This is a genomic window from Amycolatopsis sp. NPDC051373 (genome assembly GCF_040689465.1).
In the GTDB taxonomy this organism is placed as follows: Bacteria; Actinomycetota; Actinomycetes; order Mycobacteriales; family Pseudonocardiaceae; genus Amycolatopsis.
Genome location: NZ_JBFBAE010000002.1, coordinates 1 through 176,388, shown reverse-complemented (window position 1 = coordinate 176,388; position 176,388 = coordinate 1). Strand labels below are relative to the sequence as shown.

171 protein-coding genes, 1 tRNA gene and 10 pseudogenes are annotated in these 176,388 nt (G+C 70.0%); 103 read left to right on the top strand and 79 right to left on the bottom strand.

The window, feature by feature from the left end:
- From AB0383_RS04355 to AB0383_RS04345, 3 genes and pseudogenes are all read right to left on the bottom strand, one after another.
- Nucleotides 1-322: pseudogene (locus AB0383_RS04355) on the bottom strand (hypothetical protein); the annotation flags it as partial.
- On the bottom strand, nt 316-1,437 hold the full coding sequence (locus AB0383_RS04350; protein WP_366185143.1) for an MFS transporter: 1,122 nt from the start codon (nt 1,435-1,437) through the stop codon (nt 316-318). The pseudogene AB0383_RS04355 and the gene AB0383_RS04350, both read right to left, overlap by 7 nt.
- A gap of 31 nt (nt 1,438-1,468) precedes the next feature.
- Nucleotides 1,469-1,930 carry a carboxymuconolactone decarboxylase family protein gene (locus tag AB0383_RS04345; RefSeq protein ID WP_366185141.1) on the bottom strand — a complete coding sequence of 154 codons (462 nt, stop codon included), beginning with the start codon at nt 1,928-1,930 and terminating at the stop codon, nt 1,469-1,471.
- Between the two features lie 381 nt (nt 1,931-2,311).
- On the opposite strand from AB0383_RS04345, the gene AB0383_RS04340 reads away from it, so the two are divergent.
- The 11 genes from AB0383_RS04340 to AB0383_RS04290 all read left to right on the top strand — a co-directional run bounded on the left by AB0383_RS04340 (nt 2,312) and on the right by AB0383_RS04290 (nt 15,053).
- On the top strand, nt 2,312-2,791 hold the full coding sequence (locus AB0383_RS04340) for a pyridoxamine 5'-phosphate oxidase family protein (protein WP_366185139.1): 480 nt from the start codon (nt 2,312-2,314) through the stop codon (nt 2,789-2,791).
- Between the two features lie 26 nt (nt 2,792-2,817).
- On the top strand, nt 2,818-3,819 hold the full coding sequence (locus tag AB0383_RS04335; protein WP_366185522.1) for an alpha/beta hydrolase family protein: 1,002 nt from the start codon (nt 2,818-2,820) through the stop codon (nt 3,817-3,819).
- A complete protein-coding gene (locus AB0383_RS04330; RefSeq protein WP_366185137.1) occupies nt 3,819-3,980 on the top strand; it encodes a hypothetical protein in 162 nt (53 codons plus the stop codon). The genes AB0383_RS04335 and AB0383_RS04330 overlap by 1 nt, the downstream gene beginning before the upstream one ends.
- A 37-nt stretch (nt 3,981-4,017) precedes the next feature.
- The gene (locus AB0383_RS04325; RefSeq protein ID WP_366185535.1) at nt 4,018-4,566 is read left to right on the top strand and encodes a hypothetical protein; all 549 of its coding nucleotides are present in this window, start codon (nt 4,018-4,020) and stop codon (nt 4,564-4,566) included.
- Nucleotides 4,490-4,978 (top strand): zinc-binding dehydrogenase, encoded by a 489-nt coding sequence (locus AB0383_RS04320; protein ID WP_366185520.1) that lies wholly within the window; start codon nt 4,490-4,492, stop codon nt 4,976-4,978. Before AB0383_RS04325 ends, AB0383_RS04320 begins: the two co-directional genes overlap by 77 nt.
- Nucleotides 4,979-5,566: 588 nt before the next feature.
- Complete coding sequence (locus tag AB0383_RS04315; protein ID WP_366185517.1) at nt 5,567-8,287, top strand: Pls/PosA family non-ribosomal peptide synthetase; 2,721 nt, start codon at nt 5,567-5,569, stop codon at nt 8,285-8,287.
- Nucleotides 8,288-8,301: 14 nt separating this feature from the next.
- Nucleotides 8,302-11,547, top strand: coding sequence for an amino acid adenylation domain-containing protein (locus AB0383_RS04310; RefSeq protein WP_366185135.1), 3,246 nt, complete (start codon nt 8,302-8,304; stop codon nt 11,545-11,547).
- 22 nt (nt 11,548-11,569) lie between these two features.
- Entirely contained in the window at nt 11,570-12,574 is a 1,005-nt protein-coding gene (locus AB0383_RS04305; protein WP_364176391.1) for a TauD/TfdA family dioxygenase, read from the top strand.
- Entirely contained in the window at nt 12,571-13,641 is a 1,071-nt protein-coding gene (sbnB, locus tag AB0383_RS04300) for a 2,3-diaminopropionate biosynthesis protein SbnB (RefSeq protein ID WP_366185133.1), read from the top strand. Before AB0383_RS04305 ends, sbnB begins: the two co-directional genes overlap by 4 nt.
- Nucleotides 13,642-13,666: 25 nt before the next feature.
- The gene (gene sbnA, locus AB0383_RS04295; RefSeq protein ID WP_364176386.1) at nt 13,667-14,653 is read left to right on the top strand and encodes a 2,3-diaminopropionate biosynthesis protein SbnA; all 987 of its coding nucleotides are present in this window, start codon (nt 13,667-13,669) and stop codon (nt 14,651-14,653) included.
- 49 nt (nt 14,654-14,702) lie between these two features.
- Nucleotides 14,703-15,053 carry an extradiol dioxygenase gene (locus tag AB0383_RS04290; protein ID WP_366185130.1) on the top strand — a complete coding sequence of 117 codons (351 nt, stop codon included), beginning with the start codon at nt 14,703-14,705 and terminating at the stop codon, nt 15,051-15,053.
- Between the two features lie 649 nt (nt 15,054-15,702).
- Here the strand turns inward: AB0383_RS04290 and AB0383_RS04285 are convergent.
- From AB0383_RS04285 to AB0383_RS04270, 4 genes and pseudogenes are all read right to left on the bottom strand, one after another.
- The gene (locus tag AB0383_RS04285; protein ID WP_366185515.1) at nt 15,703-15,861 is read right to left on the bottom strand and encodes a cupin domain-containing protein; all 159 of its coding nucleotides are present in this window, start codon (nt 15,859-15,861) and stop codon (nt 15,703-15,705) included.
- Nucleotides 15,862-16,123: 262 nt separating this feature from the next.
- Nucleotides 16,124-16,228, bottom strand: a pseudogene (locus AB0383_RS04280) (helix-turn-helix transcriptional regulator); the annotation flags it as partial.
- Nucleotides 16,229-16,257: 29 nt separating this feature from the next.
- On the bottom strand, nt 16,258-16,461 hold the full coding sequence (locus AB0383_RS04275) for a hypothetical protein (RefSeq protein WP_366185128.1): 204 nt from the start codon (nt 16,459-16,461) through the stop codon (nt 16,258-16,260).
- Between the two features lie 8 nt (nt 16,462-16,469).
- Nucleotides 16,470-16,910 (bottom strand): hypothetical protein, encoded by a 441-nt coding sequence (locus AB0383_RS04270; RefSeq protein ID WP_364176372.1) that lies wholly within the window; start codon nt 16,908-16,910, stop codon nt 16,470-16,472.
- Between AB0383_RS04270 and AB0383_RS04265 the strand changes: the two genes are divergently transcribed.
- On the top strand, nt 16,818-17,126 hold the full coding sequence (locus AB0383_RS04265; protein ID WP_366185126.1) for an aldolase/citrate lyase family protein: 309 nt from the start codon (nt 16,818-16,820) through the stop codon (nt 17,124-17,126). The two genes, AB0383_RS04270 and AB0383_RS04265, sit on opposite strands and share 93 nt — an antisense overlap.
- A gap of 161 nt (nt 17,127-17,287) precedes the next feature.
- Here AB0383_RS04265 and AB0383_RS04260 read toward each other — a convergent pair whose 3' ends face one another.
- From AB0383_RS04260 to mftR, 4 genes and pseudogenes are all read right to left on the bottom strand, one after another.
- Complete coding sequence (locus AB0383_RS04260) at nt 17,288-18,121, bottom strand: spermidine synthase (RefSeq protein WP_366185124.1); 834 nt, start codon at nt 18,119-18,121, stop codon at nt 17,288-17,290.
- Nucleotides 18,118-18,510 carry an adenosylmethionine decarboxylase gene (gene speD / locus AB0383_RS04255; RefSeq protein WP_366185513.1) on the bottom strand — a complete coding sequence of 131 codons (393 nt, stop codon included), beginning with the start codon at nt 18,508-18,510 and terminating at the stop codon, nt 18,118-18,120. The genes AB0383_RS04260 and speD overlap by 4 nt, the downstream gene beginning before the upstream one ends.
- Nucleotides 18,511-18,570: 60 nt before the next feature.
- A pseudogene (locus tag AB0383_RS04250) lies at nt 18,571-19,542 on the bottom strand (type III PLP-dependent enzyme); the annotation flags it as partial.
- A 149-nt stretch (nt 19,543-19,691) separates the two neighbouring features.
- Complete coding sequence (mftR, locus tag AB0383_RS04245) at nt 19,692-20,339, bottom strand: mycofactocin system transcriptional regulator (RefSeq protein ID WP_366185122.1); 648 nt, start codon at nt 20,337-20,339, stop codon at nt 19,692-19,694.
- Between the two features lie 97 nt (nt 20,340-20,436).
- On the opposite strand from mftR, the gene mftA reads away from it, so the two are divergent.
- From mftA to AB0383_RS04190, 11 genes are all read left to right on the top strand, one after another.
- A complete protein-coding gene (gene mftA / locus AB0383_RS04240; RefSeq protein WP_220239654.1) occupies nt 20,437-20,532 on the top strand; it encodes a mycofactocin precursor MftA in 96 nt (31 codons plus the stop codon).
- Complete coding sequence (mftB, locus tag AB0383_RS04235; protein WP_366185119.1) at nt 20,522-20,809, top strand: mycofactocin biosynthesis chaperone MftB; 288 nt, start codon at nt 20,522-20,524, stop codon at nt 20,807-20,809. Before mftA ends, mftB begins: the two co-directional genes overlap by 11 nt.
- On the top strand, nt 20,809-22,002 hold the full coding sequence (mftC, locus tag AB0383_RS04230) for a mycofactocin radical SAM maturase (protein WP_366185117.1): 1,194 nt from the start codon (nt 20,809-20,811) through the stop codon (nt 22,000-22,002). Before mftB ends, mftC begins: the two co-directional genes overlap by 1 nt.
- Before the next feature lies 1 nt (nt 22,003).
- Nucleotides 22,004-22,693 carry a mycofactocin biosynthesis peptidyl-dipeptidase MftE gene (gene mftE, locus AB0383_RS04225; RefSeq protein ID WP_364176351.1) on the top strand — a complete coding sequence of 230 codons (690 nt, stop codon included), beginning with the start codon at nt 22,004-22,006 and terminating at the stop codon, nt 22,691-22,693.
- Nucleotides 22,690-23,469, top strand: a complete 780-nt coding sequence (locus AB0383_RS04220) for a mycofactocin-coupled SDR family oxidoreductase (protein WP_366185114.1) — start codon at nt 22,690-22,692, stop codon at nt 23,467-23,469. Before mftE ends, AB0383_RS04220 begins: the two co-directional genes overlap by 4 nt.
- Nucleotides 23,470-23,691: 222 nt before the next feature.
- On the top strand, nt 23,692-25,113 hold the full coding sequence (mftF, locus tag AB0383_RS04215) for a mycofactocin biosynthesis glycosyltransferase MftF (RefSeq protein ID WP_366185112.1): 1,422 nt from the start codon (nt 23,692-23,694) through the stop codon (nt 25,111-25,113).
- A complete protein-coding gene (mftD, locus tag AB0383_RS04210; protein ID WP_366185110.1) occupies nt 25,110-26,303 on the top strand; it encodes a pre-mycofactocin synthase MftD in 1,194 nt (397 codons plus the stop codon). Before mftF ends, mftD begins: the two co-directional genes overlap by 4 nt.
- A gap of 58 nt (nt 26,304-26,361) precedes the next feature.
- Nucleotides 26,362-27,174 (top strand): dihydropteroate synthase, encoded by an 813-nt coding sequence (folP, locus tag AB0383_RS04205; RefSeq protein ID WP_366185511.1) that lies wholly within the window; start codon nt 26,362-26,364, stop codon nt 27,172-27,174.
- A 76-nt stretch (nt 27,175-27,250) separates the two neighbouring features.
- A complete protein-coding gene (locus AB0383_RS04200) occupies nt 27,251-27,985 on the top strand; it encodes a hypothetical protein (RefSeq protein WP_366185108.1) in 735 nt (244 codons plus the stop codon).
- A complete protein-coding gene (locus tag AB0383_RS04195) occupies nt 27,966-28,472 on the top strand; it encodes a DUF6630 family protein (protein ID WP_366185106.1) in 507 nt (168 codons plus the stop codon). The genes AB0383_RS04200 and AB0383_RS04195 overlap by 20 nt, the downstream gene beginning before the upstream one ends.
- Before the next feature lie 435 nt (nt 28,473-28,907).
- A complete protein-coding gene (locus AB0383_RS04190; RefSeq protein ID WP_366185104.1) occupies nt 28,908-29,831 on the top strand; it encodes a cysteine synthase family protein in 924 nt (307 codons plus the stop codon).
- Between the two features lie 45 nt (nt 29,832-29,876).
- Here the strand turns inward: AB0383_RS04190 and AB0383_RS04185 are convergent, their stop codons facing one another.
- Nucleotides 29,877-31,376, bottom strand: coding sequence for an amidase family protein (locus AB0383_RS04185; protein ID WP_366185102.1), 1,500 nt, complete (start codon nt 31,374-31,376; stop codon nt 29,877-29,879).
- 3 nt (nt 31,377-31,379) lie between these two features.
- Nucleotides 31,380-31,901: a DUF302 domain-containing protein gene (locus AB0383_RS04180; RefSeq protein ID WP_366185100.1), complete on the bottom strand. Its 522-nt coding sequence runs from the start codon at nt 31,899-31,901 to the stop codon at nt 31,380-31,382.
- A gap of 99 nt (nt 31,902-32,000) precedes the next feature.
- On the opposite strand from AB0383_RS04180, the gene AB0383_RS04175 reads away from it, so the two are divergent.
- Both AB0383_RS04175 and AB0383_RS04170 read left to right on the top strand, forming a co-directional pair.
- A complete protein-coding gene (locus AB0383_RS04175) occupies nt 32,001-32,609 on the top strand; it encodes a TetR/AcrR family transcriptional regulator (protein WP_366185098.1) in 609 nt (202 codons plus the stop codon).
- Between the two features lie 766 nt (nt 32,610-33,375).
- Complete coding sequence (locus AB0383_RS04170) at nt 33,376-33,669, top strand: hypothetical protein (RefSeq protein ID WP_364176319.1); 294 nt, start codon at nt 33,376-33,378, stop codon at nt 33,667-33,669.
- Nucleotides 33,670-33,678: 9 nt separating this feature from the next.
- On the opposite strand, the gene AB0383_RS04165 is transcribed toward AB0383_RS04170, so the two are convergent.
- A complete protein-coding gene (locus AB0383_RS04165) occupies nt 33,679-34,998 on the bottom strand; it encodes a DUF4474 domain-containing protein (RefSeq protein ID WP_366185096.1) in 1,320 nt (439 codons plus the stop codon).
- The gene (locus AB0383_RS04160) at nt 34,995-35,303 is read right to left on the bottom strand and encodes a hypothetical protein (RefSeq protein ID WP_366185094.1); all 309 of its coding nucleotides are present in this window, start codon (nt 35,301-35,303) and stop codon (nt 34,995-34,997) included. Before AB0383_RS04160 ends, AB0383_RS04165 begins: the two co-directional genes overlap by 4 nt.
- Before the next feature lie 328 nt (nt 35,304-35,631).
- Between AB0383_RS04160 and AB0383_RS04155 the strand changes: the two genes are divergently transcribed.
- Nucleotides 35,632-36,891, top strand: coding sequence for a protein kinase (locus AB0383_RS04155; protein ID WP_366185092.1), 1,260 nt, complete (start codon nt 35,632-35,634; stop codon nt 36,889-36,891).
- Nucleotides 36,892-37,053: 162 nt separating this feature from the next.
- The gene (gene phoU / locus AB0383_RS04150; protein ID WP_366185089.1) at nt 37,054-37,704 is read left to right on the top strand and encodes a phosphate signaling complex protein PhoU; all 651 of its coding nucleotides are present in this window, start codon (nt 37,054-37,056) and stop codon (nt 37,702-37,704) included.
- Here phoU (AB0383_RS04150) and AB0383_RS04145 read toward each other — a convergent pair.
- The 12 genes from AB0383_RS04145 to AB0383_RS04090 all read right to left on the bottom strand — a co-directional run bounded on the left by AB0383_RS04145 (nt 37,626) and on the right by AB0383_RS04090 (nt 44,676).
- Nucleotides 37,626-38,210, bottom strand: coding sequence for a DUF2231 domain-containing protein (locus tag AB0383_RS04145; protein WP_366185509.1), 585 nt, complete (start codon nt 38,208-38,210; stop codon nt 37,626-37,628). The genes phoU (AB0383_RS04150) and AB0383_RS04145 overlap by 79 nt on opposite strands.
- Before the next feature lie 309 nt (nt 38,211-38,519).
- Entirely contained in the window at nt 38,520-39,326 is an 807-nt protein-coding gene (locus AB0383_RS04140; RefSeq protein WP_364176303.1) for a hypothetical protein, read from the bottom strand.
- Between the two features lie 211 nt (nt 39,327-39,537).
- Nucleotides 39,538-39,828, bottom strand: coding sequence for a gas vesicle protein K (locus AB0383_RS04135; RefSeq protein ID WP_364176301.1), 291 nt, complete (start codon nt 39,826-39,828; stop codon nt 39,538-39,540).
- Nucleotides 39,821-40,006, bottom strand: coding sequence for a gas vesicle protein (locus AB0383_RS04130; RefSeq protein ID WP_364176298.1), 186 nt, complete (start codon nt 40,004-40,006; stop codon nt 39,821-39,823). Before AB0383_RS04130 ends, AB0383_RS04135 begins: the two co-directional genes overlap by 8 nt.
- Nucleotides 40,003-40,773, bottom strand: coding sequence for a GvpL/GvpF family gas vesicle protein (locus AB0383_RS04125; RefSeq protein ID WP_366185086.1), 771 nt, complete (start codon nt 40,771-40,773; stop codon nt 40,003-40,005). Before AB0383_RS04125 ends, AB0383_RS04130 begins: the two co-directional genes overlap by 4 nt.
- Nucleotides 40,760-41,116 carry a gas vesicle protein gene (locus tag AB0383_RS04120; RefSeq protein ID WP_364176292.1) on the bottom strand — a complete coding sequence of 119 codons (357 nt, stop codon included), beginning with the start codon at nt 41,114-41,116 and terminating at the stop codon, nt 40,760-40,762. The genes AB0383_RS04125 and AB0383_RS04120 overlap by 14 nt, the downstream gene beginning before the upstream one ends.
- Before the next feature lies 1 nt (nt 41,117).
- Nucleotides 41,118-41,447 carry a gas vesicle protein GvpO gene (gene gvpO / locus AB0383_RS04115; protein WP_364176289.1) on the bottom strand — a complete coding sequence of 110 codons (330 nt, stop codon included), beginning with the start codon at nt 41,445-41,447 and terminating at the stop codon, nt 41,118-41,120.
- A gap of 6 nt (nt 41,448-41,453) precedes the next feature.
- Nucleotides 41,454-41,720: a gas vesicle protein GvpG gene (locus AB0383_RS04110; protein WP_364176286.1), complete on the bottom strand. Its 267-nt coding sequence runs from the start codon at nt 41,718-41,720 to the stop codon at nt 41,454-41,456.
- A gap of 4 nt (nt 41,721-41,724) precedes the next feature.
- Complete coding sequence (locus AB0383_RS04105) at nt 41,725-42,510, bottom strand: GvpL/GvpF family gas vesicle protein (protein ID WP_364176283.1); 786 nt, start codon at nt 42,508-42,510, stop codon at nt 41,725-41,727.
- A gap of 5 nt (nt 42,511-42,515) precedes the next feature.
- Nucleotides 42,516-42,926, bottom strand: a complete 411-nt coding sequence (gene gvpJ, locus AB0383_RS04100) for a gas vesicle protein GvpJ (RefSeq protein WP_364176281.1) — start codon at nt 42,924-42,926, stop codon at nt 42,516-42,518.
- Nucleotides 42,923-44,083, bottom strand: coding sequence for an SRPBCC family protein (locus AB0383_RS04095; RefSeq protein ID WP_366185082.1), 1,161 nt, complete (start codon nt 44,081-44,083; stop codon nt 42,923-42,925). The genes gvpJ and AB0383_RS04095 overlap by 4 nt, the downstream gene beginning before the upstream one ends.
- On the bottom strand, nt 44,080-44,676 hold the full coding sequence (locus AB0383_RS04090) for a hypothetical protein (protein ID WP_366185080.1): 597 nt from the start codon (nt 44,674-44,676) through the stop codon (nt 44,080-44,082). Before AB0383_RS04090 ends, AB0383_RS04095 begins: the two co-directional genes overlap by 4 nt.
- Before the next feature lie 306 nt (nt 44,677-44,982).
- Between AB0383_RS04090 and AB0383_RS04085 the strand changes: the two genes are divergently transcribed.
- Nucleotides 44,983-45,201 carry a CDGSH iron-sulfur domain-containing protein gene (locus AB0383_RS04085; RefSeq protein WP_364176273.1) on the top strand — a complete coding sequence of 73 codons (219 nt, stop codon included), beginning with the start codon at nt 44,983-44,985 and terminating at the stop codon, nt 45,199-45,201.
- On the opposite strand, the pseudogene AB0383_RS04080 reads toward AB0383_RS04085, so the two are convergent.
- The 5 genes and pseudogenes from AB0383_RS04080 to AB0383_RS04060 form a co-directional block, all read right to left on the bottom strand.
- Nucleotides 45,186-45,891, bottom strand: a pseudogene (locus AB0383_RS04080) (iron-containing redox enzyme family protein). The gene AB0383_RS04085 and the pseudogene AB0383_RS04080 overlap by 16 nt on opposite strands.
- 204 nt (nt 45,892-46,095) lie before the next feature.
- Entirely contained in the window at nt 46,096-46,377 is a 282-nt protein-coding gene (locus AB0383_RS04075) for a hypothetical protein (RefSeq protein ID WP_366185077.1), read from the bottom strand.
- Between the two features lie 9 nt (nt 46,378-46,386).
- Nucleotides 46,387-46,659: a hypothetical protein gene (locus AB0383_RS04070; RefSeq protein ID WP_366185075.1), complete on the bottom strand. Its 273-nt coding sequence runs from the start codon at nt 46,657-46,659 to the stop codon at nt 46,387-46,389.
- A 138-nt stretch (nt 46,660-46,797) separates the two neighbouring features.
- Nucleotides 46,798-47,079 (bottom strand): hypothetical protein, encoded by a 282-nt coding sequence (locus tag AB0383_RS04065; RefSeq protein WP_364176265.1) that lies wholly within the window; start codon nt 47,077-47,079, stop codon nt 46,798-46,800.
- Between the two features lie 156 nt (nt 47,080-47,235).
- On the bottom strand, nt 47,236-48,735 hold the full coding sequence (locus tag AB0383_RS04060; protein ID WP_366185072.1) for an FAD-dependent oxidoreductase: 1,500 nt from the start codon (nt 48,733-48,735) through the stop codon (nt 47,236-47,238).
- A gap of 165 nt (nt 48,736-48,900) precedes the next feature.
- Here AB0383_RS04060 and AB0383_RS04055 point away from each other — a divergent pair, with 165 nt between their 5' ends.
- Nucleotides 48,901-49,179: a GlsB/YeaQ/YmgE family stress response membrane protein gene (locus AB0383_RS04055; protein ID WP_366185070.1), complete on the top strand. Its 279-nt coding sequence runs from the start codon at nt 48,901-48,903 to the stop codon at nt 49,177-49,179.
- A gap of 74 nt (nt 49,180-49,253) precedes the next feature.
- Here the strand turns inward: AB0383_RS04055 and AB0383_RS04050 are convergent, their stop codons facing one another.
- From AB0383_RS04050 to selD, 5 genes and pseudogenes are all read right to left on the bottom strand, one after another.
- Nucleotides 49,254-49,931 carry an HAD family hydrolase gene (locus AB0383_RS04050; RefSeq protein ID WP_366185068.1) on the bottom strand — a complete coding sequence of 226 codons (678 nt, stop codon included), beginning with the start codon at nt 49,929-49,931 and terminating at the stop codon, nt 49,254-49,256.
- Nucleotides 49,932-50,099: 168 nt separating this feature from the next.
- A complete protein-coding gene (locus AB0383_RS04045; protein ID WP_364176253.1) occupies nt 50,100-50,534 on the bottom strand; it encodes an ATP-binding protein in 435 nt (144 codons plus the stop codon).
- Between the two features lie 208 nt (nt 50,535-50,742).
- A pseudogene (locus tag AB0383_RS04040) lies at nt 50,743-50,811 on the bottom strand (hypothetical protein); the annotation flags it as partial.
- 245 nt (nt 50,812-51,056) lie between these two features.
- Nucleotides 51,057-52,346: a cation:proton antiporter gene (locus AB0383_RS04035; RefSeq protein ID WP_366185507.1), complete on the bottom strand. Its 1,290-nt coding sequence runs from the start codon at nt 52,344-52,346 to the stop codon at nt 51,057-51,059.
- 78 nt (nt 52,347-52,424) lie between these two features.
- On the bottom strand, nt 52,425-53,417 hold the full coding sequence (gene selD / locus AB0383_RS04030; RefSeq protein WP_364176247.1) for a selenide, water dikinase SelD: 993 nt from the start codon (nt 53,415-53,417) through the stop codon (nt 52,425-52,427).
- Nucleotides 53,418-53,471: 54 nt separating this feature from the next.
- On the opposite strand from selD, the gene AB0383_RS04025 reads away from it, so the two are divergent.
- From AB0383_RS04025 to nrfD, 6 genes are all read left to right on the top strand, one after another.
- Nucleotides 53,472-53,566 (top strand) — tRNA-Sec (locus tag AB0383_RS04025).
- The gene (selA, locus tag AB0383_RS04020) at nt 53,566-54,852 is read left to right on the top strand and encodes an L-seryl-tRNA(Sec) selenium transferase (RefSeq protein ID WP_366185065.1); all 1,287 of its coding nucleotides are present in this window, start codon (nt 53,566-53,568) and stop codon (nt 54,850-54,852) included. The genes AB0383_RS04025 and selA overlap by 1 nt, the downstream gene beginning before the upstream one ends.
- Entirely contained in the window at nt 54,843-56,597 is a 1,755-nt protein-coding gene (gene selB, locus AB0383_RS04015) for a selenocysteine-specific translation elongation factor (RefSeq protein WP_366185063.1), read from the top strand. The genes selA and selB overlap by 10 nt, the downstream gene beginning before the upstream one ends.
- Nucleotides 56,598-56,607: 10 nt before the next feature.
- On the top strand, nt 56,608-59,835 hold the full coding sequence (fdh, locus tag AB0383_RS04010; protein ID WP_366185061.1) for a formate dehydrogenase: 3,228 nt from the start codon (nt 56,608-56,610) through the stop codon (nt 59,833-59,835).
- Nucleotides 59,828-60,655: a 4Fe-4S dicluster domain-containing protein gene (locus AB0383_RS04005; protein ID WP_366185059.1), complete on the top strand. Its 828-nt coding sequence runs from the start codon at nt 59,828-59,830 to the stop codon at nt 60,653-60,655. The genes fdh and AB0383_RS04005 overlap by 8 nt, the downstream gene beginning before the upstream one ends.
- A complete protein-coding gene (nrfD, locus tag AB0383_RS04000) occupies nt 60,652-61,575 on the top strand; it encodes an NrfD/PsrC family molybdoenzyme membrane anchor subunit (protein WP_366185057.1) in 924 nt (307 codons plus the stop codon). Before AB0383_RS04005 ends, nrfD begins: the two co-directional genes overlap by 4 nt.
- 29 nt (nt 61,576-61,604) lie before the next feature.
- Here nrfD and AB0383_RS03995 read toward each other — a convergent pair whose 3' ends face one another.
- From AB0383_RS03995 to AB0383_RS03980, 4 genes are read right to left on the bottom strand one after another with little or no spacing between them, the layout of a single operon-like run.
- Nucleotides 61,605-62,660: an acetate kinase gene (locus AB0383_RS03995; protein WP_364176421.1), complete on the bottom strand. Its 1,056-nt coding sequence runs from the start codon at nt 62,658-62,660 to the stop codon at nt 61,605-61,607.
- A complete protein-coding gene (locus AB0383_RS03990) occupies nt 62,648-64,945 on the bottom strand; it encodes a phosphoketolase family protein (protein WP_366185055.1) in 2,298 nt (765 codons plus the stop codon). The genes AB0383_RS03995 and AB0383_RS03990 overlap by 13 nt, the downstream gene beginning before the upstream one ends.
- A gap of 16 nt (nt 64,946-64,961) precedes the next feature.
- The gene (locus AB0383_RS03985; protein ID WP_366185053.1) at nt 64,962-65,561 is read right to left on the bottom strand and encodes an NAD(P)H-dependent oxidoreductase; all 600 of its coding nucleotides are present in this window, start codon (nt 65,559-65,561) and stop codon (nt 64,962-64,964) included.
- 19 nt (nt 65,562-65,580) lie between these two features.
- Nucleotides 65,581-66,717 (bottom strand): glutathione-independent formaldehyde dehydrogenase, encoded by a 1,137-nt coding sequence (locus AB0383_RS03980; protein ID WP_364176224.1) that lies wholly within the window; start codon nt 66,715-66,717, stop codon nt 65,581-65,583.
- Between the two features lie 107 nt (nt 66,718-66,824).
- Between AB0383_RS03980 and AB0383_RS03975 the strand changes: the two genes are divergently transcribed.
- Nucleotides 66,825-67,955 carry an FUSC family protein gene (locus tag AB0383_RS03975; protein WP_366185050.1) on the top strand — a complete coding sequence of 377 codons (1,131 nt, stop codon included), beginning with the start codon at nt 66,825-66,827 and terminating at the stop codon, nt 67,953-67,955.
- 98 nt (nt 67,956-68,053) lie between these two features.
- Here the strand turns inward: AB0383_RS03975 and AB0383_RS03970 are convergent, their stop codons facing one another.
- The 3 genes and pseudogenes from AB0383_RS03970 to AB0383_RS03960 form a co-directional block, all read right to left on the bottom strand.
- Nucleotides 68,054-68,236, bottom strand: a complete 183-nt coding sequence (locus tag AB0383_RS03970) for a DUF2795 domain-containing protein (protein WP_366185048.1) — start codon at nt 68,234-68,236, stop codon at nt 68,054-68,056.
- Nucleotides 68,237-68,328: 92 nt separating this feature from the next.
- On the bottom strand, nt 68,329-68,499 hold the full coding sequence (locus AB0383_RS03965) for a hypothetical protein (protein ID WP_366185046.1): 171 nt from the start codon (nt 68,497-68,499) through the stop codon (nt 68,329-68,331).
- Between the two features lie 73 nt (nt 68,500-68,572).
- Nucleotides 68,573-69,494 (bottom strand): annotated as a pseudogene (locus AB0383_RS03960) (hypothetical protein).
- Nucleotides 69,495-69,667: 173 nt separating this feature from the next.
- Here AB0383_RS03960 and AB0383_RS03955 point away from each other — a divergent pair.
- From AB0383_RS03955 to AB0383_RS03945, 3 genes are read left to right on the top strand one after another with little or no spacing between them, the layout of a single operon-like run.
- Complete coding sequence (locus AB0383_RS03955; RefSeq protein ID WP_366185044.1) at nt 69,668-70,303, top strand: UdgX family uracil-DNA binding protein; 636 nt, start codon at nt 69,668-69,670, stop codon at nt 70,301-70,303.
- A 9-nt stretch (nt 70,304-70,312) separates the two neighbouring features.
- Nucleotides 70,313-71,461: an FAD/NAD(P)-binding oxidoreductase gene (locus AB0383_RS03950; protein ID WP_366185042.1), complete on the top strand. Its 1,149-nt coding sequence runs from the start codon at nt 70,313-70,315 to the stop codon at nt 71,459-71,461.
- A gap of 59 nt (nt 71,462-71,520) precedes the next feature.
- Nucleotides 71,521-72,375, top strand: coding sequence for an SDR family oxidoreductase (locus tag AB0383_RS03945; protein ID WP_366185040.1), 855 nt, complete (start codon nt 71,521-71,523; stop codon nt 72,373-72,375).
- Between the two features lie 135 nt (nt 72,376-72,510).
- On the opposite strand, the gene AB0383_RS03940 is transcribed toward AB0383_RS03945, so the two are convergent.
- A complete protein-coding gene (locus tag AB0383_RS03940; RefSeq protein ID WP_364176204.1) occupies nt 72,511-73,032 on the bottom strand; it encodes a carbonic anhydrase in 522 nt (173 codons plus the stop codon).
- Between the two features lie 98 nt (nt 73,033-73,130).
- Nucleotides 73,131-73,463: a plasmid stabilization protein gene (locus AB0383_RS03935; RefSeq protein ID WP_364176202.1), complete on the bottom strand. Its 333-nt coding sequence runs from the start codon at nt 73,461-73,463 to the stop codon at nt 73,131-73,133.
- A 225-nt stretch (nt 73,464-73,688) separates the two neighbouring features.
- On the opposite strand from AB0383_RS03935, the gene AB0383_RS03930 reads away from it, so the two are divergent.
- The 3 genes from AB0383_RS03930 to AB0383_RS03920 all read left to right on the top strand — a co-directional run bounded on the left by AB0383_RS03930 (nt 73,689) and on the right by AB0383_RS03920 (nt 76,991).
- Nucleotides 73,689-74,999, top strand: coding sequence for an ammonium transporter (locus AB0383_RS03930; protein WP_364176200.1), 1,311 nt, complete (start codon nt 73,689-73,691; stop codon nt 74,997-74,999).
- The gene (locus AB0383_RS03925; RefSeq protein WP_366185037.1) at nt 74,996-75,334 is read left to right on the top strand and encodes a P-II family nitrogen regulator; all 339 of its coding nucleotides are present in this window, start codon (nt 74,996-74,998) and stop codon (nt 75,332-75,334) included. Before AB0383_RS03930 ends, AB0383_RS03925 begins: the two co-directional genes overlap by 4 nt.
- Before the next feature lie 118 nt (nt 75,335-75,452).
- Complete coding sequence (locus AB0383_RS03920) at nt 75,453-76,991, top strand: amidase (RefSeq protein WP_364176194.1); 1,539 nt, start codon at nt 75,453-75,455, stop codon at nt 76,989-76,991.
- A gap of 198 nt (nt 76,992-77,189) precedes the next feature.
- Here the strand turns inward: AB0383_RS03920 and AB0383_RS03915 are convergent, their stop codons facing one another.
- Nucleotides 77,190-77,600 carry an amidohydrolase family protein gene (locus AB0383_RS03915; RefSeq protein ID WP_364176191.1) on the bottom strand — a complete coding sequence of 137 codons (411 nt, stop codon included), beginning with the start codon at nt 77,598-77,600 and terminating at the stop codon, nt 77,190-77,192.
- Nucleotides 77,601-77,695: 95 nt separating this feature from the next.
- On the opposite strand from AB0383_RS03915, the gene AB0383_RS03910 reads away from it, so the two are divergent.
- The 4 genes from AB0383_RS03910 (at nt 77,696) to AB0383_RS03895 (ending at nt 83,172) form a co-directional block, all read left to right on the top strand.
- A complete protein-coding gene (locus tag AB0383_RS03910; protein WP_366185505.1) occupies nt 77,696-78,415 on the top strand; it encodes a LuxR C-terminal-related transcriptional regulator in 720 nt (239 codons plus the stop codon).
- An 850-nt stretch (nt 78,416-79,265) separates the two neighbouring features.
- Nucleotides 79,266-79,718, top strand: a complete 453-nt coding sequence (locus AB0383_RS03905; RefSeq protein WP_366185034.1) for a hypothetical protein — start codon at nt 79,266-79,268, stop codon at nt 79,716-79,718.
- 970 nt (nt 79,719-80,688) lie between these two features.
- Nucleotides 80,689-81,987 carry a GNAT family N-acetyltransferase gene (locus AB0383_RS03900; RefSeq protein ID WP_364176183.1) on the top strand — a complete coding sequence of 433 codons (1,299 nt, stop codon included), beginning with the start codon at nt 80,689-80,691 and terminating at the stop codon, nt 81,985-81,987.
- Between the two features lie 672 nt (nt 81,988-82,659).
- Nucleotides 82,660-83,172, top strand: coding sequence for a DUF2199 domain-containing protein (locus AB0383_RS03895; RefSeq protein WP_364176180.1), 513 nt, complete (start codon nt 82,660-82,662; stop codon nt 83,170-83,172).
- Between the two features lie 449 nt (nt 83,173-83,621).
- Here the strand turns inward: AB0383_RS03895 and AB0383_RS03890 are convergent, their stop codons facing one another.
- Nucleotides 83,622-84,671: a LuxR C-terminal-related transcriptional regulator gene (locus AB0383_RS03890; protein ID WP_366185031.1), complete on the bottom strand. Its 1,050-nt coding sequence runs from the start codon at nt 84,669-84,671 to the stop codon at nt 83,622-83,624.
- Between the two features lie 88 nt (nt 84,672-84,759).
- On the opposite strand from AB0383_RS03890, the gene AB0383_RS03885 reads away from it, so the two are divergent.
- The 9 genes from AB0383_RS03885 (at nt 84,760) to AB0383_RS03845 (ending at nt 90,417) form a co-directional block, all read left to right on the top strand.
- The gene (locus tag AB0383_RS03885) at nt 84,760-85,179 is read left to right on the top strand and encodes an ester cyclase (protein ID WP_364176174.1); all 420 of its coding nucleotides are present in this window, start codon (nt 84,760-84,762) and stop codon (nt 85,177-85,179) included.
- 58 nt (nt 85,180-85,237) lie between these two features.
- Nucleotides 85,238-85,657: a DUF3152 domain-containing protein gene (locus AB0383_RS03880; RefSeq protein ID WP_364176171.1), complete on the top strand. Its 420-nt coding sequence runs from the start codon at nt 85,238-85,240 to the stop codon at nt 85,655-85,657.
- Nucleotides 85,658-85,974: 317 nt separating this feature from the next.
- Nucleotides 85,975-86,235 carry a hypothetical protein gene (locus AB0383_RS03875; protein ID WP_364176168.1) on the top strand — a complete coding sequence of 87 codons (261 nt, stop codon included), beginning with the start codon at nt 85,975-85,977 and terminating at the stop codon, nt 86,233-86,235.
- Nucleotides 86,236-86,356: 121 nt separating this feature from the next.
- Complete coding sequence (locus AB0383_RS03870; protein WP_364176165.1) at nt 86,357-86,878, top strand: hypothetical protein; 522 nt, start codon at nt 86,357-86,359, stop codon at nt 86,876-86,878.
- A gap of 160 nt (nt 86,879-87,038) precedes the next feature.
- Complete coding sequence (locus AB0383_RS03865) at nt 87,039-87,350, top strand: hypothetical protein (RefSeq protein ID WP_364176163.1); 312 nt, start codon at nt 87,039-87,041, stop codon at nt 87,348-87,350.
- A 27-nt stretch (nt 87,351-87,377) separates the two neighbouring features.
- Nucleotides 87,378-87,521: a hypothetical protein gene (locus tag AB0383_RS03860; RefSeq protein WP_366185027.1), complete on the top strand. Its 144-nt coding sequence runs from the start codon at nt 87,378-87,380 to the stop codon at nt 87,519-87,521.
- Nucleotides 87,518-87,685, top strand: a complete 168-nt coding sequence (locus AB0383_RS03855) for a hypothetical protein (RefSeq protein ID WP_364176160.1) — start codon at nt 87,518-87,520, stop codon at nt 87,683-87,685. Before AB0383_RS03860 ends, AB0383_RS03855 begins: the two co-directional genes overlap by 4 nt.
- 68 nt (nt 87,686-87,753) lie before the next feature.
- Complete coding sequence (locus AB0383_RS03850) at nt 87,754-88,824, top strand: NAD-dependent epimerase/dehydratase family protein (protein ID WP_364176157.1); 1,071 nt, start codon at nt 87,754-87,756, stop codon at nt 88,822-88,824.
- A gap of 9 nt (nt 88,825-88,833) precedes the next feature.
- Complete coding sequence (locus tag AB0383_RS03845) at nt 88,834-90,417, top strand: NAD(P)/FAD-dependent oxidoreductase (protein ID WP_366185024.1); 1,584 nt, start codon at nt 88,834-88,836, stop codon at nt 90,415-90,417.
- A gap of 21 nt (nt 90,418-90,438) precedes the next feature.
- Here AB0383_RS03845 and AB0383_RS03840 read toward each other — a convergent pair whose 3' ends face one another.
- A complete protein-coding gene (locus AB0383_RS03840) occupies nt 90,439-90,891 on the bottom strand; it encodes an SRPBCC family protein (RefSeq protein WP_366185022.1) in 453 nt (150 codons plus the stop codon).
- Nucleotides 90,892-91,015: 124 nt separating this feature from the next.
- Here AB0383_RS03840 and AB0383_RS03835 point away from each other — a divergent pair, with 124 nt between their 5' ends.
- Complete coding sequence (locus AB0383_RS03835; protein ID WP_364176148.1) at nt 91,016-91,195, top strand: hypothetical protein; 180 nt, start codon at nt 91,016-91,018, stop codon at nt 91,193-91,195.
- Nucleotides 91,196-91,411: 216 nt separating this feature from the next.
- Nucleotides 91,412-91,795 (top strand): ATP-binding protein, encoded by a 384-nt coding sequence (locus AB0383_RS03830; RefSeq protein ID WP_366185019.1) that lies wholly within the window; start codon nt 91,412-91,414, stop codon nt 91,793-91,795.
- Between the two features lies 1 nt (nt 91,796).
- Here the strand turns inward: AB0383_RS03830 and AB0383_RS03825 are convergent, their stop codons facing one another.
- Entirely contained in the window at nt 91,797-92,156 is a 360-nt protein-coding gene (locus AB0383_RS03825; RefSeq protein ID WP_366185017.1) for an STAS domain-containing protein, read from the bottom strand.
- A gap of 172 nt (nt 92,157-92,328) precedes the next feature.
- Between AB0383_RS03825 and AB0383_RS03820 the strand changes: the two genes are divergently transcribed.
- From AB0383_RS03820 to AB0383_RS03770, 11 genes and pseudogenes are all read left to right on the top strand, one after another.
- Entirely contained in the window at nt 92,329-93,189 is an 861-nt protein-coding gene (locus AB0383_RS03820; protein ID WP_364176140.1) for an STAS domain-containing protein, read from the top strand.
- Nucleotides 93,189-93,599, top strand: a complete 411-nt coding sequence (locus AB0383_RS03815) for an STAS domain-containing protein (RefSeq protein ID WP_364176138.1) — start codon at nt 93,189-93,191, stop codon at nt 93,597-93,599. The genes AB0383_RS03820 and AB0383_RS03815 overlap by 1 nt, the downstream gene beginning before the upstream one ends.
- Nucleotides 93,596-94,003 carry an anti-sigma regulatory factor gene (locus AB0383_RS03810; protein ID WP_364176135.1) on the top strand — a complete coding sequence of 136 codons (408 nt, stop codon included), beginning with the start codon at nt 93,596-93,598 and terminating at the stop codon, nt 94,001-94,003. Before AB0383_RS03815 ends, AB0383_RS03810 begins: the two co-directional genes overlap by 4 nt.
- Nucleotides 93,991-95,031 carry an ATP-binding SpoIIE family protein phosphatase gene (locus AB0383_RS03805; protein WP_364176132.1) on the top strand — a complete coding sequence of 347 codons (1,041 nt, stop codon included), beginning with the start codon at nt 93,991-93,993 and terminating at the stop codon, nt 95,029-95,031. The genes AB0383_RS03810 and AB0383_RS03805 overlap by 13 nt, the downstream gene beginning before the upstream one ends.
- Complete coding sequence (locus AB0383_RS03800) at nt 95,028-96,770, top strand: ATP-binding protein (protein WP_364176130.1); 1,743 nt, start codon at nt 95,028-95,030, stop codon at nt 96,768-96,770. The genes AB0383_RS03805 and AB0383_RS03800 overlap by 4 nt, the downstream gene beginning before the upstream one ends.
- Nucleotides 96,767-98,335: a fused response regulator/phosphatase gene (locus tag AB0383_RS03795; RefSeq protein ID WP_364176127.1), complete on the top strand. Its 1,569-nt coding sequence runs from the start codon at nt 96,767-96,769 to the stop codon at nt 98,333-98,335. The genes AB0383_RS03800 and AB0383_RS03795 overlap by 4 nt, the downstream gene beginning before the upstream one ends.
- Nucleotides 98,336-98,417: 82 nt before the next feature.
- Complete coding sequence (locus AB0383_RS03790; RefSeq protein WP_364176126.1) at nt 98,418-98,798, top strand: STAS domain-containing protein; 381 nt, start codon at nt 98,418-98,420, stop codon at nt 98,796-98,798.
- Between the two features lie 92 nt (nt 98,799-98,890).
- Nucleotides 98,891-99,370: a hemerythrin domain-containing protein gene (locus AB0383_RS03785; protein WP_366185012.1), complete on the top strand. Its 480-nt coding sequence runs from the start codon at nt 98,891-98,893 to the stop codon at nt 99,368-99,370.
- A 79-nt stretch (nt 99,371-99,449) separates the two neighbouring features.
- Nucleotides 99,450-99,590 carry a hypothetical protein gene (locus AB0383_RS03780; RefSeq protein ID WP_366185010.1) on the top strand — a complete coding sequence of 47 codons (141 nt, stop codon included), beginning with the start codon at nt 99,450-99,452 and terminating at the stop codon, nt 99,588-99,590.
- A gap of 341 nt (nt 99,591-99,931) precedes the next feature.
- A pseudogene (locus AB0383_RS03775) lies at nt 99,932-99,994 on the top strand (hypothetical protein); the annotation flags it as partial.
- A gap of 62 nt (nt 99,995-100,056) precedes the next feature.
- Entirely contained in the window at nt 100,057-100,218 is a 162-nt protein-coding gene (locus AB0383_RS03770) for a DUF6766 family protein (RefSeq protein WP_366185503.1), read from the top strand.
- 33 nt (nt 100,219-100,251) lie between these two features.
- Here the strand turns inward: AB0383_RS03770 and AB0383_RS03765 are convergent, their stop codons facing one another.
- Nucleotides 100,252-101,301 carry an NAD-dependent epimerase/dehydratase family protein gene (locus tag AB0383_RS03765; RefSeq protein WP_366185008.1) on the bottom strand — a complete coding sequence of 350 codons (1,050 nt, stop codon included), beginning with the start codon at nt 101,299-101,301 and terminating at the stop codon, nt 100,252-100,254.
- Nucleotides 101,302-102,161: 860 nt separating this feature from the next.
- Here AB0383_RS03765 and AB0383_RS03760 point away from each other — a divergent pair.
- A complete protein-coding gene (locus tag AB0383_RS03760) occupies nt 102,162-103,352 on the top strand; it encodes a zinc-dependent alcohol dehydrogenase (RefSeq protein WP_366185006.1) in 1,191 nt (396 codons plus the stop codon).
- A 372-nt stretch (nt 103,353-103,724) separates the two neighbouring features.
- Here the strand turns inward: AB0383_RS03760 and AB0383_RS03755 are convergent, their stop codons facing one another.
- The 3 genes from AB0383_RS03755 to AB0383_RS03745 form a co-directional block, all read right to left on the bottom strand.
- Complete coding sequence (locus AB0383_RS03755; protein ID WP_366185004.1) at nt 103,725-105,185, bottom strand: PP2C family protein-serine/threonine phosphatase; 1,461 nt, start codon at nt 105,183-105,185, stop codon at nt 103,725-103,727.
- Nucleotides 105,182-105,904, bottom strand: a complete 723-nt coding sequence (locus AB0383_RS03750) for a GAF and ANTAR domain-containing protein (protein WP_364176108.1) — start codon at nt 105,902-105,904, stop codon at nt 105,182-105,184. Before AB0383_RS03750 ends, AB0383_RS03755 begins: the two co-directional genes overlap by 4 nt.
- A 446-nt stretch (nt 105,905-106,350) precedes the next feature.
- Nucleotides 106,351-106,641, bottom strand: coding sequence for a hypothetical protein (locus AB0383_RS03745; protein ID WP_364176105.1), 291 nt, complete (start codon nt 106,639-106,641; stop codon nt 106,351-106,353).
- Between the two features lie 329 nt (nt 106,642-106,970).
- Between AB0383_RS03745 and AB0383_RS03740 the strand changes: the two genes are divergently transcribed.
- The 9 genes from AB0383_RS03740 (at nt 106,971) to AB0383_RS03700 (ending at nt 120,131) form a co-directional block, all read left to right on the top strand.
- The gene (locus AB0383_RS03740; protein ID WP_366185001.1) at nt 106,971-109,157 is read left to right on the top strand and encodes a GAF domain-containing protein; all 2,187 of its coding nucleotides are present in this window, start codon (nt 106,971-106,973) and stop codon (nt 109,155-109,157) included.
- A gap of 270 nt (nt 109,158-109,427) precedes the next feature.
- Nucleotides 109,428-111,587 carry a N,N-dimethylformamidase beta subunit family domain-containing protein gene (locus AB0383_RS03735; RefSeq protein ID WP_366184999.1) on the top strand — a complete coding sequence of 720 codons (2,160 nt, stop codon included), beginning with the start codon at nt 109,428-109,430 and terminating at the stop codon, nt 111,585-111,587.
- Between the two features lie 40 nt (nt 111,588-111,627).
- On the top strand, nt 111,628-112,629 hold the full coding sequence (locus AB0383_RS03730) for a sugar ABC transporter substrate-binding protein (RefSeq protein WP_366184997.1): 1,002 nt from the start codon (nt 111,628-111,630) through the stop codon (nt 112,627-112,629).
- A gap of 8 nt (nt 112,630-112,637) precedes the next feature.
- The gene (locus AB0383_RS03725; protein WP_366184995.1) at nt 112,638-114,179 is read left to right on the top strand and encodes a sugar ABC transporter ATP-binding protein; all 1,542 of its coding nucleotides are present in this window, start codon (nt 112,638-112,640) and stop codon (nt 114,177-114,179) included.
- Complete coding sequence (locus AB0383_RS03720) at nt 114,176-115,183, top strand: ABC transporter permease (RefSeq protein ID WP_366184993.1); 1,008 nt, start codon at nt 114,176-114,178, stop codon at nt 115,181-115,183. The genes AB0383_RS03725 and AB0383_RS03720 overlap by 4 nt, the downstream gene beginning before the upstream one ends.
- 43 nt (nt 115,184-115,226) lie before the next feature.
- A complete protein-coding gene (locus tag AB0383_RS03715) occupies nt 115,227-116,024 on the top strand; it encodes a DeoR/GlpR family DNA-binding transcription regulator (RefSeq protein ID WP_364176090.1) in 798 nt (265 codons plus the stop codon).
- Complete coding sequence (locus AB0383_RS03710) at nt 116,021-117,469, top strand: FGGY family carbohydrate kinase (protein ID WP_366184991.1); 1,449 nt, start codon at nt 116,021-116,023, stop codon at nt 117,467-117,469. The genes AB0383_RS03715 and AB0383_RS03710 overlap by 4 nt, the downstream gene beginning before the upstream one ends.
- Complete coding sequence (locus tag AB0383_RS03705) at nt 117,469-118,878, top strand: NAD(P)/FAD-dependent oxidoreductase (RefSeq protein WP_366184989.1); 1,410 nt, start codon at nt 117,469-117,471, stop codon at nt 118,876-118,878. The genes AB0383_RS03710 and AB0383_RS03705 overlap by 1 nt, the downstream gene beginning before the upstream one ends.
- Entirely contained in the window at nt 118,875-120,131 is a 1,257-nt protein-coding gene (locus AB0383_RS03700) for an FAD-dependent oxidoreductase (protein ID WP_366184987.1), read from the top strand. Before AB0383_RS03705 ends, AB0383_RS03700 begins: the two co-directional genes overlap by 4 nt.
- 330 nt (nt 120,132-120,461) lie before the next feature.
- Here AB0383_RS03700 and AB0383_RS03695 read toward each other — a convergent pair whose 3' ends face one another.
- A complete protein-coding gene (locus AB0383_RS03695) occupies nt 120,462-121,373 on the bottom strand; it encodes a LysR family transcriptional regulator (RefSeq protein ID WP_366184985.1) in 912 nt (303 codons plus the stop codon).
- A 118-nt stretch (nt 121,374-121,491) separates the two neighbouring features.
- On the opposite strand from AB0383_RS03695, the gene AB0383_RS03690 reads away from it, so the two are divergent.
- Complete coding sequence (locus AB0383_RS03690; protein WP_366184983.1) at nt 121,492-122,826, top strand: alkene reductase; 1,335 nt, start codon at nt 121,492-121,494, stop codon at nt 122,824-122,826.
- A gap of 24 nt (nt 122,827-122,850) precedes the next feature.
- On the opposite strand, the gene AB0383_RS03685 is transcribed toward AB0383_RS03690, so the two are convergent.
- Nucleotides 122,851-124,188 (bottom strand): acyl-CoA dehydrogenase family protein, encoded by a 1,338-nt coding sequence (locus AB0383_RS03685; protein WP_364176074.1) that lies wholly within the window; start codon nt 124,186-124,188, stop codon nt 122,851-122,853.
- Between AB0383_RS03685 and AB0383_RS03680 the strand changes: the two genes are divergently transcribed.
- The 12 genes from AB0383_RS03680 (at nt 124,156) to AB0383_RS03625 (ending at nt 144,207) form a co-directional block, all read left to right on the top strand.
- Nucleotides 124,156-125,532 carry a LytTR family transcriptional regulator DNA-binding domain-containing protein gene (locus tag AB0383_RS03680; RefSeq protein ID WP_366184980.1) on the top strand — a complete coding sequence of 459 codons (1,377 nt, stop codon included), beginning with the start codon at nt 124,156-124,158 and terminating at the stop codon, nt 125,530-125,532. The two genes, AB0383_RS03685 and AB0383_RS03680, sit on opposite strands and share 33 nt — an antisense overlap.
- 456 nt (nt 125,533-125,988) lie before the next feature.
- Complete coding sequence (gene lnt / locus AB0383_RS03675) at nt 125,989-127,422, top strand: apolipoprotein N-acyltransferase (protein WP_366184978.1); 1,434 nt, start codon at nt 125,989-125,991, stop codon at nt 127,420-127,422.
- A gap of 303 nt (nt 127,423-127,725) precedes the next feature.
- Nucleotides 127,726-128,808: a substrate-binding domain-containing protein gene (locus AB0383_RS03670; protein WP_364176066.1), complete on the top strand. Its 1,083-nt coding sequence runs from the start codon at nt 127,726-127,728 to the stop codon at nt 128,806-128,808.
- 11 nt (nt 128,809-128,819) lie between these two features.
- Nucleotides 128,820-129,653: an ATP-binding cassette domain-containing protein gene (locus tag AB0383_RS03665; protein WP_364176063.1), complete on the top strand. Its 834-nt coding sequence runs from the start codon at nt 128,820-128,822 to the stop codon at nt 129,651-129,653.
- Entirely contained in the window at nt 129,650-130,906 is a 1,257-nt protein-coding gene (locus AB0383_RS03660) for a hypothetical protein (RefSeq protein ID WP_364176060.1), read from the top strand. The genes AB0383_RS03665 and AB0383_RS03660 overlap by 4 nt, the downstream gene beginning before the upstream one ends.
- Nucleotides 130,907-130,950: 44 nt before the next feature.
- On the top strand, nt 130,951-132,087 hold the full coding sequence (locus tag AB0383_RS03655) for an enolase C-terminal domain-like protein (protein WP_364176057.1): 1,137 nt from the start codon (nt 130,951-130,953) through the stop codon (nt 132,085-132,087).
- On the top strand, nt 132,074-133,045 hold the full coding sequence (locus tag AB0383_RS03650; protein ID WP_366184974.1) for a substrate-binding domain-containing protein: 972 nt from the start codon (nt 132,074-132,076) through the stop codon (nt 133,043-133,045). The genes AB0383_RS03655 and AB0383_RS03650 overlap by 14 nt, the downstream gene beginning before the upstream one ends.
- A gap of 149 nt (nt 133,046-133,194) precedes the next feature.
- Nucleotides 133,195-134,319, top strand: a complete 1,125-nt coding sequence (locus tag AB0383_RS03645) for an ROK family protein (protein ID WP_366184972.1) — start codon at nt 133,195-133,197, stop codon at nt 134,317-134,319.
- 286 nt (nt 134,320-134,605) lie between these two features.
- Nucleotides 134,606-134,803, top strand: coding sequence for a LuxR C-terminal-related transcriptional regulator (locus AB0383_RS03640; protein ID WP_285966270.1), 198 nt, complete (start codon nt 134,606-134,608; stop codon nt 134,801-134,803).
- A gap of 448 nt (nt 134,804-135,251) precedes the next feature.
- A complete protein-coding gene (locus AB0383_RS03635) occupies nt 135,252-138,734 on the top strand; it encodes a glycosyl hydrolase (RefSeq protein WP_366184969.1) in 3,483 nt (1,160 codons plus the stop codon).
- A gap of 52 nt (nt 138,735-138,786) precedes the next feature.
- A complete protein-coding gene (locus AB0383_RS03630; protein WP_366184967.1) occupies nt 138,787-141,564 on the top strand; it encodes a family 78 glycoside hydrolase catalytic domain in 2,778 nt (925 codons plus the stop codon).
- A 78-nt stretch (nt 141,565-141,642) separates the two neighbouring features.
- Nucleotides 141,643-144,207: a glycoside hydrolase family 3 C-terminal domain-containing protein gene (locus AB0383_RS03625; protein ID WP_366184965.1), complete on the top strand. Its 2,565-nt coding sequence runs from the start codon at nt 141,643-141,645 to the stop codon at nt 144,205-144,207.
- Nucleotides 144,208-144,268: 61 nt separating this feature from the next.
- On the opposite strand, the gene AB0383_RS03620 is transcribed toward AB0383_RS03625, so the two are convergent.
- Both AB0383_RS03620 and AB0383_RS03615 read right to left on the bottom strand, forming a co-directional pair.
- Nucleotides 144,269-147,289, bottom strand: a complete 3,021-nt coding sequence (locus AB0383_RS03620; RefSeq protein ID WP_366184963.1) for a glycosyl hydrolase — start codon at nt 147,287-147,289, stop codon at nt 144,269-144,271.
- Nucleotides 147,290-147,415: 126 nt separating this feature from the next.
- Complete coding sequence (locus AB0383_RS03615) at nt 147,416-149,608, bottom strand: alpha-L-rhamnosidase C-terminal domain-containing protein (protein ID WP_364176039.1); 2,193 nt, start codon at nt 149,606-149,608, stop codon at nt 147,416-147,418.
- A gap of 312 nt (nt 149,609-149,920) precedes the next feature.
- Between AB0383_RS03615 and AB0383_RS03610 the strand changes: the two genes are divergently transcribed.
- The 3 genes from AB0383_RS03610 to AB0383_RS03600 all read left to right on the top strand — a co-directional run bounded on the left by AB0383_RS03610 (nt 149,921) and on the right by AB0383_RS03600 (nt 155,234).
- Entirely contained in the window at nt 149,921-150,955 is a 1,035-nt protein-coding gene (locus AB0383_RS03610) for a LacI family DNA-binding transcriptional regulator (RefSeq protein WP_364176415.1), read from the top strand.
- A gap of 161 nt (nt 150,956-151,116) precedes the next feature.
- Nucleotides 151,117-152,427 carry an MFS transporter gene (locus AB0383_RS03605; RefSeq protein ID WP_364176035.1) on the top strand — a complete coding sequence of 437 codons (1,311 nt, stop codon included), beginning with the start codon at nt 151,117-151,119 and terminating at the stop codon, nt 152,425-152,427.
- Nucleotides 152,427-155,234: a family 78 glycoside hydrolase catalytic domain gene (locus tag AB0383_RS03600; protein WP_366184960.1), complete on the top strand. Its 2,808-nt coding sequence runs from the start codon at nt 152,427-152,429 to the stop codon at nt 155,232-155,234. The genes AB0383_RS03605 and AB0383_RS03600 overlap by 1 nt, the downstream gene beginning before the upstream one ends.
- A gap of 461 nt (nt 155,235-155,695) precedes the next feature.
- On the opposite strand, the pseudogene AB0383_RS03595 reads toward AB0383_RS03600, so the two are convergent.
- The 6 genes and pseudogenes from AB0383_RS03595 to AB0383_RS03570 form a co-directional block, all read right to left on the bottom strand.
- Nucleotides 155,696-155,848: pseudogene (locus AB0383_RS03595) on the bottom strand (SDR family oxidoreductase); the annotation flags it as partial.
- Nucleotides 155,849-155,896: 48 nt separating this feature from the next.
- Entirely contained in the window at nt 155,897-156,235 is a 339-nt protein-coding gene (locus AB0383_RS03590) for a hypothetical protein (RefSeq protein ID WP_366184958.1), read from the bottom strand.
- A gap of 9 nt (nt 156,236-156,244) precedes the next feature.
- Nucleotides 156,245-156,688, bottom strand: a complete 444-nt coding sequence (locus AB0383_RS03585) for a VOC family protein (RefSeq protein WP_364176024.1) — start codon at nt 156,686-156,688, stop codon at nt 156,245-156,247.
- 531 nt (nt 156,689-157,219) lie between these two features.
- Complete coding sequence (locus tag AB0383_RS03580) at nt 157,220-157,747, bottom strand: hypothetical protein (protein ID WP_366184955.1); 528 nt, start codon at nt 157,745-157,747, stop codon at nt 157,220-157,222.
- 304 nt (nt 157,748-158,051) lie between these two features.
- Entirely contained in the window at nt 158,052-158,393 is a 342-nt protein-coding gene (locus AB0383_RS03575) for a hypothetical protein (protein WP_366184953.1), read from the bottom strand.
- A 285-nt stretch (nt 158,394-158,678) separates the two neighbouring features.
- On the bottom strand, nt 158,679-158,993 hold the full coding sequence (locus AB0383_RS03570) for a hypothetical protein (protein ID WP_364176016.1): 315 nt from the start codon (nt 158,991-158,993) through the stop codon (nt 158,679-158,681).
- A gap of 1,633 nt (nt 158,994-160,626) precedes the next feature.
- Here AB0383_RS03570 and AB0383_RS03565 point away from each other — a divergent pair.
- Together AB0383_RS03565 and AB0383_RS03560 are read left to right on the top strand one after the other, a co-directional pair.
- Nucleotides 160,627-161,012 (top strand): annotated as a pseudogene (locus AB0383_RS03565) (SDR family oxidoreductase); the annotation flags it as partial.
- Between the two features lie 444 nt (nt 161,013-161,456).
- Complete coding sequence (locus tag AB0383_RS03560) at nt 161,457-161,621, top strand: hypothetical protein (protein WP_366184951.1); 165 nt, start codon at nt 161,457-161,459, stop codon at nt 161,619-161,621.
- Nucleotides 161,622-161,676: 55 nt separating this feature from the next.
- Here AB0383_RS03560 and AB0383_RS03555 read toward each other — a convergent pair whose 3' ends face one another.
- Nucleotides 161,677-162,009 (bottom strand): plasmid stabilization protein, encoded by a 333-nt coding sequence (locus AB0383_RS03555; protein ID WP_220240184.1) that lies wholly within the window; start codon nt 162,007-162,009, stop codon nt 161,677-161,679.
- A gap of 223 nt (nt 162,010-162,232) precedes the next feature.
- Between AB0383_RS03555 and AB0383_RS03550 the strand changes: the two genes are divergently transcribed.
- Nucleotides 162,233-162,631, top strand: coding sequence for an STAS domain-containing protein (locus AB0383_RS03550; RefSeq protein ID WP_364176009.1), 399 nt, complete (start codon nt 162,233-162,235; stop codon nt 162,629-162,631).
- Between the two features lie 318 nt (nt 162,632-162,949).
- On the opposite strand, the gene AB0383_RS03545 is transcribed toward AB0383_RS03550, so the two are convergent.
- The 6 genes from AB0383_RS03545 to AB0383_RS03520 form a co-directional block, all read right to left on the bottom strand.
- The gene (locus tag AB0383_RS03545; RefSeq protein WP_366184948.1) at nt 162,950-163,249 is read right to left on the bottom strand and encodes an ANTAR domain-containing protein; all 300 of its coding nucleotides are present in this window, start codon (nt 163,247-163,249) and stop codon (nt 162,950-162,952) included.
- A 172-nt stretch (nt 163,250-163,421) separates the two neighbouring features.
- The gene (locus AB0383_RS03540) at nt 163,422-164,252 is read right to left on the bottom strand and encodes an EamA family transporter (RefSeq protein WP_366184946.1); all 831 of its coding nucleotides are present in this window, start codon (nt 164,250-164,252) and stop codon (nt 163,422-163,424) included.
- Between the two features lie 3 nt (nt 164,253-164,255).
- The gene (locus tag AB0383_RS03535) at nt 164,256-164,726 is read right to left on the bottom strand and encodes a MarR family transcriptional regulator (protein WP_366184944.1); all 471 of its coding nucleotides are present in this window, start codon (nt 164,724-164,726) and stop codon (nt 164,256-164,258) included.
- Between the two features lie 160 nt (nt 164,727-164,886).
- Nucleotides 164,887-164,979: a DUF6766 family protein gene (locus tag AB0383_RS03530; protein WP_366184942.1), complete on the bottom strand. Its 93-nt coding sequence runs from the start codon at nt 164,977-164,979 to the stop codon at nt 164,887-164,889.
- A gap of 622 nt (nt 164,980-165,601) precedes the next feature.
- Nucleotides 165,602-166,168, bottom strand: a complete 567-nt coding sequence (locus AB0383_RS03525; RefSeq protein ID WP_364175997.1) for a hemerythrin domain-containing protein — start codon at nt 166,166-166,168, stop codon at nt 165,602-165,604.
- Nucleotides 166,169-166,229: 61 nt separating this feature from the next.
- Complete coding sequence (locus tag AB0383_RS03520; protein WP_364175994.1) at nt 166,230-166,358, bottom strand: hypothetical protein; 129 nt, start codon at nt 166,356-166,358, stop codon at nt 166,230-166,232.
- Nucleotides 166,359-166,500: 142 nt separating this feature from the next.
- Between AB0383_RS03520 and AB0383_RS03515 the strand changes: the two genes are divergently transcribed.
- The 3 genes from AB0383_RS03515 to AB0383_RS03505 all read left to right on the top strand — a co-directional run bounded on the left by AB0383_RS03515 (nt 166,501) and on the right by AB0383_RS03505 (nt 169,120).
- Nucleotides 166,501-167,769, top strand: a complete 1,269-nt coding sequence (locus AB0383_RS03515; RefSeq protein WP_366184939.1) for a cytochrome P450 — start codon at nt 166,501-166,503, stop codon at nt 167,767-167,769.
- Nucleotides 167,770-168,174: 405 nt separating this feature from the next.
- Nucleotides 168,175-168,918, top strand: coding sequence for a HemK2/MTQ2 family protein methyltransferase (locus AB0383_RS03510; protein WP_366184937.1), 744 nt, complete (start codon nt 168,175-168,177; stop codon nt 168,916-168,918).
- Entirely contained in the window at nt 168,905-169,120 is a 216-nt protein-coding gene (locus tag AB0383_RS03505; RefSeq protein WP_366184935.1) for a CDGSH iron-sulfur domain-containing protein, read from the top strand. The genes AB0383_RS03510 and AB0383_RS03505 overlap by 14 nt, the downstream gene beginning before the upstream one ends.
- Here AB0383_RS03505 and AB0383_RS03500 read toward each other — a convergent pair.
- Nucleotides 169,105-170,100, bottom strand: a complete 996-nt coding sequence (locus AB0383_RS03500; protein WP_366184933.1) for an iron-containing redox enzyme family protein — start codon at nt 170,098-170,100, stop codon at nt 169,105-169,107. The genes AB0383_RS03505 and AB0383_RS03500 overlap by 16 nt on opposite strands.
- Before the next feature lie 10 nt (nt 170,101-170,110).
- Nucleotides 170,111-171,265 carry a glutamate--cysteine ligase gene (locus AB0383_RS03495; RefSeq protein WP_366184931.1) on the bottom strand — a complete coding sequence of 385 codons (1,155 nt, stop codon included), beginning with the start codon at nt 171,263-171,265 and terminating at the stop codon, nt 170,111-170,113.
- On the opposite strand from AB0383_RS03495, the gene AB0383_RS03490 reads away from it, so the two are divergent.
- Nucleotides 171,246-171,620: an SDR family NAD(P)-dependent oxidoreductase gene (locus tag AB0383_RS03490; RefSeq protein WP_366184929.1), complete on the top strand. Its 375-nt coding sequence runs from the start codon at nt 171,246-171,248 to the stop codon at nt 171,618-171,620. The genes AB0383_RS03495 and AB0383_RS03490 overlap by 20 nt on opposite strands.
- An 86-nt stretch (nt 171,621-171,706) precedes the next feature.
- Here AB0383_RS03490 and AB0383_RS03485 read toward each other — a convergent pair whose 3' ends face one another.
- Nucleotides 171,707-172,081 (bottom strand): STAS domain-containing protein, encoded by a 375-nt coding sequence (locus AB0383_RS03485; protein WP_364175975.1) that lies wholly within the window; start codon nt 172,079-172,081, stop codon nt 171,707-171,709.
- Nucleotides 172,082-172,741: 660 nt separating this feature from the next.
- The gene (phoU, locus tag AB0383_RS03480) at nt 172,742-173,458 is read right to left on the bottom strand and encodes a phosphate signaling complex protein PhoU (protein WP_366184926.1); all 717 of its coding nucleotides are present in this window, start codon (nt 173,456-173,458) and stop codon (nt 172,742-172,744) included.
- Between the two features lie 348 nt (nt 173,459-173,806).
- Here phoU (AB0383_RS03480) and AB0383_RS03475 point away from each other — a divergent pair, with 348 nt between their 5' ends.
- On the top strand, nt 173,807-174,367 hold the full coding sequence (locus AB0383_RS03475; protein WP_366184924.1) for a hemerythrin domain-containing protein: 561 nt from the start codon (nt 173,807-173,809) through the stop codon (nt 174,365-174,367).
- 75 nt (nt 174,368-174,442) lie between these two features.
- On the opposite strand, the pseudogene AB0383_RS03470 reads toward AB0383_RS03475, so the two are convergent.
- Nucleotides 174,443-174,568, bottom strand: a pseudogene (locus AB0383_RS03470) (DNA topoisomerase IB); the annotation flags it as partial.
- Between the two features lie 239 nt (nt 174,569-174,807).
- Between AB0383_RS03470 and AB0383_RS03465 the strand changes: the two are divergent.
- Nucleotides 174,808-175,209: an STAS domain-containing protein gene (locus tag AB0383_RS03465; RefSeq protein ID WP_366184922.1), complete on the top strand. Its 402-nt coding sequence runs from the start codon at nt 174,808-174,810 to the stop codon at nt 175,207-175,209.
- Here the strand turns inward: AB0383_RS03465 and AB0383_RS03460 are convergent.
- From AB0383_RS03460 to AB0383_RS03450, 3 genes are all read right to left on the bottom strand, one after another.
- On the bottom strand, nt 175,193-175,408 hold the full coding sequence (locus AB0383_RS03460) for a hypothetical protein (RefSeq protein WP_366184920.1): 216 nt from the start codon (nt 175,406-175,408) through the stop codon (nt 175,193-175,195). The genes AB0383_RS03465 and AB0383_RS03460 overlap by 17 nt on opposite strands.
- Nucleotides 175,409-175,590: 182 nt before the next feature.
- The gene (locus tag AB0383_RS03455; RefSeq protein ID WP_364175960.1) at nt 175,591-175,755 is read right to left on the bottom strand and encodes a hypothetical protein; all 165 of its coding nucleotides are present in this window, start codon (nt 175,753-175,755) and stop codon (nt 175,591-175,593) included.
- Between the two features lie 108 nt (nt 175,756-175,863).
- Nucleotides 175,864-176,244, bottom strand: a complete 381-nt coding sequence (locus AB0383_RS03450) for an STAS domain-containing protein (protein WP_364175957.1) — start codon at nt 176,242-176,244, stop codon at nt 175,864-175,866.
- Nucleotides 176,245-176,388 lie beyond the last annotated feature (144 nt).

Genomic DNA, 176,388 nt, shown 5'->3' with positions numbered 1-176,388 from the left:
GCGCGCTAGATCGCCGCGGCCTGTCAACCCCCCGGCCCCGCCGCCCGGGTGGTCGGCGGCCCGGCTGTGTCAGGCCGTCACGCGGCCGGGTGTCGAGGTCGACGTCCTTGGTCTCGGGGCCGAGCACCGCGCCGGCCACCGTGCACACGGCGCCGATGGCCAGCAGGACCACCACGCCGTACTCGTAGCGGATGACCTTCCCGAGCCCGATGAGCATGAACGAGTACAGCCCGGGGACGATCACCGCGAGCGTGAACCCGATGCCGTAGCCGGAGGCGCGCACGCCGACGTGGAACCGCTCGCACAGGTACGGGATCAGCACGGCGTTGGGCGCGACGCTGATGCACAGCGCGACGGTGAAAAGACCATCGCCATCCAGAACGGCCCGCCGGAGCCCAGCGTGCGCAGCATGCCGATCACACAGCCCACGGACACGGTCCCCGTCAGGATTCCGCACACGATCAAGGTCCTGCGGCGGCCGAACCGCTGTCCCCACGCGCCGAGGAGCAGGTAACAGGGGAAAAGCACCACGTTGGCGGCCAGGATGCCCCAGATCACGCTCCGGCTGGACAGGTGCAGGTAGGAGATCAGGAGGCCGGACGGCGCGACGGTGAGCATCTGGATGGCGAACCAGATCCCGGTCATGAGCAGGAAGACCTGCCCGAGGCTGCGCAGGTTGTCCCCGCGGAACAGCTCCCGCAGCGGCGATCGGGTCTTCGCCGCCTGCTCCTCCTTGGCCTTGTTGGCGGCCCACGCCTGCGACTCGGCGGTCTTGCGGGCGTAGGCGAACAGGACGAACGCCATCACCGCGCCGATCAGGAACGGGATCCGCCAGCCCCAGGTGGCGTACGCCGACGTCGCCGAGCCGCTCGGGAACACCACCACGAGCACCGCCGTCAGCAGTGACACCGCGACGTAGGAGACTGGCCAGGCCGACGCGATGAACCCGCCCACGATCCCGCGCCGGGACTTCTCCGCGGACTCCATGGCCAGCGGGTTGGCCCCGGTGTATTGCCCGCCCATGAAGATCCCGCCGAGCAGCCGCAGCAGCAGGACGCCGGCGAGCCCCCAGATGCCGACGGCCTCGTAGCCCGGGAGGAACGCCACCAGCAGGACCGTGAACCCCATGCCGACCGAGCACACGACAGTCGTGCGGCGCCGGCCGAGGGTGTCGGCGAGGTGGCCGAAGATCACGCTGCCCATCGGCCGGCCAAGGAACGCGGCGGCGAACGTGAGGAACGTGAGCGTCGACTTCGTCTGGGGTGGCAGCGTGGACGGGAGGAAGTACTCGATGGCCGGCCCCAGCGCGATCACCGGGAGCATGATCTCCCAGTAGTCGACGAGGAGGCCGTAGAAGGCGGCGCGTGCTGTTCGCTGCCCGCTCGTTTCGGCTTTCGTGCCGGGAAGGGTGGTTCGCCCGGCGGTGGAGGTGGACATCATGGTTCCTTCGGGGAGTCGGAGGGGCCGGCTACTTCGAGAGGACCGGCTTGGACCGGCCGGGGACCATGCCGGTGGTGATGGCCAGCCGGGTGAACGCGTTGATCGTGATGACGGCGAGGACGACGTCGGCCAGTTGCCGCTTGTCGAAGAACTTGCCCGCCAGCTCCCAGGTCTCGGCGGGAACACCGCGGCCGGCGATGAGCGTCATGGCTTCCGCGAGTTCGAGCGCGGCGCGTTCCTCGTCGGTGAACTCCGGCGATTCTCGCCAGACGGAAAGCGCGTAGATCCCGCGCTCCTCTTCGCCGTGTTCACGGGCGTCGCGCGTGTGGACGTCGACGCAGTAGGCGCAGCCGTTGATCTGCGCCACCCGGATCTTCACGAGTACGTGCAGGGTGTGGTCGATCGAGGACGTCGCCAGGTACTTCTGCATGGCGAGCATCGACTTGTACGCCTCCGGAGCGACGGCGGAGTAGTTCATGCGCTCGGTCACTGCGATCTCCCGGTTTCGTTCGCTGGGCTTGCCGGCCAGCTGTCGGGCTACCTGGAGAGGTAACATCCTGGATTTCCCAGGTCCAGGTATTGTTGACCGGAGACACTAACCTCGGCATCTTCGGCCGGGACCTGGAATTCTTGTGTGCAGAACGGTTGCGCGCCGAACCGGTCCACGGAGCCGGTCGGGAAGTGGACCAGGTGCCGGCGCCGGAATCCGGCTAGCGTCGCGGGAGGCGACCGGCGAACTCGGCGCCGACCGGGCAGGGAATCGGCGCCGGGATCCTCCGCTGGTTCTGCTCAGAAGAATTCCACACTTCTCCGCGCCGGCACGCGGTTGAGTGTCGGGCAGGCCCAAGAGATACGTAACGAGGTGTTTTCCGTGCCCACGATCAGCCAAGAAATGACCGACGTCATCGAAGCCGCGAAACTGATGTTCGTCGCGACCGTCCGTCCTGACGGGACTCCCAACGTCTCGCCCAAGGGCTCGGTGCGCGTGCTCGACCCCGAACACCTGATCTTCATGGACATCGCTTCGCCGCAGACCGTGGAGAACCTGCGCCACCAGCCGGCGATCGAGGTCAACGTGGTGGATTTTGTCGCCCGCAAGGGTTTCCGCTTCCGCGGCACGGCCAAGATCCTCGACGCGGGACATCCGGGTTTCGAGTGGATCCGCGCGTGGCTGGTGTCGAAGCACAGCGACAGCCAGCCGACCAACCACGCCGTGAAGATCGCGGTCGGCGAGGCGGCTGAGCTCCTGTCGCCCGCGTACACGGTGGACCATGTGCCGGAGGCCGACGTCCGCAAGGGCTGGCTGCGCAACTACGGCCTCGCCGAGGCCACGTCCGAAGCCGGCGTATAGCCGCCCATTCCCCTGAAGGAGCCGGAGTGTCAGTTTTTGTTCTCGTGCATGGTTCGTGGCACGACGGGTCGTCGTGGGCCGAGGTGGCCGAGCATCTGGAAGAGCTCGGGCACGAGATGCACAGCCCGACCGTCGCCGGCCACGGCGCCGGAGCGCCACGGGAGGTGACCCACGACGATTGCGTGGCCTCGATCACGGACTACGTCGACCGGCACGACCTCGCCGGCTTCGTCCTCGTGGGACACAGCTGGGGCGGGAGCGTCATCGCCCGCGTCGTCGAACGCTTGCCCGACCGGGTGCGGCGGCTGGTGTTCCTGAACGCCTTCGTCCCCCGCGAACGGGACGAGCGTGCTGGACAACGCTCCGCCCGCCTACCAGGAGCTGTTCCCGATCCTGGCCGCGCAGTCGAGCGACAACACGGTGATGCTGCCGTTCGAGGTCTGGCGCGACGCGTTCATCGGCGACGCCGACCTGGCCCGGGCCCGGGAGACCTACGAGATGCTCACCCCGGAACCGCTCGGTCCGACGGTGGAGAAGCTGGACCTCACGAAGTTCTACGCGTTGACCGACGTTCCCCGCAGCTATGTCCTGTGCGGCGAGGACTCGGCTCTTCCGCCGGGCGACCCCGAGCACGGCTACCTGGCCAACGCCCGTCGGCTCGGCACGTTCCGGCTGGTGACGCTCGAAGGTTCGCACGAGGTCATGTTCACCGACCCGGCTCTGCTGGCGCGCAAGCTCGAGCTCGCGGGTCGCGACTGATCAGGTTCGACGGTTTGTCGCCGCGTCCGCGTGGGCCGGGCCCCGCGGACGCGGCGACGTTCCCACCCGGGCGCCGGGTGGGCTGGAAGAACGAGAAGCTGCAGGGCGAAGGGCGAAGCCGAGCTGGTTTTCCGGGAGCTGGGACCGGCCGACGATCCGCGGGTGACGAAGGACCTGCTGCCGTTGCTGCGGCGGCTGCGGCCCGCGTTGTCCGGCGAACTGTTCGAAGAGCTCGTGACCGAAGGACACGAGCAACGGCGCCCGGTTGATGGGCGAGCTGAAGACGCTGGGCCGGCGTGGCGGGTGCGTCCGGCTGGAGCTCGACTCCGGCGTCGCCAACCCCCACGCACACCGGTTCTACCTCCGCCACCGGCTGGACATCACGGCATTCCACTTCGCCGGGCCGGTGGAGCTCGAGAGCCGGGCTTGACCCGCGTCGGCACCGATACCCTTCAGGAGGAGAAAACGTGCGTGCGGCCTACGTCGAACGGCTCGGTGGCGTGGCGGAGATCCGCTTCGGCGAGCTGCCCGAGCCCGTGGCCGGCCCGGGTGATGTCGCGGTGGATGTCGTTGCGACGTCGGTGAACCCGGTCGACACCTTTATCCGTTCCGGGCTGTACGTGACGGAAGTCCCGCTGGCGCTGGTGCTCGGCCGGGACCTCGTCGGGCGCGTCGCGGCAGACGCCCGAGGGTTCCGGGCCGGTGAATGGGTGTGGTGCAACAGCCTCGGCCACGCGGGGCGCCAGGGCGCGGCCGCCGAACGCGCGGTGGTGCCCGACGGCCGGCTCTACCGCGTGCCCGAGGGCGCCGACCCGCTCGACGTCGTCGCGATGGCGCATCCGGCCGCCACCGCGTACCTGGCTCTGGTCACCTTCGGCCGCGTGCTGCCCGGCGAGACGGTGCTGGTCGCCGGGGGCGGCGGGAACCGTCGGCGGCGCGCTGATCGAACTGGCGGCCGCGGCGGGCGCCCGGGTCTTCGCGACGGCGTCGGCTGCCGACCTCGGCCGTTGCCGTGACTTGGGCGCCGCAGAGGTGTTCGACTACCGCGACGAGCGGCTGTCCGAGAGGCTCGCGTCCGCCGGGCCGGTCGACCTGTTCGTCGACACCTCCGGTCGCAACGACCTGGAGGCAGCGGTGCGCCTGCTGGCCCGGCGCGGCCGCATCGTGCTGCTCGCCGGCGCCCGCAGCCGCCCCGTGCTGCCGGCCGGCGAGCTGTACATGCACGATCGCTCGGTCCTCGGCTTCGCCATCTCGAACGCGACGACCGCCGACCTCGCCGACGCCGCCGCGGCCTTGAACCCCCGCTTCGCCGCAGGCGGCTTGCGTCCGCGGCGGGTGGAGCACCGCGCCCTCGCGGACGCCGCGGAAACGCACCGCCGCCTGGAACGCGGCGAGGTGCGCGGACGCGTGGTGCTGCTGACCCCGTAGGCAAGTGTCCACGGCGGACACAACGCGCGCTCCGGACGCCCGGCGGCTCCCGGATCACATTCGTGCAACACCGCGAATAGTGTGATTCCGGCGGGTTGGAGTATTTCATCCCCCGTTTGTTCCTCGCTCAGACTGGCCGGTTACGGACAGTGAAGATCAAATTCACGACGGTGAATGATCAAATCGCGGTCACCGCTTGAAAAACAAATCTCGAATCGCTGTAACGGCCCGGTCGGAAAGGCTGATCGACCGGGGTCAGTCCTGAGCTTGAACTCGACGCGACGAGCTCGGCACCGTGCGCGAACCACCTGGTGGATCAAGGAGAGTGCGCGCCGGATCGCTCGGCCGACCCGGTTGCCGTTGAAATTCTCCACTACCTCGGAAGAGGTTCTCGGGAGAACTCCGAACCAGGGGACGTAATGTGCCCGTAAGGACCGTTTTGGGGTCGACGGCACGCGGATGGGGATTACAGTGGGTGGCGAACGGACTCGAGACGATGCTGGTACGTCCGGCCGGTCGGGGACGTGGAGGTGGGAGAATAGAGGTGGGAAGACCCAAGCCCGGGGCCTGGGGGAATCTGACGAATTCCTGACGGGGGACTGGGCAGAATCTCGACGGGGGAGTGGCAGGCACGCCATCACCCCCGACCGTACGGAGCGCGTCTACGCCGAGGTGCTCGCGGACGTGGCGAAGGTCGACGAGGTGTCGGCCGAGAGCCACTTCTTCGACGACCTGGGCGTGAACTCGCTCGTGATGGCGCATTTCTGCGCGCGGGTCCGCAAGCGGGCGGACGTGCCGTCGGCGTCGATGAAGGACGTCTACGCCAACCCGACCGCGCGGAGTCTCGCGACCGCGCTCACCGTCGACGAACCAGCCGAGGCGGAGCCGGCGGCCGAAGCACAGGTCCGGGACCAGGGCGCACAACAGAGCCTGGTGGAGGCTCCTGACCTCCCCCGCGCCGGCGCGGTGGCGTACGTCCTCTGCGGACTGCTCCAGTTCGTGACTTTCCTGGGTTATTCCTATCTCGCCGCACTCCTGGTGGTACGCGGTGCTTCGTGGGTCTACGCCTCGGCGAACCTGCTGGAGGTCTACGTGCGGCTCGTGCTGTTCGGCGGTGCGAGCCTGATCGGGCTGTGCCTGCTGCCGGTCGTGGCGAAGTGGGTGCTCATCGGCCGGTGGAAGCCGCAGCGGATTCGTGTGTGGTCGCTTGGCTACTTCCGGTTCTGGCTTGTGAAGACGCTGGTGCAGCGGAATCCGGTGGCGCTGCTGTTCCTGGGCTCGCCGCTGTACGTGCTGTATCTGAAGGCACTGGGCGCGAAGATCGGCCGGGGAGTCGCGATCTTCTCGCGCAACGTGCCCGTGTGCACCGACCTGCTCACCATCGGCGCGGGCTCGGTGATCCGGAAGGACTCGTTCTTCACCGGCTACCGGGCCGAAGCCGGCGTGCTCCAGACCGGTTCGGTGACGCTGGGCAAGGACGTGTTCGTGGGAGAGTTGTCGGTGCTCGACATCGGCACGTCGATGGGCGACGGCTCCCAGCTGGGGCACGTGTCGTCGCTTCACCCCGGGCAGGCGGTGCCGGCCGGTGAGCGCTGGCACGGGTCGCCGGCGCTGCGCGCGGAGGCGGACTACCGCGGGGTCGGGCCCGCGCGGTGCGGCCGGGTGCGCCGGTTTTCCTACTCTGTCTCGCAGCTGCTGACCATGCTGCTCGTGTACCTCCCGTTGGCGGTCGGCGGTGTGGACCTGCTCATCGACAAGGTCGCGCGGCTCAGCACGGTGCTCGGGACCCCCGTGATCGCCTTCGGGAGCTGGGCGTTCTACGGCAAAGCAATCGTGGTCACGTTCGTGATCTTCTTCGGCGTCTCGCTGTTCGGGCTGCTCTTCGTCGCCGTCGTCCCACGCGTGCTCAGCCTCGCGCTCAAACCGGACAAGGTCTACCGCCTCTACACCTTGCGCTACTCGATCCTGCGGGCGATCCGGCTGATCACCAACCTCAAGTTCTTCATGACCGTGTTCGGCGACAGCTCCGCGATCGTGCACTACCTGCGCTACCTCGGCTACCGGATGCCCGACGTCGAGCAGACCGGCTCGAACTTCGGCACGGCGATCAAGCACGAGACGCCGTACCAGAGCTCCGTCGGCAGCGGCACGATGGTGGCGGACGGTCTTTCGATCGTGAACGCCGCCTACTCGAGCACGTCCTTCAAGGTGTCCCGGGCGGCCATCGGCGCGCACAACTTCCTCGGCAACATGATCGTCTACCCCTCCCCGGGGCGGACGGGGGAGAACTGCCTGCTCGCGACCAAGGTCCTGGTGCCCGTCGACGGCCCCGTCCGCGAGAACGTGGGGCTGCTGGGCTCGCCGAGCTTCGAGATCCCCCGCACGGTGGCCCGCGACCACCAGTTCGACCACCTGCGCACCGGCGACGAGTTCCGCCGCCGGCTGGCCGCGAAGAACCGGCACAACGCCGTCACTGCCGCGATGTTCCTGCTGGTGCGCTGGTTCTACTTCTTCGCGGTCATGCTGCTCGGCTGGGCCTCGGTGGAGCTCTACCCGCGCTTCGGGGTCTCAGCGGTGGCGCTGGCCTCGGTCGCCGCGCTGCTGTTCAGCTCCGTGTATTTCACGCTGGTGGAACGCGCGTCCATCGTGATCCACCCGCTGCGGCCGCTGTACTGCTCGATCTACGACCGCCGCTTCTGGCGCCACGAGCGGTTCTGGAAGGCGGCGGCGTCCACAGTGCACGTCCAGGCCCTCAACGGCACCCCGTTCAAGAACCTGGCCTGGCGGCTGCTCGGGGTCAAGGTCGGGAAGCGCGTGTTCGACGACGGCGCGGCGATGCCGGAGAAGACCCTCGTGACGTTCGGCGACGAGGTCACCCTCAACGTCGGCTCGCACGTGCAATGCCATTCCCAGGAGGACGGTGCCTTCAAGGCCGACCGCATCTTCGTCGGCGCGCGCAGCACCGTCGGGGTCGGCGCTTGGGTCCACTACGGAGCGACGATGGGCGAGGGTTCGGTGCTCGCGGCCGACTCCTTCCTGATGAAGGGCGAAGACGTACCGCCGCACACCCGGTGGGAGGGCAACCCGGCCCGGGAGATCCGGCCCGGTCGTGAAGCCGATAGTCGGGTCGCGGCCGGCCGGCACCGGCGACGGGAAGGGCACAACGGCAAGTCGTTCGAGCACTTCGCCGTCGCCGACGGAAAGCGGCGGCCCAGTCCGCGGCGCCGCGTCCCGGACGGACACAAAGAACACAACGGACACGCGATCATCGCCGACGGAACGTGGCGGCCGAGCCCGTGGCCACGGTGAGCGGAGGGGAACACATGGGAGAGCTACCGAGGGCGGACTTCCGGTTCTGGCGTGACGTGCTGGTGGCCGGAGGGGCCACGACCGTGCCGCGCTGGACCTCGGGTTCGGGGGCGGGAGTGGGGACGACGACCGTGCGGCTGCCCGCCCCGGTGGCGGCGGGAGTGCGCCGGCTGGCGCGGGAGCTGGGGATCCCGGGCAGCGCGGTGCTGCTCGCCGCGCACGCCAGGGTGCTCGCCGCGCTGACCGGTGAACGCGAAGTCGTGACCGGCTATGCGACGCCGGCCGGCGCGCCGGTGCCGTGCCGCCTGACAACGGAGCCGGACACGTGGCGGGAACTGGTGACCGAGACGTACCGGGCCGAGTCGCAATTGCTGGCGCACCGGCATTTCCCGGTTGACGAGCTGCGACGCGACCTCGGTGTGCCCGGCCCGGTCACGGAGACCGTGTTCGATCCCGCCGGCGACGGTGAGCTCACCGGGACGACGGTGCTGCGCGTCGGGTTCGCGAACCGTCGCCGGCGCCTCGACGTGCGCTACCGCGCCGACGTGCTCGACGCGGCCGCCGCGGCCCGGATCGCCGGCTACCACGTCGCCGCGCTCGCGCGGCTGGTCGCGGCCCCGGACACCGAACACGCGCCGCAGAGCCTGCTCGCACCCGACGAGCTGCGGTTCCAGCTCGACGGGCTCGCCGGCCCCCGGCGGCCTCTGCCCGACCTGCGCGTGCACGAGCTGTTCGAGCAACGGGTGCGGCGGCACCCGGACGCCCTCGCGGCCGTGCACGGTGAGCACGCGTGGACTTACCGCGAGCTCAACGAGCGGGCCAACCGGCTGGCGCGGGCGCTGCTCGCCCGCGGCCTGCGCCGGGAAAGCGTGGTGGCGGTGGTGACCGAGCGGAACCTCGGCTGGCTCACCGCCGTGCTGGCCGTGTTCAAGGCCGGTGGCGTGTACCTGCCGGTGGAACCGCACTTCCCGCCCGAGCGGATCGCGAAGACGCTGCGGCGGGCCGGCTGCGAACTGGTGCTGACCGAACGCGGCAGCAGCGAGACGCTCGACCACGCGCTGGCGTTGCTGCCCGGCGCGGTGCGGCTGCACATCGAGGCGGCCTGCGCGGAGCACCGGCCCTCGACCGACCTCGGGATCGACGTGACGCCGCGCCAGCTCGCCTACATCTACTTCACCTCCGGCTCCACCGGCGAGCCCAAGGGTGCGATGTGCGAGCACGCGGGGATGCTGAACCACCTGCACGCCAAGATCGACGACCTAGGAATCGCCGAGGGACAGGTCGTGGCGCAGACCGCGCCCCAGTGCTTCGACATCTCGTTGTGGCAGCTGCTGGCGCCGTTGCTCGTCGGCGGGCGGACGCTGATCGTCGAGCAGGAGGTGATCCTCGACGCCGAGCGGTTCGTCGACCGGATCGCGCGGGATCGGGTCGCGGTGGCGCAGGTCGTGCCGTCCTACCTGGAAGCTGTGCTGTCCTTTGTGGAGAGTCATCCGCGCCCGCTGCCGGACCTGCGGTGCGTGTCGGTGACCGGCGAGGCGGTGAAGAAGGAGCTGGTGCAGCGCTGGTTCGCGGCGTACCCGGACGTCAAGCTGGTCAACGCCTACGGCCTCACCGAGACCTCCGACGACACCAACCACGAGGTCATGGACCGGCCACCGGACGCCGGCCAGGTCCCGCTCGGGCGGCCCGTGAACAACGTGCACGTCTACGTCGTCGACGAGCACCTGCAGCCGGTGCCGCTGGGCGCGCCCGGTGAGATCGTGTTCTCCGGCGTGTGCGTGGGGCGCGGGTACGTGAACGACCTCGCGCGGACCCTCGCGGCGTTCCTGCCCGATCCGCACCGGGCCGGCGAACGCCTGTACCGCAGCGGGGACCGGGGGCGCTGGCTGCCCGGGGGCCGGCTGGAATTCCTGGGCCGCCGCGACAGCCAGGTGAAGATCTCCGGCTTCCGGATCGAGATCGGCGAGGTCGAGAACACGCTGCTGCGCGTGCCCGGCGTCGGCGACGGCGCCGTGGTGGTCGCCGAGCGGGACGGCCGGGGCAAGCACCTGGTGGCGTTCTACTCCGCCGCCGAGGCGCTGCCCGGCGAGACGTTGCACGCCCGGTTGAGCGGCTCGCTGCCCGGTTACATGGTCCCGTCGGCGTTCCATTGGCGGGAGCAGCTTCCCTTGACCGCCAACGGCAAGATCGACAAGTTGGCGCTGACCGCGTTGGCGACGGAGCTCGAAGGCACCGAAGAACACCACGACACTCCGGCGACACCCGCCGAGCAGCGGCTGGCGGTTGCGTGGGCCGGCGTGCTCGGCCTCGCGCCGGAGAAGATCGGCCGGCACGACCACTTCTTCGACCGGGGCGGCACCTCGCTCTCGGCGGTGAAGCTGGCCGTCGCCCTGGACCGAGCGGTGTCGCTCGCCGAGATCACCCGGCACCCGGTACTCGCCGACCAGGCCGCACTGCTCGACGACCAGGCCCGCGCCGAGGCCGGCGAGCTGCTGCAGCCGCTCACCGAGCCGGCCGCGGAACCGGACGCCGTGCTCGTCTGTTTCCCGCACGCCGGGGGCAACTCGGTGAACTTCCGGCCGCTGGCGTCGGAGCTGCAGGGGAGCGGGCTCGCGGTGTACGGCGTGGAGCTGCCCGGGCACGACCTGGCCGCCGACCGCGAGGCGTTCGCGCCGATGGTGCGGGTGGTCGACCAGGTCGTCGCGGAAATCGATCACCTCGCGCCGAAGCGCGTGCTGTTGTGGGGCCATTCCTCCGGTGCCGCGTTCGCCTTCGAGACGGCCCGGCGGCTCGCCGGGCGCGGGGTGGACGTGCCTCGGCTGTTCCTGGGCGCGCAGCTGCTCGGCGACGCCGACGAACGGCGCGCCTCGATCAGCGAGCTGGGCCGGCTGAGCAATTCCGCGATCGCCGCGGAGCTGGCCGCGGACAGCGGCGACCCCGCGCTCGGTGCGCTCGACGCGCAGCGGGCCGAGCAAGTCGGCGCGGCGTTCCGGCACGACTGCGTGTCCGCGCACAGCTACCTCGCCTCCGCGCTGGCGAACCCGCCGGCGGAGAAGCTGACCACGCCCGTCACCGTCGTCGCCGCCGACGACGACCCAATCACCGTGGACTTCCGCGATCGCCACGGCGAATGGCGGCTGCTGGCCGAGCACGTCGAGGTGCGTGCGATCGCCGGCGGCGGCCACTACTTCCCGCGCACCAACCCGGCCGAGACCGCGCGGATCGTGCTGCGGGCCGCCGAACCGGTGCTCGTCACGTGAATTCGAGCCGAAAGGACAAGACATGTTTTCCTCAACGTCGGCATCGCTCGCCGAAGTGCGGGTGAGCCCGGGTGGCGTTCCGGTGCTGCCGGCCGAGCCGGGCACCGGTGCGCCGGGCTGGGCGAGCGAACACCGCGACTCGCTGCGTGCCGCCGTCGCCGAGCACGGGTCCTTGCTCGTCCGCGGCCTCGGGCTGAGCGGCGCCGCCGACGTCGCCGCCGTGTTCGAACGCCTGGCCACCGATCTGATGAACGATCGCGAGGCCTTCGCGTCGCGCGAGGTCTACTCGGCCGGGGTGTACTCGTCGTCGGCGTGGCCGCAGAACCAGCCGATGTGCATGCACCACGAGCTGAGCTACCGGCTCGAGGTTCCCGGTCTACTGCTGTTCGCCTGCCTCGGCGCGCCCACCGAAGGCGGCGCCACGGCCGTGTCGGACTCGCCGACCGTGCTCGACGCGCTGCCCGCGGACCTCGTCCGCCGGTTCGAGCAGGAGGGCTGGCTGCTCACCCGCAGCTACAACGACGAGATCGGCGCAACGGTCGCCGAGTCGTTCGGCACCGACGACCGGGCGGAGATCGAGAACTACTGCCGTGCCCACGCGATCGAGTTCGAGTGGCAGGCTGACGGCGGGTTGCGCACCCGGCAGCGGCGCAGCGCGGTGGTGCGCCACCCGGTCACCGGCCGGCGCTGCTGGTTCAACCAGATCGCGTTCCTCAACGAGTGGACCATGGATCCCGAGATCCGCGAGTACCTGGTCGACGTCTACGGGGCCGACGCGCTGCCGTTCAACACCCGCTTCGGGGGCGGCGACCCGATCGGCGAGGACGTGGTGGCGCTGCTCAACCGCGTCTACGAGGCCAACACCGCGCGCGAGCCGTGGCAGGCCGGGGACCTGATGCTGGTGGACAACATCCGGACCGCGCACAGCCGGGAGCCCTTCGAGGGGCCCCGCGAGGTGCTCGTCGGGCTGGCCGATCCGGTGCGGCGGGCCGACCTCGCGCCGAGTGCCGAAGCGGGTGCGAGATGACAGCGATCCGACCCACCCCGGCCCGCGCCGAAACCGGCGGGCCGAACGCGGTGCCCCCGTTCGCCGTGATCGGCGGTGGCCAGGTGCGGCGCTCGCTCGCGGGGCGCGAGCGAGAGATCGTCGAACTGGTGGAGGCCACCTACCGGCTGCACAGCGCGGGCGACACGGTGAACCCGCCGTCGTACTTCCTGCGGTTCCCCGACCGCCCGGCGTCCCGGATCATCGCGCTGCCGGCCTCCATCGGCGGGCAGGTGCGAGTGGACGGGCTGAAGTGGATCTCGAGCTTCCCCGAGAACATCGCGTCCGGTATTCCTCGGGCGTCGGCGGTTCTGATCCTCAACGACCACGACACCGGATACCCGTTCGCGTGCCTGGAAAGCTCCATCATCAGCGCCACGCGGACCGCCGCTCTGGCCGCGTGCGCCGCGACGGCGCTCAGCCAGGGCCGGGCGCGGCCGACGCGGGTCGGGTTCGTCGGGACGGGGCTCATCGCCCGCTACGTCCACACCTTCCTGGCCGGTACCGGCTGGGAGTTCGACGAAATCGGCGTGCACGACCTGTCGGCAGAGAGCGGCGCGGGGTTCCGCGGGTACCTCGAGCGATCGGGGACCGGCGGGCGGATCACGGTCCACGAGTCGGCGGAGTCGCTGATCTCCTCGAGTGACCTGATCGTGTTCGCCACCGTCGCGGGCCGGCCGCACGTGTCCGAACGGTCGTGGTTCGACCACAATCCGGTGGTGCTGCACGTTTCCCTGCGTGATCTCGCGCCGGAGCTCCTGCTGAGCACGGCCAACTTCGTCGACGACGTCGAGCACTGCCTGAAGGCCGGTACGTCGCCGCACCTGGCCGAGCAGCTCACGGGCGGGCGCGAGTTCCTCGACGGGACGCTCGACGACGTCCTGGCCGGACGGGTCTCGGTGCCGGCCGACCGGCCGGTGGTGTTCTCGCCGTTCGGGCTCGGGGTCCTCGACCTCGCGGTGGGCAAGTACGTCTACGACGAGGTGTCCCGGGCCGGCGAGCTGACCGTCATCCCGGACTTCTTCCACGAACTGCGCCGCTACGGCTGACGACAAACCCAGGGAGGGGGTCATCGTGACCGTGATATCCGATCCCACGGACTTCAACGAGGAAGAGCTGTACGTCGATCTCGAGTCGATCTTCGGGCATTCACTCTTCCTCAAGTGCGAGGGGTTCAACTTCGCCGGGTCGATCAAGCTCAAGGCCGCGACCGAGATGGTGGAGGCCGCCGAGTGGCAGGGACTGCTGACGCGGGACTCGATCCTGGTCGAGTCGTCGTCGGGCAATCTCGGCGTGGCGCTCAGCATGGTCGCCGCCAGCAAGGGCTACCGGTTCCTCTGCGTCACCGACTCGCGCTGCAACCTGGCCAGCCGGCGTCTGATGGAGGCGCTGGGCAGCCGCGTGCACATCATCGCGGAGCCCGCCGCCGACGGAGGTTTCCTGGGTGCGCGGCTCGATCTGGTGCGTGAGCTGTGCGCCTCCGACGAGCGTTACGTCTGGCTCAACCAGTACGCCAACCCGGACAACTGGAAGGCGCACTACCGGACCACCGCGCCGGAGATCGCCCGCCAGTTCCCGAAACTCGACGTGCTGTTCGTCGGCGCAGGCACCACGGGCACGCTCATGGGCTGCGCCCGCTTCTTCCGGGAATGGCCCCGACCGGTCCACATCGTCGCGGTGGACAGCGCCGGCTCGGTGACCTTCGGCGGCGCGCCGGGCCGCCGAATGATCCCCGGCCTCGGCACGAGTGTCCGGCCGGCGCTGCTCGACGAGTCCTATGTGGACGAGGTGATCGCCGTCGAGGAGGCCGAAACCATCCGCAGCTGCCACCGGCTGGCCCGCAGCGGGTTCCTCTTCGGTGGCTCCACCGGCACCGTCGTCAGCGGCGCCATGCGCTGGCTCCCCGAGCACGAGGGGCAAGGCCTCACCGCCGTCGCCATCGCGCCGGACCTCGGCGAGCGCTACCTCGACACGATCTACCAGACGAACTGGCTCCAGGACCTCTACGGCGACGACGTGCTCGCCGGCGACGAGATGATCGCGGGCTTCCGGCGGGACTGATCGCCGGTGGAGTCCGGCTTCCGGCGCCGGGGTGTGCGACAGTGACCGCATGCCCATCAGCGGAGCCCACGTGATCGTCTCCAGCCGCGACGCCGAAGCGGACCGCGCCTTCTTCCGCGACGTCCTCGCCTTCCCTCACGTCGACGCCGGCGGCGGCTGGCTGATCTTCAAACTCCCGCCGGCCGAACTCGCCGTCCACCCCGGCGACGGCCCGCCGTCCCACGAGCTGTACCTCATGTGCGACGACCTGGACGCGACGCTGGCCGATCTGGCCGCCGCCGGCGTCACTTGCGCGCCGGTCGAAGAAGAGCGGTGGGGGCGGTTGAGCGGCTTCCGGCTCCCCGGCGGCAGCCAGGTGGGGATCTACGAACCCCACCATCCGCAGGCCACCGATCTCTGAGCTCGACAGCGCGCGAGCTTCTCGAGGTCATGGGCGAGGATCACCGTTTCCCGCGTGGTCCGGTAGCCGAGCGCCACGTTCACGTCGACCATGTACGGGGAATCCCGCTGTACCACCGCGACCACCCGGTGGTCGATCCCGCGTCGGCGACGGTCGGCCTCGGACTCGCGTACGCAGTCGGCGGTCCATCTCGGAAACCGATACGCCGAGCGGCCGAACGGGCTGTCCGCGATCGCGCGCCGCGCCTCGGCGTAGGAGGCCACCAGCTCCTCCGGCGCGCTGCCCTGCCAGGCGTGCAAGCGATATCCGGCTGCCGGCGAGACTTCCCACGCGCAGCGATCGGCGCCGACGAGCGACAGCGTCTGGAACACCGTCTCGTCGACCATCTCGAAGCCGAGCGCCGTGCCGAAGGCGACGCCGGCGCCGCCATTGGTGACGTTCCAGCACTCCAGGACCGTGCGCCCGCGCAGTTCCGGCGTGATCGCGCTGAGGACGGCGGTGCCGATGCGACCGCGACGGGCCTCGGGTGGACGGTCAGCGCCAGGAGGCCGAGATGGCTGTTTTCGGCGTCCGGAAAGTACAGGGCGGCGAGCCCGACGAGGCGCCCGTCCCGGCGTGCCACCCAGCGCATTCCACGTGCGAGCTCTCGTCAGTAGCTCGGCGGAGTCACGCTCACCATGAACCGCGCACTCGTCCGCCCGTCGTTGCGGAAGCGGTGCGGGATGTTCGAGTCGAAGTGGCAGCTGTCGCCCGTCTTCAGTACGTGCACCTGGTCGCCGACCTCGACCGTGAGGCGGCCGGTGAGCACCACGACGCACTCTTCGGACGGGTGGGAGCGTGTCCGCAGACACCGATCCCGGCTCCAGCTGTCCTTCGAGCACCTCGAGCTTCGCGCCGCCGGGGGAGACGCGGGTGTAGGTGATCGCGTGGTGCGGCAACGAGATGCGGTACCGGTTCTCGCGCCGGATGACGGCGACGGTGTCGTGCTCGCCGTCCTGGAAGAGGCTGAACAGTGGCACCTCGAGGACCTCGGCGATCCGCCGCATCGTCTCCAGGCTCGGGTCGGTGACGCCGCGTTCGACCTGGCCGATCAGCCCGGTGGACACCGAGGCCCGGTCCGCCAGCTCGCGGACGGTCAAGCCCCGGCGGGTGCGGAACTCACGGATCCGAGTCATGGTCGACCGGAAGGTGCCCGGAGCGTTCATCAGTGCAGCGTGGCCTCACCGACGGGCTCCCGGTCCTCGGCAGGAGCGCTGTCCCCGGTACCTGCGTCGATCGCCGCCGCGGCCGGGGCTCGCGTCACCAGGCTCACCAGCACCGTGACGACGAGGTTGACCACCAGGGCGGGCAGGCCGATGACGGTGCCCGGCGGCACTGTGTGCGCGAAGAGCGCACCCAGCTGCGGCACGCCGACGATCAGCCCGCCGCACACCGCCCCGGCCGCCAGTCCGACCGCTGTGACCCGCCGCCACAGCATGGACAGGAACAGCGCGGGCGCCAGCTGCCGACGGCGCTGTACACGTTGGTCATGATGCTGAGCAGCTTCGAGCTGCTCTGCGCCACGAGCAGCACCACGATCGCGGTGAACACCACCACGCCGGCCCGGGAGATCGTGAGCGAGCCGGCCAGCTTCTTCGACATGCCGCCCACCACGTTGCGGGTGAACAGGCTGCTGGCGGTGAGCACGAGCACCGCGGTCGGCACGAGGGCGACGAGGATGCCCGCGCCGCCGAGCAGCCCGATCACCCAGCTCGGGAACTTGTCGTGGACGAAGATCAGCAGCGACGCGTTGGCCTGCTTGTCGGGCAGGTTCGGCAGGGCCGGCACCGCGGCCAGCGCGATCAGCACGATCAGCACTTAGAAACAGGGCTGGTCCCGTTGCGCGAGACGGCGGCCGGGATTGTCGGCGCGGGAGCGGTTTGCGCCGTGCCCGGTGTGGTCCGGGCCGCCTTCGGCAGCGTCGACCTCGCCGCGCAGCCGGGCGTCGACCACACCTCGCACACGGCCCTGCGGTACGCCCGCTCCGCCGTGGTCCTCGCCGCTGCGGTCACCCTCGTCAGATTGCCGCGGTGAACCGGGGTTTCTCTTCGTCCGAAGAGGACCTTCGCTGGGCCCGGGCGATCCTCGCCGCCGCGGGCGACGGCTCCGTGTCCGTCCACGAGGGACAGATGATCGACCGGCCGGTCGTCCTTCGTGCCCAGCGCCTCCTCGCGCGGGCGGGGAGCACCAGCAGATCAGCGGCGGAGACTGAGAGGCGGCACCGTGGATCCGCGCAGGGTCAGCTCGTCGATCGTCTCCGGGCGGTACGGCAGGGTCGCCCAACGCCGCACCATGGTGTCCACCGGCGCGTCGAGCTCGGTGCCGAAGAAGAACGCCCACTCGTGTTCGTCCGAGCCGAAGTACACCGGCGAGGGGAACGTCTCCGTGAACCGCTGCCAGCACTTCACGAGCGTCGAGTTGCGCCAGAGCGTCGCGCAGCCACCCTGGTACGCCACCACCCCGCCGGGGGCGAGCAGGTTCCGGCACAGTCGCAGGAAATCCGTGCCGTACAAGCGGTTGTGCTGCGCGTCGGCGCCGTCCTGCTCGTCGGGCAGGTCGACCACCACGATGTCGTACTTCTCGGTGGAGGAGCGGATGAACTCCCAGCCGTCCGCGTAGTGCACGCGGATCGCGCCGTCGCCCCGCTCTACCGCGGCCAGCTCGGCGGCCGAGTAGCCGTAGGGCAGGTGTTGCGCGCACAGCCGCACCGCCTGGGCGTCGATGTCCACGTGGTCGACGACCGACGCGCCCGCCTGCATCGCCAGCCGGCACACCACACCTTCGCTCGACCCGACGACCAGCACGCGGTTCACCTCGGCGGCCAGCAGCAGCGCGGGCACGAGCAGGGCCTCGTGGTAGACGAGCTGGCTCAGCTCGGTGCTCTGCCGCTCGTCGTCGCAGAACAACGAGATGCCCTGGGCGGTCTTGCCGATCACCAGGTGCTGGTAGTCGGTGCGGGTGTCGACGAGCACGTCCGAGACCTGCCAGACCCGCGTCAGGCCCGCGCCGACCGATTCCGTGATGTTCACCGTGCGTCCTGTCCTCTGTGGATGGTGCTGGTCCGGGCCGCCGTCGCGCCGAGCATGTCCTGCAACAGCTGCACGGCCAGTTCGGGGTCCGCGCGGCGCCCGCACGTGAACACGTCGACGAACACCGACCCGCGCTCGGGGTAGGAATGGATCGACGCGTGCGATTCCGACAGCAACGCGACCACGGTCACCCCCTGCGGGTCGAACCGTGTGGACGTCACCTCACGTACGGTCGCGCCGGCCTTGCGCAACGCGCGTTCCAAGCTGTCGCACAGGAATTCGACGTCGTCGAGCAGCTCGGCCGCCACACCCGAGAACTCGGCGAGCACGTGCCGGCCGGCGAACTCGCCGATCTCCTCGGACTCTCCGCCGACGAAGTACGTTTTCAACGGCGGGAATCCGTTGAACGACACCGACGAGTAGCTCTGCGTGTAGGCGCCCGCGCTCAGGATGTCGACGTGGTCACCGGCCGCCAACCCGAGCGGCAGGCGGTACGGAGTGCGAAGGTAGAGCACGTCGTCACCGTCGCACGTGGGGCCGGCGACCACGACCGGGCCGTCGGGAGTTCCGTCGCGCGCGGTCTCCAGGCGGTAGGCGATGGCCTCGTTCTCGGTCTCGGCCAGCCCGCCGTACCGGCCGATGTCCAGGTACACCCAGCGCTTTTCGTCCGTCACGGACTTGCGCGACACCAGCACTACCTCGCTGCGGATCACCCCGGCGTCAGCCACCACCGCCCGGCCGGGCTCGAACGCGAGGTCCGGCGCGACGGGGAAGTGCCGCGCGATCGAAGCCTGGATGGCGGCCGCGTACTCGGCGAGCGGCGGGGGCGTGGTCGTGTACCGGCCCGGCAGCCCGCCGCCGATGTTCAAGCCGCGCAACGCCACACCGCGCTCCGCCACCTCGCGCGTCACTCTCGCTGCGGTGGCGACCCCGGCCTCCCACGCCCGCGGGTCGAGGTGCTGCGAGCCGACGTGGAACGCGACGCCTTCCGGGTCCAGCCCCAGGGCGGCGGCCCGCGTGAGGAGGTCCACCGCCATCTCCGGGGCGCAGCCGAACTTCTGGCCGAACGGGGTCTGCGAGCCGGAGCTGTCCACGAGCACGCGGCACGACACCGTCGACCCGGGCGCGTGCTCGGCGAGGTTGGCGAGGTCCTCGGCGCTGTCGAACGTGAACCGCCGAACCCCGGCCCGGAACGCGAACGCGATGTCCCGGGCCTTCTTCACGGTGTTGCCGTACGAGATCAGCTCGGGACGCGCGCCCTGGGCGAGGCAGAGCTCGATCTCCTCACGGCCGGCGACGTCGAAGCCCGCGCCGGCCCGGACGAGCAACCGCACGATCTCCGGCGCCGGGTTCGCCTTCACCGCGTAGTACATCCGCGCGTCGGGCAGCGCCTCGCGAAGCCGGCCATGGCTTTCCCGCACCGCGTCGAGATCGATCACGAGGCAGGGCGTCGGGGGTCTCCGGTCGTCCAGGAACGTCCGAGCTCGTTCCGGCGCCGGCGGTCGGACGTCGATCACAGGCGCCGAGTATAGGGGTGTTTCCGCTGGTGTCGGGGCAGATTCGGCACGCCTCACACGCGCTCGGCCGGGGGATCGGGCTCGGTGGTCAGCACAGGGTCGGCGAATCCCGCGGCCAGGGCTTTCAGGGCGGCCTCCAGGTACACCGTGAGGTCGGCGTCGGCGCGCGCGGACCAGCGCTCGTAGGCGGCTCGGCAGGTGGCGAGAACCGAGCGGCCGACGGTGAGCGGGTAGAGGGAGTCCGTGGGCTGGCCGGTGCGCCGGGCGACGAAATCGGCGACGGCGCGTTCCCAGGCGTCGTAGTGGATGGTGGCGCTGGCGGCGAGGTCGGGGACGGTGCTGATCAGGCTCATCCGCTTGCGCAGCTCCGGCACGTCCTCGGCGCTGTAGTGATTGGCCTCGAGCACGGCGCGGAGCACGGCTTCCATGACGGTCAGGTCTTCGGACACCGCGGCGAGCAGCGACCGGATCGTGGCCACCTCGTGGTCGAACTCGTTCCACAGCACGTCGGCTTTGGTGTCGTAGTAGCGGAAGAACGTGCGCTTGGTGACGCCGGCCGCGGACGCGATCTCCTCGACCGTGGTCTCGTGGAAACCCTGCTCGGTGAACAGCTTGAGGGCGATGACCTCGAGCTCGCGGGCGCTCGTGCCCGGCGGTCGGCCGCGGCGGGAGGCGCGAGGGGCGGGGGCGTCAGTGCTCATCGGGTGACCGTTCGTCGGGAGTCTTGTCTTTCGTCACGCGGTGACGTTACTCTCCCTGATATTCGTCGCGAGGTGACGAAAATCGAAGGAGGTCCTGATGGACGACACCACCGCCGAGGTCGAGGCCACGGATGTGGCCGAAGACCTGCTGGTCGAAGAGGTCTCGATCGACGGAATGTGCGGTGTCTACTGACCCCGCGCCGTTCGAGCTGGACGGCGCCTGGGAGCTCGATGCCCAGGTGTCCGTCCGGCCCGAGCGGTTCGGCGCGCTGCTGTACCACTTCGGCACGCGCCGCCTGTCCTTCCTGAAGAACCCGACGCTGCTGGCCGTGGTGCGAGCCCTGCCGGAGCAGGCGACCGCCCGCGCGGCCTGCGCGGAAGCCGGCGTGGCCCCGGCCGAGCTGCCCCATTACCGCGGCGCGCTGGCCACGCTGGCCGCGTCGCGGATGATCCGCCCGAGGAGTGTGTGATGTCGCTGGTCGAGGAGTTCCAGTACGGGCTCGACGCGCCGATCTGCCTGACGTGGGAGCTGACCTACGCGTGCAACCTCTCGTGCGTGCATTGCCTGTCCTCGTCCGGGCGGCGGGACCCGCGCGAGCTGAGCACGGCCGAGTGCAAGGCGCTGATCGACGAGTTCGAGCGGATGCAGGTCTTCTACGTCAACATCGGCGGCGGTGAGCCGACGGTGCGGCCCGATTTCTGGGAGCTGGTCGACTACGCGACCGAGCACCACGTGGGCGTGAAGTTCTCGACCAACGGCATCAAGATCACCGATGAGGTGGCGCGCAAGCTCGCCGCGAGCGACTACGTCGACGTGCAGATCTCCCTCGACGGCGCCACCGAGGAAGTGAACGACGCCGTGCGCGGTCCGGGCTCCTACCGCACTGCGGTGCGGGCCATGGAACGCTTGCGGGACGCGGGTTTCGCGGACTTCAAGGTGTCCGTGGCGGTCACCCGGCAGAACGCCGGGCAGCTGGATGCGTTCAAGGCCATCGCCGACCGCTACGGTGCCCAGCTGCGCTTGACCCGGCTGCGTCCTTCGGGGCGTGGCGCGGACGTCTGGGACGAGCTGCACCCGACGGCCGCCCAGCAGCGTGAGCTCTACGACTGGCTTGTCGCGAACGGCGACAACGTGCTCACCGGCGACTCGTTCTTCCACCTCGCCGGTTACGGCGACGGCGGCCTGCCGGGGCTGAACCTGTGCGGCGCCGGGCGTGTGGTGTGCCTGATCGACCCGGTCGGTGACGTCTACGCCTGCCCGTTCGCCATCCACGACACGTTCCTCGCCGGCAACATCCGCTCCGACGGCGGGTTCGCGCCCGTGTGGCGGGATTCGGAGCTGTTCACCGAGCTGCGCAGTCCGCAGACCGGGGGCGCGTGCACGTCGTGCTCCGCCTACGACTCCTGCCGCGGCGGCTGCATGGCGGCGAAGTTCTTCACCGGCCTGCCGCTCGACGGCCCCGACCCGGAATGCGTGCGGGGACAAGGAGAACTGGCGCTGGCCGGGGTCGCGCCGGGCAGCGCGCCGAAGCCGTCGCTGGACCACTCGCACCGCGGCGCTCCCTCTCGGCGCCGCACCGGCCCGGTGCCCGTCACCATCGGCCTGCGGCGCCCGCCTGAGCGCGCCTGCGACGAGAGCCCGCTGGCCGGGTTCGGGCACTGAGATGCACTTGTCCGACTTGCCGTTCCCGGAGGTCGCGCGCCGCGCCGCGGCGGGCGCTGTCCTTGCGGTACCGATCGGCGCGACCGAGCAGCACGGTCCCCACCTGCCGTTGTCCACGGACACGGACATCGCCCTCGCGCTGTGCGACGCGCTCGCGGTGGCGCGGCCCGAGGTCGTGATCGCGCCCGCGGTCGCGTACGGCTCCAGCGGCGAACACGCCGGTTTCGCCGGCACGCTGTCCATCGGGCAGGCCGCGACCGAGTTGCTCCTGGTCGAACTGGGCCGGTCGGCCACGGAGACGTTCGGCCGGGTACTGCTCGTGTCCGCGCACGGCGGCAACGCCGAACCGGTCGCCCGGGCCGTCGCCACGCTCAGGTCGGAATCCCGCGACGTCTCCGTCTTCCAGCCCCGCTGGAGCGGCGAGCCCCACGCCGGTGCTCCGGAGACCGCTCTGCAGCTCGCCTTGCGGCCGGCCGCGGTGCGCATGGACCGGGCCGTCGCGGGAGACCGGCGTCCGCTGAGTGAAGTGCTGCCGCTGCTGCGATCCGGGGGCGTGCGGGCCGTCACGGACACCGGCGTCCTCGGCGACCCGACCCGAGCCACGGCGGCCGAAGGTCACGCGCTGCTGGATACGTTGACCGCTCAGCTCCTCGCGCACGTCGAGGCCTGGCTTCCGGTGGTGGCCTCGTGAGCGCCTGCGTCGCCCTCGTCACCGGCGCCGCGCGCGGCATCGGCGCGGCGACCACCCGGCGGCTGGCTTCGGACGGCTGGGCCGTTCTGGCCGTCGACCTCGCCGCCGACGATCCGGCTTTGCCCTACGGGATGGGCACCCTCGGCGAACTGTCCACTGTGGCCGAACACCCGAACGTCGTCGCGCGCGTCTTGGACGTCCGGGACCGGGCCGCGCTCGCCACCGCCGTCGCCGAAGCCGAAGAACGCTGGGGCGGCCTCGACGCGGCCATCGCGGCGGCGGGGGTGATCGCCGGTGGCGTTCCGCTGTGGGAAGTTCCTGAGGAGCAGGAAGACGCCGTGCTCGACATCGACCTCCGGGGCGTCGTGAACCTCGCGCGCGCCGCGATCCCGGCGATGCTGCGCCGCCCGGCGCCGCGCTCCGGCCGGTTCCTGGCCGTGGCCTCCGCCGCGGCGACGCGGGGGCTGCCCATGCTCGCGGCGTACTGCGCCGCCAAGGCCGGTGTCGCCGGGCTCGTCCACGCGCTCGGCGTGGAACTGGGCGACACCGGGGTGACCGCCAACGCCGTCAGCCCGGGCTCCACCGATACCCCGATCCTGGCCGAAAGCGCCCGGCTCTACGACCTGCCCGCGGCCGCCGCGTTCGCCACTCAGCAGCCGATGGACCGGCTGCTGGACCCGGACGAGGTCGCCGCCGTGCTGGCGTTCCTCGCCGGTCCGGGCAGCAGCGGGATGACGGGCTCGGTCGTGCCCGTGGACGGAGGTTTGGCGCTGTGACTGAGCCTTTGCCGCACGGCTTTCGCGTTGTCTTCGGCCGGGGCGTGAAGCAGCTTGTCGATTCGCCGTGGTTCGGTGACTCGCCGGCTGTGGTTGGAGGGCTGGCGCTGTGATGGAGTCTTCGCCGCGCGGTTTTCGTGTCGTTCTCGATCCGAGGACGAGACTGCTCATCGAGGCCTTGTGGTTCGGGGACTTCCCGGCTGCGAACGGAGGTCTGGCCCTGTGACTGAGCCTCTACCGCACGGCTTCCGTGTCGTCCTCGATCCCGGCGCCAAGCAGCTCACCGACGCCCTGTGGTTCGGTGGCGCCCCGGCCCGTGTGCTGCGCCTGACCGCCGCCGGGAAGAAAGCGTGGCGCACGCTCGAAAACGGCCCGGTCGACTCACCGGCGACCGGTGCACTGGCGCGCCGGTTCACCGACGCCGGGCTCGCCCACCCCGTGCCGCCGCCCCTGAGCGAGCCGCCGGACCTCACGATCGTCGTCCCGGTGCACGAGCGCGCGGACGAGCTCGCTCGGTGCCTGGCCGGGCTCGACGGAGCGCACCCCGTCCTGGTCGTCGACGACGCCTCCACCGACCCGGGCGCGATCGCCGCCGTGGCGGCCGCGCACGGGGCGAAGCTGGTGCGCCGCGACGCCAACGGCGGTCCCGCCGCCGCGCGCAACACGGCGCTCGGCCACGTCACCACCGAGCTCGTCGCCTTTCTCGACAGCGACTGCGTCCCCCGTCCCGAATGGACAGACCGGCTCGCGGCCCACTTCACCGACCCGCTGCTCGCCGCGGTGGCGCCGCGGATCCGCCCGCTCGCGCCCGGCACCACGGCGGGCCGCTACACCCGCGCCGCCGGCAGTCTCGACCTCGGCGACCAGCAGGCGCGCGTCGCGCCGGGAACCCGGGTGTCCTACGTCCCGACCGCCGCACTCGTGGCCCGCCGCTCGGCTCTGGAGGCGGTGGCCCAGGGCGGAGCGGTGTTCGACCCCGCGATGCGGGTCGGTGAGGACGTCGACCTGGTCTGGCGACTGCACGCCGCCGGCCGGCGTGTGCGCTACGACCCGTCCGTCCTCGTCGATCACGAAGAACCCATCACCTGGCGCGGACTGCTGTCCCGCCGCTTCCGCTACGGCACCTCCGCCGCACCGCTGACCCGACGGCACCCCGACGCGATGGCACCGCTCGTCCTGCACCCCTGGCCCACACTGACGGTCGCCGGCCTCCTCACCGGGAAGCCACTCGTCGCCGCCGCCGGATTCGCCGGGGCGGTGCTGAGCATGCGCAAAACCCTTCAGCAGGGCGACATTCCCACCGACGGCGTCACCCGCGCCATGGCCACCGCGGTCCACCAGACCTGGCTCGGCGCCGGCCGCTACACCACGCAGTACGCCGCGCCGGCCCTGGCCGCCGTGCTGCTCGCCGGCGGTCGTCACCGCCTCGCCGCCGCGTCCCTGCTCCTCGGCCCGCCCCTCGCGGGCTGGCTCACCCGCCGCCCCGACCTCGACCCGGTGCGCTACAGCGCCGCCGCGGTCGCCGACGACCTCGCCTACGGCGCCGGCGTCTGGGCCGGCTGCCTCACCCACCGCACCGCCGCGCCCCTGCGTCCCCGCGTCGCGTGGCGTCCTCTCCGCATCGACCGCAAGGAAAACCGATGAGCAGCACCTGGTTCGAATCCGTCGCCGAAGCCCAGCGCAGGGCCAAAAAGCGCCTGCCCGGCTCCGTCTACTCGGCACTCCTCGCCGGGTCCGAAAAAGGCCTCACCCTTCAGGACAACCTGGGCGCGTTCGACGAACTGCGCTTCGCCCCGCGCACCGCCGGGCACTCCGCGCAACGCGAACTCGCCACGACCGTGCTCGGCCGCGACGTCGCCCTGCCCGTGCTGATCTCGCCTACCGGCGTGCAGGCGGTCCACCCCGACGGCGAGGTCGCGGTCGCCCGCGCCGCCGCCGCGCGCGGCACGTCGATGGGCCTGTCGTCGTTCGGCAGCAAGCCGATCGAGGAGGTCGTCGCCGCCAACCCGAACACCTACTTCCAGGTCTACTGGACGGGCACCCGTGACGACATCCTCCAACGGCTCGACCGCGCCCGCGCGGCCGGAGCCGTGGGCATCATTCTCACCCTCGACTGGTCGTTCTCGCACAGCCGCGACTGGGGCAGTCCGCACATCCCCGACAAGCTCACCCCGCGCGAACTGCTCCGGTTCGCGCCGGAAAGCCTGCGGCACCCGCGCTGGCTCTACAGCTACGCCCGCACCCGCCGGCTGCCCGACCTGTCCGTGCCCAACATGACCCCGCCCGGCGGCGCCGCGCCCACCTTCTTCGGCGCCTACGGCCAGTGGATGCAGACCACCCCACCCACCTGGGACGACGTGCGCTGGCTGCGCGAGCAGTGGGACGGGCCGTTCCTGCTCAAGGGCGTCATCCGCGTCGACGAGGCCCGCCGCGCCGTCGACGCCGGCGTCAGCGCGATCTCTGTGTCCAACCACGGCGGCAACAACCTCGACGGCACCCCCGCCACCATCCGCGCCCTGCCCGCGATCGCCGACGCCGTCGGCTCGCAGGTGGAAATCCTGCTCGACGGCGGCATCCGCCGCGGCAGCGATGTCGTCAAGGCCCTCGCCCTCGGCGCCCGCGCCGTGCTCATCGGCCGCGCCTACCTCTGGGGCCTCGCCGCGAACGGCCAGGCCGGCGTCGAGAACGTGCTCGACGTCCTGCGCAACGGCATCGACTCCACTCTGCTCGCCCTCGGCCACCACTCGGTCCACGACCTCAGTCGCGAGGACGTCGTGGTGCCGGACGGGTTCGTCCACGCGCTGGGTTCCGATGTCCGCGCCACCGCTCGCTGACCGCGCGCCGGCGATCCGGCTGGGAAGGCACGAGTTCACGGGCGACGAGTTCCTCACCATGGCGATCGTCAACCGGACCCCGGATTCCTTCTACGACAAGGGAGCCACCTGGGAAGAGCAGGCCGCCTACGACCGCGTGCGCCAGGTCGTGGCTGAGGGCGCCGAGATCGTCGACATCGGCGGGGTGAAGGCCGCGCCCGGCGAAGAGGTCACCGTCGCCGAGGAGATCCGCCGGATCGTCGACTTCGTCGGAAACGTGCGCGCCGAGCACCCCGACGTCGTCATCAGCGTGGACACCTGGCGCGCGGAGGTCGCACGCGAAGCCTGCGCCGCCGGGGCGGACCTGATCAACGACGCCTGGGGCGGCTACGACCCGGACCTGGCCGCCGTGACCGCCCAGGCCGGCGTCGGCCTGGTCTGCACCCACACCGGGGGCGCCCGCCCCCGGACCCGCCCGCACCGCGTCGACTACCCCAACGTTATGGCCGACGTCATCGAGCACACGACGGCGCTGGCCGACCGCGCGGAGAAACTCGGCGTCGACCCGGCGGGGATCCTCCTCGACCCCGCCCACGACTTCGGCAAGAACACCTGGCACTCCCTCGAGATCACCCGGCGCCTCGGCGAGCTGGCCGCGGTGGGCCGGCCAGTGCTGGTGTCGCTGTCCAACAAGGACTTCGTCGGCGAAACCCTCGACTTGCCGGTGGGAGAGCGCCTCACCGGAACCCTCGCCGCCACCGCCGTGTGCGCCTGGCTCGGCGCGCGCGTCTTCCGCGTCCACGAGGTCCCGGAAACCCGCGCGGTCCTCGACATGGTCGCCACGATCATGGGCCTGCGAGCCCCGAGCCGCACCGTGCGGGGGTTGGCGTGATGGACACGCTGTTTGGCGTGGTCGCGGCGATCTTCAATCTGCGAGCCCCGAGCCGCACCGTGCGGGGGTTGGCGTGATGGACACCTTCCTCGGTGCCGTCCTCTGCCCCCACCCGCCGTTGCTCCTGCGCGAGCTCTCCGGCCGGCAGGACCCGATCCCCGACCTGCGCGCCGCCTGCCACCAGGCCCTGAGCGTCCTCCTGTCGTGGCGCCCTGACCACATCCACGTCGTCGGCCGCGGCGACCCGGCCGAGGAGGATCCGCCCTGGAGCCTCCGCATCGCCGGCCGCCTCCTGGCCGAAGCCGGCCTGCCCGGCGACTTCGACTGGCACCCCGTCCCCGGCACCGCGACCGCCGCCGACTGCGACCGCCTCGCCGCCGACCTCGCCGGTCCCCAGGGGCGCACCGCGCTGCTCGTCCTAGCCGACGGCAGCGCCAGCCGCACCCTCAAAGCCCCCGGCCACCTCGACGAGCGCGCCGTCCCCTTCGACACCGCGATCACGGACGCGTTGCAGACGAACGACCCCACCGCCCTGACCCACCTCGACCCCACCCTGGCCGACGCCCTGCGCTCCCAGGGCCGCCCAGCCCTCCACACCCTGGGCGCGGTCATGCGGCGCTTCCCCAGCCGCGCCATCCCACACCTCCACTACCTCGACGACCCCTTCGGCGTCCTCTACCTCGTCGCGACTTGGCCCAGCGCAACCGATACACCGGGCTCGGCGGCACCCGGCCACGCCGAGGTGCGATCATCCCTCGCGTCGAACCACCCGGCCCTTGCGGAGGACGTCGATGACCGGCCCGACCCGTGACGCGCTCGCGGGCGTCGCCACCCTCGTGGCGCCGAACGCCCCGCAAGTGACCGAGCGAGCGCTGGCAGCCCACGACGACCCCGGCGCCTACCTGCGTGACCACACCGACCGCCTCGACGAGCGCGGCATCGACGAACCCTTCGAGGGCCTGCCGTGGATCGCCCTGGTCGACGCCCTCACCGACCACGGCCTGCTCGCCGAGGTCGACTGGAAGGAAGCCCCCGACGAGATCGCCGGCCGGCTGCTCGCACTGCGCTCCGCGCCGCCGGCCGACGAGCTCTGGAAGTCCCTGGCCGAGATCGACCTGCCCACGTACGAGTTCCTCGAAGCGGCCGGAAACCGGCTCCTCGCCACCGGCACGGCCCTGGCCGTCCTCGACATCGAGTCGGACTGCTACCCCCTCGTCCTCCTGCCCGCCACGCACGCCGACGACCTCATCACTCTCGCGGTCAAGGCCGGCTTCACCGCCGCGGTGTACGGCCGGTAGGGCGACCGCACGCGCGCCGGGACGCGTGTAGCGATCTTGTAGCGCCACCCACCAGGCTGCCCCCATCCGGAATGGACGGGGAGCAAGCTTGAACCGATCACCCTTACCACCGGTGCCCTTCGAACGGCAGAAGATCCCTTTCGACGTCGACGTGCTCTTCGGCGTGGTGCCGAGCCGCCGGTTCGACGCGTCGCTGGAGGCGGTGACCGAGCTCGCGTGTGGTGGGTGTGCTGGTCGTCCGGTCCGCCGAAGACACCGAGGCCCAGCCGTCCGATCGCGACGGGGGGTGTGTGAAGAAACGTCGGTGGACTTCAGGGCCGAGCCGTGTTTCGGTGATCGCCACGATCTGCGTTCAATCGGTGGGTTGTCAGCCCGCGCCGCGCGCGAGCACGGCAGGAGAGGGGTTCGATGATGCGAGCAGGGATCGCTTCGTCAGTGCTCGACGCCATCGGAGGAACCCCTCTGGTGCGGCTCACCCAGGTCGTGTCCGGCGAGGCGGCGCAGGTTCTGGTGAAGCTCGAAGGCGGGAATCCCACGGGAAGTTACAAGGACCGGATGGCGCTGGCCATGATCGAAGGAGCCGAGCGCGCCGGTGTGCTTCAGCGCGGCCGGCGGGTTGTGGAGTACACCGGTGGCAGCACAGGCTCTTCCCTGGCGTTCATTTGTGCTGTCAAAGGGTATCCGCTGTCCATTGTGACTTCGGATGCCTTCGCGCCGGAGAAGCTGAGCACCATGCGAGCGTTGGGCGCCGACCTGACCGTGGTCCCGAGCCAGGGCGGGCGGATCACGCCTTCGCTGTTCGACCGGATGCGTGAGGAGGTTGACCGCATCGTCGCGCGAGAGGGCGCCTTCTGGACAGATCAGTTCCGCAACGCGGACGCTCTGGCGGGCTACGAGCGGATGGGCCGTGAAATCCTCGAGCAGGCACGAGCCGGGGGTGTGACCGCGGATGCTTTCTGCGCCGGCGTCGGGACCGGCGGCATGCTGGCCGGGGTCAGTGCCGCATTTCGCGCGGATCACCTTGCGACGCGGTTTGTCGCGCTCGAGCCGGCGAGCTCGCCCATGCTCACGGCGGGACACGGTGGTCCGCACCGGGTCGAAGGGATCGGTACGGGCATGGTTCCGCCGTTGCTCACCTCGGCTGTCTTCGATGAGGCGAGGGCCGTCGACGAAGACGAGGCGCGCGATCTCGCGTTGCGGCTGGCAAGGCGTGAAGGGCTGTTCGCCGGTACTTCGTCCGCGGTGAACGTCTCGGGCGCGATCAAGCTCGCGCGGGAGCTGGGGCCCGGGCACAGCGTGGTGACCGTCGCCGTCGATACGGGGCTCAAGTACCTCAGCGGTGATCTCTTTGCCGAGTAGCCCCGGCGTGGCTTTGCTGTGTCCGGGCAACCGATCGACACGTCTTCACGCCGGAGCGGGCACCGTGCCCAAAACGTCCTGTGCTCGACGGGCCAGGTCGAGCAGCTCGCGGTCACGACCGTGGGCGCCGTCGATCTCGATGCCGATCGGCAGGCCGTTTTCGGTCAGCCCGAGGGGGATGCTGATGCCCGGCAGGCCCGCGCCGCTCGTGGGGACGGTGTTCCTCGCGAGGACCAGCTCGTCCACCTCTTCGTCCGCGACCGTGACCCGCGGCCGACCGTCGATCAGTGGGGCGGGGCAGGGCGTCGTGGGAAAGATCAGGGCGTCGAAGCCGCTCCGGGTATACACCTCGCCGAGCCGACGCTGGAGTTCCGGGCGGTCGACGGAGAGCGTGGTTTCGTAGGCTTCATCAGGAAGGAAGCCTTGCCCGCTGGGCAAGACCAGGTGACTCCACACTTCCTTGAGCTCCGGCTTGAGCTCGGTGAACACGTCCTCGAACGAGACCGGGAAGTTGTGGCGCAGAAGGAATTCGGAGACGGACTGCTGCGTCTCGCGGAAGAAGAGGTTCCACGTCAGCCGGTCCGCCAGCGGCGAGAAGTCGTCGCCGAGATCGATTTCACGGACTTCGGCGCCGGCGTCGCGCAGGCGGTGCAGTGCGCTCGTGAACTGTGCTTCGGTCTCCGGATCGATCAATTGCAGGTAGTGGCTGGGGGCGTAAGCGAATCTCACCCCTTTCAGATCGGCGCGATCGGACGGGGGAGCACCTGTCTCCCCGGTGACGATTCGGTCGATCAACGCGCAATCCTCGACGCTGCGGGCGAAGACGCCCGGCGTGTCGAGCGTGTGCGAAATCGGCGCGACCCCGCCGCGCAGCCATCGGCCCGTGGTCGGCTTGAAGCCCACCACTCCGGACAGCGACGCCGGCACCCTGATCGAACCGACCGTGTCGCCCCCGAACGCGGCGGGCACGATCCGGGCCGCGACGGCTGCTCCGGAGCCACTCGAAGATCCGCCGGAAACACGGTCGTGGCCGTAGGGGTTCTTCACCTGGCCGTAACGTCTGTTGTGCCCGGTCAGCCCGAAGGACATCTCGACGAGGTTGTTCTTGCCGAACACGATGCCACCGGCATCCTTGACCGCGCCCACGACATCGGCGTCTTCGGCCGGTGTGAAACTTGCCAGGCCGTCCAGCCCGATTGTCGTGGGGAGACCACGCGTCAGGTAGCTGTCTTTCACTCCGAGCGGGACGCCGAGCAGCGGCGCGCTGGAACCCGCGGCGCGGGCTTTGTCCGCCTCCGCGGCCGCGGTCAGCACCGCGGATTCGTCCACGGTGATGAACGAATTGAGGTCCGAGTACTTCCGAGCGCGCCGCAGAAGCGCGGCCGAGTACGACACGGACGTGATCTCACCCTGGCGGATTGCGGCGGCCGCTGCCGCCACTCCGAGGCCGGCCAGCGCGGTTTCCTCGGCCGTCGGCACGCTGTCGACGGAAATATCCCTGTCCTGCATGAATACCTCTCTGTCTAGTCGGTTCTGGGTGGACATTCGTCACAGCTGCGGGAGAACGGGAACGTCCAACACTCGGAGGAGATCGACGACCTTGCGGTCCAGTTCCCGTCCGACGGCCGCGATCTCCGGGACCCCGAAGCTCGCGAACAGGGTGCTGGGCTGGTCGAGGGAGAACCGCGTGACTCCTTGCCGATCCTGGTGGATGGTCGTTCGCAGCGGGGCGTGGAGCATCACCGCGGGGTCGTGCCGGTACATGCGTTCCGCGATGGTGTGGTTTCCCATCAGGTAGGCAGCGCAGGATCCCGCACTGCCCGCGAGCTGCATGAGCCCGCCGACGTCGGTGCTCCAGAACCGCATGAAGCCGTGCGGCGCGTTCTCCGTCGCCGCGGCGAGCACGGTGTCCCAGGTCGCGTGCTCGGCGCGGTGCCGCGCCATCCGATCAAGGTCCAGTACCGGCACGGCTGCTTCGTAGCGATCCCGGAAGTCCTCGAAGGACGTTCCTGTGTCGATCGACCACCGGACGACCTCGTGGGAAACCGAGGCGATGTTCTGAGTGGACATGGGGTTGTTGCTTCCTCTCCAGGGGTGAAGTAAATCGATCGTTGTACTTGACCGTAGCAGGCTGCGCCAGAGAAGTACAACGATCGCTATACTTGCGGCATGGCAACGAGCGAGACGACGGTCAGCGCCCCCAAAGGCGGCCGCGGTGCACGCGAGCGCATCCTGCGCGCCGCGACCGAGCTGTTCACGAGCGACGGCATCCACGCCACCGGCATCGCGAAGCTGACCGATGTGGCGCACGTGTCGACCCGGACGCTCTACCAGCACTTCCCGAGCAAAGAGGCCCTGGTCAGCGCCTACGTGCAGTCGATCGAGTCCGACGACGAATTCCTGGCCGAGACCGCACTGGGGCGCACCGACCTCAGCGCGCGCGAGCGCCTCCTGGCACTGTTCGCCGAACGCCCGGCCGGCCCGGCTTCGGCCACGGTCGTGCGCGGCTGCCCCTTGCACAACACTGCGGTGGAAGCGGCCGGCACGATGCCGGAAGCCGCGGCGGTGGTCGAGCGCCACAAACGCGAACTGGCCGCACGCCTGATCGCCACAGCCACCGAGGCGGGCGCGCACGACCCCGAAACCCTGGGGCGGCGGCTCGCCGTGCTGTTCGAGGGTGCTCGCGCCCTGTCGACCTCGCTCAACGACCCGCGCCCGTTCGAAGACGCCGAAGCCTTCGCCAGGACACTGATCGACGGCGCGGCCGGCCTCGCCTGACGGCGGCGGCGGTCAGGCTGTGCGCGGGCCGGTGCGCGACTCCTCGTCGCAGACGCTCAGCTCGCGAGGCATCCCAGGGTGGAGGACCTTCTCGGTGGGGTTCCACGCGGTGACGCCAGTGACGGTTTGCGCGAGCGTTCCCTTGGCTGAGGCGGAGCGGTTGTCCACGGTGTGGTGGTGGTCGTTGCCGAGCGTCTACTGCTGGTCGGCGGGCCGCTGGTCCCGTAGGTGTAGAGCGCCTCTGGGCTGGTGAGGCCCGCCTTCAGCGCTCCGAAGTAGACGGTCGGGAAGTGGTACGCATTGGGACAGGAGGCCGCGACGCCGGGGGCGTTACGCCCTCCGGCCGTCGGATCTGCCGCTCCGCGTGCAGCCTACGCAGACGACGGGCGTGGTGCTGGTGCTGGACGAACTCGTCGGGGCTCTCGCCGTCGGCGGCTGCTGCGCCGTCGTCGGCGCGCCCCGCACCGGCAGCCGCGGCAGCTTCGACGTTCCGAGGCTGCTGCCGGGACGCACGATCCGCGGCGTGACCCTTGGCGACAGCGAGCCGGAGGCGTTCGTCCCGCTCCTCCGGACGCTTACCGCCGCCGCGCGCCGCCACTGGGCTGCATCCAGCGCCGCTACCGCTTCGGGGAGATCAACCAGGCCGCCGCCGCGTCCGGGAAGACCGTCAAGTCGGTTCTGGTGTTCTGATCGTTCGGCCGCGGGGCGCGTGGGCCGCCGCGCGAAATGGGCCTTTTCGCCCGACCCGGGCGGATAGTGTGTGCCCATGACTGAGTCGAGACGTGCCGGCGAGACGTCGGAAGAGCTGGCCCGCACGTTGCGCGCCCGAGCCAGGAACGCGGCGGTCGCCGTGTTGCGCGAAGGGCTGGAAGAGATCGACGGGCGGCACGGCTCGGGCGTCGCCGACGAGGTCGCCGGGCTGATCGATGTCGCCGAGGTGTTCACCGGTCTCGCCGACCGCGAGGTTCCGGCACGGCGGAGCCGCGAAGGCCGGGGGAGCCGCGGGGGCCGCGAAGACGACGACGAGCCGTGGGAGTTCAAGCCGCTGACCTCGTTGTGACCCCGCCGGTCACTTTTTCCAGTCGTAGCTGAGCACGGGCGGGTGGTCGGACACCTTCGTGACGGTGAGGTTCTCTTCGGGGTGCGCGGCGGCGTACCGCGTCATCTCGTTGTAGATTCGGTCGCGCATGTCGGTGTCGCGCACTTCGATCGTGGCTCGCTGGCCGAGCTGGTCGGGGTGCACGCCCGGCTCGGAGCGGATCGCCAGGTTCCAGAAGTGCCGTTTGTCGCTGCCGTCGGCGCCCTGGCCGTCGTTGGTGAAGTAGACCTTGCCGCTTTCTTTGTCGTAGATCTGCTGGGTCACCTTAATCTGGTCGTCGCCCTGTGCGGCGGAGAAGTAGCCGGAGGGGTCCTGGGACTGGGGGTCGCGGGTGTAGAACCCGACTTCGCCGCCGAACGCGCCGCCGAACCCGTAGCTGCCCTTCCACAGTTCCAGCCGGTACTGCTTCCCGGTTTTGGGGTCGGTGAACTCCATGTTGTCGCCCTGGGCGCTGGTGCGGTCGAGGTCCGCGCCGATGAGCTTCTCCATCTTGTCGTAGATGTCGTGCCAGCCGAGGTAGCTCTGCACCGAGTGCTCGCCCGTGGTGTAGAAATCGCCGCCCTCGACGTACTTGAAGCCGAAGTAATCGTAGATCTTCTGCGCGACCTCGGGGTCGCGCATGATCGTGTCCCAATCACCTTTGAGCAAGGCGAGATCGAGCTTCGGGTTCTTCGCGACGAGCGCGGCGAGGCCGGGAATCTCGCGCAGGATGAGCGCGGCGATCTCGGCCGGGTTCCGCTTCTCGGAGCCGGCGAGCTCCCAGATCCGGCCCGTTTTGTTGCGCAGCTTCAAGCCCTCGGCGAGCAGGACCGCGTCGTAGGTGGTGACCACCCGCTGCAGATCGGCGAGCAGGACGAGGGCCTCGGCCTTGATGATCTTGTCCTGCGCCCAGGCGAACACGATGTTGCCCTTGCCGTTCGAGAGGTCCTTCCACACGTTGTCGAGTTTCGCCTGCAATTTCTCGGCGTCCTCGCGTTTGCTCCTGGCGTCCGACTGCGCCTTCGCCAGCGCGTCGCGCACGACTTCGAACGATTTCGCCGACTCTTCGAGGTCCTCGGCCTGGTCCTCGCGGTTCTTTTTGAAGGCATCCAGCGAGGACAGGGCCGATTCCCCGGCCCCGCCGTGCCAGCTCTCGCTCAACTGCGCACGGACGCTTTCCACCAGCGACTTGGCGTCCTCGACCGATTCCTTGGTGGCTCTGCACGCCCGGGCCCGATCATCCAGTTCGGTCGTGCTGCCTTTCTCCACTTTGCCGGCGAGCTCACGGATCTTGTCGAACACCGCCGTCACCGGTCGATCCGTGCGAGACCACTGTCCAGCGCTTTCAGGAACACGCCGCGTGCTTCGTCGTCGCTGCTGTCGTAACTCTTCGCGGCGTTGCCGATCGTTTCGACCAGGCTGTCGACCTGCTGCTGCGCCGCGTCCAGATCTTCCTGCCGGGTCAGCAGCCAGACCTCGTAGTCGCCCGCGAAGCCACCGGCCCGATCCGTGCCACCCACGTTCGGCGACCCCGGCGCGGAGAGCGACGGCGGCGTCCCCTGGCCGAGCTTGGCCGCGGCGTTGCTGATGTTCTCGACATCGACCTCGAACCCCACAGAGCTTCCTTCCGCACAGTCCCGCTCGCCAGGCGGAGGTCACCGACGAGCCGAGTGACATCCCGTGTCGGTAATGTAACACTCGTCCGTTCTGAGACGTCGGGATTTCGCGCCCGGTTCCCTCCCGGCCACACGGGCGTCTCACGAGGTTCCCTTCCCGGATCCAATGAGCACGCACACCGTCAACGTCGCCGCCAGTACCAGTACGGACGGCGGGGGGCTGCCACAGGTCGGCGGTGCGGAGGGTCTCGTTTTCCGGCCGTTCCGTTTGGCCGGCCGCGTCGCCGGGGTACTTGGCGGGTCACCGACGAGACGGGGGTGCCGGCCGATGACGGACCGATGTGGAAGAGACGGCGGTGGAGTCACCGATCCTCGGTTTCCCCTGCACGACGCCGGTCTGTTCCCCTGGGACGCCACGGAAGATCCGCCGCTCTCGATCGCCGGGCGCTACGACGTCGAGCACCTGATCGGCCGTGGGGGCACCGCGCGCGTGTACCGAGCGGTCGACCGGAGGCTCGACCGCGCGGTCGCGGTCAAGGTGTACGACCGGGAGGCCGTCGCGGTGGAGCAGGTGCGGCGGGTCCGGGAAAGGACGATCCAGGCCGGGTTGGACCACCCGCGCGTGGTGGCCGTGCTCGACAGCGGGACGGACCACGGCCGGCCGTTCCTCGTGATGCAATTGGTGGACGGTGAGAATCTCGCTGAGCGCTTGCTGTCCGGCCCCGTGCCGGTCGAGGAGGGGACCGATCTGGCGGTGCAGCTCGCCGAGACGGTCGAGCATCTCCACGCGCGGCGCGTCGTGCATCGAGACCTCAAGCCCGCCAACATCCTGCTCGGCCCTGACGGTCCGCTGATCAGCGATTTCGGCATCGCGCACGAGCTCGGCTCGACCCGCATCACCGGCACCGGGTTCGTGACGGGCACGGCCGCGTACCTCGCACCGGAGCAGATCGTCGGGGAGCCGGCCGGTCCGGCCGCCGACATCTACGCACTTGGTCTCATCCTGCTGGAGTGCCTGACGGGGGAGCGCGAGTATCCCGGCACGATGGCCGAAGCAGCGATGGCACGGCTGCACCGGCCACCGCGGGTTCCCGCCGGGCTGCCCGCGCCCCTCGCGCACACCCTCGAGCGGATGACGGCCCGCGACCCGGGGGATCGCCCCACTGCCGCGGAAACCCTGTGGATGTTGCGCCGGCCCGACTGCGCGGTCACCCCGTCCCGGCCACCGGCCTCGGCCACCCGCCGGCGCCGGCGGAACCTGCTCGCCTTGGGTGGCTTCGCGGCCGCGACCACGGCAGCCGTCCTCGCAGCGGTGCTCCCGGGACCGGGCGCAGCGGACCCCGCTCGCGGCGGGACGCCTGCCGCGCAACCGCCGGCTGCGACCGTGCCCTCGCCATCGACCGCGGTCACCGCGAAGCCACCTGCGTCGTCCGTCGCGGCGCCGCAGAACCCCGCCGCGCCGCCACGGCCGGTGCCGATCGCCGTGAACGGGCCCGGAGTTCTGACCGCCGTCCCCGGCAACAAGGCCAGGGCAGAGGGCGGGAAGGCCAGAGGGAAGCCCAAGGGCAAGGGCCACGGCGGTCCGTAGCGCCGCTGCCTGGCCACACGCCCGTTTATCCGGCTGCATTTCGGGTACTCGTTGGCGCCGGCGTCGACTTCAGAGGTCCGGCGGCGGCGCAGCGTCACGAGTCGATCAGGGCCCGGCCGGGTTTGCCGACGCGGTGGCGGGAGGCGCGCGAGAGGTTGGCTGATGGCCATGCGACAGGCATTTCATCTCGAGCTGGCTCGGCTCGGTGCCGAGATGACGGCGATGTGCGTCGCCTGCTCGGAGGCGATGCGGCAGGCCACCGCGGCTTTGCTCACCGCGAACTTGGAGCTGGCCGAGCAGGTGCTCGTCGGCGACACCGAGCTGGATCTGCAGCGCGCCGAGTGCGAAGACCACGCTGAGGCGCTGTTGGCGTTGCAGGCCCCGGTCGCCCATGAGCTGCGACTCGTGCTCGCCGCGGTGTACTGCGCCGACAAACTCGAGCGCATGGGTGACCTCGCCGCGCACATCGCCGGCACAGCGCGATTTCAGCACCCGGACCACCTCGACTCCGCCGAGCTGGAGGAAAAGTTCCGCCGCCTCGGCGATCTCACCGCGGGCATGGCCGACCGGCTCGCGGACATGATCGCCGCACCGTTCGCGGGCATGTTCATCGAGCTGGACAACGCCGACCAGGCGGTGGACGACCTGCACGCTCAGGTACTCGACCTGATCACCAGCCGGAACTGGAAAGGCGGCGCCGCCGCGGCGGCCAACGCCGCCCTGCTGGCCCGGTTCTACGAGCGCTTCGGCGACCAGGCCGTGTCGGTGGCCAGGCGCCTCGAATTCACCGTGACCGGCGCCTTGCCCGTCTGATTCTGTGCGCGTTGCCAGCGGAAGACCCCGGCGCCCTGGGCGTAGGAGAGGTGGCCGCCGAGCGCACCCCCGGCACCGAGGACGAGCAGGCCGAGTGCGCCGAGCAGCTTGCCCCCGGCCGCGCCACGGCGCCGCCGGCGGTAGGAGGCGGCGAAGATCATGGTCGCGACGAGGTTGAGCACGAGATGGCAGAACCCGACCCGGCGCTGCCGCTCGTCGAGGTCGTGGTAGTCGGCGGCACCGAGGATCGCGGCCGCCGGGGCCGCCAGCAAGCCGATGCCCACGAGGCGACGGGCAGCTTCGTCGTTGCCCGGCACCAAGTCGAGCAGCGACGAGCACGCCCACGCGCCGATCGGGAGGGTGACCGCGAGCGGGTGCAGTGGATGGCCGAGCCGGCGGCCTCGAAGCTCTTCACCGGCCTGGCCGCTGAAGAGCTCGTCCACCGGCCTCGCCACCGCGGCCGCGGGTGCGTCCAGTGCTTGGACCTCTTCGAGGGCGGACAACACCCGGTGCGGCGGGGACTCCGTCGCAGTCCGGGTCCTGGCGAACCTGATCGCGAATGGTGAGTTATCGGTCATGACACGGGCTACCCCCACGGTCGGGCTCCAACCCTCACCGCGGAATCGACTTGTTCACGCTCCCGCCGCAGCTGCGGCAAACGGGCCGCGGTGCGGCGGAAGCGTGACGTCGTCTTCGCAGCCGTCAATCACGGCTTTTCGTCCAGCGCTTGGTGGATGACGTACCAGACATCGACCCGTCCGCCTTGGAGTGGTGCAGTTCGCTCTGCCCGCACCGATTCCTCGTCGCGCTCCGTGTCAGGATCGGTGAGCGCCCTGGACAGGCGATGCACCGTGCTCGTGGCGACCCACCGGCTGCTCGGTTTTGTGCTTGGTGTCGGCGGCGTCCTGGGCGGCACGCTGTTTGCCGATCGCCGGATCGGACCTGATCTGGTCGTTCTCGTCCTTGGCCTTCTCGTATCCGGAATTGACCAGGTCCGCGGCGGCGTCCCGGCCGCCGATGCCGAATGCCAGAGCCGCGGCCAGTGCCGCCGCGCCGACCAGCGCGGCGTAGGTGATCGTGACGATCACCGGGGAGATCCCCAGCTGAGTCAAGATCATGAAAATGGCGATACCCATGATCATCGCCGGGGCGAGGGTGCGGGCGATCTTTCCGGTCGGCGTGTCGCCCATGGTGCGGTGCAGCAGTCCGCCGACCGCGCCGGCGACTGCGGCCGCGACGATGAAGATCAGCAGCGCGGCGATGACATTGGGCAGGTAGCTCAGCACCTGGTTCATGAACGCGGTCAACGCCGGAATCCCCAGCGTCCCGATAGCTGAGGAGATCACGAACAGCATGATCACCCAGAACACGACCAGACCGACGAGCTTGGACGGGCTGCCCCGCGGGGAGAGTTTCTCCACGTAGTTCGCGCCGCCACCGGACTTCAGCCGGTCGTCGACCTTCGCCTTCTGCAGACCCTTGGTGATGGCCTTGTCCAGCAGTTTGGCGATGATGAAGCCGATCAGCAGCACGAGAAGCGCGCCGATCAGCTGGGGCAGGTAGTTCACGAACGTCGTGAATGCGCTCTGCAGACTTTGCAGGATGTTGAAGCCGGTATTCATCGATCTCGTCCTCTCGTGGACAAATTTCGGTTACGTCGATGGGTACCTCCCGACTCCGCTGTGGCCGTTTTCGGCTCTGGCGTTTCGAGCGGCGACAACCCAGGCAGGTTGTATTTCCGCTGCGTACCCGGTCGACGGCCGGTCAAACACGCTGTTATCACCAAACGGAATGCGTCGTTACCCGGTCATTCGGTCTCGAAAGTGGGTAGCGCTATTCCTCGGAAAGCAGCGTTCCCAGCGGTCCGAGATCGATGTTGAGTTCCCGCCGCTCCAGTCCGAAGTGATCGCACAATTCTTCCATGCGCAGATCGAGGTACATCAGCGTCTGGCCGATCTCCTCGACCTTGTCGTCGTCCAGATCGCCGTGGTCGACGCGGCGCAGCGCCTGGCGCTCCATGAGCTGGCGCAACAGCTCCACCACCGTCAGCACCAGACTGACGAGGCTGCGTTCCGCCGTCTCGGGATCGGCGTCGATCCGGTTCTTTCGCTCGTCGTCACCCATGGGGCTGCTGCAATGCTGTGATCGACGTGATCAGGGTTCGCAGGGAAACGCGCACGAGATCGACGTCGGCGATGGACAGGGTGATTTCGCCGCTCACCACGACGCCGCCCGCGAGTACGCGGTCGAGCAGGTCGATGAGGGCGACGTTGCGGTTCCCGGCGCGTGCCGGCACAGTCATGGTTCCTCCGGTGTAGAGAACGAGTACGGCGGCCATGGCCCGGTCAGCTCCACGGTGAGCACGGTGCTGTCCCGGCCACTCGAGTCCACTGCTTCGGCGAAGCGCCCGGCTTGCCCGGCATCGACGAGGTACGCCCCGTTGAGCACCATCGGCCCGTCCTGGTCGGTCAGCGCCCGGCTCTGCGGGGGATGGGTGCAGGCGTCGGCCGCGAGTTCGCAGAGCGCGGCGTGGAGACGGCTCACCTGGTCCGCGGCCCGCTGCTGACGTTCTTCCTGTGACGCCAGCGCGCGGCGCCGCCGCGCCAGGTAGGCAACCCCCGCGCCTTCGCTGTCCGGCACGGCCGCGGCGGGCTCCGGTTCGGACTGCAGGAATGCCTTCACCCCCCACTCGACCCGGCCCGAGACGTGCTCGAGCGTCCGTTCGAAATCGGCGCAACGCTCCTCGACGGCGACCCGGACGGAGGCGTCGTCGTGGTACACCGTCGCGAGGCGCACGGGCGCCACCGGCCCCTGCTCGACGAGCGCCGCGATCACGGAGTCGTGCGCTCGCGCCACCGCGGCCAGCCAGTCGAGGTCCTCCAGGTTGCGACGCAGGGCTTCCGCACCGAAGGAGCTCAACGGGACATCGCCCACCACCGCGGCCAGCCTGCCCGCCGTGACAACCCGCGGGCGTTCGGCCGACACCCCGGTCAGTCCGCCGAGTGCGGCGGCCCCGGCTTCAGGCGTCACGGCGTACAGCCACACGCCTGTCTCGTCACTCGCGTTCATCATCTTCCTCGCCGGCCTCGATGGACTCCGGCGCCGCCTCCAACTCGGCGATGCGCGCCCGAAGCTGCCGGTTCTCGTTTTGCAGCTTCCCGTTGTCACCGGTCAGCCACGGATCGCTCTCCCACCAGTTGATGCCCACCTCGCGGGCGGTCTCGAGCGAGGCGATCACCAGCCGCAGCTTGATCGTCAGCAGTTCGATGTCGAGCAGGTTGACCTGGATGTCCCCGGCGATGACCAGTCCCTTGTCCAGCACCCGCTCGAGGATGTCGCCGAGGTTCGCGGGCTGGCTTCCGGTAGCACCGAGCGCGCCCTGGGACCGGCTGACCGGTTGCCCCGATACCATCTCAGCTCCCCTCGTTTCCGGTGCCGGACTTGCCGCGCGCGTACCGCCGCGTGCGGCGGAACGCGAGCAGGTCGCCTTCGGTGTCCAGCTCGATCTCGTACAGCGCCAGGATGTCAGCCGAGGACGGGATGCGGTGCTCTTCGATCACTTCGACCTCGACGACCCAGCCGTCTTCGAGCGGCTCGACCGACGTGACGCCCACGGGTTCGCTCGTGATCAGCTCGTCCAGCTGACGCACCGCCGAGGCGGCCGCTGTCGAGGCGACCATGCCGTCGCGCCCCGATCGACGGCGGGTCGGCGGGGACCGGTCTTCACCTTTCGCGGTGGCCATCGGCCGTCACCTTTTCCTCTCGTCGGTTCGGCGTACGGGCCGGCTCGGCCGGGAGCCCGTCAGCCGGCTCAATGCCTCTTGCTGCGCTTCGGCTTCTTCTTCGGCCGAGATCTCGCCGGCTGCCCGCGCCTGCTCCACGGCCTCCAGCTCGCGCCGGACCGACGCGGGGTCGTGCAGCTCTTCGTCGACCCGCCGCCGGATCAGCTCGCCCAGGGCGAGGACCCCGCGGACCGGTGCCAGCGGCAGACCGAAGATTCCCGACAACAGGCCCATCGCGTCACTCCGGCGTCCGCGTGACGACGAAGTCGTACGCAGCGAGCGGACCGAGCAGGCGGACCTCGACGCGGCCTTCCCAGTCCTTCGCTAGCTCGTCGATGGCGGCTTCCAGATCGCCCTGCCGGTCGGTCTCGGCCAGCACTGCGAGGTGCACCGCCTCCTCATCGTGAGTCGGCTGTCGAGGCGCGAGCTCAACGACCAGATCGGCCAATGCGTCGGCCGTCCGTTGCGTATCGACCGCCCGCTTCGCCTCGATCGCCTGCGTGATCTGCTCGCCCAGGGCCATGCGCTCGTTGCGGGTGGCATCCTGTGGCTTGCCCCGGATCGCGTCCGCGAGCTGCGCCATGCCGTCGTTCTCGGACAGGATTTCCCGCAGAATGGCCCCCTCGTCGTAACGCGCCCGGACGACGTACTCCGCTTTGCCCTCCAGCTCCTCCAGCGCTGCCATGAAGTCATCGCGGTTCGCGTCAAGCAGCTCGTCGACCACCGCTCGCTCGTCCGCGACGACGGCGCCAAAGCGCAGCGGCAGCACCGGGACCTCGGCTGCCGCCGCGTCCAGCAGGCTGGCGTACGCCGAAAGGTCCGCAGGCCGGCCCAGCGGCGTGTCCTGGGGGATTTCGCTGACCAGCGCGGCGATCGGTCCACTGTGCACTGTGGTCACGGCGGAAGGCGGATCCCCCACTCCACGCGCGTCGCCGTCGATCTCGACGTCGGCGGGCAGGATGCCGTAGACGTAGATCGCCGTCTCGGTTCCGTTCTCCGTCTCGGTGTCGGTTTCGGCGGTCACTCGCCTCACCGTCCCTTCCTGCCGCGGCGCACGGGTTCTTCCTCTTCCTCGTCTTCGTCTTCGTCTTCGCCGAGGATGCCGCGCAGCTTGTCGCCTGCTGCCTCGAGCGCCCCGCGCGTCTTGGCCTTGGCGCCGCCGGAGGTCACGTCCTCCAGGAGGTCGGGCAGACCCTTCTGCTCGGTGCCCGAGATGTCGAGGCGATTCACCGCTTCCGCGAACCGCAGGTAGGTGTCGACACTGGCCACCACAACTCGGGCGTCCACGGTCAGCAGCTCGATGCCCACCAGGGACACCCGTACGTACGCGTCGATCACGAGGCCCTTGTCCAGGATCGTGTCGATCACGTCGGCGAGGCTGCTCGAACTCGGCCGGTCGAGGCCGCCGCCCCCACCGGAGGGCTGTACTGCTGTTGTCATCGCCTGCTCCCTCGACTTCTGCCTGCGCCGACACGCGCGCGGCCGCGGCGAGGCTGATCTTCCTCGGCCGCCTCGTCGGATTCCTCTGCGTCCTCGGTCTCGTCGGTGTCTTCGGTGTCTTCGGGCTCCTCTTCCTCAGGCTCCTCCTCGGGCTCTTCTTCGGGCTCCTCTTCGGACTCCGCGTACTCGTCCTCTTCGGAACCGGTGTCGGCGGACTCCTCGTCCTGCTCCGGTCCGGTTTCCTCGGCCTCGTCGCGGTCGGCGCCCTCGTCACCCTGCTCGACGACCTGCCCGTCGTGGATCTCGCCGTGCCACCCCTCGATGTCGTCGGGGTGCAGCAGGTCTTCCGTCATCACGTGGCGGCGGAAATGCTTGAGCTCCAGCCGTGCCCGGCGGCCTTGCGCCCGCCAGATGTTGCCGGTGCGCTCGAACAGCCCCTGCGGGTGGTACGCGAGCACCAGCACGACCTTGGTGAGGTCCGGCGTGAGCTCGTGGAACGTCACCGCTCCGTCAACGTGACCCTTCGCTGCCTTGGAGCGCCACACGATCCGCTCGAATGGCACCTGCTCCAGGATGGTCGCCTCCCAGCTGCGGTGCGACCAGAAGACCTGCGCCTTCCACTCGGTCTTCTCTTCGCTGACCTGCTCGACGTTGTTGACCTTCTTCATGAACGCCGGGAAGTCGGTGAACCGGGTCCACTGGTCGTATACGAGATCGATCGGCGCACCGATGTCGATCTCCTCGACGATGTTGGTGAGCTTGATCTTGTTGCCCTTACCGCTGCCACCGCCGCCCCCGCCGCTGAACGTGTCCTTCACCTTCTGCGCGATACCGGACAGGCCGCCCTTGACGGCGCCCATCATCGCCTTGCCCTTGACGCCGCCCTTGCCGCCGGTCGCCGCTTCGAGAAGGCCACCGCCGCCGCCTTCGGCGAAGTCGGTCAGGCGCCCGGCCGTCGAAGAGATCCGCTTCGTGATGGAACCCGTCGCCCGGGTCATGGCCGCTTGACCCAGCCCGCGCAGGGCATCGGTCAGCTCACTCGTGTTGCCGCCGGTCGCTTTCGACGCGGCGCCGCTGACCGTGCCGGTCGCTTTGCCGGCTGCGCTCGTGGCCTTGTCGGCGGTGTTCTTCAACGTTTTGGTGACCACTGCGTTCACCTCCTCGCCCGGCGGACGGGCGAGCGCTTGGTGGCGGTGCGTGCACTGCCAGAACTCTTGTCACCGTCGTCGGACGACGCGGACCGCCGGCTCGATGATCGCCGCTGCGGCTTCCGTTCGTCACCATCGCTCGATCGGCGGCTCGCCGCGCGGCGGCGCTGGGGCTTCTCGGGCTCGGGTTCGGGCTCGGGCTCGGGCTCGGGCTCCGGCTCTTCCTGGTCTTCGGCTTCGTCCTCGTCCACGACTTCGGCTTCGTCTTCGTCTTCCGGCGTGGCGTCGTGCTCGTCGTCGGCCTTGGACTTCTTGCCGCGGGTGAGCGCGCTGCCGTCCTGGAGGCGTTCGCTCAGAGATTCGATCTTCCCGCTGGCCGCCGTCACCGCCGCGGCCTTCGCCGCGGAGAGCAACTCGTCACGCGCCAGTGACGTCAGCTGGCCGATCTCCGCGGACGAGCCCAGCTGCTTGAGACCACCTTGGACGAGCTTCGCCGGCGACACCCCGGCCTTGCCGGTGGCCCCCGCGGCCGCGATCATCAACGCGAGGCGCCCTTTTTTCGTCCGCCCCAGTAGATAACCGGCCGCGACTCCGATCGCCATTCGTGTTCCTGCCTTCATGGCCGCTCCTCCTGACTCTTGCGGTAGCGAGTTCGTCACGCACAACCCGCACGCCGCCCCCGAAACAAGGCGAACAGGAATGTGACTTCGTCATTTGATTCAGCTACCCGCAACCTTCCGCGTGAAAACACCTGAGGACGGAAAATGTATTTCTCAATAGTGGGTAATGGTGGAAAAAAATCACGAAACCGATTCCGGAGGTTTGGCTTTTGCCGACAGGGCAACGCCGAGTTTGCCCGGCCGGGCGGCGGGTAAACGGCGAGGACCCCGAACGACGAGGAGGGTGTGATGAGCAGCGTTGCCGAGGAAGGTGGCTACCGCCGGGCGCGGCTCGTGCCGGGCGGCCCGTTGCTGGTGGACGGCCCGATCGAGCTGCAGGCGCCGGACGGGGACGTGGTGCGCTCGGACCGATTCGTCGTCGCGGTGTGCACGTGCCGGCGCAGCAAGCGGTTCCCGCTGTGCGACACGAGCCACCGCAAGCGGGTGAGGACTCAGGACAACGGGTGACGCAGCGAGGACCGCCCGGCGCGCCAGCACGCCAGGAGGTGCTCGCTGAGGCGCTCTTAGAGGAGGTCGGTCGCCTGGACGCCGAACACGTCTCCTCGGTGGCGGCGAAATGACCGACGAGCGCGCCCCGCAGCGATCGGTGCAGACCGAACAGCGACATCATGTGGACGATCGCGATCATCGGTGCGGGCGTGCCCCAGCAGAGCGAGGTAGCCGTCTGGCAGCTCGGCGCCACGCAAGAGGTCGGCGAACAAGCGCGAAGACTCCCGCACGCCACCATTGTCCTTCGTCGCGAAGGAAGTGGGATACGCCGGAGCCGTCGATCGGCTCGACGAGCAGGGCCTCGAACTCGGCGTTGACGTCGTGGCCACCGGGACCGCGCCACGGAGGCCGGTCAGGAACCGGTGCTCCAGTGCCGCGCGGGCCCGGAGCAGGTCCGGATCCCACTCCCACGTCTCGTCGACGTCCGGCAGTCCCTGGTAGTGCTGTTCAAAAGTAGAGGTGCAACGCGAGCTGCGGGTCGTTGCCGAACGAATCGGCGTCCGCGAGGGGCGTTGAGCACCAACGGGCGCCCGCCGGCGGAGCGGACAACACTGCGGCGACCGTGGCCGAAAGCGGGCCCCGGGCGGCGGCAATTCGGGGGTGGGCAGCATCGTCATGGCCGCTGGTCACCCGCGGCGGCGGCTTCATGCCCGGTGGCCGGCACGGTCCGCTCGGCGAGCAGGCGAAGTGCCGCGGGCAGTCCGGCCGTGGCGGTGGCACGCTGCGCGACCGAATCGCGATCCTGGCGTTCCGCCGCTGCTGACGGCGAACGGAGTCGCCCGGCCGAGCACTGCCCTGCGCGGGTTCTCCGGTGAAAGGTTCCGTTGCCCGGCGGTGAGCGCCCCGGGCAGGCTAGCGGTTCCTGCTTCGGCTCAGCAGCCGGATGGTGGCGCGTTCGAGGACCGCGCGAGCGTCGTCGCCCTCGGCTTTCGCGGCGCGGCTCAGGGCCCTGCTGATTGTGTGTGACGAGCGGTAGGCCTCGACCAGCCGGGGGTCCACATAGGACGCCCGGCACACGGCCGGGATGTTGCCGAGCGCTTCGGAGACCTGGCGCATCACCGCGGCCTCCGCGCGTTTGGCCGCAGCCTCCGACGCCGGTTCCGCCGCGGTGGCGAACGCGGCCGCGGCGAGCACGGTGGCGTTTCAGGTGTGCAGGTCCTGGGCCGTGCAGTCCTCGCCCGCGAGTTCCTTGAACCGCTCGTTGACGTCGGCGGCGTGGATCTCGTGCGGGCCCGAGCAGGTGCGGTAGACGAGCAGCCGTTCGCTGTCCGCGCGGCTGCGCAGCAAGGACCGCAGCATTTCCACCAGTGCCGGATCGTCGATCGACACCGCCCTCGCGGCGCCACCCTTGGCCGAGTACTCGAACACGCAGGCACCCTTGCGCACGCAGGCGTGCTCACGCAGCAGGGTGGCCACGCCGTGAGTGCCGTTCTCCTCGGCGTACTCCTCGCCGCCGGTGCAGCGCGGCGCCGAGCATCCGCAGCGCGGCGCCGAGCATCCGCAGCGGCGCCGAGCACGCAGCGTTCGGTGAGCACACGTTCGGCCAGGTCGTCCTCAACCTGGGCCCGCCATCCGGGCAGCCGCCTCGCCATGGCCAGCACCCTGTCGTGTTTCTCCTCGTCGCGGTCGCGGCGCCACTGCGGGGTGATACAGGTACTGCCGCCGGCCGGCGGCGTCCGTGCCGACGGCCTGGATGTGACCGTTCGGCTGCGGCGCGATCCACACGTCGCGCCACGCGGGCGGGATGACCAGGTCCTCGATCCGCTCCGGCGCTTCGTCTTCGGCGAGCCGGTCGCCGGCGGGGTCGAGGTAGGAGAACCCGCGTCCGCGTCGCACCCGCCGGATGCCCGGGGCGGGCGGTGAGGGCGCTGCGTCGCAATCGCGTCATTCCCTCCAGATACCCCGGGGTGGTTGCCCGTCGCGCGGAATAGCGATGCATCGGCACTGGTCGATCGGAGGGGCCGTCGGACGGGCCAAGGGCGTGCTGATGGCTCAGCGGTGATGCCGGCGCAACGGTCGGACGGCGGGGCCCTGGACGACGTCGCCGTCGGGGGCGAAGCGGGAGCCGTGGCACGGGCAGTCCCATGTGTGTTCGGCGTCGTTGAAGGCCACTAGGCAGCGGAGGTGCGTGCAATGCGCTTCCACGGTGTGCAGGTCGCCGTCTTCGGCTCGGTAGGCAGCGACCAGTTCAGCGCCCACGCGGACCACGGCGCCCTGGCCCGGTCGTACCTGGTCCAGGGAGCGGCCCTGCTGCAACACGGACACGTGGTCGCCGACGAGGTGGCGGCCAACCTCGAAGGCGTCTTCGGCGAGGCTGAGCACCGAGCGCGCGTCGAAGCGGTTGGGGTCGAACAGCGCGGCGGCAGGGTGGTCCTTACCCAGGATGCGGGCGGCGACGACCTGGCCTGCCGCCGTGCCGCCGGTCATGCCCCACTGGCCGAGGCCCGTCGCGACCCACAGCGGCAACGAGGCGGGCAGATAGCGGCCGGCGTACGGCAGTCCGTCCAAAGTGGACAGATCGTGTGCGGACCAGCGGTGGGTCACGCGGTGCAGGCCCGCGTGTTCGCCGGCCCAGGCGGCGAGGCGTTCGTAGCGTTCCTCGATGTGTGATTCGGCCCCCACGCGGTAGTGCTCGCCGCCGGCGACGACGGTCGGGGTGCCGTCGGCGGTGTAGGCGCGCACCGAGTGGTGGGTGTCGGCGTCGAGGTATATCCCGTCCGGTGCGGCGTTGCCGGCCGCCGGGCCCGCGACGACCAGGTCGCGCACCGGGTCGAGCCGGGCGAAGTAGAGCCCTCGGTCGAACACGGGGTAGTGCGTGGCGACCACCACGTCGTCGGCCTCGACGTCACCCTGGGACGTCCGCACGACCCGGCCGCGCAAGTCGAGGCCCAGCGCGCGCGTGTGCTCGAGGACGGTGCCGCCTGCGAGTTCGACCTCGGCGGCGAGCCCGAGCAGCCAACGGCGGGGGTGGAAATGCGCTTGCCCGGCGACGCGTACGGCACCGAGGGCGGGCACGTCCAGCTCGACGTCCTTCACGTACGCCGCCGGAAGCCCGGCTTTCATGGCCGCGTCGGCTTCCTTCTTGAGCTTGTCGACGGTCCCGCCTTGCGTCGTGTAGACGTAGCTGGGCGCGCGGGTGAACGCGCAGTCGATGCCCGCTTCGGCGGCGATCCACTCCAGTGCCGCGGACTGCGCCCCCGCGTAGGTCTTCGCGGCGTCGGCACCGTGGCGCGCCTCGAGCTCGGCGTACTTCAGCCCGTGCTGGGCGCTCACCTTCGCCGTCGTGTGCCCGGACACGCCGCTCGCCACCCGGCCGGCCTCCAGCACGACCACCGACTTCCCGGCCCGCGCCAGCAGCACCGCCGTGGTCAGCCCCGCGATCCCGGCCCCGAGCACGACCACGTCGGCCCACGTGGGCGGTGGCCCCGAGCCGCGTTCGGGCGCGGGCGCGGTGTCGATCCACAACGACAGCGGGGCGGGCAGGTCCGTCATCAATAAGTGGTTCCCCCGTGGAGTGAGCCCAAACACCGGGCGTTTCACCCCGGCGCGATCTGGTCGCGGTATCACGGGGCGGCGGCGATGCGAATTTCCGCAAGCGCTGGTTTCGCTCGGCCGCGTCCGGGTATTCGAGGTCATCGCTTGGAAAGGAAGTCAGCGATGGCTATCGCCGGAATCATCAGCGCACTCGTCATCGGTTTGATCATCGGCGTTCTCGGTCGGCTGCTTGCGCCGGGAAAGCAGAAGATTCCGCTGTGGCTCACGATCGTGGTCGGGATCATCGCGGCGTTCGCGGGGACGGCGATCGCACGTGCGGCCGGATACGCCGACACCGAAGGGATTGACTGGCTCGAGCTGATCACCCAGATCGTGCTGGCCGCGCTCGGGGTTTCGCTCGCCGCTGCCGCCTTTGGCCGGAGGCGGAAAGTGCTGCGATGACCCCTGCCCGCCCAGCCCGGTCCAGTTTTCTGGGCCGGGCTGGTGCGTGGCCGTTACCGGCTCTTCCGCGGCGATCAATCCCGGAGCAGTGGTGCCAGCGGGCTGTTGTCGAGCTGTGCCAGTATTTCTGCGACGTCGCGGTAGACGGCCACCGCGCCGGCATCGCGAAGTTCCGCGGCGCTGATTCCGCCGGAGCGGACTCCGACCGTTCGGACCTCCGCGCGGCGGGCGGACTCGACGTCCCAGACGGCGTCACCGACGAAAATCGACCGCGCGGAACCGGCGCCGGCCGCGTCCAAGGCGACGACGATCGGCTCGGCGTCGGGTTTGGTTGCTTCGACGTCCTTGCCGGCGATGACCGCGGCGACCTCGTCGTCGACGTCGAGAACCTGCCGCAGGATCTCCAGCTCGTCGGGCCCTGCGGACGTGGCGAGCACGACGCGTGCTCCGCGCCCGGCCAGGGTCCGGATCAGATCGCGGGCACCGGGAAACGGCCGCAGCAGGTCCGAATCACGCAGGTACAGCGCGGAATGCAGTTCCTTCACGAGGGAGCCGAGCTGCTCGGCGTCCGCGTGGCCGAGGAGCCGGGCGAGGAGTTTGTCCGAACCCATGCCGATCGCCCGGTGCACGCGCCAGCCGTCCACCGGACGATCCACGGCGTGGAAGGCGCGCAGCCAGGCGTGGACGTGCAGGTAGTTCGAATCGACGAGCGTGCCGTCCACGTCGAACAGCACGGCGGTCGGCTCGGGCATGCGGTGCTCCTTTCCGGACTGTCGCAGGGGTAACCGGTCGGCCACGCTTTCGCCAAAAGTGGCGGCGCCGCCGGCCGAACGGCCGGCGGCGCGTCTCGGCTCGGGGTCGCGCCCGCAGCCAGGTTTACCCGCTTCCTTGCCGGCCAAACGACTCCGCACCGCGGAGTGTCAGTTCGAGGCGCCACCGGGTGGCAGGTGCCAGCTCATGGTGACTGTGGTTCCGTGGGGTGTGGGCGTGATGGTGACGTCGTCGGTGAGGGCGCGGATGAGGGGCAGGCCACGACCGTGGCGCGGGTCGGGGCCGCGTGGTGGCTGCCATCGGCCTTCGTCAGTGATCGTGACGCGGAGGCTGCGCTCTTCGTGGTGGGCGCGCAATTCCACTCCGCCATTCTTGGAGCCCGCGGCGTACGCGTGCTCGACGGCGTTGATCAGGGCTTCGTAGACCGCGAGTTCCACGTCGGTGATCAGCGGCGGCGCCAAGCCGCGGGCGCCGGCCCAGCGGGCGACAGCCCGGCGCAGCGTGGCCGCGTGGGGCACCTGTGCGGGCTCGTGGAGATGCAGCGTGGCTGGGGGACGGTACTGCGGGGCGCTCGCCGGGCACATCGCGGCCACTCCTCGACGTCGGCTGGACGTGATCTGCTTTCCGCGTACCCGCTGGCGCCGAGGATATGCGTGGCTTCCGAGGTTCAGCCCGTTTCGTCCGTGACCTGGTTCGGTGCGCCGAGGGGTTCGGACTCGGGAGCCGCTGTCGCCACTCCGACTGCCAGTTCTTCAGCGCGCGGTTCCAGAAATCGGCCGAACTGAGGTATTCGGCCCACGAGACGGGATCGGCGAAGCCGCTGAGCTGGACACCGTGTTTTCCGTTCGTTGACAGCCACATCGCCGCCACCACAGCGCGGCGGCCGTGGCAGCCGGCGTGAGGGCGGCGGTCGCCGCGGCGCTCAGCAGGCCGGGTCCGGTCCACGTCAAGGAAAACCCGGCCGGCGGGGGCAGCGGCGGCAGCACCGGCAGGACGTCGTGCAGGTAGCCCGCGCGGTCGTTCGCCTGGGCTCCGGCGGCGATCGCGGTGGTGCGCACCCAGGGCACGACGCGCCAGGATCTCCGCCGTCGCGCGCATGGCTGGAGCTACCCGTTGCGCGGGCCGGTCAACCCGCCGGGGTCGCCGATGGTCGGCAGGTGGCCGCCTGCGGCTTCGATCCGCCGGATGGTGGGGCCGGCAAGGATGCCGTGGACCAGCACGGACAAGGCGATGGTGAGGGCGCCGACGCGCCAGAGCACGTCTTGTCCGGGAACGGGGAAGCGATCGAGGGCGTAGGCGAGGTAGAAGATCGTGCCGATCCCGCGCACGCCGAAGAACGCGATCGCACCTGAGGCGTGCCGTCCGGCCGGCGAACCGAGCAGGGCGAGCCATCCGAGCACGGGCCGCACGACGAGCACCACGACGCCGGCCACGAGCAGCTCGACGGGTGAGAAGCCGTGCAGCAGCCCGTCACCGAGGGCCACGCCGAGCCCCAGTAGTGCGAGTGCGACGAACAGCCGTTCCAGCTGACGGCCGAAGGCGTGCAGCACCTCGTGGTACTCGTGCGACCGTTCCTCCGCGCGCACCGCGACGGCGGCGACGAACACGGCCACGAAACCGTTTCCGTGGACGAGTTCCGCAACCGCATACGGCAGGAAGGCGAGGGCGAGCAGCACGAGGCCGTCGGCGTAGTCGGCCAGCCGGAAGCGCGAAGAGGCCGTGCCGAACATCGCCCATCCCAGCAGTTTTCCGGCGCCGAGCCCCACCAGCACGCCGATGCCGACCGGCAGGACGAGGTCCACCAGGATCCACCCGGCGTCCGGCTCGGGGGGCTGCCCGGCCAGTGCGAGCGCCAGGAGGACGAAGGGCATGGTCAGGCCGTCGTTCAGGCCGGCCTCGATGGTGAGCGTGGACCGGATCTCGTTGTGGCGGGCCAGGTGCGCGCCGACGTCGGGGGAGGGGACGCCGACGTCGCCGGCCAGCACGGGGTCGGTCGGCGCCAGGACCGAGCCCAGCAGCATCGCGACGGCCGGGGTGAGCGCGAGCCACCACCAGCCGAGCAGCGCGACGACGGCGATCATCGCGGGCATCGTGATGCCCAGCAGCCGCCAGGCCGACGCCCAGCGGCGGACTCCGAACGGGCGGTCCACCGAAAGCCCGGCCCCGGCCAGCGACACCAGGATGCCCAGCTGGGCGAACGACTCGACGCCGGTCAGGTGCGCGGCCGGGTCGGCCCACCCGTCGCCATACGGCGCGGGCAGTGGCAGCAGGCCGAGCCCGATGCCGGCGATCAGCATCACGAGCGGGGTCGAGAACGGCCGGTCGGCGACCAGCTTCGGCAGCACGGCCGCGGCGAGCGCGAGCAGCCCGGCGACGCCGAAGAGGACGGTCAACATGGACACCGCGACACCTGCTGATCTTCCGGGACACCGGTTCCGTGTCTACCCGCCGGACCCGCGGCGCAAACGCGGCTCTCAGCCGGCCACGACCGTGTGGTCCGAACGCGCCACGAGCTCGCCGATCACCGGGTGGCCGGGCAGCTCGCCCGCCACCAGCAGTCCGCCGGAAGTCTGGGCGTCGGCCAGGAGCAGGGCTTCGGTCTCGGTGGTCCGCGACAGGTCGGCGTGCGGGCGGACCCAGTCGAGGTTGCGCCGGGTGCCACCGCTGACGTAGCCGTCGCGCAGCGCTTCGCGCGCGCCGTCGAGGTAGGGCACGGCCGCCGGGTCGATCCGCGCGGTGACGCCGCTCGCGCGGGCCAGCTTGTGCAGGTGGCCGAGCAGTCCGAACCCGGTGACGTCCGTCGCGCACACGGCGCCCGTGGCCAGTGCGGCGACCGAAGCGTCGCGGTTGAGCGTGGTCATCGTGGCGATGGCGTGCTCGAACCGCTCGCCGGTGGCCTTGTGGCGGGAGTTCAGCACGCCGATGCCGAGCGGCTTGGTGAGGGTGAGCGGCACACCCGCGCGGCCGGAGTCGTTGCGCAGCAACCGGTCCGGGTCTGCCGTCCCGGTGACGGCGAGGCCGTACTGGGGTTCCGGGGAGTCGACGCTGTGGCCGCCCGCGAGGTGGCACCCCGCTTCGCCGCACACGTCGAGCCCGCCGCGCAGGACCTCGGCGGCCAGCTCGAACGGCAGGACATCGCGCGGCCAGCCCAGCAGGTTCACCGCGACCACGGGCGTGCCGCCCATCGCATACACGTCGGACAATGCGTTGGCCGCGGCGATCCGGCCCCAGTCGTACGGGTCGTCGACGACCGGGGTGAAGAAGTCCGTGGTCGCGATGAGCGCCGTCCCGCCGGAAATCCGGACAGCCGCCGCGTCGTCACCGGCGTCCAGGCCGACCAGCAGCTCACCGGCCGCGTTCGCGGGCCGGGCGCCGGTGAGACCGCCGACCACGGATTCGAGCTCACCGGGCGGGATCTTGCACGCGCAGCCGCCGCCGTGGGCGTACTGGGTCAGCCGGATGGTCATGGCGCTCATCATGCGCGGGCGCCGCCGTGTTGGCAGGATGGCGGGATGCCCCAGGGAGGCGTTTCCGGCCTGGTGACCGGCGCGGTCTTCAAAACCGTTGAGCGGCAGGTCCTGCCGCTGGCGGGTTCGATTCCCGTCCGCCTCCGCCATGGGTGACCCGCGGCGGGCGATCCCGCGCACCGATTCCGTGCTCGCCGAGCCGCGGCTCGCGAAGGCGGCCGGCACGCTCGGGCGTGACCTGGTGAAGTCGCTGGTCGTGGCGGCGCAGCAGCGGGCGAGAGCCGGGGAGATCGGGCCGGGAGAGGTCGTCGACGACGTGTTGGCCCGGCTGCCCGCCACCGGGTCTTCGCTGCGAGCCGTGCTGAACGCGACCGGCGTTCTCGTGCACACCAACCTCGGCCGCGCGCCGCTGTCCGCTGCCGCGCTCGACGCGGTCGTCGCCGCGGCCGGGACCACCGACGTCGAGTTCGACCTCGGGACCGGCGAGCGCGCGAAACGCGGCCGCGGTGCCCTCGCGGCCCTGACCGCCGCGGTGCCGGGCGCGGCGGTGCACGTGGTGAACAACAACGCGGCCGCCTTGCTGTTGTGCGCGCTGGTTTTGGCGCAGGACAAGGAGATCGTGGTCAGCCGCGGTGAGCTGGTCGAGATCGGCGACGGCTTCCGCATCCCCGACCTGCTGGAGTCGACCGGCGCGCGGCTGCGCGAAGTCGGCACGACCAACCGCACCTCCGCCCGCGACTACGCGGCCGCCGTCGGCCCGGACACGGGGTTCGTGCTGAAAGTCCACCCCTCGAACTACCGCGTTACCGGCTTCACGTCCGAAGCGAGCGTCGCCGAGCTGGCCGGGCTCGGCGTGCCGGTGGTCGCCGACGTGGGGTCGGGCCTGCTGGCGCCGCACTCGTTGCTGCCCGGGGAGCCGGACGTCACGACCGCGCTGGCCGACGGCGCCGCTGTGGTGACCGCGAGCGGTGACAAGCTCCTCGGTGGCCCGCAGGCCGGGCTGCTGTTCGGAGACGCCGCGCTGATCGAACGGCTTCGGCGTCATCCCGCCGCTCGGGCGCTGCGCGTGGACAAGCTCACGCTCGCCGCGCTCGAAGCCACTCTGCGCGGCCCGGAGCCACCGGTGCGCGCGGCACTCGGCGCCGACGTCGGAGAACTCCGGACGCGCGCCGAAACGCTGGCCGCGGCTCTGCGCTCGGCCGGAGTGCACGCCCGGGCCGTGGACTCGGTGGCGGTCGTCGGAGGCGGCGGGGCGCCGGGCGTCGAACTGCCGAGCTCGGCCGTCTCCTTGCCCGCCCGCTACGCGGCGGCGCTGCGACGGGGTGAGCCTCCGGTGGTCGGCCGGATCGTGCGCGAGAAGTGCCTGCTCGACCTGCGCACGGTGCGCCCGGCCGAGGACGTGATGCTGCGGGAGGCCGTGCGCCGATGCGGGTGATCGCCACGGCCGGACACGTCGACCACGGGAAGTCCACGCTCATCCGCCGGCTCACCGGCATGGAGCCGGACCGGTGGGCCGAGGAACGCCGCCGCGGCCTGACACTGGACCTCGGCTTCGCCTGGATGCGGCTGGCCGGCGAGGAGCTCGCGTTCGTCGACGTTCCGGGGCATCGGCGGTTCGTACCGAACATGCTGGCCGGGATCGGTCCGGTGCCGGCCGTGCTGTTCGTGGTCGCCGCGAACGAGGGCTGGATGCCGCAGTCGGCCGAGCACCTGGCCGCTCTCGATGCGTTCGGGGTCCGCCACGGCCTGCTCGTCGTCACCAAGGCCGACCGCGCGGACCCCGCGGCGGCCACCGCGGCGGCGTTGCGGGAAATCGCGAAGACGGCACTCGGCCAGGTGCCCGCCGTCGCCGTCAGCGGCACGACCGGTGCGGGCCTCGACGAGCTGCGCACCCGGCTGACCGAGCTTGCCGCCGGCCTGCCGCCGCCGGACCCGGGAGCAGACGTCCGGCTCTGGATCGACCGGGCGTTCACGATCAAGGGCGCCGGCACGGTCGTCACCGGCACGCTCGGCGCCGGCACGCTGCGTGTCGGAGACGAGCTGACGCTCGGCGAGGCCCGCGTCCGGGTGCGCGGCCTGCAGTCCCTCGGCGAAGCGCACGAGAGCGTGTCCGCCGTGGCCCGGGTCGCCGTGAACCTGCGCGGCGTGGCCCGCGACGCGGCCGAGCGCGGCGACGCCCTGCTCACGCCCGGCGCGTGGCGCACCACGGCCGAGCTCGACGTGCGGTTGCGCGGGACACCCGCGGCCGAGCTGCACCGGCACCTGGTGGCGCACCTCGGCTCCGCGGCCGTGCCCGCACGGGTCCGCCCGCTCGGCCCGGACACCGCGCGGCTGCTGCTCGCGACGCCGTTGCCGCTACGCGTGGGTGATCGGGGACTGCTGCGGGACCCGGGAGAACACCGGATCCCGGCCGGGTTCGACGTCCTCGACGTCCGGCCGCCGCCGCTGGCCCGCCGTGGCGCGGCGCGAGCGCGGGGCACGGAGCTGGCGGCGCCGGAACCCGGCTGGGATCTGCTGCGCCGCGAAGGGTTCGTGCGCCACGACGACTTCCACGCCCTCGGCCTCCCGGAGGCCGGCGAGCGGCTCGGCGACTGGCACGCCGACCCGGCGCACCTCGCCCGGCTGCGCGAGGAGGCGCCCCGGGTGGTGGCCGGATGGACGCGCGAGCATCCGATCGCCGCCGGCATGCCGGTCGCCGTGCTCCGGCAGCGGCTCGGCCTGCCGGCTGCCGAACTGGTACCGGCGATCCTGGCGGACGGCCTGACCGTGGCCGGCGGACTCGTGCGGCGCCCAGGCGCGGGGTTGAGCACGGACGTCGAACGCGCGCTCGCCGTGCTCGAGAAGCGCTTCGCCGAGCACCCGTTCCAGGCGCCGGAAGCGGACGAACTGCGCGAGCTCGGCCTGGGCACCCGCGAGCTGGCCGCCGCCGTGCGCCTGGGCCGCCTGAGAGCTGTCGCGGACGGCGTGGTGCTCGGCCCGGCCGCACCGCGGCGCGCCGCGGAAGCGCTGGCCGCGCTGGGGAAACCCTTCACCGTGTCCGAGGCCCGGCGGGCGCTGGACAGCACCCGTCGCGTGATGATTCCGCTGCTGGAACACCTGGACGCCCTCGGCGTCACCGAACGGCAGGCTGGCGGCACCAGACGTGTGGTTGGGGCTGCGAATCCCGCGTACGGCGATTAACGTGCGAGGCATGGGCGTGCGGCAGTGGATCGAAGGCTGGCCGGTGTACCGGCAGCTGACCGGTCCCGATCGCACGGCCCGCGCCGCCGCGGCCAAGTCCGCCGGTTCGGAGACCTGGCACGCCCGCACCGAAGACGCCGACAGGGTGGTCCGGTCGATCTGCCCGTACTGCGCGGTCGGCTGCGGCCAGAAGGTGTACGTCAAGGACGGCGCCGTCACCCAGATCGAAGGCGACCCGGACTCGCCGATCTCGCGCGGTCGCCTGTGCCCGAAGGGCTCGGCCAGCAAACAGCTCGTGACCAGCCCGAGCCGTGTCACCGAGGTCCTCTACCGCCGCCCGTACGGCACGGAGTGGGAGCGCCTGCCGCTGGACGAGGCGATGGACATGATCGCCGACCGCGTGCTGAAGACGCGCGCCGACACGTGGCAGGACGTCGACGACCAGGGCCGCAAGCTCAACCGCACGCTCGGCTTAGCCAGCCTCGGCGGCGCGACGCTGGACAACGAAGAGAACTACCTGATGAAGAAGCTCTACACCGCGCTCGGCGCGATCCAGATCGAGAACCAGGCGCGTATTTGACACTCCGCCACGGTTCCCGGTCTGGGGACCTCCTTCGGTCGTGGGGGCGCCACGACGTTCCAGCAAGATCTCGCCAACGCCGACTGCATCGTCATCCAGGGCTCGAACATGGCCGAGTGCCATCCGGTCGGGTTTCAGTGGGTGATGGAGGCGAAGGCCCGCGGCGCGAAGATCATCCACATCGACCCGCGGTTCACGCGCACCAGCGCGGTCTCGCACGTCCACGCGGCGCTGCGGGCCGGGTCGGACATCGCGTTCCTCGGCGGGCTGATCAAGTACGTGCTGGACCACGACCTCGACTTCCGGGAGTACGTGCTCGCCTACACCAACGCGGCCGCGATCCTGCGTGAGGACTTCGCCGACACCGAGGACCTCGACGGTCTCTTCTCCGGTTTCGACCCCGAGAAGCGCCGGTACGACATGACGACGTGGGCCTACGAGGGCGCCCCGACGCTGCCGGCGGCCGGGTCGACCGATCCGGAGCAGCCCGGCGAGCCCGGTTCTGAGCCCCGCCACGGCGGCGAGGGCCATCAGCGCACCGCCCGCGCCGACTCATACGGCAGCGGCGGCGCGGCGGTGGGCGCCAAGCCCAAGACGGACGAGACGCTGCGGCACCCGCGGTGCGTCTACCAGGTCCTCAAGCGGCACTTCGCTCGCTACACACCCGAAGCGGTCGCAGACATCTGCGGGATCCCGGTCGCGCAGTTCACCGAGATCGCGGAGGCGGTCACCGCGAACTCCGGGCGCGAGCGCACCACGGCGTGGGTGTACTCGGTCGGGTGGACGCAGCACAGCGTCGGCGCGCAGTACATCCGCACGGCGTCGATCCTGCAGACGTTGCTGGGCAACATCGGCCGACCCGGCGGCGGCATCCTCGCGTTGCGCGGGCACGCCAGCATCCAGGGCTCCACCGACATCCCGACGCTGTTCAACCTGCTGCCCGGTTACATCCCGATGCCGCACGCGCACCAGCACCAGACCCTTGCGGAGTTCGTCGAGGCGGACGCGGGCCAGACCGGCTTCTGGGGCAATATGCAGGCCTACACCGTCAGCCTGCTGAAGGCCTACTGGGGTGACCACGCCCAGCCGCACAACGACTTCGCGTTCGCTCACCTGCCGCGGCTGACCGGCGACCACGGCACGTACGCAACGGTGCAGAAGCAGATCGAGGGGGAGTGCAAGGGCTACTTCCTGGTCGGCGAGAACCCGGCGGTCGGCTCGGCCAACGGGAAGCTCCAGCGCCTCGGCATGGCCAACCTCGACTGGCTGGTCGTGCGGGACCTGCAGATGATCGAGAGCGCGACGTTCTGGAAGGACGGCCCGGAAATCGAGACCGGCGAGCTGAAATCGGAGGAGATCGGCACCGAGGTCTTCTTCCTGCCCGCCGCCGCGCACACCGAGAAAGACGGCAGCTTCACCAACACCCAGCGCCTGTTGCAGTGGCACCACAAGGCCGTGGAGCCGCCTGGCGAGGCCCGCAGCGACCTGTGGTTCTACTACCACCTGGGCCGCCTGATCAGGGAACGCGTGGGCGACGACCCGCGGGACGCGGCGATCCGCGACCTCACCTGGAGCTACCCGACCGAGGGCCCGACGGCCGACCCGAGCGCGGAATCGGTGCTCGCGGAGATCAACGGCCACGGCCCCGGCGGCCCGCTGTCGGCCTACACCGAGCTGAAGGACGACGGCTCGACCTCCTGCGGCTGCTGGATCTACTGCGGAGTCCGCGCCGACGGACACAACCACGCGGCGAACCGGCAGCCGGGGTCCGAACAGGACTGGGTGGCGAACGGCTGGGCCTGGGCGTGGCCCGCGAACAGGCGGATCCTCTACAACCGCGCCTCGGCGGACCCGGACGGAAATCCCTGGAGCGAACGGAAAAAGCTGCTCTCCTGGGACGCCGGGCAGGGCAAGTGGACCGGCCCCGACGTCCCGGACTTCGAGCCCACCAAGGCACCGGACTACGTCCCGCCCGAAGGCGCGAAGGCACAGGCGGCGCTCGGCGGCGGAGATGCGTTCATCATGCAGACCGACGGCAAGGCCTGGCTCTACGTGCCCGCGGGCCTGGTCGACGGTCCGCTCCCGACGCACTACGAGCCGTTCGAGAGCCCGGTCGACAACGCCCTGTACAGCCGGCAGGAGTCGCCGACGCGCCAGACGCTGGACAGCCCGTCGAACCCGTACAACCCGGCGCGCAGTTCGGTGTACCCGTACGTGTTCACGACCTACCGGCTCACCGAGCACCACACGGCGGGCGGCATGAGCCGGACGCTGTCGCACCTGGCGGAGCTGCAGCCGGAGTTCTTCTGCGAGGTCTCCCCGGCGCTCGCGGCCGAACGCGGCCTGGAGAACGGCGGCTGGGCGACCATCGTCTCGGCGCGCACGGCGATCGAAGCCCGCGTGCTCGTGACCGATCGGATCAAGCCGCTCAAGGTCCGGGGCCGGACCATCCACCAGGTCGGGCTGCCCTACCACTGGGGTCCCAACGGCCTCTCGCGCGGCGACGCGGCCAACGATCTGCTCTCGATCGTGCTGGACCCGAACGTGCACATCCAGGAGGCCAAGGCGGCCACCTGCGACATCCGCCCGGGACGGCGGCCGCGCGGGCCGTCCCTCCTGGACTTCGTGGCCGACTACCGGAGGCGAGCCGATGGCTGAGTACGGCACCCAGCCCCGCATGGGGTTCTTCACCGACACATCCGTGTGTATCGGCTGCAAGGCGTGCGAGGTCGCCTGCAAGGAGTGGAACGGCGTCCCGGAGTCCGGTGAGCTGGACCTGCTCGGGATGTCCTACGACAACACCGGCGAGCTGGGCTCGAACACCTGGCGGCACGTCGCGTTCATCGAACAGCCCGCGGTGGACCTGGGGATGCCGACGGTCGGCGCGCCTCGACAGCTTGAGCAGGAGCCCGGTGTGCGCTGGCTGATGTCCAGCGACGTCTGCAAGCACTGCACCCACGCCGCGTGCCTCGACGTCTGCCCGACGGGCGCGTTGTTCCGCACCGAGTTCGACACGGTCGTGGTGCAGCAGGACATCTGCAACGGCTGCGGCTACTGCGTGCCCGCTTGTCCGTACGGCGTCATCGAAAAACGCGAGAGCGACGGCCGCGCTTTCAAGTGCACCCTCTGCTACGACCGGCTCGGCGCCGGCCTGGAACCCGCGTGCGCCAAGGCCTGCCCGACCGACTCCATCCAGTTCGGGGAGCTGGCCGAGCTCCGCGCGCGGGCCGCGTCACGAGTCGACGCGCTGCACGCGGACGGGGTGCCGGAAGCTCGCCTCTACGGCCACGATCCGGACGACGGCGTCGGTGGCGACGGCGCGTTTTTCCTGCTGCTGGACGAACCCGAGGTCTACGGCTTCCCACCCGACCCCGTCGTGACGACCCGCGATCTGCCGGCGATGTGGAAACGCGCCGCGACGACCGCGGCCGGGGTGGCCGCCGCGCTGGTCGTGTCGTTCCTGGGCCGGCGCCGATGAGCCCCCGCCGCGAACGCGCCATGGTCGAACCCGTCGAGTTCCGCTCGTATTACGGTCGCCCGATCCTGAAGGAACCGGCCTGGAAGCAGCCGGACGTGCCGCTGTACCTGTTCCTCGGCGGCGCCGCCGGGGCCTCGGCGTCGATGGCCGCGCTGGCCGACCTCACCGGCCGTCCGGCACTGGCCCGGGTGGGCCGGCTGGTCGCCTCGGGCGGCTCTCTCGCGAGCGTCGTGGCGCTGGTCCACGACCTGGGCAAGCCGACGCGGTTCCTGAACATGCTGCGCGTGCTCAAGCCGACCTCGCCGCTGTCGGTGGGATCGTGGATCCTCTCCCCGTTCTCCGGGCTCGCGGCGGTGGCGGCCTTCTCAGGGGTGACCGGCATCCTGCCGCGCGTCGGTCGCCTCGCCGGGGCTGGCGCGGGCGTCCTCGGCCCGGCGATGTGCACCTACACCGCCGTGCTGCTGGGCGATACGGCGACCCCGTCGTGGCACGAGGCCGGCGGCACGCTGCCGATCCTGTTCGCGGGCAGCGCGGTGACCAGTGGCGCCGGGGCCGCGCTGATTTCGGTGCCTCCGGCGGAGAACGGCCCGGTCGTGCGCGCCGGCCTCGCCGCGGCCGCTGCCGAGCTGCTCGCCGAGCACCACCTGGAGACCGGACTGGGCCTGGTCTCGGAGCCGTACCGCACGGGCCGCGCGGGAAAGCTGCTCAAAGCGGCCAAGTCGCTCACCGCCGCCGGCGCCGTGCTGTCGCTGGCCGCGCGTCGCAGCCGTGTGGCGGGTGTGGCCGCCGGGGCGGCTTACCTGGCGTCCGGGCTGTGCACGCGGTTCGGGGTGTACGCGGCCGGAGTGGAGTCCACAAAGGATCCGAAGTACGTGGTGGTGCCGCAACGGGAACGGCTGGCCCGCCGCGCGCAGAGCTGACGGCAGCTCACCACGAGGGAGGGTGGTGATCAACCCACGCCCGCCGCCGCCCTGGCCAGTTCCAGTTCCTCTCGGGACCGGACGGCGAGCACGGGCACGGCCGCGCCGGGCGGGCTGATCACCGCGTCCTCGTCGCGATTTCGGCTGAGCCCACCGGAGATGCCGAGCACGCCGAGGCCCGCGGCGACGGCTTCGGCGACCTCGGGCTGGTCCCAGCCGATGTCGCCGGTGAACACCAGGGCGTCGACCCGGTCCAGGCTCGCGGCCACCGCCGCCAGTTCACGGCGGGCGCGGTGCTCGAACACGGCGAGGGTGAACTTGGCCTCGACGTCGCCGGCGCGCACCAGGTCGCGGGTGTCGTCCGACGTGCCGGACAGGCCGAGGAGCCCGGAGTGGTGGTAGAGGCCGTCTTCCAGTTCGTCGAGGGTCACCTTGCCTTCGCGCAGCAGCCACAGCAGCAGACCGGGGTCGACGGTGCCGGACCGCTTCGCCATCATCGTTCCCTCCAGCGGTGTGAGGCCCATGGAGGTGTCGACACTGCGGCCGCGCGACACCGCGCAGACCGAGCACCCGCCGGAAAGGTGCGCGACGAGCAGGTTCAGCTCGGCGGCGGGGCGGCGCAGCAGCGCGGCGGCGCGGCGGGCCGCCCAGGCGAAGGACAGGCCGTGGAAACCGTAGCGGCGCAGGTCCCAGCGCGCTCGCCAGCGCTCCGGCAGCGGGTAGGTGCGCGCGATCGCCGGCAGGGTCCGGTGGAACGCCGTGTCCGGGCAGACGACGTGCCGTGCGTCCGGCAGGCGCTCGGTCAGCCGGTCGAGCAGCGCCTCGGTCTTCGGCACGTGCTCGGGCGCGAGCGAGCGGACCGCGGCGATCGCGGCGCGGACCGTCGGGGTGACGACGGTGGGTTCGACGATATCCGGGCCACCGTGCACGAGCCGGTGCGCGACCACGTCGACGGTGCCATACCGGTCCACAAAGGACTCGACGTCGTCACCGGTGCCGAGGACTTCCTCCGTCCGGGCGTCCACGAGGTGCAGCCGCAGGCTGGCGGAGCCGGGGTTGACCGTCAGCACGGTCATCGCGGCCACCGCCACCCGGTGATCTCGGGCGCGTCCTCGCCGTTCCGGTAGGCGCTCGCCAGCGCCGCGTCACGCTGCTGCCGGAACCGCCGCGCCAGGTCCCCGCCCGCCGAGGACCAGCCGCGGGCCCGGGTGGCCGCGTCGGCGGCGAGGTCGTGGCGGCTCATCCGGTTGCTCGCCAGCAGGTCGTACGGCGTGGTGGTGGTGCCTTCCTCGAGATAACCGTGCACGTGGAAGCGTTGCGCACCCGGCCGGCCGTGCAGCACCTCGTGCACTGCCGACGGATAGCCGTGGAAGGCGAAAACGACAGGAACGTTTTCGCCGAAGCACTCGGCGAAGGCCTCGTCCGACAAGCCGTGGGGATGCCGGTCCGGCGGGCACAGCGACAGCAGGTCGACGACGTTGACCACCCGCACCCGCAAGTCGGGCGCGGCGTCGCGGAGCAGGTCCGTCGCGGCGAGCGCTTCGACGGTCGGGGTCGTCCCGGCACACGCCAGCACGACGTCGGCCTCACCGTCGTGGCCCGCCCACGGCCAGACCGCCGCGCCCGCGCGGCAGTGTGCCCGGGCCTCGTCGGGGGAGAGCCACACCGGTCCGCTCTGCTTTCCCGCGACGACGACGTTGATCAGATCGGTCGAGGACAGGCAGCGATGCAGGGTCCCCAACAGGGTGTTGGCGTCAGGCGGGAAGTAGATCCGCGCGGTGCCGGCCTTTTTGGTGAGCATCTGGTTGATGAACCCGGGGCCCTGGTGGCTGTAGCCGTTGTGTTCCTGGCGCCACCCGTCGCTGGTGAGCAGGTAGTTCAGGCTCGCCACCGGGGCCCGCCACGCGACCTCGCCGGACATCTTGAGGAACTTGGCGTACTGGTTCACCATGCTGTCCACAATGGATACGAAAGCTTCGTAGCACGGGAACAGGCCGTGGCGGCCGGTCAGCAGGTAACCCTGCAGCCAGCCCTGGCACAGGTGTTCCGACAGCACTTCGAGCACGCGCCCGCGGCCGGCGAGGTGCTCGGTGTGGCCGGGGACATCCCGGTCGAACTGCCGCGCGGTGACCTCCAGCAACGCGCCGAGGTTGTTGGACTCCAGCTCGTCGGGGCAGACGACCCGCAACGTGTCGGGCGCCTGCCGCACCAGCTCGGCGAGCCAGGCGCCGGCGACCTCGGTCGGCCCGGCGTCGACCGCGCCGCGGCCGGTCACCGTGACGGCGAAATCCTCGATCTCGGGGAGCGGAAGGTCGCGCCGCAGGAGCCCGCCGTTGGCCTGCGGCACGCGGCCGAGCCGCAGCCGCGGTTCGGGCGGCACGGTAAGCAGATCGGGCGCGGGAACGCCGTCGGCGTCGAACAGCTCCTCCGGCCGGTAGGACCGCAGCCAGCGGTCCAGCTCGGCCAGCTGCGCCGGGTCGCGGGCCGCGCCGGGCAGCGGGACCTGGTGGGCGTGGAAGGTCCCTTCGAGCGGGGTGCCGTCCGGGCTGGTGGCCGGCAGGCCGAGGCCCTTGGTGTTGCGCAGCACGATCATCGGCGGCGGCCCGGTGACCTGGGCGTGCGCCCGCGCGAGCGCGTCGGCCAGCGGCACTCCCGGGTCGTCGGCGTCCCGGACGTCGACCAGCAGCGGAGTCCACCCGCAGCCGGTGAAGTAGGCCGTGAGCTCGTCGTCCGACATCGCCTCGTAGAGGGTCGGCGACGCGATCTTGTAGCCGTTGAGGTGCAGGATCGGCAGCACGCGGCCGTCGCCGGGACCGGTGAACTTCGGGCTGTGCCACGCGGCGGCCGTCGGCCCGGTCTCCGCTTCGCCGTCCCCGACGACGCAGGCGACCAGCAGGCCGGGATCGTCGAAAGCGGCGCCGAACGCCGTGGCGAGGGCGTACCCGAGCTCGCCGCCCTCGTGGATCACGCCGGGCACCTCGGGGGAGAGGTGGCTGGGAAACCCGCCTGGCCACGAGAAGCGCCGGACGAGCTCGGCGAGCCCGGACCCGTCCAGCGCCAGTTTGTCGTCGTATTCGGCGTGGGTGCCTTCGAGCCACAGGTTGGCGTGGATCGCCGGGGCGCCGTGCCCCGGCCCGGTGACCAGCAGCGTGCGCTGCCCGGTCTCGGCCACCAGCCGGTTCAGGCCGGCGTAGACGAGGGTCAGGCCCGGGCAGGTGCCCCAGTGTCCGAGCGGCCGCGGCTTGAGGTGCTCGGGCCGCAGCGGCTCGGTCAGCAGGACGTTGTCCTTGAGGTGGATCATCGCCGCGGCGAGGTAGTCGCAGGCCCGGCGGTAACGGCGCAGCGTGTCGGCTGAGGGTGGAGCGGGCACGGCGGGTCCCTCCTGGTCAAGCGACCGGGTAGCGGTGTTCGCCCAGCAGGGTCGCGAGGTGCACGGCGTTGCGGACCAGGGTCGCGTTGGCCGAGGCCACGGCTTCCGGCGTTTCGGCGAGGTCGGTGTAGTCGCCGCCCTTCATCGCTTCGCCGTTCCAGTACGTGCCGCCCTGGGCCGGCACGCTGAAGCCGGTGTCGTTGAGCGCCTGGAACAGGTCGGCGATGATCTTGTGGGCGCCGTCCTCGTTGCCGACCACGGCGGCGACGGCGACCTTGCCGAACATCGCGGGCCGTCCGTCACTGTCAGTTTCGGACAGTTCGGCGTCGAGCCGTTCCAGCACGCGCTGCGCGACGCTGGACAGGTGCCCGACCCAGGTGGGCGTGGCGATCAGCAGGATGTCGGCGTCGTGGAGTTTGTGCCGCAGTGCGGGCCACGCGTCGCCGTCGCCGAGGTCGGCTTCGACGCCGGGTTTGACGTCGTGGTCCACCACACGGACGAGCTCGCCGGTGGCGCCGCGTTCGGCGAACAGGTCCAGCAGCTGCCGGGCGATGAGGTCACTGCTCGAGGCGGCCGGCGACGGTTTGAGCGTGCAGACGAGTGCGAGTACCCGCATGGTGTCCCTCCGGGGCCGGTCACGGATGCAGCAGGACCTTGGTCCAGCCGTCGTCGCGGCGGTCGAACTTTTCGTAGCCCGCGGCGGCCTCGTCCAGCGACAGCTCGTGCGAGACCAGGAAGGAAGGGTTCGCCTTACCGGTGATGATCAGGTCGCGCAGCTGCCGGTTGTAGCGTTTGACGGGCGCCTGGCCGGTGCCCATGCGCTGGCCCTTCATGAAGAAACTGCCGTAGTCCCAGGCGATCCGGCCATTCTGAGCCTGCTCGGTCACGGCGCCGGGATCCTCCGGCACGTACACGCCGACCACGCCGATCCCGCCGGTCGGCCGCACGACCTTCACCAGGTTGTCGAGCACCAGCTCCGGGTGTTCCTCGCCGGTGTGGTCGTGGGCCTGGTAGCCGACGGCCTCGACCCCGCAGTCGGCGCCCGCGCCGCCCGTGGCGGCCAGGATCTGCTCGACCGGATCGGCCTCGGCCAGGTCGATCGGGGTGGTGCCGATCTTCTCGGCCATCGCGAGCCGGTCGCGTTCCTTGTCGACGACGTAGACCTCGGCCGCGCCGCGGATCACCGCGCTGTGCGCGGCCAGCAGCCCGACCGGGCCCGCCCCGAACACCGCGACGCGGTCGCCGGGCCGCATCCCCGCGAGCTCGGTGCCGTGCCAGCCGGTGGGGAAGATGTCCGACAGCATCGTGAAGTCGTTCTCGTACTCGGTGCCCGCAGGCAGGTCGAGCAGGTTGAAGTCGGCGTACGGCACGCGCAGGTACTCCGCTTGGCCGCCGTCGTAGGGGCCCATGCTCGCGTAGCCGTAGGCCGCGCCGTCCATTCCGTCGATCGGGTTCACCCGTTCGCAGAACGACGTCCAGCCGGCGCCGCAGTTGCGGCAGGTGCCGCAGGCGACGTTGAACGGCACCGAAACCCGGTCGCCCACCTTCACCCGGGTCACGCCGGCGCCGATCTCGGCGACGAACCCCATGTTCTCGTGCCCGAGGATCTTGCCCTGCTCGACGTCGGTACGGCCTTCATACATGTGCAGGTCTGACCCGCAGATGTTCGTCGTGGTGATCCGGATGATCGCGTCGGTGGGCTGCTCGATCTTCGGTTCGGGCACCTCGCGCACCTCGACGTCTCGCGGTCCCTGGTAGACGACTGCCTTCATGCGGGTCTCTCCGTTTCTCGTCGGCTGTCCGAACCGGCTACCCGCGAAGCCGGTGGCTACACATGCGTCGTGGCGGGTAGTCACCGGACGTGGACTGGACGACACCCGTGGAAACGAGACCCGACGACGTGCTGGGCCAGGGTGTCCGTACGCCCGTGGGCTGGCTGTCGCGTGCGCTCCGCGTGCCGGGCCGGGAGCGCCGCACCTTGGTGCAGGCGGCGAAAGCTGCCTTGGCGGCGGCCGGTGCGTGGTTGCTGGCAACGCTCGTGCTGCGCCTGCCGCAGCCGTTCCTCGCGCCGTACGCGGCGGTGTTCCTCGTGGAGACGACGGTCTACCGCTCGGTGCGTGGCTGGGTGCAGCAGGTCGGCGCGGTCGGCGCTGGTGTCGTGCTGGCGGGCCTGGCAGGGCAGGTGATCCCGTGGCCCGCCGTGGCCTTGGGACTGGTGGTGTTCGTCGGGCTGCTGATCGGGTCGTGGCGGAGGTTCGGGGAGTCGGGCGTGTGGGTCGGCGTCACGGGCATGCTGCTGATCGCGTACGGCACCCCGGCGGCGCTGCTCGGCGACCGGCTTGTGGAGACGGCGATCGGCGCCGCGATCGGCGCGGTGGTGAACGCGTTGGTGTTCCCGCCGCTGTCGGGCCGGCGGCTCGTCGAGGCGATCGACGCGCTGGCCGGCACGCTCGCCGGGTTCCTCGGCAGCACCGCCGGGCTGATCCGCGCGGAGCAGCCGCCGGACGACGTCGAGGACTGGCTGGGGGAGGCCCGCGAGCTGCGCAGCGTGGTCGCGGTGACCGCCGACGCCATTCGGCGCACACGGGAGGAACGTGTCCTGAACCTGCGGCGACGGCGCTCCGGAACCGTCCTAGACCAGCGCGCCGAGCGGCTGATTGATCGGCGCGGTCCGCACGGCGTCCGAGCGCGAGGAGACGTTCACCTATCCGTGGCCGGCGCCCCGCGAGACGCTGGCCGAGGTGATCGACAGCGTGAGCGCGGCCGTCCGGGTTCCGGACGACGCGGGAGAACTGGACCGAAGCCGGCGCCTGATGTCCACTGTGGAGCGCCGCCTGGCCGCCCCGGAGGATGGCGTGACCGCGGCGCTGGGCCTGGGGGTCATGACCCTTCCGATCCGGCATCTGCTGGAGCGACTCGAACGGTGACGGGTTGGAGGGGGCGGGTCCCGCGGTGTGCCCCGGCCGCGACCTGGTGCTGCTGGGCACCAGCACGCTGCCGACGCACCTGATCCGCGCCGGCGGGTTCCGGCAAACGACCGGCCCGGCGCTCAGCCCGGGCCGGTCGCTGCCGGCTACTGTGTCAACTTCCACCTGAAGTTCGGCTGGCTCACGGCGATTCGGGGCCGAGAAGCTTGTGGACGGCATCGGCGTCGGCGTACTCCTGCTCGGGCAGCGTGCCCAGGCGGCCGATGATCTGGTCACCGGCTCCGTGGGCGGTGGCGCAGCGGAGCAGTTCCTCGCGTCCGCAGGGGTATTCGACGTCGGTCAGGTAGTCGCGGACATCGGGCACAGGGCTCCTCCTCGTGGCTGGCGCAGTGTTGTACCGCCCAGGAATTCCCCCGGGCGCGCCGAGTAAACACGCGCCACTGGGTCCGATGTGGACTACCGCTCGTTGTCGACGCGGCGGCGGTGGCGGCAGGACGTGCAGACCACCGTCTGCCCGATCTCACCCCCGCCCTCGGTGACGAGCCGGGCCACGTGCAGCGCGGTCTGGCCGCAGATCTCGCACTTGAGGGGGGTGCTGTCGGGCCTGATGACCATTCGGGTACTCATAGGACCTCCGTGGTGTCGCTGGTGTCGGTCGGCGGCCCGGGTCTCCGGTGTGGGGCGAGGCTGCCGAACCGGATCACGACGACGGTTGCTCCTCAGCGGTGCGCCGCGTCCGGACGGTTGCGTCCGGGTGCCGGGACAGCGGCGTGAGCGGCAGAGTCGGAATCTCCGCCACCCGTTCCAGGTGGCGCAGCAGAATCCCTTCCCGAAGCGCCCACGGGCAGATCTCGACACGCTTCACGTCCAGCGCCGACAGCGTCACCTCCGCGCTGAGCGCGCCGGCCACAACTTGGCGCGCGCGTGAGCGCGAAATACCGCGGAGGCCGGCGCGCTTGGCCGCCGAGACCTCGGCCAGCCGCGGAATCCACTCCCGCAGCGCGGCCACCTCCAGCTCACGCGCCACGAACGGTCCCTTGCGCTGCGGGGCCGCGCCGGCGAGGCGGGCCAGCTGCTTGAACGTCTTGGAGGTGGCGACAACCCGCCGCGGCAGGCCTTCCCAGCGCAGGCGGTCGAGCACCTCCGACAGCGTGTCGCGGGTGTGCCGGCGCACCGCCTTCACCTGCTTGCCCGTCGGCGGATCGGCGGTCAGGAACTCGCGGGTGAGCCGCCCGGCGCCCAGCGGCAGCGAGAGCGCCAGCTCGGGCTCGACGTCGCGGCCCAGCACCAGCTCCATCGACCCGTCGCCGATGTCGACGAGCAGCAGCCGCCCGGTCGACCAGCCGTACCAGCGGCGCGCGGCGAGATACGTCAGGCGGGCCTCTTCCGCCCGAGAGGAACTGCGGGCGGATGCCGGACTCGGCCTCGATGCGGTTGATGACCTCGTCGCGGTTGGCGGCGTCGCGGATCGCCGCCGTGACAAAGGGGCAGAGCTGGTCGACGCCCATGCGCACGGCCGCGTCCACGGCCCGGCCGACCGCCTCGGCCGCCCTCGTGACACCGGTTTCACTCAGCGCGCCGTTGAGCAACAGTTCCTCGGCCAGCAATGTCGGCTCCTTCACCGCGTGCGCGGGCAGCGGCGGCGCCCCGGCGGACACGTCCACCGCCTGTAACTGGGCGGAATTAGACCCGATGTCCAATACGGCAAATCTGATCCGTTCGATGTACCCCGGCCGGGACGGCTTACACCCGAACGGAGGTTTCCGCCGTTCACCGAACGGGAATCCGATCCCCTATGCCGTCGCCGCAGGGAGCCGCGCCCCCGGACTCGACCGATCTCACCCGGCTGCGCCGTGCCGCCGCCGACTGCACGGGGTGTGCGCTGTACCGCTCCGCGAACCGGACGGTGTTCGGCGAGGGGCCGCGCCGGGCCGAGGTTTTCGTCGCCGGGGAACAACCCGGTGATCAGGAGGACAAGCAGGGCAAGCCCTTCGTCGGCCCGGCCGGCCGTCTGCTCGACGACGCGCTCGCCGAGGCCGGGTTCGACCGGGAGGCGCTGTACGTCACGAACGCCGTGAAGCACTTCAAGTTCACCGAACGCGGCAAGCGGCGCATCCACGAGAAGCCCTCGCGCACCGAGGTCGTGGCGTGCCGGCCGTGGCTGGTCGCGGAGCTGCGGGCCGTGCGCCCTCGGCTGGTGCTGCTGCTGGGCGCCACCGCGGCTCAGTCGGTCTACGGCACGGCGTTCCGGATCACGAATCAGCGGGGCCGGCCCCTGGATCCCTCCGAGGAATTCGCCGGGCTGTTCGACGTCGCCGTCGCGACCGTGCACCCGTCGGCGGTTCTGCGCGCGCCCGACCGTGAGACGGCCCGGGCGGAGTTCGTCGCCGACCTCGAAGCGGCGCGCGAGAACCTCGGCACGACGGGGTAACCGCACGGTATGACGGACGAAACCCTGGTCGTGATCGGCAGCGGCCCGGCGGGTATCACCGCCGCGCGGGCCTACCGCGAAGCCGGCGGGAGGGGCCGGGTGCGGGTGGTGTCCGCGGACCCGGACCCTCCCTACGCGCGGCCCCCGCTGTCGAAGGACTTCCTGCGCGGCGAGTCCGGCGAGCCGGACCTCGCCCTCGACGATCCGGGCCCGGACGTGGAACTCGTCCTGGGCGATCCCGTGGCGGAACTTGGCGAGCACGAGATCCGCACAGAATCCGGCGTGTTCCGCCCGTTCACCCGCTGCGTGCTGGCGACCGGCGCAGAACCCGTCCGTCCACCGATTCCCGGCGCGGACCACCCGGACGTGTGCTGCCTGCGGTCGCTGACGAGTTCCCGCGAGCTGCGAGCCGCGGCCGGTGCCGCTCGCAGCGCCGTCGTGGTGGGGGCCGGCTTCATCGGCTGCGAGGCCGCGGTGTCGTTGTCGCGCCTCGGGGTCCAGGTGACGATGCTGTGTCCCGATTCCGTGCCGCAGCGGCAACGTCTCGGGCGCGACGCCGGTGAGCTGATCCTGCACTGGCTCAAGTCCGAGGGTGTCAGCGTGCTGCGTGAAACGCCGCTCGACGCGGTCACCGAAGGGCACCGTGTCCACACGGGACTCGTATCCGCGCTCGACACCGACCTGATCCTGCTCGCCACCGGCGTCCGGCCGCGTGTGGAGCTCGCCGAAAAGGCCGGGCTCACTGTGGAAAACGGTCGTGTGCGCACCGACCAGCGCCTGCGCACCAGCCGCCCGGACGTCTACGCGGCCGGCGACATCGCGCTGGCCTACAACCCCCCGGCCGGGCGCGCACTGGCCGTCGAGCACTGGGGCGAGGGACTCGCGATGGGTGAGGTCGCGGGCCGTTCGGCGGCGGGCGCGGAAACGGTCTGGGACGCGGTCCCCGGGTTCTGGTCGGAAATCGGCGATCACGTGCTGAAGTACGCGGCCTGGGGCGACGGCTTCGACGACGCCCGGCCGGTGTCGGTCGACGGCGGGTTCACCGTCTGGTACGAGCGCCGCGGCACCGCGCTCGGCGTGCTCACGTACAACGCCGACGAGGACTACGAACGCGGCACCGAACTGATCCGCGAGCATCGTCCGATTCCCCTGCTTTGAATCGCACGGCGCGGGGTAACCGGGGAGCGTACCGACGCCCTGACCGCACAGGAGATCCCATGTCCGACGCACAGCGCCCACCGCAGCAGCAGGAACCACCCGGCGTCACGGAGGACATGGAGCCCCGGCCGCGGGACATCATGGCCGACTACACCGGCAGCGGGCTCCTCGACGGGCGCCGCGCGCTGATCACCGGAGGCGACTCGGGCATCGGCCGCGCGGTGGCGATCGCGTTCGCCAAGGAGGGCGCCGACGTCGCCATCGCCTACCTGGAAGAACACGACGACGCGAAGTACACGGCGAGCCGCGTGGAGGCCGAGGGCCGCGAATGCCTGCTGCTGCCCGGGGATCTCGCGGACGCGCAGCAGTGCCGGGACGTCGTCGCCCGCACTCTCGACCGGCTCGGCGGCCTCGATCTGCTCGTGAACAACGCGGCGGTGCAGTGGCCGGTGGACTCGCCGGAGGAGCTCACCGACGAGCAGTGGTTGCGCACGTTCGACGTGAACATGCACAGCTACTTCCGCGTGACCGCCGCCGCGCTGCCGCACCTGGGCGAGGGCTCGTCGATCATCAACACCGGCTCGGTCAACGGCTTGCGCGGCAACAAGTCCCTGATCGACTACTCGGCCACCAAGGGCGCGATCCACGCGTGGACGTACTCGATGGCCCAGGCATTGGCCGAGCGCGGCATCCGCGTGAACTGCGTGGCGCCGGGTCCGGTGTGGACGCCCCTCATTCCCTCGACGTTCCCACCCGAGAAGGTCGAAAGCTTCGGCTCGCAGGTGCCGTTCAACCGCGCGGCGCACCCCGACGAACTGGCGCCCTCGTACGTTTTCCTCGCCGCGAACCGGCTTTCGTCGTACTACAGCGGCGAGGTCCTCGCCGCTCTCGGCGGCGAGACCACGCCCGGCTGATCAGGAACCGGTGATTACCTCCTTGCTGACGACTACGCCCTCGGCCGGAACCGGTTCCGGCGTGCTTCCATGGCCATCTTCGGTGTCTACCTGCGGTAGCGCGGTTCCCGGAGTCGAGCCCGCCGGTACCGACCATCAGGCGCCGGACGAGTCCGGCTGAGCCGGGAATCGCCGGATTTCGTGGAGTTTTCCGGTGGTCACGTCGAACACGAATCCCCGCACGGACGCCTTCGCGGGGATGAACGGCGAGTTCTCGATCCGGGCGATCGACTGGCGGACGTCCTCGTCCAGGTCGGCGAACGCCTCGGCGGCCCACGCGGGCTTGACGCCGGTATCGTCCTGAATGGACTTCTTGAACTGGTCGTCGGTGAAGGTGAGCATGCCGCAATCGGTGTGGTGGATGAGGATGATTTCCTCGGTGCCGAGCAGGCGCTGGCTGATGGCGAGCGAGCGGATCTCGTCCTCGGTGATCACGCCGCCGGCGTTGCGGATCACGTGCGCCTCGCCCTCGTTGAGGCCGAGCACGGCGTAGACGTTGATGCGTGCGTCCATGCACGCCACCACCGCGACGTGTTTGGCCGGCGGCAAGGGGAGGGGGCCGGAGAACTGCTCGGCGTAGCGGGCGTTGTTGGCCAGGAGTTCGTCGGTGACGGACATGGCGAGTCCCCTTCCGGAGTGGGTGTCCTCGCCCAGTGGACTGCCCCGGCTGTTTGTGCGCAATGGGGTCCAGCCAGTGGAAACTCAGCCACGTGTCCTCAGCGGCCGAGGGCGGATTGCAGCTCCTTTTTCGTCATGGTGGAGCGCCCCTTGATGTTGCGCTTCTTGGCCTCGTTGTACAGCTGCTCCTTGGTCGGCCCGCCCGGGCCCTGCCGGTTCCCCGACCGCTTCCCGCCACGCTTTTGCGGGGACATGTCCTGCGTCGAGCTCTTGCTGGCCGTGCGGGATTCGCCGGACTGGGCGCGGTTCTTGTTGACCGTCCGCGCGGCGATCTCCTTCGCCCGACCCGTACTGGCGCCACGCTTCTTCTGCGACGACTTGATGTGCTCGTACTGACGTTCGCGCTTGTCACTCCAGCTCTGCTCGGGCATGGCTCCTCCTCTGTCGTGACCAGCGCTTACCCGCGGTAGTCGCCGGCGAAACACCCCACGAGGATGGTCTCGCGATACCCGCCGCTGTCGGTGACGAACCGCCGGATCCGATTCAGCCGTTTTGTCGCGTTCGGAGTAGGCGGTGGACTCACAGCGGAAACATGCCGGTAACACCGCCCGGTTAGCTTCCTGCCGCGGGTCGGCGAGATGAGGAGACGTACGGGCGTGGTGGATACGGGAAGCACGGCGTGGTTGCTCGTCAGCGCGGCACTGGTGATGCTGATGACGCCGGGGCTCGCGCTGTTCTACGGCGGGATGGTCCGCGCGCGGAGTGTGTTGAACGTGATGGCGATGACGTTCATCTGTCTCGCGACCGTCGGCCTCGTCTGGGTGGTCTACGGGTATTCGCTCGCGTTCGGCGCCGATTGGTTCGGCGGGCTGCTCGGCGATCTGCGGCTGGCCGGTCTGCGCGGGATCGCGGAGCAGACGATCGGGCCGGCAGGGAACAAGGTGCCGCTGTTCGCGTTCGTCGCCTTCCAGATGATGTTCGCGGTCGTCACGGTGGCGCTGCTGGCCGGCGCGATCGCCGAGCGGGCGCGGTTCTGGACGTGGACGGTGTTTTCCGTCGTGTGGGTCACTCTGGTCTACCTGCCGGTGGCGCACTGGGTCTTCGCACCCGACGGGTGGATCGCGAGCAAGCTGCACGTGCTGGACTTCGCGGGCGGCACCGTCGTCGAGGTGAATTCCGGTGCCGCCGCGCTGGCGCTGGCGATCGTGCTCGGTCGCCGCCACGGCTGGCCGAGGCAGGCCGCCCGGCCGCACAACCTGCCTTTCGTGATGTTCGGCGCCGGGCTGCTGTGGTTCGGCTGGTTCGGCTTCAACGCCGGCTCCGCGCTGGTGGCGAAGAACTTGGCCGCCACGTCGTTCTTGAACACCACCGTCGCGGGGGCGGTCGCGGTGTTGGGCTGGCTGCTCGTCGAGCAGTTCCGCGACGGGAAACCGACCACCCTCGGCGCCGCGTCCGGTGCGGTGGCCGGGCTGGTGGGGATCACGCCCGGGTGTGCCTACGTCGAACCGCTCGGCGCGATCGCGATCGGCCTGGTGGCGGGGGTGGCGTGTTCGTTCGCCGTGGGACTGAAGTACCGGTTCGGGTTCGACGACGCACTGGATGTGGTCGCGGTGCACGGCATCGGCGGCTTGATCGGGACACTGCTGATCGGCCTGTTCGCGACCGTCAGCGTGGATCCACAGGGGGTCGACGGCCTGTTCTACGGCGGCGGACTCGACCAGCTGTGGCGCCAAGCGGCCGGGACGTTCGCAGTACTAGGGTACTCGCTGGTCGTGACCTTCCTGATCGGCTGGGTCATGCACAAGTTCATGGGATTCCGGCTCGACCGCGAGGCTGAGATCGACGGTGTCGACGAGGCCGAGCACGCCGAAGGCGCGTATGAGCTGGCAGTCCAATCCGGACGCCGGGGCAGCGTGCCCGCCGGTGCCCCGGGATCGCACCGGCCGGCACGCGAGGAGACTCGATGAAGCTGCTGACCGCCGTCGTCAAACCGTTCGTGCTCGACGACGTCCGGGTTGCCCTGGAGGAACTCGGCATCGCGGGCATGACGGTCACCGAGGTCCGCGGATACGGCCGGCAGAAAGGCCACACCGAGATCTACCGCGGCGCCGAATACGCGATCGACTTCATCGCGAAGTTCCGCCTGGAAATCCTCCTCGATGACGACCAGGTCGAGGCGGTGCTGCGCACGGTGCGCGAGACCGCCCACACCGGCAAGATCGGCGACGGCAAGATCTGGGTCACCCCGGTGGAAACCGTCGTCCGCGTCCGCACCGGCGAACGCGGATCTGACGCTCTGTAGGCCTGCCCTGCTCCGCAACAGAACCCATTACCGAAACCCCGGGTCGGCTCGATCCGCGTTGACGTGCCGGCCGATCGTCCCTAGGTTCGACCCCATCGCCGACCTCGAGGGAGCGGTCATGGCCATTCCTGTGCCCGATGCGGTAAGGCTCGCGGCTCTGTCGCAGCACTATGGATTCGACTTGACCCAGGCCGAGGTCGGGGAGTTCGTCCCGGCGGTCGAGGGGACGCTGGCGGCGTCGGAGGAGGTCGAGCGGCTCTACCGCAGGTCCGCGCCCGAGGCACCCGTGCGTGAGTTCGCGCTGCCGGCGGACAATCCGTTCAACGCCTGGTCGGTGCGGACCGCGATCAGCGAGACGGCGGAAGGCTCGTTGGCGGGCCGGACGGTCGCGGTGAAGGACAACGTCGCCGTGGCCGGGATTCCGATGGTCAACGGATCGGCGTCGATGGACGGCTTCGTGCCGAGGCGGGACGCCACGGTCGTGCGCCGGCTGCTGGCCGCGGGCGCCACCATCTCCGGCAAGTCGACGTGTGAAGACCTGTGTTTCTCCGGGGGCAGTTTCACGTCGTGGCCGGGGCCGGTGCGCAACCCGTGGGACCTCTCGCGCAACGCGGGTGGTTCCTCGAGCGGCAGCGCCGCACTGGTGGCGAACGGCGACGTCGACCTGGCGGTGGGCGGGGACCAGGGCGGCTCCGTGCGGATCCCGGCGTCGTTCACCGGGATCGTGGGACACAAGCCGACGTACGGCTTGGTGCCCTACACCGGTGCCTTCCCGATCGAGCAGACCATCGACCACCTCGGGCCGATGACGCGCACGGTGGGAGACGCGGCGCTGATGCTGGGCGTGCTGGCCGGTGTCGACGGCTACGACTCCCGCCAGCCGTCAGTCCTCGATCCGGTCGACTACGTCGCCGCCCTGCGCGAGAGCGCTTCTGGTCTGCGGGTCGGCGTCGTGCGGGAAGGATTCGCCACACCTGTGTCACTGACCGGCGTCGACGACGCGGTCCGGGGCGCCGTGGAGGTGCTGCGGTCGGCCGGGCTGACCGCTGACGAGGTCTCGGTCCCGTGGCACCTCGACGCCATGGCGGTGTGGAACGTGATCGCGACCGAAGGCGCCGCCTACCAGATGATCGAGGGCCACGGGTACGGAATGGGCACCTGGGGCCAGTACGACCCCGAGCTGATCGCGCACTACGCCCAGGGCCGGGTCGCGCGCGGTCGCGACCTGTCCAAGACGGTCCAGCTCGTCGGCCTCTCGGGCCGCTACACCTTCGAACTCGGCGGCGGCAAGTACTACGCCATGGCGCGCAACCTCTCGTACGAATTGCGCGACGCCTACGACGCGGCACTGGCCGAGTACGACGTCCTCGTCATGCCGACGCTGCCTTACGTCGCGCGGGAGCTGCCGTCGCCGGACGTGTCTCTTGCCGACTACCTGGACACGGCGCTGTCGATGATCGGCAACACCGCGCCCTTCGACGTGACCGGGCACCCGGCCTGCAGCGTCCCCGCCGGCCTCGTGGACGGCCTGCCCGCCGGCATGATGATCATCGGCAAGCGGTTCGACGACGCCACCGTCCTGCGCGTCGCCCACACCTACGAGCAAGCCGTAGGAGGTTTCCCCGCTCCGGCCGGCGCCGCCGCGGTGACGTCCTGAGAGGCGACTCGGACCCGTCTACATCGACGGAAATGGCCCCTGGGCTGAGTTTCTCTGCCGTGGTGGGCATGGTGAGCCGCCGCTGTGCCGTCGAGGTGATGGGGCCGGTACACCTCGTCGATCTCGGGCCCGCGATGCGGACGTTGACCCGGCCGCCCGCGGGAGTGATGACGGAGCGGTCCGCGAAACCCTCGAGAATCACAGGCCGAACGAGTACCAGGCGTCGGCGTTGCCGGCCAGGACCCGCTCCCGTTCGCCGTCGGTCAGTGCCGCCAGTAGCCGCTGCCCGCCGGTGCCGTGGTCGTGGGGGTGATCGCTCGCGTACATCAGCATGGTGCCCGCGTCGAAGAGGTCGAGCGCCTGCCTGACCTGGAGCGGATCCTGCGGCAGGTGCGCCGGCGCCGTGGTGAGCCGCAGGTGCCGCCGCGCGACCTCCGAGGGTTTGCCGGTCAGCCAGGGCACTTCGCGCCAGACGCCCTTCCAGTCCTTGTCGAACCGCCACAGCAGGGCCGGCAGCCACGAGAACCCGCATTCCAGCAAGGTCACCCGAAGCTCGGGCAGGTCGGCGAAGGCGCCTTGGGTGATCAGGCTGGTGATCTGCGCCTGCACGAGGATCTGCGACCCGGGAATTGACCGATAGGGGCTTTGCCTTCACGAGCGTCGACGCCGACGGTGTGCCATGGCCTGAGTCGTACTGGTGGGAGATGGGGCAGCCGGGCGGACTACGTGATGGGCTCTCCGTCGCCCTCACCGCGGACGGCGCCTGCTGGGGGCTACTGCACCTGTTCCGCGATCACGACGGTCGCCGGTTCACCACGGCCGACGTCGACGCGGTCAGGAAGATCGTGCCGACCCTGGGCCGCCGCCTGCGGCGGAGCACGATCGATCCGGCGGGCGGGCGGGCGGCCGAGCGGCGACGAGGCCGGAACGCTGATCCTCGATCGCGGCCTCGCCCCGGTGGCGTCGACGCCGGAGGCGGACCGCTGGCTCTCCCGCCTCCCGCAGACCGCACCTGGGGGCGATCCGCTCCCCGGATTCGTCTACGCGATCGCTGCCCGGCTCGGTCCCGATGTCCTGCCACCCTCGACCCCCCAGCTGCGCATCCGCGCCGACGACGGAACCTGGCTTGTCGTGCGCGCGGCGAGGTTGTCCGGAAGCTCGGCGCTCGGAGACGGGGCCATCGCAGTGACGATCGAACCCGCATGCCAGGCGGATTTACGTCCGCTGTTGATGCGGGCGCACAAGTTGTCCGCGCGCGAGCGGGAAGTCGCAGCGCTGGCGGTGCAAGGGCTCACGATCTCGAGCTGGCGAGCGCCTTGTTCATCACCCGCCACACCGTCGCGGACCACCTCAAGGCGATCTACGACAAGCTCGGGGTGAACAGCCGGGGCGAGCTGACCTCGATGCTCGGCGGACTCCGTTGAGCAGGACCACCCGGAGCCGCGGTCAGCTCGGTCGACGTCGACGAGGAACTTGTCGACGTCGATCACGTCTGCGATCGTGGCTCCCGGCAGGGCGAGGACGTGCTCGAGATCGGCGAACAGCCGGTGCATCCCGGAGCGCAGGTCCGTTGGATCGTCAGGGTTCTTCGGGCCGCCGAGCAGCCCGGAGACTCGACGGAGCCGGTGCCCGGGCGCGTCGAGCAGCGGATTCTCAGCCGGCCCTGTTGGAGCTCCGACCGCCGTGGCCAAGGGGGTCGGCGCGACCATCTATTGCGCGGGTATCACGGTGATCCAGTGACGTGCCGAGGTGGCCGGTAGCCAGGTCGTGCCGCCGGTGTCCGAAGCGGACTCCGAGCGACTCGTCGAGTCCGGGGGCAGGCCCATTCGGGGTGCTCGGTCCGGTTGCGGAAGCAGCCCAGGTCGGCCTTTGTCGTCGGGGAGAGTCTCGGCGCAGGCGAATCTGCCCCAACTCCTGATCGAGACCGCGTAGTGAATCCGCTCACTCGACGCCGCTCTCGTCTACCGCGTGGCTCGCGGTCAGCGTCGCGCTGCCCGTGGGCGTGAACGTGCTCTGGCCAGCGCCGTTGTTCGCCCGCGGCGGCTGCCCGACGGCCGCCTCGTGTTGTCCGCTGCCGGCGCGCTGCTCGTCGGAGGGAGGCCCTGGGGCGCGGGGCGCCGAATTCCCGGTGGTGGCCGGTAACGCCGGGTGCGGTCGGACCGACCATGTCGTGTTGATGTCAGCGAAGGAGCACCAGTGTCCAACTCACACCCGTTGGTCCCGCCACAACCAGCGTCCAGAGCGAGGCGGCGCTGGCCGTGGATCATCGGGGCGGTGCTGGTCGTCGTGATAGTCGGGGTCGGCGCAAACGCTCGTCGAGCGGAGAGTCTGCAGCCGTTCCGAGCCGCCCACGACGCGGCGACGTCGTCGGCCACGGCAACCGACGGCGGCACCGGCGAGGCGACCATCCTGCGTGCGGCAAGCCTGCTGCACGCGCACGTCGAGAACCTCGAGCAACTGATCTGCGACCCGTACACGGCGACCGCGACGGCGACCGCCGGTGGGTTCGATGTCCACGTCACCTACCCGGGCCCCGCGAATTTGACCGTCTTCGCCGAGACCTTCGATGAGCGCCCCAGCACGCAGCACAAGACGATCGGCGGGCAAGACGCCGGGGCGACGTTCACGTTCACCGGATTCCCCTTCGATCAGGTGATGGCGATCTCGGTGTCGGAGACATCGGACCGTGGCCTCGGCACTTGCGACGTCTTCGATCGGGCTCCGTAGCCGACACCCTCCGAACGCTGCAGCGTCGTCGGTGACGTCGAGTAGGTGTCCGTGCGCCGGAGCCAGGTTCCTTGGTGCACGGATCGTCGTTCCAGGCGTGCAAGGCGCCCTCGATGACCTCCAGGTCGTCGCGCCAGGCGCGTCCTTGACGCAGCGGGGTTGTACCGGTCAAGCGGTCAGCCCAACGGTCTGGCTACAAGACGCCCTGGAAGCCTTCTGCCGGCACGCGCTGGAGCAGGTCTGTCGGGGGTTGGCAGCCGACCGCGAGCTGGTCGAACGTGGTCGTGGCGGTCGAAACTGCGGAACCGGCTGCGGTGCGGCAGGAGCACTTGTGCCCGAACTGCGCCCGGCCCCTCACGTGTGCCCGCCGAGACTTCGCCCCGCCGCCGAGGCGTGATGTCCGCGGATGGTCTGTGCTGACCGCGGTCTTGGGCGAAGGGTTGCGCTACGAAGGGCGATCGGCATGCGGGTGCGAGAAGGAGCCCAAGTACCGTCCGCGGACCCGCGCCGAATTGCGGGTGCGTCGGACCGTTGCCGAGAGAGATGGCCTGCCGCTGTCGGAGACGTTGTGTCGGCCGGATCCGCTGACGTCGAACCTGGCTGATCCGGCACCTCAGCGTGGGTACGGAGGCGATGCCGATGAGCGCTGATTTTCCGCCGCGGGACACCTGACGCCTTCCTGACTGCTGCTGGCCGTCCGTTCGGAAGTGTCGTTGGTTCGAGAAGTGATCGGCACCAGGGCCGCCCGCTGGTCGGCCGCCGCGCTCGGCGGCGATTCGGTGGAGTTCTCAAGCCGTGGTGAAGTGAAACCGGGTCACGTCCTGCCTCCTTGGCCACGGCTACCGATTGGTAACCGACGTTGGCCTGGGCACCTTCAAAGTTCGCCCGTGCCGGTGCGCCGGCGGTGTTGCGAGGGTTCGAATAGCCGAGCGCGGCGCTCCGGGACGTTCGGCCTCGCACACCAGGCGCGGTGGCCGGTACCGTGCTGATGGTGCCGACGTGGCGTTTGCGGGATTTCCACGACGACGATCTGGACCGCGCCATCCAGCTCTGGGATCAGGACCGGCAGGCGGGCGACTCGCCTCCGGTGTTCCCGATTTCGGAGGTCATGGCTGCGACCCGGACCGGCGTTGTCGTGGTGGCGGTGGTCGGCGATGACCTGGTGGGGATGGCGGTCGCGCAGGCACAGGGGGAGCGGGCCTGGATCACGGGGGTGTCGCTCGCCCGGCGGTGGCGCAACCGGGGGATCGGCAGCTCCCTGATCGGCGAACTCGAGCGGCGGCTGAGGGAGCAGGGGATCCGCCGGATCAGTGCGCTGCTCCCGCCCGGCGCGACGGGAACCGCGGCTCTGGAAAACTCCGGCTATCCGGCTCGCCCCGGGTTGATCTTCTACGAAAAGGTCGAGCATCTCGGCGCCAGCGACGCGGGTCTGCTCGCGGAGCTCGGCGGGCGGGTTCTCCCGCGGGGACTGTGGACCGATCTCGCCGGGATGGAGCGGGAGAAGGAAACCATCGAGCGGCGGATCGTGCTGCCGCTGGCCAAGCCCGTGCTGGCGGACCGGTACGGCGTCGTGCCGCCGAAGGCGGTCATCCTCTTCGGGCCGCCGGGTACGGGCAAGACCAGCTTCGCCAAAGCGGTTGCCTCCCGGCTGGAATGGCCGTTCGTGGAGCTGTTCCCCTCCAGGCTCGCGTCGTCGGGAGCCGGAGGCTTGGCCACCTCACTGCGCGACACGTTCGCCGACCTGGCCGACCTCGAGACCGTTGTGCTGTTCATCGACGAAGTCGAGGAGATCGCCGGCGTCCGGTCCGGGCTGGCCGTCGATCCTGGCCACGGAGTCACCAACGAGCTGCTCAAACTGATCCCGGGCTTCCGCGACCACGACGACCGCCTGCTGATCTGCGCCACCAACTCCGTCCGCTCTCTCGATCCGGCGTTCCTGCGCCCGGGCCGGTTCGACTACGTTCTCCCGGTCGGTCCCCCGGACCCGGCGGCGCGGGCGGCGATCTGGCGGCGGTACCTCGGCCCCGTGGCCGGAGGCGTCGAGCTGGAGCGGCTCGTGGCGGCGAGCGAGATGTTCACCCCCGCCGACATCGAGTTCGCTGCTCGCAAAGGAGCCCAGGCCGCGTTCGAACGTGATGTCGTCCACGGCCGCGGCGCCCCCGCCGGCACCGAGGATTACCTCACCGCCATCGCCGACACCCGGCCCACCCTCACCGAACAGGCCCTGACAGAGTTCCGGGAAGACATCGCCCGGTACGTGCGGATGTGATCGGCGCACGCGTCGGCTGTGCTCACGAGGTCAGTTCCTGACGAGGCCACCGGGTTGATGACTTGCCCGACAGACCTGCCCTGACGGACGACGGAGGCCGGGCACCTGGCCGTCGGACAGGGCGGACACCTCGAGCATGAAGAAACAGCATCTCAGCCACACCTGCCCGTGCTGGCGCAACGGGGTTCGAGGCTTCAGCCCGGTGGTCGACGGGGAACCGAGGCTCCTCGGAGGCCTTCACGTTGCGCACGGCCGGGGGCGCCGGACTCCAACCGCGATTCCGCAGCCTCAGCGGGTGCACCCCCACCGACTACCTGACCGGCAATGCGTAGCTCAACGTGATCGTCCATCCGGTGCAGCATTCGGCGTGCGGCCCGTTGATCACCAAGGGCAGTGATCCATCAGCCAGACAGGGGTGCCCGGGAAAGCGCTGATGAACCCGGCTCCTTCGGCGATCGCGCTCGCACGCGTTCCACGCCCGGCAAGTTGTCCACAGTGGCCGGATCGGCCTTGGCGGACCGGCACACCGGCCGTTTCACAACTGTTGACGTAGTCGGAGGGGCGGACCCACCCTTGACCTGTCGACCTCAATGAGCAGGTGCTGCACCGATGGCGGCCCAGGCCGAGACCGGATCGATCAAGGCTGTGCGAGGCATGCCTATGCTGTGCGCCATGACGACCGACCTGGGGTTCGACTGCTCATGCTGCGGCCAGCACCACGACGAGCTCCCGTTGGGCTATGGCACATTCGCACCGGCCTACTGGCACGACGGCCTGGCCGGCAAACCTGACAGCATCCTCGGTGACGAGCAATGCGTGATCGATGGAGAGCATTTCTTCATCAGGGCTCGCCTGGTCCTGCCGACCACGGATGCCGGCGACGACTTCGAATGGGGCGTGTGGGTGTCGCTCAGCGAGGCCAACTTCGCCCGCGTCACCGAACTGTGGGACAAGCCGGAGCGAGTGCAGGAGCCGCCCTACTTCGGATGGCTCGCCACCGAACTCCCCACCTACGAGCCGACAACCCTGAACCTGAAAACGAACCTGCACAGTCAGCCCGTCGGCGTCCGGCCAACCGTGGAACTCGAGCCCACCGACCACCCACTGGCAGTCGAACAACGCACCGGCATCACCCGTGCCCGCGTGCGAACGATCGCCGAACTGCTCCTGCACCCCACCCCGTGATGACTCCGTGACGCGAGATTACGGCAGCACACCCGGATGCAGGTCAAGCACCACGCACGGATAGCCGCCGACCACAGCACAACGCGCCAGCGGAAGCACGACCGCTTCTGACCGCCAGAGCTACGGTTTCTGCGACGACGGGCATCGCCGCTACCGCCGTGCGCACGGTTCACTTTCCCGATTCACGACCGATATCGGTGAGAAGTGGTCGCGTTGGTGGTTCGGTGGGCGCCGATGTCAGTACCGGGCCACGGCCGGGTAATCCGTTGTGCTCGATTTCGTCAAGACCCGGGCTGCGGTCGCCGTGCCGATGGTGGCCGCCGTTGTGGGCTACCGGCTGTCGCGGCGGCTCCGGATGTGGGAGGCCGACCGATGGCGACTCAGGAGCTGATCAGGGCGCGTCGTCAGGAGCGTGAGGAAGTTCGTCGAGGGACGCACGCGATGGCCAGTCAGGGCGGTGGCGGGCTCAGCAGGAGGGCGACGAGGTCGCGTCGGCTGCGGACGCCGGTCTTGTCGAAGACGGCCTTGAGATGATCTTGCACGGTGTGCGCGGAGATGTGCAGGGTCGCGGAAATCGTGCGGGTCGGGTTGCCGCGCAGTACGAGGGTGGCAACCTCGGCCTCGCGCGCGGTGAGTCCGTGCGCGGAGAGCATGAGCGGCACGGCGGCGCGGGGCTCCACGGGTTCCGCGACGACGGTGATGTGCGCGGCGTCGGGCGGCCCGGCAAGGCGGGAGGCGTGCAGGTTGAGCCAGGGTCCGGCGCGGGTGCGGACCCGGGTGCTGGGTAGCGGGCCCGCGGGGTGCCGCTCGAGGCCGCGAAGGGCCGCCGCGACGCTGTAGACCGCGACGGGCAGTGGCAGGTGACCGGGCTCGAGCATCGAGAGCAGGTGCTCGGCTTCCGGGGTCATGGCGATCGTGCTGAGGTCGTCAGCGAGTAGCACGACTCCGGGCCGCAGTGCGGGGGCGGCGGCCGGGGAGCCGGACAGCAGCATGGTGTTGCGCAGGGCCTGCGCGATGTGTGGGGAAACGCGCGCGAGGGTGGCCGCTTCTGTCGCGGTGAAGCCAAGTTCATGGTCTTCGCGATGCAGGCACAGGTAGCCCCAGCACTGGCCACCCGCGATCAGCGCGGCCCGCAGCTCATCGCCGAGACCGAGCGGGCGCATGATCTCGCGGTAGCGTTCGCTGGCCGGCCGGTCGCGGCGGGTCGTGGAGTCCAAGCTGGCCACCGGCCGTGCAGTGGTGGCCAGGGTGGCGAACTTGTTCACGTCGTCCCGGCCGAACTCGTTGTCCAGGAACAGCTGCGTTACCGTGCCGAGCGGCTCGTCCGGCCACGCTCCTGTGAACAGCAGCGTCTCCGGATCCGCCGTCGCCAGGAATGCCGCGTCGTTCGGGATCAGTCGGCGCAGCGCCCGGAGCACCTCGCGCCGCACGCCCTCGCGGTCCATGCCACAGTGACACAGCCGAAGGAGGTCCTGCTCGGCGCGGCCGGATCTCGCCATGTCCACAGTGTCACTCGCGAGCGACGGAAAGGGAAATCCCAGATCGTTGGGATGGTTTGGGTACCGGTGGGGCCAGACAATGAGCGGCATGACTACAGAACACAACAAGCATCTTGTAGACGCGTTCATCCAGGAACTGTTCACCAAGGGCGACCTCAGCGCCGTCGAACGCTACCTCGACCCGAGCTTCGTCAACCACGACCCGCCGTTCCCGGGCGCTCCGGGGGGACCCGAGGGCATGCGCGTGGCAGCCACCACGTTCCGGCAGGCCCTGCCGGACTGGCACAGCGGCCTGGACCGGCTCATCGCGGAGGGCGACATCGTGGTCGAGGTGTTCACCGCGAGCGGCACGCACCGTGGCGAGCTGATGGGTGTGCCCGGCTCCGGCAAAACCTTGACGCTGCGCGGCATCAACGTCTTCCGGATCTCGGGTGACCGGATCGTCGAGCGCTGGGGCCGGCTCGACGACCTCGGGCTTCTCCAGCAGCTCGGGCTGGTTGACGGGTAGCAGGCGAGGCCGAACTGGTGAACTGCGTTCCGAAGCTCGGACAGTTCGACAATGCGGAATGGCGCCGGGACCGCGCCGGCAGTTCGCACCGTCGGTCGTCGACGCGTTCTGCGCCGACGCGGTCGAGGTACTGGACGAGCTGGACGACGCCATGGTGGCTGCCTGGTCTTCGCGGTGGGGCTCGCGGCGTCGATGCCGCGGCACGCATGCGTTCGACGGTCACCTCGCCGAATACCGGCAGTACGCCGTCAACCACGAAGTCGGCCACGCACTCGGGCACGGCCATGCCGGGTGTCCGGCCGACGGTGCGCTCGCGCCGGTGATGATGCAGCAGACGTTCGGGCTTTCGGACACCTACGTCGCGCGGCTCGACGGCGCCGATCCGTCTGCGGTGTGGCCTGTCGTCGCAGACGGCAAGGTGTGCCGAGCCAACCCGTGGGTGAGGTCTCCAGCGCGGCTGCCAACGCGTCACCGGTGACGCGCCACGGGCCTTCAGGAGAGGACGACGTCACGACCGGGATCGTGCCCGACGCGGTGTTCGTCGAGAACGCGAAGTAGCCCTGGTCCGTCTTGACGACGTCCGGGTCCGGGAAGTCCTGGCCGATCAGCAACTTCGGGACGCTCGCCGCCCACGCAGCGGGGCCGTGCGCGAGCAGGAGCACCAGGGCGGCGGTGGCGACCGCCAGACGGTTTCGCCGGTGTGAAACACGGTCGTGGGCGAAGCCGGAGGGGGCAGAGCAGGTGTGGTCGGTGGTGATTTGAAAAGTGTCCGCGGAGTGGAAGAGCAGGTACCGCGTGCCGTCCGTCGGAGTCGAGGAAGGTCTGCGGGTCGATGTCACCGTCGTCGGCGGGCACACCCTGACCGGCCCCTTCGTCAAGGCCGACGCCCAGTTCTTCTCGACCGACCTCCTCGCTGGCAAAGCCGACGCCCCCGGCGGCGCCGACGTCGTCGCCGGCCACATGTACTTCCACGGCCGGCTGAACGGCGGCCGCTCGGCTCGCGGCCCCTACGAACTGCCGATCAGCTTCCCGGGAGACGTGCCACAGCTGGGCTGACCGGAGTTGTGCACGGTGGTGACAGAGTAGATCGCGCGGCCGCTCGATCCGGTGAACAACCGGCCCGAAGCCCCGTCGCACCGTAGTTCGCGGGTACCCCTCCTGAAACGAGGAGGACACGATGCCCGACAACGATCTCTTGGGCTTCCTGGTCATCGGACTGATCTTGGTGGTGGCCGACGGCCAGGTTCTCTACCGCGGCGGCCGGCGATATCTGCGGGGCTCGACCGGCAACGAGGCGACCGGTTCGATGGCGCGAATGGTGGTGGCGGTCTTCCACCTCGTCGCGATCGGCGCCCTCGCGCTGCTCTCCGTGGTGGGCCCGACCTGGTCGGGTTCGACCGCGGCGGTGGTCGGTCGCGTGGGCGTGTTCCTCCTGCTGCTGGCGGTGATCCACGGGTTCACGCTGGTCGCGCTGGCCCGGCGGCGGGAGGACGAGTTGGTCGAGACCAGCCTGCAGGAGCGCGACGCCACCCGGGCGGCCCCCGGCCCGCAGCCGGGTCCGCCGTCCGAACACGGCCACGAACCCACGGCCGCCGACGCGGCGTGGCAGCCGACGACCGTCGCTCCGGTACCCGGCCAGGCCGGCCCTTACCCGCGAGTGAGCCCGGACATCGAGGACCACGGCCCGTACCGGACCTGAGACCGCGCCGGAAGGTCGTCCTCAGATCGATTGCCGGAACACCTTTTGGTTTCGGGGGAGCTGACATGAAACGCGTGCCTTCAGCGGTGTCGCGACCGCGGTCGAGCCGCGGAAGCCGAATCCCGGTCCGACCAGCTGCCGGCAACGGCCAAGACGGCCGGTGAGGGGTCAAGAAAAGCCGGCCGACACCCGGGCAAGGCCCGGAAAGGGGTGCACGTCGTGCAAGCCGCAGTTCGCCCAGCACGACTTCGACGTCGTGCTCACCAGCGAGGACGACGAGCTGGCCGAGCAGGTGCGGTCCGGCAGTGCGGCGGTAGAGCAGGTGCGGGCGGACCTCGCGCGGCCCGAAGGCATGGAGGAACTCGTCGCACACGTCGCCGCGACAGCGCCCCGGGCGAGGCGCTCGCCGTCAACGCGGGGGCCGGCATCAACGGCGAATTCGCAGGCGACACCCGGCTCGACGACCAGCTGACCGTGGTGGACCTGAACGTGCGCTCTTGTGCACCTCGCGAAGCAGCTCGTGCCGGACATGGTGGAGCGGGGGCGCGGCCGGGTGCTGTTCACGTCGTCGGTCGCGGGGACCGCTCCCGGCCCGACCGACACCGAGTTCTTCGAGCGCGCGCCGACATGGAGGACGCAATGACCGGCGCGGGTCCGAAAGACAGTGCGGCCGACGTCGCGGAAGCCGGAATCGCCGCGCTCATGGCCGGCGACGACACGATCGTGGCCGGGGCCAAGAACAAGGTGATGGCCGCCGGTTCGCGGATGCTGCCGGACGAGGTCAAGGCCGCACAGCGGGGAAGATGATGAAGCCGGGTTCGGCCGACGTGTGAGCGTGCGGGTTACCACGCGCCGCGCCGGGGTAGTCCTGCAGCGTGCGAATCGTGATCACCGGCGCGAGCGGAAACATCGGGACGGCGCTGCTGCGTGAGCTGGACTCCTCGTGGGAGGTCACCGGCGTTGCGCGGCGCGTCCCGGACCTCACCGCGGAGCCTTACGCCAACGTGTCCTGGCTGCACCTCGACCTGGGGGAGCCTGGCGCCGAGGAGGCGCTGGCGCGCGCGTTCGCCGGAGCCGACGCGGTCGTGCACCTCGCGTGGGCGATCTCGCCGGTGTGGGACGAACCGGCAATGTGGCGCACCAATCAGGACGGGACCCGCCACGTGCTCGACGCCGCAGCGAAAGCGGGGGTCGGGCACGTGGTGTGCGCGTCGTCAGTCGCCGCGTACGGGCCCGGGCCGCGTGATGAGAAGGTGGCGGAGGAGTTCCCGCGCGCGGGAGTCCCGGCCAGTGCCTACAGTCGCGGCAAAGCGGAGCTGGAGGAGGTGCTCGACGCGTTCGTCGAGACGCATCCCGAGATCGAGCTGGCGCGGATCCGGCCGTGCGCGGTGCTGCAGCGGCCCGCGGCGGGGGAGTTCACGCGGTGGCTGCTGGGGCCGTTGATCTCGCCCGGGCTGCTCGGCGGCCGGCTACTGCCCGTTCCCCTGTGGGACGGTTTGCGCGTGCAGGCGGTGCACTCCGACGATGTGGCTTCGGCCTTGCGGCTCATCCTCGAGCAGCGTGCAGTCGGGCCGTTCAACCTGGCCGCGCCGGATGTGCTGGACGCGAATGCGCTTGCGCGGCTCTTCGGTGGCGCGCGCGTGCCCGTGCGCAAGTCGGTCGCGCGGTTCGTGGCCCGGGTCGCGTGGACGGCCGGACTGCAGCCGCTGCATCCAGGGTGGCTCGAACTGGCCGACCGGGCGGCGCTCGTGGACACGACCCGGGCGGAGGTGGTGCTGGGCTGGCAGCCGCGGCACAGCACCGAGGACACACTGGCGGAACTTGTCGACGGGCTGCGCGCCAAGGCGGCCGGCGCCTCACCACCGCTGGCACGGGCGAGCGCCGGGTGGCGCACGCGGGTGCGTGCACTCGGGCGCCTGCGGCCGACGCATCAGTCGCAGGCGTGAGGGGGCGTGGTGGAGACCGTCGACGCGATCGTGGTCGGGGCCGGGCACAACGGGCTCGTCGCCGCGAACCTGCTGGCCGACGCCGGCTGGGACGTGCTGGTGCTGGAGGCCACGGACACGCCGGGCGGGGCGGTGCGCACCGCGGAGGTGACCGCGCCGGGCTTCCGCAACGACCTGTGCAGCGCGTTTTTCCCGATGTCGGCGGCCTCGCCGATCGTGCGGGGGCTGGGGCTCGAGGAGCACGGCCTGCGCTGGCGGCACGCACCCGAAGTCCTCGCGCACGTGCTGCCGGGCAACCGGTGCGCCGTGCTGTCCCGCGACGTCGACCGCACGGCGGCGTCGGTGGACCGGTTCGCCGCCGGGGACGGCGAGGCTTGGCAGGCGTTGTTCGCGCAGTGGCAGCAGCTGCGGGACCGGCTGCTCGACGCGTTGTTCACGCCCTTCCCACCCGTACGCCCTGCCGCGCGGTTGCTGCGGCGCACCGGCACCGCCGAAGCCCTGCGCCTCGCGCGGATGCTGACGCTGCCCGTGCGCCGGTTCGCCGAGGAACGGTTTTCCGGTGCGGGCGCGCGGTTGCTGCTGGAGGGCAACGCCGCGCACAGCGACCTGTCGGTGGACAATGCGGGCAGCGCGGTATTCGGGTGGCTGCTGGCGATGCTGGCGCAGGATGTCGGGTTCCCGGTGCCCGAAGGTGGTGCGGGGGAGCTGGTGGCGGCGCTGGTGAAGCGGTTGGGAGACCGTGGTTCCCTCCACTGTGGACGCGAGGTGACCGAGATTCTCGTGGCAGATGGGCGCGCGGTGGGTGTGCGGTGTGCCGACGGCGACGCCATACGCGCGCGGCGGGCGGTGCTGGCCGATGTGCCGGCGCCCGCGTTGTACGGGAAACTGGTCGCGCCGGAGTGGCTGCCGGCCCGGTTGGTGAACGACCTCAGCGGGTTCGAATGGGACAGTGCGACGGTGAAGGTCGACTGGGCGCTGTCCGCCCCGGTGCCGTGGACCGCGCACGAGGCCGCGGGTGCCGGGACCGTTCACTTGGGCTGTGACGAGGACGGGTTGGCGGCGTTCGGCGCGGAGCTCGCCCGCGGCCGCGTGCCGAGGCGGCCGTTCCTGTTGCTGGGCCAGATGACCACGGCCGACCCGACCCGGTCACCTTCCGGAACGGAAGCGGTGTGGGCTTACACGCACGTGCCGCGGGGGTCGGTCGCGACGCCGTCGGCGCTGGCCGGGCGGGCGGCGGCCATCGAGGACTCGATCGAATGCCAGGCCCCGGGCTTCCGCGACCGGATTTTGGACCGCTACGTCCAGGGGCCGGCGGAACTGGCCGACCACGACCCGAGCCTGGTCGGCGGAGCCATCAACGGCGGCACGACGGCGATCCACCAGCAGCTGTTCTTCCGTCCTGTGCCCGGCCTCGGCCGCGCCGACACCCCCGTGGACCGCCTCTACCTCGCGGGCGCGTCCGCTCACCCCGGCGGCGCCGTCCACGGTGGCCCGGGAGCCAATGCGGCCCGCGCGGCGTTGGCCCGCAATGGAATTTTCGGCGATGGGTACGCGGCGCTCATCAAGGCGGCGAACCGCGTGGTGTACGGCTGAGGGATTTCGTCCACTGAGGACTCACGGCTCGGTGGTCTTCCGCGCGCGGCCCTCCGCCAGTGCGGCTAGCCGGGCCAGCGACTCGCGGTTACGCGGGCGCAGGAATACCGCCTGGACGGCCTCGGGCAACAGCTTTCCCGGGCCCCGCAAGGCTCGTTCGCCCATGCGCACGAGCGTGCCGCCACCGTGGGGGGTGAGCGTCACCTCGACTTCCGCCGTGCCGAAGGGCCAGCCCTGGGCCTCCATCCGCAATGATTCGCCCGGCGTGACGGCCAGGACGACGGTGGTGTCCTCGAGTTGCAGGGGCCAGACGCCGACGCTGTGGTGCAGTCGCGCCCCGACTGCGGGCCACGGGGCCTCGACGTCGCGGATGTGGGCACTGCCGACCACCCAGCCGGAGTAGGTCCAGCCGTCGGCGAGCACGGCGAACACCGCCGAAGGCGGCGCGTCGACCACGCGGGTCACTTCGATCATCGGTCCCTCCTCTGCGGCCGGCGTTCAGCGCTGCCGCTGTGGTCGTCGGCTCGTGCTCGGTGAACGAGAACGGGGCCGGTTCCCCGTCGGGCTACCCTGCACGCGGGCCGGATAACCCCGTCCGATGACCGAGTTCGAAGCCGAGCGTCGGACGGTGGGTGCGGCCGACCGGGCGTCTCAGCACCTGAGCGCCGTCCTGCTCGCGGCCGCGGCGACGACAGCGGCGGTCGTCGCAGGGCTCGTGCTGGTGCTCTTCGTGGTCCTGTGGGCGCTCCCGTCCGGCGCACTGCGGCGGCGCGATTGAGCTCGGACATCGGCGGACCCTTTCTCGGGGCGTGACACGGCGGACGGTTTCCCGGCCACGTTCACTTGGACCACACGGGGTCCCGGCATCACGGCTTTCGGTTGGCTCGTCTACCGTGCGTTACCGGGGTTGGCGGCGTCAGTTCGCGGGTAGCCCGCAGCCGGCGGAATACACGGTGGTCTTGGGCAGCGAATGGGCACAAAGCGGAGGGGTGGCATGGAACTGGAGGCGGTCACTCTTTCCTTGAACGGCTCCGTTCACGAGCTGGCCCACCTCAGGTCCTGGGCCAGGAAACACCTGCGGTACGCCGTCGCCGAGCAGGTCGACGACGTGATCGCGGTGCTGGACGAGCTGGCGTCCAACGCGCTGAAACACGGTGCCCCGCCGGTTCTGGTGCGGTTGCGGCACCGCCAGGGATTCGTCCGGGTCGAGGTGTCCGACGGCAGCGCCGAGCTCGCGACCCCCCGCACGCCGACCGCGGAGGGCGGCCGCGGCTTGTACCTGATCGAGGGCCTCAGCCATTCCTGGGGTCAGAGACCGAGTGCCACCGGCAAGACGGTGTGGGCGGAAACCGTGCTCGACGTGGACCCCGGGCGCTGACTCAGTTCAGCGCTTCGTCCACAGTGGACAGGATCGTGAGTGACCGGTCCAGGCCTGTGATCTCCAGAACGCGTAGAACCGCGCGGTTGCGCGTGACGACGGCCAGCGAGCCGCCCTGGGCGCGCTGCTTCCGTTCGACCCGGACGAGCACGGTCAGTCCGGCCGAGTCGAGGAACGTGACCTCGCTCAGGTCGAGGACCAGCGTGGTCGGTTCTTCGCCACCGCCGAGCATCGCGGCTTCGTGCAGCATCTCAGCGGTCGCCGCGTCGACCTCGCCGGCGGCGCGCACGACGCGGACGGCGCCGACCCGGTCGTGGGAGAGCCGGAGGCCGAACGGGGTCGCGAACTCTGCCTGATCCATCGTGCCGGCCTCCTTCTCGCCTGGCGAGTGGCCGCAACAGCCTTGCCAAGACTACGGGCTCGCAGCACGGACGGCTGAACGAGCGAGGCCCTTCGAGGGGCCGACACCTCGGCGCGCACGCTCACCGGACTAGGCTTTGCGTTCGGTTTGTCGACGCGCGAGGAGGTTCGGGATGACTACCGGCGAGGGGCGGGTCGGTCGGCTGCCGAACCTGGTGCGCGACAACCGGGAACGGCTGCTCGCCCGGTGGGTGGAGGTCGCCGTCGCAGGCGTTCGGGGCCGGTTGACGACGGTCGAACTCGAGCGTGACCTGCGGGAGCTGTTGGCCGCGATCGAGCCGGTCATCGGCGGCGACGGCGAGAGCCTCGACGGGGAGAAGTTCGGCGAGGCCAAGGCGTTGCTCGCGGAGCTGTCGCGCAACCGCGCGCGCCAGGGATTCAGTCCGTCGGAGACGGCGTCGAGCGTGTTCGCGCTCAAGCGCGTGGTGTCCGAGCTGACCGAGACCGGCGACGCCCCGGCGCTGTTCCGCGAGGTGCTGGCGTTCTCCAGCCTGCTCGACGCACTGGGGCTGTGGACGTTCGAGACGTTCGCGGCCGCGCGCGAGGAGATCATCAAGGAACAGTCCGAGCAGCTGCTCGAGCTGACGACCCCGGTGGTCAAGCTGTGGGACGGAGTCCTCGCCGTGCCGCTGATCGGCACGCTGAACTCCGCGCGCACGCAGGTGGTGATGGAGAAGCTGCTCGAGGCGCTGGTCGAAACCGGTTCCGAGCAGGCGATCATCGACATCACGGGCGTGCTGGCGGTCGACACCCAGGTGGCCCAGCACCTGCTCAAGACGGTCGTCGCCGCTCGCCTGATGGGTGCGGAGTGCACGATTTCCGGGATCCGGCCGCAGATCGCGCAGACGATCGTGGCGCTCGGCATCGAGTTCGGCGACATCACGACGAAGGCGACGCTGGCCGATGCGCTGCGCCACGCGTTGCGCCGGGAAGGCGTGGACATGGTTCGCCGTTCGGGCGAGCGGCTCGCCTGATGGAACGCGTTCCCATCCTCAAGATCGGCGACGTGCTGCTGGTCTCCATCCAGATCGACCTGCAGGACCAAAGCGTGATGGCCCTGCAGGAAGACCTGGCGGAGAAGATCAGCGTCACCGGCGCGTCGGGCGTGGTGATCGATATTTCGGCGGTGGAGATCGTCGACTCGTTCATCGGCCGGATGTTCGCCACGATCGCGTCGTTGTCGCGGTTGTTCGACGCGGACACCGTCGTGGTCGGGATGCGGCCCGCGGTGGCGATCACGCTGGTCGAGCTCGGGCTGACGCTCGGCGATGTGCGCACTGCGCTGGATCTGGACAAGGGCATGAAGATCCTTCGTGGCCTCGCCGCGCGAAGGAGGGGTCTGTCGGTCGCAGGTGACGAGGCGTCCGCGGTGGAGCGCCGGTGACCACCGGCTCGGTGGACGGGGTCACGATCTCCGCGGACGCCGATGTGGTGCGGGCTCGCCAGCTCGTGCGGACGATCGCCCAGCAGGTGAAGCTCTCACTGGTCGACCAGACCAAGTTGGTCACGGCCACCAGCGAACTCGCCCGCAACACGCTGATCTACGGCGGCGGTGGAACCATGTGCGTCGAGATCGTCGGCGACGGCCGCCGGACCGGGGTGAAGGCGACCTTCCACGACGACGGCCCCGGCATTCCCGACACCACACTCGCCCTGGCCGACGGGTGGAGCAGCGGCACCGGCCTCGGACTCGGCCTCAGTGGGGCCCGGCGGCTGGTCGACGAGTTCACCCTCGACACCGAGGTGGGCCGCGGAACCGACGTTACTGTGGTGAAGTGGTCGAGGTGACCAGCACGACGTGCCTACCCGTGGCCGACGACGTGGCGTGGATCCGGGTCGAGGAACCCGCGACGGCGGGCAGTGCCCGCCGCACGGCCGCGTCGCTCGCGGAGCGGCTCGGGTTCCGGGAAACGCGAGTGGCGGAGATCGGGATCGCGGTCACCGAGCTGGCGACGAACCTGCACAAGCACGCCGAGCGGGGCTCGATCGTGGTGCGCGCGGTGCGCGCGACGACCCAGGCCGCGCTCGAGGTGGTGGCCCTCGACCACGGGCCCGGGATCGCGAACGTGCGCCTGGCCACCGAGGACGGCAGCTCAACCACGGGCACGCTGGGCGTCGGCCTCGGCGCCGTGCACCGGCTCGCCGACACGGTGCGGGTGTTCTCCGAACCCGGGCGCGGCACGGTCGTCACGGCTCGGTTCCATCCAGGCCGCGCGCCGCTGCCGGAGATCGTCGACGGCGACGCAGCGGGAATCACGCGCCCTATCGACGGTGAAGTCGTCTGCGGGGATGCGTACGCCGTCACGCGGTCCGACGGCCGCCTGCGGCTGATGATGTGTGACGGCTCGGGGCACGGTCCGCTCGCGGCCGCCGCCTCCCAGGCCGCGGTCCGGCTGTTCTGCGAGCGGTCGGACGACGTGCCGGAGCACCTCGTCGCGCAGCTGCACTCCGAGCTGCGCGGCACGCGCGGAGGTGCCGTCGCCGTCGCGGACCTCGACCTCGGGGCCGGCCGGGTCCGGTTCGCCGGGCTGGGCAACATCGCGGCCACGGTGGTGTCCGACGGCCGCAAAGGCGGCATGGTTTCCGTACCCGGCGTGGCCGGCTACCAAGCCCGGTCCATCCGCGCGTTCGATTACGACCTCCCGCCCGGCGCGGCCGTGGTCCTGCACAGCGACGGCCTCACCGAGCGCTGGAACCCCGAAGACCGGCGCGCGTTGTTCGCGGCGTCGCCGCTGGTGATCGCGACGGTACTGCTGCGCGACGCGGGAGTCCGCAAGGACGACGCGTCCGTGCTCGTCGGCAAGCCACGGCCATGACCTCGCGGGAACTGCTCCGCCTGAGCATCACCGGCGAGCCGGACGTGTTCACCGTCCGCCAGCGCGGCCGTGAAGTGGCCGAGGCGATCGGGCTGGACGCGCAGGACCAGGTCCGGGTCGCCACGGCGCTCAGCGATGTCGGACGCGACCTCGTCCGGGCCGGCGTGCCGGCGGCGGTGGTGTTCGCGCTGACGTCGCAGGGACGTTCGGCGTTGGACATCGAGTTCTCCTGGCAGGGTCCGCCACCCGGTGAGGTACTGAAAGTCGGCCGCGGCACCGCGGCGCGGCTGATGGACGACTTGCGTGCCACCCACAGCGGCACCACCGCTCAGGTGGTGATGAGCAAGGCCACCGGGGCGTTCCTGCCGAAGGCCGTCGTCGACTCGCTGCGCGACCGGTTGGCCGCGAGCGGCGTCGTCAACCCTCTCGACGAGCTTCGCGCGCACAACCAGGAATTGCTCGGCACCCTCGGCGACCTCGAGGCAAAGCAGCAGGAGCTGCTGCGCCTCAACGCGGAGCTGGAGGAGACCAACCAGGGCGTGGTCGCGCTCTACAAGGAACTGTCGGAGGAACTGGAGGAGACCAACCGCGGCGTCGTCGCGCTGTATGCGGAGCTGAATGAGAAAACGACCCAGCTGGCCGCGGTCAACGACGCGCAGACCCGGTTCTGGTCCAACGTCAGCCACGAGCTGCGTTCGCCGGTCAACTCGATCGTCGGACTCGCGCGGATGCTGGCGTCGCCGGAGACCGGGCCGCTGACGCCAGATCAGGCGCGTCAGGTGCGGCTCATCGACGAGTCGGGCGCGACGCTGCTCGCGATGATCAACGAGCTGCTCGACACCGCGAAAGCCGAGTCCGGGCGGCTGGTTCCGCAGTTCGCGCCGGTCGACCTGCGGGCGTTGTTCCTCCAGCTGAAGGGCGCGCTGCGCTCCACCGTCCCGTCCGCCGCGGTCGAGCTGCGGATCGACGACAAGCCCGAGGTCGAGGCAATCGTCACCGACGAGACGATGCTGACCCGGATCCTGCGGAACCTGCTGTCCAACGGCTTGAAGTTCACCGAACGCGGCGAGGTCCGGCTCGCCGTGCAGCCGGACCACGGACACGTGCGGTTCGTGGTGACCGACACCGGGATCGGCATCCCGCCCGACCAGCACGAGCGGGTGTTCGAAGAGTTCCACCAGGTGCCGGGTGCGCTGCAGGCGCGCGCCGGTGGCACCGGGCTGGGCCTGCCCTACGCCCGCCGCCTCACCGAAATCCTCGGCGGAGAGCTCACGCTCGACAGCGAGCCGGGCCGCGGCACGACCGTCGAGCTCCGTCTTCCCGTCGAGGCACCGGGCCGCGACATCACCCGCCTCGGCACGGTGCTGCTGGTCGACGACGACCCCGGCTTCCGCAGGCTGTTCGCGGGCCGGATCGCCGAGCTCGCCGGCGACATCCGCCACGCTTCCGACGGCCGCGAGGCGCTCGACATCCTCACCGAGCTGCGGCCCGACGTCGTGTTCCTCGACCTCGCGATGCCCGGCATGCAGGGCCGCGAGGTCCTCACCGTGCTGCGGGACAAACCGGGCTCGCGGGATCTCCCGGTCGTGGTGCTGACCTCCGCGGTCCCCGACGGGCTGGACCTCACAGGCAGTGGCCTGCGGGCCGCGCTGCTGCTCAAGTCGCAGATCTCGGCCGAGACGATCAGGCTTGCTGTCGGCGAAGCATTCGCCGTTGCACGAAGGACGGTGCCCCGATGACGACACCGGGAGAGCTCGGTTCCCACCCGCTCGGCTCAATCCTCGTGGTCGACGACAGCGAAGCCAGCCGATACCTGGCCAGCAGCTGGCTGCGCCGCAAGGGGTATCGCGTCACCGAAGCGCGCACGGGTGGCGAAGCGCTGGCACTGCTGGGAGCCGAGCGGCTCGATCTCGTGCTGCTCGACGTGAACCTGCCGGACATGAGCGGATTCGAGGTGTGCGAACAGGTCAAGGGCAATCCCCGGACCGCGGCCATGCCGGTCATCCACATCTCGGCCACCGCCATCGAGCCGGAGGACCGCACGAAAGGCCTCAACCGGGGTGCCGACGGCTATCTGATCGAGCCGGTCGACCCGGCCGTGCTCGTCGCGACCGTCGAGTCGGCGCTGCGCTACTACCGCGCCCGGTCGACGGCCGAACGCCTCGTGCGTCGCCTCGCGCTGCTCACCGAAACGTCGATCGCGGTCAACTCCGCCACGACGTTCGACGAGTTCCTGGCCGCCGCGGCCACCGGCACCGCCGCCGTGCTCGATGGTTCCGCCGCGGTCCTGGCTCTCACACCGCTGGGCGAGCTGCGCACTGCTACCGCTTCGGGCCGGTCGGTCGTGTTCGGCACCGAGCCGGTCGCCGTTCTCGACGCGCTGACCGGCAGGGTGCTCGGCAGCGGTTCCCGGATCGCGGTGGCCGAGCACCTGGAACTGGACTGGCGCGCCGGCCGGCCGTCCACTCTGGTGCTGGCCCGCTCCACCACCGCCACCCCGGCCATCTGCATCGCGGTCGACAGCGAAACGGCGCCGGCCGAAGAAGACCGCGACCTGCTCACCCAACTGGGCCAGGCGGCGGCGCTGGCGTACGAGGGCATGCGGACGCTGTCGGAGGAACACGCGCTCGCCGTCACCCTGCAGCAGAGTCTGCTGCCTCGCGAACTGCCGATCCCGCCCGGACTGGACATGGCGGCCAGGTACCAGCCCGCCTCCCGGCATGCCGAGATCGGCGGCGACTTCTACGAGGTCACCGAACTCGACGGTCGCACGCTGATCGCCGTCGGCGACGTCGCCGGCCACTCGCTCGCGGCGGCCACGGTGATGGGCGAGGTGCGGCATGCGCTGCGTGCCTACGCCGTCGAGGGCCACGGTCTGGTGGCCATCCTCGACCGCCTCGACGCGATGCTGCAGCGGTTCCACCCGCGCGACCTCACCACGATGTGCCTGATCCTCGTCGATCCGGAGAGCGGAGCCGTTGAGATCGCCTCGGCCGGGCACATCCCGCCGTTGACCGCCGACGCGCGCGGCGTCCGCTACCTCGACGTCAGCGGCCCGGTCCTGGGCATCGGCCTCGACCGGCCCGCGGCGACTTCCTGGCACCTCGAACCCGGCGCGCTCGTGCTCCTGGTCACCGACGGGCTCATCGAGCGGCGCGGCGAAACCATCGACGACGGCATGGCCTCCCTCGCCACGGCCCTCACCCAGGACACCGACCTCGACGAGTTGTGCGACGACCTGCTCGAACGCTTCGGCCGCAACGCCCAGGACGACATCGCGTTGCTGGCCTTCCGTCGCCGGTGATCTGCACGGGCCCTGGCTTCCTGGATAAACTGAGACGCCTACTCCGGCGGCCAACGTCGGCCACCTGCCGAAGGAGACGAACATGAACACCCCGCCCGCCGGTTTCCCGAGACCGCCGTTCGAGGCGGAAACCGACACCGACGGTCCCGTCACGATCGTCCGGGTTCGCGGCGACGTCGACCTCGCCACCGCGGCGGACTTCGACACCGCGTTGGACTCGGGCCTCCAAGCCTCCGGCCCGGCGCTCGTCGTCGACATGTCCGCTGTGGACTTCCTCGGTTCGAGCGGCATCACCAGCCTGGTCCTGCTCCGCCGCCGCGCCGCCCGCGAAAACACCTCCGTCGCCATCGCGAGCGGCAACCGGCAGGTCGTGCGCATCCTGGACTTGCTGGGGCTCAGTGAGGAGCTGACGGTGCGCGGCGATGTCGCCTCGGCTGTCCACGCGGTCACGCCCGCCGGTTGATCAGTTCCTCGGCAGGTTTCCATGCCGTCAGCCGGGGTATTCCGGCGTGAGCCGGCGGCGGCCGCCGGGTGGAGCCTGACCGAGGAGGGCCTGTGTCCACGGACGCGATCGTGCTGCTGAAGAAGGACCACAAGACGGTGGAGGGGTTGTTCAAGCAGTTCGAGAAGGCGGGAGAGAATGCCTACGAGGAGAAGCGCCGGATCGCCGACTCGATCATCGAGGAACTGACGATCCACGCCTACATCGAGGAAGAGATCTTCTATCCCGCCGCTCGTGAGGCCGTGCCCGAGACGAAGGACCACGTGCTGGAAAGCGTCGAGGAGCACCACGTGGTGGTGTGGATGCTTTCTGAGCTCACGGGCCTCGCTGCGACGGACGAGACGTTCGACGCGAAGGTCACGGTGCTGACTGAGAACGTCCGCCACCACGTGGATGAGGAGGAGGACGACTGGTTCCCGCAGGTGCGCGCGGCGATGGGGCGCAAGCGCCTGCAGGAGCTCGGCCAGCAGATGCTGGACGCGCGGGGGCGGGCGCCGAAGGACCCGCTGAAGCTGAGCAGCGCGACTGCCTGATCCGCGTCGTCGTCGGTGGGCCGGCGTTGGGCTTCGGCGCGAGCGGGTACCCGGCAGGGTGCGCAAGATCATCACGGGCGTGACCTCGGCAGTGGTGCTGACGGCGGTCGCCGGCTGCGGGGCCGCCGGTGACGGTGAGGCCCAGGCCGCCGCGCAGAAGTTCGTCACCGCGGCGTCGACGGGGGCCGACGCCTGTGCTCTGCTCGCACCGCGCGCGTGACGCGCTCGGGCCGCCGGGTGCCGGGGCTTGGCGGCCCTGGTCCCGCGCGCCCGTCACGTCGGCCGGGTCTGGGTGACGAAACTCAGGCCCGCTCGGGCGCCGATACCTTGTTCCTGCACGAGTTCCCCGACGGCTGGCGGGTCACGGGCGCCGGCTGCCGCCCCCGTAACGAGCAGGTCTGCGACTGGGCGGTGGGTGGCCGATGAGGGCGCGCGCGGTGTTCGCGGGCTACCTGGTGCTGGTTCTCGCCGGCCTCGCGTACTTCATCGTGATCGGGGTGCTGAGCCGATGACCCGGCGGATTTTCGTGCGCGACAACGGACTTCCCTCGCGTTCGGCGGCCTGTCCCTCGTCACCCTGGCCGGCCAGGCCTGGTCGGGTCTCGCTGATTTCAACGACAGCCGGCTGGCCCACGGCATCCCGGCCGTGAGGCTGGGCGAGTACCTCACCTCGTCGTCGTTCGCGGGCTGCTCTCGGCCGACTTCTGGGATCGCACGCTGCAGAACTGGCAGTCGGAGTTCCTCGCCATCGGCTGTATGGCCATCTTCGGCGTCTACCTGCGACAGCGCAGCTCCCCGGAGTCGAAGCCCGTCGGTAGTGAGCATCAGGCGACGGACGAGTCCGGCTGAGCCGGGAATCACCGGACTTCATCCCGTGAAAGTTCAGGGTCGCTGCCCGATACCGGACGAGATCTCGCTCTTCCGGGTGTCGTCGCCGGCGAGCTGGGGCGTGCCGCCGCCGGTGCCTTCGCGAAGGCCGGCGAGGAACTCGCCAAGGGTTTCGGCGGCGGTGTGGCGGGGGTGCCAGTCCAGTTCGGACTTCGCGCGCGTCGTGTCCAGCAACGGCAGCCGCAGCACCGTGTCGAACAGGCCCGGCGTGGCCGGCACGAGGTGCAGCCGCCACGCGGCGGCCAGCGCCGGGCGGACGAGCCACGGCGGCACCGGCACGAGCCGGGCGTCGAGCAGCCGGGCCAGGAACGCGGGGTCGACGACGTCGTCCGTCGCGAGGTTGAACGCGCCGCGGACCGGGCGCGACACACAGCGGCGCACGGCGTCGGCGAGGTCGTCGCTGTGCACGACCTGGAACCGCAGCCCCGGCACGTCCGGGACCACCGGGACGAAACCGGGTCGCACCAGGGAGCCGGGCACGAACGGGCCCGCGAACAGCCGCCGTTGCTCCGGTGCGGCCGAGCGCTGGAACACGAAGCCGGGGCGCAGCCGCACGACCCGCGTCGCCGGGTGCTCCCGTTCGAACGTGTCGAGACACCGCTCCACGTAAGCCTTTTCCCGGGGATACGCGGCGGTCGGCCAGCCGTGGGTGGGCCAGTCTTCGCTCACCCGCCGGTCACCGTCACCCGGCGAGTAGGCGCCGACCGAGGACGCGTAGACGACTGTGGGTACACCGGCCTCGGCAGCTGCTTCGAAAACGCGCAGCGAGCCTCGCACGTTGGTCTGCCAGGTGAGGTCCGGCCGATGCGTCGGCTGGAACAGCCACGCCAGGTGCACCACGGCGTCGGCACCGCGCAGGGTGAGCGCGAGGTCGTCCCGGGTCACGTCGAGCGGCACGTACTGGGTCTTCGGCGGAGGGGCCGCGGCGGGCCGGCGTTCGAGGCCCACGATGGACCCGACGGCCGGGTCCGCGGCGAGCGCGCGGACCACGGCGGTGCCCAGGTTGCCGGTCGCGCCGGTCACGACGATCCGTTGGCCAGTCATGGTAGGGGGTTAACCGCCGCCGGGCCGGCCCAACCGTCGAGTGCGCTGACGGTCGACCCGCTCGGTGAATTGGCCCTCCGTGATACCGCGCGGCGGTGCCATGAGCGTGGCGTGCCGTTGATCGCGACGAGGCCTGTGGCGCACACCTGCGGTTCCACCCCGTCCTGCCGAAATGGGCGATGAACACCGCAAGGCGACCTCGTCGGCCCGCGGCTGCTCGCTGCCCGGGCCGATCTGCTCGACACCACTAACCCCTCGTCGCTGATCTACGCGGGACTCCGCGGGTGGCACCGGCAGACGGTCGAGCACGGCCATGAGCTTCTCGACGACGTGCTCGGGCTGGCGAAGGCGACCCGCGCGGAGCTGGTGGCTGTCCCGGGGATCCGGGTGATGGCACGCGAGGATTCGTCGGCCCTGGGCCGGCCGACGACCAGGATCCACTCAAGATCGTCCTCGACGTCGCCGACCTCGGCTGCTCCGGGTACGACGCCAACCACTGGCTGCGCGCCGAACACCGCTTGGACCTCGGGCTGTCGGACCACCGGCGGGTGACCGCACAGCTCACCGTCGCTGACGACGAGCAGACCGCCGCCCGGCTCGTGACGGCGGTTCGGTCGCCGGCCGAGCTGCCAGCCGCGAAGTCCGTCGACTTGCCCGGCCCCGGCGACCTGGAGCTGGAGCAGGTGCCGCTCCCTACCTGCTCAGCGGGCTCGAGGCCGGTCTGTACGCCTCGGATCCGGCCGACCCCCGGCTGCGCACCTTCCGGATCGCCGCCTCCTGATCCCCGCCGTCCCCGGTTTGCGCTCGCTCCCGGCGGGAAACCGGTGGGAGCGAACACCCACGGAAGACGAGGCGGCGCCATGAAAGCAGTGACCTGGCAGGGCAAACGCGACGTTCGCGTCGACGACGTCCCCGATCCGAAGATCGAGGAGCCCACTGACGCGATCGTGCGGATCACGTCCACCGGGATCTGCGGCTCGGATCTGCACCTGTACGAGGTGCTCGGCGCGTTCATGACCGAGGGCGACATCCTGGGCCACGAACCGATGGGCGTCGTCGAGGAGGTCGGCGCGGGCGTGGCGGACCTCAAGCCCGGCGACCGGGTGGTGATCCCGTTCAACATCTCGTGCGGGCATTGCTGGATGTGCGAGCGTGGCCTGCAGTCGCAATGCGAAACGACGCAGGTGACGTCGCAGGGAAAGGGCGCCGCACTGCTGGGCTACACGAAGCTCTACGGCCAGGTACCCGGCGGGCAGGCTGAGTACCTGCGGGTGCCGCAGGCGCAGTACGGGCCGATCAAGGTGCCGGACGGGCCGCCGGACGAGCGGTTCGTCTACCTGTCCGATGTGGTCCCGACGGCGTGGCAGGCCGTCGAGTACGCGAACGTCCCGCGTGACGGCACCGTTGTGGTGTTCGGCCTCGGCCCGATCGGGCAGATGGCGTGCCGCGTCGCGCGGCACCGCGGTGCGGCCCAGGTGATCGGCGTCGACCTCGTGCCGGAGCGCCTGGCCCGCGCCCGCGAGCACGGCGCGACGGCGATCGACACGCGAGACCACAAGGACATCGCCGACACGGTGCGGCAGCTCACCGATGGCCGTGGCGCGGACTCCGTCATCGACGCAGTCGGGATGGAGGCTCACGGCGCGCCGGTCGGCAAGCTGGCGCAAAGTGTGGTCGGCCTGCTGCCCCAGCCGATCGCCGCGAAGATCACCGAGAAGGCCGGCATCGACCGGCTCAGCGTGCTGTACGCCGCCATCGACACCGTCCGGCGCGGCGGCACGATCTCACTGTCGGGCGTCTACGGCGGCATGGTCGACCCCATCCCGATGATGGAGCTGTTCGACAAGCAGATCCAGCTGCGCATGGGCCAGGCGAACGTCCGGCACTGGCTCGGCGACATCATGCCCGTCCTGACGGCCGACGGTGATCCGCTGGGCGTCGAAGGGTTCGCCACTCACACCCTGCCACTGGCCGACGCGCCGCGTGCGTACGAGATGTTCCAGAAAAAGCTCTACGGCGCCCAGAAAATCCTCCTCCGACCGGGGGCCTGACCGCGGTCTGGCCCCCGGCGGAGCGCTGATCAATGCCGGGCGGGCGACCAAGGAGCAGCTCTGCAACGAGGCGAAAGACGCAAGATCAAGGGCTCGTCGAACATGGCGAAGAAGGAGCTGTAGCACGCATTGGGTCGCTGACCCCGGGCTGGTCCGAGGTCCGATGTCCCGGCTCCATTCGGTGATTTTTGAGCCGGCGACAACGGCAAACGGGCAAGGAGCCATCCGCGGCGAGCTCAAGCCGGGGGGCAACCGAAACCGCGTTAGGCGGGATGCGTGTGGCAGGGGCGCCGGCCGTGGGCGTTGCGTTGCCCAGCCTCGTCGTCCTTGGTGTGCGAATCCGCTCGGAACTCCCTCCATGCGGAAGGGACGTCACCCTTTGGGAATGAGGTTGCGTGGGTCGGTCCACCGCGCGAGCAGGACGGTGGCGTCGTCCTGCAACGAGCCGTCGTGATGGGTGAGCACGGCCTGGATCAGTCGTCGCACGGTTTCCGGTGGCGGGTACCCGGCGGACGCTTCGCGTCGCAGGAAGTCCGCCAGCCGCGCCTCACCGAAGAACTCGCCCTCGCTGTTTCGGGCCTCGGTGATGCCGTCGGTGTACAGGACCAGCCAGTCGTCGGGCTGCAGCTGTTCCTCTCCGACCACCAGCTCGCCGGAGCCCAGCCCCAGCGCGGCGCGCCTGCCGCCGATCAGCCGCTTGACGACCCTGCCGCCGCGCATGAGCAGCGGTTCCGGGTGACCCGCGTTGATGTACCGCATCCTCCCGGTCGCGAGGTCGACCTCGACGAACACGGCCGTGGCGAAGATGGCGTTGCCAAACGCCGCGGCGATCGTTTCGTCGATCTGGCGGGCCTGCTCGAAGAGCCCGTAGCCGGCGCGGCGGGCGCTGCGGTGGGTGGCCAGCGCGGTGGCGGCGATGTGGCCGCTGCGCAGGTCGTGCCCGACGGCGTCGACGATGAACAGCAAGGCGGTGGTGTCCGAGAGCGAGTAGTCGAAGGCGTCTCCGGCCACGGCGTGCCGCGGCTCGAGCACACCGGTGACGACGAAACCGTCGACGCCCGCGGTCAGCGGCGGCAGCAAGGACCAGATCAGCTCGCCCGGAACCGTCCGGTCCCTGCGCCGGCGCACCGCATCCAGCCCGTCGCCGTACTGCGTCATCAGCACCACGAGGTGCCCGATGAGCAAAGCCGTCCACCGGCACTGCGCACGCAGGCCGGGGTCCTGAAGCGTGTCCTCGTCGGCGACGTCGGCCCGCAGGACGCCGATCCGCTCGACACCGTCGACGAGCGGCACCCACAGGCACGGCGATCCGGCCGAATCCGCGGGCAGCACCTCGAGACTGCGGAAAGCGCGCCCGGCCAGTGTGCTGTCGATCGGCAGCGGCGGTCCGGGATCTCCGGCGGCGGACAGCGGGTGCAGGTACTGCTGGGCGTAGTCGACGAGGTAGGGGCTGAACCCGACGCCGATCAGCCTGCCCGCCTCCTCGACGAGGTGGGCGAGCCGTTCGGGCGGTGCCAGCTCCGTACCTTCGAGCAAGTGCACCAGCGCGGCCAGCGAATCATCGCGCGGCCGGCTGGGGCGGAGAGTTCGGCTGTAGGGGGCACGACGGGTCCAGGAAACCTCGTCGAGGCGCTCGTTGACCGCCTGGGCCAGCAGGTCGCACTGGTGTCGTGGCAGCTCGGCGACACCGTCCAGGTACGCCTCGACCGCCACCAGGTCGTGGCTGCCGCGGAGTGCGAAATAACGGGTCCAAAGCTGTTCCGCGGTCAGGTCGGCGTGCCGGTAGGCGAGGAGGATCTCGCGTTGCTGCCCATCCCTGTCGGGCGCGCTCATCGGCGTGGCCGCACGGTCGAGCGCAGCACTGCCTCGGCGTTGTCCTGCAGCGGCGTGTGGGCTCGCGAGGCCTCGTCCGCCAGCAGGAGAAAGGCCATTTCCTCGGACGTGTGGTCGCGACCCATCACGACTCCCACGGCCATGCTGACGACGTCCCGGGCACGCAGGGCCGACCGAAGCTCGGTGCTGAGCCGCCCGGCGGCATCGGCCGCCCGCACGTTCGCCACGAGGACCGCGGCCTGTGACGCGAACATCGTGAGCAGCATCCGATCCCGTTTCTCGAACGCGTGCGGCCGGCCGGCGTAGATCTTGAGGGCGCCGAGGCTTCGGCAGCCCGTGACCATCGGCGCGCTCAGCACGGACCGCAGACCGAGGCCGGCGGCCGAAGCGGTCCAATCCGGCCAGCGGTCCTCGTCGCGCAGGTCGCCGACATCGATCACCGAGCTTTCCTGCCACGCCGTCAGGCACGGCCCCGACCCCAGCTCGTACTGAAGGCGGTCCGCCCGTTCGACCTCTTCGCCGGTGGCAGCCCAGGTCACCGGCGTGCCCTGGTCCCCGGCGATCGTCACCCCCGCCCCCACGGCGGAAGGGAACACTTCCCGCGACGCTGCGGTGATCAGCCTCAGCACCGACTGCACGGTCTCGGCGGTGAGCAGTAGGCCGGACAGTCTGGCGAACACGCCGGCGAGCTCGTCGGCCAAGGGCAGCTCGGGATTCATCGGGACCTTCTTCCCCGTGATGCGGCGTTGCCGGAGCGGCTACCCGGCCGGGGTCGCGTCCAACCGGGCGCGCAGGCACGAGAAAGTGAAGCCGACGAGGCCCGTCATCGCTTAGTCGGCTGACCCTGGCGGTGTCGGGCACCAGGAGGTGGCTCGAAGATCGAGGACGCACGACGGTGCGGTGATTCAGGCCTGGTGGGCGAGTCGGGGGTGTCGGGGCGTGAACCGGCTGAACGGGGTACCTGGGCGATAACGGTGCGCCCGCCGAATGGAGGCCCGCGGTGTCGCAGCCCGCCCAGCAACAAAGCCCGCCCGGAGTGACGTCGGAGATGACGCCCCGGCCCGAGGCGCGGACAGCGTTGCGTGCCCGGTCCATGATCGCGGTCGGCGGCCCGGAAGGAGGTCACCCTTCGAGCTCTCAGAGGGATGCAGGTGAACGGCTGTCGCTACTCGCGCGTGCCACCGTAGGGCCGTTGAGAAACGTCCTTGTAGCCCTCGACGTTCTCGCCGGGATCCGGGCCGATCTCTTCCCCTCGGCGCGTAGTGCTTTCGCCCGCGCCGAAAGGTGAACCGGGTTCCGTGTCTGTGTCCGAGAGCGTGCCGCTCGGTGAGTAGTCGCGGTGAGGATCGGGCTCGTGGGTGGGCTTTTCTCGCGCCTTGCGCGCGGCCTCGGCGGCGGCGCCGCCCTCGGTGCCGATGTCTTGTGCCCAGCCGTGCTGATCTTCCTGGCCGGCCATGGGGTACTCCTTTCGGCCGGGTTGCGCGACCCGAGCGGGCCGTGGTTTCGGACGTACCCTGCCCGGAGCCGGTCAAACGTGCGACGTGTGGGTATCGGCCAATTGTTTCGAGTCAGATAGGGGATGGGTGCTGCCAAGTCCGAGGCCCACGAAGTAGCCGGGTTTTTGGTGGAGCAGTTTCTCGTTCGAAAAGGCGCTCGGGCTGTTGACAGGCGGATCTTTCCGACGGAGGGACGTATTGACGGCCGCTGTCGCCACCGGACGCGCGAGCTCCGGGCGCCTTGACTGGGTTCACCGCCGGGCGCAGTGTGGGGTATCGGTGGCGTCCAGTGCGTGACGTCGCCGGCGCGGAGGATCTGACGGCTGACCGGACGGACGAGCGGATCGCTGAGGAACGGGCGGCGCTGCAGCGGGTGGCAGCGCTGGTGGCGGCCGCTGTGCCGCCCGACGAGGTGTTCGCGGCTGTCGCCGCCGAGATCGGGCGTGTCGTCGGCACCGACATCACCACGATCAACCGGTACGGCGAGGATGGAATCGCCGTCGCGGTCGGGGTGTGGACACGGACCGCCACGAACTCGCCGCGTCCCGGCACCCGGTTCAATCTGGATGACTCCAGCGTGTTGACGTTGGTGCACGAGACGGCTCGACCAGTGCGAATCGACCACGTCAACGAACTCGTCGACACGCCCACCACAGGAGCGTGCAAGCAGCTTGGTTCCGTGGTGGGCGTGCCGATCAGCGTAGAGGGCAGGCTGTGGGGTGCCGTAGTCGTTCTGTCGTTGCAACCACGAACGTTGTCAGACGACACCGAAGGACGCCTGGTCGGATTCACAGAGCTCGTCGCGACGGCGATCGCGAACACGCAGGCACGGGTCGAACTGCGTCGGTATGCCGATGAGCAAGCCGCGCTGCGCCGGGTGGCAACGCTGGTCGCGAGTGCTGCCGCACCTGAGGACGTGTTCGTCGCGGTCGCGGCCGAGGTCGGCCGGGTCTTGGAGGCCGACTTCACGTTTCTGAGCCGATTCGACGCGGCCGATCGCGCGACGCTCGTCGGCGGGTGGCGCCGGACCGATGACGGCACGGGGCCGGTCGTCATCGGCACCCAGTACGACCTGGCCGGCACGAACATACCGACCTTGGTGTCCGGGACGGGTCGGACTGCCCGGATAGACGACTACCGGAAGAGTTCAGGCGCCGTCGTCCACCGGATCCGTAAGCTCGGCATCCGTTCCGCGGTCGGGGCACCGATCAGCGTCGAGGGGCGGCTGTGGGGTTGCATCAGCGTGATGTCCACGCGCGAGCAGCCACTGCCCGCGGATGCCGAAGGCAGGTTGACCGCATTCACCAAGCTGGTCGCGACAGCGCTGGCGGATACGCTGGCCCGGCTGGAGTTGCGCCAGTACGCCGATGAGCAAGCCGCGCTGCGTCGCGTGGCAACGCTGGTCGCTCGCGCCGCACCGCAGGGTGAGGTGTTCACCGCCGTTGCCACCGAGGTCGGGATGTTGCTGGGGGTGGACCTTGCCGTTCTGAGCCGGTACGACCTCGACGGCACCGCGACTGTCGTGGGCGGCTGGCAGCGGTCCCGTCCGGGTGAGCCATTCCCCGCGCGTCAGCCATTGCCGTTCGACAGCGACCGTCTGCACACACAGGTTTTCCGGACTCGCGCGCATGCCAGGATCGACGACCACAGCGTCAAGCCCGCCGCCGCCGCACCGTCCTCGTGGCCTCCGGCATCGCGCTCGGCGGTCGGTGTCCCGATCAACGTCGAACAACGGGTCTGGGGCATCATCAGTGTGGCGACCGCCGGAACCGAGCGGTTGCCGTCGCTCACCGAGGAACGGCTGACCGCGTTCACCGAACTGGTCGGCACCTCACTGGCGAAAGCCGAGGCACAAGCGGCGTTGCGGGCGTCTCGGGCACGGATCGTGACCGCGGCCGACACCGCACGCCGTCGCATTGAGCGAGACCTGCATGACGGCGTGCAGCAGCACCTGGTGACCTTGGCGCTGCTGCTGCGCGAAGCTCAGCTGTCCGCGCCGGCGAACGCGGGCGAACTGGTTCGACAGCTCGACAGCGTCGCGGATGGGCTGAGCAGCGTGCTCGACGAGATCCGTGAGATCTCCCGCGGCGTACACCCGGCCGTTCTCGCGGAGGGCGGACTGCAGCCGGCGTTGAAGTCGTTGGCCCGACGCGCAACTCTGCCCGTCCACCTCGACGTCCGCACGCAGGTGCGGTTCGCCGACCCGGTCGAGATCGCCGCCTACTACACCGTCGCCGAAGCACTGGCCAATACGGCCAAGCACGCGAAGGCGACCATGAGCGACATCTTGCTCACCTCTGATGACGGCACACTGCGGCTCACAGTCCAGGACGACGGCGAGGGCGGAGCAGATCCCTCCCGTGGTTCGGGGCTGGCAGGCCTCGCCGACCGAGTCGAAGCGCTCGGCGGCCGTCTGTGGCTGCACAGCCCGCAAGGCGGCGGCACGACAGTCGGAGTCTCCGTACCGCTTGCCTAGGGTTCTTCACCACGATCTCAGCGGGTGTCGGCCTGTTCCTCGGCTACGCCTGCACCTGGTGGTGACGGGCCGCGGTTCTCGACACCAGGCACTGTCCGGCTGCCGTGCCGGCGCCGTAACGAGAACGTGATGCGCGGAAACCTCCTCGTAAATACGAGGTATTGCGTGGAAGTTCGGTCACAGGTACGGTCCTCGCAATCAGAAACCGCAGGGCAGTCCCGACCGTTGTTGTGGAAGTTCGGGCACGAGGCGAATGGGCGGAGAGCGTTCATGAGGTTGATCGGCTACCTGGACCAGCTGTCCGCCCGGCCGGGGGACTCGCTCCCGGTCCGGATCAGCGGTGACGGCGGGCAGGTCACGGTCGATCTCGTCCGGCTCCTGCACGGCGACACGAACCCGCTCGGCCCCGGCTTCCTCAGCAGCGACGTGGCTTCCGTCCCCAGCCAGGTCGTGGTCGCGGGGGAGCAGGTCACGCCGGTGGGCTCCTGCCTGCGAGCGGACGACGTCGTCCCGGCCGGCACCACCCGGCTGAGCGCCGGAGTGGTGATCTGGCCGACCACTGTGGACGCGGGCCGGGAACAGGGTGTGCTGAGCGTGGTGGACGCCGGGGGTGAGCCGGTCGTCGCGGTGACACTCGGCGAGTCCGGCCGCCTCCGGCTGTCCACCGGTGCCGGTGCGGTGCTGCTCGAGGCCGCCCGGCCGCTGGCGAACCGGCGCTGGTACCGCGTCTCCGCCGAGGTCGGCGCCGGTGGTGTGGCATTGGAAATCGTGCCGCTGGAACCGTTCCCGGGTGACAAAAAGCCGGTCAGCTTGCGTGGCGAGTCCGAAGTGGACCTTTCGGCCGCGAGCGGGGTGTTGGTCGCCGCGCTGCGCTGCCGGTCGGAGGGCACCCGGCACTTCCCCGGTGCCGTGTTCAACGGGAAGGTCGAGCATCCCGTGCTCTCCTCCGGTGAAGACACGCTCGCCGAGTGGGCCTTCGAGCGTGGTTTCGCCACCGACACCGCCGAGGACGTCTCCGGTCGGGGCCGGCACGGCCTGCTGGTGAACAAGCCGGCGCGCGCGATGACGGGGCACACCTGGACCGGCGAGGTGCACGACTGCGCCGCCGCGCCGGAGCAGTACGCCGCGATCCACTTCCACGACGACGACCTGATCGACGCCGGCTGGCCCGAGACGGCCCGGGTGGACCTGCCGGCCGACCTGCCGAGCGGCATCTACGCGGTCCGGCTCCGCGGGACCACCCGGGACGGCGAGGAAACCGACCACATCCCGGTTGTGGTGGCGCCCGCGACCGGTGCGTCCCGCCCGAAGGTCGCCTACCTGATCCCGACCTTCACCTACCTGGCCTACGCCAACGAACGCCTCCAGCACCGGCTCGACTACGAGGCCGCCGGCATCACCGACCATCCGATCACGCCGGGACTGCACGACGTCACGCTCGCCGAGCACCCGGAGTTCGGGTCCAGCCTCTACGACTTGCACAGCGACGGTTCCGGCATCTGCTACACGAGCGCGTTGCGGCCGATCCTCAACCTGCGCCCGGACTACCGCATGTGGCTGCAGAACGCGCCGCGCAGCTTGGGTGCTGACCTCTACCTCGAGCACTGGCTCGTCCGAAACGGCGTCGAGCACGACGTGCTCAGCGACCACGACCTGCACGCCGATCCCGAGCACGCGCTGGACGGCTACCAGGTGGTGCTCACCGGCTCGCACCCCGAGTACTACAGCGGGGCGATGCTCGACGCGCTGCAGCGTCACGTCGACACCGGACACTGCCTGATGTACCTGGGCGGCAACGGGTTCTACTGGGTCACCTCGCAGGACCCGGAACAGCCGGGCGTGCTGGAGGTGCGTCGCTCGGGCGGCATCCGGACCTGGGAGATCCAGCCGGGGGAGGGCCACCACTCGACCACCGGCGAGCCGGGCGGGCTGTGGCGCTGGCGCGGCCGGTCGCCCAACAAGCTCGCCGGAGTCGGCATGTGCAGCCAGGGCTGGGACGAGAAGGCCCCGCCCTTCGAGCGCACCCCACTGTCCTACGAGCCCGAATGGGCCTGGGTTTTCGAAGGCATCGACGACCATCTCATCGGTGATTTCGGTCTGATCATGAACGGCGCGAGCGGCGACGAACTCGACCGCTGCGACTTCACCCTGGGCAGCCCGCCGAACACGGCTGTGCTGGCCACCTCACAGCGCCACAGCGATTTCTACCAGCTCGCCGTCGAGGACGTGCTGATGCTCGCCCCCGGGCTGGGCGGCAGCGAGTCCGATCTCGTTCGCTCCGACATGGTGATCGTCGAGCGCCCGGGCGGCGGTGCGGTCTTCTCCGTCGGCTCCATCTGCTTCACCGGCTGCCTGCCGTGGAACGGCTACGAGAACAACGTTTCCCGGCTGCTGAACAACGTGCTCGGCAACTTCCGCGCTCGCGTCTGAAAATCGGTCCCCCCGAATCCCGATTGCAGGGAGAATTTCGATGAAACACCCCGTCCCGTTCTGCCGGCTGGCCGGCGCCACCGCGGTGGCCCTCTTGACTCTGTCCCTGGCCGCTTGCGGTGGCATCACCCAGGACAGCGGCTCGGCCTCCGGCGGCCAGTCGTGCAAGCGCTCCACCGACAAGGTGATCGGCTTCGACTACCCGTTGACGTCGCTGTCGGTCTACGGCGACCTCAAACGGTTCGCCGAGCAGCGCGCCACCGCCCGCGGGTACCAGATGAAGTACACCGCCGACGACGAGGATCTGCAGAAGCAGACCCAGAACGTGCAGACCTGGGTGACGCAGAAGATCCCGGCGATCGTGTCCTACCCGCTCGAGCCGGCGTCGATGGAACCGCTCGCACAGCAGGCACGGGGCAACTGCACGGTGTTCGTCTCCTACGCCTCGCCGCTGAAGAACCAGGACGCCTCGGTGCTGTTCAGCGGCCTCGAGAGCGGTCAGGCGCTCGGCAAGACGGCCACCGAGTGGGCCAAGCAGCACCAGGGACCGGTGAAGGTGCTCGTGCTCAACAACCGGGACCTCGCGGTGGGTGCGCAGCGCGACGACGGCCTGAAGGCGTCCTTCGCCGCGGGTGGCAACGTCGAGATCGTCTCCACGCAGAAGGCCGGCACCCGCGCGGACGGCGAGCAGATCGCCCGCACGGTCCTGCAGGCGCACCCCGACCTCAACATGGTGCTCGGGTACGACGACGACGTCGCCCTGGGCGCGCAGCAGGCGTTCCTCAACGCGGGCAAGAACCCGAAGGACCCGGGCATCTTCATCGGCGGCCAGGACGGGTCGAAGGAAGGCCTTCAGGCGGTGTCGCAGGGCGGGATCTACCGGGTCTCGGTCGCGGTGCGCATCCGGGACATCGGGTTCGCGGTCACCGACGTGGCGGCGGACCTGTTGGAGGGCAAGCCGAACAAGGGCGTGAACGTCCCGCCGGTCGCGCTCACCGCGAGCACCCCCTCGCTCAAGGAATACCTGAGCGACTACAGCTGAGGAACCCGATGACGCTCACGATTCGAGGCCTGGTCAAGGGATACGGCGCGGCCACCGTCCTCAAGGGAGTCGATCTCGACATCGCCCCCGGCGAGGTGCACGCGCTGCTCGGCCCCAATGGCGCCGGCAAGTCGACCTTGATCAAGTGCATCGGCGGAGTGGTGACCCCGGACGCGGGTGAGCTGGCGCTCGACGGCGAGTCGCTGGGCCAGCTCACCCCGAACCGGGCCTTCGCCGCCGGGATCGCCACCATCCACCAGCACCTCTCGTTGATCGACGTGCTGTCGGTGAGCGACAACCTGTTCCTCGGCCAGGAGAAGACCGTCGCCGGGGTGCTCGACCGGGCCGGCCAGCGGCGGGTCACCGCCGAGCTGCTCGACCGGTTCGGCCTCGACGTCGCGCCGGGGACGAAGGTCGGCGGCCTGCCCATGGGCACCAAGCAGCTCCTGGAGATCGCGAAAGCGTGGCACCGCACCGATGTGCGGGTGCTGATCCTCGACGAGCCCACGGCGTCGCTGTCGGAGAGCGAAACGGAACGGCTCTTCGCCGAGATCGTGAAGATGAAGGACGGCGGGGCGCGCATCGTCTACACCACGCACCGCCTGGGCGAGGTCTTCCGCATCGCCGACCGGGTCACGGTCCTCCGCGACGGTGTGGTCGCCTTGCAGGAGAAGGTCTCCGATGTCGAGCCGGAGCGGATCGTCGAGGTGATCTCCGGCGGGACCGGCGCGCCGACGGCACCGGCCGAGCCCGCCGACCTCGGTCCGGTCCGGCTGCGGCTGCGGGACCTGGCCGGCCCGCGGTTCGGGCCGATCGACCTCGACGTGCGCTCCGGCGAGATCCTCGGTCTCTACGGTGTGCTCGGTTCCGGCCGCACGTCGCTTCTGGAGACGCTCGCCGGCCGTTACCGCGCCGCCCGCGGCAGCGCGGAGGTCGACGGCGAACGGTCGGCGCCGCGCACCCCGGCGGGTGCGGTGCGGCGCGGGATCGCGCTCGTCCCGTCGGACCGGCTCCGGCAGGCGCTGTGGCCGACCCGCAACGCGGCGGACAACCTGCTGCTCCCGTCGTACCGGCGGCTCGCGCGGCTCGGCCTGCGGCGGCACAGTCGCGAGAAGCGGCTGTTCGCCGAGACCGCCCGGCAGGTCGACCTCCAGCCGCCCGACGGCGGCCGCAAGGGCGGCCAGTTCTCCGGCGGGAACCAGCAGAAGCTCGTCCTCGGCCGCTGGCTCGCGCGGGCCGGGGAGCTCGGCGTGCTGCTGCTCGACGAGCCGACGCAGGGAGTCGACGTCGGGGCCCGGCGGCAGATCTACCAGGTGTGCCGGGAGCTGGCCGCCCGCGGTCTCGCGGTGGTCTTCGCGTCTTCGGATGCCCAGGAGGTCGCCCTGCTCGCGCACCGCGCCGTCGTGATGGACCGCGGCCGGCTCACCACCGAGCTGACCGGCGAGGACATCACCGAATCCGCCTTGCTCGCCGAAGCCCATCAGTTCACCGGTGTCACCACTGACCTGCCCGACGACGCCGCAGCCACCCTCCCGGAGGTACGCCCATGACGACGGCAACCGCCACCCCCGAGGGGAGCACCACCCGGCGTACGCCGGTGCTGGAGCTCGTCCTGCGGTCGGCACTGCTGATCGGCCTGCTCGTGTTGGTTGGCTTCTTCACCAGCGGGTCGGACCTGTTCCTCACCGTGGGGAACATCAAGAACATCGCGCTGTCGGGCGCCGTGCTGCTCATCGTCGCGGTGCCGCAGGCGGTGCTCGTGATCATGGGCTACGTGGACCTCTCGGTGGGGTCGGTGGTCGGGCTGTCCGGGGTGGTCACCGGGCTGCTCATCGTCGACCATCACCTGAACTGGGGGCTGGCCGTGCTCGCGGGCCTCGTCGTCGGCGCCGTGGGTGGTCTGGTCAACGGCGTGCTCGTGTCCTACACCCGGCTCAGCCCGATCATCGTCACGCTCGGCACCCTGCAGCTGTACCGGGGGATCGCGCAGTTCCTGCGCTCTGACCCGCCGGCCGACTTCGGAACGGGGATGTCGCTGCTGGGCCGTGGTCTCTATGCCGGCATCCCGGTCCCGGTGTGGATCGCGTTCATCGTGTTCGGGCTCGGCGCGCTGTTCCTCTACGGCACGCCCGCCGGTCGCCAGGTCTACGCGATCGGCGTCAACCGGGAGGCGGCGTTCCTCTCCGGGATCGCGACGAAACGCTTGCCGCTGCTGGTGTTCGTGGTCACCGGGCTGGCCGCCGGCCTCGGCGGGGTGCTCTTCGCGGCGCGGCTCGACTCCGCGCCGCCGAGCACGCTCGGTGCCAACTTCGAGCTGCAGGTGCTCACCGCGGTGCTGCTGGGCGGGGTCGCGTTCAGCGGCGGCCGGGGGACGATGCTCGGCGTCCTGCTGGGGGTGGTTTTCCTCGGCGTGCTCAACAACGGTATGACCTTGATGAACGTGCCGTACTTCGCACAGGCCATTGCGACCGGCGCGGCGCTCGTGGTCGCGGCCGGCCTGGACGAACTCGGGCAGCAGGCCGGCGCTCTGCGCCGGGTGCTCCGGAGAACGTGATGGGCCTGGCTCGCTCGTGCACTTGAGGAAGGTAGGGGGAAACGTGCTTCCCGACGAACGCCGCAGGCAGATTCTGGCGCTGCTGAACAGCAGCGAGGTGCTCCGGCCCGCGGACATGGCGGTCCAGCTCGACGTGTCGCCGGAGACCATCCGGCGCGATCTCGTGCTGCTGGAGCGCGAAGGCGCCATCCGCCGCGTGTACGGAGGTGCGGCCAAGGCCAAGAACCTGTCCCGCAGCGCCGAGCCCGGCCGGGTGGAGCGCGAGAACATCGAGCGCGAGGCCAAGGCGGAGATCGCCGAGGTGGTCGCCTCGATCGTCGGTGACGACGACACGGTGTTCCTCGACGTGGGCACCACCGTGCTCGCCGCCGCTCGCGCGCTGCCCGAGTCGTTCAGCGGCCGCGTGGTCACCAACAACCTCGGCGCGGTCCTGGCGATGGCCGGCCGGGACGCGGTGAACCTGCACCTCGTGGGCGGCCGTGTCCGGCACGACGAGCTGACCTGCTCCGGGCCCGACGCCGAGGACCAGATCAGCAACTTCTTCGCGGACAAGGCGTTCCTGGGCTCCGGCGGGGTCCACGCGATCGGCGGGCTCACCGACTACCACCTCGACGAGATCGCCGTCCGGCGCCGGATGATCAGCAACGCGGCCGAGGTCTACGTGCTGGCGGACGGAAGCAAGCTCGGGCACGTCGCGCTGCGGAAGGTCTGCGCGCTCGACCGCATCACGGCGCTGATCACCGACTCCTCCGCGGACCCCGAAATGGTCGCGCAGCTGCGCGACGCGGGTCTGACCGTCGTGCAGCCGGCCGTGGCCGGAGCCGAGGACGCGGCCTCATGACCGGAGCCGTGCTCGCCATCGACCAGGGCACCTCGGCGACCAAGGCGCTCGTCGTCGCTGAAGACGGTGCCGTGCTGGCCGAGGTCGACCGGTCTCTGTCCGTGCGGACGCCGAAACCGGGTGCGGTGGAAGTCGATCCGGGCGAGCTGCTGGCGTCGGTTCTCGACGCGGGCCGCGCGGCCGTCGCGGCGGCCGGGGTGGGTGCCGGCGTCGTCGGGCTCGCCAACCAGGGCGAGACGGTGCTGGCGTGGGACCCCGCGTCGGGCGAAGCCCTCTCGCAGTGCGTGGTGTGGCAGGACCGGCGGGCCGTCGAGGTGTGCGAGTCCCTGCGCGACGTCGCCGACCGGCTCGGCGAGATCAGCGGCCTGCCGCTCGACCCGTACTTCTCCGCCCCGAAGATGCGGTGGCTGCGCGAGCACGTGGGCGCCGGGGGAGTGGTCACCACCACCGACACGTGGCTGTTGCATCGGCTCACCGGCGAGTTCGTCACCGACGTCGCGACCGCGTCGCGCAGCATGCTGCTCGACCTCGAGTCCGGCACCTGGTCGGACGAGGCCTGGGACCTGTTCGGGCTGACCGAGCGCCGTCCGCGACTGGCCGGCAACGACGAGGTGGTCGGCACTACCAGCGCATTCGGCACCGAGATCCCGGTCTCCGGGGTGATCGTGGACCAGCAGGCTGCGCTGTGGGCGCAGCGCTGCCGGGAGCGGGGCGAGGCGAAGTGCACGTATGGCACCGGCGCCTTCCTGCTCGTCAACACCGGTGACCGGCCGCAGCGCAGCGAAGCCGGGCTGACCCCGTCCATCGCGTGGCAGATCGCGGGGCAGCGGCGCTGGTGCCTCGACGGGCAGGTGTACACCGTGGGCAAAGCGGTGTCCTGGCTGCGCGACGTCGGCCTGCTCGGCTCGGCCGGCGAGCTCGACGAGCTGGCGTCCACAGTGGACGACACGGCCGGGGTGGTTTTCGTGCCGTCGCTCGCCGGGCTGGCCGCGCCGCACTGGCAGCCGGGCGCGACCGGTGGCTTCCTGGGACTGAACCTGGCGGCGACCCGGGCGCAGTTGGCCCGCGCGGTCTGCCTGGGGATCGCCGCGCAGATCGTGGACCTCGTCGACGCCGCGGCGGCGGACCTCGGCGCCGCGCCCAGGCTGCGGCTCGACGGCGGGCTCACCCGGTCGCGAGTGCTGGTGCAGCTGCAGGCCGACCTGCTGCAGGCACCGGTGGAGGTGGCCGCCGCTCCGCACGCGACCGCGCTCGGCGTCGCCGATCTGGCGCTGCGCGGTGCCGCCGGCCACCCGTTGCCCGACCCGCGGCCGGGCACGGTCGTCGAACCGAGCCGCCCGCCCGCCTGGGCCGCCGAGCAGCTGGGCCGCTGGCGGTCCGCGCTGGAGGCGACCCGGCAGTTCAGCGGCGAAGGCCGCGTGTTTCCCGGAAGGGCTGATTCCTGATGCCAGAGCCCGAGTACGACCTGGTCGTGATCGGAGCCGGTGTGGTCGGCTCCGCGCTGGCGCGCGAGTTCACGCTGCGCGGCCGGTCCGTGGCGCTGGTGGACACGCGCTCCGACGTCGGGGACGTGACCAGCAAGGCCAACACCGCGATCCTGCACACCGGCTTCGACGCGACGCCCGGCACCACCGAGTCGCGGCTCGTCGCGCGCGGGTACCGGCTGCTGTCCGACTACGCCGCCAAGGCGGGGATCCCGGTCGAGCCGCTGGGCGCCCTGCTGGTCGCCTGGGACGAGGAGCAGCTGGCGGCGCTGCCGAGGCTGGCCGAGAAGGCCGCGGCCAACGGCTACCACGAGACCCGGCTGCTGGACTCCGCCGAGCTGGCGCGGCGCGAGCCGCACCTCGGCCCGGGTGCGCTGGCCGCTCTGGAGGTGCCGGGGGAGTCCATCATCTGCCCGTGGACGACCACGCTGGCGTTCGCGACGGAGGCGGTGCGCCACGGTGCCGAACTGCTGCTCGGCCATACCGTGACCGGCGCGGAGCCGGGTGCGGACCACACGGTGCTGCACACCGACCGGGGACCGGTCCGGGCCCGGTACGTGGTCAACGCCGCGGGCCTCGGCAGCGATCACGTGCACGCGATGTTCGGGCACGAGTCGTTCACGATCACCCCCCGCCGCGGCCAGCTCATCGTGTTCGACAAGCTGGCGCGGTCGTTGGTGAACCACATCCTGTTGCCGGTGCCGACGAAGATGGGCAAGGGCGTGCTGGTGAGCCCGACCGTCTACGGCAACGTGATGCTCGGCCCCACTGCGGAGGACCTGACCGACCGCTCGGCCACCGGGTCCACAGAGGACGGCCTGGCCATGTTGCGGGAGAAGGGAAACCGGATCGTCCCCGCGCTGCTGAGCGAAGAGGTCACCACGATCTACGCAGGCCTGCGGGCGGCGACGGAGTTCGGCGACTACCAGATCTCGTTCCATCCCGATCAGCGCTACGTGTGCGTGGGTGGGATCCGGTCGACAGGGCTCACCTCGTCGCTCGCGATCGCCGAGCACGTCGGGGCGGAGCTGGCGGGCTGGCCGGGAGAGGTGATGCCGGGGCCGCGTGCGGACGTCGTCCCGCCACAGATGCCGTATCTCGGCCAGGTGGACGTCCGCCCGGCCGAGGACGCCGAGCTGATCGCGAAGGACCCCGCCTACGGCGAGATCGTCTGCTTCTGCGAACGCGTCAGCCGCGGTGAGATCCGCGATGCGCTGCACAGCGAAATCGCCCCGTCCACTGTGGAGGGATTGCGACGCCGCACTCGGGCCGGGATGGGCCGGTGTCAGGGTTTCTACTGTGGCGCGGCGGTCTCGCGCATGGTCGACGAGGGCGCGGACGCGCCCGTGAAAGCGGAGGCCGCGAAGTGAACGAGCGGATCAGGCACGACGTCGACGTCGCCGTGATCGGCGGCGGGCCGGCCGGGCTCGCCGCGGCGGTCGCGCTGCGCCGGGCCGGGGTGGAGCGGGTCGAGGTGCTGGAGCGGGAGGTCGTCGCCGGCGGGATTCCGCGGCATTCCGCGCACACCGGTTACGGCCTGCGGGACTTCCGGCGGATCATGACCGGGCCGGCCTACGCCCGGCGCTACGCCGCACTGGCCGCGGCGGCGGGCGTCACCCTGCGCACCACGACCATGGTCACAGGCTGGTCCGGCGACGGCGGGCTCGAGGTGACGGCGCCGGACGGGCTGTCGGTCGTGCACGCCTCGGCGGTGCTGATGGCCACCGGCGCCCGCGAGCGCCCGCGCCCGGCGCGCTGGGTGCCCGGGGACCGTGGCCAGGGCGTGTACACCACCGGGCAGCTGCAGCAGACCGTCTACCTGCAGCACCGGCCGGTCGGGCGGCGCGCGATCGTGGTGGGTGCCGAGCACGTCGGCTTCTCCGCGATGATGACGTTGCGGCACGCCGGGGTCGAGGTCGCCGCGCTGACCACCGAGCTGCCGCGGCACCAGAGCTACCTGCCGTTCCACCTCGGCGCGCGGTGGATGTTGCGCGTGCCGGTGCTGACGGGCACCCGGGTCGTCGCGGTGCGGGGCAAGCCACGAATCGCGGAGGTCGAGCTGGAGCGCCTTGCCGACGGGCACCGGTGGACCGAGGCCTGCGACACCGTCGTGTTCACCGGCGACTGGGTGCCGGACCACGAACTCGCCCGGACGGCGGGCGTCGGGATGGACCCGCGGACTCTCGGACCGGTGATCGACGCGACCGGGGCCACCAGCACGCCCGGACTTTTCGCCGCCGGAAACCTTTGTCACCCGGTCGAAACAGCGGACGTCGCGGCGCTGTCGGGCCGCCACGCCGGCCGTTCGATTGCGCGCTGGCTGGCCGGCCGCGCGGCGTCGGCGGCCGGCGCGGGGGTCCCGATCGAGGTCGACGGCCCGCTGGCCTGGACCAGTCCGCAGCGCATCTCGTCGTCGGCGGACCTCCCGGCGCGCGGCCGGGTGATCCTGCGGCCGAGCGCGTTCGCCCGCCTGCCACGGGTGCGGGTCAGTCAGGGCGACCGGGTCCTGTGGCAGGGCCGGCTTCCGCAGTTCGTCCCGTCCCGCCCGGCGCTGCTGCCGGCCTCCTGGCTCGCCCGCGTGGACCCGTCGGGCGCCGCGGTGCGGATCGAAGCGCTGGTCTGACCGTCCGTCCACGGTGGACGATGCCGGGCACCCATCGCCGGAACAGGCCCTTCGTGCTGTCCACGCCGGAGGGGCATTCGTGGTGGTGGCCGAACTTCCGGATCCGGTTCTGGCGGCCGGCTTGACCAGGCGATCTTCCACGGCGATGTCTACCGGGTCCGGGCTCGTGCCGCGAGGACCGGATGGATCCTCGCGTCGACGCCATTTCCTGAACGGCCTACCTCGACAAGGCGGAGTCGATGCGACGCGAGAGTCGAAGCACTCGTGCTGCCGGTTTTGGGTCACCGACCTGATCTCGGTGCGGCGCCTCGGCCGCCTGTGCAACTCGGGTCAACCGCGTACCTGCCGGCGATTCGGTGTCGGGTGCACCTCGTCGAGAAGTTCCAGGAATGCCCGCGCTGCGGCGCTGGGTCGTCGGGTCGCGGAGGTCGCGACGGTGAGCTGCCACAGGAGCTCGTGATCGGCGACCTCCACGGTGGCCAGCCCCGCGGGGTCGTCGACCAGGAATCGGCCGAGGAAACCGATTCCGAGTCCCGCGCGGATGAAGTGCACGGCTGTGCCGATGTCGGCGATCTCCAAGGTGACCTCACGTTCGATGCCGGCGCCGGCGAAAGCTTGATCGGCGATGATGCGGTTGCCGAAGCCCGGCGGGGAGTCGATGAACGGGAATTCGGCGAGCTGTGACAGCGAGACCCGGCCCGCGCCGGCGAGTGGGTGGTCCGTGGGGACGTAGAGCACCAGCGGGGTCATCTCCAGTACCCTGACCCGCAACCCGGCCGGCGTCGGCCCGGGCAGCGAGAGGAACGCGACATCGAGCTGGCCGTCGCGCAGTTCCTGTGCCAGCCCTGTCGATCCGGCGAGCGCCGCGCGGAGCCGGACGGTGACTCCGGGATGGCGGGCGCGCAGCGTGGCGAGGATGCCCGGCGTGTCGATGAGGTGGACCGAGGTGAGCGTGCCGACGGTGACGGTCCCCTGAAGCGTGCCGCCGAGTTCCTGCACCGCGTCCTTGGCGGCGCGGGCGGAGTCCAGCGTCTCGCGCGCCCGGGGCAGGAAGACGCGCCCGGCCGGAGTCAAGGTCACCTCGTCGCGTCCGCGGTCGAACAGCCGGGCGCCCAGTTCGTGTTCCAGCGCTTTGATCGTCGCCGACACGCCGGACTGCACGACGTGCAAACGGCGTGCCGCGGGGGTGAAACCGCCCGCGTCGGCCACAGCGAGGAAGTGCTCGAGGTGTCGTAGTTCCATGACTCGATTATCGCTCAAGGTGCTGGAAGGCATCTGTAGTCATCGTTGGACATGATTCAGGTCCGGAGAGAGGGTGAACCGGTCAGCATCTCCGACGAACGAAAGCGAGGAGGCGGACGTGCCCGACTCGTCACCGGCGGCGCAGCAGCCGCTGCTGGGCCCCTACGACCTTGGTGACCTGTGGTTGCGCAACCGCGTCGTGATGGCCCCGATGACCAGAGCCCGAGCGGAGAACCGCGAGCTTGCGCCGACACCGTTGCACGCCGAGTACTACCGGCAGCGGGCCGGCGCCGGACTGATCGTGTCGGAGGGCACGTGGATCAGCCCTGGCGCCGTCGGCTCGGTGCATGTGCCCGGCCTCTACGGCGCCGAACAGGTCGCGGGCTGGACGGAGGTGACGGGTGCCGTGCACGCCGAGCGCGGGGTGATCTTCGCGCAGCTCGCCCACACCGGCGCGAGCTCGCACCCGGACTACCACGGCGGCCACCTCCCGGTCGCGCCGTCGGCGGTCAATCCCGGGGGCCGCGTGTTCACCCCCGTCGGCGGGTTCACCGAGACGGTGACGCCGAGGGCGCTGACCGTGGACGAGATCGCCGAGATCGTGGAGCAGTACCGCTCCGCGGCGGCGAACGCGCGCCGCGCCGGGTTCGACGGTGTCGAGATCCACGCCCAGCGCGGCTACCTGATCGCGCAGTTCCTGAACCCCGCGCTCAACCTGCGCACCGACGCCTACGGCGGCAGCGCCGAGAATCGCGCGCGGTTCCTGTTCGAGATTCTCGAGGCGGTGACCGGCGTCTGGGATCCGCACCGCGTCGGCGTGAAGTTCGCGCCCTACCAGGCGATCGGCTCCACCACCGAGGTGGCACCGGAACTGCTGACCGGCCACGAGCACGTCGCCGAGCGGCTCAACGACCACCCGCTCGCCTACCTGCACCTCATGATGACGAGGCGGCCCAACGAACTTGTCACGCCGGATCAGCAGCGTGCGTCGCTGGTCCGCTTCCGCCCGCGGTACCACGGCACCCTTGTCGCCAACGCCGGCATGGACCAGGAGTCCGGCAACCGGGTGATCACCGAAGGCCTGGCCGATCTGGTGTCCTTCGCGCAACTGTTCATCGCGAACCCGGATCTGCCCACTCGATTCGAGCACGGCCACCCGCTCGCCGTCGCCGATCGCGAAACCTTCTACCAAGGCGGTACCAGTGGCTACGCCGATTACCCGGCCTACGCCGGGGAACCCGAATCCCAGCCCGTGGGGAGTGTCCGACGACCGGCATCAAGCGCTACCCGGAGCGCACTGCGACCCAGTGGGTCTTCGACGGCCGAAGCCGACCGGTTCATCGGGCACGGCCGGGCGCCGCTGTTTCTTCTCGACGCGCTGCGGCGCGCGGGCCGACCTCGCCGAGTACCGGTTCCGCCAGGCCGGCGCCCAGCGCCCGGGCGCGTCCGGTGAGGGACGCACCCGAGCGCTCGCCCGTCACACGGGAAGCGGGGTCTCCTGGTAGGTGGGGACCGTGTCGATGGTCTCCATGAACTTCGTGAAGGGCACGAACTCGTCGTCCATCAGCGCGCGCGGGTTGTAGTCCGGGCTGGCGAGCACGCCGTGGACGCGACGGCGCTGCATGCCGAAGTTGCCGGCGTCGTAGAGCGGCAGCACTGCGGCCTCGCGCAGCAGCTTCTCGAACTCGTGCTGCTTGTCCAGGCTGTTCACGCCCACGACCTGCATGCACTTGTAGACCGCGTCGAACATCAGCTCCGTGCATTGGATCTTGCACATCGCGCCGATCAGCTCGCCGTGGTAGTCGTGCTGGTCCAGGAAGTGCGCGGCCTTCCAGCAGAAGCAGCGGCACATCTCGATCCGAGCCGCGACGTCCCCGAGCACATAACCGACGTTCTGGTGGTTGATGATCGGGCTCGGGCCACCGGCGGTGTAGGTCCGCGCCCATTCCAGGGCGGATTCGTAGGCGGTCCGGGCCACGCCGACCGCCGCGATTCCGGCCACCGGCCCCGACCAGGCGAAGTTGCGGTTGATCAGCAGATCGCCGTTGCCGCGGGTGCCCTCGACGAGGTTGTTCGCGGGAACCCGGGCGTCGGTGAAGACGATCTCGGCGTTGGGGGTGAGCCGATGCCCCATCTTGCTGATGAGGTTGTAGCTGACACCGGGGGTGCCGCGCTCGATCATGATCGCCGAAAGCCCCTCGGTGCCGCCCTTCGACGGGTCGGTGCGCACCACGACGATGCTCGCGTTGGCACCGTGGCCGTCCCAGCCTGCGACGTTGCACGGCCAGTACTTGCGGCCGTTGAGCACGTAGTGGTCGCCATCGAGCGTGGCGGTGACACCGATCCCGACGGGTGAAGCATCGGGCGCGTCGAAGTTCGCCGTGCCGCCGGGGCTGCCGGCCGGCTCGCTCACCGCGTAGCCGACGATGTACTCGCCGGTCGGGTCAGAGGTGGCTGCGCGCAGGAAGCGGTCCTTCTGCTCGTCACTGCCCCAGTACCAGACGGGCATCAGGCCCAGCCCGTTGACCAGGATGGTGCAGGCGAAACCCGGGTCGACGGAGCACATTTCCTCGGCGGCCAGGATGAGGTCCACATTGGACAGCCCGCCGCCACCGTACTGCGTGGGCAGCATGCAGAACGCGATGCCGGCGCGGTACGCCTGCACATAGGCGTCCTTGGTCATCTGGAAGGCGCGCAACGGGTCCGTCTCGGCGTCGGCCGCACGGACCACCGGCGCGAGTATGCCGCGGGCGAAGGCACGGGTGCTCGCCTGGAGTTCCCGTTGTTCCGGGGTGGGGGTGAAGTCGATGGCCATGACGAAACCTCCCTGCATCGGGTCGTCGGATCGGCCGGAATCGTCGATCTGCCCGGGCGACGGCGCGCGGACGCTATCCCGGCCGGCCACGTCCGTCCTAGTCTGTTCAGGGGGCCGCCCGAACGCGAGGAGGTCGGCATGGACGGTCAGCGCGCCGGCGCTGGCGGCCACGAACCCGGAACGAACGGCACCGCCGCGATCCCGCCTGCGATCCAGGCGTCCTGGCAGCGCTGCCGCGAGGTTTACGGCGTTGCCCCCGACACGCCGCCGCCCGACCCCTCTGCCGACTCGGTTGCCGCGGCGCCGCGCACCGTGGTGTCGGCCGCCCGCTCGCTGGCGGCCGACCTCACCCGAACCGACGGGGTGGTGGCGGTCGCGGCTGCGGACGGGCGGGTCGTCGCGGTGTTCGGGAGCAGTTCGGCCGTCGCGCTTGCCGGTGCGCACCAGCTGGCACCCGGGCACGACTGGTCGGAGAGCAGCCGCGGTACCAATGCCCTCGGAACCGCGCTGCTCGACGGACACGCCCACGTGACCGGTTCCGAACACTGGCGCGGTGACCTGGCCGACTGGTCCGGCGCGGGCGTCGCGGTGGGCGACCCCGACTGTCCCCGGCCGTGCGCAGTCCTCGCGTTCCTGGTGCATCGCCGCCCGCTGACGGCGCTCGCGATCGCGCGGCTGCACCGTTGTGCCCAGGAACTGGATTACGGCCTCCGTCACCGGCGCGAAGACGTGCTCACCGAGGTGGCCGGATCGCTGCGACCGTGGGCCGCCGCCGACGCCGGACCGCTGGCGGTCATCGACCGGCGCGGGCGGCTTGTGGCGGCGAACGAGGTCGGGCGCGCGGTGCTCGGCTCCCGCGCGCGTGCCGGCGCGCTGCGGCTGGCCGCGTGCGCGGAGGACGGGTGCCCGATCACCGTCCAGCCCATCCAGCACGACGGGCAGCTCATCGGCACGCTCCTCACCACCAGTACGGACACACCGCCGGCGATCGAGGCTGCTCAAGCGCCGGTGTTCCGGGTCGCCGGCATCCACGGCGGGCACATCCTGCTGATGGCCCCGGCGGAGATCCGGGTCGCGCAGGCCGAGGGCAAGATCGTGTGGCTGCTGACCGACCGGGGCCGACTGCGGGCACTGAACCACACCCTGAGCCGGCTGGCGACGCGGCTGGCACCCCACGGATTCCTGCGGGTGCATCGGCACTGCGTGGTGAACCTGCACCGGGTGCGCGAAATCGCCCCGACCTTCCACAGCGGATTCGCGCTCGTCCTGGACGGGCCCGACCGCGAGACCGTCGCGGTGTCGCGGCGGCATCTGGTCGAGGTCCGGCGCGCGCTCGGCCTGTGAGAGGTGACGGCGGTGGGACCGTCGGCGTCGCGGGGAAGGTCATGTTCCACCGGCGATTTCCGAGCGATCCCGCCAGTCCCGAAGCGGGAGGGCGCCGCGCCGGAACGGTCGGGTGGTGGTGGTCGGCGTCTTGTTTGAACGCCGGGTGTTCCATGTTTTGCTCGCCACCCGCGACCGGAATGAAGGCATGGCCACGTTCACCGAGAAGTGCCCACCCGAGTTCCATCACGCCTGACTCAGGTCGGACCGTGCATCGGCGGCAACCCGTTTGACGTAGTCCTGGTCGGCTCGGTACCGCCTGGTAGGGGTGGGCGCGCGGAGGATGCTCGGCGGGCCGGGAGGTGCGGTGATCTGGCCCGACTCACGCCTGGCGGGGAGTAGCGTGCTGGTATGCCTGTTGCCGTGCGGGTGCGTCGGTGGGCGGTGCGTGGGCTGGCTTTGCCGTGTGGTTGCGTGGTGGCGCTGGCCTTCCCGGCTGCCGATGCGTGGTGGCTGGGGTGGGTCGGGCTGGTCCCGCTGGTATTGTTGCTCGGGCGCGCGGGCTCGTACGGTGAGGCGGCTTGGCGGAGTTCGCTAGCCGCGGTCGGGTTCTTTGTCGTTGTGCTGCAGTGGCTGCTGCCGAACATCGGAATGCTGGCGCTTGTGGTGGGCGTTGTGGTCGCCGCCCTCTGGGTGCCATTCGGGCTGGCGACGTACGGGCTGCTGCGAGAACCGTCCGGTGCGCGGGTGGCCTTGGCGGTGGTGGTGCTGCCGTCGGTCTGGGTCAGCGTCGAAGCGCTGCGTTCGTGGGAAGGTCTGGGCGGTGCTTGGGGTCTTGTCGGTTTGACGCAGTGGCAGGTGCGGCCGGTGCTGGCCGTGGCGTCGCTGGGTGGGGTGTGGTTGCTCAGCTTCGTGTTGGTGGCCGTCAATGTCGGGCTTGCTGCCGTGTTTCTTCCCGGCGCCCGCAGGGCAGCGCGGCTGCTCGGGGGAGGACTCGCCGTCGTGTTCGCCGCACTCGCGATCGGCTATGGGCTGCTCCGGCCGGAACCGGTGGTGACCGGCAGCGTCCGTGTAGTGGGGGTGCAGCCTGGCGTCGTGTACGGAGGAGACGAGCGTTTGGCGGCGCATCTGGAATTGACCCAAAGGGCCGCCGGTCTGGGGCAGGGCATGGTGGTCTGGGGGCAGAGCAGCGTGCCGTTCGACCCGGCGAGCCGTCCCGATGTGATGGGCCGGTTGCGCCAGGCCGCGGCGATCGCGGGAAGCGACGTGCTCGTCAACGTCGACGCGCGAGCAGCGGACGGCCGGATCAGGAAGACGACTCAGCAGTACGGACCCGATGGTTTGGTTGGTACGTATGAGAAGCGGCGGCTGGTCCCGTTCGGCGAGTACGTGCCGATGCGGCAGCTGCTGGGAAAGGTGCTTCGGGGCACCGCCATCGCCGAGGAAGATCGGGCCCCGGGCCGAGAGCCGGTGGTGCTGCGGGTCGGCGGGACTCGGGTGGGCCCACTGATCTCCTACGAGTCGATCTTTCCCGACCTGCGCCGGGAACTCGTTCGGCTGCACGCCGACGTCACGGTGGCGCAGGGCTCGCTCACGTCGTTCCACGGAACCTGGGTACAACCGCAACAGGCGAGTGCCGAGGCGGTGCGGGCGGTGGAGTCCGGGCGATCCGCCGTCCTGGTGGAGCTGAACGGAACATCCGCGGCGTTCGACGCGCGGGGCAGGCAGCTGGCCTGGATGCCGCCGGACGAGCGCAGGATCTTCGTGGTCGATGTGCCACTGTACGAGGAGATCACTCCCTACGTGCGATGGGGCGATTGGGTTCCGCGCACGGCTTTCGCGATCACCGTGATCGGCATCGTCTTGCTGGTCGCGCGCTGGGCGTCGTCGCGAGTGACCGGGCTTCACTGACGACCTTCGTCGATGGCGAAATGGTGAAGTCGAATAAATCGACTTCGTGCGCGCCTGCGATTTCGGCTATTGGCGACCCTGCATTGCAGACCCCGACGGGGTGATTCCCGGCTCGGTAGTTCTGTTCGTGAACGGCGCTAGATGAACAGAATCGGCAAATACTTTCGAATATTGCCCGTTTGTTCTGTTCACTAGTTGACAGAACCGGCCTCGGCTGATGAAACTGTCCGGCGAGCAGGGCCGTGCACGAATCGACGCGCGGTTCCCCCGGAGCAGAGCATGCGCCAGCCAGAGGAGCTGTCAATGAAGAGAGCCTGCTTGTCCACGGTGTTGATGGCGTTGGCCGTCGGGGTGAGCGCGTCGGCGTGTGCCGCCGAGGTGCAGCCGTCGCGGTCCGGCGAGGGTGGGTGCACGATCGCGTTCCTCTTGCCCGAGAACACGACGCCGCGCTACGAAGCCAAAGATCACCCGCTGTTCCTCGATGCCGTGAAGGCCCAGGATTCCAGCTGCAAGGTGCTGTACTTCAACGCCGCGAACGCGGCGGACAAGCAGCAACAGCAAGCCGAGTCGGCGCTCGCGCAGGGCGCGCAGGTGCTGGTGCTCGACGCGGCGAACGTGAACAGTTCGGCTGCCATCGTGCAGGAGGCGAAAGCCAAGGGCGTGCCGACGGTCGCCTACGACCGCACCGCCGGCGGCCCGCTGGCGTACCGCACGGGGTTCGACAACGTCGAGGTCGGCAAGACCCAGGCGAACGCCATGATCAAGGCGATGCAGGTTGCGGGACACAGTGCCGGCAACATCGTCATGATCAACGGTGTGCCGGACACCACAGGAGCGTTCTTCAAGCAGGGCGCGCACGAGGTCTTCGACAAGTCCGGGTACAAGATCGCCGCCGAGTACGACACCGACGGGTGGTCGCCGACCAACGCCACCACAGAGATGACGCAGGCGATCGCGAAGATCGGTGCGCACGACATCGTCGGCGTCTACGCGGCGAACGACACGCTGGCCGGCGCGGCGGTCACCGCGATGCGCCAGGCGAACATCTCGCCGATCCCACCGGTGACGGGTCTCGACGCGACCGACGAGGGTCTGCAGCGCATCGTGCTCGGTACCCAGTACATGACCACGTACAAGAATCTCAAGGCCGAGGCGGACGCGGCGGCCAAGATCGCCATCCTCCTCGCGCACGGCAAGCCGCTGCCGCCGGCACCGATGGTGAAGAACGTGACCGGCGACGAAGTGCCGACGCAGCTGCTGCCGCCGATCGCCGTCACCGTCGACAACATCAAGTCGACGGTGATCGCCGACGGGTTCGCGACGTCGGCCGAGGTGTGCGGGGGCGGCGCGGCCGACGCGTGCGCTCGGGCCGGTATCACAGGGTGAAGGAAACAGCTGTGGCAACGGAACACGAAAACGGGCAGGGCAGGGTCCTGCTTTCGCTGGCGCACGCCGAGAAGTCCTACGGTGCCGTGCACGCCCTGCAGGATGTTGCGTTCGAAGCGCGGGCGGGGGAGATCGTGGCACTGGTCGGCGACAACGGCGCCGGCAAGAGCACGCTGATCAAAGCGATCGCCGGGGTGTCGCCCGCGGACTCCGGGCAGATCACCTTCGAAGGCAACCCCGTGACGGTGGCGACACCGCAGGACGCGGCCAAGCTCGGGATCGCGACCGTCTATCAGGATCTGGCTCTGTGCGACAACCTCGACGTCGTCGCCAACCTCTTTCTCGGCCGGGAGAAGATGTTGACGGGCCCGTACCGGACCGCCAGGTTGCTCGACAAGATCGACATGGCGAAGCAGGTGCGAGCTCTGCTGGCCGGCCTCGGCGCTCGGATTCCGAACGTGCTGGCCCGGGTCGAGGACCTCTCGGGCGGGCAGCGGCAGGCCGTCGCCATCGCGCGAGCGATCCTCGGCGAGCCGAAGGTCGTGCTCCTGGACGAACCGACGGCGGCCCTGGGAGTGGCACAGACCGCGCAGGTGCTCCAGCTGCTCAGGCGGTTGAAGGCACGCGGTCTCGGCGTCGTCGTGATCAGCCACAACCTCGCCGACGTGTTCGCCGTGGCCGATCGGATCTGCGTGCTCCGGCTGGGTCGCAACGCGGGGGAGTTCTCCACCTCGGCGGCCACGCACGAACAGGTGGTCTCCGCGATCACCGGCCTGACCTCGGCCACGGATCTCGGCGCCGGCCGGGAGCTGCACGGCATCACCTCGGGAGGTGACCTCGCATGAGTCCGGAAAGGACAGTCGAAGAGCTGCCGCAAGTCGAGACGACTGCTGCAACGTCAGAGCCGGTACCGCTCGGTCAGGCCGCGCCGACGCTGGGGGAGCTCGTCCGCGCCAAGGCGAAGCAGATCCGCAAGGGCGACGTGGGAAGCCTGTCGGTCTACCTCGGCCTCGTCCTGATCTGGATCGTCTTCCAGCTCGTCAACAACCGGTTCCTCTCTGACGACAACGTGCACAACCTCGCGCGCCAGATTTCCTACGGTGGCGTGATTTCACTGGGCGTGGTCATGGTTCTGCTGATCGGCGAGGTCGATCTGTCCATCGGCTCGGTCTGCGGCCTCGGAGCGGCCATCCTCGCCGTCCTCGTCCAGAACAACGGCTGGAACCCCATCCTGGGGATCGTGGCGACCGTCGCGGCCGGGGGAGTGCTCGGCGCCCTCCAAGGGTTCATCCGAACACGGCTCAACGTTCCGTCGTTCATCGTGACGCTCGGCGGTCTGCTGCTCTTCCTCGGTCTGCAACTGCGGTTCCTGGGTAAGACCGGCACGATCCTGTTCCCCTTCGGCGGCACCATCTCCCAGCTGGAGGGCCGCAGCCTCGCGCCGGTGGCGGGCTACGGGCTTGCCGCGGTCGCGGTGGTGTGTTTCCTGGTGCTGGGGCTGACCAGCAGGCGACGGCACGTGCGCTCCGGGGTGAGCGCACCGCCGCTGGGTCTGCTGGTGGTCCAGGTGGTCGGTCTCGCCGTCGCGCTGTTCGTCGTGGTGTGGGAGCTCAACCGAGCGGTCGGTGTTCCGTTGGCGCTGATCATCTTCCTGGTTCTCGCGGTCTTCTTCTGGGTTTTGATCACCCAGACCCGATACGGCCAGCGGGTGCGCGCCGTCGGTGGAAACGCTGAAGCAGCACGTCGCGCCGGGATCAACGTGGACCGGATTCGCGTGTCCGTCTTCGCCATTTCCGGCGCCATGGCCGCCGCGGGAGGCGTGCTGTCGGCTTCCTACGTCGGCGCTGCCTCGCAGGACCTCGGTGGAAGCACGCTGCTGCTGTACTCGATCGCCGCGGCGGTCATCGGCGGCACCAGCTTGTTCGGCGGCCGGGGCAGCGCGTGGTCGGCGGTCATCGGCTGGCTCGTCATCGGGTCGATCTACAACGGCATGTACCTGCTCAACCTCGTCTCCGACCTGCAGTACATGGTGATCGGCGCCGTGCTCGTCGCCGCCGTGGTCGTCGACTCGATTTCCCGCCGGCGCGCGACCACCTGATCGCGCACCCGGCTGACTCCAGCAGCAGTTCCAGGGAGGAACACTTGAAGATCACCGACATCACCGGCACCGCCGTCCGCGCCGACTACCGGCCCGAGTACATGAAGGACAAGCGGTACTACGTCAAGGACGAGACCCAGGTCAACGTCATCGTTCAGATCCACACCGACGAAGGTGTCGTGGGCATCGGCGAAGCAGCCCACTGCCCTGGACTCTACGGTGAGACCGCGCCCTCGACGATGGGTGGCATCGACCTGCTCAAGCCGGGTCTCGTCGGTCTCGACCCCTTGCAGCTGACCAAAGCGAACACGCTGATGGACCGCTACTCGCCGGCCGGCAATGTCGCGGCGAAGGCCGGCATCGACATCGCGCTGCACGACCTGGCGGGCAAGATCCTCGGCATTCCGGTGTACCAGCTTCTCGGCGGGCGGATGCACGACGGCGTGCCCACCCACATCACGCCGGCCACCTACGAGGACACCGCCAGCGACATGGCCCGGCTGATGACGCAGGGCTACCGGTTCTTCAAGCAGAAGATGAGCGGCGACACGGAGTACGACCTCGACATCGTCCGGTCCTTGTTGCCGGTGATCGGGGATCTCGCGACGCTGAGCCTGGACGCGAACCAGGCCTGGTCGGTCAACCAGACTCTCTTGATCGCGGAAGTGCTGGAGAAGGAGGTGCCGCTGCACCAGAAGGTCATCCTCGAGCAACCGGTGCTGGCCAACGACTTCAGCGGCCTGGCGAAGATCCGCCGATCGACGCGGTTCCCGGTCATGGCCGACGACGGGATCCGCACCGTGGCCGACCTCAACCGCGTCATCGAGTCCGAAGCCGCCGACATCGTCAGCCTGAAGATCAGCCGCGTCGGGGGCGTCCAGAAGTGCCAGCAGATGATCCGGGTCGCCGAGGCACACAACGTCGACTACATCGTCGACGAGATCAACGAGATGAAGGTGGCGAACACGGCCGTTGCCCACCTCGCGGTGGCTTCGCGCAATCCGCTCTACACGGGCGTCGCGTGCCACACGCTGTTCGAACAGGACATCGTGAGCTCGGGCGGCGTGACGATCGTCGAAGGTGTGGCGAACGTGAGCGACCGTCCGGGCCTCGGAATCGGCTCGGAGTCGGTGTTGGGCGTCGACCTGGAATCGACCGCGGTGCGCTATGAATACGCCTGACCGGGCCGGCGGGTGGAACCGCAGGCTGACGATCGCGGTGATCGAGAAGAACCGCGGACCGTACTGGGACATGGTCAACGCCGGCTGGCGCGACGCCGCCGAACGCTGGGGACTCGACGTGGTCTTCGAAGCCCCCGAGTACGAATCTGTCGACGACCAGGTGGAGGCGATGCGGCGGCACCTCACGAAACGCGTGGACGGGTTGGCTTTTGTCGCGACCCGCGAGTCGGCCTTCGACACCGTGGTCGCCGAGGCGACCGGTGCCGGGGTGCCGGTCGTGACGTTCGACCTCGACGCGCCCGGCTGCGGCCGGGCGCTGTACGTCGGCATGCCGACGCCGGTCGAGCTGGGCCGTCAGGCCGGTCGCTTGCTCGCACAGCAGGTGCCGGCCGGCGCGCGTGTTCTCGCGCAGACCGGCTCCACCCATGCTCATGGTGCAGCCGGGAAACTGCGCGGGTTCCGCGAGGTGATGGCCGAAGCCGGCATCGAGGTGGTCGGCGGTGACGACGACGGCGAACACATCAACATCGCTGCCGCGAACGTCCGCAGGCTGCTGGCGGAGTATCCGGATGTCGCCGGTTGCTACGGCGTCTACGGCTACCACGCCGCTGTCCAGGCCGCGGCCGTCGAAGACGCAGGCCGGATGGGCGAGGTAGCGATTGTCGGCAACGACATGCTGCCCGAGACCGCGGCCGCTATCCGGCGCGGATCCGTTTTCGCGAGCATCTGGATCCGTGAGTACTACTTCGGCTACTACGCGGCCGCCGCGATCGCGCTCGCCGCTCGTCTCGGGACCGCGGACGCACTGACGCTGCTGGGCTTCGCCCCGGTGGGCCTCGAGGGAAACCAGCGGCGACTTCAGCCGCAGGTGATCACCGCGGACAACCTCGCGGAGTTCGAGCAGTGGGCGCTAGCTCGCGGGGTGTTCGAACGGACCGCCGCCACGGGGAACACGTGACCAATCGACCCGCGTCGCGGATACGCTGGAAGATCGGGGAAGCCAATGGGGGTGGAGAGGTGACCAACGGACCGTCCCGGGCATCCGGCCCGGCACCGAGCCCGTCGCAGAGGGAGCATGTCCTCTACGCGCTGAGCCGCTACGGTCCGATGAGCCGAGCCCGTTTGCGGGAGGTCACCGGGCGTTCGCGGACATCGGTGTGGGCGGTCGTGAGCGATCTCGTCGCCGACGGCACCGTGGTCGAGGACGTGCCCGATCCGGATGCCCGTGGTTCGCACAGCGGCAGGCCGCCCGGGCTCCTGCGGCTCGCCAAGACTGCCGACGCGGTGGTCGGCGTCGATTTCGGCCGGACCCACATCCGGGCCGCGCTGGCCGACCTGTCGGGCCGGATCCTCGCCGAGCAGCAAGTGCTGATGCAGGTCGACGACTTCGCCGCGGAGTCGTTGTCCGCGGCCGCCAAGCTGGTCACCGAGCTGACTGCCGAGGCGGGGATAGACCGGGAGGTGGTCCGGCAGGTGGTCGTCGGGCTGCCCGCCCCGGTCAATCGGGCGACGGGGAGCATCACCCTGGGCCGCGTCCTCAACAACTGGGCAGGCGTGGTGCCGGCGACCGAACTCGAAGAACGGATCGGCATGCCGGTCTGGCTCGAGAACAACGCCAACCTCGGCGCGCTGGCGGAAGCGTGGCAAGGTGTCGCGAGCGGAATCGACGACGTGCTCTACGTGAAGGTGTCCAGTGGCATCGGTGCCGGGCTCGTCCTGAACGGGAAGCTCTACAAGGGCGCCGCCGGGATCGCCGGCGAGATCGGCCACGTCCTGGTCGACGAATACGGTGCGCTGTGCTGGTGCGGCAGTCGTGGTTGCCTCGACACGCTCGCCTCGGGCCGGCGCATCATCGAGCTGCTGCAGCCCACCCGAAGCGAACCCCTGACCCTCGACGGGGTCGTTCAGCTCGTGCGCGATGGGGAACCGCTGGCCTGCCGAATCGTGTCCGACGCCGGGCGGACACTCGGCCAGGCGATCGCTGACCTGTGCGCCAGCCTGAATCCCGGGGCGGTCGTCCTCGGTGGCCTGGTCAGCGCCGCAGGTGACGTGCTCGTGGACGCCGTCGGGGAAAGCGTGCGGCGGTACGCACAGCCGGCGATCACCGATGGCCTGCAGCTGTTGCGCTCGTCGTTGGGAACGCGCGCCGAAGTCGTCGGGGCGGTCACGTTCGCGCTGCACTCGACCAGGCGGCGGCTTGCCGACGACCGCGGTTTGTCGGGATTCGACTAGCTTGCGCGGTGTCCGCGGGGCGGCTGATGGCCAGTCAGGTGCCGTTGCTATTGAAACGTCATAAGTCACATGTGCCTTAGCGACACAACCCTGCGTGCGTGATCTTGGCGCTCGTTGACGGGACTCGCGGGCGCATAGTAGCGTCACACTGCCAGGATTGTGAAACCTTTCAATCCGGAGGTCGCGATGACGCGCCAGGATCCGAGCGGGAAGCCTCGGTTGGCAGGTCCAGGCGGACGAGGACGTCGCGTGTTGTCGTTGCGGAGTGGCAGGGGGCGGTGATCCGGTGAACGCCACGCTCGAGCGCGAGGAGCTCGACTTGCTTGCACTCTTCGCCGAAGGGCTGCCACTGGACATCATCGCTCGCCGGCTGGAGCTGTCCGATCGCACCGTTCGCCGGCGGATGCGCTCGATCTGCGATCGCCTCGGTTTCGCCACTCCCATCCAAGCCGTGGTGTGGGCAGCTCGACGAGGCCTCGTCTGAACGTCGCCGAGGGCGCCGACTGGCCGAATCCGGACAAGCTCTTGTCTGCCAAGGGAAACCCTCGTAATGTCCCCGTGAGGTAAAACGATTCATAGTCGAATTCGGGCTGTACCCCGCAGGCCTCTCAGGAGCTGCTGTGCGCCATAGATCCGGCCTCCACAGGTCGCCTCCCCGTCCCACGGGTTGCCGGGACTGGTCGGCGCCGCCCCGTGTGCGGTACGCCGCACCGCGGCCGGGTTTGTAGAGCACGTCAGCATCATCGCGACACCCCGATACCGCTTTGCTCAGGCAGGCGGCGGGGTGATGTTTTCGTGCGTCCAGCACACGGTTTTCGACGCGTACTTGGTGGCGTACAAGTGAAACTCGGAACTTTCGCAGGATTGTCGGCGGCGCTCAGTCGGGTCTAGATTCGCATGAATCGTTTCAGCTCGACGAAACGAGGACAGTGATGTCAACGAGCAGGCGAGGGTTTCTGCGTGGCGCGGCCGTGGTCGCGCTCGGCGCGGCGGGTGCCGCGGCATTGCCGGGCACCGCGGCGGAGGCGGCCGGAGAGTTGGAGTCCCAGGCAGGGCTGAGCGTCGCCCCGTCCGGCGGAGCCGAGCCGGTGCGCTTGGCCCTCCCGCGGCTCGCTTCGGCACTGGACGGTTCGGACGTGCTCGGCGGGTTCAGAACGCCGCCGGCGGAAGTCCTGCCCCGGGTGTGGTGGCACTGGATGAACCAGAACATCACCCAGGAGGGCATCAAGGCCGACCTGGAGTGGTTCAAACGCGCCGGGATCGGCGGGATGGTGAACTTCGACGGCGCGGGCCGGGTGCCCGTGGTCGTGTCGAATCCGTTGCCGTACATGTCCGACGGCTGGAAGGCGGCCTTCCGCTACGCGATGCAGCAGGCCGACCGGCTCGGCCTCGAGGCCGACGTCGCTTGTTCACCGGGGTGGTCGGAGACCGGCGGGCCTTGGGTGACGGCCGAAGACGCGATGAAGAAGTACGTGTGGACCGAGACGTGGGTCTCGGGCGGGCAGAGCCAGGTGAAGCTGCCGCAACCGCCCGCGGTCGCCGGCCAGTTCGGGGATGCGGCGGCGGCCTCGTCCACGCCTACCCCGTTGCCTGCTTTCTACCGGGACGCGCGCGTGTTCGCCTACCGCGTCCCGAACGGAACCCAGAACCAAGCGGCTCTCGCACCCGAGGTCTTCGCCAGCGGGCTGCAGGCCGACCCGAAGGCGGCGCCGACGTCGAACGGCGACCAGGGTGTCTCGCTGGAGGTCGCCAAGCTGTCGAACGCTTCGGTCGCCGACGCCCAGTACCTGCCCGCTCCGGGGGCCGGCGGAACCTGGGTGCGCTTCGAATACCAGCGCCCGGTCACGGTCACCGGGGTCACGATCGCCGCGGGTGCCGCGTTCAGCGGGTGGAACGACGTCGTCGAGTACGGGCCGTCGGCGCAGGTCTACAGCAGCGATGACGGTCGGCAGTGGACACTGCTGACACAGGGTGTCTACAGCGGGGTGCAGCGCACCCTGTTCGTCCCGCAGACCACGGCCAAGTACTTCAAGGTCGTGTTCGGCCAGAGCTCCACCGCGCCGTCGTCGGCTCCGATCGCCTTGGCGAGCTTGATCCTGCGCACCGTCGCGACCGTGCACGAGTTCGAGGTGAAGGCGGGGTTCGGGCAGACGGCGAATTACTACCACGTCGCCACCCCTTCCCAGGGCGGCGTGGCGGCGGTCCGGCGGTCCGACGTCGTCGACCTCACCGGCCGGATGGCCCCGGACGGGACGTTGAACTGGCGGGCGCCGGCCGGTACGTGGGTGGTGGTCCGCCTCGGGTACAGCCTCACCGGTCACCAGAACGGCCCGGCGTCGACCGCGGCCACCGGCTTGGAGGTCGACAAGCTCGACGCCGGCCGCGTCCGCAAGTACCTCAACACCTACCTCGACATGCTCACCGACGCCGCCGGCAAGGACCTCTTCGGCCGCCGCGGCCTGACCGGCCTGCTCAACGACAGCTACGAAGCGGGTTACCAGAACTGGACCGAATCGCTGTTGGACGAGTTCCGCGAGCGCCGTGGCTACGACCCGGTTCCGCACCTGCCGGTGCTCACCGGTGTCCCTGTCGACAGCGCCGCCGACGCGGACAAGTTCCTGTGGGACTGGCGGCGGACGCTTAATGAGCTGCTGGCCCAGAACCACTACCAGGTCATCCCGGCCGAAGCCCACAAACGCGGCATCCAGCGCACCTACGCCGAGGCGCAGGAGGACAAACGCGGCTGGTTCGGCGACGACCTGGAGATGCGGCAGTACGCGGACTTCCCGATGGGCGCGTCGGGGGAGGCGTTCGCGCCGGGAGACCAGTCGTTCGAGACCTACCGGGTCGACACGCGTGGCGCCGCGTCGGTCGCGCACATCTACGGCCGGCCGCACGCCGCGGTCGAGGCGTTCACCTTCACCCCGCAGGGCTTCACCCCGAAGGATCTCAAGCCGCTGGCCGACGAAATGCTCGCCCAGGGCGCGACCCGGTTCATGATCCACACCTCGGTGCATCAGCCGCTCGACCGCGGTCCCGGCGTGACACTGAACGGCATCGGGTCGTTCTTCACCCGGCTGGAGACCTGGGCCGAGTTGGCGAAGCCGTGGACGACGTACCTGTCGCGGTGCAGCTGGCTGCTGTCGCGCGGCACGCACGTCGCCGACGTCGCGTACTTCTACGGACAGGAAGCCCCCGCGACCGGCGTGTGGGGCCGCACCTTCCGCCAGACCGACCAGCCGATCGGGTACGACTACGACTTCGTCAACGGCACGGTCATCCTGAACGAGATGTCGGTGCGCGACGGCCGGATCGGCACTCGCTCCGGCCAGGCGTACGCGCTGCTCCAGCTCGGCGGCGATGCCCAGCCGATCACGCTGGCGGTGCTGCGCAAGCTCGCCGGGTTCGTGGACGCCGGCGCGGCGATCGCCGGGCCGAAACCGCTCGGGTCACGGAGCCTGGCCGACGACGACGCGGAGTTCCAGAAGCTGGCCACGCGTTTGTGGGGCGACGGCGAGCAGCGTGACCGCGTCGTCGGTGCTGGTCGTGTTTTCAGTGGCGTCACCGCGGCCGAGGCGCTCGCCGAGCTCGCGGTCACGCCCGACTGGACCTTCCGGCTCGACGCCATGGATCCGTTGACCGCCAACGAACCTCTGTGGCTGACGCACCGTCGCACGGACTCGGCGGACATCTACTTCGTCGTCAACCGCCGCAACGTGCGCACCACGATTCCGCTGACACTGCGTTCGGCGGGCAGTGCGGTGGAAACCTGGGATCCGGTGTCGGGCCAGACGGCTCCCATCACGTTCGACGCCACCAGCGGCGCCACGCAGCTGACCGTCGACCTCGGACCCGCCGACTCGATCTTCCTCGTCGTCTCGCACGGCAAGCCCGGGTCGAAGACCGTGACGGTGGCCGCGGATCGGCAGATCGGTGCGGTCGCCGGTGCGTGGCAGGTCGACTTCCCCGTTGATCGGGGCGCGCCGGCCAAGGCGAACTTCGCGTTCCTCCGGTCCTTCACACAGGAGAGCGACCCGGGGATCCGGTACTTCTCCGGCACTGCCACGTATTCGACTACCTTCGACGCGCCTGCGGACTGGGCCAAAATGGGCGGTCGCGTGATCCTCGACCTGGGGGAGGTGCACGACATCGCCCAGGTCACGATCAACGGTGCCGACGCGGGCATCGCCTGGCGGGCCCCGTACCGGCTCGACATCACCGGTGCGCTTCGCGGCGGCCGGAACACCCTGCAGGTCAAGGTAACCAACAGCTGGTTCAACCGGCTGGTCGGCGATCAGCAGCCCGGAGCCACGCCGGTCGCGTACGTGCAACCGCCGCTGAAGAACATCGCCGCCGGCACCGAACTCAAGCCGGCGGGCCTGCTGGGGCCCGTTCGGATCGTGAACCGTGCGTAGCGCAGCAGTGCAAGAACCCGCCCGTCCCCATTTCCGGCTGAAAGGATTTCCGATGAACCGCCGGCGCCCTGCCCTCACACTCCTCGCCGTCGCGCTGCTGGCCGTGTCCGGATCGGCAACCGCCGCCGCCGCACCGAGCAGCTCGGCGAAGCCGACCTCACTCAAGACCGAGAACCTCGCCGACCCGATCGGGATCGACGCCGGCAAGCCGCTGCTCAGCTGGCTGCCGGGGAAGGGCTCGGCGGGCCAGGCGGCCTACGAGATCCGCGCGACCCTCGAGTCACCGTCCCAGCACGGGAAACGCGACCTGTGGGACAGCGGGAAAGTCCGTTCCGCGAGCACCTCGAACATCCCGTATGCCGGCCCGGCCCTGCACTCCCGCGACCACGTGAGCTGGCAGGTCCGCATGTGGGACACCACAGGGCGCGTCTCGACCTGGAGTGATCCGTCGAGCTGGGAGATGGGGCTGCTGTCCGCCTCCGACTGGTCGGCGCGCTGGATCGAGAACCCGTCGTACGACTACACCCAGCCGGACGGCAAGGAAACTCCGCTGCCCGTCTTCGGCAAGTCGTTCGCCGTGCACGGTGCGGTGAGGCAAGCTCGCCTCTACACGACCGGGCTCGGTATGTACGCCGCGACCATCAACGGCCGGCCGGTCGGCGACGCCGTGCTCGAACCGGGCCAGACCACCTACTCCGCCGAGGTCGACTACCGGACCTACGACCTCACCAGGGCACTCCGGTCGGGCACGAACACCATCGGCATGGAGACCGGCAGCGGCACGTACCAGCGTGTGAAGACACCCGGGCGGTACTTCTTCGGCGGCACCCTCGAGCAGTACACCGTGTACGGCGAGCCCAAGATCATCGCCCAGCTCGAGATCACCTACCAGGACGGGCACCGGGAGGTCGTCTCCAGCGACGGCACCTGGCGGACGGCGCTCGGCGCCACCACCTTCTCCTCGTGGTGGAGCGGCGAAGAGTACGACGCCCGGCGAGCGAGCCAGTCACCGACCTCGGCCGCCGCGCTGACCAACGCGGGCTGGCAGCAGGCGAGCCCGGTCACGCTCACGCAAACCACGACGCCGCGCGACACCACACCGTTGCGAGCCAACCCGCGCCTGCCGGTCACCATCGCACAGACCGTGCGGCCGACCAGCATCCGCAAGCTCGCCGACGGCTCGTACATCCTCGACTTCGGGGCCAACCGTTCCGGCTGGCCCAGCGTGTCGGTCTCCGGACGAGCGGGTGACACCGTGACGATGATCCCGGCGGAGAGCCTCGCCGCCGACGGCACCTTGGACATCGCCAGCACCGGCGCGAAACCGGGCAGCCAGATCGCCTACCGGTACACCCTTTCCGGGCACGGCAAGGAAACGTGGCACCCGCAGTTCACCTATAGCGGCTTCCGTTACCTGCAGGTGAGTGGTCTGCGCACGGCGCCGGCCAAGGACACCGTGACCGTGGACGTCATCCACGCGGCTAACCCGAGCGCGAGCGACTTCACCTCGTCCAGCGACCTGCTCAACCAGATCCACACGATCACCGAGCGGGCGATCCAGAGCAACATGATGTCGGTCATGACCGACTGCCCGGACCGCGAGAAGGGTCCGTACACCGGCGACAACCTGCAGAACCTCGACGCCCTGCTCACCGACTACAACATGTCGGCCTACGAGCCCCAGCTGGTGCGCAACATGGCCACCGCGCAGCGGCAGCCGGGCGACGTGTCGCCGGGCTTGATCGCCAACATCGCCCCGGAGTTCCACCGCGTCGCGCCCACCACGCAGACGAAGCCCCAGGGCACGATCGAGTTCCTCGACGAAGTCAACTGGGGCGGCGCCGTCATCCGTATCCCCTGGCAGCTCTACCTCACCTACGGCGACACCCGGACGATGGCGACCTTCTACGACAACATGGTGGCCTGGCTCGACTACGAGTCGAAGAACAAGGCCGCCAACAACGGCGACATCCCCGGGCTCGGTGACTGGTCCGCGACGGACAACACCACGCCGATGCAGCTGGCCATCCTCGCCGGCTACTACACCGCGGCGAGCAACATGGCCGGTGTTGCGAAGGTCCTCGCCAAGACCGCCGACCACGAGAAGTACACCGCCTTGGCCGCACAGCTCGCCGCGGAGTTCACCACGCGCTTCCGCCACGTCGACGCGACCGGCGTCTACTACGGCAGCGACAGCGAAGCCTCCAACGCCATGGCCCTCGACGCCGGGTTGGTCGCCCCGGCCGACCGCGCCGCGGTGCTCGACCGGCTGGTGGGATCGGTGCGCAAGGCCGGCAACCACATCACCACCGGCTCGGTCGCACTCGGGCCGCTCTTCCGGGCGCTCGAGGCCGGGAACCGTGACGACGTCATCTACGACATGGTCGTGAACCCGACGTCGCCCGGCTACGGGTACTTGATCGCCAGCGGCCACACCACGCTGTCGGAGAGCCTGGACGGTGGCGGCTCGCAGAACCACCACTTCCTCGGCGCCGTGGACGCGTGGTTCATCCACGGGCTCGCCGGCATTCAGCAGACGGATGGGTCGGTCGGCTACCGCGACCTCACCATCGCGCCCGCGATCGTCGGCGGCCTGACCCACGCCGAGGGCAGCTACCAGACTCCGTACGGCACGGTCAGCAGCACGTGGACGAAATCCGCCCACGGGTTCCGGCTCCAGGTCACCGTTCCGCCGGGTGTGACCGCCACCGTGCACGTCCCGGTCGCCGCCGGGCGGAACATCCAGGCCTCCGGGCCGGGGGCCCGCCGCGTCGCCGATGCCGTCTACACCGTCGGTGCCGGCCAGCACTCGTTCACCACGACGAACTGATCGGCTGTGTCCGATGTGGCCGACCGGCCACATCGGACACAGCTCTCCCTGGAAACCCCACCCCGAAGGAGACAATCGATGGGCCTCACCCGTCGTTCGATGCTGAAGTGGTCCGGAGCGGGGGTCGCCGCCGCCGGTGTCGTGGCGGTGACCCCCGCCGGCCTGGCGGCGGCCGACCCCGCGGCCGCGCCCCCGGCCGGCCCCCTCGCGACGCCACCGCCCCCGTCGGCACAGGCGCAGGCGGCCGTGAAGAAGGCCCGGCAGCTCGTGGCCAAGATGACCCTCGACGAGAAGATCGCCTACTGCCATGGAATTCCGGCTACCAAGGGATTCACCGGGCACATCCCCGCCAATGACAGGCTCGGCATCCCGGCGCTGCGGCTGGCGGACGGACCCAGCGGCGTCGGCAACGGGTCCACCGGCGTCACGCAGTGGCCGGACTCCAAGGCACTGGCCGCCACCTGGAACCCCGCCACCGCGACCGACTACGGAAAGGCCTACGGCGCCGAGCAGGCAGGCAAGGGACACAACATCGCGCTGGCACCGTGCATCAACATCCTCCGCCTGCCGCACTGGGGGCGCTCGTTCGAGACCTACACCGAAGACCCCTTTCTGAACGGGCAGCTGGCGGCCGCCACCATCCGCGGCATCCAGACCAACCACGTCATCTCGACGGTGAAGCACTTCGCCGCCAACAACCAGGAGATCCTGCGCAACTCGATCGACGTGGTCGTGTCGGCTCGCGCGCTGCAGGAGATCTACTACCCGGGGTTCCGGGCCGCCGTGCAGCAGGGCGAGGTCGGTGCCGTCATGACGTCGTACAACAAGGTCAACGGCACCTGGGCCCACGAGAACCGGATCAACGTCCAGGACGCGTTGCGCGACGCGTGGGGCTTCGACGGCATGGTCATGTCGGACTGGGGCGGCACGCACAGCACGGTCCAGACCGCCAAGGCCGGCTCCGACACGGAAATGCCCGGCGGTGCCTACCTGGGCGACGCGCTCAAAGCCGCGGTGCAGAACGGCAGCGTCAGCGAGGCGCAGCTCGACACCATGGTGACCCAGGTGCTCACGGCGATGATCCGCGTCGGGCTGTTCGATCACCCGTTGCCGGACCCGGCCACCGTCGTCGACACCGTGGTCTCCACGCCGGCGCACCTCACGCTGGCTCGCCGCATCGGTGTCGAAGGCAGCGTGCTGCTGAAGAACAACGGCGTGCTGCCGCTGGGCCGGCCCCGCAGCATCGCGGTCATCGGCAACGCCGCCGACGCCGGCGCGCAGACCCACGGCGGCGGCTCGGGCAGCGTCAACCCCAACGGCACTGTCGTGACGCCGTTGGCGGGGATCCGTGCGCGGGCCGGGTCCATCCCGGTCACCTACGCGCAGGGCACCCTCGGCATCGCCGCGCTGCCGGCCGTGCCCGCGGCGGCGTTCGGCTCCGGTCTCAAGGCCACCTACTACGCGTCCATCGACGTGACCGGTGACCCGCTGGGAACCGAGACCGTGGCCGCCCTGAACGTCACCGCGACTCCGGCGGCGGTCGCGGCTCAGACGGACGGCTGGTCCGCGCGGTACACCGGCACCTTCAACGCCGCCGAAGCCGGGGGCTACCGCTTCAGCCTCAGCGTCGGCGGGGTGACCACACTGAGCATCGACGGCAAGAAGGTGCTCACCGCGCTGCCCGGCCGCGAATCCGTCCAGAACGGCCTGGTCACCCTGACCGCAGGGAGCCACACCCTCGAGGTCACCTACGTGTCGGCCGCTCCCGCCGGGGGCCGCGCGCCGCGCACGTCGCTGGTACTCGGCTCCCAGGCCGGCTACGACAAGCTCCACCAGGCGGCCGCCGACGCCGCCCGCGCGGCCGAGGTGGCGGTAGTGGTGCTCGCCGACCTCACCAGCGAGGGTATGGACCGCTCGACGCTCGCTCTGCCCGCTGATCAGAACGAGCTGGTGGTCGCGGTCGCGAAGGCCAATCCGAACACCGTGGTCGTGCTCAACACCTCCGGCGCGGTCCTGATGCCGTGGCTGGGCAGCGTCAAGGGGGTCATCGCGAACTGGTACGCCGGCCAGGAGCAGGGGAACGCGCTGGCCGCCATGCTGTTCGGCGACGAAGAGCCGGGTGGTCGCCTGCCCGAGACGTTCCCCGCCTCCGACCAGCAGGGGCCCGCCAAGACCGCCGTCGAGTTTCCCGGCGACGGTGTCCAGGTGTACTACGACGAAGGTCTGGCGATCGGCTACCGCTGGTACCAGCACTCCGGCGAGAAACCGCTGTTCCCGTTCGGTTTCGGCCTGTCCTACACGACCTTCCGCCTGGGCAACCTGCGTCTTTCCCGTACCGGGGGCGGACTCCGGGCCCAGGCGACGGTCACCAACACCGGTCGGCGGGCCGGTTCGGAGGTCGTCCAGCTCTACGTCGCGGCACCCGACGCGGCACAGGAGCCGGCGCAGCAGCTCAAGGCGTTCGCCAAGGTCACCCTCAAGCCGGGCCAGAGCACGACGGTGACGCTCGACGTCCCGCGCGACGAACTCGCGGTCTGGCTGAGCCCGAGCACCGGGTGGACCGTGGTTCCGGGCAATTACACCGTCGGCGTGGGCACCTCGTCGGAGGACCTTCCGCTCCGCGGTCGCATCACGGTGTCCTGACCGCCTGAGCAAACAGAAGCGGCGCCGAGGAACTTCCTCGGCGTCGCTTCTGTTTCGTGGACTACTTGCCGTTGTACACGACGTAATCCTGGTACGGCGTGAGCGTCACGGGCCCGCGAAGCCCATACGGCTGGCTGGCCGTCGACTTCTTGTTGTACTTCGACACCGCGTTGCGCAGCGTCGTGCGCACCGCGATCTGGACGGTGTTGGTGCCGGGGTGCAGCCAGCGGGTGATGTCCCACTGCCGGCCGTCCGTGATCTGCGTGCCGACGAGCTGGCCGTTGACCGAGATGTCGGCGGTGCCGTCGACGTGGCCGAGGTTCAGCTGCACGCCTTCGGCGGCGTTGGCGTGCCATCCGTCGGGCAGGACGGTGGTGGCGCTGTAGGTGCCCACACCGGATTCGCCGTTCAACTGGGTGATGTCGCGCCAGTCCTTGAGCTTGAACTGCTGGAACTGCGAATCACCGAGCCCGCTGGGAATCGACACCGTCGCGCTGCCGGTCGGCGTCACCGTCTTCACGGTCAGCCCCCACGGGCTCCACTGGTCGATGGTGGAGGGCCGGCTGGACGGGATGCCAGACAGTGGCTTGTCGTCGTCCGTGCGCACCACGGCGTTGACGTCGGTCTTGCGGCCGTTGGACAGCTGGAAGGTCTGCCCGCCGGATTCCGTCGCCCGGAAGACGATCTTTCCGTTGCTCACGAGGAAGTTCCCGTCCGCGGGCAGGCTTCCGGTGACGTGGACGGCCGGCTTGGCGTTCGCGTTGATCGCGACGACCTCGGCTTGACCGCCCTGCAGGGTCACGGGAACGCTGGTGCGTCCGCTGCCGGTGGCGTACTGGGCGATCGGTGAGATCGAGCCGTCCCAAAGGTTCATCTCCGCCGGCACACCCTGGACGCCGAACGACGGGGTGAACGTGACCGGGTGGTCGGACGGGTTGTAGAGGTAGACGTACGCGCCGCCCTTGACCTCGCGCCACTGGGAGAGGATCTGGGTGCCGCCCGACGCGACCCGCGCAACGAGGCTGAGCCGCCTCAGCGCGCCGGCGACGTCGTTCTGGGTCGCCACCTTCGTCGCCGACGGCAGCTTCAGCGTCGCTGCGACGTTGTTCTTGACTTCCGCATCGCCCTTGGCGCCGCTGGCGTAAGTGGTGTCGTGGTTGGGGAGCGAGCCGACGAACACGACGCGGACACCCGCCTTCGCGGCCCGCAGGACCGCGGCCGACGCGTCGTGGGTGATCGACCGCTGATCGATCACCAGCGCGCGGTAGCCGCTGGTGCCGGTGAACAGTTCACCATGGTCCGGCCGAGCATCCTGGGCCAGGCCTTGCGGGTCGAGGTACTCGACGGAGAAGCCCTGTTCTTCAAGCCGCTGCGCGTCGAACGGAGACTGGTGACCGCGCGGGGACAGGAAGGAGTCGCTGTACACCGCGACGTCGGCCTTGGCTGTTCCGGTTTCGAGAACGCTGGTACCGCGCGCGAAGTAGCTGTTCAATGCCGACCAGCTCGACCACTGGGGGAAGGTCTTGTCGTTCCAGCTGTCGGTGACCGTCTCGTTGAAGCGCGTCGTGCCCGGCCACGCGGCGTCGGGTGCCTGGAGGGCGAAGCCGTGGATGAACGGCTGGGACACGCCCGCGGCCCACTCCTTGCCCATCAGGTCCCGGTAGTCGTCGAGGTTCATGCTGTACGCCGGTTTGAAGAACGCGCCGAGCTCCACGCTCAGCAGGTCACCGCCTCCCTGGTGCACGCCGGACGCGATCGTTTGCTGGAACGCCAGTGAGTTGCGCCAGGCGGGGTCGTCGGGCGAGATCGGCAGGTTCTCGCCGGCGTCGAGGGACTCCGTCTCCGATCTTCCCCCGAAGCTCTGCAACGAGCGGAAGCTGCGGATCGGTTCGAGGTCCTGCAGATACGCGGCCTGGGCTTTGTACTGCATGCCGTACTGTTTCGCCCAGTCCTGGAACACCTCGAGGTGATCGGCGACGTACAGGTCGGTCAGCGTCTCGTAGTAGTCGTGGCGGACCTTGCTCGCCGAGCCGTCGGTGAGGGAGAAGTCCGGGGTGGGTTCCTTGGGCGGGACGGGGAAGTCCGACTCACCCTGCACGAACATCAGCGGCAGGTACTTGGCCATGTCGTAGCCGCGTCGGCCGCGGAACTCGCTCTCCATCTTCGGGGTCCAGAAGATGGAGGTGGCGTGCAGTTCGAGCGAGTCTTCGAACAGGTCCGCGCCGGCATTCTTCAGCTTCGGCGCGTTGTCCTTGCCGATCTGGATCTGATCGAGGTCCTGCGTCGCCTTGCGTGACGCGTCGGCGTCGAAGGGGTTCGTGTAGTTTCCCTTGTTCTCACGTGACCAGAACGCGAACAGCTCCCAGTCGCCCGCGGCGGGGGCTTTCCACGTGAGGGCCCCGTTTTTCACCTGGGCGGTGAGATCGGTCAGGGATTGGGGATCCAGCACCGTCGACTTCGCCGGCGGCTGGCCGGGTGAGGTGAGGTCGGGCCCGGCGGACACGACGCGAGCCGCGGTGACCGCGACCAGCTGTGCGGGCTGGGTCTGCTGGGCGGCGTCGATCGCGGGAGGCACCGACCCGGAGAAGCTCTGCCCGCCGGTGACGTGAGCCCGGCCGTACTGCAGTTCCTGCGACGCGAACCCACTGCCCGCGCCGGTGCCGGGGGTCTGCACCGGCCAAGCGGCACCCATCGTCATCGACACCTTGATGCCGAGCTGCGTTGCCTTGTCCAGCACCTGGCCGAGGATCGTGCGCTGCTCGTCGGTGGCCCACGCGTCCGAGGAAAACGCGATCTCGACCTCGCCGAAGCCGGCGTCGGCGATCACTTGCAGCTCGCGCAGCGCTTCGCTGTCGTCGAGCGGCTTCTGCCACCACCACCGCATCGCCGGCTTGAAGCGCGTGTCGGGGTGAGCGAATCGGTCGGGGGAGAGGCCGCCCGCCAGAGGCTGCAGACCGTCGGTTCCTTGTGTCAGCTCAGTGGCCACCTGTGCGGCACTGCGCAGATCCGACTGGGCGGTTCCGGTGGGCGCGAGAGCCACCAGCGCGGCAGCGGTCACCGCCGACACGCAGATGGTCAGCAACGACGACGTTCTTTTCGGTGGGTTTGCGAACACTTCACACCTCCATTGGTGCAGTGGTTTCGGCGTGGAGCGGGCCGTCGCGGAGATCGCACTCCACAACGGCCCGCCCGGATCGAGAAGGTTTGATCAGCGCTGTGTCACCGTGATCTGGTATGTGCCACCGGGAAGGGTCAGGACCACGGAGCCGCCGGACGTCTTCGCCCGGGAGCCGAGTTCCTTGGCAGCGCGGCCGTTGACGGTGACCACCGAATTGCGGCCGACCGGAACCGCGATGGTGCCGGTGGTGGTTGCGGGGGTCTGCGCGGTGAGCGTGAACCGGCCGGACTTCGGGTCGGAGGTCCACTCCGTCTTGATGGTCCCGAAGGCGGTCGGCACGGCGCCGCTCGCCCAGCGAACCGTGCCGGGGTGCGGGGCGATGCTCCAGGACTGGTAGCCGGCACTCACGGCGGTCACGCCGAGGAGTTGCTCGGTCAGCTGCACGGACGGAGACGCGGCCCATCCGTGCGCGAGGCTGGCCGTCGCGCGGTTGACGCCACCGGTGCTGTTCTTGAACTCCCAGAACGCGCCGGTGTAGAGGGGATTCTTCTTGTCGATCATCGGACCCCACGTGCGCCGCATGAGGTCCAGCGCGCCGGCGGTGTCACCGGCGGCGAACCGGCCGGCCGTCTCCATCCCGTTGGCGAACGGCTCGATGGTGTGCCCGGTCGGGTCCTGAAGCCCAGGGCCCATGATCGCGCCGTACGGGGTCCACAGTGTCTTCATGGCCGCGAGGACACCGGCTTCCTTTCCTGCCGGGACGAAGCCGTACTGCAGCGCCAGTGCGTTGGCGTCTTCGACGAGAACGTCGGGCTTGCTGCTGCTCTGGCCGTACGCGCCCAGCGTCGGGTTCCACAGCTTGCCCATGACCGCGGTCTTGATGGCGTCCGCCTTCGCGTCATCAGCGTCGGCGAGGGCGGCCGAACCGACGGAGCGTTCGAGCCACGCCATCTCCCGGAGAAGGATGTAGTAGTCGATGCTGTACTTGGTGACTTCGCCGGTCTGGCTCGCCTGCCAGTAGTCGCGGTCGTTGGAGACCACGAGGTTGTCGACCGTGAGGAACGTCCTGTTGTACGCCAGTTCCTTGCGCAGCGCGGGAAGCGCCGCGGTGATGTAGGCCTTGTCCCCGGTGTAGCGGAAGTAGTCGATGAACGCGCGAGCCCCGTACCCGGAGTAGTTGTTCGAGTAGAACAGGGGCGAACCCGCGGGCGAGGTGCGCTTCGAGAAGTCCGGCGAGCCCGGGAACGCCCCGTCCGCGCGCTGGGTGGCCAGCAACGTGTCGAGCGACGATTTCACGTACGGCGCCCCGGCGTTGCCGAGACTCGTCAGCAGCGTGGGGATCTGGACGAGCAGATCACCGGTCCAGATGCTGCGGTCGCGCTTGGCGCCGTCGTAGATGCGTGCGTCGGGCAGGCTGTTGAGCCCAGGCGCCTTCATGTTCATCTGCAGCGTGTACGCACCGGAGTACCACATGCGGTTCAACTGGTCGTCGCTGGAGAGGAACCAGCCCTGGTAGTCGGCGGGCGTCGCGCGGAACGCCTGGAAGTTCACCCCGAGCGAGGAGAGGCTGACGCTGCCCGGGGAGGAGACGGTGAGCAACGCGAACCTGAAGCCGCCGTGGAAACCGCCCGTGAGCCGTCCCGCCCCGGTGGGCTGGAAGGTGTCCGGACCGCCGACACCGGCGAGGCCACGGGACTCGTCCGAGCTGGGCGCTCCCGGTGACGTGGAGACGGTGGTGCCCGCGACCAGATCCGTCGGCAACGCGGGCTCGACGGTCACGGTCCGCGCCGTGCTGTCGAAGGCCGTGATGGTGCGGGTGACGGGCTTGCCGCCGGCCGCGGCGAAGGCGATCGTGTTGCCGACCTCGAGGTTCGCCGCCGACGCCAGGGTGACCTGGGTGGCCCCGCCTGCCGCCGCCGTGTACACCGTTGTCGCGGCGGGCGTGCGGATGTACTGCCGCGCCTCGGAGGTGACCAGGGTCAGGGTGGGGGAGCCGGTGACCTTCGTGAGATCGAGGTACGGCGTCCCGCCGACCTCCTTGCCGAAGTCGAGCAGGATGGACGCCGGCGCGCCGCCTGCCTTGGTCGTGAGCGTTGCCGCGGGGCCGTGCTCCTTCACCAAGGACTGCGGGTGGGTCATATCGCCGCGGCCCTCGGCCTGGACCGGGTGGACGTCAGGCGTCGACGGGCCGAGAACGTACGACTTCCAGGCGGAGGTGTTCAGGCCTGGCGCGCCGTCGGTGTTGAAGCCGGTTGCGGACGCCTGACCAGAGATGACGAGCACGGGGGCGACGGCGGCGATGACTCCGGCAGTGGTCCATCGGCAAAGCGACGACGTTCTCCATCGAGTGAATCGTTTCAATTCGACTGCCTCTTTCTCCCCGTTGAGTGGAGGGATCGGTGGGGACGGTACGAACGAGCCGCGCCCTGGCGAGGGCGGACAGGAGAAATCTTGAGGACCGTCCGGATGAGGAGCAAGGATTTGTCCGGATCCGGACGCACGCGCGGTCCGGCCGGCGCGGTGCGGGGCGAGCCGGCATCACCCGCACCTGCACTAACATGGACTTGAAGGACGTGCGGGGAGAGGAACAGTCGGCTGAACAGGATCACCATTCGGGACGTCGCGGAGCTGGCGAGGGTGTCCCCGGCCTCGGTCTCGAACTACTTCCACCGGCCGCGGAAGCTCTCCGAGGGCACGCGGCAGCGGATCCGACAGGCGGTCGACACGCTCGGCTTCGTGCCCAACGACGCCGCGCGTACCCTGCGGACCGGCGTCAGCCCGGTCATCGGTTACATCGCGTTCGAGCTCGCCGGCGCCACCACCCCGGAGATCGCCGCCGCCATCGAGCGGCGGGTGTCGGCCGAAGGCATGTACATGCTGATGGCCAACGACACCGGATCCGAGCAGCGCGAACGCAGCTACCTGCAGCTGTTCGCGAAGCAGCAGGTGAGTGGCGTGATCATTGCCCCCGTGGGCAACGTGGAGGCCGAGCTGTCCCGCATGCGCGCCATCGGCATCGCGAGCGTGCTCAGCGCACGCAGGGCGGAATCCCCGGCTCAGGCGTCGGTTTCGATCGACCACGTCGCCGGCGGCCGGCTGGCCGCCGCGCACCTGATCGAGCAGGGACGCAAGCGCATCGGCTTCGTCTCCTCGTCTCTCGAACTCAAGCAAGTGGCCGACCGGCTCAACGGCGCGCTGTCCGCCGTCCATGCGGCGCCTGGCGTCACGCTCGAGGTGATCCCGGTGCCGGAGCGCTCGGTCGAAGCCGGGATCGCCTGTGCGGAGGCGCTCGTGAGACGCCCGGCCACGGAACGCCCCGACGCGTTGTTCTGTGCCAATGACCTGCTGGCCATCGGCGTCGTGCAGGCCTTCGTGGCGGCGAATGTCGTCCGGGTGCCGGCCGACATCGCCGTGGTCGGGTACGACGACATCGAGTTCGCTCGGTCCACGATCGTGCCGCTGACCACGATCAGCACTCCGCAAGCGGAGCTGGGGACCGCCGTGGCGGACTTGCTCTTCTCTGAGATCGACGCACTGAACTCGGCCGGCAACGCGTCCGGCGGTCTACCCCGGCCGCAGATCGAGTTCTCCCCTGAGCTGGTCGTGCGGGCGTCCACCGTCCCGCAGTGATGTCCGCCTCCGGGCAGTCCGGCCGTCGCGTTATTGAATCGTTTTACCTCATCGTGCTCCCCAGTCTTGACGGTACCCAGAGGTCATGTGGTGTGATGCCTCCCGCGTCGAGGTAAAACGTATTACCAACGGCGTGCTGCTTCGACGAAGAAGGAGACCTCATGGCCGAGAACACCGCCGCAGGAACCGCCGTGCTGCAACGCAGACACTGGATGCTCGCGGTCGCCGCGGGAATGGCGTCGCTGCTGGACTCCGGGGCGATCATCTCGGTGGGCTTGGGCCTGGCGCTGTGGAAGAAGGCGTTCGATCTCGACGTGTGGACGGTCGGGGTGCTCGGGTCCGCGTTGACGCTGTTCATCGCCGTCGGCTCGCTGACCGGTGGGCGCCTGGCCGACCTCGTGGGTCGCGGCCGGATGTTCTCGCTGACGATCCTGCTGTACGCGGCCGCGGCAGTGACCGTGGCGCTGGCGCCCAGCGCGCCTGTGCTCGTGACTGGCGTGATCGTGCTGGGCATGGCCGCCGGCGCCGATCTGCCGACCTCGCTCGCCGTGCTCTCCGAGCGGGCTCCCGAAGGAACGCAGGGCCGTCTCGTCGCCTTCACGCACGTCATGTGGACGATCGGCGTCGTCATCGCGACGCTGCTGGGCTTCGCCGTGTCCGGCCTGGGTGTGCCCGGCATCAGCCTGATCTTCGGCATCCTCGCGGTGCTGGCAGTGGCCACGTTCGTGTTCCGCTCGTTCTACCCGCCCTTCCGCCGGCTCGAGCGAGAGGCGCAGGTCCGGTACACCACCGCAGGCGTGGACCCCGACAAGGCCTTGCCGCTCGGAGCCTTGCTGCGCAACCGGAATTCGCTCCTGCTGATCGCGCTGACCGCGCTCTTCTACCTGTTCTTCACGTTGGTGGCCAACACCTTCGGGTCGTTCAAGACCTACTTCCTCGTCACCGTCGGCGGTACGACGCAGACGGTCGCGACCGGACTGTCGTTCGGCACCACGCTGGTCGGCCTCGTCGGCACGATCGTGTTCACCCGCATCGCGGACACGAAGTGGCGCAGCCGGTTCTTCGCCGCGGGCGTTCTGGTTTTCATCGCCTGTCAGCTCCTGATCGCCGTCACCGGCGGCGTCGTGCTGCCGGCGATGATCGCCGCGTTGGTGCTGTACAACGTCTCGTTCCCCTTTGTGGGGGAGGCGCTCTACAAGATCTGGACCCAGGAGTCGTTCCCGGTCAACGCCCGCGCGACGGTACAGGGCTTCACGATCGCGATCGCCCGATTCATCGCCGCGGCGTTCGCGCTCGTCACGCCCGCGCTGATCGCGTGGAGCCCGGCCGGCCTGTACTACCTGCTGGCTGTCTTCGCGCTGGTGTCCGGCCTCGTCGGAACGCTCATCATCCGCCGGCTGCGCACCGGTTCCGGTCCAGCGCCGGCTCCGCCGTCCAAGACCAGTGCCCTCACCGCCAAGGAGGCTCTTTGATGACGAGTGACGCTCCCGTCACTGTCAACGCTCCCCGCATCGGCTCGTCCGCCGAACAGTTCGTGGCGACCGCGTCCCCGCGACTGTCGTGGACGACGGTGGCCGGCACGGACAACTGGGTCCAGGCGAGCGCCGAGATCGAGCTCGCTCTCGGCGGCGTCCGCACCACGGCGACGATCGAGGGCGACGAATCGGTCTTCGTCGCGTGGCCGTTCGCGCCGTTGCACCCGCGCGAGACCACCGGTGTCCGAGTGCGGGTGCGGGGAACCGACGGGTCGGTGTCGCCGTGGAGCGCACCGACCGAGGTGACAGCGGGGTTTCTCGGCTCCTCCGAGTGGCGTGCCCGGTTCGTCGGGTCCGGTTCGGACGAACCACACCTGCTGCGCACGACGTTCGAGGCGCGCGGTCCGGTCCGGCGGGCTTTCCTCTACGCAACGGCTTTCGGCGCCTACGACGTCCGCCTCAACGGGGCCGCGGTCGACGACGCGGTGCTGAAGCCGGGCTGGACGAGCTACCAGTGGCGGTTGCTGTTCGACGTCACCGACGTGACCGCGCACCTGCGGCAGGGGAGCAACACCGTCGGGATCGAGCTGGCCGGTGGCTGGTACACCGAGGCGTTCGGGTTCCGCGATCGCGCGCGGCGGTTCTACGAAGGCAACCCGGCGGCCGCGGCCCAGCTGGTGATCGAGTACGAAGACGGCACGGCCGACACGGTGATCACCGACGAGAACTGGCGATGGTCGTTCGGCCCTGTTGTTTCGGCGAGCATCTACCAGGGCGAGACCTACGACGCGCGGCTGCACGACCCGGATGGGGCGAGTCTCCGGGCGGACGACACCTGGAGCCCGGTGGTTCTGGTCGACGTTCCGGATGTGCGGCCGGAGCCCCGGACGAGCCCGCCTGTGCGCGTGATCGAGCGCAGCGAGGTGGTGCAGGTCCTGACCACACCGGCCGGCAACACCGTTCTCGACTTCGGCCAGAACCTCGTCGGCTGGGTCAGGATCGCCGTCACCGGCCCTCGGGGACACACCATCACCTTGCGCCACGCCGAAGTGCTCGAGCACGGTGAACTCGGGACGCGGCCGCTCCGCAACGCCGCCGCCACCGACCGCTACACCCTTCGCGGCGACGGCGAGGAGACGTGGGAGCCGAAGTGGACGTTCCACGGGTTCCGGTACGTCGAGATCCACGACTGGCCGGGTGAATTCTCGCCGTCGGCGATCTCAGCCGCGGTGGTCCACACGGACCTGCCGCGCACCGGCGGTTTCTCAACCTCGCACGCCCTGCTGAACCGGCTTCACGAGAACGTCGTGTGGGGGATGCGCGGCAACTTCCTCTCGATCCCGACCGACTGCCCCCAGCGCGACGAGCGACTCGGGTGGACCGGAGACATCCAGGTCTTCGCACCGACAGCGGCATTCCTCTTCGACTGCAGCGCGTTCCTGCAGTCCTGGTTGGAGGACGTGCGCCTGGAGCAGAAGGCGGCCGACGGCGTGGTCCCGATGGTGGTTCCCGCGGTGATCCCCCAGGTGCCGGGCCAGCTGGAGCCGGTCGCCGCGTGGGGTGACGCGATCACCGTGGTGCCGACCGTCCTCAGTGAACGCTTCGGCGACCACGGTGCGCTGTCTGATTCCTTCCTTGCCATGAAGTCCTGGGTGGACACGGTCACCGCGCGCACCGGAGGAAGTCCCTTGTGGGAGAACGGTGTCCAGTTCGGCGACTGGCTCGACCCGGACGCGCCACCGGACCAGCCTGGCCGGGCCAAGACGGACCCCGGCCTGGTCGCCACGGCTTACTACTTCCGGTCCGCCGATCTCACCGCGAAGGCCGCCGCGGTGCTGGGCCGGGCCGAGGACGCGGGCCGCTACGGAGAACTGGCCTTGCGCGTCGGCGAGGCGTTCCGCGCCACCTACACCACGGCCGCGGGGCGCATGATGTCCGACGCGCCGACCGCCTACGCTCTCGCGATCGCGTTCGGTCTCGTCGAGGGCGAGCAGAAAGCCGCGATGGGAGAGCGGCTGCGTCACCTCGTGCGGGCGTACGGCTACCACATCGCGACCGGGTTCGTGGGCACGCCGATCATCTGCGACGCCCTGACCGCGACCGGCCACGTGGACACCGCGGCGCGCCTGCTCGCCCAGACGGAGAGCCCGTCCTGGCTCTATCCCGTCACGATGGGCGCCACCACCATCTGGGAGCGGTGGGATTCGATGCTGGAGGACGGCTCGATCAACCCCGGTCAGATGACGTCCTTCAACCACTACGCGCTGGGCGCCGTCGCGGACTGGCTGCACCGCGTCGTCGCCGGCTTGGCGCCGCTGGGACCCGGATACCGGCGCATCCGTGTTGCGCCAACCCTGCTCGACTTCCTGGACGACGCGTCGGCCTGGCACGAGACGCCATACGGGCGCGCGTCTTCCGCCTGGCGCCGGGACGGCGAGCTGGTGCGGTTCGACATCGAGGTGCCCGCCAACACCCGTGCCCTCGTCCGGTTGCCCTCCGGCACGGAACACGAAGTCGGCAGCGGCACCTACACCTGGACGGAGCGCCACCCCCGGCCTCGCCGAACCCGCCCCGAACTCAGCCTCGACAGCGACCTGGCCACCATCGTCGACGACGGCGAGGCGTATCGGGCCGTCCTGGGGGCGATCAGCGCGATCGATCCCGGCCGAGCCGCCGCGTTCCGGCGCACGACGCGCTGGACTCCGGGGCGTTCGTTGCGCGATCCGCTCAGCCATACCCCACTCGACGTGGTGGACGCCATCGAGAAGGCGCTCGCCGCGCTCCCCGCGGGGGACCTGTCGTGACATCGGGGCCGGTCGTCTGGCCCGCGTCCTGGATCGGCCGGCGGACCGACCCAGCCCGGCGGATCGTCCGGCCGATCGCCTCGCGTGGATCGAGTCGGGGCACGGACTCGGCCAGAAGGTGAGAAGAACGGCTGGACGGCCGACGCGCACCTGGCCACCGAAGCGGTGCTCTACCTCTCGACTTGCGCACCGCACTGGGGAGGTGGCTCGACGACCACCTCGACGCCCGCGACCGGCAAAAGGCATGGTTCCCCAGATCGTCCCGACACCCGGGCTGGGGGAGGGCCGCCGACTCCGCGTGGAGCACCTCGACGGTGCTACCAAACTGGTCCAGAGTGGACCGTCGAGGTGGAGGTTCCCCTACGACGGTGGCCACATTACGGCTCCCCGGCATCGAGATACGGCAACTGTCCGAAGGCCATCATGTTCTGAAGGCGGCCGGCGAGGACTGAGCGCGGTGCTCACATCGACATGCCTCCGTCAACCGGCGGCACGGCACCCGTGATGTAGGCGGCTTCGTCGGAGGCGAGGAAGCCGATGGCCGCGCACATTTCGCTGGGGTCGGCGAAACGGCCCATCGGGATGGCGGCGGTGAGTTCGGCGCGGTTCTCGTCGGGGATCTCCGGGATTGGGTATGTGGTGATTGCCCTGGACGGGATCGGTCATGCGGGAAGGGTGTCTCCGGGGAATCCGTGGCACGGGAGAACCTCGCAGCGCATCATCCCGGCTCGCACGCAGGGGTCCTCGGCCATGATCTTCGTGGCTTCTTCGGCCGGCACGGTCATGATCGCGACGCCGGCCACGGTGTCGGAGGCGACCGGGCACAGGATCGCGATCACCCCCTCCGCGCGCAGCGACACCATCCGTCGCTGGTGTTCGAGTTCGATCGCGTCCGCGCCGTTCGCGGTCCGCTCCGGACCCCACTGAAGGAGCGCCAAGCTGTAGGACTTCGCGGTCGCGGCCAGAGCCCGAATCTGTTCGTCGGTCACGGTCGTGCTCATGATGTCTCCTTACTTCCCGATGCGCTCGGCCAACGAGACGATGATTCCTTCCGGCCCGCGGATGTAGGCCATTCGCCACACCCCCTCGTATTCGGCGATGCCGCCCACCAGTCCGTAGCCGTCGGCTGCGGCCTGGTCGACGGCGGCGCGCAGGTCGTGCACCTCAAAGGCGACGTTGCGCAGGCCCAGCTCGTTGGCCGGCGCGGCAGGCGAACCCGGCAGATGGTCCGGCCGCGTGAAGCTCGAGAGCTCCAAGGTCGTACCGCCGCCGGGCGGTCGCAGCATGACGATCTCGGTGCGGGCGCCGGTCATGCCGATCACCGTGTCCAGGAACTCGCCTTCGACGGCCATCTTCGGGTCGGCCTCCAGTCCGAGGCTGACGAAGAACGCGGTCACGGCATCGAGGTCGGCGACGGTGATGCCGACATGGTCGAAGCGCCTTACGAAGGTCATCGGAGCCGATCGCGACGTCATGACCACCACCCTAACGAGGATTGAGGACCGGTGAGGGGCCTTTCGCAGGAACCACATTCACCGAGACCGATCCGCCGAACGTGGTTTCAACCAAACTGACTCCACGCCAGGAACGAGACAGGACCGCCGATGTCCTGTCTCAGCGAAGGCGGGGCCCCCAGCCTGAACAGGTGGCCCGATCGCCTGACGGACCTGACCCCGGTCTCGCAGAAGTCGACTCCGTGCCAAGATCGCGCCCGCACGCGGAGCTGACCCGGGCACGCAACCCCGAAACCTTGTGCGGCTGGAGTTCGCAGAAGAAATCCGCAGTTGCACCGGCTGCCCGACGGCCTCCCGGGCGTGCTTGGTGGTCAGCAGTTCGGGTCGAAGGCGCTCTATGACGGTCTGCGCGGCCTGATGTTGCGCGCACGAGAAACGCTGCAGTTGCCGTGCTTGCTGCTGTTGTGTCGCTGGGCTGATCGCGGCTGCGTGGGCAATCGGCCGGTCGAGGCGCTGACGCAACCTCCTTGGTTACTCGAACGGCCCAGCGCCTGAGATGGGGTGGCAGCGGCTGGTACCGTCCTTCTCCCGCAGATGCACGAGACACTGGGTCTTGTCGAGGTCTCGCGGCCGCAGTCCCCGAGCGCCACCGCGGCGACACCCGGTCTCCGTGTGCAGTCGCAGCAGCAATGTATCCCGTTCCGGATCGTCGCCCGTGGTCGCGGCGGCATTCACCGACGTGGCCTCCACCGCGGGCGCCAGCCGCACCGTCGACGACCACCCGAGCCGGTCGAGCACCGGGCGGACAGACAGCCGGCCCGAGCGATCGATCCGGGCGATGCCGTACTCGAGCGTGGTGGCTTGCACACGCACCACCGGCCGAGCAAGGGGCAACTGCGACATCGCCGGGACCCGCGACAGACCCGCAATCATCGAGCCGGATCGGTCGTGGGGATCAGCGCAGTGACGATCGGGGTCATGCCGACCACCACACACGCCGGCGAAGGTCAACAACACGAAGCCGCCCCCGCTTCCGCAGCATCGGCTGACCGTCACCACCGCCCGGCAAGCTGGGCGCCATGACCGACCCGCGTGACCAGTGCTGTGCAATCCGCTTCTCCCAGCGCAACCTGGACGGGCCGGGGCAGGGCGACGTGGCGCGGCCTCGCACTCCACGACGGTCCACAGCAGACAGCCGAGCCGCCGGAATTTCCGGAGTTCTCGGCCGGAGGTATCCGAGCCTCGTCGACGCGACGCAGCTGAGGAAACCGATCGTGACCTTCCAGCCAGCGGTTTCCAGGTCACGCGTGCCCAGCACGGGGGACCGCGAGAGGCGGGGCCGGGGCCTCGGGCGAGGACCGGTTCAGTCGCGCCGGTGCCGCCCGGTGCGGAAGAGTTGCCGCGGCGGACGGACGGGCCGGTCCGCGGCCAGGTGTCGGGGCACGCAGGGATCGGTCAGCTCGCCGATGAGATCGGCGACCGCCACGAATCGGGTCGTGGCGGTCTCCGGCGACCCGGCGTCCACGAGCGGAACCCACGTGCTCCCCGGTTCGGCGGCGTCCACGCAGGACCCCACGACCACGCCGGTGCGGACCGCCACCCCGTCGCCGCCCGCCTCCCGTTCGAGGTAGGCCAGGTGCCGTCCCACCGCGTAGTTCACCGCTCTCGCTTCGACCGCGGCTCGCTTTTCGACGTCGTCGGCCATCGCCGCCCCTCCTGATGAACTTCGGGAGAACGACCGCCGGGTCCGGGGCGGCACAAGACTCGGCACGCGACTCTACCGGGAAACCGGACGAAAGCACCTAAATTCCCCCGAACAGCGGACGGACCACCGTCCGAAGTAGAGGGTGTGCGACACCGGAATCCCAAGCCGGCGGGCCAGGCCGCCGGCGGATCGCCGAACGTCCCCGCGCCGAAACCGGCGAATCCACTGTGGCAGCCCGGTCGCACGACAGGACCACCCGGATTCGCCTCATCGCGGCTTCGGGCGTCAGCCGCCGGGTGGTGCGGCGTAGAGGATGTCGGTGGCGCGGACCAGGTTCACGGGCGCGTCCGGCGCCGTGTCACGTTGCCGGACCGGCACCCAGGTGGTGCTGGTGTGTTCGTCGCGAAGGCTGCGGCCCGCGATCGTGCCACTGCGCTCCTGCCACTCAGGACATGCTCCGGCGCGTCGCCCACCGGCCGGGCCGCGAACCCGGCAGAGGTAGCGCACCTGCCACCCCGGCGGGTAACCGCCGGCGTCACGGGTGGGCCATTCGGCCTTCGTGTTGTGGCCACCCGGGCGCCGGCGAGCAGGTTCGTCCACCGGCTGATCGTGCGGACCGTCGTCCACCGCCACGACTCGTCACCCCGATCTCATGCGGGATTCACCGAACGATCGCCGGGGTCCAGGGCGGAAGTGAACAGCGTACACTCGCTCCCGACCTGCGGTCGTTCCTCCGCTCGGGTGTTCTGAGGCGCCAATTGGGTACGGTTCCATTGTGGGCAGAACCCGCTTCGCGTCCTCGCCGCTGCTTTGACGACCGGAGCTGCCCTCGAGCGCACGACGCGGTGGCACGGCACGACGAACGGCATCGGGCTTCGCGCGCACGCGGTGCTGGAGCACTTTGTGCCGGAAGCCCTTCGCCGGCCGGAGGACCACCTCGACGTGGAAGTTGCGGCAGTCGCTCCGGCGTCGGGAGCCGACGCCGACGCAGAATGTCCGGACGACCGCTGCCGCGACCGTCTGTCTGCTCGGGCCGGACGACGTCGAGAGCATGGGGAAGCAGATACGCACGGTATCTGCGCCGCAGTTCGACAGTTCCGGCGATGACCGATTACTCGGTGCAATGGGGGTGTCGCCAAGCGGTTCCGCTGAAGGGTGGGGCGCTGGGTTTCTGGTGGCGAACGGCCTCGGTCTGGCGTCGTCTCGGCGCGTTGTCAGAGTAGCCGCGCTCCACCGCGCCCAGTCACGCCGCGATGTGGCTGTCCACCTGAAGGATACCCAGGATGGCGCCGGCGTGTCAGTCGACCGTGAGGACCGCCAGGCAAGTCTGCTGCGCGATGGCTTTGTCGGTCAGCCCGGCCGCTGGCAGGCACAGCACGCGCTTACGCCAAACGCCTGACGCAACGACTCGCCCGAGAACCCGGGCGAGTGACCGCGGTGATGGCCAAAGCTCGGCGCACCGGGTGGGTGCTCATCGACTGGAGGCAGAGAAACCTGCTACGAGTGACCGCGGTGATGGCCAAAGCTCGGCGCACCGGGTGGGTGCTCATCGACTGGAGGCAGAGAAACCTGCTACGACCACCTTGGCGCCGGAATCCTTTCGCGGTCGCGAGCAGTCGGCGGTGTCTACTCCGATCGCCTGGGGCGAACTCCGCGCCTGCTGTCGCGCCCGCCAGTTCGTGCTCACCTCCGTTGATGTCTTGGACCGCGGCGACGTGCTCGCACCCCTTCACGGCTGCAGGGCGGCGCGGCTCGAGTTGCAGTCGGGGCATATGTCCGGGCGCCTTGGTGTCAGCCCAGCTCGCCGCTGAACGCCGTCCAACCGCGGAGGGGTCTTCCGCTCTGGCGGTGAGGCCGTAGGTGCACGCAGAGTTGATCTGGTGGTTGCCGCAACTTCCGGCGGTCTGCATGGACGCGTCGCGGGGGATTGAGAAGGCTGTGGCTTGGCCTCCGCCTGTGGGGATGTGCACGACGATCCTCGTGTCGGTCGTGTCGTCGCCAGCGCCGGAACCTCCGGCGTGCACCTGCGTGAGCACTTCGGGTTGCAGCGGGTTTCCATGCGCGTCGGTCCGGGTGTCGGGGCGCACCATAAGGATGTTCTGCTCGTCGGTGAGTGCGGCGGCGCCGGAGCCGATCGCCTTGGTCCGTTTCATGTCGCCGATCGGTGCGCCGACTTTCTTCCGTGACCGAACGACACGGGAAATCCGCGAGATCTGTGAACACTCACGATTCAAAAGGATCGGTGATCATCAACACCGGCTCGGTCAACGGATTGCGCGGCGACAAATCCCTCATCGACCACTGCGCGTCCAAGGGTGCGATCCACGCGTGGACGATGGCGATGGCTCAGGCCCTGGCCGGCAGCGGCATCCGGATCAACGGTGTGGCGCCGGACCGGTGTGGACGCCGCTCATCCCGTCCACGTTCCCTCCCGGGAAGGTGGAGAAGTTCGGGCTGCAGATGCCGTTCGAACGCGCCGTGCACCCCGACGACCTGGCGCCGTCCTACGTATTCCTGGCGTCGAACCGGCTTTCGTCGTACTACTGCGGCGAAGTCATCGCCCGAGAACGACGAAGTCCGCTTCGGAAGATCTGTCCGGCGCGCGGCGAGCGCGGGTAAATTCCATGGGAGCCGTGCTCTGCTGTTCGGTGTTCTCTGCTTTGCCGGTAAAAGGAACCGATGAGTACGACACCGCGACCGACGACGCATGTCCACAGATACCCGTGCGCCGGGAAACTCATCTTGGCGGTGAGCACGATCGCGCCGCCCGTTGGAATCCTTTGTGGACGTGGTTGGTGCTGCAGCACGCCTTGTTGCCCGTCCCGGGCCATGGTGACGTTCGGCGGAGAGCCGGAGTGGTCCACGCCGATGGATCGGGACGACACGGGTCCGGATGATCTGATGAGGTAGTGGTCAAGGTGGCCTGCGTTCGTCGGCGCCTCCGGGATGCAACGCTGAAGCGGGGGTTGGGGCCGCGCCTCAGCTCGTGCCCGGAGTGGAAGGAGACCACGGGCACGGCCCGCTGCTGGACCGCTCGCCGGTCACCCCTAAACCCGGCCCGGGGTGGCCGGCGATCCGGACGCCGTCTCGGCACCCCAGGTCCAGGAGCTGCTCGACGAACCTGCTGCCGGTTTCGGCGATCCGCAGGATCCGCTCGTCTTCCGTTCTGGTGACCGGGTCGCTGCCGGGGAGCATGGCGATGTCCTCGCGGCCGCGGCCGTCGATTGAGTTGATCTGTGGCGAGGGCCCGGGTGGATCAGCGGGTGGCCACGCACCCCGGCGATCAGCGGCCCAGGGCGTTCTGCAGCTCCTTCTTCGTCATGCTGGAGCGGCCCTTGATGTTGCGCTTCTTGGCCTCGTTGTAGAGCTGGTCCTTCGTCGGCCCGCCGGGGCCTTGCCGGTTGCCGGACCGCTTTCCGCCGCGTTTCTGTGGCGACGTGTCGCGGGTGGAACTCTTGCTGGCGGTCCGGGATTCCCCGGACTGGGCCCGGTTCTTGTTGACCGTGCGCGCGGCGATCTCCTCGGCCCGTCCGGTGCTGGCTCCCTGCTTCTTCTGCGACGACTTGATGTGCTCGTACTGACGTTCGCGCTTGGTGCTCCAGCTCTGCTCAGGCACGGCTCCTCCTCCGTCGTGACCTACGGATACCCGCTCATGGCAGCGGCAAAACCGCCAGGCCAGGCGGGGTGCATGAGGTTCATCCCACCTGGGTACGTTCGTAATGTCCGCGGTTCAGCCGAGCAGCCGCCAGTGCCAGCACCCGGTGTCATCCGGCGGTGCTGCCAGAACCGCGACGCGGCGTGACCCTCAGGCCGCCGGCTCAACGGAGGTGAGAGCGTTCATGAAAGGACCATTTCCTCACCGCGCGGCGACGTTCACCGTCACCAGCGCCCTCGAATCGACCGTGGTCGCCGCGACCGGCGACCTTGATTGCACCGTCGCCGACCACTTGCTCGGCCGGCTGCTCGACGAGGTCGCCCTGCGCCCGCGCGCGTTGATCGTCGACTTGACGCGCGTGGGCTTCTGCTCCGCGCGGGCTTTGCGCGCGCTGCTGGAGGCTTCGGCCGAAGCCCACGCCGTCGGGATCCCGTGTGTGACCGTAAGCGATCAGCAGGCGGTTCGACGCCCCATCGCCGTGCTCAAGCTGGACCACGTCCTCCTTCTGCACGGCAACCTCGCCGCCGCCCGGGAATGGCTGACGGTCTCGCATGGTGTCGCCGACGTCGCCGTCCCTCGGTAGCCGAGGTCGAGGTGCAGGCGCGGGCACGGCTCGACGGGCATGCTGTGCATGGCATTGACAGGTCGGAGACGCCGTGACGGAGAAGCTGAGTCGGAGCATGCGGCCTGGCCAGCGGCCGGCCACATGGGCGAACGACCCGCTGGCGGGCCGACCGCGTTTGCGCGAACGGTGAGCGGATAGCCAGAGGTCGGGCACCTCGGCGAAGGGTCGCGGGGCCTGGCTCCCGTCGGTCAAGAAGCGGCCGACGGGAGTCTGCCGGCTGGCTGCTGTTGCTGTCGGCTGGGCTGCCGCGGCGCAGAGTGGACACGACTTCCGAGATCAAACTGCGAGGCACGTCGCGAAGTTTGACGTTGGTGTTTCGGGACAGCGTGCGAGGATCTCGAATGTCTCACCGGCCGTGCAGCGACACTGCGCCATCAGGATGCCCTTGGCCTGCTCGATCGGCGCCCGCGACGACAACGCCTGCCGCCACTGCTCCAGCTCGGTTTGCGCGGCACCGTAGCGCTTCGCCAGATCGCTCTCGCCGCGCCGCCCATTGCCTGCTCCGCCGCGCCGGCTGTGACGCGGTGGGGAGTGCAGCAGAAGGTCGGCGACGCCGGTCGATTCGGGGTGCTGCATGGTGATCACTCCTTCGCGAGGTCTCGGCGAGGGGCAACTTCCCGATGTAGCGCCATCAAATGTATGACGATGGGCTTCGAGAACGAACGGACGGCGGATGCGCAACGATCCTGGACTTCTGCGGACGCCGGAGCTGTTACGCCGTCGGTTTCTTTGCCGTTGATGCAGCGCGTCAAGTCGTGGTGAGCAGAACGATGGCTGCAGCTGCGGCGAGTAGGCCGCAGGCCTGTGTTGTGCGCAGCCGTTCCCGGAGCACGATGATGCCGAGCAGGACCGGCAGCACGGGATACAGCGACGACAGGACCACGGCGATCACCACGAGCTGGTGCCGGGTGGCCAGCAGGTAGCACAGGAGCGCCATCGCGGCGGCAGCTCCGGACAGGGCGGCGGGCAAGGTGAGGCGCGCCGCGGGAAGACGCAGGCGGGGGAAGGTGGTCCATGGCAGGACCGTGAGGATGGCCGCGACGCGTCCGGCGACGACGGGCCACGCTCCCGCCGCCGGCTCGGCTTGCGCCAGAGCCAGGTACTGCACAGCGATGCCGATGCTCGCGATGAGCGCGTCCACGGCCGGCCCGGCTGCCGATTCGGCGGCGGTGCGGGTGCGGGACACCATCCACAGCGCGGGCACGGCGATCAGGATGCCGAGCCACGTCAGCAGTGGTGGGCGTTCCCCGAGGAAGGCCACGCTCGCCAGCACTGGCAACGCGACGCCGGCCACGGCGCTGGTGGGCACGACCACGCTCATCGCGCCGCGCGCCAGACCCCGGAACAGGAACACCATGCCCACCCCGGTGCCCACGCCCGAGAGCGTTCCCCAGCCCAGGTCGGCGAGGGTGACGGCGCCGGCCGGCAGGATCGGCGTGACGAGCAGCGCGAGCAGCAGCCCGCCGGCCTGCCCGAGCAGTGCCACCGCGGCGAACGGCGCGCGGCGCGAGACGAGACCGCCGACGAAGTCGGACAGGCCGTAGGAGACCGCTGAGGCCAAGGCGAGCAGCGTACCCACGGGTCAGCTCCCTCGGTCCCGCTCGGCTTGCCCGACCGGGCACACCGCGCCGCGGGTGCAGCTGGCCCGATCACACAGCCGGCACAACAGCTCGGCGCTGCCGACGTCCTCGTAAAGGCGGGTCAGCAGCTTGGCCAGCAGGTCGGCGAACTGTTCCTGCTCGTGCTCGCTGAGCACCTCGATCAAGCCGGTCAGCCCAGCTCCGCGCGCCTCCAGCAGGGTGTGCGCCGCGCGCCGGCCCTCGGGGGTGAGCTCGATGATCACCTCCCGGCCTTGGCGAGGGCGTCGTTCCAGCAACCGGCTCTGCTCCAGCGAGTCGACCATGCGGGCCGCCGCAGACTGGCTCAGCCCCACCCGGCGGCCCAGCTCGGTCACGCTCAACCCGGGGCCGGCTGAGGCGACCACCAGGGCAGCCGCGCCGCTGGCGCTGACTCCCACCTCGCGGTGCGCGCCCGTCAGAACCCTGTCGGTCACCGCCAGTGCGGTCGCGCCCAGGAGATTTGCCGTCCTCGCTTGCATGACTCATGCATAACTCATCCGCGGCCGGCTCGCAAGTCGATCCTCGTTCGAAGGCGAGGGGATGGGCGATTCAAGGCACCGCACGCGGAAGGTGCAGCCGGGCGGATCGCCGAAGTCAGCCTGACCCGTCGGTGACGTGGTGTTCGGTGCCGACGGGCTTCGATTCGGGCGGGCCGCGCTGGCGGAGGTGGACGCTGAAGATGGCCATGCAGCCGATGGCGAGGAATTCCGATTGCCAGTTCTGCAGGGCGCGGTTCGGAAGTCGGCCGACAGCAAGTATTCACCCCAGCTGACCGGGTCACCGAAGTCGCTGAGCGATGAGCCACTGGCGTGGGACGCGGGCACCGTGCTGCGTGAAGGCCGTGCGCATCATTGATGCACAAGGATCTCGTGAGTGGGGGCCGATGGATCGGCGTCCGCAGCCGGAGCCCGGAACCCGGGCGTCGCGCTGCGGCGGCGCAGGAGTCCCGCGCGGGCGGGGACCGTCCCGACACGCCCAGGCTGCGAACGTGGGAAGCGATGAGCGCGACAGCGTTCCATGACCACCACCTCTGCGAACCGGCACGGCGCCACCGGTGCGATCCGGTGCGGGGATGGGCACCGCGTCCGATGGCGGTTCCCGAAGCATCCGGATGTTGCGGAGCGAGTCGGTCATCATCTCGGAGCTCGACTTCAGCATGTCCTCCGGCGTCGTCGCCGCGGGAGCACCACCGACATCGCCGCTGAGCGAGCCATGCCCGCCTTTCTGAGAGCACTCATCACCCGGACCGCGACACGCCTGCGCCGCAGCCGCTTCACGAGCGGCTGCGGCGCAGGGGCGTCGACCGGGATCAGGTGTGGCGACCCGTCAGCGCGTCGCGGATCTTGTCCACGAACGCGGCGCCGCGGTCGAGCACCAGGTTGGCAGGCGGGCGGTCGGGCGCGGCGGGGTGCGGGCGGGTCGGTGCGTGTTCCTTGGCGGCCAGCACCTTCTTCCCCAGGTCCTGCAGTTGCTCGGGCGTGCAGGCGGCGCGCAACTTCGGCAGGAGGTCCTCTTCCTCGTCCTTGACGTGGTGGCGGATGTCCTCCATCAGCTTGGCCAGGAGGGTCTCGAACTGCTCGTCGCCGGGGTCGAGGCGGGCGAGGTCCTTCATCACCTTCTCCGCCTCCGCGTGCTCTTCGATCTCGTGGTCGGCGAGCTCGTCGCCGCCGTCGAGGTGCTCGCGCGCGGCCGGGTACATGTGCTGCTCCTCGGCGACCGAGTGCCGTACGAGCTCGGCGATGACGTGGTCGACGAGGTCTTTGCGGTGTTCGGGGTCGTCCGCACCCGATTCCAGCTCGGTGAACACGCGTTCTACCGCGTGGTGGTCGTCGACGATCACCGTGATCAGGTCGGTTTCGTGCTTGGTGGTGGTCATGAGCCTCCTTCGGGCCAGTCCGGAGCGCTCCGAGTACCCGCCACCGAGCCGGTCAACCGGCTCAGCGGGTGAAGATCTGCGGCGGCATGATCGTCGGCATTACGTTGGCTACTTCAGCGCGGAGCAGCCACGACCCCGGCCAGCCGACGCTCAGCACCTCCGGGCCACCCGTGGTGACGTCCTGCTGCACATTCGGTCGCGATCTGTGTTCACCCGGCCGATGAAGTGGGTAGACCTCCCGCATGGCGACTCGACAAGGACCGCGAGCCATTCCCTCAGAACAGGCCCTTACGAATGCTGCCGGGCCGCCGGAGCCGTCGGCGCGCGCGAGCGTGGCGGACACCCTTCGGTTTGCGGCCCGGGTGCTGCTGCCGACGCTCGCGGGTGGCGTCATCAAGCGGCGGCCGCGGGCCATCGATCTCGCGCAGAAGCTGAATGCCGACCGACCGGCCGTGGACGAGCTGCGCCGCCTGCGACGTCGTTACGGAGCGCGTCCGCTGTGGTTGCGGGTGCCCGGCCGGTCGGTCGAGGTCGTGCTGTCGCCGGACGAGGTCGGGACGCTGCTGGCCGGCACGCCGTCGCCGTTCAGCCCCGACACAACGGAGAAATCGGCCGCACTCGGACACTTCCAGCCTCACGGCGTGCTGATCTCCGATGGTCACGAGCGAGCGGTGCGGCGGAAGGTCAACGAAGCCGTGTTGCAGCCCGGGCGTGCGATCCACGAGCTCGCCGGCCCGTGGGCGCGGGTCGTGCACGAGCAGGCCGGTCCGATGCTGGACCGCAGCCTCGACTGGGACACCTTCAACGTGCATTGGTGGACGGCGGTCCGCCGGATCGCCCTCGGCGGCGACACCGCCGAGGACCGCGAGCTGACAGACCTGCTGGAACGTCTGCGCCTCGACGCCAACTGGGCGTACCTGCATCCGCGCCGCCACGCGACGCGCCGGCGATTCCTCGACCTCGTGCGCCGGCAGGTCGGCCTCGATCGGCCGGACAGTCTCGCGGCCGCGCTGGCCGCGGCGCCGGACGACGGTGAGACCGACCCACCCGGCCAGTTGCCGCACTGGTTGTTCGCGTTCGACGCGGCCGGAATGGTCACCTTCCGGAGCCTCGCTCTGCTGGCGACACACCCCGACCGCCTCGCCGAAGTCCGTGACGAGCTGGCTGGTCTGGACCTCGCCCAGCCGCAGCGACTCCCAGCGCTACGCGCAAGTGTGCTCGAATCCGTGCGGCTGTGGCCGACCACCCCGGCGTTGCTGCGCGAAAGCCGCACCGACACCGAATGGGGGCGCGACCGCACGACGTTCTTCGTCTACACGCCGTACTTCCACCGCGACCCCGACCAGTTGCCCTACGCGAACCGCTTCGAGCCCGCCATCTGGCTCGACGGACGCGCAGCGAACAACCCCGCGCTCATCCCGTTCAGCGGCGGCCCCGGGGCGTGCCCGGGCCGCGACCTGGTGCTGTTCACGACGTCGATGCTGCTCGCGAACCTGCTGCAGGCCCACGACTTCCACCTGCACGGCGCCACGCTGACCCCGGGGGAGCTCCCCCTGACGCTGGACAACTTCGGGCTGAGCTTCGACATCGTCGCGCGGTGACCCCGGCCGCCTCTTCGTCACGACGTAACCGGCGAGCGGCGCGAACTCCCCGATGGAGCTATCCCAGCTGCTCCCCGTTTCGAGGTGGAAGGCGCGGTTGGGGTCCTCTCGGACGATGCTGGTCTGGGCGGGAAGGTGGAGCGCCGGCGCACGCGGCGGCGGTAGCGCTGGCGACAGTGCAGGTTTCCGTTGCGACGGCTGGAAACGTGCATCACAAGCCCGGTGGCCGTGCGATCGCCGGCCGGTGCGGTGTTCACCCACAGCGAGAGCGGGAAGCGCAGAGCCGCCAGGTACCGGTGGTTGCGCCGGCGCGGAGGTCGAAACCTGGTTTCGCCGCGACCGCGCGAAGTTTGTCCGGTCGGTAGCCGGGTAATCGGCGGTGACCCTGACGCCGAGGAGGACCCGATGACCACGGTACCCGCGGAAGAAGCGGACGAGACCGCCGACGGCGCCACGACCCTGCGGAAGGTGCTGCCCGCATTCCCTCCGGGGCCCGCACTCCCCGCACGCGGCCTGCTCCGCCTGCCCGGCGTCTACCGTCCGCAAGCCGACACGTGCCTGCTGGCGTCCGCCGTGCGCCGGGCCAGGGTGCCCGCCGGCGCCCGCGCGCTCGACCTGTGCACCGGGACGGGCGTGCTTGCCATCGCACTCGCCCGCGCGGGAGCGGAAGCCGTGCTGGCCGTGGACCTTTCGCGGCGGGCACTGCTGTCGGCGCGGGTGAACGCGGCGCTGCGCGGGCTGCCGGTGCGCGTGCGCCGCGGCGACCTGCTCGCAGCCGCGGACGAGGGCCCCTATGACGTCGTCGTGACCAATCCGCCGTACGTGCCGATGCCGGCGGAACAGGCCCGGCCGGACCGCCGATGCGACGCCGGGACCGACGGACGCGCGGTGCTGGATCCGTTGTGTGAGGTCGCCCCGGCACTCGTTGCGCCAGGCGGGTTCCTGTTGCTGGTGCAGTCCGTGATGTCCGGCGTGGACCGTTCGGTCCGCCTGCTCACCGCCGCGGGGCTGAGGGCACGAGTCGTCGCCCGGGCGATGGTCCCGTTCGGGCCGGTCCTTTCCGGACGGAAGGACTTCCTCGAGCAGTCCGGATTCGTGGCCCCGCAAGTACGGAAAGAGGAACTGGTGGTGCTCCGTGCCGACCGGTGAAGGCCGTGACCACCGGCGGGTGCGGATGGTCCAGGGTGGGCCGCTGCTGATCGAAGGACCAGTGGAGCTGCAGACGCCCGAAGGTAACGTGGTGCGCTGCGACCGATTCCTTGTGGCGGTGTGCACCTGCCGGCGAAACAAGTGCTTCCCGCTGTGCGACACCAGCCACCGCAAGCGGGTCCGGACTCAAGGCAACGGCTGACGCAACGAGGACCGCCCGGTGCGCCAGCACCCCAGCAGGTGCTCGCCGAGGTGGTCCTCGAGGTGGTTCGTGGCCTGCACACCGAACACCACGTCCGCCGCGAGCGTCGGTTCGTGCTCGAGCAGGTCCCCGACCACGTCGTGGCGCATCACCTGTTCGTGCACCGCGTCGGCTTCGATGTGCTCGGTGTAGAAGAATTTGCACTCCGCGGCCGCGTCGAGCCGGGTGAGCGCCTGCACCATGCGCTGAGCCGAGGGCGCGGTGGTGACCTCCGCGGCGGCGAAGTGGCCGACGAGCGCGCCCCGCAGCGCGCGGTGGAGCCCGAACAGCGACATCGCGTTGACGATCGCCAGCATCGGCGCGGGCACGTGGTCCAGGAGGGCCAGGTAGCCGTCGGGGAGCCCGGCTCCGCGCAGCAGGTCGGCGAACAGCCGCGAGTGGACGTACTCCGGGCGGCCGCCGCCGAACTCGTCGAACTCCACGGCCACGAGCGCCGCCTTGGCCCGGCCCCGCAGCCGCGGGATGACCCACGCGTGCGGATCGGCTTCCTTGAGATGGTAAATCGAGCGGTGGGCGAATAACTCCCGCACCTGCCACCACTCGCCCTCGTCACGCAGGTAGTGGGAAACGCCGGCCGCGTCGATCGGCTCCACCAGCAGCGCGGCGAACTCGCCGTCGACATCGTCGCCACCGGGCAAAGCGGCGCGCAACGCGCTCAGGAAGCGCGCTTCCAGCGCAGCCCGCAGCCGCAGCAGCTCGGGGTCCCATTCCCAGCCGTCGTCGACGCCTGGCAGACCTTGGTAGTGCAGCTCGTAACACAGGTGCAGCGCCAGCTGCAGGTCGTCGCCGAACGGGTCGGTCTCCGCGATCGCGTCGAGCGGAAGGGCGCACCCGGGCGGAGAAGCGGACAGGGTCTCGGCGAGAGCGGCCGACAACGGCCCACGGGCGGTGGGGAGCTCGGCGGACTGCAGAGTCGTCATGGCCGGAGGGTTACCCCGCGGCGGCCGCTTCATGCCCCGAGACGGGCACGGTGCGCTCCTCGAGCAGCCGCACCACCGCGCGCAGCCCGCCGGCCGCCGCGGAGCGCTGCGCGACCGACCCCGTGCCGTCGACGAGCAGCCGGCTGGCCAGTGATCCGGCGAGGGCGAGGTCGCCGGCTTCCTCGAGCGCGCCGGCGGTGTGCGTGAGCAGGTCTTCGACGAGGTCGGCGGCCGGGCGCTGTCGTTCGAGCCGGGGATCCACCAGGAGCCCGGTGAGGCCGTGGCGCGCGGCGGCCCAGACGGCGGCGGCGCACACCTGCGGCGACAGGCGCGGTCCTTCGATCCCGCGCTCCAGGTCGGCCAGCGCGGTCCGCACGAGGCCGCGCGACAGCACCGCCTGCAGCACCGCGCCATCGACGGTCGCGGCGGTGTCGGCCACGCGCAGTTCCACCGTCGGCAGCCATGGTGACGGCCGGGCCAGCCAGAAGCTCTGGTCGCGGTCGACGAGCGCCCCGCACTCCACGAGCGCATCCACCGTGCTTTGGTACTCGGCGTGGCTGCGGAAGTGCGGAGCGACGCCGGAGCCGGGGAAGCGGGTCTGCAGCACCATGCGCCAGCTGTGGTACCCGGTGTCGCGGCCGTCGGCGAACGGCGAGTTGGCCGACAGTGCCAGCAGCACCGGCAGCCAGGGGCCGAGGTGGTTCACCACCGCGACGGCCGTGTCCGGGGCGTCGACGCCGACGTGCACGTGGCAGCCGCAGGCTTCGTAGTCGGCGGCGAGGGGGCCGTAGGCCTCGTGAATCTCCGCGTACCGGCCCTGTGGCTCCGGCTGGGCCCCACGGCCCGGCAGTGACACGGGGGTGCCGGACGCGACGAGCGCGCAGTCCTCTGCGGCCGCGGCCGCGGCGAGCAACCGGCGCCCGGTGGTCAGCTGGGGCCGCAGCTCGTCGGCACTCGTGCAGACGCCGGTGGCCAGCTCCAGCTGCGTCGGGCGCAACTCCCGCTGCACGATCGCTCCTTTGGGCAACCCGCCGTTGTGCCCAAAGCGCGCCAGCACGCGGTCCGCACACGGTACCGTCCGTCCCGTGCGCGGGTTGACGAGGAGGAACTCCTCCTCGACCCCGATCGTTGTCCCCGCCCCGTCCATGAGGACTCGGCTACCCATTTGCGCGGCGGTGAACCGGGATCGCGCCGGAGGCCAGACTCGCGCACCGTGTCGTCGAGCCACGGCGATATCGGCTCGGGCCGGTCGGGTTGCCGGCGCTCCTCCTCGCGCGGCCGTTGCGCGACGTGGGCGGGGAGCGCGGCACCCGGTGCATCTCGTCAAGTGCGTGGTGCCGGCCATCGTGGACCGGGGTCATGGGCGGGTGTTGTTCACGTCGTCGATCGCGGGGGCTGCGCCGGCGCCGTATCAGGTGGTGTACGCCGCGTCGAAGGCGTTCCTGACGTCGCGGAAGCCGGGTTCGCCGCGCTCATGGCCGGTGACGACAAAGTGGTGGTTGGTGCCAAGAACAAGATGACCGCCGCCGCGTCGCGGATGCTGCCGGACGAGGCGAAGGCGGCGCAGCGGGGAAAGGTGATGAAACCGGGTTCGGCCGAGGAGCGATCAAGTTGGTGGCTCCGGCCTCGGGAGAGTGCTCACGGCCAGTAGTAGCGCGCCAAGGTCGTTGCTGTCGGCAAGGACGTCCAGGGTCCCTTTGGCTTGCAGCATGCGACGGGCCTGGCCGCGGGCGTGCAGGACGTGGTAGGTCGTACCGCAGTCGATGGCCGTGACGTAGCCCGCGAAAAGCAGGTCGGCTCCGCAGGCGTCGAGCGCGGTCGCGTCCCGGAGATCGATCAGGAGTTCGTCGGGTTGTTCGGTCGCGATCACCCTCATGATAAAGATGCCCAGCTCGGCGGCCGCTGCGGCAAGAACCTGGCCCCGCACGTCGACTCGCAGCGTTCCGTTGTCGATGCGGTGGACCGTCGCAGAGAACGGCACGATGTCTCCAGCCTAATTTTTTGGCGACAGGGGCTGGGCCGCTTCATGAACGCCATCAGCGTAGTAGCCCAACTATCGATGCGCGCGCACGACGTCGTCACAAGACCGCTGTCGAGGATGGTTCGAGCTGGCAGGCGGATCAGCCACAAGGCGGAGGACCGGACGAGCGAGTGGGCGGCGTCGACGCTACCTCTCCGCGGTTTCACTCGGAAGCGCCGCCATGTTTCCCCAGGGACCTCGCGACAATGCACCGGTCTCGATCGGCGAACGGTACGACGTGGGACGGTTGATCTGCCGTTGCGGGACTGCGCGCGTTTAGGTGCCCGAGCGAAACGTCGTCGCGGTCGAGCAGATGCGGCGGGTGCGCGAGAAGACCGTCCGGGCCGGCATCGATCACCGGCGCGTGGTGGCGTTGCTGGGACAACGGTACCGACGACGGCCGGCGGTTCCTGGTGATGCAGCTGGTCGACGGTGAGAACCTCGCCGAATGCCTGGTCGCCCGGTGCTGCCGGGCGAGCATGATTCTCGAATCGTCACCTGGAGGGGCTGCGAGGGAATGCGTAGCGCGCGATTCGGCGATGAAGCGCGTGTTGTGGTGCGGACCGCGCGGGAACGGGCCCGCCCCCTTGGGCATCCCTGCGGTGATGACGCGGGGCTGGGTTAGGTGTGGGTGTGGAAGGGAAGTTCGCCGGTTTCAACGAAGCCCAGTCGGTTTGCGACGGCGACGGCTTGGTCTCCGAATCGTTCGTAGAACCTGGCGAGCAGGGCGAGGTTGATAGCTGCCTGGACGCCGTGGGGCCATTGGTCGCTCGTGATCAGTGCCAGGACGCGGGCGCGCACCGTGTCGATGGTCTGGTCGGTTTCGGCGAGGTCGGCGAATCCGCACGCGCACTCGCGGGCGATCAGCTCTGCGAGGCGGTCCGCCATGCCCGCGGCGGCGCCACCCATCTCCGCGAACGCGGGTTCGAGCTCGACCGGAACGGCGCAGGAGGGGTGGGCGAAACGGGTGATGCCGGCGATGTGCGCGGCCAAGTCGCCCATCCGTTCGAACCGCTCCGCGCAGTAGATTGCGGCTAGGATCGCCCGCAAATCGTGCGCTTTTGGCGCCTGTAGGGCCAGAAGCGCCTGGGCTTGCGATTCGCAGTCCGCGCGGGCCCAGTCGATCTCGGCGTCGGCGGCGACCACCTGCTCGGCGAGATCCAGATCTGCGGTCAGCAGTGATCGGCTCGCCCGGCGGATGGCCTCGGCCGTGAGCGCGCACATCCGCCGCAGCTCCGTCCTGAGGCGGTTCAGCTCTTCGTGAAAGCTCTCGCGCATGCTCACACCGCGTTGCTCGTCGGCCAGCCGAACGCTGGTCTTGGCGGCGTCGTAGCGCACTCGCGCAATGCACCCCACCGGCACGGTAGGGGAGAACTCGCGCCGGCGGGGTCCGCCACGCGCCATGCCGCCGCGCCGCGTAGCTACAATGCTCGCCCAAGTCAAGCGGACCGGCACCTTGGTATTACAAGATCTTTTGTGGCGTTGGCGGGACAGTCGGCTCGCCGCGTTGCACAGCGACGTTCAGCTGTCCGGTTCGAGATGAGTGGTGAGTGTCCTGCGACAGGCTGATGAGCAGCGCTGTCGCCTCGTCGAAGAGGCATACGACGTCGTCAGGGTGTCGGACGTTTGACGTTGGTGAGGTGGGTATCCCGGTGATATCGATATTGCAGGACGGGAGTGAGTGCCATGGCCTCCGAACAAGACAATGATCTGATCACGGTGATCACCAGTGATCATCGTGCGGTGGAAGAGGTGTTCGCCGAGTTGGAAAGCGGTACCGATTGGGCGCATCGCAAGGATCTGACCGACCATGTCATTGCGGAGCTCGTGCGCCACTCGGTCGCTGAGGAGCAGTTTGTGTACCCGGCGGCGCGTGAGTATTTGGAGAATGGCGATGAGCTGGCCGACAAGGAGATCCGGGAGCACGCTGAAGCTGAGGAGGTGATGAAGGAGCTTGAGGGGCTTCAGTCGGATGATTCGCAGTTCGACGATCTGCTGGGCAGGCTGATCCGGGACGTTCGCCACCACATCGAGGACGAGGAGAATGTCCTGCTGCCCGGGCTCCGGGCCGCGTGTTCTGTCGAAGAGCTGGGCCGGTTGGGTCGTAAAGTCCTGGACGCGAAGAAGAGCGCTCCCACTCGGCCCCATCCTTCGGCGCCGGACAAACCGCCGGCCAACCGGCTGCTTGACCCGGGCGTGGCGTTCATCGACAAGATCCGCGACGCGCTGTCCAGCCGGCCCACCTGACCACGGGACACGCGCGCGGCGCTTGCACTGGGCCGACGGGATGACGGGAGAACCCGGCCAAGCCGTCGGGTCGGGAGCGATGCAGACGTCGCGCCAGGCTGGCGGGTTCACGAGGTCTTCGATGCGCGCGAGGGTCGCAGCATCGGTATGCCGTTCGCCGACCGCAGCGGCGTAAGAGAATCCGCGGCGGTGGCGTCGGATGCCGGATGTCGGATGCCGACGGGTCGTCGCGACGGAAGTCCGTCACCGGCTGCTGGTACCCGTGCTCGAAGCCCGGCGACCACGACCGGACGATCACGAGCGCCGCGGCGTAGACTGCGTTTCTACTGCGGTTCGACCGGAAGGTCGCCGCCCGTCGTCCTTCCCGGATGCATCCAGAGGCCTCGCGGCGAAGTAGGTGCCTGCGGACCATGCCTCCGTTTCGGCGAAGGAGGCCTGTTATGACCCGACTCGCCAGTGCTTCCACGTTCGTCCAGGTCGCGCAGTCGCCCAGCATGCTGGTTGTCACCACGGCCGAAGCAAGTATGGTGATCGTCCGCGGTGATGTTGACCTCACCATCACGGGCCCGCTCTCGAAGCGGTTGACGGAGGAGCTCGAACTCCGGCCTGCCGCGCTGATCATCGACCTGCGCGAGGCCACCTTCTGCTCGTCTTGCGGTCTGAGCGCGCTCGCCCGGGCATGCGAGGCGGCGCGGAGGGCCGAGGTGCCGTTCGCGATCGTCACCACCCAGCACGCCGTGCTTCGGCCGGCCCGGCTGCTAGGCCTCGACCGGACGCTGCCGATCCACCGAACTCTGCCGGAGGCACAGGAGTGGCTCGGTCTCGTCAACGGCCTACGCTGATTTCCCGCAGCAACTCCGCGAGGCCGCCCGGCGCGGGCTCGTGAACAACCACCGCCGCCGTGTTCGTGGCAGCGGTGGGACCCGGCGCCCAGCCGAAACAGCGGTTGAACGCGTCGGCTCGGACGGCGAGATTGGCACCGCAGGCGTTCGGTGCGTCGCAGGCGAGGATCCCGCGGTAGCGGGCGGCGGTCAGGTGCACGGGCCGACCGATGCGTGTCAGCCGCGGTACGCGTGATCCAGGTGGCGCCCCGCCCGCGCGGCCGCGACTTCGGTGTCGGTGACCGTGACACGGACCGTTTGATTCTCGAGGTGGGCGTGCAGGCCGAGAGTGCCCGCCGCCGCTGTCGGTCGGCGTGCTCGGAGGCGTTGATCAGCGCTTCCTCAGACGGCGAGCTCGAGATCGAAGACAAGGGCTTCCTGCAGGCCCCGTTCGCGGGCCCGATGGACGACCTCGTACCTCAGCGCGCTGGCGTCTTGCGCACGGGCCGGTTGGTGCAGGTGCAACGCCGGGGGAGGTTCACCGGCCGGCTCGCTCGTCGGGCACATGATGCCGCGACTCCTTGTCCTCCGCCGATCAGCGGTCGTGCGGTGATTTCCGTTGTGGCCCCCGCCTGCGATTCAGGATCTGCGCGCCACAGCTTCGGCGATGATGTTTCACCCTGGCCCGTCGGCCAGGGCTGCCTGAGTGCTGTCGTAGTAACCGAAGTGCTTGTCGAGGCCGAGGATCTGCAGCGTGCGACGGATCGCGCGAGGAGCGACGACTCGTACCGAGGTGGTCGAGCCGCCCTTGAGGTCGGCGTCGATCAGGACCCCGATCGCGGCGGAGGAGAAGAACGCGGTTTCCGTCAGATTCACCACCAGCACAGCGGGCGTTTCACCGAGGGCTTCGTCGAGTGCCGCCCGCAGCTTCGGGCTGGTGAGCGCGTCGAACTCGCCGCGGGCGTCGACCACGACGCCCTCGGCGGAACGTCGAAGTTCGACGTCAGCCGCGGGCGGGGTCGTGCTGACGACGTGGTTGTGCGCGGATGGGTGCATCCACGCCATCATCCTCGTTGTCGAGCCACCTTGCAGTGCAAATGCATCAGCTGACAACCACGTGCTGTGGTCAGCCGGTTTCGTCGGTGAGGTGGTGTTGGGCGCCGACGGGTTTGGATTCGGGGGAGCCGCGTTGGCGGAGGT

Bases quoted from the DNA above. Each gene is read 5' to 3' on its own strand.
- AB0383_RS04155 (WP_366185092.1), top strand. From the start codon at position 35,632: ATGACGGACCGATGTGGAAGAGACGGCGGTGGAGTCACCGATCCTCGG.
- phoU (WP_366185089.1), top strand. From the start codon at position 37,054: ATGGCCATGCGACAGGCATTTCATCTCGAGCTGGCTCGGCTCGGTGCC.
- AB0383_RS04185 (WP_366185102.1), bottom strand. From the start codon at position 31,376: ATGTCCACCCAGAACCGACTAGACAGAGAGGTATTCATGCAGGACAGG.
- AB0383_RS03550 (WP_364176009.1), top strand. From the start codon at position 162,233: ATGAAAGGACCATTTCCTCACCGCGCGGCGACGTTCACCGTCACCAGC.
- AB0383_RS03940 (WP_364176204.1), bottom strand. From the start codon at position 73,032: ATGTCCGTCACCGACGAACTCCTGGCCAACAACGCCCGCTACGCCGAG.
- AB0383_RS04005 (WP_366185059.1), top strand. From the start codon at position 59,828: ATGGCTGAGTACGGCACCCAGCCCCGCATGGGGTTCTTCACCGACACA.
- AB0383_RS03840 (WP_366185022.1), bottom strand. From the start codon at position 90,891: ATGATCGAAGTGACCCGCGTGGTCGACGCGCCGCCTTCGGCGGTGTTC.
- AB0383_RS03495 (WP_366184931.1), bottom strand. From the start codon at position 171,265: ATGGGTAGCCGAGTCCTCATGGACGGGGCGGGGACAACGATCGGGGTC.
- AB0383_RS03450 (WP_364175957.1), bottom strand. From the start codon at position 176,244: ATGCACCCATCCGCGCACAACCACGTCGTCAGCACGACCCCGCCCGCG.
- AB0383_RS03455 (WP_364175960.1), bottom strand. From the start codon at position 175,755: ATGTGCCCGACGAGCGAGCCGGCCGGTGAACCTCCCCCGGCGTTGCAC.
- AB0383_RS04110 (WP_364176286.1), bottom strand. From the start codon at position 41,720: ATGGGCCTGTTGTCGGGAATCTTCGGTCTGCCGCTGGCACCGGTCCGC.
- AB0383_RS03765 (WP_366185008.1), bottom strand. From the start codon at position 101,301: ATGACTGGCCAACGGATCGTCGTGACCGGCGCGACCGGCAACCTGGGC.
- AB0383_RS03705 (WP_366184989.1), top strand. From the start codon at position 117,469: ATGCCAGAGCCCGAGTACGACCTGGTCGTGATCGGAGCCGGTGTGGTC.
- AB0383_RS03800 (WP_364176130.1), top strand. From the start codon at position 95,028: ATGACCTCGCGGGAACTGCTCCGCCTGAGCATCACCGGCGAGCCGGAC.
- AB0383_RS04350 (WP_366185143.1), bottom strand. From the start codon at position 1,437: ATGTCCACCTCCACCGCCGGGCGAACCACCCTTCCCGGCACGAAAGCC.
- AB0383_RS03835 (WP_364176148.1), top strand. From the start codon at position 91,016: ATGACCGAGTTCGAAGCCGAGCGTCGGACGGTGGGTGCGGCCGACCGG.
- AB0383_RS03815 (WP_364176138.1), top strand. From the start codon at position 93,189: ATGGAACGCGTTCCCATCCTCAAGATCGGCGACGTGCTGCTGGTCTCC.
- AB0383_RS03685 (WP_364176074.1), bottom strand. From the start codon at position 124,188: ATGGCCATCGACTTCACCCCCACCCCGGAACAACGGGAACTCCAGGCG.
- folP (WP_366185511.1), top strand. From the start codon at position 26,362: ATGGCGATCGTCAACCGGACCCCGGATTCCTTCTACGACAAGGGAGCC.
- AB0383_RS03635 (WP_366184969.1), top strand. From the start codon at position 135,252: ATGTCAACGAGCAGGCGAGGGTTTCTGCGTGGCGCGGCCGTGGTCGCG.
- AB0383_RS04125 (WP_366185086.1), bottom strand. From the start codon at position 40,773: ATGAACGCGAGTGACGAGACAGGCGTGTGGCTGTACGCCGTGACGCCT.
- AB0383_RS03605 (WP_364176035.1), top strand. From the start codon at position 151,117: ATGGCCGAGAACACCGCCGCAGGAACCGCCGTGCTGCAACGCAGACAC.
- AB0383_RS04200 (WP_366185108.1), top strand. From the start codon at position 27,251: ATGGACACCTTCCTCGGTGCCGTCCTCTGCCCCCACCCGCCGTTGCTC.
- gvpJ (WP_364176281.1), bottom strand. From the start codon at position 42,926: ATGACAACAGCAGTACAGCCCTCCGGTGGGGGCGGCGGCCTCGACCGG.
- AB0383_RS03745 (WP_364176105.1), bottom strand. From the start codon at position 106,641: ATGGCCGGCCAGGAAGATCAGCACGGCTGGGCACAAGACATCGGCACC.
- AB0383_RS03575 (WP_366184953.1), bottom strand. From the start codon at position 158,393: ATGGCCGACGACGTCGAAAAGCGAGCCGCGGTCGAAGCGAGAGCGGTG.
- AB0383_RS03695 (WP_366184985.1), bottom strand. From the start codon at position 121,373: ATGGAACTACGACACCTCGAGCACTTCCTCGCTGTGGCCGACGCGGGC.
- AB0383_RS03630 (WP_366184967.1), top strand. From the start codon at position 138,787: ATGAACCGCCGGCGCCCTGCCCTCACACTCCTCGCCGTCGCGCTGCTG.
- AB0383_RS03625 (WP_366184965.1), top strand. From the start codon at position 141,643: ATGGGCCTCACCCGTCGTTCGATGCTGAAGTGGTCCGGAGCGGGGGTC.
- AB0383_RS03465 (WP_366184922.1), top strand. From the start codon at position 174,808: ATGACCCGACTCGCCAGTGCTTCCACGTTCGTCCAGGTCGCGCAGTCG.
- AB0383_RS04060 (WP_366185072.1), bottom strand. From the start codon at position 48,735: ATGACGGACCTGCCCGCCCCGCTGTCGTTGTGGATCGACACCGCGCCC.
- AB0383_RS04175 (WP_366185098.1), top strand. From the start codon at position 32,001: ATGGCAACGAGCGAGACGACGGTCAGCGCCCCCAAAGGCGGCCGCGGT.
- AB0383_RS03755 (WP_366185004.1), bottom strand. From the start codon at position 105,185: ATGAGCGCGCCCGACAGGGATGGGCAGCAACGCGAGATCCTCCTCGCC.
- AB0383_RS03585 (WP_364176024.1), bottom strand. From the start codon at position 156,688: ATGACCTTCGTAAGGCGCTTCGACCATGTCGGCATCACCGTCGCCGAC.
- mftD (WP_366185110.1), top strand. From the start codon at position 25,110: ATGAGCAGCACCTGGTTCGAATCCGTCGCCGAAGCCCAGCGCAGGGCC.
- nrfD (WP_366185057.1), top strand. From the start codon at position 60,652: ATGAGCCCCCGCCGCGAACGCGCCATGGTCGAACCCGTCGAGTTCCGC.
- selA (WP_366185065.1), top strand. From the start codon at position 53,566: ATGGGTGACCCGCGGCGGGCGATCCCGCGCACCGATTCCGTGCTCGCC.
- AB0383_RS03910 (WP_366185505.1), top strand. From the start codon at position 77,696: ATGGGGCAGCCGGGCGGACTACGTGATGGGCTCTCCGTCGCCCTCACC.
- AB0383_RS03525 (WP_364175997.1), bottom strand. From the start codon at position 166,168: ATGACCACCACCAAGCACGAAACCGACCTGATCACGGTGATCGTCGAC.
- AB0383_RS03885 (WP_364176174.1), top strand. From the start codon at position 84,760: ATGACTACAGAACACAACAAGCATCTTGTAGACGCGTTCATCCAGGAA.
- mftE (WP_364176351.1), top strand. From the start codon at position 22,004: ATGCACTTGTCCGACTTGCCGTTCCCGGAGGTCGCGCGCCGCGCCGCG.
- selD (WP_364176247.1), bottom strand. From the start codon at position 53,417: ATGACCATCCGGCTGACCCAGTACGCCCACGGCGGCGGCTGCGCGTGC.
- AB0383_RS03895 (WP_364176180.1), top strand. From the start codon at position 82,660: ATGACGACCGACCTGGGGTTCGACTGCTCATGCTGCGGCCAGCACCAC.
- AB0383_RS03735 (WP_366184999.1), top strand. From the start codon at position 109,428: ATGAGGTTGATCGGCTACCTGGACCAGCTGTCCGCCCGGCCGGGGGAC.
- AB0383_RS03650 (WP_366184974.1), top strand. From the start codon at position 132,074: ATGAATACGCCTGACCGGGCCGGCGGGTGGAACCGCAGGCTGACGATC.
- AB0383_RS04310 (WP_366185135.1), top strand. From the start codon at position 8,302: ATGGGAGAGCTACCGAGGGCGGACTTCCGGTTCTGGCGTGACGTGCTG.
- AB0383_RS03830 (WP_366185019.1), top strand. From the start codon at position 91,412: ATGGAACTGGAGGCGGTCACTCTTTCCTTGAACGGCTCCGTTCACGAG.
- AB0383_RS04045 (WP_364176253.1), bottom strand. From the start codon at position 50,534: ATGTGCCCGGCGAGCGCCCCGCAGTACCGTCCCCCAGCCACGCTGCAT.
- AB0383_RS04330 (WP_366185137.1), top strand. From the start codon at position 3,819: ATGGGCGAGCTGAAGACGCTGGGCCGGCGTGGCGGGTGCGTCCGGCTG.
- AB0383_RS03980 (WP_364176224.1), bottom strand. From the start codon at position 66,717: ATGAAGGCAGTCGTCTACCAGGGACCGCGAGACGTCGAGGTGCGCGAG.
- AB0383_RS04290 (WP_366185130.1), top strand. From the start codon at position 14,703: ATGCCCATCAGCGGAGCCCACGTGATCGTCTCCAGCCGCGACGCCGAA.
- AB0383_RS03510 (WP_366184937.1), top strand. From the start codon at position 168,175: ATGACCACGGTACCCGCGGAAGAAGCGGACGAGACCGCCGACGGCGCC.
- AB0383_RS03965 (WP_366185046.1), bottom strand. From the start codon at position 68,499: ATGAGTACCCGAATGGTCATCAGGCCCGACAGCACCCCCCTCAAGTGC.
- AB0383_RS03855 (WP_364176160.1), top strand. From the start codon at position 87,518: ATGACCGGCGCGGGTCCGAAAGACAGTGCGGCCGACGTCGCGGAAGCC.
- AB0383_RS03820 (WP_364176140.1), top strand. From the start codon at position 92,329: ATGACTACCGGCGAGGGGCGGGTCGGTCGGCTGCCGAACCTGGTGCGC.
- AB0383_RS03870 (WP_364176165.1), top strand. From the start codon at position 86,357: ATGCCCGACAACGATCTCTTGGGCTTCCTGGTCATCGGACTGATCTTG.
- selB (WP_366185063.1), top strand. From the start codon at position 54,843: ATGCGGGTGATCGCCACGGCCGGACACGTCGACCACGGGAAGTCCACG.
- AB0383_RS04055 (WP_366185070.1), top strand. From the start codon at position 48,901: ATGGCTATCGCCGGAATCATCAGCGCACTCGTCATCGGTTTGATCATC.
- AB0383_RS03710 (WP_366184991.1), top strand. From the start codon at position 116,021: ATGACCGGAGCCGTGCTCGCCATCGACCAGGGCACCTCGGCGACCAAG.
- AB0383_RS03790 (WP_364176126.1), top strand. From the start codon at position 98,418: ATGAACACCCCGCCCGCCGGTTTCCCGAGACCGCCGTTCGAGGCGGAA.
- AB0383_RS03890 (WP_366185031.1), bottom strand. From the start codon at position 84,671: ATGGCGAGATCCGGCCGCGCCGAGCAGGACCTCCTTCGGCTGTGTCAC.
- AB0383_RS04050 (WP_366185068.1), bottom strand. From the start codon at position 49,931: ATGCCCGAGCCGACCGCCGTGCTGTTCGACGTGGACGGCACGCTCGTC.
- AB0383_RS04035 (WP_366185507.1), bottom strand. From the start codon at position 52,346: ATGTTGACCGTCCTCTTCGGCGTCGCCGGGCTGCTCGCGCTCGCCGCG.
- AB0383_RS03795 (WP_364176127.1), top strand. From the start codon at position 96,767: ATGACGACACCGGGAGAGCTCGGTTCCCACCCGCTCGGCTCAATCCTC.
- AB0383_RS03880 (WP_364176171.1), top strand. From the start codon at position 85,238: ATGGCGCCGGGACCGCGCCGGCAGTTCGCACCGTCGGTCGTCGACGCG.
- AB0383_RS04195 (WP_366185106.1), top strand. From the start codon at position 27,966: ATGACCGGCCCGACCCGTGACGCGCTCGCGGGCGTCGCCACCCTCGTG.
- AB0383_RS03955 (WP_366185044.1), top strand. From the start codon at position 69,668: ATGCCGTCGCCGCAGGGAGCCGCGCCCCCGGACTCGACCGATCTCACC.
- AB0383_RS03500 (WP_366184933.1), bottom strand. From the start codon at position 170,100: ATGACGACTCTGCAGTCCGCCGAGCTCCCCACCGCCCGTGGGCCGTTG.
- AB0383_RS03530 (WP_366184942.1), bottom strand. From the start codon at position 164,979: ATGGCCATCTTCAGCGTCCACCTCCGCCAGCGCGGCCCGCCCGAATCG.
- AB0383_RS03590 (WP_366184958.1), bottom strand. From the start codon at position 156,235: ATGAGCACGACCGTGACCGACGAACAGATTCGGGCTCTGGCCGCGACC.
- AB0383_RS04085 (WP_364176273.1), top strand. From the start codon at position 44,983: ATGAGCAGCGTTGCCGAGGAAGGTGGCTACCGCCGGGCGCGGCTCGTG.
- AB0383_RS03490 (WP_366184929.1), top strand. From the start codon at position 171,246: ATGAGGACTCGGCTACCCATTTGCGCGGCGGTGAACCGGGATCGCGCC.
- mftC (WP_366185117.1), top strand. From the start codon at position 20,809: ATGTCGCTGGTCGAGGAGTTCCAGTACGGGCTCGACGCGCCGATCTGC.
- AB0383_RS04135 (WP_364176301.1), bottom strand. From the start codon at position 39,828: ATGGGTGACGACGAGCGAAAGAACCGGATCGACGCCGATCCCGAGACG.
- AB0383_RS03825 (WP_366185017.1), bottom strand. From the start codon at position 92,156: ATGGATCAGGCAGAGTTCGCGACCCCGTTCGGCCTCCGGCTCTCCCAC.
- AB0383_RS03730 (WP_366184997.1), top strand. From the start codon at position 111,628: ATGAAACACCCCGTCCCGTTCTGCCGGCTGGCCGGCGCCACCGCGGTG.
- mftA (WP_220239654.1), top strand. From the start codon at position 20,437: ATGGACGACACCACCGCCGAGGTCGAGGCCACGGATGTGGCCGAAGAC.
- AB0383_RS03985 (WP_366185053.1), bottom strand. From the start codon at position 65,561: ATGCGGGTACTCGCACTCGTCTGCACGCTCAAACCGTCGCCGGCCGCC.
- mftR (WP_366185122.1), bottom strand. From the start codon at position 20,339: ATGAGCACTGACGCCCCCGCCCCTCGCGCCTCCCGCCGCGGCCGACCG.
- gvpO (WP_364176289.1), bottom strand. From the start codon at position 41,447: ATGGCCACCGCGAAAGGTGAAGACCGGTCCCCGCCGACCCGCCGTCGA.
- AB0383_RS03660 (WP_364176060.1), top strand. From the start codon at position 129,650: ATGAGTCCGGAAAGGACAGTCGAAGAGCTGCCGCAAGTCGAGACGACT.
- AB0383_RS03720 (WP_366184993.1), top strand. From the start codon at position 114,176: ATGACGACGGCAACCGCCACCCCCGAGGGGAGCACCACCCGGCGTACG.
- AB0383_RS03935 (WP_364176202.1), bottom strand. From the start codon at position 73,463: ATGCCCGAGCAGAGCTGGAGTGACAAGCGCGAACGTCAGTACGAGCAC.
- AB0383_RS04140 (WP_364176303.1), bottom strand. From the start codon at position 39,326: ATGAATACCGGCTTCAACATCCTGCAAAGTCTGCAGAGCGCATTCACG.
- AB0383_RS04130 (WP_364176298.1), bottom strand. From the start codon at position 40,006: ATGACTGTGCCGGCACGCGCCGGGAACCGCAACGTCGCCCTCATCGAC.
- AB0383_RS03645 (WP_366184972.1), top strand. From the start codon at position 133,195: ATGAGCCGAGCCCGTTTGCGGGAGGTCACCGGGCGTTCGCGGACATCG.
- AB0383_RS04180 (WP_366185100.1), bottom strand. From the start codon at position 31,901: ATGTCCACTCAGAACATCGCCTCGGTTTCCCACGAGGTCGTCCGGTGG.
- AB0383_RS04170 (WP_364176319.1), top strand. From the start codon at position 33,376: ATGACTGAGTCGAGACGTGCCGGCGAGACGTCGGAAGAGCTGGCCCGC.
- AB0383_RS03760 (WP_366185006.1), top strand. From the start codon at position 102,162: ATGAAAGCAGTGACCTGGCAGGGCAAACGCGACGTTCGCGTCGACGAC.
- AB0383_RS04305 (WP_364176391.1), top strand. From the start codon at position 11,570: ATGTTTTCCTCAACGTCGGCATCGCTCGCCGAAGTGCGGGTGAGCCCG.
- AB0383_RS03920 (WP_364176194.1), top strand. From the start codon at position 75,453: ATGGCCATTCCTGTGCCCGATGCGGTAAGGCTCGCGGCTCTGTCGCAG.
- AB0383_RS03475 (WP_366184924.1), top strand. From the start codon at position 173,807: ATGGCCTCCGAACAAGACAATGATCTGATCACGGTGATCACCAGTGAT.
- AB0383_RS03925 (WP_366185037.1), top strand. From the start codon at position 74,996: ATGAAGCTGCTGACCGCCGTCGTCAAACCGTTCGTGCTCGACGACGTC.
- AB0383_RS04120 (WP_364176292.1), bottom strand. From the start codon at position 41,116: ATGGTATCGGGGCAACCGGTCAGCCGGTCCCAGGGCGCGCTCGGTGCT.
- AB0383_RS03670 (WP_364176066.1), top strand. From the start codon at position 127,726: ATGAAGAGAGCCTGCTTGTCCACGGTGTTGATGGCGTTGGCCGTCGGG.
- AB0383_RS03945 (WP_366185040.1), top strand. From the start codon at position 71,521: ATGTCCGACGCACAGCGCCCACCGCAGCAGCAGGAACCACCCGGCGTC.
- AB0383_RS03950 (WP_366185042.1), top strand. From the start codon at position 70,313: ATGACGGACGAAACCCTGGTCGTGATCGGCAGCGGCCCGGCGGGTATC.
- AB0383_RS03545 (WP_366184948.1), bottom strand. From the start codon at position 163,249: ATGCAGCACCCCGAATCGACCGGCGTCGCCGACCTTCTGCTGCACTCC.
- AB0383_RS03750 (WP_364176108.1), bottom strand. From the start codon at position 105,904: ATGAATCCCGAGCTGCCCTTGGCCGACGAGCTCGCCGGCGTGTTCGCC.
- AB0383_RS04090 (WP_366185080.1), bottom strand. From the start codon at position 44,676: ATGGCGATCGGAGTCGCGGCCGGTTATCTACTGGGGCGGACGAAAAAA.
- sbnB (WP_366185133.1), top strand. From the start codon at position 12,571: ATGACAGCGATCCGACCCACCCCGGCCCGCGCCGAAACCGGCGGGCCG.
- AB0383_RS03725 (WP_366184995.1), top strand. From the start codon at position 112,638: ATGACGCTCACGATTCGAGGCCTGGTCAAGGGATACGGCGCGGCCACC.
- AB0383_RS03600 (WP_366184960.1), top strand. From the start codon at position 152,427: ATGACGAGTGACGCTCCCGTCACTGTCAACGCTCCCCGCATCGGCTCG.